This is a genomic window from Lysobacter sp. FW306-1B-D06B, assembly GCF_038446665.1.
Lineage (GTDB): Bacteria > Pseudomonadota > Gammaproteobacteria > Xanthomonadales > Xanthomonadaceae > Lysobacter_J.
Genome location: NZ_CP151802.1, coordinates 168,449 through 396,456, shown reverse-complemented (window position 1 = coordinate 396,456; position 228,008 = coordinate 168,449). Strand labels below are relative to the sequence as shown.

The window sequence follows — 228,008 nt, the reverse complement described above, 5'->3', positions numbered from 1 at the left end:
ATCATCTGGACCGTCGTCCCGGTGGTGCTGCTGGTCCTGATGGCCTTTCCGGCCACCAGCAAGCTGATCAAGATGTACGACACCCGCAACGCCGAGATGACCGTCAAGATCACCGGCTACCAGTGGATGTGGAAGTACGACTACCTGGGCGAGAACGTCGGCTTCACCAGCCGCCTGGACCGCAAGAGCGACGAGATCCGCCAGAGCGGCAAGGACGCGCGCGACGCGAACCACCCGCACTACCTGCTGGATGTGGACAACGTCCTGGTCCTGCCGATCGACACCAAGATCCGCTTCGTCATCACCGCCGACGACGTGATCCACGCGTGGTGGGTGCCGGCGCTGGGCTGGAAGCAGGACGCGATCCCGGGCATCGTCAACGAAGCCTGGACCGACATCTCCAAGCCGGGCATCTACCGCGGCCAGTGCGCCGAGCTGTGCGGCAAGGACCATGGCTTCATGCCGATCGTGGTCAAGGCCGTGACCAAGGCCGAGTACCAGCAGTGGCTGGCGGCGCAGAAGGCGAAGAACGCCCCGGCACCGGCTCCGGCCGCCCCGCCGGCCGCCCCGGCGCAGCCGGAAGCCACCACCCCGAACACCGACGCCACGGCCGCTTCTGCTGAAAAGCAGACGCCGGTCGCCGGCTGATCGTCCCGCATCTCCTGAGGTAGGCCATGGCCGTCACGCACGCTGACACCCACCATCACGATGAGCACGCCCACAAGCAGGGCTTCATCGAGCGCTGGTTCTTCTCGACGAACCACAAGGACATCGGGACGCTGTACCTGATCTTCAGCTTCATCATGTTCATCATCGGCGCCGCCATGTCGGTGGTGATCCGTGCCGAACTGATGAAGCCGGGTCTGCAGTTCGTCGAACCGATGTTCTTCAACCAGATGACCACCGTGCATGCGCTGGTCATGATCTTCGGCGGCGTGATGCCGGCCTTCGTCGGCCTGGCCAACTGGATGATCCCGCTGCAGATCGGCGCGCCGGACATGGCGTTGCCGCGCATGAACAACTGGTCCTTCTGGATCCTGCCGTTCGCCTTCGCGATGCTGCTGCTCACGCTGTTCCTGCCGGGCGGCGCGCCGGCCGGCGGCTGGACGCTGTATCCGCCGCTCTCGCTGCAGGGCGGCAGCAACGTGGCCTTCGCGATCTTCGCCATCCACATGATGGGCATCAGCTCGATCATGGGCGCGATCAACGTGATCGCCACCGTGCTCAACATGCGCGCCCCGGGCATCGACCTTTTGAAGATGCCGATCTTCTGCTGGACCTGGCTGATCACCGCCTTCCTGCTGATCGCGGTGATGCCGGTGCTCGCCGGCGCCGTGACGATGCTGCTGACCGACAAGTTCTTCGCCACCTCGTTCTTCAACGCGGCTGGCGGCGGCGACCCGGTGATGTTCCAGCACATCTTCTGGTTCTTCGGTCACCCCGAGGTCTACATCATGATCCTGCCGGCGTTCGGCGTGGTGTCGGAGATCATCCCGACCTTCAGCCGCAAGCCGCTGTTCGGCTACCAGGCCATGGTGTACGCGACCGCGTCGATCGCCTTCCTCTCGTTCATCGTGTGGGCGCACCACATGTTCACCGTCGGCATGCCGCTGGGTGGCGAGATCTACTTCATGTTCGCCACGATGCTCATCGCCGTGCCGACGGGCGTGAAGGTGTTCAACTGGGTCACCACGATGTGGCGCGGCTCGATCTCGTTCGAAGCGCCGATGCTGTGGGCGCTGGCGTTCGTGATCCTGTTCACCATCGGCGGTTTCTCGGGCCTGATGCTGGCCATCGTCCCGGCCGACTTCCAGTACCACGACACCTACTTCGTGGTCGCGCACTTCCACTACGTGCTGGTGACCGGCGCGCTGTTCTCCATCATCGCCGCCGTGTACTACTGGTGGCCGAAGTGGACCGGCCGCATGTACAGCGAAGGCATGGCGAAGTTCCACTTCTGGTGGACGATGATCTTCGTCAACCTGCTGTTCTTCCCGCAGCACTTCCTTGGCCTGGCCGGCATGCCGCGCCGCATCCCGGACTACAACGTCGTGTTCGCGGACTGGAACCTGGTCAGCTCGATCGGCGCGTTCGGCATGTTCGTCACGCCGTTCATGATGGCCTTCATCCTGTGGCGCTCGAAGGCCGTGGGCGTCAAGGCCGAAGCGCGTGCGTGGCCGACTGCGCGTGGCCTGGAGTGGACCGTGCCGAGCCCGGCGCCGCACCACACCTTCAGCACGCCGCCGGTCATTCGTGACGGCGACCTGGCGCACGGCGACATCACGCATTGATCTGCTGTTGATTGAGTAAAGCGCGAGAGGTACCGGCTCCGGATACCGCCTCATGCTTCCACAACCCCGCCGTTGCTACGCTGCGCGCAGCAACGGCCGCCCCCTTAACTTAAGGGGGCTCCGTAGAAGCAAAGGCCCGCGAGCCGAAACGAGACGACCATGAACCAGCCCGACCACAACGCCGCCGATCTCGCCGCCCGCCGCAAGGCCGCGCGCCGCACGGCGTTGTGGATCGCCGGTGTCGCGGTGCTGATCTACGTCGTCTTCATCCTCAGCGGGACGATGGGCAAATGAGCGGCGCGAGCGATCAGCCGCGCAAGAGCGCCGGCCTGACCAAGATGGTCGTGGTCGCGATCGGCGCGTTCGCGCTCACCTTCGCGCTGGTACCGCTGTACCGCATCGCCTGCGAAAAGGTTTTCGGCATCCGCCTGGAACGCACCGCGGCCGAAGGCGTGCAGGACGCCACGGCCACGCCGGCCAAGCGCGTGATCACCGTGCAGTTCGACGGCGGCGTCAACTCGAAGCTGCCGTGGGAGTTCACGCCGAACAAGGTGACCATGCAGGTCGTCCCCGGCGAGCTCTACGAGACCACCTACCACGCGCGCAACACCGCCGACCGCACCGTCGTCGGCAGCGCGGTGCCCTCGGTCGCGCCGGCGCGCGCCTCGGGCTACTTCAGCAAGACCGAATGCTTCTGCTTCACGGCCCAGACGCTCAAGGCCGGCGAAGTGCGCGACATGCCGGTGCGCTTCATCGTCGATCCGAACCTGCCGGCCGACGTGAAGACCATCACCTTGTCGTATACCTTCTTCAAGAACGACGCGCTCACCGCCCAGGCGCAGGGAACGGCGAAGGCCGCCCCCTCGCCGATGTCGGCGCCCTGACGCATCCCACTTCCTTGTAATCGCATCACTGACCGGAACGCCGCCATGGCCCAAGCCCACTCGCCAGACGCCAACACCTACTTCGTGCCGCACAGCAGCCGTTGGCCGTTCCTCGGTTCGATCGCGCTGTTCACCACGATGCTCGGCATCGCCAGCTGGTTCAACGAAGTCAGCTGGGGCAAGCCGGTGTTCTTCTTCGGCATCGCGCTGATGGTCGGCGTGCTGTTCGGCTGGTTCAGCGACGTCGTGCGCGAATCGGTGCGCGGCAACTACAACAAGCAGGTCGACACCTCGTTCCGCATGGGGATGATCTGGTTCATCTTCTCCGAGGTGATGTTCTTCGGCGCCTTCTTCGGCGCGCTGTTCTACGCCCGCCACTACGCGATGCCGTGGCTCGGCGGCGAAGGCGACGGCGTGATGACCAACGCCCTGCTGTGGCCGAACTTCAGCGACGCCTGGCCGAGCAACGGCCCGGGCGCCATCGGCGGCGTCTACCAGACGATTCCGGCCTGGGGCCTGCCGCTGCTCAACACGCTGATCCTGCTGACCTCCGGCATCACCGTCACCATCGCGCACCACGCGCTGAAGGCCGGCCACCGCACGCAGCTGCTGGTCTTCCTGGGCCTGACGGTGCTGCTGGGCGCGCTGTTCCTGTTCTTCCAGGCGGAGGAGTACATCCACGCCTACACCGAGCTGAACCTGACGCTGGGTTCGGGCATCTACGGTTCGACCTTCTTCATGCTCACCGGCTTCCACGGCGCGCACGTCACGCTCGGCACGATCATGCTGGCGGTGATCTGGTTCCGCTGTCTGAAGGGCCACTTCACCAAGGACAGCCACTTCGCCTTCGAAGCGGTGGCCTGGTACTGGCACTTCGTCGACGTGGTGTGGCTGGGCCTGTTCCTGTTCGTCTACGTGCTGTAAGCCGGGATTCGGGAATGGGGATTCGGGATTCGTAGAAGCAAAAGCGAAAACCTGGATCCCCAAAGCAAGAAGCGACGGCATGCCGTCGCTCTTTTGCTTTTACGAATCCCGAATCCCGAATCCCGAATAACGAACCCCGGCTCTTCACGGCCCGCCGTGGAACTTGATCCAGCCCATGTAGTTGGCCAGCACCACCAGCAGGATCAGCGCGATGGACAGCGCGATGCGGCGGGTCAGCGCATTCACGGTGCGCTTGCTCTCGCCCTTGTCCACGAGCATGTAATAGAGGCCGGCGCCCAGGTTCCACAGGATGACGATCAGGAACGCGATGATCAGCAATGTCTTGAGCGAATCGTTCATGGCGGCCTCCAACGGGGCCCGCGACTGGGCGTGGCCGGGATTATCGCAGCGCGGGGCGAGGAAGTCGTGAGCCGCCGCCGTAACCTCATCGTCGGCTGGATCGCCGCGCTGCTGGCGATCACGCTGTTCGGCAACCTTGGCCTATGGCAGTCGCGACGGGCGATCGAGAAGCAGGCGATGCTCGATGCCGCCGCGCAGGTGATGCGCTCGCGCACGCCGCAGCCGCTGTCGCTGGCCGGCGATGCGGCCCGCGCCCGCGAATACGACTGGGCCGTCGGCACCGGCGTGTTCGACGCGCGCGACGCCCTGCTGCTCGACAACCAGCAGCGCAACGGCCGCGCCGGTGTGCGCGTGTATCGCATCTTCCTGCCGTCGCAGGGCGGGCCGATGCTGGTCGACCTGGGCTGGCTGCCGCTCGCGGGCGATCGCAAGCTGCCGCAGGTGCCGCAGATGCCCGGCACATGGGAACTGCGCGGCCTGCTCGTGCCGCCGCCGTCGACCGGTCTCGCGCTCGGCCCCGGGCTGGCCCGGCAGGGCGATGCGTTGCTGATGACGCGCGTGGACCTGGCCGCGATCGCGCGCGAAACCGGTCTGTCCGTGCCGCTCGCGCCGCGCGTGCTGCGCCTGGATCCGCAGCTGCGCATCGGCTACGAACGCGACCTGGAACTGCTGCCCAACACCCTTCCGCCGGACCAACACCGGGGCTATGCCCTGCAATGGTTCGCGCTGGCGGTCGCCGTGCTGGCGACCGCACTGATCCTCACCTTCCGCAAGCGCCGTCGGCCATAAGGAGTTCGACATGAGCCACGACACCACCCCCGACGGCGCGAACGTGCCCAATCGAAACCGCAACCGCATGCTGCTGGTGCTGCTGTTCGTGATGTTCTTCGGCAGCATGCTCGTGGCCGGCCTGCTGCGCTTCTCGGGCTGGCGTCCGGCCGGCACCAAGAACGTGGGCGAACTGCTCGAGCCGCCGGGTGACGTGCGCAACCTGTCGCCGCGTTTGATGTCGGGTGGCGAATACGTGTGGAAGGCAGGCGAGCGCACCTGGCGCATCGTGGTCGCGCCGCCGGCCGACTGCGGCGCCGAATGCACGACGCTCGCGCGCGAGGTCGAAACGGTGTGGGAGCTGTTCGGCAAGGACGCGGACGAGGTCCACGTGCTGTGGCTGTGCCCCACCGACACCTGCGCCTGGCCCGCCGGCGTGAAACCGCCGGCCACGCTGAAGGTGCTGGCGCCCAACGCACAGTTGCGCGCGGGCCTGCCGCGCGTGGACGAGGTCACCGTCAAGGGCGACCCCGCCAACGCCCGCGGCGTGCCCGCCTACGTCATCGATCCCTACGGCTTCGTGATTCTGCGCTACGCTCCCGGCTTCGATCCGGCCGGCCTGCGCACGGACGTGGCCCGGCTGATCAAGCTGAAGTGATCGCAGCCCCAGTACGAGCACGACCCAGAACGACAGGATTGATGAGCCGCGAATGACCACGCTTACCGAATCCCGGACGCACTCGCGTCCCGCGGTCTACCGTCATTTCCACCGCATTGCGTGGCTGGCCGTCGCGCTCGCCTTCGGCGTGATCGTCTTCGGCGCGTTCGTGCGCCTGTCGAACGCCGGCCTGAGCTGCCCCGACTGGCCCACGTGCTACGGCCGTGCCGCGTGGCCGACCGCCGCGCATGAAGTCGTCGACCACGTCGCCACGGCGATCCGTCCGGTCGAAGTGCACAAGGCCTGGCGCGAACAGTTCCACCGCATGATCGCCGGCACGCTCGGCGTGCTGGTGCTCGCGCTGGCGCTGCTGGCCGCGCGTCGCCGCAAGCACGGCGTGTTGCAGATCCTCGCCGCTGCGGTGCTCGTCGGCATCGGCATTCCGCTGTACATGCACGGCGAACACGTCGCCGCGTCGATTCTCGCCATCGCCGGCGAAGCGATCCTGCTGTTCGCCGCGCTGCGCTGGAGCAACCTGGACCTGGCGCGTGTCGCGGCCATCACGCTGGCGGTCATCATCTTCCAGGCGTTGTTGGGCATGTGGACGGTGACCTGGCTGCTCAAGCCGATCGTCGTGATGGCCCATCTGCTCGGCGGACTGCTCACGTTCTCGCTGATCCTGTGGATGGCCTGGCGCGCGACGCACAGCCCGATGCGCCTGGCCGACGCGATCACCGTGCGCAGGCTGGTGATCGCCGGCATCGTCGTGCTGACGGTGCAGATCGCACTGGGCGGCTGGACCAGCGCCAACTACGCCGCGCTCGCCTGCGGCAACGACTTCCCGACCTGCGTCAGCCAGTGGTGGCCGCGCCACGATTTCCGCGAAGCCTTCGTGCTCTGGCGCGGGATCGGCGTGGATTACGAGGGCGGCATCCTCGATGGCGAGGCGCGCATCGCGATCCAGCTTGCGCACCGCATGATGGCCGTCGTCGTCTTCGTCTACCTGCTGTGGCTGGCACTGCGCCTGATCCGCACGCCGGGCATGCGCGGCTGGGCCACGCTGCTGGGCCTGCTCGTGTTCGCACAGGTAGGCCTGGGCATCGCCAACGTCAAGCTGAGCCTGCCGCTGTCGGTGGCGGTGATGCACAACGCCGGCGCGGTGCTGCTGCTGTTCGTGCTGGTCTCGCTGCTCGCGCGCCTGCGCACGCCGGAGCCGTGATGAATACCGCCAAGCCTCGCGCCACCGCCAAGCAGTACTGGGACCTCACCAAGCCGCGTGTCGTGGCGCTGATCGTGTTCACCGCGCTGGTGGGCATGTTCCTGGCCGTGCCCGGCCTGCCGCCGCTGCGCGAATCGGTGCTGGGGTTCCTCGGCATCTGGCTGGCCGCCTCCAGTGCGGCGGCGATCAACCAGCTGCTGGATTCGCGCATCGACGCCAAGATGGCGCGCACCTCGTGGCGTCCCATCGTCGCCGGGCAGATCACGCCGCGCCAGGCGCTGGTGTTCGCGCTGATCCTGGCCGCACTGTCGATGGCGATCCTGGTGGTGTGGGTGAACACCATCACCGCGATCCTCACCTTCGCCTCGCTCATCGGCTATGCGGTGATCTACACCGTGTACCTCAAGCGCGCCACGCCGCAGAACATCGTGATCGGCGGCATCGCCGGCGCGGCGCCGCCGCTGCTGGGCTGGGCCGCGATCACCGGCATGCGCGGCGAATGGGACTGGCCGCACGCGCTGCTGCTGGTGCTGATCATCTTCGTGTGGACGCCGCCGCATTTCTGGGCGCTCGCCATCTTCCGCCGCGCCGACTACGCGCGCGCGATGGTGCCGATGCTGCCGGTCACGCACGGTGTGGAGTACACGCGCTGGCAGATCCTGTTCTACACCGTGCTGCTGGTGGCGGTGACGATCCTGCCGTGGGCGGCGGGCATGAGCGGGCTGTTCTACCTCGGCGGCGCGCTGGTGCTGGGCGCGGTGTTCCTCGGCTACGCATGGAAGCTGATGGACCCGCCGGACGAAATGTACGCGATGAAGGTCTTCAACTACTCCATCGTCTACCTGATGGCGCTGTTCGCTTTCCTGTTGCTGGACCACTGGCTGATGCCGCTGCTGCAGCCGTCGGCGGTGATGGAGTTCCAGCCGCAACACTGATCCACCCACCACAATCCACAGAGAACCGTCGATGACGCGCAACCGCCTGAGCCTCGCCCTGACCTCGTTGTTCGCCGTCGCCGTCGCCTTCGCCGCATCCGCACAGGCGCCGACCGTGGTCGATGCGAAGACGGAAGCGGGAGACGTGGTGGTGACCGCCGATCGCCTGCTCGACGTGCGCACGGGCAGGATGATCGAGCGTCCGCAGGTGCTGGTGCGCAACGGCCACATCGTCGAAGTCGGCCGCGCGGGCGCCACGGTACCGGCGAACGCCAAGCGCATCGACCTGCCGGGCATGACGCTGATGCCCGGCCTGATCGACATGCACACGCACCTGGACGCCGATCCCACCTTCGGCGGCTACACCGGACTGCAGTTCAACGACCGCTTCTGGTCGATGCTCTCGGTCGTGCACGCGCAGCGCACGCTGATGGCCGGCTTCACGACGATCCGCAACGTCGGTTCGGATGCGTGGAACGACGTCGGCCTGCGCCAGGCGATCGACGAGGGCAAGCTCACCGGCCCGCGCATCGTCACCGCTGCATATTCGTTCGGCGCCACGGGCGGGCATTGCGACTCGACGTTCTATCCGCCGTCGATGAACCAGAAGAGCCCGTACAACGCCGACACGCCGGAAGAAGGCCGCCAGCGCGTGCGCGAGCTGCGCAAGTACGGCGCGCAGGTCATCAAGATCTGCGCCACCGGCGGCGTGTTCTCGCGCAACACCGAACCGGGCCAGCAGCAGTTGAGCTTGGCCGAGATGAAAGCCATCGCCGATGAAGCGCACCAGTGGGGCCTGAAGGTCGCCGCGCATGCGCACGGCACGGCGGGCATCAAGGATGCGATCCGCGCCGGCGTGGACACCATCGAGCACGCCAGCCTGATCGACGACGAAGGCATCCGCCTGGCCAAGCAGCACGGCGCCTGGCTGTCGATGGACATCTACAACACCGATTACACGCAGGCCGAAGGCAAGAAGAACGGCGTGCTCGAGGACAACCTGCGCAAGGACCGCGAAGTGGCCGACATCCAGCGCGAGAACTTCCGTCGCGCGCATGCGGCCGGCGCGAAGATGGTCTACGGCACCGACTCGGGCATCTACCCGCACGGCGACAACGCCAAGCAGTTCGCGGTGATGGTCCGCTACGGCATGACGCCGGTGCAGGCGATCCAGGCCGCCACGCTCAACGCATCGCAGGCGTTGGGTCGCGAGGACGTCGGCGTGATCGAGACCAACCGCTTCGCCGACATGATCGCGGTGGCGGGCGATCCGACGCGGGACGTGACGGTGCTGGAGCACGTGCCGTTCGTGATGAAGGGCGGGGTGGTGGTGAAGCAGGATGCGGCGGCGTCGCTGACGCGCTGAGGCGCTGACGCCCCGACGCAGACGCGCCGATGCAATGATTGGCGCTCGCCCTGTTTCGGCGTGAAGGCCGGGACGCGGCCCATGGCGATTGGTATAGCGCACGGGCACTCCCATCCCGGCAACGCCATCCCGTCGTCATCCCGTCGAAGGCCAGGATCCAGGCCCGCAGTACTCGGGCACTCCCTCACGGATGAACCACGACACGTCATTCCAGCGTTTGCTGGAATGACGTGATGTGATTTGACGTGTCGCGTCGCGTCGCGTCGGCAGGCGTGACAGCCTGGGTCCCGGCTTTCGCCGGGATGACGGTGTTCCCAGTGTCTAGCCCCGGGGCACGCCTACGCCACGCTCACTGCGCCGCCACACGCGGCGCCATCTCCGCATCGATCAACGGCGTCGCCGACGGCAGGCGCGCGGGATCCAGCAGCGCCGCCATCGTCGGATCGGCTGGGTAGCCGGTGCCGTCGTACTCCAGCGCGACCGTCCCCGCCTCATCGCCGCTGCCGACATTCACCAGCAGGTCGTGCCAGCCGCGATTGACCCGCGCGCCGACCGAAACCGGTGCACGCACGGAGACGGACTGGCTCACCAGCCGGTAGCCGTCCTTCTCGCCATGGAACACCAGCAGCGTGCAGCCGTCGGCCTGGCACCAGTTCTGGTCGTCCAGCAGCATCAGCAGGTCGTCCTTGCCGTCGCGGTCCAGGTCCGGCGTCGCGTCGCGGTGAAGGGGAATCTCGCGAATGCTGCGCGAGGTCAGGAAGGCCGTCAGCGCCTTTTCGGCGGTGGCCTTGTCGTCCGACGGGACGGGCAGGGCGACGCTGGTCTGGGCATCGCTGCGTGCGTTGGTGCTGCACGCGGCCAGACAGGCCGCGGCCATGACGGTCGAGGCGAGAAGCAGGAAGGGGGTGCGCATGGCGGTTCTCCACCGAAGCTGATGCGAGCTTGCGCCGCGCAGCGTGGTGGCGGAGTCAACGCTGCGCGCCGCCGCCTGCTTCCCCTGTGTGCCTGAATCCGCGATGCGCGCGATGGCCGCCCGACCGGGCGGTCATCGCGCCTACCGTCACTTCGCCGTGGTGCCCGCCGCGTCGTTGCCGATCAGGTTCTGCTGCCAGAACAACATCGTCGCCGCGTTGAAGTAGTCCACGTTCGTCTTCTTCCTGAAGCCGTGGCCCTCGTCGTCGAACAGCAGGTACCAGACCGGCTGTCCGTTGGCGCGCACCGCCTTCACGATCTGCTCGGCCTCGGTGTACGGCACGCGCGGGTCGTTCTTCCCCTGTGCGACGAACAGCTTCGCGCGGATGCGGTCGGCGTGGTTGAGCGGCGAGATCGCCTCGAACACCTGCGCCATCGCCGGATCGCGCTCGTCGCCGTACTCGGCGCGGCGCAGGTCGCGGCGGTAGCTCTCGGTGTTCTTGAGGAAGGTGCCGAAGTGCGAGATGCCGACGATGTCGACGCCGGCGCGGATGCGCTCGCTGTAGTGCATCAGCGAGGCCAGCACCATGTAGCCGCCGTAGCTGCCGCCGTACACGCCCACGCGCGAGGCGTCGAGCTCGGGCTGCGTCGCGATCCAGTCCAGCAGCGCGCCGATGTCCTTGACCGAATCCTCGCGCTTGTCGGCATTGTCCAGGCCCAGGTACGTCTTGCCGTAGCCTTCCGAACCGCGCACGTTGGGCAGCAGCATCGCCACGCCCAGTTCGTTGGCGAGGAACTGCGCGGTCGGGTTGAACGTCGGCAGTGACTGGCCTTCCGGTCCGCCGTGGATGTTGATCACCACCGGGATCTTCTTCCCGGCCGGCACGTTCGCCGGGCGGTAGTAGAACGCCGGGATCATGCGCGGGCGTCCGTCCACCGCGTCGAAGGTGGGGTAGTGCACGAGCGTGGGCGCGACGAACTTCGACGCATCCAGTCCGCCCACCTCGCTGCGCGTCCAGCGCGTGGGCGCGCCGCCGCGCAGGTCGAGCACGTAGACATCGCTGGGCGATGTGGCCGAGTTCAACGTCACGGCCAGGCGCTTGCTGTCGGGCGAGAATCCCAGGTTCACCACCACGCCCACCGGCAGCTGCGCCAGCTTCACTTCCTTGTGCGAGGGCAATGCGAGGACATGCAACTGGTAGATGCCGTCCTCGTTGGTCGTGTAGGCCAGATGCCTGCCGTCGTCGGCGATCGCCAGGTCGGCGACATCCCACGGCGTATCGGCGGTGAGCACTTCGAACTTGCCGGTCTTCGGATCGTGATGGCGCAGGGTGAGGAACTCCTGCGCCTTGCCGTCCACCGGTTCGTCGGAAATGTAATAAACGCCGCGGCCGTCGGGCGAATACTTGAAGTCCTTCAGCGACGCCTTGCCGCCGTCCACCGGGAACATCGTCAGCTTCCCGGTGGCCAGGTCGACCACGCCGGGATACGACTCGGCGGCCGAAACGTATTTCATCACCAGCAGTTCGCGGCCGTCATGGGAGAAGTCCATCGCGTTCCACTGGCCGCCCTGCGTGACCAGCACGCGCGGCTTGTGCGCGGCGAAGTCCATCACCCACACGTCGGTGTCCTTGCCGTTGCGCGCGGTGCTGCTCCACGCGAACTGCGTGCCGTCGTGCGAGAACAGCGGCCCCTGGTTGCGCGCCTTGCCGTCGGTGAGCAGCGTGGTCTCGCGCGTCTTCAGGTCGAACCAGTGCAGCTGCCAGAACTCGTTGCCGCCCACGTCCTTGCCGAACACGAAGCCGTCGAGCCTGGAACGCGGCGGCGCGGCTTCGATCGCGGCCAGCGGTTCGGGATAGAACGTGAGCTGCTCGCGCATGCCCATCGGCTCACAGACGCGGTGCGCCTGCGCGGTCTCGGCGAAGCGCGTGCTGATGAGGATGCAATCGCCGCTCCAGCCGGCGAACGTCGCGCCGCGCGTGTTCTGGTAGCGGCTGAGCTGTTCGACCAGCGCCGGCGGCAACGCGGGAATCTGTTCGCTGATGCGGGTGCCGACCTGCTCGCGCGCGACGGGGGGCGTCGCGGTCTGTGCGGCGGCCGGCAGCGCAATGGCCAGGAGCAGGGCGGACACAAGGACGGTCGTGCGTGATGGCATCGGAGTTCCCCCGGAACGGAAGCCCCGAGCTTAGCCTGCGTCCTGCGCGCGATGCCGGCCGGGGCCGCGCATACGCGACCCACGTCTCGTGCGAGCGCTCCGCCGTGGCGAAGCGGGCCTGCTCAGTCGGTCGTGGACTCGCGAACCGGCACCACGGGCCCCGTCTTCACCTGTCCCGCGCCGCGGATGAGGTCGCTCAGGCGCGCGTTCTCGGCCTGGCGGTAGTCGTCGTAGCGCGTGCGCTCGGCGGCGTAGAAGGTGTCGCCGGTCGCCTGCAGGGATTCGTGGCTGGGCCGTCCGCGCGTGCCGTAGGCGCCGGTGCCGCCGACGCCGACTTCCAGCTTCGACACACCCTGCCCGAGCCGGCTGCCCGTCTGCTGGCGCGCGAAACGCCGAAGTTCCGAATGCAGCCGCCTCGACGTGGCCTGCTTGCCGAACGTGGGGTGGAACGCGCGGCCGGTCTCGATGGCCTGCCGTTGCTGCTCGGGCGAGAGCGTGCTCCAGATGCGCTCGCGCAGCGCCACCAGCGCCTCGACCTCGCCGCCCTCGGCCGCCAGGTCCGCCCAGACGTAGGCCATCACCGGGTCGCGCGGGACGCCGTCGCCCTGCCAGTGCATCAGCGTCAGGAAATACTGCGATTGCGTATCGCCGAACCACGCGGCGCGTTCGAATTGCACCTTGGCTTCGGCGGGCTTGCCTTCGTCGTAGGCGCGCATGCCTTTCCAGCGCGCCAGTTCGTTGGGGTGACCCGTGGCCTGCGCTTCGGCGGCGTCGTAGCGCGAGGGTTCGATCAGCGTCGTCTCGCCCGCGTGCGCGAGCCACGGCATCAGACAGAGCAGTGCGGCCAGCCGGACTTCCTTGTTCATCGCAACCACCTCCATGCGGGGTTGCGGCGACGCTACGCCATCGCCGGGCCCGACTCAATGGGCGCCCGCGCCGCGCAGAATCCGCAGGACCTCCGCCACGGCGAGCGGGTGTTCGTGGACCCGGTGCCCGGACTCGACCACGAGGGACGACTCCGCGCCCGGGATCAGCGCGCTCTCCAGCGGCACGACGCCATCGGACTTCTCGCGCCGTCCCGGCTGCACGCCGGCGATGGTGTGGTAGGCAATGCCAGGGGCCGGCAGCAGGGCCTCGGCCGCACGGCGCACGGGCTGTTCGGCCTGCAGGGTCGTGATGCTGTTGATCCAGCCCTGTTCGAACACCGCGCGCAGCTCCGGCCGGATCGCCTCCGGGTTGGCCAGGGCGATGCGGCGCAGCGCGTGCACTTCGACCGCACGCCGGCCGACCAGGTCGCGCGTCACGCGGCCCGGCAGCGTGGCCGCGCTCGGGCTGCCGCGATGCGGCGCGGCGAGGAACACCGCGCGCGAGACCCCAGGGTAAGGATGGAACGAGAAGATCCGCTGGATCAGCGCCAGGTCTTCAGCGCTGGCCCGGAGCGACGCGGGCGGGACGAGGAAGGCCGCATTCCACAGCGCGTCGCCGCTGTGCGCGCAAAGCAGCCGCGAGACAACGCCGCCCATGCTGTGACCGATCAGCACGGTGCCCGCGCGCGCCTTGTGTTCGCCTTTCGGATCGAGCTCGCGCCAGGCGGCATCCAGGTAATCCTGCAAACGCAGGCGCGCCACCAGCAGCGGCGCGTCCGTCTGGTGCACGACCTGCCAGATCTGGAATCGCGCGCGCAGGTCGTCCGCCCCCCACACCGCATTGGAAAGGCGCGACCAGATCAGCGGATTGCTGCCCAGCCCGTGGATCATCACCAGCGGACGCTTGCCGGGGTCGTAGTCCTCCAGCAGATAAAGACCGGCGCGTTGTCCGATCTGCCTTCCGCCGATCAATCCCCACAGGCCCAAGCGTTCCAGCTTCGAAACCTCCATGCCCCACGCGTAACCGGCGGAAGTATCGCGCGCCAGCGGGAAGCGATGCGCGCCGATCGACAGCGCATCGAGCTTCAACGGATCGGCGAACACCAGGCGCGGCGCTGCGTCCGGTTGCGAAGCATCGGGCTCGATCCACGCGGTGAGATTGCGGAACACGCCCGAGCGCGGCGCCAGCCGATGCAGGGGCTCGGCATCCCACTGCAACGGCAGTACCGCTACCGGCACGCCGAACCCCGGGCGGCTGTGGCGCTCGCCGTCGAACGCGTCCATCGACACGTCCTGCGCGCGCCGGATCCGCAGCGGCGGCCGAAGATCGGGCGACACATCACGCAGTTCGACGTGGAAGCGAACCTCGCCGATGCGGACCCTCCCCGGCGACCAGGCATCGGGATGCTGATGCAGGACGCGCGACAGCACTTCGGCCGCGGCGTGCGTCGCCAGCGCGGCGGCATCGGCGCTCGTGCGTTCGTCCGCAGCCAGCGCGCGGTAGGCATCGCTCGCGCAGTGCAGCCATGCCTGCAACGAGCCGTCGGCGGATCGTTCCGCCCGTCGTGCCCACGCCTGCGCGGATTCCATCAACGCCTGCCCCGACGACGCCTCCACGGTGGCGCGGTCATCCGGGGTTCCGGCATTCGAGGGCGATGGCTTCATCGTGATGGCGCCCGAAGTGGTTCGATTCTAACGCCCGCTACAACTGCGACTCGATCGGCAACCATCCCGACACCCGCACGAGCGCGCGACGCAGCAAGCCGGCGTCCGGCTCGCGGTCCAGCACGACGGCGCTGGTCTGCGTGCCGTCGAGCCAGCACAGCGCGCCGTCCTGCATCCGGCTCACGCGATAACTGAAGTCCGGATCGGCAAGGCGCAGGTACTCCGCGCGCACCTGCGCGGCCATGACGGGATCGTCGAACAGCACGCCCATCTCGGTGTTGAGGTTCTTTGAACGCGGGTCCACGTTGAAGGAGCCGACGAAGCCGCGCACGCCATCGAGCACGAAGGCCTTGGTGTGAAGCGCGGCACGCGTACCGACGAAGGTCGGCGTGGTGGGCGTGCGTGCGTTGGTGCGCAGTTCGTGCAGCGCCACGCCGTGTTGGATCAGGCGTTGGCGGTACTGCGCGTAACCGCTGTGCACGGCGTAGACATCGTTGGCCGCCAGCGAGTTGGTGACGATCCCGACCTTCGTGCCGCGCCCGGTCAGCGCGGCAAGCCGCGCCGTGCCGTCCTCACCCGGCACGAAGTACGGCGAGATCACCAGCGCTTCCTCGCGCGCCTGCGAGATCATCGGCGCCAGCCGCCCGACCATCCACTGCGCGCGGTCGTCACCGGCCCATTTCACGGGCGGATCGGCGACGACCTGGATGCCCGTGCTCCAGTGCGGATGCAGCCCGCTGAGGTAGTGGTCGCGCACCAGCTCCGAATCGTCCACGCGGTCCAGGTAACGCCGCGCGCCATTGCTGCGCGCATCGCGAAGCACGTCCTCCAGCAGCGCACGCAGCGCCTCGGGGCTGCGGGCGCCCAGCGTCGCGATGGGCACCGCCGCGGCGCTGTTCCAATACGCGTCGAAGATGCCGCTGGCCTGCTCCACGGCGGGGCCGAGCAGCAGCAGGTCGAGATCGCGGAAATTCACCTGCGCGTCCGCGCTGAAATACTGCTCTCCGATGTTGCGCCCGCCGATGATCGCGACACGGCCGTCGGCGATCCATGCCTTGTTGTGCATGCGGTGGTTCATGCTGACCGGCCGGCGCAGCAGCTCGAAGACGCGGCCGACGCTCCTGCGGTTGCGGAACGGGTTGTACAGGCGCAGTTCGATATTGGGATGCGCATCCAGCGCAAGCAGGTGCGGGTCGAGCCCGCGGGCATTCATGTCGTCGAGCAGGATGCGCACGCGCACGCCGCGCTGCGCGGCGTCATGGGCTTCGCTGGCGACCAGACGTCCGGTGAGGTCGTTGTGCCAGATGAAGTACTGCAGATCGAGGCTGCGCCCGGCCTTGCGCGCGGATATCGCGCGCGCGGCGAACGCATCGACGCCGTCGGACAGGAAGATCGCGCCCGTCTGTCCCGGGTGACCCTGCAGCAGCGGAGCGAGCTCGCGGTCGATCTCGGTCTGCGCAGTCTGCAGGGGCAGTGCGTGGCTGGCTTCACCGCTGGCCGGCGGCGCGAACCGGTTGGTGAGCAGCAGGACACCGCCGACCGCGACGAGAACAATCAGGAAGGCAATGGCAATCCAGCTGAGCACGCACCGTACCGCGTCGTCCCGAGGTCTCGAAGTATGCGGCAGCACGCCGGCGGCACGTTGTACGAACGTGCTGCGGCCGCGGCCATCGAATCAGTAGGAAGTGCGTCGGCTGATGTGCTGAGCCCCTCTCCCGCGCGCGGGAGAGGGGTTGGGGTGAGGGCCAGTCGAAACGGCAACGGCCAGGTGCCGATTCACCGCGCCGCGACCGGCTCCGGCGCCTGGCAGCCCGTACCGGGCGTGCCGTCCTTGTCGCTCACGCACAGGCGGAAATCGTTCAGGCCCGTGACCTGGCGGCTGTCGCCGTTGGCGACGGTGAAGCGTCCGATCGGCTGCGCCAGGCAGGCCGCCTCGACTTTGCCCGAGGACTGGGAGGTCGCGCATTCGCGCGGGAACACCGTGTAGTAGCAATGCCCGCTGGCGCTGCGCAGGCATTCGAAACGCGCCACGCCGGCTTCGACCGTCGCGCGGCTGACCAGCGCGTTCGCACCGTCGACGACGACACGATCCACGAACGTGCTGCGACCGACATCGCAGCCGAACAGCGAAAGTACGAAGTAAAGCAACGCCGAGAGTTTCATGGGTCACCTCGAAGGAGGGTGGCATCCGATGCCGGAAACAAGCGGATCGGTTACATGTGGCGGAACAGCGCCATGAACGGCGCGCTGACGGAAAGCGTTTCGGGGCGGTTCTTCAGACGCACGGTGCCGCGGCCCGTGTCGTCGCGCACGATGCCCGCGATCGCCTTGAGGTTCACGATCGTGGAGCGATGGATCTGCTTGAACGTGGACGGGTCCAGCACGGCAAGCAGTTCGCGGATGGGCGTGCGCAGCAGCGCTTCGCCTTCGGCGGTGACGACCGTGGTGTACTTGTTGTCGGCGCGGAAGTACGCGACCTCGTCGACGAGGATCAGGCGCGTCTCGCGCCCCGCGCTGGCGGTGATCCACGTCAGCGGTGGCGCGGCGGCCGGTGCGGGCTGTCGCGCACCCAGGCGCTCCAGCAGCGCGGCAAGCGTGGCCGCATCGTTGTTCCCCGTGCGCGCCTGCAGGCGCTTCACCGTGGTTTCCAGGCGCGTGGGCGAGATCGGCTTGAGCAGGTAGTCCACCGCGCCGCGTTCGAAGGCGTTGATGGCGTACTGGTCGTACGCGGTGACGAACACGATCTGCGTGTCCGGTGTCTCTTCCGCGGCGGCAGCGGCGACTTCGAGCCCGCTCAACCCCGGCATGCGGATGTCGAGGAAGGCGACGCGCGGCTTGTGCTCCGACAACGCCTCCAGCGCGCTCGCGCCGTCTTCGCATTCGGCGACGATCTGCAACTCCGGCCAGACCTGGCGCAGTTGTTCGACCAGCGCCGTGCGCAGCAGCGTTTCGTCTTCGGCGATGACGCAGGTGCAGGGCGACTCAGACATGGCGAGCCTCCGGCGAAGGCGTGGAAGGCGGCAGGGCGGGCGGCACCGAGAGCGTGGCGGCGACACCGTGCGGGAAGTTGGCGACCACCGACAACGCCGCGCTCGCGCCGTAGAGCAGGCGCAGCCGTTCGCGCACGTTCTTCAGGCCGATGCCGGTGCCGCTGTTCTTGGTGTTGAAACCTTCGCCATCGTCGGCGACCGTCACCGTCACCACGTCGTCGACGCGACGGGCGCGGATCCAGACCGTGCCGCCACCGGTGCGCGGCTCCAGGCCGTGCTTGATCGCATTCTCCACCAGCGTCTGCAACACCATCGGCGGCAGTGGCGTGGGGCGCAGGTTCTCCGGCACGTCCACCTGAACCGACAGACGCGGGCCCATGCGGATGCGCAGGATCTCAAGGTACGCGAGCGCGCGCTCGAGCTCCGCGCCCAGCGTGGAGAGCTCGTTGTCGGTGCTGGGCAGCGAGCGGCGCAGGTACTGGATCAGATGCCCGAGCATCTCGTCCGCGCGCTGCGGGTCGCTGCGCGTGAGCAACTGCGCGCTGGCGAGCGTGTTGTAGAGGAAATGCGGTTCCACCTGCGCGTGCAGCAGGCTGAGCTTGGCGACGGTGAGCTCCTTCTCGGTTGCGGTCTGCACCGCTTCGCTCTTCTCGTTGCGACGGCGTTCGGCGACGCGGCGGCTGATGGCGCGCGTGATCGCTTCGGCGTTCTCGAAGTTGGTGCCGTCATCGACCAGGAACCAGTCGCTCCACGCGGGGCTTTCGGGTTCGCAGATCAGCGTGACGCTGCCGCTGTCGTGGCCCGGCACGACCGTGGCGTGGATGCGATTGCGTGGAATGCCGAACCAGCGCATCGGATTCCAGCGACCCAGCGGGTACTCGCCGAAGTCCTGCGGGCGGTCGACCGTCGCGCGCACTTGCAAGCTGTCGCGCGCGCTTTCGACCTGACGGATGCGCGGCAATTCGCGGATCGCGGCATCGACCAGATCGAAGGCCTCGCCGGCCTCGAACGGCACTTCCACCTGCCGGCGCTGGCGGTTGTCCAGCGCTTCCTTGTCCACGCGCCCGGCGATCAGCCGCACGCGGCCCACATGCGAGAACGCGCCCACGACGACCAGCGCCATGGTCACCATGCCCAGGACCGTCAGCGGCCATTCCACCCGGTTGAGCAGCGGCAGCGCGTTCCACACGGCCGACACCAGCATGAGGGCCAGCAGCCAGGCGATGGCGATGCGAAGGACGAAGACGAAGGGGGTGAACACGCGGCGCGCTCGATCAGTGGAATGCGGCGCAGCATAGCGAGCCCGGCGCCGGATGCACCGGCGGCTGCGACGAACGCGGGGGCGGGGCGACGAAAGCGGGGCTGGAGAGAGTGAAATCCGCCGAGGCGGGGCCGCGGATCAGCGCGGTGCGACCTTCACGCCGCTCCCAGCCGCAGCGCCACAGGCCCGATGGGACGCGCTACGGCGGGCTTTCGGTGATGCCGGGCGGCAGCGTGTACCACTTGGGGCCTGCGCGCGCGACGCGCTCGCCTTCCGCATACCAGCGCGCCATCGCTTCCTGATCGAAGGCAAGCGGATCGCCCAGCACGACCGATTCGCCGATGGTGATCCAGTGGAAACCCGACCCGTTGCGCTGCGCGAAGGCGAACTCGCGAAACAGGTCGCCGACGATGGTCGCGCGCCCGGAGACTTCGATGACGCGCAGCGCGATGCCGCGGAAGCTGCGCTGCGTGGGCGCCGGCGGCGCGCGCAGCTGGCCGTTGTGGATGACGAAGATGTCCTCGTGGGCGTTCATTCGTCCGGCGGTGCGGTAGAGGCTCGACGTGTCGATCGCGCCGACGTGCACGAAGACGTTGGCGCCCACGACGCCGTCCACGTGCATTTCGTCGTAGCGCGTGCCGTCGACGTCCACTTCCAACAGCACGGGCGGAAACGCGATCGGCACCGCGGACGAGGCCAGCATCACCTGGCGGAACAGCGCGAGCGCCTGCTCGTTAGCGTGCGTGGCGATCAGACCCATGTTCCACACGATGAATCGGCGCGAGTCCAGGTCGACCGTGGCCATGTAGAGCCGACGTCCGCTGCGGTGGGCGTCGGCGATTTCACGCAGGGTGTTGGCATCGACGTAGCGCGCGATCAGTGCCGACAGCGGCGCGTTCTGCGCCAGCGACTCGCGACTGAGCAGCGCGCCGATCGCCGAGCGCGTGGTGAAGACGTCATCGCGCGTGGTGGTGGTGTAGATGCGGTACAGCATCTCGTCGTAGCGCGTGCCCAGGAACGCGAACGGCGCCATCAGCGCGCCGGTGGAGACGCCGGTGACGATCTTGAAAGCAGGGCGCTTGCCGGTGGCGGTCCAGCCGTTGAGGAAGCCTGCGCCGAATGCGCCATAAGCGCCGCCGCCGGATAACGCGAGGTAGGCGTAGCGCGTCTCGCCGTTGGCGCCGACGGGGAAATCCGCGGGCGATTCGTCCTTGATCGACTGGAGGAAGTCGGCTTCCATCGCCGCGCTGCGCCGCCCGGACTCGGCGCGCACACCGGGCATGCCGGGGATCACGGCGGAGCCCGTGAGTTCCGGAGGAACCGGCGCGCGCGGCGCCGTTGCGCAGCCCGAAAGCACGAGCAGCAGCGCGACGCACGCGACCAGGCGCGCGAGCGATGCGGGAGACGGCTGTGTGCGCGTGAGCATCGACGTACCTTCCGCGCGCTGCGGCGTGCGGAAGAGATTCTGTCGAAGAAACGTGAAGGCCGGGTGAGGTTGCGAAGTCAGTCGGGCTTCGCATCGCGAAGGATGATCCCGCGCGTTACTGGCGTCCCTGTTGCAGACGCAGCGTGAGCAACTCGCGCAGCTCTTGCTTCTCCGCGTCCACCAGTGTCGACATGCGCGAGTGCAGAGCTTCGATGCGTGCCTGCAATGCCTGCGAATCCAATCGTGCGATCGCATCGAGGAAGGCGCGCTGGCGACGGTCCGCATCGTCGAGCACGCGGGCATCCAACGGCGTCGCCGCCGTGGTTTCCACCGCGCGCGCCGTGGCGAGTTTGGTCAGCGCGGGCGCTTCGCTGCGGTCGGCGAAGTGCTCCAGGATCATGCCGGTGGAAATGTCCGGGCGCTCGTGCACCAGTTCGATGATTTCCACCAGCAGGCCGACGCCCGGCTGGTCGAGCGAAGCGAAGTGCAGCGACGACGGCAGCGCCAGCGCCACGGCCGGCTGTTGCAGCAGCATCGTGATCGCGCTTCGCACCAGCGATGGCTTCGATGCGGGCTGCGAGTTCTGCGCGGCACGCGCGCGTTGCGCCGGCACGTGCGTCTCCGGCGAGCTGGCGCGTGCGCCGACACCGGTGAGTTCGGTGAGGCGCTGCTTCATCAGATCGCCGAATGCACCGTCGGGAATCTGCGCGAGCAGCGGCTTGGCGCGCTCGGCCAGGCGCCCCTTGCCTTCCAGCGTGTGCAGGTTGACGTCGCTGCTGAGCGAATCGAAGAAGAACTGCGACAGCGGTGTGGCCTGCTGCAGGCGTGCTTCGAAGCCCTCGCGGCCTTCGGTTCGCACCAGCGAATCCGGATCCTCGCCGTCGGGCAGGAACAGGAAGAACGCCTGGCGCCCGTCCTTCATGCGCGGCAATACCGATTCGACCGCCTTCCACGCCGCACCGCGACCGGCGCGATCGCCGTCGAAACAGAAATAGACGTCGGGCGCGTTGCGGAACAGAAGCTCCGCATGGTCCGGCGTGGTCGCGGTGCCCAGCGTCGCCACGGCCGTGTCGAAGCCGTTCTGGAACAGCGCGATCACGTCCATGTAGCCTTCAACGACGATCAACCGCTCGATCTTGTTGTGCGCCTGGCGCACCTGCCACAGGCCGTAGAGTTCGCGGCCCTTGTGGAAGAGTTCGGTCTCGGGCGAGTTGAGGTACTTCGGGCCGTTCTCTTTCTCCAGCACGCGGCCGCCGAAGGCGATCGTGCGCCCGCGCCGGTCGTGGATGGGGAACATCACGCGGTCGCGGAACTTGTCGTAGACGTGGCCGCGGTCGTTCTTCGAGAACAGGCCGCCGCGTTCGAGCAGTTTCATTCGGCGCGGATCGGTGCCCAGGCCATCGCGCAGCGCGCTGAAGCCGTCGGGCGCGTAGCCGAGCGAGAAACGCGCGCGCGTGTCGGCGTCCACGCCGCGGCTGTCGAAGTAACCGAGCGCGCGGCCGTTGCTTGCCAGTTGTTTCTGGAAGAACTTCGACGCCGCATCCATCGCGCCGTAGAGATCCTGGCTGTCCGGGTTGGCATTGCGCTGATGCGTGTCGCGCGGCACTTCCATGCCCAGGCGCTTGGCGAGTTCTTCCACCGCGTCGAGGAACTCGAGGCGGTCGTAGTTCATCAGGAAGCTGATCGCGGTGCCGTGCGCGCCGCAGCCGAAGCAGTGGTAGAAGCCCTTCACGGGCGACACGGTGAAGCTGGGCGAGCGCTCGTCGTGGAACGGGCAGCGAGCCGAGTACTCCTTGCCCTGACGCTTGAGCTGCACGCGCGAACCGATCACCTCGACGAGGTCGGTGCGGGCGAGCAGGTCGTCGATGAATGCGTCGGGGATGCGGGCCATCGGGGATTAGGATGCCATGCGCGGAAGCGACGAAGCCGGGCGGGGCCCGGCTTCGTCGAGTGGGTCGGGGCCTAGCGGTCCCTAAAAGTAGTGGTGCCGTTCGGACCCGTCATGGTGGCCGGCGCGGAGACAGCAGTTCCTTGAACCTCCGGGTCGAGCCGCACGGGCAGGGGTCGTTGCGGCCGAGCTTCTCCAGCAACTCCTTGCTTCCGTGCACGATCCGGTCGCCGCGCTTGACGCGGGTCTCGGACGGGTAACCGCGGCGTCGCTTACTCGTGACCTCGAAAGCAGGCGATCGGGTGGTCGTGGCGTTTCATGATGCACCTCCTTGCGGGGCCCGCCGGAGGGCGGGCCGGAAAACCATTACGGGGACAGCCGCTTCTTCACCAGCGCCGACACCTGGCCCATGTCGGCCTGGCCGGCGAGCTTGGCCTTGAGCGGGCCCATCAGCTTGCCCATGTCGGCCGGGCCGGTGGCGCCGGTTTCGGCGATGGCGGACTCGATGGCGGCCAGGATCTCGGCCTCGCCCATCTTGGCGGGGATGTAGCGCTCGATGACGACGATCTCGTCGCGCTCGACCTGGGCCAGGTCCTCGCGGGCGGCGGCTTCGTACTGGCTGACCGAGTCGCGGCGCTGCTTGACCATCTTGTCGAGCACGGCGATCACGGCGGCGTCGTCCAGCTCGATGCGCTCGTCGACTTCCTTTTGCTTGATGGCGGCGTTGATCAGGCGGATCACGGCCAGGCTGTGCTTGTCGCCGCCCTTCATGGCGGCCTTCATGTCATCGGTGAGTCGCTGCTTGAGGCTCATGGCTTGTGTCCGGGATTTGGGATTCGGGATTGGGGATTCGGGATTGGGGATTCGAAAGATCGGGGCGACCAGCGCGGGAAGCGGGCCGAATCCCGAATCCCTAATCTCGAATCCCGGGAATCGGAAACACAAAAAGCCGGCTGCGCAGTGCGCGGCCGGCTTGTGTGATGCGTCCGGGAGCGGGTCGCGCGGTGCGCGGGCCCGCCAGGGCGATCAGTACAGGCGCTGACGCTTGGTCACGTCACGCGAGGCGCGACGGGCCTGGCGCTTCACCGCGGCGGCGGCCTTGCGCTTGCGTTCCTGGGTCGGCTTCTCGTAGAACTCGCGCTTGCGGGTCTCGGCCAGGACGCCGGCCTTCTCGCAGGTGCGCTTGAAGCGACGCAGAGCAAACTCAAAAGGCTCGTTTTCGCGGACTTTGACGCTGGGCATACGTAATCTCGTTTCGGTAACCGGCCCGGGCAGGCCGGGGAAGAGCCGCGCATTATAGCGGCGGCCTCCTTGAAGGTGCAACATAGGCCCACATCACGGACGCAGGTCCTTGAATACGCACGCTTCCGGCCGCCGGAAGCCGCCCTGCGCCCGCTCCCGGAAGCCCCAATGAAAGTCCTCGGCATCGAAACCAGCTGCGACGAAACCGGTGTGGCCGTCTACGACACGGACACCGGCCTGCGCTCGCACACGCTCTATAGCCAGATCGCCCTGCACGCCGAATACGGCGGCGTGGTCCCCGAGCTGGCCAGCCGCGACCACGTCCGCAAGCTGCTGCCGCTGGTGCGCGAGACCCTGCGCGAGGCGGGGCTCACGACCGCCGACCTCGATGGGGTGGCCTATACGGCCGGCCCCGGGCTGGTCGGGGCGCTGCTGGTCGGTGCGGGCGTGGCGCGCTCGCTGGCCTGGGCGTTGGACGTGCCGGCCATCGGCGTGCATCACATGGAAGGCCACCTGCTGGCCCCGTTGCTGGAGGACGACCCCGAGCGCGGTCGCCCGGAGCCGCCGTTCGTGGCGCTGCTGGTCTCCGGCGGCCACACCCAGCTGGTGCATGTGGAGGCCATCGGCCGTTACCGCCTGCTGGGCGAGACCCTGGACGACGCCGCCGGCGAGGCCTTCGACAAGACCGCCAAGCTGATGGGCCTGCCGTACCCGGGCGGCCCGCAACTGGCGGCGCTGGCCGAGCAGGGGCGTCCGGGCGCCTTCAAGTTCGCCCGGCCCATGACCGACCGCCCCGGCCTGGATTTCAGCTTCAGCGGCCTGAAGACCCAGGTCCTGCTGGCCTGGCAGGACAGTGACCGCAGCGACACGGTCCGCGCCGACATCGCGCGCGGCTTCGAAGACGCCGTGGTCGACACGCTGGCGATCAAGTGCGAGCGCGCGATGGACGCCTCCGGCTGCGACACGCTGGTGGTCGCCGGCGGCGTGGGTGCCAACAAGCGCCTGCGCGCCCGGCTCGACGAGATGACCCGCAAGCGCGGCGGCCGCGTCAGCTTCCCGCGCCCGCAGTTCTGCACCGACAACGGCGCGATGATCGCCTACGCCGGTGCGCTGCGGCTGGCGGCGGGCCAGCACGGCGATCTCGCCGTGCGGGTGACGCCGCGTTGGGACATGGCGACGCTCGAAGCGGTGACGACAGCACGGGATTCGTGATTCAGGATTCGAGATTCGTAAAATCCCCGTCTGCTGTTCCGAATCCCCAATCCCGAATCACGAATCCCGGCGCTTCCCCCCATGGACCACGTCTTCATCGAAGGCCTCGAGATCGAGGCGCTCATCGGCATCTACGATTGGGAGCGGCGCATCCGCCAGCCGCTGGTGTTCGACATCGAGATGGCCTTCGACAACCGCGTGCCGGCCGCCAGCGATGCCATCGAGGACACGCTGAACTACAAGGCCGTCAGCAAGCGCATCGTGGAGTACGTGAGCCAGTCGGATTTCGGCCTGGTGGAAACGCTGGCCGAGCGCGTGGCGCAGATCATCCTCACCGAGTTCGGCGTACAGCGCGTGCGCCTGAAGCTGAGCAAGCCCGGCGCGGTGCGCGGCGCGCGCGCGGTGGGCGTGTCGATCGAACGCTCGGCGTCCTGACGCGGTGCGTGACATCGCGATGAGCCGCGCCTACCTCAGCCTGGGCAGCAACGTCGATGCCACCGCGCACCTGCGCGCGGCGGTGCAGGCGCTGCGCGAACGTTTCGGCGCGGTGGTGATGTCGCCGGTGTACCGCACGCGCGCGGTGGGCTTCGACGGGCCGGATTTCCACAATGCCGCCGCGATCATCGAAACCGATCTGGACCCGCAATCGCTCAACGACTGGCTGCATGCGCTGGAAGACGCGCATGGCCGCGATCGCAACGGCCCGCGTTACGGCGATCGCACGCTCGACATCGACATCGTGCTGTTCGACGGGATCACGCTGGAAGGCGCGGGAAATCTGCGCATTCCACGTCCCGAGCTGAAGCACGCCTTCGTGCTGCGACCGCTGGCGGAGATCGCGCCGGAGGTCGTCGTGCCCGGCACGGGCCACACGCTGGCGCAGCTGTGGGCGCGACATCCCGAGCACGGTGCGGCGCTGGAATCGATCGCGCTGTAAGGCGACGGATCGGGCCGGCCGTCCGAAATCCCGCACGTCCCCCTTGCCGCCACGGGCCCACGGCCCGAGGATGCCCGCTGTCCATGGGGGACTCTGGGGAACCACGGGGAGATTTGGCGATGTTCGAGAAGTTCTCGCGCAGTTGGGAGCTGGTGAAGGCGAGCGCGGCGGTATTGCGTTCGGACAAGGAACTGATGGTGTTTCCGATCGTCTCGGCCATCGCCACGCTGGTGGTGCTGGCGACGTTCCTGGTGCCGATGATCGGCTGGCGCGTCTTCAGCCATGGCGCTGCTTCCAGCGTGATCTGGGTGTTCCTGTTCTATTTCTGCCAGTACACGGTGATCGTGTTCTGCAACAGCGCGCTGGTCGCCGCGGCGATGATCCGCCTGGAAGGCGGCGATCCGACGCTGGCGGACGGTTTCAACGCCGCCAAGGAGCGTCTGCCGGCGATCCTGGGTTACGCGGCCATCGCCGCGACTGTCGGCGTGATCCTCAAGCGCATGAAGGACGACGACAACGTGCTGATGCGCCTGGTCGGCGGCGGCCTGGGCGCGGCGTGGACGCTGGCGACGTTCCTGGTGGTGCCGGTGCTGGTGCACCAGGGTGTGGGTCCGTTCGAGGCGCTCAAGCGCAGCGCGAACCTGCTCAAGCGCACCTGGGGCGAGAACGCGATCGGCAACGTGGGCATCGGCCTGGCGTTCGGGCTGGCGTCGTTCGCGCTCATCGTGGTGGGCGCGCTGCTGGCGTTCGTCGCGGCGCAGCTGTCGATGGCGCTGGCGGTGGTGATCGTGGTGCTGTTCGTGATCGGCCTGCTGCTGATGGGCGTGTACCAGGCAGCGCTGAGCGGCATCTATTCCGCGGCGCTGTATCAGTACGCGATGGAAGGCGAGGCGCCGCCGGCGTTCCGCGCGCTGCAGCTGGAATCGGCGTTCGCGACGAAGTGAGGCAGGACGCGAGCGCGGCACGGGCCGCGCTCGCGCCTTCGGAACCTGCCGCTATCGTTGCGGCGTGAGGCGGTAGGCTCCGTTGCTCACGCTGATCGCGGGAACGCGGTGCGTTTGCACGAACGCGTCATCGATGCGCTTGAGCTGGCGCCAGAAATCGCCCCATGTGGGGTCGCGCAGACGCTGCGTGGCGCCTGCGCCGTCGAAGCGGAACGGCAGCGCGAACACCGCCACCGACGGCTGCCCGTCGCGCAACGCCGCGGCCACCAGGCTGTAGATCTCCTCGATGGACGCATCGCCCATCGCATAGCAGCCGATCGACACGCAATTGCCATGCACCATCAGATAGCTGCCGGTGCGGCCGTGGCTGCGGTCATAGGCATTGGGATAGCCCAGGTCGAACGAGAGGTGGTAGGTGCTGTTCGGGTTCAGCTGCTTCGGTGAGATGCGGTAGATGCCTTCCGGCGCCTGTCCATCACCGGTGCGCAGTTTCGGCCCGAGCTGGCCCGAGTAGCGGCACACCGGATACGTGCGGAACAGCCGGTAGCCGCGGCCGCTGTCGATCCACACTTCCAGCTCGCCTTCCAGCTTGAAGATGCGCACCAGCACGGGTGCGCCGTAACGCAGTCCTGCCGAGGCCAGATCGCGCTGCAGTGCGGGCCTGACCCGGGCTTCGGCTGCGACCGAGCGGGCGCTGGAAGGAATGGTGCGTGTCAGCGCGCTGGTCAGGCCCGGCGACAGCGCGAGCACAAGCGCGCCCAGGAGCAGCGCGACGCGCCTCATGCCCCCAGCATCCGTCCACCATCCAGATGCAGCACCTGCCCGGTGCTGTAGTGCGCGTCCTGCAGCAGCCAGCGCACGGCTTCGGCGACTTCCTGCGGCGTGCCGGTGCGGCCCAGCGGAGTGCGCGCGAGCATGGCCTGCTGCGCGGCGGTGTCGGTGCGGTCTTCGGGCCACAGGATTGCCCCCGGGGACACCGCGTTGACGCGCACGTCCGGGCCGAGTTCCACCGCAAGCGAGCGCGTCATCATCAGCAGCGCGGCCTTCGCCATGCAGTAGAGGGTGTGCTCGCGCAGCGGGCGTTCGGCGTAGAGGTCGGCGAGGTTGACGATCGCCCCACGCGTAGCGCGCAAGTGTGGGGCTGCCGCCTGCGCCAGGAAGAACGGCGCACGCGCGTTGCTGGCGAACAGGGCATCCCACTGCGTAGGCGTGGCGGTGCCGATCGGTGTCGGCGTGAAGGTGGACGCGTTGTTCACCAGCGCGTCGAGGCGACCGAAGCGGCCCACGCAAAGGGCGATCAGTTCCGGCAGGCGGTCGAACTGCGCCAGGTCGGCCTGCAGCAGCAACGTGCTGCCCGCGCGCGCGGTCTCGAGCTCCGCCGCAAGGGCTTGCGCGTCGTCCCCGGAGTCGCGGTAGTGCAGTGCCACGTCGTACCCGGCCGAATGCAGCGTCCGCGCGATCGCAGCGCCGATGCGCCGTGCCGCGCCGGTGACCAGCGCGACCGGCGGCGTGGCGGGGGGCGTGCTCATGACGGGACTCTCCGGGCCGTGGCGTATCCTGAGCGGCAGTGTTCCCATCGCATTGCCGCATGTCCACCGATTTTCCCCCGCACCGTCCCGATGCACGCGCGCGCCAGCAGGAAGCCGCAACCCTGCCCGCGCCCGATGCCGACGCGCTCACCCACAGCGCGCGCCTGTCCGAACTGATCCGCGCGCAAATCGCCGAACACGGCGGCGCGATCCCGTTCTCGCGCTTCATGGAGCTGGCGTTGTACGCGCCGGGCCTGGGCTATTACAGCGCGGGGGCGAGCAAGTTCGGCGAGAGTGGCGATTTCGTCACCGCGCCGGAAATCGGCCCGATCTTCGCCGCCTGCGTGGCGCAGAGCGTGGCGCCGGTGTTCCAGCAACTCGCAGCGGGCGCGGAGCCTTCATCGAGCCGTTTCCTGGAGCTGGGGGGTGGCACCGGGGCCTTCGCCGAAGTCGCGCTGAAGCGGTTGATGGAGCTGGATGCGCTGCCGGATCGCTACTGCATCCTGGAGCCCAGCGCGCAGCTGCGTCATCGCCAGCGCGAGCGCTTGCAGGAACGCCTGGTGCCGCCGTTGTTCGAGCTGGTCGAATGGCTCGACGGTCCGTTCAACGACGACTGGGATGGCGTGCTGTTCGCCAACGAGGTGATCGACGCACTGCCGACGCCGCGCTTCGCCATGGAGGTCGGCGAGGTGTACGAAGAGCACGTCGCCATCGAAGGCGGCCAGTTCGTGCGCGTGCTGCGTCCGGCCGATGCGTTCCTGGCGAACGCGGTGCGCCACGTGGAGCGCCAGCTCGGCCGCGAATTCGAGCACGGCTACCGCTCCGAAGCATTGCCGCAACTGCCCTATTGGGTGCAGGCCGTGTCGGGCGGCATGCGCAACGGCGCCCTGCTCTTCGTCGACTACGGTTACCCGCGCGGCGAGTTCTACCAGCCCGACCGCAACGACGGCACGCTGCGCGCGTTTTACCGCCACCGCATGCACGGCGAGCCGCTGCTGTGGCCGGGCCTGCAGGATCTGACCGCTTCGGTGGACTTCACCGCGCTGGCCGAAGCCGGCGTGTCGGCGGGCTTCGATTTCGCCGGGTACTGCTCGCAGGCCAGCTTCCTGCTCGGCAACGGTCTTGCGGGCGTGCTGGAACGCATCGAACGCATCGAGGACGAAGGCGAACGCCTCAAGCGCACGCAGGAAGTGAAGCGCCTGACGCTGCCCAGCGAGATGGGCGAGCGCTTCCAGGTGATGGGCTTCGAGAAGGGCGTGGAGTTCGGCGCCGCCTTCCTGGCCGGCGACCTGAGCTTCCGCCTGTGAGCGCCGCCGTGAGGCGCGGTGTCCTGCGCGACTTCCGCTGGCCGGTCCTGTGGGTGGCGATCTGGCTGGCGATGATCGCCGTGGTCGTGGCGACCTCGCTGCTGTCCGCCGACGACCTGCCGCCGTCGCCCTTCGACGGCTTCGACAAGGTCGAGCACTTCACGGCCTACCTGGTGCTCAGCGTCTACGCGGGGATGCTGTTCGCGCAGCGGCGGGCGCAGTCGGTCGCGGCGGTGGCGCTGATCGCGCTGGGCGTCGGGCTGGAGTTCGCGCAAGGGGCGCTGACCGTGTCGCGGATGGCGGATTCGGCCGACGCGCTGGCCAATTCGCTGGGCGTGCTGGCGGGCCTGATGCTGGCCCCGACGCCGGTGTCGCAGCTGCTGCTCTGGGTGGAAAATCGCGTGGGTCGTTGAGACGGCTGGGGTGTGACGGGCGTCATCCGTCGAAAAATTCGCCATAAAAGCAGATAAGGCAAGGCGATGGTAGGTATTGCACAAAGGTTAAAGGTTGGTTAAAGCTCGGGGCTGGGCTCGACAGGGGGAGTCCGCCCACCCTGAGTAAGGAAACCAATCGCCATGCCCGTCGTTAACCGAAATCGCCTGACCGTGGCCGTTGCCGCGGCTCTGCTGTCCACCGCCCTGCCGGTTTTCGCGCAGGACGCCCAGGCCCCGGCCGCGCCGCAACCCGCGCGCCAGGACGCCGTCGAACTCGACAAGCTGGTCGTCACCGGCACCCGCGTGCAGGGGCGCTCGCCGACCGAATCGCTCTCGCCCGTGGACGTGTTCCGCCCGGCCGATCTGGAGAAGCAGGCCTCGGCCGACTTCACCGACCAGCTGGCCAACATCGCACCTTCCTTCAACACCCAGCGCTTCCCGATCGCCGACGGCACCGCCTTCGTGCGCCCGGCGAACCTGCGCAACCTGCCGCCCGACCAGACGCTGGTGCTGATCAACGGCAAGCGCCGCCATCGCTCGGCGCTGGTGAACCTGCAGGTGGAGCCGTTCGGCACGGTCAACCAGGGTTCGCAGGCGGTCGACTACAGCCTGATCCCGTCCGCCGCCATCCAGCGCGTGGAAGTGCTGCGCGATGGTTCCTCCGCGCAGTACGGTTCCGACGCCATCGCCGGCGTGATCAACGTGCTGCTCAACGACTATGACGACGGCGTGCGCATCGAAGGCCAGTACGGCTCGACCTACCACGGCGACGGCGACAAGTGGCGCTCCTCGTTCAACGCCGGTGCCGCGCTGGGCGACGGCGGCTTCATCAACATGACCGTGGAGTACTTCGACTCCGACCACACCTCGCGCGGCATCGCGCGTGCGGACGCGGCGGACGTCGGCGCCTTCGTGGGGCCGGGGCTGGTGCCGTTCGAAGGCCTGGGCCAGCGCTGGGGCGATCCCGACGGCGAAGGCCTGCGCACGTTCTTCAACGCCGAGTACCCGATCAACGAGAACGTCAGCCTGTACGGTTTCGGCAGCTACGCCGACACCGAATACGTCTCCAGCTTCTTCTACCGCACGCCGGTGGGCGTGCCGGGCGTGGCGCCGCGCGGCACGCTGATGGTGGATGCCGACGGCAACGGCGTGGCCGATCCGGTCGAGCAGGCATTGGTCAACGACATCCGCGCGCGTGGCCTCAATCCCGCCGACTACCTGACGGCCGATGCGTCGAGCCCGTCGGGCTTCATCGCACTCAACCCGATCTACCCGCAGTTCCCGGGCGGCTACACCCCGACCTTCGGCGCGGACCTGCAGGACTACGAAGGCGTGTTCGGCGTGAAGGGCGAAACCGCCAACGCACTGCGCTGGGACGTCAGCCTGCGCCAGGGCGAGAACGAGATGGTCTACACCATGACCGACTCGATCAACCCGAGCCTGGGTCGCCTGAGCCCCACCAGCTTCCGTCCGGGCAACCTGACCCAGCTGGAACGCGGCGCCAACGCCGACTTCGCCTGGCCGTGGCAGAACGACGTGTTCGCTTCGCCGGTCAACGTCGCATTCGGTGCGGAATGGCGCGAGGAAACCTACAAGATCCGCGCGGGCGATACGGCCTCGTGGGCCAACGGCCCGACCGGCGCGCTGTTCGGCGTGGGCTCGGACGGCTTCCAGGGCGACTCGCCGGAAGCGGCGGGCGACTTCAGCCAGTACAGCCGCGCGGCGTACATCGATCTGGAATCCGACGTCGTCGAGAACTGGACCGTCGGCCTGGCCGGTCGCTACGAGGACACGTCCAACTTCGACAGCACCTTCGACTGGAAGGTCTCCACGCGCTTCGCCTTCACCGATGCGTTCGCCGTGCGCGCCACCGTCAACACCGGCTTCCGCACGCCCACGCCGGGCCAGCTCAACACGCTGGACGTGACCACCACCGCCGATTCCGACGGCAACCTGGTGCCGCTGGGCACCTTCCCCGTCGCCAGCGACGCGGCGATCGCGCTCGGTGCGCAGCCGGTGAACGCGGAAGAGTCGACCGCGTATTCGGCCGGCTTCGTGTACGCGCCCAACGACGTGTTCACCTTCACGATCGACTACTACAACATCGAGGTCGAGGATCGCATCGCCCTGCAGACCATCAACGTGGCCCCGGGTTCGCCGCAGCAGCAGGCGCTGATCAATGCTGGCGTGCCGGGCGCGGAGTTGTTGCGCCAGGTGTCGTACTTTGTCAACGGCTTCGACAGCACCGTGCAGGGCGTGGACCTGGTGGCCGTGTACCGCGCCGACTTCGGTGCGTGGGGTACGGGCGTGTTCGACTGGCGCCACAGCTACAACAAGCAGGAGATCGACCGCGTTGCAGTGATCTCCGGCACCACCACGCCGGTCATCGACGCCGAGCGTGTGGCCGACCTGGAGAACCAGCTGCCGAACAACCGCAGCGTGCTCACCGCCGACTGGCGCTCGCCGTGGAACGTCAACTTCACCGCGCGCGCCAACTACTACGACAGCTGGGAAGACTTCACCTTCGGCGAGCAGGGCGAGTTCAGCTCGGAATGGCTGTTCGACATCGCAGTGACGTTCAACCTGCTGGAAGACAAGCTGCGCCTCACCGTTGGCGGCAACAACATTTTCGACAACTACCCCGACCGCGAGACCAACAGCACGCTCAACTTCCTGGGCGCGAAGTACCCGCTGTCCTCGCCGTTCGGCTTCAACGGCGGCGAGTGGTACGTCAAGGCGACGTACGAGTTCTGATTCGGGGTGTGGAAGGAGGCCGGGCGGCGCATGCCGTCCGGCCTCTTGTTCAAGGCTGGGCGTGCGGCCTGCGATGGCGTTCACGGTTGGAAGCTGAGGCCACATTCGGTACGACGGACGGTACGGGATCCTGTGACCGTCGCATCGGTCCGCCACAAAGGCTTCACGTATGGTGGCGCCGCGTTGCCGCATCGCGCGGGCAGCGAAAGATCCGTCGGTTCCAGTGCCAGGGGGCGCGGAATGCGACGTCGGACCCCACAGGGGGGAGAAACGCCGGGCGACGGGGAGGTCGTCCGGCGTTGCTTTTTTGTTTTGACGCTGCTGCGTACGCGCGGTTGTCGCGCGCTGCTCCGGGTGGCCCTTTGCGACGCTGTGCGGTCTCGCGCGGCCTCGTGCCGCATCTGTTGCCGTCATCCCGGCGAAGGCCGGGACCCAGGCCCGCAGGGCGTGGGCACTCCCCGTGCGGCGACCCACTTCACCGTCATCCCGGCGAAGGCCGGGATCCAGGCCCACAGTACGTGGGCACTCCGATAGCGGCAAGCCTTGTCACCGTCATTCCAGCGAAAGCTGGAATCCATTTTGATTTGGCTTTCTCAGGCTTCTCAAAGAAGGAGCAATAGCAAAGCTTCCGATCGGCTGCGCCGCTCGGGTCACTTTTCTTTGCTTGCCCAAAGAAAAGTAACCAAAAGAAAGGGCCTTCCTTGACACCCCAATCCCACGACCGGACGGAGCAAGGGCGCGTTCGCGATTCGCCATCCATGGCTCAGCGCTCACCGCCGCACATCCATGTGCGGCGCCCTTCGGGGCTAGGGACCTGAAAGGTGTTCGACAGCAACAGCAACAGCAACAGCAACAGAAGTAGCAATAGCAGTAGCAGTAGGAACAGAAGCAGCAAGAGCAAGAGCAAGAGCAAGAGCAAGAGCAAATCCACCGTCATCCCGGCGAAGGCCGGGATCCAGGCCCGCAGCCTGCGGGCACTCCTCTGCGGTAAACCACTTCACCGTCATTCCAGCGAAAGCTGGAATCCATTTGCTGTTGCTCTTACGCGCAACAAGGTAGAAGCGAAGAGCAAAATGGATTCCAGCTTTCGCTGGAATGACGCGACGTGACGCGACGTGACGTGCGGCGACGTGACGTGCGGTGAGGTGACGTGACTGGACGGCCGCCACAGCCAGGATCCCGGCCTTCGCCGGGATGACGCCACCATGCGTGCATTCGCACGACCGACCGCAGCGACCCGCCTACAGCTTCTTCCCCGTAGCCTCCGCGATCGCCCGGATGCGCGCCTTGCGTATCGCTTCGCCCACGTCCGGGCCGCTCAAGCCCCGCGCCACGTCGTCCGCGCGCACCGTCATCGCCGCAGAAAAAGCTGCTTTCAGTGCTTCGCCCTGCGGATAAGGTTGGTCCTGCAGCCCTGCGCGGCCGCGCTTGTCCGCCTCGCACACCAGCGCCAGCTGGGCGATGCGCGCCGGCTTGCGAAAGCCATCGCAGCGTGCGATCAGCTCGTACACGGTGTGCGCACGCAGCTCATCGAAGCGATGCACGTTGAGGTGTTCGCGGCACGCGGCCTCGGCGAGTTGCCGATGCTCGGTGGGCACCTTGAGGCGGTCGCACAGTGCGCGCAGCGGCGCGAGGCCGGCCTGCTCGTGGCCCAGGTGCTTGGGCAGGACGTGCGCCGGCGTGAGCGCCTTGCCCAGGTCGTGGGTGAGCGCGGCGAAGCCGATCAGGTCGTCGCCCGGCGCCAGGCGCGCGGCCATGTCGCAGACCAGTTCGATGTGCACGCCGGTGTCGACTTCGGGATGGAACTCCGCGCGCTGCGGCACGCCGTAAAGCGCATCCACTTCCGGCAGCACGACGGCGAGCGCACCAGCCTCATGCAGCGTGCGCACGAACGCGGACGGCGTGGCGCAGGCGAGGGCACGGCGGGTTTCCTGCCAGACGCGTTCGGGCGTGAGCTCGGACAGCTCCCCCGAGCGCACCATCTCGCGCATCAGCGCCATCGTCTCCGGCGCCACGGTGAAGCCCAGCGACGCGAAGCGCGCCATGAAGCGCGCCGCGCGCAGCACGCGCAGCGGATCTTCCGCGAACGCCGGGCCGACGTGGCGCAGCACGCGCGCCTGCAGGTCGCGCGCGCCGCCATAGGGATCGACGAGCGCGCCGTCTTCGTCCTGCGCGATCGCGTTGATGGTGAAGTCGCGCCGCTGCAGGTCCTCCTCCAGCGTGACCGAAGGGTCCGCATCGACCACGAAGCCGCGATAGCCGCGCCCGCTCTTGCGCTCCGTGCGCGCCAGTGCGTGTTCCTCGCCCGTGTCGGGATCGAGGAAGACGGGAAAGTCGCGACCCACCGCGCGGAAGCCGGCGGCTTCCATCGAGTCCTGCGTTTCGCCCACGACGACCCAGTCGCGGTCACCGGCGGGCAGGCCCAGCAGCCGGTCGCGGACCGCGCCGCCGACGAGGTATCGCTTCATCGCACTCAACGCGGCATGTACTGCGCGAGCAGCGCCAGGATCTCGCGAACGCTGCGATCGCGGCCCAGGTCGCGCGCGACCGGCGACGGCTGCCCGGACACCCACACGCGCAGTTCCGAATCCATGTCGAAATGGCCCGCCGTTTCCACCGAGAACATCACGATGCTGCGGTAGGGAATGCTCAGGTACTGCACCTTGCTGCCGGTGACGCCCTGCTTGTCGACGAGGATCAGGCGGCGGTCGGTGAACACGATCAGGTCGCGCACGAAGCCGAACGCGCGCTGCAGGGTTTCGCCCGGCGCGAGCATCGGCGCGAAATCCTCGGTGAGCTTGTCCACGGATTTTTCGCCCGCGTGGCCGAGCAGGGTGTCGATGAGGCCCATGGCGCATGTCTCCAGTTCGAGGCAGGCGACGATCCTAACGCACCGGTGCGGCGCTTCCCGTATGCGCCGCGGGGATTCGTCTCAGCAGCCGGCGAGGATCTCGGCGAGCTTGGGCTCCACCGCGGTCGGCGTCACGCCGAGCCGGCGCAGGCCGTCTTCCAGGCTCACCGAATCCAGTTGCAGCGAACGCCAGTTGTCGCGGCTGATCGGCTTGCCCGGAAGCCATTCGCCGATCTCCGCCTGCAGCTTGCCCAGCGCGGGCGGCAGGCCGATGACGATGCGGTGCCGGCCGCGCCCGCGCGCGGCGAGCTTCACGATCTGCTTCAAGGTCAGCACGTCGGGGCCGACCAGGTCGTAGCTCTGGCCGATGCTGCGCGGCTCGTCCAAAGCCTTGGCGAAGGCGTCCACGACATCGCCCACCCACACCGGTTGGAAGCGTGCACCGGCCCCGCCGATCGGCAATGCCGGCGCGAACTTCAGCAGGCCGTCGAAGCGGCAGAACAGGCCATCACCCGGCCCGGCGATCACCGACGGGCGGAACAACGTCCAGTCCAGACCGGACGCGCGGACATGCTGCTCGGCGCGCCCGCGCGATTGCAGGTAATGGCTGTCGCCGCGGCCGGCGTTGAGTGCGCTCATCTGCAGCAGGCGACGCACGCCCATGCGCTTCATCGCGTCCATCAGCGCGTCGGTGATGCCGACGAAGACGTGCTCGAAACCTCGGCCGTTGTCGCCCTTCTCGTTGAGGATGCCGACGAGGTTGATCACGGCGTCGGCATCGTCGAGCACCGCGGCGAGGAAGTCGGCGTCGCTCACGTCGCCTTCGATCAGGCTGGCGCCTTGCGGTTTCATTGCGCGTTTGCGGGCGTCCACGCCGCGGCTGAGCACCGTGATCCGGTCGCCGCCGGACAACAGGCGCGCGACCAGATTCCGGCCGACGAAGCCGGTGCCGCCAAGGATCACCACATGCCGTTGCGTCATGCGGCGCAGTGTAGGCGAGGCCTCACGTCAGCGCTGTGATCGCGGCCGGGATTGCGCCGGTGCGGCCGGCGCCGGTGCGGTCGGTGCTGCCGCGGCCGGTGTCGGGCAGACGAAGCGCTTGCGTGCACCGTCGGTGCGTCCGCGCAGGCGGTCGCTCAGCGTCAGCGCATCGCCGTTGAGGCGCCAGTCGTAGAGCACGCTGAAGGCCAACACGCGGGCGACATAGTCGCGCGTTTCCTTGTAGCTGATGGTCTCGATCCAGAACTCCGGGTCCATGCCCGGCCGCTGCGACTGCCAGCGCGCCAGCGGCGCCGGCCCGGCGTTGTAGCCGGCGATGACCTGGTACGGCTGGCCGCCGTACTTGTCCATCAGCTGACGAAGGTAAGCCGTGCCCAGGACGATGTTCGTGTCCGGGTCGTAGAGGCTGTCGGCGCCGCCCCAGGGCAGGCCGAGCTTCGCAGCGACGCCCTGGCCGGTGCCCGGAAGGATCTGCATCAGACCCATGGCGTTCGCGCCGGAGCGCGCGCGCGGATAGAAGATGCTCTCGGCGCGGATCTCCGCCGCGATCCAGGCCGGATCGAGCCGGTTGTTGGCGGCCTCGCGGCGGATCGTCGATTCGTGGTGCAGCGGGAAGCGCAAACCGTACAGGCGCGACTCGTCGGGGTTCTTGCCCAGCGAGAACACCGCGCGATCGAACCAGCCGTTGGCCTGCGCCACTTCCACCGCGATGCGTCGCTGCTCGTCGTTGAATCGCGAGAGCGCGTCGTCCCACTCGCGCACCGCCCAGCCGCCGCGGTCGATCTGGAACAGCCCCATCGCCCGCACGATGGCGGGATCGCGCGCGATGGCCTGCTGCGCGGCGGCGCCGCTCTGCGGCAGCCACGGGCACAGCGCATACGGCAGGCCGAGCCGGTCGGCGGCCAGGAAGCCGTGGAAGTCGGGCTTGTTGGCCGCCTCCCGGAACAGGCGCTCGGCGTCGGCCTTGCGGCCGGTGAGTTCGCTCAGGCGGCCCTCGAAGAACATCCAGCGTGAATCGCCGCGCTGCTTGGCACCCATCTTCTGGATCGCCGTCAGCGCGGCATTCCAGTCCGAACGCGACATGGCTTCGCGCACGCGCCATTCGTGCAGGCGGTCGTCGAAGGCCGAGGCGGGCACGGCGTTGAGGCGCCGCGCCGAGTCGGGCTCGTACGAGGCCACGGTCCACAGCGCGATCTGGTACAGCACGCGGCCGCGCTGGGCTTCATCCAGCCCTAGTGCGTTGGCGAAGCGCGGCAGCATCGCTTCGGCGGAGGCGGGCGAGGACTTGCCGAGTTTGGCCAGGCCCTGCGACGCGATCTCGCGGCTGCGCGGCGTCCTGGGCCAGTTGAGCGCGCGATCGTGCGGCGACTCCATGAAGGCCGCGTAATCGTTGGCGAGCGCGAGCTGGTCCGGCGGCAATCCGCGCGCGGCGGCGCGCATGACGCCGGTCTCCCACTCGGCTGCGGCCAGGTCGATGCGCTCCCAGCGCAGCTCCGGGCCAAGCCCGCCTTGCGCCGCGAGGGCCGCCATCGGTGCGTCGCACGAATCGGGCAGGGACTTGCCGGTGCGCCACAGCGCCTGCGCATCGCGCGTCCATTGCGCATCGGCGCGACCCAGCACCTGGCGCGCATTCAACTCGCTGCAACGCAGGTTCGCGCTCTTGATCTGCGGGTTCCATGCGGCCAGCACCGAGGACCAGTCCTGGCGCCGCGCGGCCGCAGCGATCCATGCCTCGCGGAACGCCTCGGCCACGGCCTGCCCACGCTGTCGCGTGAGGAACGCCTGCGCCTGCGGGGCGGGGAGGTTGTCGATGTCGCGCCGCAAGGAGGCGAATTCGATCCACGGGAACAGCGGATGCTGCGCGAGGTCGCTGTAGCGGGCGGCATCGAAGCGGCCGAGCTCGGCGTCCTCCAGCGCCGCACGCACGCGCGGCAACTTGGGATCGGCCATCGGCTTGGGCAACGGCGGAATGACGACGGCGGGCGCACCTGCCGTCGTCTGCGCGCAGGCAGAAGCGGCAATGGCGAGGCTGCACGCAGCGAGTACGATGATGAATGGGCGGGGGACCATTCGCGGGACTATAGCCCAGCATCGTGAAGCGGCCGTTGGCGCGATGTGTTCGGCTTTCAGGCGTGGTTGCGACAGGATGTGCAGCACGCATGTCGCTGCGAGGTCGCGCTGCATCGTCCAGGAGAAATCATGCTCACTGCATTGCCTGTATTCCTCGCACTCGGCGCGGTCGCCGGAATTCTCGCCGGGCTGCTCGGCGTCGGCGGCGGTCTGGTGCTGGTCGCGGCGCTGGTGTGGCTGCTGCCCGGCATGGGCATTCCGAAGGAAGCGGCGATGCATGCGGCCCTGGCCAGCTCGCTGGCGAGCATCGTGCTGACGGCCGCGGCTTCGGCCCGTGCCCATGCGCGGCGCGGCAGCGTGATGTGGCCGACGGTGGCGTGGATGGTGCCCGGCATCCTGGTCGGCGGATGGCTCGGCAGCGCTGTGGCGGTGCGCATCGACGACGACGTGTTGCGCTGGATCGTCTCCGGCTACTGCTTCCTCGCCGCCGCGCAGCTGATCTTCGGCGGCAAGCGCAATGCCGCCGGCGATGCCGTGCCGGCACCACGCGGCGCGCCGATGACAGCGGCTGGCCTGGGTATCGGCGCGGTCTCGGCGGTGGTCGGCATCGGCGGCGGCAGCATGACGGTGCCGCTGCTGGTATGGCGTGGCGTGGCGCCGGTGCGTGCGGTCGGAACCTCGTCCGCTTGCGGCGTCGCGATCGGGCTGGCGAGCGCGGTCGGTTACGCGCTGCATGCGCCCGCGGGCGCGCTTCCACACCATGCGATCGGCTACATCTACCTGCCCGCGGCGATTGGCGTTGCCGCCGCGTCCGTATTCGCGGCGCCCTACGGCACGCGCCTCGCGCACTACCTGCAGGGCGACACACTCAAGCGCGTGTTCGCAGGATTTCTCGTCCTGGTAGGAACGAGCCTGGCACTAGGCGTCTGACGCGCGCGCGGGACGACGACGGGACGATCACCCCGTCGTGCCGCGCAGCTCCGGTGCCGTCGAATCCAGCTCGGCCTGGATCGCCTGCAACGTGGCGACGATCGCCGCCCGGCGTTCCGCCGTACCGCGCGGTTTCGCATCGCCGGTGATCGGGCTTGCGACCAGGCTCAATGCCCCCTCCATTCGATGCAGGAGCTCGCGCTGGCGCGGTTCATCCCCCGCCTCGATGGCTCGGTCGAGCTCGTCCACCTCGTCGTGGCTCATATCGGAAAGATCGCGCAGGACACGGAGGAACTCGGCCGGATCCTGATACACCGAACGCAGACCCAGGAATGCGTCCGGCACCGCTTCGGGCACGGCGGGTGCTTCCGGCGCGAGGCGAAGCAGCGCCGACAGTTTCGCCGCAAGCGCATCGAGCTGGATGGGCTTGGCGAGGAAGTCGTCCATGCCCGCATCGCGGCAACGGTGGACCTGGTCCGGCAACGCGCTGGCCGACAGGGCGACGACGGGAATGCCCGCATTCGGACCGTCGGAAGCGCGCAGCTCGCGGGCGAGGGTGTAGCCGTCCATCACCGGCATGTGGCAGTCGGTGAGCAGCAGGTCGTAGCGATTGCGCGCAAGTTCGGCCAGCGCTTGCTCGCCGTTCTCCGCCATGTCGTACGCGTAGCCGAGCTTGTCCAACATCCGACCGATGACGGCGCGGTTGATCGGATGATCCTCCGCGACCAGAACCCGAATCCGCTGCTGCGATTCGGCGGCGATAGGCAAGGCGACGCCGTCGTCGCTTGCGATGCCCAGCGCGTTGCGGCATGCGGCGAGGAGGGATCGCAGCGACTGCGGGTCGCCGCGCAACATGATGCCCGGGCTGCCATTGGCGACTGCGTCCCCGGTGCTGCTTGCTACACGCAGCATCGGGCAGCGCAGAAGGGCGTCAGGCAACGCAATCGCAGCGTCCACCACGAACAGATCGGCGTCACAGCAGTTGAAGTCCGGCAGGTCGGAAGCCTCGATTTCCATCTGGCTGAAGCCCAGCGAGCTCAAGTCGTTGCTGATCTCCTGCGCGCGCAGCGGATCGGCGACGCAGACCACCACGGTGCGGCCGTCGAACTCGGGGCGCGGGCGCAGCGGTTCCACCACCTGCAGCGACAGATCGAAGATCGCACGCGTTCCCACGCCGGGTTCGCTTTCCAGATGCAGCCCGCCGCCCATCATCGTCGCCAGGCGCCGGCTGATCGAAAGGCCAAGGCCAGTGCCGCCAAAACGGCGCGTGGTCGAATGCTCTGCCTGGATGAACGGCTGGAACAGGCGCGACAGGTTTTCCGAGGCGATGCCAATGCCGGTGTCGGACACTTCGATCCGCAGGCGCTGTTCGTCGTCGACTTCCTCGATCAAACGGACGTGCAGGGTGACGTGCCCTTCGGAGGTGAACTTCAGCGCATTGCTGAGCAGGTTGGTGACGACCTGCCGGATGCGCATGGCGTCGCCCCGGAAGCGCGTGGCCAGGCGCCAGTCCACGATGGAGTACAGGTGCACCTCGCCCTCACGCGCGCGCGCGCCGAAGAGCCCTGCCGCGCTGTCGATCAGATCGCGCAGATCGAAGTCCGTGCGCTCGATGCTCAGACGGCCGGACTCGATGCGGGAATAATCCAGGATGTCGTCGAGGATCTGCAGCAGTGCCTTGGCCGAGTCGCGGGCCATCAGCGCCATGTCGGACTGGTCGACCTCCAGCCGTGTCTGCGTGAGCAGTTCGAGCAAGCCCAGCACGCCGGTCATCGGCGTGCGGATCTCGTGACTCATCGCTGCCAGGAAGATGCTCTTGGCCGCCACCGCGGATTCGGCCTGCGCCTTTGCTTCGCTCAGCGCTTCCGCCTGTTCGTGCAGCTGCGTCGTATCGAACCAGTAGCCGCTCCATTCCACGGCACCGTCCGGCAGCCGCCGCGGCATACCGCCTTCGGTGCGGAGCCAGCGTCAGCCGCCGTCGACGTGGAAGCGCAGGTCGAAAGGCGGCATTGGCTGCAACGTCGTCGCGGCGGCCTCCACGTTGCGGACCACCAGCATCTGGTCGTCGGCGTGCACGCGGGCCAGTACCCGGGGCTCGTCCGCAAGCAGTTCCTGCGCGGACATGCCGACCATGCCGAGCGAATCGCCGGCCATGTACGTGAAGCGGCGGCGTCCGTCCTCCTCGACGCGAAGCCGGAAGACCAGGCCGGGTATCGCCTGGGTGATGTCGCTCAGGCGTTGCTCGGACGCGCGTGCCCGGGCCTCGGCGGCACGGATGTCGCTGACGTCGACGATGGTGCCGAGCAGACGCGACTGCCCGTCGGACGTGATGACGGGGTGGCGCCAGACGATCAGGCTGCGCGCCTCGTCCGTCGCCGATAGACGCATCTGGTACTCGCGACGCGTACTCCCACCCGCGCGCAACAGCTCCGCGTCCTCGTCCATGAGCGCGTTCGCGTCGACATCGGGCAGGTGGTGCGTCTCGATCAACGTGTGGCCGATCAGTTCCTCGCGACGTCTTCCGAACATCTCCTCGTAGGCGCGATTGACGGCGACGTAGCGGCCCTCGCTGTCCTTCACGAGCACGGCATAGGGAATGGATTCCAGCAACGCCTGCTGGAATCCCAGCTGCAACGTCAGCTCGTGCTCGGCCTTCGCCTTGGCGTTTGTGGCCCGCCGCAGCCGGACGTAGGCGAAGGCGATGGCGCCGACCACCAGCAGCAGCACGGCGGCGGCGAGAAGCACCCAGCCCCACGGTGCGCCGTAGGCGTATTCGGTGGTGAGCCAGCGCGACCGGATTGCCTGGCGCTCGCCTTCGTCCAGGCCGTCCAGCACCCGATTGATCACGGGCAGTAGCGCCTCATGTTCGCGGCGAACACCGAATGCGAGCTCGGTGTCCATTCCTGCTGGGCCGACGACGCGAAGTTCGGCCGCGTAGCGATTGCGGATCAGCGCGTCGATGGCGGGCAACGTGCCCACGTAAGCGTCGGCCTCGCCGTTCGCGACTTTCGTCAGCCCCGCTTCGTTGCTGCCCACCGCGAGCAGGCGCGTGCGCGGGAGCATGGCGCGCAAGCGCGACAGGACGCCGGCCTCATCACGCACAGACACCGTCCGCCCTACCAGGTCCTTAGGGCCGGCGATCGGCGGACCCTGCATGCGCGCCACGATGACTTCGGGAAAATACTCATAGGGCTGGCTGAAGCCCATCTCGCTCGAATCGATGTCCTCGCTGCTGCCGGCCGCGATCAGATCGATCTCGTGGGCCAGCACCATCCGCTCAAGACTGCCCCAGTCCTGCGCCGGGACCAGTTGCACGCGCAGCCCCGTTTGCTTCTGCAGGATGTTGATGTAGTCCGCCGCGATGCCGTCGAACGCGCCCTTGCGATTGATGAAGCTGTAGGGATAGCGGTCCACCTCGTACCCGATTCGCAGCACCGGCAGTCCGGCCAGACGCTGACGCTCCGCAGCCGAGATGCCTGCGTGCGCGAACGGGAGCCTGTCGTGGTCGTCCAGGCCCCAGCGTGCGCGCAGCTGCACAAGCTCGCGCTCGGTGATGGTGGCTTCGGCCTTGCGCAGGATGCTGGTCAACTCATTGAGATCGCGCCGTACCGCCGGGGCGAACTCAAACGTCGGCAGACCGAACGGGCCAAGTATCGACACATCGTCCGTCTGGCGCTGCTGCACCAGCGTCCGCGTGCGCGCGGCGGTGACGCCGACGTAGGCATCGGCCTCGCCGCGGGTGAGCATGTCCAGCGCTTGCGCGCCGTCTTCGGCGTAGACAAGCGTCGCGCCTGGAAACTCGTCATGTACTACGCGCGAGACGACCTGAAACTTGCGTTCCAGGACGACGCGCGCCGTGTTGAGATCACCCGCGCCGCGGATCTGCAGGTCGCCCTTGCGCGCCACCAGCACCACCTGCTGGCCCAGCACGAAGGGTCGCAGCATGTGGAAGCGGTCCAGCCGCTGCGGGATGACCGGCTGCGTGAGCAGCATGTCGTACGGCATCGACTCATTCGATCCACCCAGCGCGACCGACACCCAGTCGTTGTACGGGCGGAACTCCAGTTGCAATCCCGCGCGGCCCGCGAGCAGGCGCGCGTAGTCGACGCCCAGTCCTTCCGGTTGCCCGCCGCGCCAGGTTTCGAACGGCACGAAATCGCCCGCATACACGCCGACCTGTATGACCGGATGCGCCTGGCGCCACGCGACTTCCGAAGGTGCAAGGGCCACCGAGCCGGGCGCGCGCGCCTGCGCGCCGACAGCACCGCACATCAGCATGCACAGGATGAGAAGGGTCCGGAACATCGAGAGGACGATACGCAACCGCGTGCGAGAGCCCATGGGATACCTTCTTTTTGCGGTCAGCGCCTGTCGGTCCACACTAAGTTCCGCGGCCGATGGGCTGCCATCAGAATGATCTGAATGTAAACGCTCTCGCCTTGGGGCGGACCACGCGCGAATCGACGCGGGACGTCTGTGGCGATCAACCCGTCTACTGTGAAGACGTGACGAGCGTGTGAGTTTCCCGGGTGCACCCCAAGCCCTTGTGCCAGACAGCGAACCCACGGTAGGAATTTCAGATTCGCGCGCGACGGGCGACGAATCACGCTCCGTCGCTGGCGAGGAACTCAGCCAGGCTGAGTCGGCTGTCCGCATCCGATTGGAACTTTACTCAAAAGCGAGATCCGCTTTACGCAATTTTTAGGAACTGTCCGATGGGTCCCAGTCAGCCTGGTGGCCAAGATACGCCCTGTCGCTAGGGCAAGCCAATCACGGCAAGAACTACCTCTGCGGCCTACCCACCCATCAGTAACGCATAGGAAATTGCAATGAAGAAGATCCTCCTCTCCTCCGCTATGGTTGCCGTCCTCGGCGTCGTCGCAGCTCCGTCCGCTTTCGCTGCTTCGGGCGGCACCATCACCATCAACGGCGAAGTCCTTGATGGCACCTGCACCGTGAGCGGCGGCGAAAACACCAGCGGCGGCGCCGACTTCACCGTCGACCTGGCCCCGGTTCACAAGGACCGCCTGCCGGCCGCCAACTCCGTCGCCGGTGCCAAGGGCTTCACCGTGAACGTCGGCGGCAACGCCGGTGACGTGTGCGATACCAGCAAGCTCGCCAAGCTGTGGTTCCAGTACGACGCCACCAAGATCGACTCGGCCACGGGCAACCTCAAGAACATCGATGCCACCGGCCCGGCCATGGTGCAGGTCCAGCTGCTGAACCAGGCCTCCACGGCGATCAACCTGTACACGGGCGCGAACACCAGCACCGCCCCGTTCGTGAGCGGCCAGGCCAAGCTGCAGTACTCGGCGCAGTACTTCGCCACCGCCGCCGCCCAGCCGGGCAAGGTCAAGGCGCAGGCCACGTACGTGCTGTCGTACCAGTAATCGCTTCAAGCGTTGCAAAGGTGTGGCCGGCTTAGCCGGCCACACCATTACTTGTACTGGATTCGAAGGTCCGCTTCATCGGAGTTGCCATGAAAACCCTTTCACGCACGCTGTCCGCGCTGGTCCTGACCCTGGTCGGTGGTCTTTCCGCCGCGCATGCCGGCATCCAGATTGTGGGCACGCGAGTCATCTATCCGGCCTCCCACCGTGAAGTCACGGTCCAGGTGACGAACAAGGGCGACGTGCCACGCCTGATCCAGTCATGGACGGACAGCGGCAACCCGGAGGAATCGCCTGAGACCAGCAAGGCTCCGTTCCTCATCACGCCTCCCATTTCGCGCATCGATCCGGGCAAGGGCCAAGCACTGCGCCTGATGTTCACCGGTGCCCAGCTTCCGCAGGACCGCGAGTCCGTGTTCTACCTGAACGTGCTCGAGATTCCGCCGGCCCCGAAGGCTGACCAAGACAGCAATTACTTGCAGTTTGCGGTGCGCACGCGCATCAAGATTTTCTATCGCCCGACGACGTTGCAGGGTAGCCCCGAAGCATCGGTCGATCAGCTTGGCTGGCGCATGGTGCGTCAGGGAGACAAGCTCGCCGTCGAGTGCACGAATGCAACGCCGTACAACGTGTCCATGACGTATGTCCGCCTCAAGGACGCCAAGGATCCAACGAAGGTCGGCGACAACGGCGGCATGTGCCCGGCTATGGGTCGTCAGACCTTCCCGCTGGAAAATGGCGCAGATAGCGGCCGCATTGTTTTCCATTACATCAATGACTACGGCGCGACGGTTGAGCACGAGGCCGCCTACACGCGCTGAGCCAGGCGCACTTCGCAACTAGTTCCCCACCCGAACATCCCCAGTCCCTCCACGAGGGGCTAGGAAAGGTTTGTCCCGAATTCCTGGCCTGCCGCTATTGCGCGGGCCCAATCCCCGCCAGGTAACGCCATGTTCACTGCCTCGCTCGAAACTCTTCAGGATCAAGCCGCTGCTTATGGGCTGCGTCGCAAGCGCATCGGTGTGTGCATCCTCGCCGCAATGGCTCCGTTCGCGGCGGTGGCAGCGCCGGATCCTTCGCCCAATCCTTCGCCGGAGCCGGGTCCCGCACAGGTCGAATTCAACGCGGGCTTCCTCGGTGGTGCGACCGCCGCCGCCGCCGACTTGAGCCGTTTCGAGCGCGGCAATCCGATGCCCACGGGTGCGCAGCGCGTTGACCTCTACGTCAACGAGTATCTTCTCTCGCGCGAGACCGTCACATTCCGTGACGACGGCAGCGACACCAAAGCCTGCTTTACCCGCACGCTGCTCACCACGATGGGCGTCAATGTCGGCAAGCTGGAGGCCGAAGGCGCGAATCTGGACGGCGACTGCCTCGATCTCCCCGCGCTTGTTCCCGGTGCCACCGTCTACGCCGATGCGGGTGATCTGAGCCTGCGCGTCAGCGTGCCTCAAATTTCGATGAGTCACGATCCACGCGGCTGGGTGGATCCGAGTCTGTGGGACCGCGGCGTCAATGCGTTCACGCTTGGCTATACCGCCAGCGGCAATCAATCGCAACGCAATGGCCATGACAGCAACCTGTCGGGCTACCTCGGTCTGGACGCGGGCTTGAACCTCGGCGGCTGGCGTATCCGGAATCAGTCGAGCTACCAGTGGAACCGTGACGGCAACTCGGACTTCCAGAGCATCCGCACCTACGCTCAGCACGACGTCGACCGCCTGAAGGCGCAGCTGACTGTGGGCGACACGTTCACCACGGGTCAGCTGTTCGACTCCGTCGGCTTCCGCGGTGTGCAGTTGGCCAGCGACGAGCGCATGCTGCCGGACTCGCAGCGCACCTACGCTCCCATCATTCGCGGCACCGCGGAAACCAACGCCACCGTCGAGGTGCGTCAGGCCGGCTTCGTGCTGTACCAGACGACCGTAGCGCCGGGCGCGTTCGAGGTCAATGACCTCAGCGCCGTCGGCTACGGCGGCGATCTGGAGGTCACGGTGCGCGAGGCCGACGGCCGCGTTCAGACCTTCACCGTGCCCTATGCCGCCGTGCCGCAGCTCCTGCGCGCGGGCACCTCACGCTTCTCCGCCACGGCGGGCGAAGTGCGTGACCAAGGGCTGGTCAAAGATGCGCCGATCTTCGTCGAGGGCACCTACCAGCGTGGCATCAACAACGCGCTGACGGCGTACGCCGGTGTCCAGGCGGCCGGCAACGACCTGTACCGCGCCGCCTTGATCGGTGCCGCGGTCAGCACCCCCGTCGGTGCCTTCGCGGCCGACATCACCGGTGCGCGCACCCGCTTCAGCGGCAACGGCGGCGACCAGAGCGGCTACAGCGCCCGCGTCACGTACAGCAAGGCCGTTCCCTCCACCAGCACCAACTTCACCCTGGCGGCATACCGCTACTCGACCGAGGGCTTCCTTAGCTTGGGCGACGCAGTGCGCCTCGACGATGACGTGCGCACGGGGGCACTGGCCGGTGGCGTGATGGAAGGCGCCGGCCGCCAGCGCAGCAAGTTCGACATCATGCTCAGCCAGCGCTTGGGCGACCGCGCCGGTTCGTTGTACGTCTCCGGTTCGCGCAACGATTACTGGGACGCCGATCGTTCGGTCGACACCAGCTACCAGCTCGGCTGGAACAACCGCTACCGCAACCTCACCTATGGCGTGTCTGCCAACCGGGCGCGCGTGGCCGGTGGCGACTACGACAACAGCTACTACTTCACGCTGTCCGTGCCGCTGGGCGGCAGCGGCCGCACGAGCCACACGCCCATGTTGAGCGTGGCGGGCTCCCATGGACGCGATGGCAACGGCGTGCAGGCCCGGGTCAGCGGGTCGGCGGGCGATCGCAGCCAGTTCAACTACGGTGTCAACGGCAACTTCAACGACAACAACACCGACAGCGTCGGTGCGAATGTCGGCTGGCGCACGCCGTACAACATCCTGGGCGCGTCCTACACCCAGGGCAGCGGCTACAACTCGGCCTCGGTCAACGCGTCCGGCGGCCTCGTCATCCACCGTGGCGGTATCACGCTGGCGCAGTCCCTGGGCGACACCATCGGCGTTGTCCAGGCGAAGGGTGCAAAGGGCGCGCGTCTCAACGACGGCATCAGCAAGATCGACGGTCGTGGCTACGGCATCGTGAACAGCCTGATGCCGTACCGCATGAACGACGTGTCCCTGGATCCCGCTGGCATGTCGATGGACGTGGAACTCGGCGAGTCCCGCTACGAAGTCGCGCCGCGTGCCGGCGCCGTGGTGCCGATCACGTTCGAGACGACCAGCGGTGCCACCTACCTCATCCAGGCGCAGCAGGATAACGGCAACCCGCTTCCGTTCGGAGCCGAGGTGCGCGACAGCGCCGGCAACGTGGTCGGCTACGTGGGTCAGGGCGGTCAGGCATTCGTTCGACTGCCAGACGAGAACAGCGTTGCGCTGTCGGTGATGTGGAACGGCAACGGCCAGTGCACGATCGACTGGAACGCATCGGCCGCCACGAAGAGCGCCAACGGCATCGCCCAGATCAGCAACGGCGTGTGCCATGCGCGCTGACGCATCCACCGCAGCCATCGAGTACAACCCAATCGTGGTGCCGGCTCAAGCCGGTACCCGGAGTGTCACCATGTTCAAGATGATCGCCACCCTCGGCCTCGCGATGGCGCTGTGGGTCCCACAGCATGCCAAGGCGGCTGGTGACTGCACGTTCCCGATGAGCACGGACGGACAGATGTATAGAATCAGGTTCCCGGCGTTCGATTCCGGTCAATTTGATCCAGACGCGATCGACGAGGGTGACACCTTCGCATCCACTCAACAGCCTCAGGCCGCCGTCGAGAATAGTACTAATCCAACAGCTACGCGTTTTTTTTTTCCGGGGAAAGCTGGGGACGTAAGTCGCGGGACGACGGCACCGGCGCCCATCATGCTGAAAGGTCGTCCGGTGTACCCAAGCAGCATCCCCGGCGTGGGCCTTGCTATCAAACATCCCATTTGCGCCCCCCTAGGGTGGTGGCCTGCGACCCTTATGAGTGGCGGGACGCAGTTGTCGCCGGGGTGCATGATCACGGTCGAGCTGGTCAAGACTGGACCGATTTCATCGGGATCCATGAGTGGTGAGTTTGCAGGTTACTTCAGCATCCCAGGGGGATCACAATTTCTCAGCCTAGTCTGGAGCGGCGAAGTTCACGTTACCCCGAGTGTGCCTACTTGCGCGCCGACCGTAGCGGACAAAGTGGTGAATATGGGCCGGATCGAGGCCAGCTCGATTACGGACGACGGGTACTCGAATGCGGTGCCCTTCACGATGGACGTAGGGTGTTCCGGTGGTGTCCCCGCCAACAAAACGCAGCAGATGTCCGTCACGTTCACTGACGCAACGAATACGACGAACACGACGGACAGGCTGACGCTCACTTCCGCATCCACCGCCACCGGCGTCAAGGTGCAGCTGTTGAAGGGTGGCACGCCTGTCACGTTCGGTACGGCGCCCACCAATGGATTGGACAAACCCAACAGCATCGCGCTGGGCACCATCCAGAATGGCTCGTACTCGTTCCCGATGGCGGCTCGTTACGTCCAGACCGGACCGGTCACGCCGGGCGTTGCAAACGCGATGGCCACGTTCGTTTTCACGTACCACTAAGTCGCTTGCGGTGAACCGGCGAAACGACAACGGCAGAGTTTCCCGGGCAGGAAGGCCACGCCTTCGTGCGCCTTGCCGACGACCGCAGGGATCCCCTGCGGTCATCGCGTGTAGTGCGCGATGAGTAGCACCGTCGCTAAATCGGGGGCGCCTCGACGATGCGTCCCTAGATACATCCACCGACCAGCCATGCCTGGTCTGCTCCTCGTTTCCGGCATGCGACAAGGACAAGACTTACACCGTCATCAAGTACGTGGACGCGACGTGTCACTGATCGAAGCAATTCTGGGATCCATCTGTCGCCAGCGGGCACGCGCCACACCACTTTGAGAAAACCCATGAACAAACTCTTTCAGACTCTCCTCTTGGTGGTCGGTGCCGTGGTGCTTCATGGCTATGCACCCGACGCCGAAGCGGCTTTTATATGCAGCACCCCCCAGGTCTCATATCTAACGCCTCCAGCACCAGCCCAAATCGATCCCTCAGTAGCTGTGGGCCGCGACCTGTGGTCGGGAACGGTCGATGTAGGTGCCAGCGCCGGTGGAGCTTGCACCGGTGCCTGGCCGAGCCCGGCAACGATCGATTTCGTGGGCTCCCAGCCGTACCGAGGCAGCAATATCTACGATTCTGGGATACCGGGAATCGGGTATACAGTGCGATTTACTGCAGGCTCGGTCACCAACGCCCTCTGGCCAACAACTTACACGTACGGTTGGGGCCAGGGTGTTGGGGCTCACCAGGTGACGGTCACTCTCATCAAAACCGGCCCCATTTCACAGGGCGGTACTTTGACTGGAAAATTTGCCCAATGGAATGTGCATCAGGTCGGGGGAGTGGGAGCTCCTGCCGAGTATGAAGACTATGTCTGGAACGGGAGCTTCGTCATAACCCCGAAGAATCCGACCTGTGAGGTGTCCACGCAGAATGTAGTGGTCAAGCTGGACAACGCGGAGACTTCCAATTTCCCGAGCATCAGTTCGACCGCGAAGGAAAAGGATTTCCAGGTCAATCTTGCCTGCTCTGGCGGAGACGCCGGCACCAAGACCGAGGTAAACATGTCGCTCACCGACCAGACCACGCCGGGTAACGTGAGTACGGCGCTTTCTCTGACATCCGCATCCACCGCGACAGGCATCGCCATCCAGATCGTGCGCAATGGCTCGGCGATCGGCTTCAATCCGGTGACCAACAAGTTCAAGGTTCAGGACGTGCTGCCGGGCAACTCGACGGTCGATATTCCGTTCAAGGCCCGCTATGTGCGCACCGGCACCATCACGCCGGGCAAGGTGCAGGGAATCGCGGTCTTTACGATGGACTACAAGTAGGTCGCCCGCTCGCAGCTGGCGATCAGACAACGGCAGGCATCCCCTGCCGTTTGTCGTTTCCGAGTCACCCCGGAGCGGGCGAGCCGTGGCGTGGCGTGGCGCCTTGGACTCACGGTGTTCACAAAGCGACATGGGCCCGTCTGCGTTGTTTGCGGCGGCAATACGGCGACGAAATCTTCGGCCTGCCCTGCGCATCCGCGCTCTAGCTCAATATCGCCACGGTTTGTGCGCCGCACGCGGCCCCTACCGTTGAAAGCCGGTGTTGGGCGCATGTTGTTATTAGTAACACGCGGGATGACCTGGCTGGTGTCGTGCTCGCGCACGGGACATGTCATCGATGCCTCCCGGTCCATATGGAAGTCGCCGGCATCTGCGGACGCGCCGCACTTCATGAGGGCGTTGAGAGTGCAGCGCACGCTTGCATTGAGCGCCTTGCACTGCTGATCCTGACCGCCAGCCGCACCGGAGAAGTCATCGGCGCGAAACGCTCGGAATTCGATCTGAACGTCAGGACGCGCGGAAGCCAACATCGCGCCGCCGCCGCGGATGCACCGGCGACGCAGCCGCACGATCGGCCGCCTCATCGCATCCATGAGGCGGCGGCCATGCTGGAACAGGCATAGAAGCTCGGACGGCGGCGACCTTCACCGCCGGCCTCATGAGGCGATCAGGAACGCTTGATCACCGGCGGCGGGAAGTACGTGCCATCGGCGACGCCGCCCTTCGGTCCGTAGAAGCGGAACGTGAGGCGGTAGTCCTGCCCGCGCGGCGTCGGCAGCCAGTTGCCTTCCGGTGCATCGGCGGGCTTCTCGGCGGCGAAGTACAGCGTCAGCGAACCATCCTTGCCGTACTCCAGCTTCGACTGCTTGTTGAGCAGGAAGCGGTTCTGCGGATTGGGCAGCACGCGGAAGCTCGTTCCGTCCACCGCGATCACGGACCAGAAATAGTTCGCGAAGCTCGGCGGCAACGCGTCCTTGGGGAAGGTGATGGTGTACACGTGGTCGCCGTTGAAGTTCGCGCCGTCGGCGTCGACGCCGCCCTTGTAATAGACGACCTCGTCCATCGTGTTGGCCCAGATGCCGCCCTGGTTCACCAGGCTGCGGGTGAGCCAGTCGTCGTGGTACACGCCCACCGTGGACGGGCGCACCCACTGGTTGCGCACGGTGCCGTGGCCGAGGATCTTCGATGCCTTGAAGAAGTCGGGCAGCGCCTTGTCGCGAATCACCTGGTCCACGCGCGCGCGTTCCTGCGGATCCTTCACGCCCTGCGCGATCGCGAGCACCTTCGCGCGCACCGCGTCCATGCCGGGATTGAGGTCGGCTTCGCTGTCCAGCACGGCCGGTGCGAGCTCGAAGGCTTCCACGCCCGGTGGTTTGGCGATGGCGAAATCCGGAACGGCGGGAAGCGTCGGCGGCGTCGGCGAACCGGTCGCCCGGAACGTGATCTTGTGTTGCAGCGCGACCGCTTCATCCCAGTCCTTGCCGAGTTCGATGCGCGCCAGCACGCGTGAGTACTTCACCGGCAGGTCGATGCGCGTGACGTTGGCGGGCAGCTGCACGTTCGCGCCCTTCAGGCACACCGCGTACTCACCCGCGCCCTTGGGCTGCGTGCGCTCGTTGATGTTCGCCAGCGTCTCGCCCCAGCCGTTGAGGAACTGCACGGTGTAGTAGCGGCCGGTGATCTTCGGCAGGGTGACGATCGTGCAGCTGTTCTCGTCCACCGCGACCCAGGCTTCGGAATACGCGACGTCGAGATTCGGGTTCGGCCAGTCCACGCCGCCCGGCTTGCGGTGCCGCAGCTCGTTCCACCTGAAGCCTTCCTTGAAGTCGAGCTGTTGCTGCCTCAGCACGAGCAGGCGCGAGAGCAGGTAGATGTACGCGTCGCTGATGTCCTGGTCCGTGTAGGCCCGTGTGGACGCCGTGGCGGGAGTGGAAGCGGGAGTGGTCACGGTCGCCTCGGGCGCCGGGGTGCGATTGCAGGCGACCAGTCCGAGGACGGCGATGGTGAGAACCGAAAGTCCGAGCCGTGACATGACAGATCTCCTTGAACGGTAAGGGGTAAATGCGAGTCTGGTCGTGAAACATGAGTGAAAGTCCCCCCCGGTTGCGGGAGGGGTGGGCGCGTTCGCCCGGGCCAGGCACCCCCGGGCCGGCCCATCGCAAGGTGAACCTGAGCGAAGGGCGCGAAGCCCCAAGTCGTTGATTTCCATGGGCCCGTGGTCAGCGCCGGGCGGGAATCTTTCTCGAAGCAGCGCCCGGGTCCCGCTTTGCCGGCGGACACCGACCTAAGCTCGGGCCGGGGCAAGCGAGGGATCTTCGGGGAAGTGTGCCGAAAGTGCGTCTTACTCTTTGCCGCTTGTGGCCGCTTCACGAATTGTTTACAACCTACGGAGCCGTCCGGGCAGGGGAGACGGCGAAAGCGCTGTTCATTCGTTATTTCGAGGGAGAGAGAGTCGATGAAAGCCATGCGTCGTCAATCGCTGACGAGAGCCATCCAGTTGTCGCTGTTGCTGACCCTGCCCGGCCTGGCCGCCGCGCAGGAGACCACGCCGCCCGCCACCACGGGCTCGGCCACCACGCTCGACACGGTCACCGTGACGGGCAGCCGCATCCGCCAGACCAACGCGGTCACCGCGCAGCCGGTGTTCGTGCTGGACAAGGCCAAGATCGACCAGACCGGCCTGCAGACGGTCGGCGACCTGCTCCAGCAGCTGACCTCCAGCGGCAAGGCGCTCAACGCCAAGTTCAATTCCTCCGGCAACTTCGGCTATCCGCCGGACGGCGGCGGCATCGGCGCCGGTTCCGCGCAGGTCGATCTGCGCAACCTCGGTTCGCAGCGCACCCTGGTCCTGGTGGACGGCGTGCGTTGGGTCAACGAGTCCTCCGCCTCGGGCGTGAGCGGCAGCGCCGACCTCAACACCATTCCGCTGGCCATCGTGGAGCGCGTGGAAGTGCTGGAAGACGGCGCGTCCGCGATCTACGGCTCCGACGCCATCGCCGGCGTGGTCAACATCATCACCCGCCGCAATTTCGACGGCGCCGAAGTGCACGCCTACTACGGCGAGTACGAAGACGGCGGCGAAACTACCGAAGCCAACCTGACCCTCGGCGGCAGCGGCGATCGTTGGTCGGCGGTGTTCACGGCCAGCTATTTCGAACAGGAAGAGATCAGCTCCGGTTCGTGGGAGCAGTCGTCCTTCCCGACGCCGGGCACCGGCGTGCGCGGCGGCAGCTCGGGCATTCCGCAGGGCCGTTTCTTCTTCTGCGATCCGTCCCGCGCGACCACCGCAGCCGGCGGTTGCGATGCCGACACCGAGAACTGGTACGACGTCACGCTCAACAACGGCACCACCACGCCGACGTTCGTGCCCGGCAATCCCAACGGCGGCACGTACCACAGCTTCGGCGGCGCCGACCGCTTCAACTTCGCGCCGTACAACCTGCTGCTGACGCCGCAGAAGCGCAAGTCGATCTTCGCCAGCGTGTACTACGACGTCACCGAGAACACCCGGTTGCACGTCAAGGGCCTGTACAACAACCGTACCTCGACCAACCAGGCGGCACCGGAGCCGATCTTCGTCGGTCCGGGTGCGGGCACCGGCGGCATCGCCGACACCATCAGCATCCACGCCAACAACCCGTACAACCCGTTCGGCCTGACGCTGGATGCGAACTCCAACTTCCTCGTCGCGACGCGTCGCCCGGTCGAAGTCGGTCCGCGCATCTTCAACCAGGACGTCGACACGCTGTACTTCAACGTCGGCCTGGACGGCACGTTCCAGCTGGGCACGCGCAGCTACGGTTGGGATTTCAACTATGCGCACGCCGACAACAAGGCGACGCAGGAATTCCTCAACGGCTACAACGTCGCCAAGATGAAGCTGGCGCTGGGTGATCCGGCGATCTGCGCGCAGGTGCCGGGTTGCGTCCCGCTGGACATCTTCGGCGGCCAGGGCCGTCCGATGACGCAGGCGATGATCGACTACATCCGCACGCGCCAGATCGACTCCTCCGAGCAGATCCTGGATCTGTACTCGGCCAACGTCACCGGCGACCTGTTCAACATCGGCGATCGCACCGCGGGCTTCGCGGCGGGCGCGGAACACCGCCGTTACCGCGGCAAGTTCAACCCCGATCCGCTGCGCCAGAGCGGCGAATCGCAGGACTCGTTCGCCGCGCCGGTGTCCTCGTCGTACGACGTGGACGAGCTGTATGCCGAGTTCCAGTTCCCGGTGCTGTCGACCCTGGACCTGCAGGCGGCCATCCGCTACTCCGACTACTCGACCTTCGGCAGCACCACCACCGGCAAGGCGGGCTTCCGCTGGCAGCCGATCGAAGACATCGTGGTCCGCGGTACGTACTCGCAGGGTTTCCGCGCGCCGAACCTGGGCGAGCTGTACGGCCTGACGCAGTTCGGCGCCACGCTGGTCGATCCCTGCGGTTCGACCGGCAGCCCGGGCCCGGCGGATCCGTCCTTCGCGGCGGGCTGCGCGGCGCAGGGTGCGCCGCCGAACTTCGAACAGGCCAACACGCAGATCACCACCTTCACCGGTGGTAATCCGGATCTGCAGCCGGAAGAGTCCGACAGCTACACCTTCGGCGTGGTGTACGCGCCGAGCTGGGCGAGCGGGCTGGACTGGTCGCAGCGCCTGGACTTCGAAGTGAGCTACTACCACCACAAGATCGACGACGCGATCCAGGCCCGTGACATCCAGGCCCTGCTCGAAACCTGCCTGCGCGAAGGCGGCGTCAACTCGGTCAACTGCACGCCGTTCACCCGCGGCGCCGGTGGCAACCTCAATCCGCCGGAGAACTTCCTCGACAACCTGGGCCGCATCGAAACCGACGGCGTCGACTTCAAGGTCAACTGGTCGACTTCGGATTTCAGCTGGGGCCGTCTGAGCGCGTCGCTGCAGTCCACCTACGTCAACGACTACGAGGCCGTCGACGTCGACGGCAACAAGTCGCAGCGCGAAGTGGGCATCGAAGTGAACGACAGCGCGATCCCGGAATGGCAGACCAACCTGCAGACCGGCTGGACGCTGGGCGACTTCAACGTGGGCTGGACGGTGCGCTACATCGCCTCCGTCGACGAGCTGTGCTCGAACGTGCCGGTGTCGCAGGCCCCGGGCTGCATGGGCAATCCGGAGCCGGAGTTCAACAAGCTCGGTTCCACCACGTACCACGACCTGCAGTTCAACTGGAACAACGCGATGGTCGACAAGCTCAAGCTCACCGTCGGCGTGAACAACGTCTTCGGCAAGGAGCCGCCGGTGTGCCTGACCTGCTCGCTCAACGGCTACGACGCGGGTACGTACGACCTGCCGGGTGCGTTCTGGTACGTCAGCGCGGACTATCGCTTCTGATCGCCTGATCGCAGCACTGAAAACACGACGGCCGGTGGTTCGCCACCGGCCGTTTTGTTTGGGGCGGGGTTAGGCGAATGGATGAGACGGTCCGTCGATACCGATGCAAGCCGCGCCCAAAGGCGCGCATCGCGCGCAATCACCGCAACGCGCTGTCCGGCACGTGCAGGTCGATCGACAGCGCCAGATGGTCCGATGACGCCGCCGGCCGTGCGCGCGCATTGGAGACCTTCAACCCGTCGCCGACGAGGATGTGGTCGATCGCACGCTGCGGGCGCCAGCTCGGGAACGTGAACACTTCCCCGTCCGGCGGCTGCAGGCGCGTGTTGCGGAACAGGGCGCGCATTTCGGGACGGTCGATGGAGCAGTTGAAGTCGCCCATCAACACGGCATTGGGATGGTCGTGCAGCAGCTCGGCGATGAAGCCCAGCTGCGCGGCGCGGGAGTTCGCGCCGAGCGAGAGATGCGCCACCGCGATCAGCAGCGCCTTGTCGCCTTCGCCATAGCGCGCCAGCAATACGCCGCGCCCGGCGATGCGGCCGGGCAGGGCATGGTCGATCACTTCGCGCGGCTCCAGCCGGCTCAGCAGGCCGTTCGCGCTGGAGGCGACGCCGCCGACGCGCCGGTTTGGCTGGTGGCTCCAGTAATCGAAGCCGGCGCGCTGGGCGAGGTAATGCGTCTGGTTGGTGAAACCCGACCGCAGGCTGCCCGGATCGCTTTCGTTGAGGCCGACGATGTCGTGCTCGCCGGCCAGCTGCGCGATCGCGTCCAGGCTGTTGCGCTTGTTGCCCGCAGGCAGCACGTGCGACCAGCTGCGCGCGACATAGTCGTGATAGCCGCGCGTGCTGGACCCCGCCTGGATGTTCGCGCTGAGCAGGCGGAGCCGGCGGGTGTCCATTCCGATGACGCGTGTGCGGCGGTTACTGGCCGCCAGCGGCCGGCGCACCGCCGGCGGCCTTCGCGCGCTCCTGCGCGACCAGGTGCTCGGTGATGCGCAGGGTGTCTTCGAAGTTCTTGCCGACGACCTTGTACTTGCCATTGACCACGATCGACGGCGTGGAGTCCACTTCGCTGCGGGCGATGAACTGGCCGGCGCGCTTCATCTTCGCGTTGATGGCGAAGCTTTCCATCGTGCTGGCGAACTGCTTGGCGTCCACGCCGTACTTGGCGTAGAACTCGCCGATCTGCTCGTCGGTCGGCAGCGGCTGCACCGGCAGGGAGCGGTCGACGTGGATCGCGTTGAACATCGCCTGGTGCGACTTGTCCAGCACGCCCAGCGTCTGCGCCGTGTAGAACGCCTTCGCGTAGGGCTCCCAGTAGCCGCCGAACGGCGCGGCCAGCGCGATGAACTTCACATCGGACGGCTGCTTGGCCTTCCACGACTCCACCAGCGGCTCGAAGTGCGCGCAGTGCGGGCAGGTGTAGCCGAAGACTTCGACCACTTCGATCTTGCCGCCCGTGGGCTCGTACGGCTGGCCGCCCGCGATCTCGATGAAGTCGGTGCCCGGCACCGGCGCCGGGCCTTCCGGCGGCGTCGCGGCGGCGGCGGGTGCGGCGGCCGGCGTGGCGGCGGCTTCAGCCGGAGCTGCGGCCGGAGCGGTTGCGGTGGCGGGCGCAGCCGGCGCGGCGGTCGGTGTCGCCGGGGCGGCCGTTTCGGCCGGAGCCGGAGCCTGCTTCGAGCAGGCGGACAGGGCCAGCAGTCCGGTCAGGACCACCGCGAGATGAGGCAGGCGCGATTTCATGCAGACAGTCTCCGCAAAGGCTGGAAGCGAAGCGCCGGCGCACCCAGGGGCACGCCGGCGCGGGGTTGATGGCAAGGATACCGGCCGCGCAGGGCCGGTGACACACGGCTCAGCGCGTTTTGCCGTCGCGTTCACGCGCAATCAACGCATCGGCGATGCGCAGCGTGTCGTCGAAGTTGCGGGCGGTCACGCGGTACTTGCCGTTGATCACCAGCGTCGGCGTGCCTTCCACGCCGCTGCGGCGGATGAACTGGTCGGCCTTCTGCAGGCGCTGTGCGGCGTCGGCGCCGTCGTAAGCGGCGGCGAACTTGGCCGGATCGATGCCGTACCTGGCGTAGAAGGTCGCGATCTCGCTCTCCGTCGCATTGCGGATCGGCAGGCTGCCGTCGGTGTGCAGGGCCAGGAACATCGCGTCGTGGGTCTTCTCCACCACGCCGAGCGCCTGAGCCGCGTAGTACGCCTTGGCGTAGGGCTGCCAGTAGCCGCCGAACGGCGCCGCCAGCGGCACGAAGCTCACCGTCTTGGCGTTCTTGCGCGCCCAGGCCGAAACCTCGGGCTGGAAGTGCGCGCAATGCGGGCAGGTGTAGCCGAAGACTTCCACCACCTCGACCTTGCCCTTGACCGGCGCGAACGGCGCCCCGCCTTCGATGACCTCGTAGTCCGTGCCTTCCACCGGTGCGGGCTGGGGCGCTCCGGCCGCCAGCGCGGCAAACGGGAGCAGGGCGAGCAGCAGGAGCGAACGGAGCACGGGGCGGCGGGTCATCGGCGTTCTCGCGAAGGTGGGCCGGAAAGTAAAACGCCGGCCGTGGAATCACGGCCGGCGCAACCAGACAACGAAGGAGTACCGCCTCTGACCGAGGTCACCGGCGGAAGTTCCGGAAGGTCAGGAACCCGTGGCCGGCGCGGCGGCCGGCTCGGCCGGCTTCTCCGCCGGAGCGGCAGGCGCCGGGGCGGCGGCCGGCGCAACGACGGCCGGGGTACCGGCGGCGGCGACGTCGTCGCGGCTCGGGTGCAGGCCCTGCAGGTAGCTCGACAGCGAACCGATTTCCTCGTCGGTGAGCTGCTTGGCGACGCCGGCCATCACGTTGAACAGGTGGGCATCGCGCTGGACGGTGGTACCGGCGCGGTACTCCTCCAGGCGGCGCTGGGTGTAGGCGGCCTGCTGGCCGGCGATGTGCGGGTAGGCCGGACCGGGGTTGCCGGCGCCGTCCGGGCCGTGGCACGCCATGCACGCCGGGATGCCGCGGGCCTTGTCGCCCGAGCGGAACAGCTGCTGGCCGACTTCGAAGAACTTCTTGCCGGCGTTGGGGCCGGTGGCGATGACGGTGTCGTCGGCCACGCCCGCGCCCGCCTTCTGGGTCGCGAAGTAGGCGCCGATGTCGCGCGCGTCCTGGGCCGACAGGGCATCGGCGAAGGGCTTCATCACCGCGGCCATGCCCGTGTTGCGCTCGCCGGTCTTGAACAGGGCGATCTGGTGCGCGATGAAGCGCTCGCTCTGGCCGGCCAGGCGCGGGTACTGCGGATCGGTCGGGTTGCCGTCCAGGCCGTGGCACGCGGCGCAGGTGCCCGCCTTGGTGGCGCCGGCCTTGGCGTCGCCCCACACGGTCTTCTCCGGCGCGGTGTTCAGCGGTGCCTGCTGGACCGGCGCGTTGTTCGGGACCGGATTGACGGTGGTCTGGGCATAGGCAACGGCGGCGGCCGCAAATGCGACGATGCCGACAATGCCGAGGACGCGGGCTTGGCTCATGTAGCTGGGCTCCGAAACACTGATGAGGCGAACCGCGGAACGGTCGCCGGAACCGCGGAATTATCGTCGCCGCTCCCGGGCCGGTCAACGCGGACGACGTGCCAAAAGCCGCCCCGGTGGGCAATTCGCAGCGATCGCGGCCTGTCGACGGGGTGCCTCGTGCGTTTCCTGCCGCGTTCGCGCATGCACCCGTGCGATCCTAGTGGCATGGCCAATCCCTTCGTTCGCGCCCGCTATCTGCTCTCGGCGCACAACCACAAGCAGCTTCCGCCCGAGGGCGGCTTCGAGGTCGCCTTCGCCGGCCGCTCCAACGCCGGCAAGTCCAGCGCGCTCAACGCGCTGTGCCAGCAGAACGCGTTGGCGCGCGTGTCCAAGACGCCCGGGCGCACCCAGCAGCTGGTCTATTTCGACATGACCCCGACCGGGATGGAGGCGCAGCCGCGCTTCCTGGTCGACCTGCCGGGCTACGGTTACGCCAAGGTGCCGCAGGACCTGCAGGCGCACTGGCAGGCTTTCATCGACCAGTACTTCCGCACGCGCGAGTCGCTGAAGGGCCTGGTGGTGGTGATGGACATCCGCCATCCGCTGAAGGACTACGACCGGCAGATGCTCGGTTATGCGGTCAGCCGCGGGCTTCCGGCGCATGCGTTGCTGACGAAGGCGGACAAGTTCGGTCGCGGGCAGCAGTCGCAGGCGCTGTTGGCGGTGAAGAAGGAGTTGTTCAGTGCGTTCGGCGATACGGTGAGCGTGCAGACGTTCTCGGGTGAGTCGAAGCAGGGTGTCGATGAGGCGAGGGCGGTCGTGGCGGGGTGGTTGGGGCTCTGACGCTCCTGCGCCTCGTTCCGGCGAAAGCCGCGAGGGGACGACGACAACGTCATCGTCATCGTCATCGTCACCTTCCGATCCCGTCATCCCGGCGAAGGCCGGGACCCAGGCCCGCAGGGCGTGGGCACTCCCCGTGCGGCGACCCGCGTCACCGTCATCCCGGCGAAGGTCGGGATCCAGGCCCGCAGGGCGTGGGCACTCCCCGTGCGGCGACCCACTTCACCGTCATCCCGGCGAAGGCCGGGATCCAGGCCCGCAGTACGTGGGCACTCCGATAGCGGCAAACCTTGTCACCGTCATTCCAGCGAAAGCTGGAATCCATTTTGATTTGGCTTTCTCAGGCTTTCTCAAAGAAGGAGCAACAACAAAGCTTCCGATCGGCTACGCCGCTCGGGTCACTTTTCTTTGCTTGCCCAAAGAAAAGTAACCAAAAGAAAGGGCCTTCCTTGACACCCCAATCCCACGACCGGACGGAGCAAGGGCGCGTTCGCGATTCGCCATCCATGGCTCAGCGCTCACCGCCGCACATCCATGTGCGGCGCCCTTCGGGGCTAGGGACCTGAAAGGCTGTTCGACAGCAACAGCAACAGCAACAGCAACAGCAAGAGCAAGAGCAAGAGCAAGAGCAACAGCAATATCAGCAGCAACAGCAAATCCACCGTAGCCACAGCAAATCCACCGTCATCCCGGCGAAGGCCGGGATCCAGGCACGCAGCATCCGGGAACTCCCTCTGTGGTGAACCACCCCACCGTCATTCCCGCGAAAGCGGGGCTTTTGGGCCGCCGCGCGGCGGCACTCTCCAGGGACGTTCCACGCTTTCGCCGTTGGCTATCAACAGCACGATGGATTCCAGGTTTTGCTGGAATGACGTGAGGTGGCGGGCGGCGTGACAACCTGGATCCCGGCCTTCGTCGGGATGACGTGATGTGTTGGACAGCGTGACAGCCTGAATCCCGCCCTTCGCACGGCATTGGAACGTTGTCCGTGTGCGATCGCTGCCACCGCGCGCCCCAAAAAACAAAACCCCCGCCGGTTCGCACCGGCAGGGGCTTCAATGGCCGCGGGAGGGAGCGGTCAGAACTTGTAGCTTGCGCCCACCAGGTAGGTGCGACCCCACTCGATGTACTCCAGCGGACGATCCTTCGTGCCGGCGTAGGTCTGGTACGGCGAGTTCGTCAGGTTGCTGGCCTCGAGCGTCAGCGTCAGCCCCGCCAGCGAGCTGCTTTCACCGAAGGCATAGCTCACCTGCGCGTCGATCTGGTCCTCGCCCACCACGTAGCGCAGCGTGCGGTTGCCGTCGAAGTTGCCGATCTCGCCGATGAAGTCCGAACGCTTGCGCTGGCTCACGCGCGCTTCGAAACCGCTGCGCTCGTAGTACGCGGTGAAGTTGTAGACCTCGTCCGACAGGCCCGGCAGGCTGATCGGATCGCTGCCCACGCTCGACGCGCTTTCCGGATCCAGGATCTTGATGTCGCTGTCGGTGAAGCTCGCGCTGGCCTGGATGCCGAAGCCTTCCAGCGGCGCCCACAGCATGTCCAGCGGCAACGACGCGCTCAACTCGATGCCCTGCAGCTTGCCGCCCTCGCCGTTGTACGGCGCGGTGAAGTTGCCGGTGGTCTGGGTCGGCGGCTCGTTCGGACCGGGCACGTAGTCGGCGACGAACGCCGAGAAGTCGAAGTTGTCGTTGGTCTGCGTGTAGATGTAGCTGCGCAGGTCCTTGTAGAAGTACGCGGCAGCCACGTAGGCCTTGGTGCCGAAGTACTTCTCGTACGAGATGTCGAATGCGTTCGCACGCCACGGATCCAGTTCCGGATTGCCGCCGCTCGCGCCGGGCTTGCCCGTTGCGGTGTCCACGCCGAACTCCAGCGATGCGCGCAGCTGGTCAACGCGCGGACGCGCGACCTGCCGTGCCAGCGCCAGACGCAGCGTCTGGTCGTGCGCGAACAGGAACGCCAGGTTCATGCTCGGCAGGTAGTCGGTGTAGGTCTTGCCGTTCTCGTAGGGCTGAACTTCGCTGCCCGCCGGCTGGGTGGAATCCCAGAAGTTCGCCTGCGACGACTGGTCCGCATGCTGGATCTGCACGCCGACATTGCCGCGCACGCCGACGTTGCCCCATTCGGTGTCGATGTTGGCCTTCACGAAGCCGGTGGTGAGCTTCTCGTCCACCGTCCACGCCTTCGGGATCAGGTACGACAGGTTGTCGACCGGCTCGAACGTCATGTAACGCGCAACCGCCGCCGGCACGTTCCACGACGGGATGTGGCCGATGCCGGCGAAGCCCAGGTCCACCAGCCCGTACTGCAGGTCACGCGCGATCGCGATGTCGCCCTGCGGGCCGAGGTTGATGTTGCCTTCCGGCTGCGTCTTGTGCTTTTCGCGGTCGGCGTAGTTCAGGCCCACGTCGATGCTGGACATCCAGTCCATCGACTGCGGCACCGGCAACGCGGCCGCCAGCGTGTAGGACTTCAGTTCGTCCTCGACGCTGGGCACCTTGCCGTAGCCGGAGCCGTAGATCGTGTTGGTCAGGAACAGCGATTCCGGATTGGAGTAGTCGCGCTGCGGCACCATCCAGGAGAAGCCGTTGCTGTTGTACGCAAGGCCGAGGTTATCCAGCTGCGGGCGCGGGATCTGCTGCAGGTTGTTCTCCAGCAGCAGTTCGTCGCGCTTGGCGCGCGACCAGGCGATATCGGCCTTCACACGGGTCAGACCGACGTTGAAGTCGTTCGACCAACCGAACGCGTCGATCTTGTCCTCGCGCTTGCGGTACATGCCGCGCACGAGCGGATAGACGTTCTGCGCGACGCCGCCGGTGAACGTGCCGTCGGCGTTGACCTGCGGGTTCACCATGATCGGCACGGGGTTGAAACCGCCGTTGTAGCCCGACAGGTTCACTTCGAACTGGTTGGCCGTGTCTTCCTGGTCGGCGCTGGTGTGGAACATGTCCAGCGTGCTGGTCCAGTCGTTGGACGGACGGTACTGCAGCGTCGCCATCACCGCGTCGCGTTCGATCTCGCCGGTGCGGCGCAGCGCCTTGATGCCGTCGGAAAAGTACACGCCGTTCGGCACGCCGTTGCGCTGGCGATCGGTGGTGTTGGTCTGGCTCCACGGTTCGTACAGGCCGACCTGGTTTTCCTGGATCGGCAGCTCGGTGTGCGAGTAGCCGATCGAGAAGCCGATGGTGCGGTCGGCGAACTGGCCGATGTAGGCGGCATTGAGGCGGTTGCCGTCGTCGTCGGCGTTGGCGGCGTCGCCCAGCGAGTTGCGCTGCAGGCGGCCGCTCACCGCGATCACGGGCTCGGCGTAATCCAGCGGACGCACGGTGCGCATGTCGATCGTGCCGGACAGGCCCTGGCCCACCAGGCCCGCGTCGGGCGTCTTGTACACGGTCACGCCGCTCATCAGCTCGGCCGGGTACTGGTCGAACTCGACACTGCGGTTGTCGCCGGTGGACACCATCTCGCGGCCATTCAGCAGCGTGGTGGCGAAGTCCGGCGACAGGCCGCGCACGCTGATGACCTGCGCACGACCGCCCACGCGCTGCGCCGACAGGCCGGGCAGGCGCGCGATGGACTCGGCGATGCTCACGTCCGGCAGCTTGCCGATGTCTTCGGCCGAGATGGCCTCCACGATCGACGTCGATTCGCGCTTGGTTTCGATCGACGTCTCGATGCCGGCGCGGATGCCGGTGACGACGACGGAATCGAGCGTGGTGGTTTCGTTCTGCGCCGACGGCTCCGATTCCGGTGCCTGCGTGGCGACCTGAGCCTGTGCGCCAACGGCGATCAGCATCGTTGCCGACGCCAGCGCCACGCTCAGCAGATTGCGCTTGAGTTGCATCTCCCCTCCCAGTGATCCGGCTTTTATTTGTGTGTCGGCCCGCGTCCGTCGCGGCAAAGCGCCAGCGCTCGTCGGGGCCCGCGCCCGAATCGGCAAAAAAAACCGGTCCGGGACGTAGCGGCGATGGTAGACGGACCCATCCCTGCACAAATTCCTTTGCATACGTATTCATCGCCCGCGATCACGGCGCGAAGCGGCATGCAAGCGTTTTCCCGCGCACGGGCGAGCGCCCGCGCGATGCGCGGGTCCTGGCGCTGCGACGTCTTCAGCGTCCCAGCAGGAACTGCAGCGGCACCTCGGCCCGATCGCGCCACGCGCGCTCGTTGTGTTCGGCCCCGGGAAACTCGCGGCTCATGAAATCGCGCCCGCTGCGCCACCGGGCGTCGCGCAGCACGCGGTCCATGCGCTGTTGGTACGGCGCGTAGTCGGCGTCCAGCGTCGCCGTGCCGTGGTCGAAGTAGAACCGGTGCGTGCCGCGCGCGGGCAGGTGCGCGGCCAGGTAGTCGATCAGGGCGCCGTCGTTCGCCGGCCAGTGCGTCGACAGACCGCCCGCCGCGCCGAATACGTCCGGATACTCGCTCATCGCATAGGCCGAGATCAGGCCGCCCAGGCTCGCGCCCATCACCATCGTGTCGTCGCGGGCGGGTTGGGTGCGATACGTTGCGTCGATGGCAGGCTTGAGCTCCTCGACGATGAAGCGCAGGTAGCCATCGGACAGCAGCTGCGCGCGCTGCTCCGGCGAAATCACGCTTGCAGGCACGGCTTTCGCGGGCCAGTACTCGTTCGAGCGCAGCGGCGTGTTCGAAATCGCCACGACGATGGCCTCGCGCACGCGACGGGCGTCGATCAGTTCGGTCATCGTGCCGTCGATGTCCCAGTCGATGCCGGTGAACGACATCGACGGGTCGAACAGATTCTGGCCGTCGTGCATGTACAGGACGGGATAGCGGCGCCCGGGATGCGTGGCATACGACGGCGGCAGCCACACATCGACGTTGCGCGCGGGAACATGCGCGGACGGTACGTCCTGGTAACTGTCCACGCGACCCGTCGCTTCCAGCGCAGGCGCGTGAACGGCATACGCCCAGCGCAGGAACACCGGCAGCATGCGAGCCCAGCTCGCCTGTTCATGTCGACCGCCGGGCAGCAGATAGAGCGAGGCATCCGCGCGCGTCGGTCGTGCGGCATAGTCGTCGTTGGTGCTGTAGTCGCGCTGGCGAAGACCCTTCATGCCGCCGGCGTCGGCGTTCCAGCCGTCGAGCAGGTCGCGCGTGTCGTCGATGGCGTCGTTGATGCCGTCGCCGTCGCGGTCATGGGTTTCCTCGTCCGTGCCGACCGCGAAGAACCAGCGCGCGCCGTTGCGTGGCGGGCTCGTATCGACCATGTGCTGCGCCATGCGCGTGCGCTGCATGCTGGCGTCGTCGGTCGTGTCCGAGGCGGGCCAGAACGACGGCGAGAACGCGCCCACGCGCCCGAACACCTCCGGATACTGCCAGCCCAGGTTGAACGCATTCAGCCCGCCCAGCGACCAGCCCAGGATCGCGCGCCCATCGGGCGTGGCGCGCGTGCGGTAACGCGCATCGATCGCGGGCACGAGCGTGTGCGCGACCCACTCGGAGTATTCGTGTGCGTGCGTGCCCACGCCGCCGTATTTCGTCTTCGCCACCAGGCTGGTGCCGCGTTCACGATCGGAGAGCCCGTAGGCGCCCATGCGATCGCGCGGCATGTCGATGGCGACGACGATCGGCGCGCGGATCTCGCCGCCGGCGATGAGCTGCTGCAGCGTTTCGCGCAGGCGGACGGCGTCGCGGTCCTGCCCGTCGTTGAGGTAGAGCACGGGGTGGCGCTGCGTTCCGGCGCGGTAGCCCGGCGGCAGGAAGACCGTGGCCTGCATGCCTTCCGGTGCGAACGCGGTGGCCTCGAGCTTGAGTGCTTCGGTCGTCACCTGTCCGGGTTGCGGTTGCGGCGACAACGGCTCGATGGCGCTGGCGCCGTGCGAGAGGAGGTCGGCGATCGAGAGCATCAGGACGAAGGCGGAGGCGGCCATGCGCGTCAGCGCGGAGCTAGCCGCGGTGCGGCTTCGCGACCCCTCCCCAACCCTTCCCTGCGAGCAGGGGAGGGGGCAGGAGCGGTAGCGAGCGATTCGCACGAGGACCTCAGCCGACCCGCGCGTAAAACACGCCGCGAGGCGGCAGCTGCAACGTGCCATCGCGCAATTCGCCCGCGCGCAGACCGTGATCATCGATCGGCGCCAGCGCGTGCAGCGCCGCGGGCACGTCCCACGCCTGCGCCGTCGCCGACAGATTGAACACCACCAGCAACGTCTCCTCGCCGGCGCCTCGCGTGAAGGCGAGCACCGGCTCGGCCGCGTCGAGGAAGGCGATCTCGCCGGTCACCAGCGCCGGCTGCGATTTGCGCCAGCGCAGCAGGTGGCGCACACCGTTGAGCACCGAACCGGCGTTCTCGTCCTGCACCGAAACGCTGAGCGCGCCGTGTTCGGCCGGCACCGGCAGCCACGGCTGCACAGCGCTGAAACCGCCGTTGGCATCGCCGTTCCACGGCATCGGCGTGCGGCATCCGTCGCGGCCCTTGAAGTTCGGCCAGAAGGTGATGCCGTACGGGTCCTGCAACGCCTCGAACGGCACCTCCGCCTCGGTCAGTCCCAGTTCTTCGCCCTGGTACAGGCACACCGAACCGCGCAGCGAGCACACCAGCGCGACAAGTTGTCTGGCCAGGTCCGCATCGAGCGCAGCATCGCCGCCCCAGCGCGTCACCGCGCGCTGCACGTCGTGGTTGGAGATGGCCCAGCACGGCCAGCCTTCGCGCATCTTCGCTTCCAGGTTCTCCACCGTGCCGCGGATGTAGGCCGCGCTGGAGTCGTCCGTCAGCAGCTCGAAGCTGTAGCCCATGTGCAGGCGGCGTTCGTTGACGTACTCGGCCATGGTCGCCAGCGAGTCCTCCGAGGAGATCTCGCCCAGCGTGGTCGCGCCGGGATAGCGGTCGAGCAACGCGCGCAGTTCCTCCAGGAACGCCACGTTCTCCGGCTGCGTGTTGTTGTACCAGTGGTACTGGAACGCATACGGATTGTCCGGGCTGAACCCGCGACCGGTGCGCAGTTCCGCCGGCTTGGCCGGGTTGTCGCGCAGCTGCGTGTCGTGGAAGCAAAAGTTGATCGCGTCCAGGCGCAGGCCGTCGACACCGCGGTCCAGCCAGAACTTCACGTTGTCCAGCGTGGCCGCCTGCACCGCAGGGTGGTGGAAGTTGAGGTCCGGCTGCGAGGCCAGGAAGTTGTGCAGGAAGTACTGGCCGCGGCGCGGCTCCCACTGCCATGCGACGCCGCCGAACAGCGACATCCAGTTGTTGGGCGGCGTGCCGTCGGGCTTCGCGTCTGCCCACACGTACCAGTCGGCCTTGGCGTTGTCGCGGCTTTCGCGGCTTTCCTTGAACCACGCGTGCTCGATCGAGGTGTGGCTGAGCACCTGGTCGATCATCACGCGGATGCCGAGCGAGTGCGCCTTCGCCAGCAGGCGGTCGAAATCGTCCAGCGTGCCGAACAACGGATCGACATCGCGGTAATCGGCGATGTCGTAACCGAAGTCGGCCATGGGCGACTTGAAGAACGGCGAGATCCAGATCGCGTCCACGCCGAGGCTGGCGACGTAATCCAGTCGCGCCTCGATGCCCGGCAGGTCGCCCACGCCGTCGCCGTTGGTGTCCAGGAAGCTGCGCGGGTAGATCTGGTAGATCACCGCGCCGCGCCACCAGTGGGTCTGTTCCGCGTTCCTGACTTCCGCCATCTGCCCTTTCATCCCCGACGCTGCCGTCCCTGTGTCTGCCGTGCCGTCCGTGCCGAATCGATCGTATGCACGCGCCTGCTGGCGCGCGATGGCGTGCACTATTCCACGAGGCCCCGCCGCTGGACATTGCCGCGGGCCGATGCCGGCGATGAATACGTATACAGCCGGCGCCGCCGCCGGCCCCGCGCACTACCATGGCGCGACTGAGCTGGGGAAGCTGCATGAATCGAACCCGTCCGGCGCCGATGCGCTGCATGCCACGCGCCACGCTCGCGATCGCGCTGGCGCTTGCGGGCGTCGCGACGGCCGTCGAGGCGGCTTCGGTCGACGTGGAATGGCGGGACAGCCTCACGTGGCAGGGCCATCAGGCCCGCATGCGCAGCGACGGCGATGGCTGGCGCCTGCATCCCGGCGCGGCCGACGCGAAGGACATCGGGATTCCAGCGCAAGCACTTCGCAGCCGCACCGCGAGCCCGTTGTTCGACGGCCTGTTCGCGCTGGCGCAGAAGGAACTGACGCAGGCGCAAGTCGAATCGATCAGCGACAACGCCTACGACAACGGCCGCCCGATTCCATGCCCGTGTTTCGAGACGGGCGAGAAATGGCGCTACGTGTGGACGCGCGACCTGTCGTTCGCCGCCGATCTGGCGCTGGCGCGCCTGCGCCCGGAACGCACGCGCGCCGCGCTGCGCTTCAAGCTGTCCGACCTGCGCGCCGGTGCGCCGCAGGGCACCTACGTGGTGCAGGACACGGGCTCGGGCGGCAGCTGGCCGATCAGCAGCGATCGCGTGGTTTGGTTCCTTGCCGCACGCGGCCTGCTCGATGCCCCCGCCGCCGATGCGGACGCCGGGCGTTTCCGCGATGAAGTGTGGGCCGCGTTGACGGACACGCTGGCGCAGGATCGGCAATACGTGTTCGACGCGGACACGGGCCTGTACCGCGGCGAGACGTCCTTCCTCGACTGGCGCGAGCAGTCGTACCCGCGCTGGACGTCGAACGACGTCGCGTTCCTCGCGCAATCCTTCGCGCTCTCCACCAACGTCCTGCATTACGAAGCGTTGCGACTGGGCGAACGCATGGCGCGCGAACGCGGCGACGCCCGCGCGGACGAGTACGCGCGCCAGGCCAAAGCACTGGCGGCGCAGATCGAGCGGCGCTTCTGGCGCGAAGACCGCGGCCTGTACATGAGCTACATCGGCACCGCCGCGCATCCGGTGCCGTTCGAAGCCTACGACCTGCTCGGCCTGTCGCTGCTGGTCGAAAGCGGCATCGCGCCGCCGCATCGCGCACGCCGCGCGCTGGCGAACTACCCGATGCTGGACTCCGGCAGCCCGGTCATCTGGCCGCAGCAGCCCGGCATCGCGATCTATCACAACCGCGCGATCTGGCCCTTCGTCAGTGCCTACGCGCTGCGTGCCGCGCGTACCACGAATGACGCCGCGCGCATCGATCACGAGATCCGTTCGATCCTGCGCGGCGCGGCGCTGGCGGGATCGAACATGGAGAACTACGAGCTGCGCACGCAGGCCGTGCACGTGGACGACGGCGCGCTCAGTGGGCCCGTCGTGAATTCGCCGCGCCAGCTGTGGTCGGTCGCGGGCTATCTGCAGATGGTGATGGAGGGCGTGTTCGGCCTGCAGGCCGATGGCAGCGTTGAGCCGAAGATCCCGACGTCGCTGGTGCCGCTGCTGTTCGGCGACGGCGTCCGCATCACCCTGTCGATGCCCGGACGCGAGGTCGTCATCGTGCGACCGCCGGCCGGCGAGGGCGACTTGCTGGTGCACGGACCTGTCGAGCGCGACGGCGAGCGCGAGACGGTGTACCTGGTGCCGTTGCGCGGCGCGCCGGTGGTCGAGCCTTCGCACCTCGACGCCGCGGCGTTCGCGCCGGCATCGCCGGAGGCGCCGGCGATGAAGCGCGACGGAGCGCATTGGCGCATCGACGTTCCCGCCGGCCAGAACCTGTATGTCGACGGCGTCTTGAAGACGCGCGCATCACCGATGGCTTCGAGCGCGCGCCTCGACGTGCGCGACGCACGCCAATGCGCCAGCCTCACGCGCGTTCACGACGGCATCGAGTCGCTGCACTCGCCCACGCGCTGCGTCGGCGCCGAGGTGGCGATCGACGGCGATTGGCCGCGCACCTGGCGCGCACCGCGCGCGGGTCGCTACGCGCTCAGCGTCGACTTCCGCAACACGTACGGCCCGATCAACACCGGCATCACGGCGGCGGTGAAGACGCTGGTGGTGCAATGCGACGGCATGGCCGAGCAGACCGGCACGCTGGTGATGCCGCACGGCGCGGCGCTGCAGCGCTCCAGTCCGGTCGTGGTCGAGGTTCCGAAGGGCGCGACGTGCCGCCTCGCGCTGCGCGACGGCATCAACATGTCCTACCTTCGACACAACGCGCGCTATACCGGGGGCACGGGCGGCGTCGACGGGCCGCTCAACTCGGCCGACATCGGCGCGCTGCACGCGATGCCGGTCAACGCGGCTCCAATCAATCAGAAGGCTTCTCCATGAGCACGAAACCGCGCCTGTCGTTCTGGCAGATCTGGAACATGTGCTTCGGCTTCCTCGGTATCCAGTTCGGCTTCGCGCTACAGAACGCCAACGTCAGCCGCATCTTCCAGACGCTCGGCGCGAGCATGGACGACATCCCGGTGCTGTGGATCGCCGCGCCGCTGACGGGCCTGATCGTGCAGCCGATCGTGGGCTACCTGAGCGACCGCACCTGGACGCGCCTGGGGCGTCGTCGTCCGTACTTCCTGATCGGCGCGGTGCTGGCGACGCTGGCGCTGTTCTTCATGCCGAACTCGCCGACCTTGTGGATCGCCGCCGGCCTGCTGTGGGTGCTGGACGCGTCGATCAACATCTCGATGGAGCCGTTCCGCGCCTTCGTCGGCGACCAGTTGCCGACCTCGCAACGCGCCAGCGGCTATGCGATGCAGAGCTTCTTCATCGGCGTGGGCTCGGTGATCGCCAGCCTGCTGCCGTGGCTGCTGGCGCAGGCGGGCGTGGGCAACACCGCCGGGCCGGGCGAAGTACCCGACACGGTGCGCTACGCGTTCTACTTCGGCGGCGCGGTGCTGCTGCTCGCCGTGGGCTGGACGGTGCTGCGCACGCGCGAATACCCGCCCGAGGTGCTGCGCGCGCACGACACCGTGGCGCGCGCGCCACAGCGTCCGCTGGATGGCGCACGCGCCCGGCGCAACGGTGCGGTGTGGCTGCTGGTCGGCGTCGCCGCCGCGTTCGCGGTGTGGCAGCTGGCGCTGGACAAGCAGCTCTACATCCTCGCGGGTCTGCTCATCGCCTATGGCGCGTCGCTGATCGTCGCCAGCGGTTTGCAGGGCCGCGGCGCGTTCGCGCAGATCGTCGGCGACCTGCACGACATGCCGGCGGAAATGCGCAAGCTCGCCGTCGTGCAGTTCTTCTCCTGGTTCGCACTGTTCGCGATGTGGATCTACACCACCGGCGCGGTCACGCAGGTGCACTTCGGCAGCTCCGATACCGCGTCGGCGGCCTACAACGACGGCGCCAACTGGGTCGGCGTGCTGTTCGCCGCGTACAACGGCTTCGCCGCGTTGGCGGCGGTGGTGATCCCGTGGATGGTGCGGCGCATGGGCCTGCGCGTGAGCCACCTGGTCAACGTCTCGCTGGGCGGACTGGGCCTGCTGTCGTTCCTGATGATCCGCGATCCGCACTGGCTGCTGCTGTCGATGGTCGGCGTGGGCTTCGCCTGGGCCTCGATCCTGTCGCTGCCCTACGCGCTGCTGTCCGACAGCGTGCCGGCGGAAAAGATGGGCGTGTTCATGGGCATCTTCAATTTCTTCATCGTCATTCCGCAGCTGGTGGCGGCAAGCCTGCTGGGCTTCCTGCTCAAGCATTTCTTCGGTGGACATCCGATCCAGGCGCTGACCATCGGCGGCATCAGCCTGATCGTCGCCGGCCTGTGCGTGCTGCGCGTGCACGAGCCGCGCGCTGCGGCGGCTGTCGCCAACGGTCATTGAGGAGCACTGCATGCATTCCAACGTTCGTCGCCGTTCCCTGCTGGCCTGTGCGCTGGCGCTCGCGGTGTGCGCGGGTTCTGCACACGCCGCCGATGCCGTGCCCGACTACTACGGCACGCTGGAACCGTTCGCGAAGGAGGCGGTGTACTTTGTCGTCACCGACCGCTTCGTCAACGGCGACCCCTCCAACGACCATCGCGACCAGGGCGGCGCGGATCCGGCGAAGCGCACGTTCGACCGTCCCACGCCCGGCAGCGATGCGGGCGACAACATCGGTTACCTCGGCGGCGACTTCAAGGGCATCGTCGATCACCTGGATTACATCCGCGGCATGGGCTTCACCGCGCTGTGGGTCACGCCGATCATCGACAACCCGGACGAAGCGTTCACAGGCGGCAAGCCCGCAGTGAAGGGCGGCTTCCTCACCGACGGCGGCAAGACGGGCTACCACGGCTACTGGGGCGTCAACTTCTACGAGCTCGACGAACACCTACCCAGCCCGGGCCTGGATTTCAAGGGCCTGGCCGACGCCGTGCACGGGCAGGACATGAAGCTGGTGCTGGACATCGTGGGCAACCACGGCTCGCCGTCGTACTCGATGCCCAAGCCGCAGCCGAAGTACGGGCAGGTGTTCGATCGCGACGGCAAGCTCGTCGCCGATCACCAGAACCTGCCGCCGGCCAAGCTCGATCCGAAGCACAACCCGCTGCACCGCTTCTACAACACCACGCCCGGGTTGGCCGAGCTGTCGGACTTCAACGAGAACAACCCGGCGGTGATGGATTACCTGGCCGGTGCGTATGCGCAATGGATCGACCAGGGCGCCGATGCATTGCGCATCGACACCATCGGCTGGTTGCCGCATCCGTTCTGGCACGAGTTCGTCGCGCGCATGCGCAAGGAGAGGCCGGGCATGTTCATGTTCGGCGAAGCCTTCGACTACGACGCGACCAAGATCGCCGAACACACCTGGGCGAAGAACGCGAACGTGAGCGTGCTGGACTTCCCGCTCAAGCAGGGGCTGGAGAAGGCGTTCGGGCATGAACGCGCGGGCTTCGAAGTGCTGGCCGATCGCCTGTACCTGGACGGCGGGCCGTACGCGAATCCGTACGAACTGGCGACGTTCTACGACAACCACGACATGGCGCGGCTGGACGCGAGCGATGAAGGCTTCATCGACGCGCACAACTGGCTGTTCACGGCGCGCGGCATCCCGGTGGTCTATTACGGCTCGGAGGTCGGCTTCATGCGCGGCCGGCCGGAGCACGACGGCAACCGCAACTACTTCGGCGCGCAGAGGATCGTGGACGCGCCGTCGCACGCGATCCACAAGCACCTCACGCGCATCGCGCACGTGCGTTCGGCCTCGCCCGCGTTGCAGCGCGGCTTGCAGCTCAACGTCGAGCTGAAGGGCGATCGCGCGGCGTTCTATCGTGTGTACCAGCACGAGGGCGTGGCGCAGACTGCGTTGGTGCTGCTCAACAAGGGCGATGCGCCGGCGTCATTCGACGTGAAGCGGTACGTGCAGGCGGGGACGTGGCGTGCGGCGATCGCGGGCGGCAAGGCGAAGGTGCGCGCAGGCGGTTCGCTGAAGGCGACGGTGCCGGCGCATGGCGTGGAGGTGTTCCTGCTCGATGCGCCGGTGACGCAGCCACAGTTGCGTGCGGAGCTGGATCGGTTGATGGCGGTGAAACGGCCGCTGTGACGCGGCCGACTCAACCGGCCTTCTGGCCGCCCAGGTGCCGTGACAGGAATTCGAGCAGGCGGGTGTAGTACTCGCGTTGGTGCTCTTCGGTATGGAAGCCGTGGCCTTCGGTGGGGAAGTAGAGCGTCTCCACCGGCGTCCCGGCGGCCCTGAGGGCCTTCTCCATCTTCTGGCTGTGGGCGATGGGCGCGGTGCTGTCCTTGCCGCCCGCGGCCAGAAACACCGGCACCTTGATCCGCTCGGCGATGCGATTGGGCGAACGTTGCGCGAGCGTCGCGTCGTCGTCGCCCATCCATTCGTTGGCGAACGTGCCAAGCCAGCGCGCGCTGTCGCCCAGGTCGTCGCGGCGCATCTGCAGGTCGTAGACGCCGACGTAGCCGACCGCGCAGCGGTACAGGTCGGGCTCCTTCGCGGCACCCATGAGGGCCGCGTAGCCGCCGTAGCTCGCGCCATAGATGCAGATGCGGCCTGCCTCCGTCACGCCTTGTTCCACCGCCCAACGGGTGGCATCGGTCAGGTCGTCCTGCATCGCGCCGCCCCATTCGCGCGCGCCGGCGTGCAGGAATGTGCGGCCGTAGTTGCCGGAGCCTCGGTAGTTGATCTGCAGTACCGCGTAGCCGGCGGCGGCCAGCATTTGCGTGTCGCGGTCGAATCCCCATTCGTCATAGAAGCCGAACGGCCCGCCGTGCGGCAGCACGACGAGCGGCAGACGCTTGCCGTCCGACCCCGGCGGCACGGTGAGATAGCCATGCAGCGGCAGGCCGTCGCGAGCGGTCAGCGCGATGGGGCGCACCTGCGCCGACTGGGCCGGATCGAACCAGTCCGCCCGGCTGAAGACAAGACTCGCCTCGCGCGTGGTGTTGTCGAACAGGTAGAAGTCGCCCGGGCTGCGGTCGCTTGCTACCAGGATCAGCGATAGCCGGCTGTCCCGCGTGGACGAAACGACGCGCACGGACATTCCGGGGAACGCCTTCTCGAGCATGCGCTGCGCGCGCGCCGGGGGCGAAGTCTCGTCGAAGTAGCGGCTGACCAGCCGTTCCTTCATGTAGGTCGCGCCCACCGGACTGCCGGCGGCGTCGTGGATGATCGAATGCGGGTCGACCACGGCGTCGCGCAGGACGTCGCTGCGCTGTCCGGTCGCGGTGTCCAGCGCCACGATCGCATCCGGCCCCTGCGACTGCTCCACCTGCAGGTACGCCGTGCGATTGTCGGGCGCGAAACCCAGCGCGAGTTCGACCCGGTGGCTGGTGGCCTCGTCGTTGATCAGGCGCCAGTCCGCGCCGCGCGCATCCCGGTAATAGAGCTTGCTGACGTTGTCGCTGCCGGCGCCGCGCGCGAAGCGCACTTCGCCATGGCCATCGGTCGTGAAGCGGGCGCGCCGGACAGGTGCTGTGGCGACGGTGACGCGGCGCCCCGTGACGACGTGCATGCGGTCGATGCGCGTGGTCGGGTCGGCCGTGAATGCCTGCACGGAGATCAGCACGCTGTCGTCTTCGGCGGGCAGGTCGTCCTCGAGGAAGCCTGCGTAGAAGTCGCCGAACGTTTGGGTCGCCGAGATGCCGGTATCGCGTTCGTAGTGGCTCATCAGCGTGCGAGCGAGCTTGCCATCGGCGTTGATGGCATGCAGCTCGCCAGTCGGCACGGGGCTTTCCAGCGTGCTCAGGCGTTCGGCCATGCTGACCACGATGCGCTGGTCGTTGACCCAATGGAAATCGGCGATGTCCGACTTCTGCGGTCCGCTGACGCGGGCAGTGAACGCCTTGTCGGAACGGCGGATCACCGCCAGCATGGTGCGATCGGCTGTCGGCACGGTGACCGCGTAGTACTCGCCGGTGGGCGAGATCTTGATGTCGCCGTAGACATCCTTCTTCAGATACGGCGTCAGGTCGACCTGCGCGATGGCAGGAAAGGCGAGTGCAACCAGCGCCAGACCCACGATCGGGTCTTTCGAATGCTTCATCCGTGATCCCCCACCCGCGCACCGCGCACGGGCCGGGCCAAGTCTAGCCGCGGCCGAGCGTTCGCGGCATCAGGCGCCGCTCGACTTTCTCACCACCAACGACGTCGGCAGCGTGATGCTGTGCGTCTGCTCGCCCATGACCTGGCGCAGCAGCGTTTCCACCAGCAGTTCGCCGGCGCGCTTGGTGTCCTGGAACACCGTCGTCAGCGGCGGGTTGGCGAAGCGCGCGGTCGGGATGTCGTCGAAGCCGACCACCGCGATATCCTCCGGCACGCGCAGGCCCGCATCGGCCAGCGCGCGCATCGCGCCGATGGCGATCAGGTCGCTCGCGGCGAACACCGCGTCGAACGAACCGCCGCGCGCCAGCAACTCGCGTGCGGCGGCGTAGCCTTCTTCCTCGGAGCTTTCCGCGTCGACCTGCAGGATCGCTTCCATCGCGCCGCCCACTTCGCGCAGCGCGGCGTCGCAGCCGCGGAAGCGGTCGAAGAATTCCGGGCAGTGGCTCGACGCGCCGCCCAGGAAGGCGATGCGGCGACGGCCGAGTCCGACCAGGTGTTCGCCCGCCAGGCGCCCGCCGTTGAAGTTGTCGCAGCCGATCGACAGGCCCGGCTGGTCCGGCAGCACCGCGCCCCAGCGCACGAAGCGCGTGCCCTGCGCGACCAGTTTCTCCAGCTTGCCCTGGTAGGCCAGGTAATCGCCGTAGCCCAGCAGGATCAGGCCGTCGGCCTTCATGCTGTCCTCGTAGTCGGCGTGCCAGTCGTCGGAGAGCTGCTGGAACGAGATCAGCAGGTCCTGCCCCTCGCGCGCGCAGGCGCGGGTGATGGAGCCGAGCATCGACAGGAAGAACGGGTTGATGTGCGACTCGTCGGGCGTGGGGTCCTCGAACAGCAGCAGCGCCAGCGTGCCCGAGCGCTGCGTGCGCAGGCTGGAGGCGTGGCGGTCGACCTTGTAGTTGAGCTCGCGAACCGCGTCCTCGACGCGCTTGCGCGTTTCGGCGTTGACCAGCGGGCTGCCGCGCAGCACGCGCGACACCGTCGCCTGCGAGACGCCGGCGCGGTGGGCGATGTCCAGCGAGGTGATCTTGGTCTTCTTGCTGCGACCGAGGTAATGCACTTGCGACATGGCCGCAGTATGTAAGCCCTTGTCGGTGAAGGCTTGCCGCAGTGCGGCATCGGCCGGTTCACACAGACACGTCGAACAACGACCCCACCCCAGACGACACCGCCATCGCCAGCGCACCCCAGAACGCCACGCGCGCCGCGCCGCGCAGCATCGGCGCACCGCCCGCGCGGGCCGCGAGCGCGCCGGAGACGAACAGCGCGCTGATCGTCACGGCGATCGTCACCGGTTGCACGATCGAGGCCGGCGACAGCAGCACCGAGGCCATCGGCAGCACGCCGCCGCTGACGAACGCCGTGGCCGAGGCGAACGCCGCCTGCACCGGTCGCGCGCGCAGGGTGTCGGTGATGCCCAGTTCGTCGCGCGCGTGCGCGGCCAGTGCGTCGTGCGCGGTGAGCTGTTCGGCCACCTGCCGCGCCAGCTCCGGTTCCAGGCCGCGCCGCACGTAGATGTGGGTGAGTTCGTTGAGTTCGAACTGCGGCTGCGCGGCCAGTTCGCGCCGCTCGGTGGCGAGGTCGGCGAGTTCGGTGTCGGCCTGCGACTGCACCGAGACATATTCGCCCGCGGCCATCGACATCGCCCCGGCCGCCAGGGCGGCCACGCCGCTGGCGAGCACGGTCTCGTGCGAGGCACCGCTGGCGGCCACGCCCACCACCAGTCCCGACACCGACACGATGCCGTCGTTGGCGCCCAGCACCGCCGCGCGCAGCCAGCCGACGCGGCTGGAGCGGTGCGATTCGCTGTGGCGTGTGGGCAGATCCGGCAGACGGTGCGGGGCCGGTGCGGTCTCGTGCGGGCGTGGTTCGCGGGTCATGTCCGCAGGGTAGCCAAGCCGCCGCGAGGGCGCGACCGTGGCCGCGAAGGCGATGCTTCCGGATTACTGCGTTGCACGGCCGGCGATAGGTCCATTCACGCCGGCTCGCTACACTGACGTGATGGCCTGCACAGTCTGGACGTTCGTCCGCTGGCATGCCCGCCGCGAAGCCCATGGGGGCGCGGCATCCGTGCAACGCCCCGGCGTCGCACGAGCAGGGCCGCCGGCCCTGCGGTGGGCTTATTTCGCGAGGTGCGTGTGTCCGGTCCCAGCCAGGTCAAGGATGTTCCCATCGAGGGTCGGGCGCAGCTCGTCGAGTTCCTCAGCTCCGGCGTGCGTCCGCGCGAGGACTGGCGCATCGGCACCGAGCACGAGAAGTTCGGCTTCCGCACCGACGATCTGCGTCCGCCGACGTTCGACGGCGATCGCGGCATCGAGGCGCTGCTCAAGGGCCTGACCCGCTTCGGCTGGCAGCCGGTGGAAGAGCACGGCCGCGTCATCGCGCTTACGCGCGAACAGGCTTCGGTGTCGCTGGAGCCGGCGGGCCAACTGGAGCTGTCCGGTGCGCCGCTGGAGAACCTGCACCAGACGTGTTCGGAAACCAACAGCCACCTGCGCGAGGTGCGCACCGTCGCCGAGCCGATGGGGCTGGGCTTCCTGGGCATGGGCTTCCAGCCCAAGTGGCGTCGCGACGAAATGCCGTGGATGCCCAAGGGCCGCTACAAGATCATGCGCGAGTACATGCCCAAGGTCGGTTCGCTCGGCCTGGACATGATGACCCGCACCTGCACCGTGCAGGTCAACCTGGACGTCGGCTCCGAGGCCGACATGGTGAAGAAGTTCCGCGTCTCGCTGGCGTTGCAGTCCGTCGCCACCGCGCTGTTCGCCGATTCGCCCTTCACGCAAGGCAAGCCCAACGGCTATCTGAGCTATCGCTCGCACATCTGGACCGATACCGACGCCGGCCGCACGGGCCTGCTCGATTTCGTCTTCGAAGACGGCTTCGGTTACGAGCGCTACGTCGACTACCTGCTCGACGTGCCGATGTACTTCGTCTACCGCGATGGGGAATACATCGACGCCTCGGGCCAGTCGTTCCGCGATTTCCTCGACGGCAAGCTGCCGGCTTATCCGGGTCATCGCCCGGTGCTGCGCGACTGGGCCGACCACAGCACGACGGCATTCCCGGAAGTGCGGCTGAAGAAATACCTCGAGATGCGCGGCGCCGATTCCGGCCCTTGGAACCGCATCTGCGCGCTGCCGGCGTTCTGGGTCGGCCTGCTGTACGACGACGCTTCGCTCGACGCGGCGTGGGATCTGGTCAAGGACTTCAGCCTCGCCGAGCGCCATGCCCTGCGCGACGGCGTGCCCAAGCACGCGTTGAAGCTGCCGTTCCGCGGCGGCACCGTACTCGACCTGGCGCGCCGCGCGCTGGAAATCTCCGCGCAGGGCCTGCGCCGCCGCGCCCGCATGAACGCCAACGGCGCCGACGAGTCGGTGTTCCTGGAGCCGATGATGGAGTTCGTCGAAGCCGGCATCACGCCGGCCGAACGCAAGCTCGATCTCTACAACGGCCCGTGGCAGGGCGACATCGACCGGGTGTTCCGGGAGTTTGCGTACTGAGCTGCGGCGCGCGGCGCCCGCTCAGCGCGCGCCGATGCGCTCCAGACGCTTGAGGTAGTCACGGTTCATGCGGCGCGCATAGGCCGGCAGGCGCTTGGCCTTGCGCAGCGCTTCGTCGCGCAGGCGGATGGCCGCGTCGGTCTCGCCCCAGCCTGCGAGTGTTTCAGCGTAGAACGCGTGCGCTTCGAAGCCGCCGAAATAGCCCACGAGCGTGTCGAATTCATGGCGTGCCTTGTCGCGATGGCCTTCGGCCGCGAGGGCGCGTGCGTACAGCAGGTGACCGGCGGGCGAGCGGAAATCCGGCTTGCGCTGGATCAGGTCGTCCAGGCGCCGCCGTGCATCGCCCGCGCGTCCGGATTCCAACTGCGCGCGCGCCACGCGAACCTGCAAATCCGGGTCGTCCGCATAGAGGCCGCGCAGTGCTGCCTCGTAATGCGTCATGGCGTCCTCGGCGCGGCCCGCTTCGATCAGCGCGTCCGCCAGGCGCACGCGATTGTCGGTCGTGGCCGCCGTTTCGAAAGCGTCCTGGGCCGCGCGAAGTTCGCGCGTGGGATCGAGCCGGCGCTGCACGCCCTGGACGACCTGCCGGCCGGCATGGCTGTGACGCCATTCCGGGAGCCAGATGGCGACGGCGTACACCACGCTGCCCAGCATCGGGAACGCGAACAGGATGAAGAGCCAGTAGCGCTCCTGCCCGCTGCGCACGGCATGCACGGCGAAGCAAAGCGCGATGGCGACATGCACTCCCAGGAACGGCATCGATCGAGTCTCCCCCACGGACCGGCGGAGTGTCGCGCAGTCGCCGCGTCCGCGCCAGCGCTCAATTTTCCCGAACGCGATAGCATCCCCGCGTCCACCACCCGGAGTCTGCGCATGCGTTCAGTCGTATGGGGTCTTGTGTTGGGATTGCTTGGCGCCGCGTCCGCGCACGCCGGGCCGATCACCGCGCTGGTCGGCGGCACATTGGTCGACGGCACGCTGCGCGAGCCGATCCGCGACAGCGTGATCCTGATCGAGGGCGAGCGGATCACCGCCGTGGGTACCGTCGACACACTGCCGGTGCCGGCGGGCGCGAAGGTCATCTCCACCGAAGGCATGACCGTGCTGCCCGGCCTGTGGGACATGCACGTCCACCTGATGATCAACGGCCACGCCGACTACGACTATTGGGACCGCACCTACCCGCCGCGCCTGCGCAACGAGATCATGCCGGCCTCGGCATTGCAGCTGCTGCACGCGGGCGTGACCGGCGCACGCGATCTCGGCGGGCCGCTGGAGGACAGCATCGCCGTGCGCGATGCGATCAACGCCGGGAAGATCCCGGGCCCGACGTTGTTCGTCTCCGGCCCCTTCATCCAGAAGAAACCGTACCCCGGCACCGAACTGTTCCGCTGGGGCGTGGACTCGCCGGGCGACGCGCGCGCAAAGGTGCGCCGACTCGCCCAGGCCGGCGTGGACGTGGTCAAGCTCATCGACCAGGACCAGATGAGCGACGCCGAAGTGCAGGCGATCGTCGACGAAGCCCACAAGCACAAGCTGCCCGTGGTCGCGCATGCGCACCGGCCGGAGGAAATCCGCCGCGCGCTCAAGGCCGGCGTGGATTGTTTCGAACACACCGGCCTGGCCGCGTCGCCCGAATACCCGGAGGACATCGTCGCCGCGCTGCGCGAGCGCACCGCGAACATGGCCGCCGGCCCGCTGTTCTGGACGCCGACGATCGAGGGGCTCTACAACTTCCCCTACACGGTGAAGAACCACGAGTTCATCGACGCCGACGCGTGGCACGAAGGCCTGTCGCCGGACACCGTGGCCGACATCAAGCGCTCGCTCGCGCACCCGGAGCGCATTTCCTACTTCCAGCAGACGCCGCAGCGCTGGCCGACGCTCAAGCGCAAGTTCCAGCAGCTGCGCGATTCGGGCGTGCTGTTGCTGGTGGGCACCGATTCGGGCATTCCGATGAAGTTCCACAGCGGCAGCACCTGGAACGAGCTGGACGTGTGGGTGAACCAGCTCGGCGTGCCGCCCATCGACGCGATCCGTGCGGCGACCTACTGGCCGGCGGTGGCGATGAAGGCCGACAAGGATTACGGCAGCGTGGTCGAGGGCAAGTACGCGGACATCATCGCGGTGAAGGGCGATGTGCTGAAGCAGGTGGCGTTGCTGCAGCGGGTGGACGTGGTGGTCAAGCATGGGGTGCAGGTGAAGTGAGTGATGTCATGGCTACTGGCCGTCATTGCGCTTCACTCGTCCGCTTCACTGTCGTCCCGCTCCACTGCCTTGCGACACATCACCGTGGTCCCGCTTCACTGTCTTGCGACACATCACCGTCATCCCGGCGAAGGCCGGGATCCAGGCCCATAGCGTTCGGGCACTCCCTGACAGGCGACCCACATCTCGTCATTCCAGCGAAAGCTGGAATCCATTTTGCCTCTGCTCTTCAGGGCAATAGGTAGAAGCGAAGAGCGAAAATGGATTCCAGCTTTCGCTGGAATGACGTGGCGTGCGATGACGTGACGTGATGTTTTGGATGGGGTGACAGCCTGGATCCCGGCCTTCGCCGGGATGACGGTGTGTGGGAGAGCAGCACGTCCACCGCAACACACGGTCAGGCTGCTGCAGCACGACCTCACCCCACCGCCACCCGCGACGCACTCCGCGGCGAACGCACCGCGCACGGCAGCGTCACCGTCACGCGCAGGCCGCCTTCGCTGCGGTTGATCAGATGGATGTCGCCGCCGTGCGCGAGCGCGATGCTGCGCGCGGTGGCCAGGCCCAGTCCGATGCCGCCGGTTTCGCGGTTGCGCGAAGTCTCGCCGCGCACGAAGGGCATGAACAGCTGCTCGCTGCGGTTCGCATCCACGCCGGGGCCGTCGTCGTCGATGTGCAGCGCATAGCCTTCGGCGTCGGTGTGCAGCGACAGGCGCGCGCTCTGGCCGTACTTGAGCGCGTTGTCCACCAGGTTGCCGACCATGCGCCGCAGCGCAAGCGGGTCGCCGCGCAGCGGCGCCGGGGCGCCGTCGGTGAGCGCGACCGCGTTGCCCACGTCGGCCAGGTCGTCCACCACGCTCTCCACCAGCAGGCGCAGGTCGAGGCGTTCGCGCGTGCCGTTGCGGTGCTGTTCGCGGATGAACTCCAGCGCCGCTTCGATCATCTGCGACATCTCGGCGATGTCCGCCGTCGCCTTCTCGCGTGCGTCGGCCGGCAGGCCGTCGAGACGGAACGACAGCCGCGCCAGCGGCGTGCGCAGGTCGTGCGCGATCGCCGCCACCATCTGCGTGCGCTCGCGCACCAGGCGGTTGATGCGCGCCTGCATTGCGTTGAACGACGCGGCCGCACGGACGATTTCCGCCGGGCCTTCCAACGGCACCGGCGGCCCGTCGGCATCCTGGCCCATGTGGTCGGCGGCGGCGGCGAAGCGGCGGATCGGGCCGGCCAGCGCGCGGGAGAACCACCACGCCAACGGCAGCAGTGCGATCAGGCCCATCGCGAACATCAGCGCGAACGCGCGGCCGATCCCGACGCCGGACTCCACGCGTTCGACCACCCGCCAGCGGCCGTCGGCCAGGCGCGCGGCGGCGACGAAGGCGAACGACAGGTGCGAGTCGGCGCGCCAGGGACGCTCGCGCAGGGCCGGGCCGGTGAGCATCTCCGGTTCGCCCACGCGCACCACGAGGGCCTCCGGATCATCGCGCACCGGCGCAGGTGTGGCCGCCACCGGTGCCGGTGCCGTCGCGGTCGTCGCAGGCGATGGCGCGGGCGCCTCCGGGTGGGCGGGCGACACGTGCACGTAGGGCGGCATGTACTGGCGCAGGTACGCGGTGGACGGATCCGGCGTGCGCGTGGGGTAGGGCTCGAGGCTTTCGCTGGCGATCGGCGCGGAGGCCGTCGGTGGCGGACTTTCGGCGGCGCTGGACGACGTCGCCACCGTGGCGACCGCCGTCGTCGCGGTGGCGACACGGCGACGTTCCTCGCGACGGGCACGAATCCGGTCGGCGGTGAAATCCGGCCGATCGCGATACCGGATGTGCAGCGGCGCATCCGGCGTGGCGCGACGCGTGTCGCGCGGCAGCGCGTGCGCGCCGGGCGGTGCGGGGCGGTCGAGCGTCTGCGCGGTCGCGCGGGGAATCATCAGGTCGAGCATGTCGCCGCCGGTCAACGGTACCGTCGGTGTCACGACGATGCGCCGGAACGGCGGCAGCATGTTCGGACCGGCGATGTAGAAGCGCACGCGGTCCTCGGGCACCTCCAGCCACTGCGCCAGCAGCGTGCGCAGCGGCGGCGGACTGAGGTAGCCGGATTCGACCTGCGGCGGCGCATCGACCTCGCGCACCTGCAGCAGCGGATTGCCTGAAGGCATGCGCGAAGACAGCAGCGCGACCACTTCCGACATGCGCACCGCCGGCGGCGGTTCGCGCAATGCGAGCAGGGCGATGCCGATGCCGTACGCCACCGCCAGTGCCGCCAGCAGCAGCAGGAAGGTGCGCGCGAAGATCGGAAGCCCTTGCCAGTTCACAGGCGTGTCACCGCCGGCAGCAGCATGTAACCCTCGTTGCGCACGGTGCGGATGAGTTCGCTGTGGCCGCGTTCGTTGATCTTGCGGCGCAGGCGGCTGATCTGGCTGTCGATCGCGCGGTCGAACACCTCACTGTCGCGGCCGCGCGCGCAGTCAAGCAACTGGTCGCGGCTGAGCACGCGTTGCGGGTGCTCGACGAAGGCGTGCAGCAGCGAGAACTCCCCGTCGGACAGGTTGATGTAGGTGCCGTTGGGATCGCGCAGGGCGCGACGCACCACGTCCAGATGCCAGCCGGCGAACTCGTAGCGATGGCCGCTGGCCGCATCGGCCGCCAGTTGCCGGCGGCGCAGCACGGCGCGCACGCGGGCGAGCAGCTCGCGCGGGTTGCAGGGCTTGGCCAGGTAGTCGTCCGCGCCGATCTCCAGGCCGATGATGCGATCGGTGTCGGTGCCCAGCGCGCTGAGCATGATCAGCGCCGGCCCGCGTTCGGAGGTCAGCCGGCGCGCGGCGCTGAGGCCGTCCTCGCCGGGCATCATCACGTCCAGGATCACCAGGTCGGGGCGTTGCTCGTCCAGCACGCGGCGCATCTGTGCGGCGTCTTCGGCCGTTTCCACGCGGTAGCCGTGTTCGGTCAGGAAGCCGGAAATGAGCCGGCGGAGATCGGGGTCGTCGTCGACGACCAGGAGGAGCGACTGCAGATCCATGCCACCAACGACGAAAGGGCGTTGCGGAGTGTAGGCAGGCGGCGGGCCGGTTGTGTCAACCGCCTCGGGGCGGGCCCGGAAAAGAAAATGCCGCCGCCGGGGGATCGCCGGACAGCGGCAACGGGACACATGGGTCCACGACTCGTACTGATCCTGACCAGCCGATGTTGTCGGCCGATGCCGGTTTGTGTCAGGGCTGACAAGAATGGGCCGGGGGGCAGGACAGGGGCGGGGGACGGTCCAGGCTGTCATCCCCGCCTTCGCGGGGATGACGGCTTCCGGAGCAAGGGCCCCTTCGAACGCCGGCTCACAAGAAGCGATGGGGCCGGCGCACTCCCGTGCCCCGGTGCCCCCTGTCCCCTCTACGCTCGTCGGGCAGAGGGGAGGCGCGAGCCGGCGATCAGAACCGCGACGCCACCAGCTTCACATCGGCCCACTGCCACGCGGCCGCCTGGCGGCGTTCGCTGTCCGCCGCGGCGTCCTTCTGCTTGAGCTTCTTCTGCGCCTGCGCCAGGCCATGGAGCGACCAGCCGTTTTCCGGGAAGCGCTTGAGGTCTTCCTCGTACACGGCGACGGCTTCCTTCGCACGGCCCGCGTCCAGCAGCGCCGCGCCCAGGTACGGACGCACCGGCAACGGCCAGTCGGGCGGTTCGTTGTAGTTGAGCAGGTCTTCGGCGGCCACCGCCTTGCGCAGGTAGTCCAGGCCCGCCTTGGTCTGCCGGGTCGACAGCGCGAGTTCGCCCGCCAGCATGTTCTGCGCGACATCCAGCACGCGGTCGGCGCGGTTGATGTCGAACAGCACCACCTTCTCCATCGCCGGGTCCTTGGCGATGGCCTGCAGCGCCTTCAGTTCCTTGCGCGCCTGCTCCGGCTTGTCGGTGCGCACGAACGCCATGCCGCGGGCGAAGTGCCAGATCGCGCGCGGGAAGGCCACCTGCGACGGCGGCTCGGCCTGCGCGAGGATCGCGTCCCACTCGCCGAAACGCACCCGCGCGAACAGCGGCGCGACGAGGAACTGCTGCATGAAGGCCATCGCCTCCAGCTGCTGCGGGTCCACGCGCTGCGCGGTCTGGTCGGCCGCTTCGATCGCCAGCGTGCGCGAACCGTGCAGCGCCGCGGTCATCGCCGCGAAATGCCAGTTGTGCGGCACGTAGCCCAGCGGATAGGCGCCGTTGCTGCCGCGACAGACCGCGAGGAAGGCCTTGTCGGCGGTGCTCGCGGCGAGGTTGCTCAGCGTCGCGTCGTGGTAGCGGCCCACGCGGATGTAGACGTGCGCGGGCATGTGCACCAGGTGTCCCGAACCGGGCGCGAGCGCGGCGAGGCGGTCGGCGTAGGGCTCGGCGCGTTCGGGCTGATTCGAGGCTTCCACGGCATGGATGTAGTAGTGCGCCGCGCCGATGTGGCGCGGGTTGCGCTTGAGCACCGTCTCCAGCGTGCCGACGATCGCGTCGGTGTACTGCGTCGGCTGGCCCTGCGCGTTCCAGTACGCCCACGGCGTGAGGTCCATCAGCGATTCGGCGTACAGCGCGGCGATGTCGTCGTCGTCGGGGAACTGCTGGTGCGCTTCGCCCATCGCCTGCGCATAGGCCTGGTCGAGCGGTGCGCGGTCGGTCGGCGCGGGCGTGATGTAGCGCTTGGTGAGCGCGGTGATCAGCGCCTGGTCGGCGGGCTTCGCGTTGGCCGAAAGATGCTGCGCGCGCAGCGCGAGCGTGGTCGCGTCGGCGGCCAGGTCGGGCGACATCGGCAGGTTGATGTTGGGTCCCAGCACCAGCGCCTGGCCCCAGGCGCACATCGCGCATTTGGGGTCGAGCCGTTCGGCTTCGGCGAAGGCGCGCGCGGCGGCTTCGTGGTTGAAGCCGTAGGCCAGGCGCAGGCCCTGGTCGAAGTAGCGCTGCGCCTCTGGCACGCGCGTGCCGATGTCGCGGTGCAGGTCGCCGAAGGTGTCGAACAGGGGCGGCGCGGTCTCCTGTGCGGCGTCCTGGCGCGCGGGCGCGTGGCACGCGGCCAGTGACAGGCTCAGTACGGCAAGACCGAGAAGGCGGTGCAGTGGCGCCATGGTGGAACGCTCCGGCTCGAAAGGGGCATCAGGAAAAACAACGCGGCCAGCGGCAGGGGGCGGTCAGGAGTATGGCCGCGGCGGCGGATGCCGGACGCACCGACGGGCGGCTCGCGGCCCCCGGGGCGTCGCTTCGTTGCGCCTGAAACCGTCGCGCCACCCCATGTTGCAGTGCGGTAGGCTCGCGGGATGACCCGACAACCCGTGCCTGCCGCCGAGTCCGCCGAAGAACCGCTGCGCGTCGTCGATTTCGCTCCGCACGACGCCCTCCTGCGCGAAGACGTGAAAACCGTGGGCGCGCTCGTCGGCGACATCCTTGCCGAGCAGCGTGGCCCGCAGTTCCTCGCCGAGGTCGAGACACTGCGCCGCGCCGCGATCCGCCGTCGCGAGTCGAACGCGCCGGTGGGCGAACTCGCACAGGCGCTGGCGGGCGTCGAACTCGAACACGCCGGCGACCTGGTGCGCGCCTTCGCCACTTACTTCCAAGCGGTGAACGTCGCCGAGCGCGTGCACCGCATCCGCCGCCGCCGCGATTACGAACGCCAGGGCGCGAGCCGCCAGCCGGGCGGCCTGCGCGATGTGCTCGCCACGCTGGCCGCGCAGGGCGTGAGCCTGGAGGAAGTGGTCGCGCTGCTGCAGCGATTGCGGATCGAGCCGGTGTTCACCGCGCATCCGACCGAAGCCGTGCGTCGCGCGCTGCTGGAAAAGGAACGGCAGATCGTCACCTGCCTGATCGACGACATCGACCGCACGCGCACACCGTACGAACACCGCGCCGACCTGGAACGCATGCGCCTGGCGCTCACCGCCAGCTGGCAGACCGCCGAAACGCCGCCGGTGAAGCCCAGCGTCGCCGACGAGTTCGAACACGTGGGCTTCTACCTGTCCGACGTGCTGTACCGCGTGCTGCCGGTGTTTTACGAGCTGTTCGAGGACGCGCTGCGCGAGACGTACGGCGAGCACGTCGCGATGCCCGCCGTGGTCGGCTTCGGCACCTGGGTCGGCGGCGACATGGACGGCAATCCGAACGTCGGCGCGGACACCATCGCCGCTTCGCTCGCCGGGCAGCGTTCGCTGGTGCTGGGGGCATATCGACAGGAAGTCGCGGCGCTGGGCGAGCTGTTGAGTCAGTCGCTGGGACGCATCGGCGTGGCGGAGACGGTGCTCGCGCGCATCGAGGAATACCGCTACCTGCTGCCCAAGGCCGCCGCCGCGCTGAAGCCGCGCCACGCCGACATGCCGTATCGCAACCTGCTGGCATTGATCGCCGCGCGCCTGCGCGCGACGACGGAGGACCACGTCAACGGTTATCCCGACGCCGCCGCCTTCCTGGCCGACATCCGGATGATCGAGGACAGCCTGCGCACGCACCAGGGCGAACACGCCGGTGGGCATGCGGTGCGGCGCCTGCGCCGGCGCGCGGAGTGCTTCGGCTTCCATCTGGCCAGCCTGGACCTGCGCCAGGATTCGGCCACGCACGACGCCGCGCTCGCCGAAGTGCTGGGCGATGCGCAGTGGGAATCGCGCACGCGCGAGGAGCGGGCGCAGCGGCTGCATCACCTGCTCGACGGCAGCGAACCGGTGCGAGGCGTCGGCAACGGCACCGCGCGGCCGACGCTGGATGTGTTCCGCGCCGTCGCACGCCTGCGCCCGCGCTACGGCGCGCACGCGTTCGGGCCCTACATCGTCAGCATGAGCCGCAGCGCGGCCGACGCGCTGGCCGTGCTCGCGCTGGCGCGCGTGGCCGGTTGCATCGACAGCGAAGGCCGCGTGCCGCTGGACGTGGCACCGCTGTTCGAAACCGTGGACGACCTCGACGCTGCCAGCGACACGCTGCACGCGCTGTTCGCCGATCCCGTGTACCGCCGGCACCTGGCGGCGCGCGGCAACCGCCAGGTGGTGATGCTGGGCTACTCCGACAGTGCGAAGGACGGCGGCATGCTCGCCTCGCGCTGGGCGCTGCAGCGCACGCAGATCGCGCTGACCGAACTGGCGCGCGAGAGCGGCGTGCGCATCGCCTTCTTCCACGGCCGCGGCGGTTCGATCAGCCGCGGTGGCGGCAAGACCGAGCGCGCGGTGATCGCCGCGCCGCGCGGTTCGGTGGACGGCTACCTGCGCCTGACCGAGCAAGGCGAGGTGATCCACCGCAAGTACGGCATCCGCGCGATCGCGCTGCGCAATCTCGAACAGGCCACCGGCGCGGTGTTGCGTGCGACGCTGCGACCGCGTCCGCCGGAGCCGCGCGAGGAGACCTGGCGTGCGATCGCGGGCGAACTGGCCCGCGACGCGCGCGCGCACTACCGCGCGCTGGTGCACGAGAACCCGGAGTTCCCGGCTTATTTCCGCGCGGCGACGCCGATCGACGTGATCGAGCGCCTGCGCATCGGCTCGCGTCCGAGCAAGCGTGCCGGCAGCGGCGACGTGGGATCGCTGCGCGCGATTCCGTGGGTGTTCGCGTGGTCGCAGAACCGCGCCGGGCTGACCGCGTGGTACGGCGTCGGCACCGCGTTGACGAAGGCGCTGGACACGCACGGCCGCGACACGCTGACCGAGATGGCGCGTGACTGGCCCTTCTTCGGCACGCTCATCGACGACCTGGAGATGATGCTGGCCAAGTCCGACCCGGGCATTTTCGAGCAGTACTCGCGCCTGGCGGGCGAACTGCACGAGCGCTTCCACCCCGGCATCGCGGCCGAGTTCGAACGCACGCGCGCGGCGGTGCTGGCGATCAAGGGCAGCGACGAGCTGCTGGCCGGCGACTACCGGCTGCGCCAGTCGATCCGCCTGCGAAATCCGTACGTCGACCCGATCAGCGTGTTGCAGGTGGACCTGCTGGCCCGCTGGCGCGAAGCCGGCCGGCCGGACGATGCGCTGTACCAGGCGCTGGTGGCTACGGTGAACGGCATCTCGGCAGGGATACAGAACACGGGGTGAGGCAGGCCGCTTACGCGGCACTGCCGCGTGGCCTGCCGAACGGCCGGCCACGGATGGCCGGACCGGGCGATCCGGAGCCGGTGCCGGTTCGCCATGGATGGCAGCCATGCACTTATCGCAGTGAGCACTGCCGCGTGGCCTGCCGAACGGCCGGCCAGGGATGGCCGGACCGGGCGACCCGGAGCCGGTGCCGGTTCGCCATGGATGGCAGCCATGCACTGATCGCAGCGAGCACTGCCGCGTGGCCTGCCGAACGGCCGGCCAGGGATGGCCGGACCGGGCGATCCGGAGCCGGTGCCGGTTCGCCATGGATGGCAGCCATGCACTGATCGCAGCGAGCACTGCCGCGTGGCCTGCCGAACGGCCGGCCACGGATGGCCGGACCGGGCGATCCGGAGCCGGTGCCGGTTCGCCATGGATGGCAGCCATGCACTGATCGCAGCGAGCACTGCCGCGTGGCCTGCCGAACGGCCGGCCACGGATGGCCGGACCGGGCGATCCGGAGCCGGTGCCGGGTCGCCATGGATGGCAGCCATGCACTGATCGCAGCGAGCACTGCCGCGTGGCCTGGCACGCAGAACGCCCTCTCCCCTTGCGGGAGAGGGACAGGCTCGCGAAGCGAGCCAGGGAGAGGGGTGCGGCCGCTGTAAGAGCACGCGCTTCGCGCGCCCCGCTTCCGGCGCTTCGTGCCACCTTCTCAGCCCTGCACTCCCTTCGGTCGCCGCGAGGGGAGAAGGGAAAAAGCACCCGCACCCGCAACTCAAACCGCACCGAACCGCACAGGCACCGCACCACCCCCGGCCCCACCTGAACCATTCAGCAAACCTCGCAACGCTTCACGCTTCCCGACACCCTTCGGGCGTATCTTCAAGCTCGCCGTCACCGTGGGAGTCGGCCATGAAACTCGCCCTTACGATCCTCTGCACCGCCGCTCTGTTCGGCGGTTGCGCGACCACGCCGGCCGTCTTCACCGACTACGACCCGGGCGTGAACTTCGGCCAGTACCAGACCTATCGCTGGACGCAGCGGCCGGAAGGCTTCTCGCCGTTGCATTCGCAGCGCCTTGTCGCCGCCGTCGACGCCAAGTTGCGCGAGCGCGGCTGGACGCAGTCGACCAACGCGCAGGTCACCCTCGCCGGCACCATCGTCACCGAGCGGCGCATGCGCGTGGACACCTGGAACAACGGCCCGATGTGGGGCGGCTGGGGCTGGGGCGGTTGCTGCTGGGGCCCGGGCTGGGGTGCGTGGGGCGGCTTCAACACCACCACCACCGTGCGCGACTACACCTACGGGACCCTCGTGCTCGACATGTTCGATGCGCAGACCCAGCGGCCGCTGTGGCGCGGCATCGCCATGGGCACCGTACCCGACTCGCCGATCGCGCAGACCAACGCGATGCAGCTGAGCGTGGACCGCATGTTCGCGCAGTTCCCGCCGGCCGCGATGGCGCAGCAGATGCCCTGAGAAAGGTGCGCGGCATCCACATCCAGGCGCGCTGACCGGCCTGCCCGCGCATGGGGAGGGATGCCTGTCGTCCGTCCGACATGCTCGTTTGTCTATACTCCACCCCAGTACCCATCCGCCGGACCGACCGTGCCCCATTCGCCTGAAGAAAAAAAGCGCGTGCAGGCCCGTATCCGGCGGATCAAGGGCCAGGCCGATGCGCTGGAGCGCGCGCTGGAAGCCGGTGCCGATTGCGGTGCCGTGCTGCAGCAGATCGCCGCGATCCGCGGCGCCGTCAACGGGCTGATGTCCGAAGTCCTTCAGGCGCACATCCGCGAGGAGTTCGGTCAGATCGCCACGTCGGCGCAGCAGCGTTCCGCGCGCGTGACGGAGCTGGCGGGTCTGGTCCGTTCCTATCTGAAGTGATGGCGCCCGCCATCGCCCCACACCGCATTTCCCCCTTCCAGGAGTCGCCATGAAATCCCGTGCCGCCGTCGCCTTCGCCGCAGGCGAGCCCTTGCAGATCGTCGAGATCGACGTCGCACCGCCCAAGGCCGGCGAAGTGCTGGTGAAGATCACCCACACCGGCGTGTGCCACACCGATGCATTCACCCTCAGCGGCGACGATCCGGAAGGGCTGTTCCCGGTGGTGCTCGGGCACGAAGGCGCGGGCGTCGTGGTGGAGGTGGGCGAGGGCGTCACCAGCGTCAAGCCGGGCGACCACGTCATTCCGCTCTACACCGCCGAGTGCGGGCAGTGCCTGTTCTGCAAGTCGGGCAAGACCAACCTGTGCACGTCGGTGCGCGCCACGCAGGGCAAGGGCGTGATGCCCGACGGCACCTCGCGCTTCTCCTACAACGGCCAGCCGCTGTACCACTACATGGGCTGCTCGACCTTCAGCGAATACACGGTCGTCGCCGAAGTCTCGCTGGCGAAGATCAACCCCGAAGCCAATCCCGAACACGTCTGCCTGCTCGGCTGCGGCGTCACCACCGGCATCGGCGCGGTGCACAACACGGCGAAGGTGCAGGAAGGCGATTCGGTGGCGGTGTTCGGCCTGGGCGGCATCGGCCTGGCGGTGATCCAGGGCGCGCGGCAGGCGAAGGCCGGCCGCATCATCGCGGTAGACACCAATCCCGGAAAGTTCGAACTCGCGCAACAGATGGGCGCCACCGATTGCGTCAACCCGAAGGATCACGACAAGCCCATCCAGCAGGTGATCGTGGAGATGACCGGCTGGGGCGTGGACCACTCCTTCGAATGCATCGGCAACGTCAACGTGATGCGCGCGGCGCTGGAATGCGCGCATCGCGGCTGGGGGCAGTCGGTGATCATCGGCGTGGCCGGCGCGGGGCAGGAGATCAGCACGCGTCCGTTCCAGCTGGTCACCGGCCGCAAGTGGATGGGCACGGCCTTCGGCGGCGTTAAGGGCCGCAGCCAGTTGCCGGGCATGGTCGAGGACGCGATGCGCGGCGACATCCAGCTGGCGCCGTTCGTCACGCACACGATGGGGCTGGAGCACATCAACGAAGCCTTCGATCTGATGCATGAGGGCAAGTCGATCCGTTCGGTGATCCATTACGAAAGCCGGGATTCGTGATTCGGGATTCGGGATTGGCAAAGGCACGCCCTCGTCCGTCCCGCCCCCCACATCGAATCCCGAATCCCGCATCTCCAATCCCGGACATCACCCATGCAACGCATCGAACACCGCGCCTGCTTCGGCGGCTGGCAGCACGTTTACCGGCACGCTTCGTCCACGCTCGACTGCGAGACGAGCTTCGGCGTCTACCTGCCACCGCAGGCGGAGCAGCGCTCGTGCCCGGTGCTGTACTGGCTCAGCGGGCTCACCTGCACCGAGCAGAACTTCATCACCAAGGCCGGCGCGCAGCGCTACGCGGCCGAGCACGGCGTGATCCTGGTCGCGCCCGACACGAGTCCGCGCGGCCCCGGCGTGGCGGATGCGGAAGGCTATGACCTGGGCATCGGCGCCGGCTTCTACGTCAACGCGACGCAGGCGCCGTGGTCGAAGCATTACCGCATGTTCGACTACGTATCGCGCGAGCTTCCCGACCTGATCGAAGCGCAGTTTCCGGCGACGAAGGCGCGCGCCATCAGCGGGCATTCGATGGGCGGGCACGGTGCGCTGGTCGTCGCGCTGAAGAACCCGGGGCGTTACCGCAGCGTGTCGGCGTTCTCGCCGATCGTCGCGCCGAGCCAGGTGCCATGGGGGCAGAAGGCGTTCGCCGCGTACCTGGGCGAGGATCGCCAGGCGTGGACGCAGTGGGATGCGACGGAGCTGGTCGCCCATGCATCCGAACGACTGCCGCTGCTGGTCGATCAGGGCGAGGCCGACGAATTCCTCGCCACGCAGCTGCAACCGCAGCGCCTGAGCGAAGCCTGCGAGGCAGCGGACCATCCCATCGATCTGCGCCTGCGGGCCGGTTACGACCACAGCTATTACTTCATCGCCAGCTTCATCGGCGAGCACGTCGCGCATCATGCGGCGGCGTTGAAGGGCTGATTGCGGGCAGCGCCTTGCAGCTGTCATCCCCGCCTTCGCGGGGATGACGATCCGATGGTTCGCCGTGATGGGGGTGCCCGTGCGCTGCGGGCCTGGATCCCGGCCTTCGCCGGGATGACGGATCTGAAATGCTGTCGCCGAATCCCGAATCCCGAATCCCGAATCCCGAATCCCGAATCCCGAATCCCGAATCCCGAATCCCGAATCCCGAATCCCGAATCCCGAATCCCGAATCCCGAATCCCTACGCCGACGTCACATCCCGCAGTTCCCACGCACTCCCCGCCAGCCAGCGCAGGCGCTGGCGCAGCAGCTCGCCGGGCAGGCCGGTGGTCGCGACCAGGTCGATGTGCAGATCGTCCTGTTCGCCGCGCACGACCGCGTTGGGATCGGTGGCGCCCAGTGAGGGTTCGACCGCATCCGGATCGTCCTGCTTCGCCTTCCACCGTTCGAACAGCGAAGGTTCGCGCAACGCGGCTTCGAGCTGTTCGGCGAAGCCTTCGGCACTGACCGCGGTGAACGACAGCGACGGATCGGCGCCGCGTGCACGCTTCGCATCGGGAAGTCGGATGTAGTAACGGGCGGCCATCTCGGAACTCCTGGGTGTTTCACCCGAGTGTAGGTGCCGCCCGCCGTGGGTCGCGTGAACGCTGGCCGTCACCGGCGAACATCACCCCGTGAACTTCTGTCCTTCTGCCGCGAAGCCCACCACCACCGCACCCTTGCCGACGTTGACCATGCCGGTCAGGCTCATCACGCTTTCGAACAACTCGACGTTGTTCGACGCGCACGCATCGCGCAGGCGTTCGTAGCCGGGCAGCACGCGCAGGCCTTCCAGCTCGCCGCCGTAGCTCAGGCACATCGTCGGGGTGAGCAGTTCGTTGCGCTCCACGCGATGCGCGGCATGCTCGAACAACTTCTGCACCGCCGGCTCGAAGCCCTTGATCTTCGCCACCGGGCCGGTTTCGCCGCGGTTGGCGTGCAGGATCGGCTTGATGTCCAGCGCGCTGCCCAGCGCGGCGCTGAGGAAGCCGACGCTGCGGTCGCCCTTGGCGCGCGCGCGGTTGCGCAGGTAGTACAGATCCGGCGGCACCATGTAGCCCTGCGTGTGCAACGCCAGGTGCTCCAGGCGCGCGCGGATCTTCGGCGCGCCTTCGCCCGCGGAGCGCAGGCGGATCGCCTCCACTGCCGTGATGCCCTGCGCGGCGAACAGGTTCTGCGTGTCGATCACGCGCAACGCGAACGGCGTCGCGTTGCCGGCCGCGGCGCGCACGGGCTTGTAGTCGTTGAGGATCGCGAAACTCGCCTGCTGTGCGTTGTCGAAGATCGGACTGCGCGTCTTGGTGATCGTCATGCAGAAGACGTAGTCGTAGTCGATCACCAGCCGCTGCAGGAACAGGTCCTGGATCTGCTGGACCGTGTACGGCATGGTCTGCGCTTCGTGGCCGCGTTCGGCGACGTGCGCATGCAGGAATTCGAGCGTGGCTTGCTCGTCGCGGTGATCGGCGAGGACGGCTTCGCCAATGCGCACGGTGATCGGCAGCACGGTGACCTCGTGCTGTTCGAGATACTGCAAAGGCAGGTCGCAGGCGGAATCGACGACGAGTCCGATGCGCATGGTTCCCCTCCCGGAAAAAGCGCTGGCTTTCGAAGTGTGACGGCCAGCATAACCTGTTCGAGACGGATGTCCGTGCGGCGGCGCCGCATGACGCTGCGCGTCAGCGTCGGCGCTGCAATCCCACCGGGAGTTCGCTCAACCGGCGCATTTCCTCGTCCTGCAGAACGGCCGGGTCGTGCAATGCGGCCAGGGCGAAGTCGAAGGCGTCGTTGCCCCAGAACAGCTCGCCGCCGATGGAGAGCGTCGGCACGCCGTAGACGCCGGCGGCGATCGCGGCGTCGGTGTTGGCGCGCAGCGCGGCCTTGGTGGCGTCGGCTTCCAGCGCGTCGGCGGGGACGTCAAGCGCGGCCATCAGCGGCACCAGTGCCTCGACGCTGTCGCCGGCGCGGCCGTGGTTCCACAGCCAATCGAAGACCGAATCCACGGCCTCGGGCGTATCGCCGGCGGCGATGCTCAGGCGCAGCGCGGCCAGCGGGTTGAACGGATGCGTCGGCGGAAAGCGCAGCGGCACGCCGGCCTGCCGCGCCAGCCACAGCACGTGCCGGTAGGTGAACTCGCGTTTGCCGGGGATCTCCGCCGGGCCCTTCTGCCCGCACGCGTCCAGCACCGCGGCGAAGACGATCGGCACCAGCCGCACCGGCGGCTCGCCGGCGTTCTCGCGTTCGCGCAGCAGCGGCTTCAGGCGCTGCCACTGCAGGTACGAGAACGGCGAGATGAAATCGAAGTACCAGACCAGCGGCGCGGTCATCGCGGTGCCCTCAGCGCCACGCGCCCAGGATCAGCCCGTACAGGCTGAACTGCACGATGTGGTAGCCGGCGTCGATCATCCACAGCTTCAGGCTGCGCTGGGCGAAGGCGTAGTTGATGCCGAAGCTCATCGCCACGAAGAACAGGCCGGTGACGAAACCCAGCCCGAAGCCTTGCACGGCCGTGAAGCCGGGCGGCAGTGACGCGCCGAAGATCAGCGCCGCCAGCAGGCTGCACACGAACGCGACGGCGAAGATGCGTGCCGGATGCGAAGGCGCAGAGTCGGGATCGATGCCGGCCTCCCGGCACCACGCACGCTTGAACAGCGGCCCGTACCAGATGCCGCCCAGGACGAAGGCGGACACGGCGGCGGCGATCACCGCAAGCCAGTTGAGGTCGATGTGCGGAAGCGAAGGCATGGGCGGTCCCCGGGAATGGCGGGCGCGGTGCGTGCCCGTGGTGGGCAGCATAAGCCCCGGAAGTTCGCCGGTCTCCTTCTCGTGCCCGAAGAGCCCGCCCTGGACTTGGTCCAGGGGCGGATGAGGGGAAACGAAGCGGCAGCCCTGAAATCACGGTGCCCTACCGCACCGCAGATTTTGCCTTCGTCACTCCGTTGCCCCTCACCCCAACCCCTCTCCCGATGGGAGAGGGGCTTGAAGCTTCAGCGACCCTGCGCCGGATACGCCCGCGGCAAGCCGCCTTCCGCCGCCGGTGTGCCGGTGCGCAGGTAGCGGTCGCGCAGTTCGGTCTGGCGACTGCGCATCGGGATCGCGCGGCCGTCCATCCACACCTGCATGGCGACGGTGTTCACTTCCAGCGGATCGCCGCTCCACAGCACCAGGTCCGCGCGCTTGCCCGGAGCGATGGTGCCGATGCGGTCGGCGACGCCGAACGTCTCCGCCGGCACACGCGTGAGGCCGGCAAGGCCGTCCTCCCACGACAAGCCGTTGGCGACCGCGTTGCCGGCCAGCTGGCGGATCTTGCGCGCGTTGTGCGAGGCATCGCCCGCCTGCGAGAAGCCCACCTGCACGCCCGCCGCGCGCAGCCGCGCCGCGTTTTCCATCGTCGCGCCGATCTGGTCGAAGTCCGACGGCAGATTCCCCAGTGGATTGACGAACACCGGCACCTTCGCGCTCGCCAGCATCGGCGCCACGCGCCAGGCCTCGGCGCCGCCGGCGATGGCCACGCGCACGTTGTGACGCTCCGACCAGCGCAGCAGCTGGCGGATGTCGGCGGCGCGATCCACCGCCACCACCACGCGACCGCCGCCGCCGATGTACCTGCCCAGCGCGGCGCGACCGGCCGGCGTCAGCAGCGCGGCGTTGGCGTCCGGCGGAATGCGCCCGCGCACCTCGTCGATCAACTGGTCCAGGATCATCCACTGCGCCGCGCGCGAATTGCCCGACAGCCCGGCCGCATCACCGCCGATGCGCAGGAACAGCTCGCGCGGCCCGATCGGATCGGCGCTGCCGTCCAGCCGCACCACGCCGCCCTGGCCCGCGACGATCGAACCGCCCGTCGCGGTGCCCGCGCCCAGCAGCGTCCAGCCGATGCCCTCGATGCGCGTCACCGGAATCAGGATCGAATCCGGATTGAAGGCCAGCGTCACGTCGAACTCCGGCCGCACCGTCATCTGCTTGGTGTCGGCGCCCAGTGCGAGCGTGTCGTCGACGGTGGCCTTCTCGCCGGAGACTTCCTCCAGCCCGATCTCGGTGATGCCGCCGAACAGCGTCGGCGTCACCGGCTTGCCCTGCGCGTCGATCACCTGCGCGCCGGCCGGCGCGGAAAGCCCCGTGCCGACGGCGCGGATCGTGCCGCCGGAGACCAGTACGTCGGCGTTCTTCAACGTGCCCTGCGCGCCGGCGGTGTGCACGGTCGCGTTGCGGATCAGCAGTTCCTGCGCACCGGCGGACATCGACGCCAGCAGCAGGCCGATCAGCAGGAAGCTGCGGCCGGAGGAATGGAAGTACGACCAGCCGGCCTCGCGTTCGCAGCAGGCCAGGTCGAACGTGTCGGTCGGGCGGTTGTGCCGCGAGCGACCCAGCTGGATGAAGCGTGTATCGATGAAGCGCCTCACTGGACACCTCCGTTGGCAGCGGCGCCCTGGCCGATCATGAAGTCCGACACCGGCTGGCGCGAACGGTCGTTGCGGTCGAACACGCGCGCGCCGTCGATGTAGACCTGCTCGGCGTGGGCGTAGACGCTGAAGGGATTGCCGTTCCAGACGACCACGTCGGCCATCTTCCCGGCCTCCAGCGTGCCGGTCTTGTCGAGGATGCCCAGCGACTTGGCCGCGTTCTGCGTCATCCAGCGGATCGCCCGCTCCGGCGGGATGTCCATGCCGACCAACTGCGCATGGGCCATCACCTTCGCCGCTTCCTGGTTGAGGCGCTGGATGCCTTCCTCCGAATCCGAATGCACGATCGCGCAGCTGTTGGGCGGGCGGTCGACCAGGGCGAGGTTCTCCTGGATGCCGTCGAAGGCCTCCATCTTGAAGCCCCACCAGTCGGCCCACAGCGCGCCGCAGACGTTCTCGGCGGCGAGGCGGTCGGCCAGCTTGTAGGCCTCCACGCCGTGGTGGAACGCGGCGACCTTGAAGCCGAACTCCTTGGCGAGGTCGAGCATCACCGCCATCTCGTCGGCGCGGTAGCAGTGGATGTGCACCTGGATGTCGCCGTTGATCGCGCCGGCCAGCGTGTCCATCTTCAGGTCGCGCTTGCCGCCGGTGTCCTTCTCGCTGTCGGCGTTGCCGTTGGAGCTGGACCACCAGCGCTTCTTCTTCGGCTCGCCCTCGGCCGCCTTCTTGCCGCCGTTCTTGCGCAGGTACTCACTGGCGTCGATGAACGCCGCGCGGTAGCCGGCGACGTTGCCCATGCGCGTGGCCGGGCCGCTCTTCTGGCCGTAGACGCGCTTGGGGTTCTCGCCGCAGGCCATCTTCACGCCCCACGGCGCGCCGGGGAATTTCATCGCCTGGTACGTCGTGGCGGCAACGTTCTTCAACGTCACGCCGCGCCCGCCGACCAGATTGGCCGAGCCGGGCAGCACCTGCAGCGAGGTGATGCCGCCGGCCAGCGCGGTGGCGAAGCCCGGGTCCTGCGGCCAGATCGAATGCTCGGCCCAGACGTTGGAGGTCACCGCGCCGGTCATTTCATTGCCGTCGCTGTGCGCGCTGACGCCGGGACTCGGGTACACGCCCAGGTGCGAATGCACGTCGATCAGGCCCGGCGTCACCCACTTGCCGGTGCCGTCCACACGGGTCGCGCCGGCCGGGGCCTGCAGCGACGGCCCGACCGCGACGACCTTGCCGTCCTGCAGCAGCACGTCCGCGCCGTCGAGGCGCTGGCCGGTGCCGGTGAGCACGGTCGCGCCGGAAATGAGCACCGGCGCGGCGGCGATGCGCTGGTAGGTGCTGGGATACGGGTCCTCGATGAAGCGGGACTTGGAAGCGGTCGATCCGGACTCCGCGGCGTACGCGGAGCCGATCGACAGCACCGCGACGAGCGCGGCGGTCAAAGGTCGAAGCATGGATGTCCCCGGGGAAAGTGCGGCTCGTAACCTTCGCACCGTAGCCGCGGCGGCGGCGGGATGCCAACCCTGACGATGGTCATGGCGCTCGGGATTGGAGATTCGAGATTCCGGATTGGTGAATGCGGTCACGGAGGCGCACCTGCATCCTGACGCGCAGGCAGACGGCTACCTCTGCCTGCATTCGCGGCCGTATGCTTCTGCGAATCCCCATTCCCGAATCCCGAATCCCGCCATGAAAGACAAGGAACAGATCGTCGACAACTGGCTGCCGCGCTACACCGGCGTGCCGCTGGACCAGTTCGGCGAACACATCCTGCTGACCAACTTCGGCGGCTACGTCGGCAAGTTCGCCAGCATGACCGGCGCGCCCGTGGTCGGCATGGACCGTCCGATGCCCAGCTGCACGCACGACGGCATCACGATGATCAACTTCGGCATGGGCAGTCCCAATGCCGCGACCATCATGGACCTGCTCAGCGCGATCTCGCCCAAGGCCGTGCTGTTCCTGGGCAAGTGCGGCGGACTGAAGAAGAAGAACCTGCTGGGCGACCTGATCCTGCCGATCGCGGCGATCCGCGGCGAAGGCACCAGCGACGACTACCTGCCGCCGCAGGTGCCGGCACTGCCGGCGTTCGCGTTGCAGCGCGCGGTGTCGACGATGATTCGCGACCTCGGCCACGACTACTGGACCGGCACGGTCTACACGACCAACCGCCGCGTCTGGGAGCACGACGAAGCCTTCAAGGAGCGTCTGCGCGCGATGCGCTGCATGGCCATCGACATGGAGACTGCGACGATCTTCGCCGCCGGCTTCGCCAACCGTATTCCGTGCGGCGCGCTGCTGTTGGTGTCGGACCAGCCGATGATTCCCGAGGGCGTGAAGACCGAAGCGTCGGATGCGCGCGTCAGCGCCGACTATGTCGACAACCACATCAACGTCGGCATCGAAGCGCTGCGGCTGATCCGTCGCAACGGCAAGTCGGTGCGACACCTGCGCTTCGACGAATGACGCAAAAAGCGAAGGCCGGCGGATGCCGGCCTTCGCGACGAGCCGCGGCGTTGCGGGTCAATCGCACGCCATCTGCCATTCGGTGGTCTGGGTGTCTTCGTTGAACACCTGCTCTGCCACGCAGGCCGGTGGCGGTGCCGATGCGGCCGGCTGCAGCGAAGCACTCAGGGACTGCGTGTCGGGCGTTCCCGAGGATGGGCCGCAGATCTTGTAGATCGGCGGCAACGGCTGTCCGGCGGGCACGCAGTACACCCGTGGCGGGCTGCAGACCAGATAACAGTTGTAAGCCTGCGCGGTGGCGGAAACGGGAATGAACAGGGCCGCCAGCGGGAGGGCGGCGAGGAGCATGTGCTTCATGGGATTTCCCTCAGGATGGGAAGCGGAGCGGGGGAATCGGCGCGGCTCCAGGTGAGGGTATCGAAGGCCCGGTGGGCCTTCCACGAAGGGCGCGGATTCAGTCTTGTGCAGCCGACGTCAAGGTCGCGTGGACGAGGGTCACACTCAGTGGGAACGTTTCGCGTTCATCCGGGCCGGCCACGCCTGGGCCCCAGCCAGCTCGGCCACCGCCACCTGAATACCCTGGCGCGGCCCGCGAGCCCGGGGTCGCATCGCCTGCGACCTCCTCCGGGCACACTGGGCGCCTGGACGAGAGAGGGGGCGTGATCATGGAGAAGCTGGTGTACCTGGCGCTGGGCGCCGCACTGACCTGGATGTTCTATTTCATCCAGCGCCGGGTGGAGAGGCGCGGCGCGGTGGAGGCGATCGAGCGCAACCAGAAGCTCCTCGACCTCAAGACGGGCCTGGACGAATCCAACACCAACCTCGACGACCTGCGCCGCCTGGAGCAGCGCCTGATCGGCAAGGCCGAGACCGCCGCGCGCATCGCCGACAACTACTTCAGCAAGGCCGAGGAAGTCGCGCGCCAAAGCGACGACATCGCAGTGACCCAGCACGACATGAACCAGCAGGCGCTGGACGAATTCCAGCGTGCCGACGCGCGCCTGGGCACGGTGGTGGCGCATCTTCGCCGCCAGCTCGACGAGGAAACGCTCGCCATCTTCGACGATGCGCACCGCAGCTGGCTGCAGTTCCGCGATCGCTATGCGCGCTTCGTTTCGCAGTCCTACGCAGGCGGTTCGATCCGTCCGCTGATCCACGCCGTCACGCTGGAAAGCGTCACCGAACTGTGGACGAACGAGCTGGAGACGCAGCTGGGCGACGAGTCGGTGTGACGGCGTTGCGGGCGTGTCGCCCGCGCGTGTCCGTTACCCTACGGGCCCCACTTCGACGAGCCGCGCATGTCCATCGCACCGCACGACGTCCTCGCCTTCTGGCACGAGGCCGGATACGACCGCTGGTTCTCGCGCGACGACGGTTTCGACGCGCGCTGCCGCCGTGATTTCCTCGACGCGCATTTCGCCGCCGCGCAGCGCGAACACGAACACTGGATGGACTCCGCCGAAGGTGCGCTGGCGCTGGTGATCCTGCTCGACCAGATACCGCGCAATGTCTTCCGCAACAGCGGGCACGCGTTCGCCACCGACTCGCTCGCGCGCCACTACGCCGCGCGTGCGATCGATCGCGGCGACGATGTCGTCGTCGATCCGGCGCTGCGGCCGTTCTTCTACATGCCCTTCGAGCATTCCGAAGCGATGGCCGACCAGGAACGCTCGGTCGCGCTGACCTCGACGCTGGGGGGCGAGTCGGGCGCGAGCTATCTCGACTATGCACGCCGGCATCGCGACGTGATCGCGCGTTTCGGCCGCTTCCCGCATCGCAATTGCGTGCTCGGCCGCGACTCTACGGCCGAGGAGCGCGAATGGCTGGATGCGGGCGGGGGATTCTGAGGGATTGGAACCTCGATGAGCCATGCGGTCATCCCCGCGAAGGCGGGGATCCAGCGCGCAGGCGGATCGCACTCGACGGAGGGCGTGAGGGATCGGACAGTTGGATCCCCGCCTTCGCGGGGATGACGATCGGACGACTGAGAGGGTGCGGGCCTGGGTCCCGGCCTTCGCCGGGATGACGGCTTCTGAAACGCTTTCCCGAATCCCGAATCCCGAATCCCGAATCCCGAATCCCGAATCCCGAATCCCGAATCCCGAATCCCGAATCCCGATTCCCGATTCCCGATTCCCGATTTTCCCGAATCAGTACTTCGGAATCCCCGCGTCGAAGTCGGCCCATGCGTCGATGCCGCCGACGATGTTGTAGACCTCGCGGAAACCCAGGCCGCGGAAGTGTTCCGCCGCCTGCTGGCTGCGACCGCCGTGGTGGCACAGGAACGCCAGCGGCGTGTCCTTCGGCAACGCCTGCAGGGCGTCGGTGCCGTGGTCGAGCGTGTCGAAGGCGACCGGCGCGGTGGCGAAGGCGCGTTCCGCCGCCGGGCGCACGTCGACCAGGCGCAGCGCACCGGCGCGCACGCGCGCGTCGACCTCGTGCGGGGTGATCTCGCGCACCGGCGGCGCGGCGAGCGGGTGATGCACCGACAGGCCGCGACCGCGCTGGTCGTCGACCCAGTCGATGGTGATGCCGTCGGCGCGACGCGCCTGCAGCGGATCGGTCTGCAGGCGCACGCCCTCGACTTCGACCGCCACCGCGTTGGCATCCGTCGGCGCCAGTTGCAGGCGCACGGTATGGCGCGCATCGACGTCGATCTGCACCGCATAGCCGCCACCGGCGTTGGCGATGGCGCTGCGCAGCATCTCCAGCGCGGCGGGGGTGATGCTCAGCTCGGGCGGGCTGCGGTCCGGCGGCGGCAGGCCGAGCGCGCTGTGCAGCTCGCCGCTGCCGGCCATCTGCTCGACGATGTCGCTGCCGCCGACCAGTTCGCCGTCGATGTACAGCTGCGGGATCGTCGGCCAGTTGCCGTACTGCTTGATGCCCTCGCGGATCTCCGCGTCGGCCAGCACGTTCACGTGCGCGTAGCCCTGCGGCAGCAGCGCGTTGAGCACGCCGACGGCCTTGGCCGAGAAACCGCACTGCGGTGCCTCGGGCGCGCCCTTCATGAACAGGACGACGCGGTTGGACTGCAGCAGGGTTTCGATGCGCGAACGCAGCGCGGGGTCGAGCGACATGGGCGGGCTACCGGATGCGGTGGGAATGGGGTGCATGTGGGGGCGAGGCGGGCGTTTGGCAAGCGCGGCGCACTCCCTCTCGACTCCGCACCCCTCTCCCCTTGCGGGAGAGGACAGGCTCGCGGAGCGAGCCAGGGAGAGGGGGGCGCTGTAAAGGCACGCGCTGCGCGCGCCCCTCTTCCGGCGCTCCGCGCCACCTTCTCCCACGTCGGGAGAAGGGAAGAACAAAGGCAGCGCTGAGAGGCCTGGGGCGTTCCCGTACCATCGCCCCATGCCTCCCGTTTCGTTCCATCAGCCTCCCCGCCACCCGCACGCCTGGGCCTGGGTCTTCATCGCCTCGCAATTGGCGGTGATCGCGATCTGGTGGGCCTGGGGCTGGAAGGCCGGCCTGCCGACGCTCGCCGTCACGCACCTGGCGCTGGTCTGGGCCACGCTGCGCCCGCAGTCGCGCGTGCTCAGTCCGGTCCTGAACCGGCTGCCGACCGGCGACCGCGCCGTCTGGCTCACCATCGACGATGGCCCCTCCGACGACACCCGCGCCATCCTCGACCTGCTCGACGCCCACCGCGCGCGGGCCACGTTCTTCCTGGTCGGCGCGCGTGCGCAGGCGCGGCCGGAGTTGGTGGCGGAGATCGTCCGCCGCGGCCACGGCATCGGCCAACACAGCCACACGCATCCGCAGGCCTGGTTCTGGGCGTTGCCGCCGCATGCGATGCGCGCGCAGATCGACCAGGCGCAGTCCGCGCTGACCTTCCTCACCGGCACGCGTCCGCGCTGGTTCCGTGCGGTGGTGGGAATGGCGAATCCGTTCGTGGCCGCGCAGCTCAAGCGCCACGGGCTGGCGCGCGTGGCGTGGTCGGCGCGCGGGTACGACGCCGTGCTGCGCGATCCGGCCGGCGTGGTGGCGCGCATCGAGCGCGATCTCGCCCCCGGCGCGATCGTCCTGCTGCACGAAGGCGCCGCACACGGGCGCAATGTCGAAACCCTGGCCGCGCTGCTGGGCCGGCTCGACGCGCTGGGTTACCGCACCGTGTTGCCCGAAGACATCGAAACCCTGCCCGCCGCCGCCTAACCCGCACGCGTGGCGACGATGCGCCAGTTGTTGAACGGCGTGTTGCCGCGCAGCGGTATGAACTCGGAATGCAGGCCGGCGGCGAGGAAGCGCGCGCGCAGCATCTCCGCATCCGGGTAGTGGATCGGCGCGGCATTCATCCAGCCCACCACTTTGGCGAAGATGTCGACGGCACGCGTGACCTGCGCACGGTGGCTGCCGTCGGCCAGGCCGGTGCGGATCACCAGCTTCGCGCCGGGTTCGAGCATGCCGATGAACGTATCGATGGCGCGCATCTGCGCGTCGGCGGGCACGAACTGCATCACGTCCAGCAGCGCGACGCTGCCGCGATGCGTCGGCAGTTCGGCGCCGAGGTCGGCGGTGCCGAACTCGACGTCCGCCAGCTCCCGCCGCTGCGACGCCCGACGCGCGCGTTCGACCTTGCTGGCATCGTTGTCGTAGCCGCGGTAGGGCATCGTCTGTCCGTCCGCGCGCAGCGCGTGGGCGAGCAGGCCCAGCCCGCAGCCGATGTCGAGCAGCGGCGCGCGCGTGCCGCGCAGGACATCGCACACGCCGGGATACAGCGGATCGGTGCCGAGCTTGGTGCGCGCGTAGTAGTAGTCGTAGCGAACGTTCCAGCGCGGCATGAAGGCGCGCGCGATGTCCTCGGCGCGTTGCGCGGGCAGCGGGCGGATCAGGCCATCGACACGCATGTCCCGGTCCTCAGCGCTGCAGCAACGCGCGGGCGGCCGGCAACGCCAGCGCGGTCCACAGCGTGTACATCGCGGCCGAAGGATGCAGGCCGTCCTCGGCGAGCATCTCAGGCTCCGCGCCACGCTCGCGCGACACCGGCGTGATGTCGACGAAGGTCACGCCGTGCGCCTCGCACACCACCTGCGCGGCGGCGTTGAAGGCGTCCAGTTCGGTGGCGATGGTCTGCGGCGTGGCCTTCGTGGTCTTCACGAAGGGCGTGACGCCCCAGTCCGGGATCGACAACACGAGCACGCGGTCGCCGCGACCACGCGCGTAGCGGATCGCGCGCTGCAACAGCGCTTCGAAGTCGCCGCGGTAGTCCGTGGCGCTGCGGCCGCGGTACTGGTTGTTCACGCCGATCAGCAGCGTGACGAAATCCCATTCGCCCAGAGGCTCCGCACCGTCGATGCCCCAGGCGAGCTCGTCGGTGGTCCAGCCGGTGGTGGCGATGATGCGCGGATCGGCCAGGGCGATGCCTTCTTCACGCAGCGCGGTCGCCAGCTGCACCGGCCAGCGGCCGGCTTCCGCGACGCCTTCGCCGATGGTGTAGCTGTCGCCCAGGGCGAGGAAGGACAGCGCGGGCGCAGGCGGGCTCGACATCGGCATGTCCGGTCGCTCAGGCCACCGCCGCCTGCGCGTCGGATTGCGCGTAGCGGTCGAGCAGGCATTCGATGCGGCGGAACACCTCGCGCAGATCGTCCGGCTGCGGCAGCAGCGTCACGCGGAAATGGTTGCGATAGGGCACGTTGAAGCTCGAACCCGGGACGACGAGCACGTCCTGCGTTTCCAGCAATTCCAGCGCGAAGCGGTGGTCGTCGAAGCCCTGCGCGGCGTCGCCGGTCACGGCCGGGAACGCGTACAGCGCACCGGCCGGCGAGACCAGTTGCAGGTGTTTGCTCTGCGCGATGCTTTCGATCACCGCGCGGCGCGCTTCGAACAGGCGACCGCCCGGCGCGCACAGCGGCGCGATGGTGTCTTCGCCGTGCAGCGCGGCTTCGATGGCGAACTGCCCCGGCACGTTGGCGCACAGGCGCAGCGCGCCGAGCAGGTCCATCGCATGGTGCAGGTTGCCGCTGGCGACCGGATCGCCCGACAGCACCGCCCAGCCCACGCGCCAGCCACAGGCGCGATGCACCTTGCTCAGGCCGCCGAAGGACAGGCACGGCAGGTCGCCGGCGATCGGCGCGATCGGCGTGAAGTTGGCTTCGCCGTACAGGATCGAGTCGTAGATCTCGTCGCACATCAGCAGCAGCTTGTGGCGCTGGGCGATGGCGACGATCTGCTCCAGCAGCTCGCGCGGGTACGCCGCGCCAGTGGGATTGTTCGGGTTGATCAGCACGATCGCGCGCGTGCGGCTGGAGACCAGCGAGGCGATCTCGTCCGGATCGGGCAGGAAGCCGTTCTCCGGCAGGCAGCGGTAATAGACCGGGCGGCCGTCGTTGAGGATGGTCGCGGCCGACCACAGCGGGTAGTCGGGCGAGGGCAGCAGCACTTCGTCGCCCGGGTTCAGCAGGGCGCGCAGCGACAGGTCGATCAGCTCACTCACGCCGTTGCCGACGAACACGCGCTCCGGGCTGGCATTGGGCGTGCCGCGCTGCTTGTGGAAGGCGGCGATGGCCTCGCGGGCCTGCGGCAGGCCCTGCTGGTGGGTGTAGGGGTCGGTGTCGCTGATGCGGTCGGCGATCGCGCGCTGCAGGTGTTCCGGCGCCCGGAAGCCGAACGCGCCCGGATTGCCGATGTTGAGCTTGATCAGCTTGCGGCCCTGGGCCTCCAGCTCGCGGGCTCGCCGTGCCAGTTCGCCGCGGATTTCGTAACGGACTTCGGAGAGGCGTTCGCGGGTCTTCACGGGGGGCAGGGACATTGCTGCGGGATGTATGGGGGTTCGGAGGCCCAGACTAGCCGAAACCGCGGCCGGGTACAGCGATGAAAGCCGCGGGAATGGTGCCGAAGCCGCCGCCGAAATCGCTGCAGTGCCGGCGATCTCCTTCGAAACTTCCAACGCAGTGAACAACGCGATGCGTCCGCGAATCCCCACCCGCCGCGCGGCCGCACTAGAATCCCGGGCCATGACCCCCTCATTGCGCCGCGCTTGATGTCCACCTTCGATGCCCTCCGGGCGATCGGCTGGCCGCTCCCCGCGGACGCGCCGGCGCCGGACGGCGCATCGCAGGCCGACTCGCAGTGGCACGCGCTGATCGCGCAGCACCCGCAGGCCCGGCCGGCGCGGGTGATCGAGCAGCATCGCAGCGGCTACGTGGTGGCCGACGGGCCGGACAGCGGGTTCCCGGTCGAGTCCCTGCCCGAATGGCAGCGCCCGCCCGGCTATCGCAAGGGCACGGTCACCATCGACCAGCGCCCCGGCGTGGGCGACTGGCTGCTCATCGAGGGACGCAAGGCCGTGGCCCTGCTGCCGCGGCGCAGCGCGATCAAGCGCGGCGCCGCAGGCGAGCACTACCAGCAGCAGCTGATTGCCGCCAACGTCGACACGGTGTTCGTGGTCTGCGGCCTGGATGCCGATTTCAATCCGCGTCGCATCGAGCGCTACCTGCTGCTCGTGCGCGGCGGCGGCGTGGAGCCCGTGGTCGTGCTGACCAAGGCCGACCAGGCGACGGCGACCGATGCCGAGGCCCTGCCCGAAGCGATGGCGGCGCTGGTCGAACTGGCTGCGCAGGGCGTGGCGGTGCGCGCGGTCAACGCCAAGGACCCCGACAGCGTCGCGGCGCTGGGCGAGTGGCTCGGGCCGGGCCGCACGGCGGTGCTGATCGGCAGTTCCGGCGCGGGCAAATCCACGCTCACCAACACCTTGCTCGGCATCGAGAAGATGAAGACCAGCGCCGTTCGCCAGAGCGACTCGCGCGGCCGCCACACCACCACGCACCGCGCGCTGATCCCGCTGCCGACCGGCGCCTGCCTGATCGACACGCCCGGCATGCGCGAACTCAAGCCGACGGGCGAGGAAGACGTCGCGGAGAATTTCAGCGATGTCGAGGCGCTGGCCGAGCAGTGCCGCTTCCGCGACTGCAAGCACGCCAAGGAGCCCGGCTGCGCGGTGCGCGCGGCGATCGAGGCCGGCAAGCTCGATCCGCAGCGCTTCGCCAACTACCTCAAGCTCAGCGACGAGGTCGCCGGCGCGGCGAACAAGCTCGCCAACCGCCGCGCCCAGAAGGCCGAGGAAAAGGTGGTCGGCAAGGCGCTCAACAAGCGTCTCGACGAAAAATATGGGCGGCATTAGGCGCGCGCGAGTTCGCGAGGTTCTGCTCCCTCCCCTGCTTGCAGGGGAGGGTTGGGGAGGGGGCGCGAAGCCGCATCGCGGCGAGCTCGGCGCCGACGCGCCTCACGTCCCCTCCCAACCTCTCCCTGCAAGCAGGAAGAGATAGATATGGACACCCTCGCCCCCGACATCGCCCACCACGCCGCCCTCGACGCGCGCATGGTCGCCGCCGCGCGGGACATCCGCCTGCTGGCGCGGGTGAGCTGGCCGGCCGGGCAGGAGGCGAACTTCCTCGCCGAGTACGAACGCGGCGCGGTGAAGCTGCCCCAGCCGGAGTACCCCAGGCTCGACTTCAGCCAGACCCGCGCCGAACTCGACGCGATCATCGCCGCGGCCGATCCCGCGCACCCGCTGGGTGAATACCTGATCGAATCCGCACGCAGCTGGTCGATCGCCGCCGCGCTGTGCGAACGCCTGGGCACGCGCGAGGTGACCGACCTGTCGGTGCAGCTGTTCGGCCGCCCCGACGAAGCGCTTCCCGGCGACGGCCCGACCACGCGCGAGGCCGCGCGTCATTTCATCTCCATCGCCGACGAACTCGACCACCAACTCATGGCCCCGGCCGAGCACGTCACCATCTCCGCCACCGCGCTGCAGCTGCAATTGCAGCGCGAACTCGACGACTACTTCGACGGACGCGTGATCGAGGTGGTGCTCGATCCGGACCTCATCGCCAAGGCCGCGGCCGGCGCCACGCGCATCCGCCTGCGTCACGGCGCGGCGTTCAGCGATTACGACCGCCACCAGTTGCTGCAACACGAAGCCTTCGTGCATTCGCTGACCGCGCTCAACGGCCGCGAACAGCCGGTGCTGGCGAGCATGGCGCTGTCCTCGCCGCGCATCACCGCCACGCAGGAAGGGCTGGCGACGTTCGCCGAGCAGATCACCGGCAGCATCGACATCGGCCGCATGAAGCGCATCAGCCTGCGCATCGAGGCCGTGGCGATGGCGCTGGGCGGTGCGGATTTCATCGAGGTGTTCCGTTATTTCCTCGATGCCGGGCAGTCACCGGAAGACAGCTTCTCCTCGGCCCAGCGCGTGTTCCGTGGCGTGCCGACCACGGGCGGCAGCGCGTTCACCAAGGACACCGTGTACCTGCGCGGGCTGGTCGGCGTGCACACCTTCTTCCGCTGGGCGCTGCGCGAGCAGAAGCTGCAACTGTGCCGCTGGCTCTTCGCCGGCAAGATGACGCTGGCCGACGTGCAGCGCTTCGAGCCGCTGTTCGCCGACAACGTCCTCAAACCCGCGCGCTGGTTGCCGCAATGGGTGGCCCGCGCCAACGGGCTGGCGGGCATGCTGGCCTTCTCGCTGTTCGCCAACCGGATCCAGATGGACCGGATCATGGCGGACGGCCACGTTCCGGACCTGTGAATCCTCAGCGCGCCGGTGTCAGCGCGCCGTCCTTGCCGATCACGTAGTCGGCCGGCGCGTCGCTGGCGACCAACTGCACGCGATCGCCGATGGCCACGCCGTGGTAGCTGTGGATCTGGTGGGACAGGCGCAGGTAGATCCAGTGCTGGCCCGGATCCAGCGCACGCAGGCGCACCGGATAGTGGTCCGCGGCGGACACCGCCTGCGCCATCGCCGGCGAGAACCGCGACTGCAGCTCACCCACCTCGTGCATGCGCCGCATGACGTTGACGCCGTGCCACACGCTGAGCAGCGCTGCCAGCACCAGCACGATGCGACCGGTGCGATCGGTACGCGACCACAGCGCCGCGCCCAGACCGGCGATGGCCGCGGCGAAGCCGTAGCCGTACTGGTTCGCCGACTCGGCCAGGATCAGCACCGGCCCGAGCGCCGCCGCGCCGATCAACACGAAAGCCAGCAACCAGCGTGCGCCGGCCCGCCAGAACGTCCAGGCCATCGCGAGCCACACCAGGCCCGCGAACCACACCCGCGGGGATGCGAAGCCCTCCGGCAGCAGCCCGGTGATGCCCGCCCGCGTCGCCATCGGCGGGAACAGCTGGTACTCGGCCCAGCGCAGCGGCACGAACCAGGCGCTCCATTCGTAATTGGTGGTGGTGCGCGGGGTGAACAGGATGGCGTCCAGGCGCAGCCCCAGGTACAGCGCCGCGACCACGCCGCTGCCCAGCGTCGCCCAGGCCCAGGCCGGGCGACGGCCGAGCATCAGCCAGCCCAGGGCGGTCAACGCCGGAATGACGATGCCCGCTTCCTTCGACAGCAGCGCGATGGCGGTCAGCGCCCCCGAGCCGGCGACCAGGGCCCAGCGCGCGCCGTCGCGCTGGGCCAGCAGGCCGGCCAGCAGGGCGCAGCTGACCCATGACAGATCGCCGATGGTCCCGATCCAGCCGTGGGTCTGCACCGCGAACGCGCTCATGGCGAACACCAGCGCAGCCGCGACCGCCGGGCGGGTCGCGAGGCCGAAGCGGCGCAGCAGGCAGGTCAGCATCGCCGCGTTGAGCGCTCCCCACGCCACCAGGACGGCATGGAACGCGAACGGCTGGTCGAACAACAGGCGCGACAGCCAGATCCACAGCGAGAAGGTGAGGGGCCGGTACTGGAAGATCTGCGTGTCCCGCCAGATGCCTTCCACCGACATCGCGAACGCCGGATCGGTGGCGTGCGCCGCCCATTGCAGCTCGTCGTGGCTGAAATAGCCCGGGTTGAGGATCAACGGCAACTGGAACAGGGCGACCGCCAGCGCAACGGCAATCGCGGGCCACCCACCCGCTTGGCCTTTCCTGTCCATTGCGCCCCGACTCCGTGAAGAAGGTCGAATTCTGGGCAATGCCGCGCACCTGCGCCATACCCCGCCGTCCTCGCGCCCCGCGCGAAGCGGCTAGAATCGGCGGCCCGACCGTGGTTTCCGCCCTGATGTCCGAACAATCGTCGTCCGCCAACGAGCTCAAGCACGCCGCGCTGGAGTACCACCGCCTCGCGCCCCACGGCAAGATCAAGGTCTCCGCCACCAAGCCGATGGTGACCCAGCGCGACCTCGCCCTGGCGTACTCGCCGGGCGTGGCCTACGCCTGCGAGGCGATCGTGGAGGACCCGGGCCTGGCCAGCGAGCTCACCGCGCGCGGCAACCTGGTGGCGGTCATCAGCAACGGCACGGCCGTGCTGGGCCTGGGCGACATCGGCCCGCTGGCCGGCAAGCCGGTGATGGAAGGCAAGGGCGTGCTGTTCCAGAAGTTCGCCGGCATCGACGTGTTCGACATCGAGATCGACGAGCGCGATCCGGACAAGCTGGTCGACATCATCGCCAGCCTGGAGCCGACCTTCGGCGGCATCAACCTGGAAGACATCAAGGCGCCGGAGTGCTTCATCGTCGAGCGCAAGCTGCGCGAGCGGATGAAGATCCCGGTCTTCCACGACGACCAGCACGGCACCGCGATCATCGTCGGCGCCGCGGTGCTCAACGCATTGGAAGTGGTGGGCAAGGACATCGGCCAGATCAAGCTGGCCACCACCGGCGCGGGCGCGGCGGGCATCGCCTGCCTGGACATGCTGGTCGCGCTGGGCGTGAAGAAGGAGAACATCACCGCCTTCGATCGCGACGGCGTGATCTATGCCGGCCGCCCGCACCTGGACCCCGACAAGGCGCGCTACGCCAGCGATACGAATGCGCGCTCGCTGGCCGAGATCGTCGCCGGTGCGGACGTGTTCCTGGGCCTGTCGGCCGGCGGCATCCTCAAGCCGGAGATGGTCGCGGCGATGGCGGACAAGCCGATCATCCTCGCGCTGGCCAACCCCTATCCGGAAATCCTGCCGGAAGACGCGAAGAAGGTCCGCCCGGACTGCATCATCGCCACCGGTCGTTCGGACTACCCGAACCAGGTCAACAACGCGCTGTGCTTCCCGTACATCTTCCGCGGCGCGCTCGACGTGGGCGCCACCGGCATCAACGAGGCGATGAAGCTCGCCTGCGTGCGCGCCATCGCGGAACTGGCGCGCATGGAATCGGCCGACCTGGGCGCGGCCTACGGCGGTGAAGTGCCGGAGTTCGGCGCCGAATACCTGATCCCGCGTCCGTTCGACCCGCGCCTGCTGGTGAAGCTGGCGCCGGCCGTCGCGCGTGCGGCGATGGAGTCGGGCGTGGCGACGCGCCCGATGGAAGACATGGAGGCGTACGAGGAAAAGCTCGGCACGTTCATCTACCGCACGGGCCTGGTGATGAAGCCCGTGTACGACCGCGCGCGCAGCGACCGCAAGCGCGTGGTCTACGCCGAGGGCGAAGAGGAAACCGTGCTGCGCGCCGTGCAGACGGTGATCGACGAGAAGCTCGCCCATCCCATCCTCATCGGCCGTCCGGACGTCATCGACACGCGCATCAAGCGCCTGGGCCTGCGCATGCGCGCGGGCATCGATTTCGAACTGACCAACATCAACGACGACCCGCGCTTCAACGACTACTGGCAGCAGTACCACGCGCTGACCGAACGTCGAGGCGTGTCGCCGGCCGCGGCGAAGAACCTGCTGCGCTCGCGTCCGACGCTGATCGCCGCGCTGATGGTCGAGCGCGGCGAAGCCGACGCGATGATCTGCGGCCTGGTCGGCCGCTTCCACAAGAAGCTGGGCTACCTGCGCAGCGTGTTCGATTTCGACCGCGGCGTGACCGGCACGGCGGCGATGACCGGCGTCATCAACGACCAGGGCGTGTGGTTCTTCCTGGACACGCACGTGCAGTGCGACCCGACGGCCGAGCAGATCGCCGAGGCCGCGCTGCAGGCGTCCTTCCGCCTGAAGCTGTTCGGCATCGAGCCCAAGGTCGCGCTGCTGTCGCACAGCAACTACGGCAGCCACGACAACCCGTCGGCGGCGAAGATGCGCAAGGTGTTCCAGCTCATCAAGCAGCGCTACCCGAAGCTGGAAGTCGACGGCGAGATGCAGGCCGACACCGCGTGGGACGAAGAACTGCGCCACCGCATCTTCCCCAACACGCTGCTCAAGGGCCGCGCCAACCTGTTCGTGATGCCCAACCTCGATGCGGCCAACATCACCTACAACATGGTGCGCGTGATGACCGAGGGCGTGGCGATCGGCCCGATCCTCATGGGCCTGGACAAGCCCGCGCACATCCTCACGCCGGCTTCGACGCCGCGCCGCGTGGTGAACATGACCGCGATCGCCGCAGTGGATGCGCAGATCCGCGCGGCGTTGGGGCAGGGCGGCGCGCAGATGCCGTGACGATGCCGGTGCCGCGCGGCTTTCTGTCGCGCGGCACGCAGCGGGGCTTCACGGTTTCTTCCCCTTCTTCTTCGGCACCGCCTGGCGCGCGCGGACGCGCTCGACTTCCGCCGGCAGTTCGCGTTGCAGCATGCCGAGCAGCTCGGCCGTCGCGTCGTTGTCGATGCGCTTGCCCGCCGATGTCGTCGCGGTGACGCGCGTGAGCGTGCGATTGCCCGTCTCCGCAGCGGTCATCGCCTTGGTCAGCACCAGGAACTCCACGCCTCGGTAGCGCAGCGAATACAGGTCGAGCATCTGCGCTCGCCCGAGGTATTCGACACCGCGCATGTTCACGACGATCTGGCCGACCGCATTCCACACGTCCAGCTTGTCGGCGGGCACGGTGAACTCGCCTCGTGTCACCGTGACGGCGGGCGGCGTGGTGGTCGCGGTTCCGGCGTCGGGCACCGCGGCCTCGTGCGGGGGCGCCGTGCGGCATCCCGCCACCAGCATCACCAGCCCCGATATCAGCAGCGCGCGGCGCATCGACAGCGGGGCGATCGGCAGCGCACGCATGGGCGGCCTCCGTGCGGATCGGACAGCAGTGCGGGCGAGCGTAGCGGGCTGCCCGTCATTGCCGTGCGATTTGCACGGTCCCCGCGCCTTGCAATGCATGGAGGGGGCGGGTGGCTCAATGCCGGGCCGATAGTCAATCGGGAAAAGTCCCTTCCGCTTTGCGAATCGTCTGATGTCCCGTGCAAGCGGCCGCTTCTAGCCTCGGGGCTCCCCAAACGCAGAGGCAGCAAGCTTATGGAATGGTTCCTGAAGGTCGTGCGCAATCACTACTTCGACTTCAACGGTCGGGCGCGCAGGAAGGAGTACTGGATGTTCGTGCTGGTGAACGTGATCCTGGCCGTGGTGGTCAGCATCATCGCCAACATGATCAAGCAGCCGTGGATCTCCAGCGTCCTCGCGCTGGCACTGCTGCTGCCTGGCCTGGGCGTGGCGGCGCGCCGCTTGCACGACATCGGCAAGAGCGGCTGGTTCATCCTGATCGCCCTGATCCCGGTGGTGGGCCTCTACCTCATCTACCTGCTGGCGCAGGAAGGTAATCGCGGTCCGAACGCCTACGGCCCCGATCCGAAGCGGGCGTGATGCGCCGCATGGCCGGCCTGCGATGAATTCGCCGGCCGGTCGCACCTCGCATTCACGCGCGACGCCGGCGCGCGCTCAACCGCCGGCCTTCCATCCCAGGCCCAGCGTGAAACCGCGCCCTGGTGCCGGTTCGAAATACCGCGCATTGCCTTCGTTGACGATCACCGATCCCGCGTAGTCGCGGTCGAACAGGTTGTCCACGCGCGCGAAGCCATACCACCCTGATGCCGCCGCGCGCCATTGCAGGCGCAGCGCGAAAGTGGCGTAACCGTTGGAGGCGTCGGTGTTGCGGTCGTCGGTGGGCATGCCGTCGCTGGCGCGCATTTCCATTGCGGCGACGGTGCGGCCATCGCGCGTGTTCCAGGCCAGTTCCGCGTAGCCGTTCGCGCGCGGGATGCCGGGGATGCGGTTGCCCGCCTCGACGATCTGCACCGCACCGCTCGCCACGCGGTACGAGAAGTCTTCGGTGAAGCGCGCGCGCAGCCAGTTGGCCGTCAGGGCGTACGACCATTGCCGATGGAGGCGGCCCTCGATGCCCGCTTCCACGCCCTCGCGGCGCGTGCGTCCCGCATTGGCGAAACTCGCGCGGCCGCCGCTGTTGGTCGCCGGCACGATCTCGTCCTCGCCGTCGATGCGGTACGCCGACACGCTCGCCTCCACCGAGTCCGCGCGCCAACGCGTGCCGATCTCCGCCGTATCGAAGTGCGCCGGTTGCAGATCGGTATTGAAGCCGGCGCTGCCGTCGGGCCGGTAGGCCAGTTCCGTCACCGTCGGCGTTTCGAAACCCCGACCGACGCTGGCGAACACCTCACCCGAACCGAACGCGCGCGACACACCCAGCGCCGCCGCCGTCTCGCCGTAATCCAGCGATCCGCTGTCGTCGCCGTTGCCGGGCGCGATGTAGTGGTCGTCGGATTCGAACCGCAGTTCAGAACGACGCACCGCGCCGAGCAGCGTCCACGCATCGGCCGGGCGCAACTCGCCGAGCACGAAGGCATCCAGGCTGCGGATGCGATTGTCTTCGTCGCGACGCAGTGCGCCGCGAACGCCGAGTTGCGTCCCGACGAAGTTCTCGTAGCCGCGCCGCGCTTCGTCCAGCCAGCCGGACTCGATGCCCACCGTCAGCGCGCCGCGATCGAAACTCCAGCGATGCCCCGCGTCGATGCCGGCCGAGGTGCGCCCCAGGTCGATCACGCCGCCGGCGCTGCCGGGCGCGCGCTGTGCCGCGATCGGAACGGCGAGGAACTGCACCACGTCGCGCTTCACGCCATAACCGCCGATCCAGTATTCGCGACCCGGCGCGTACGCGTCTTCCCATCGCGCGCCGATCTGCGCGTTGTCGATTTTCTTGCGCGTGTCGAACTGCTCCGCGACGGGATCGGTGCCGTGCGGATCGCGCTCCCATTGCGCCCGCGTGAGGCCCAGCGGGTCGTCCGTGTACGGCTGGCTCAGGCCTCCGGCCACCAGGCGCAGGCGCGAATCGTCATCGGGCGTGTACTGCGCGACGGCGTCCACTTGCGTGCGTTGCGCCGCGCTGTGCGGTCGATCGCCGTCGGTGGTGAAGTAACTGCCGAGCGCGCGCCATTGCCATGCGTTGTCGCCGGTCGCGCCTTCGAATCCCGCTGCGCCGCGTGCACTGGAATCCGAACCGACCCAGCCTTCGGCCTCCGCCGAAGGCCCGTCGAACGCCGTCTCGCCGACGATCGCCCCGCCTGCGGCGTTGCCGTATTGCAGCGCGAGCGGACCGCGCAGCACCTGGATGCGGTCGAGTGCGCTCAGCGGGAAGCTCGCCGCCTGGCCTTGTCCGTCGAGCGCGGACGAAGGGATGCCGTCGACGATCAGCTTGATCCCGCGAATGCCGAACGTGGAGCGCGCACCGAAGCCACGGCTCTGCACCTGCAAGTCCTGTGCGTAGTTCTGTCGATCCAGCACGGTGATGCCCGGTGCGCGCACCAGCGCTTCCGACAGCGATACCTGGCGCTGACCCGCGCGCAGCGTGTCGCCGTCGATGACGCTGATCGAACCGGGGAAGTCAGACAGCGCGTGGCGCGCGCCGAGCACCTGCACGGTGTCGAGCGTGGTCGCCGAATCGCGCGACTGCGCGTGTGCCGGCACAACGAGCGCGACGGACAGCGCCAACGCCAGCGGCGCAGCGGCCGGCCGTCGGTGCGCGCGCCGTGAAGGTTTGCACACGGGCCCCTCGTTAACGTGGCGGCCGGAATCGTCCTGCAGGGGTGGGGTCATGAAGGTCGCAATCCGAGCAATGCTGCTGTTGGCCATTGTGGCCGTGCCCATCGCGATCTGGGCACAGACCACGCCGACCGCGCCCGTGCCGCCCGTTCCGGCAACGCAACCCGTGCCCGTTCCGACGCCGTCGGCACCGCCTGAGCCGCCGGCCGGCGACCCGATGCCGATGGACCTGGACGGCGACGGCGTGGTCACCGCCGCCGAACACGCCGCCGGTGCGCGCGCGCTGTTCGAACACATGGACGCCGACCACGACGGCCGCGTGACGCGGGCGGAAATGGCGGCATTCCAGCGGCAGGTGCTGGGGATGCCGGTGGCGCCGCCGCGCTAGTGGCGGCGTTGCGGCGGCCTGCCGCGCGAGGCGACTGCGCTTCCTTCTCCCCTTGCGGAAGAAGGTGCCCGAAGGGCGGAAGAGGGGAGCGTCGGCGCAGCCGACGCGCCTTCGCGTCACTGCAACCCGGCCCCCCTCTCCCTGGCCGCCTCCGGCGGCCTGTCCCTCTCCCGCAAGGGGAGAGGGCGCGTGCCTCCCCACGCCATCCGCCCCCGTACGCAAACCCGCGCCGCAATTCGCCTTTCGTAGCAACGCTGCGGCCCGTTCACGGGGTCCGGCGGCCCGGATCGCCCTGTTAGAATCGATGCTCTAACCCGTCCCCACACGAGGCGCGGCCAATAGGGGCCGCGATACGCATGACGTCTCTCCACGCTGTCATCTCCGACATCCTCCAGAACGACCCGGATCCGACCGAAACCCGCGAGTGGATCGAGTCCGTCCAGGCCGTCATCGAGCGCGACGGCGCCGAACGCGCCCACCAGCTGCTCGAAGGCATGGTCGAAGTGACCCGCCGCGCCGGCGCGCACCTGCCGTTCTCGCCGACCACCGAATACATCAACACCATTCCCGCGCACCTGGAGGTCAAGAGCCCCGGCGACCACGCGATGGAATGGCGCATCCGTTCGATCCTGCGCTGGAACGCACTGGCCATGGTCGTGCGCGCCAACCGCAAGCCGGGCGACCTGGGCGGCCACATCGCGTCGTTCGCGTCGGCCGCCACGTTGTATGACGTCGGCTTCAACCACTTCTGGCGCGGCCCGGACGGCGACCATCCGGGCGACGTCATCGGCGTGCAGGGCCACAGCTCGCCGGGCATCTACGCCCGCTCGTTCCTGGAAGGCCGCATCAGCGAATCCCAGCTCGACAACTTCCGCATGGAAGTCGACGGCCGCGGCATCTCGTCGTATCCGCACCCGTGGTTGATGCCGGACTACTGGCAGGTGCCGACCGTGTCGATGGGCCTGGGCCCGCTGGCCGCCATCTACCAGGCGCGCAACTGGAAGTACCTGGAAGGCCGCGGCCTGCTGCCCAAGACCGACCGCAAGGTGTGGGCGTTCCTCGGCGACGGCGAGACGGACGAACCCGAATCCCTCGGCGCCATCTCGGTGGCCGGTCGCGAAGGCCTGGACAACCTCGTCTTCGTCATCAACTGCAATCTGCAGCGTCTTGACGGCCCGGTGCGCGGCAACGGCAAGATCATCCAGGAACTGGAAGGCCAGTTCCGCGGCGCCGGCTGGAACGTCATCAAGACCATCTGGGGCAGCTACTGGGATCCGCTCCTGGCGCGCGACACCACCGGCAAGCTGCGTCAGCTGATGATGGAAACCGTCGACGGCGAATACCAGAACTGCAAGGCGTTCGGCGGCAAGTACACGCGCGAGAACTTCTTCGGCAAGTACCCGGAGACCGCGCAGCTAGTCGCCAACCTCAGCGACGACGACATCTGGCGCCTCAACCGCGGCGGCCACGACCCGCACAAGGTCTACGCCGCGTACCACGAAGCGGTGAACACCAAGGGCATGCCCACCGTCATCCTCGCCAAGACGGTGAAGGGTTACGGCATGGGCGCGGCGGGCGAATCGCTCAACCCCACGCACCAGACCAAGAAGCTCGATGACGAAGCCGTGCGCGTGTTCCGCGACCGCTTCAACATCCCGGTGACCGACGCGCAGCTGGCCGACGGCAAGGTGCCGTTCTTCCACCCGGGCGAGAAGTCGCCGGAAGTGGAATACATGCACGAGCGCCGCAAGGCCCTGGGCGGTTACCTGCCGCAGCGTCGCCGCAAGGCCACCGAATCGCTGGAAGTGCCCAAGCTGGAAGCCTTCGACCGCCTGCTCAAGAGCAGCGGCGACCGCGAGATCAGCACCACGATGTCGTTCGTGCAGTCGCTCAACATCATCCTGCGCGACAAGCAGGTGGGCCCGCGCTGCGTGCCGATCGTCGCCGATGAGGCGCGCACGTTCGGCATGGAAGGCCTGTTCCGCCAGATCGGCATCTACGCCCAGCACGGCCAGAAGTACAAGCCGGTCGATCGCGACCAGCTGATGTACTACCGCGAAGACGAGGCCGGCCAGGTGCTGGAAGAAGGCATCACCGAAGCAGGTGCGTTCTCCAGCTGGATGGCCGCCGCCACCAGCTACAGCACCAACAACCTGCAGATGTTGCCGTTCTACATCTACTACTCGATGTTCGGCTTCCAGCGCATCGGCGACAGCGCGTGGCAGGCAGCGGACATGCGTGCGCGCGGCTTCCTGCTGGGCGCCACCGCCGGCCGCACCACCATCAACGGCGAAGGCCTGCAGCACGAAGACGGCCACAGCCACCTGCTGGCCAGCGCCATCCCGAACTGCCGCAGCTACGACCCCACGTTCGGTTTCGAAGTCGCGGTGATCCTGCAGCACGGCATGCAGCGCATGCTCACCGAGCAGCAGGACGAGTACTACTACATCACCCTGATGAACGAGAACTACGCCCACCCGGACATGCCGGAGGGCGCAAGCGAGGGCATCATCAAGGGCATGTACCTGCTGCAGGACGCCGGCAAGCCCAAGAAGGGCGAACTGCGCGTGCAGCTGATGGGCAGCGGCACCATCCTTCGCGAAGCCATTGCCGCGGCGGAACTGCTGGACAAGGACTTCGGCGTCACCGCCGACATCTGGTCCTGCCCGAGCTTCACCGAACTGGCGCGCGACGGCGAAGACGCCATCCGCCTCAACCGCCTCAACCCGGAAGGCACCCAGCGCAAGCCGTACGTCACCACGTTGCTGGAAGGCCGCCAGGGCCCGGCGATTGCCGCCACGGACTACGTGCGCAACTTCGCGAACCAGATCCGCGAATTCGTGCCGATGAAGTACACCGTCCTGGGCACCGACGGCTTCGGCCGCAGCGACACCCGCGCCAACCTGCGCCGTCACTTCGAAGTGGACCGCTACTACATCGCCCACGCCGCCATCGCGGCGCTGGCAGCGGAAGGGAAGATGACGGCGAAGGATGTGGCCCGCGCGATCAAGCAGTACAAGCTCGACGGTGAGAAGCCGAATCCGCTGGGCGTCTGAAGCAAGCGCGATCTGCAACACCGGAAGGGCGGCCGTGAGGCCGCCCTTCTTCATTTCACGGGGCGGGAACGAATGATCGGTCGCGCACCGATCGCGCGCTTGATCTCCGGAACCCAATGCTTCTTGGAAAGGTATGCGAACCCGCGCTGCGACGGATGGATCTCGTTGTCCCACCATCCCTCATAGTCGGGCAGTTCCTCGCGCGTATCGAGTACGTTGGTGGTGTTGTTGGTTGCAACGTCCCGCAGCAGCGCCGCAAACGACGCAAGCAGCCAGCGTGAGAGCACGCGCTGTTCGTCCTTGTCGGTGAGCTCGAACTCGCGCATCGGCTTCCACAGCCACGGTCCGGCCTTGAAGCCGAAGAACTCGTACTTCTCGTTGCACGGCGTGACGTCGGCATAGGAGTGGCAGATGATCGGCGCCCCTGGCGCGTGCGCGTTGCGCAGGTCGATCAACGCCTGGTAAGCCGCGCGCACCTCGGCGAACGTCTTCTTGAGCGATGTGAACTTGATGTGCCGTCGCGCCACGTCAGGAACGGGTTGCCACGGCCACGGCTTCACATCCGGCGGGTCGCTGGCCTTCTTCAAATGCGTGGCGAAGTCCTTGCCGATGACGTCGTTGCCGCCCAGCGACACCAGGATCGCCTGGAAGGGACGGTGCATGTCCTGCATGAACGCCGCCCACGAGGTCACCTCCGACACCACATCGCTGACCAGGTTCTTCGCATCCCGCCCGGGCTTGCTGCTGTCGAGCATCAGCGCCTTCCCATCCAGATCCAGCTCGATGCGGCGCTGCAGGTCCGGGAACGGGCGCAGCGCGTACTGGAACCACGAATCGCCGATGGAAAGAACGCAGGCGCGTCTGCGGTTGTCCCTGACGTCCTTCACGTACTTCTGAAACTGATACCCGCTGCCGGCCATGACGGACTCCTCCGTGTCGATCGTCCTATCGCCCCGAACGCCCACCGCCGGCGCCGCCGGCCAACCGGATGCAAGCCCGCTGTCCTTCGCCGCAGCGGTTCCGCGTAGTCCGAGGGAAAAGGAGCGGGTTGGCGGCGTCGAAGCGGTCGGCGACTGCGGCCCTCAGGAGGTCCAGGTGACGGACGAAACAGGGACGGGACCAGACGCCGGCCGCGTGTACGCGACGCAATGCGATCTGGTCATGAAGGGCGGCATCACCAGCGGCATCGTGTATCCGCTGGCCGTGGTGGAGATCGCCAAGGCATTCACCCTGCGCAGCATCGGCGGGACCAGTGCCGGCGCGATAGCTGCGGCGGCCGCAGCGGCGGCGGAGCTGGGGCGGCAGCGGCAGAACGACTTCAAAGGCTTCGAGCTGCTGGAGGCCCTGCCGGCGCATCTGGTGAAGCCATCCGCCGACGGACGCGGCACCAAGCTGATGGCCTTCTTCAAACCCGCGCCCGCGCTGCGGCCATTGTTCGACGTGTTCCTCGCCGTCATGGGCACGCGAGGAAGCTGGCCTCGCGCATGGGCCGGCATCAAAGCGCTGTTCCCGCACTTCGGCCTGGACATCGTGCTGGGGATCGTGATCGGCGGCGTCCCCATCGGTTGGGCCGTCGCTTGCAGCGGCGCCGCGCTGGTGTGGCCGTGGGCGCTGGCCGGTGCCGTCATCGGCGGGATGCTGGTGTTGCTGTTCCATGCGCTGCGCCTGGCGCTACGCGAACTCCCCGCCAACAGGTTCGGCGCATGCTCGGGAATGCCCGCCGACGGCGACAACACGGGCGAAGCACTGACGGTCTGGCTGACGGACTATCTGGATGACCTGTGCGGCCAGAAAGAGGCCCCCGGCGTCGCGGACGGCAAACCGCTTACCTTCGGCGACTTGCGCGCGCATGACATCGACCTGCAGATGATGACCACCTGCCTCACATTGGGGCGGCCGTTCCGCCTGCCGTTCCGCGACGACCCGCAGGTGCGCGAGAACAAGCAGTTCTATTACAAGGAGACGGAGTTCGCCTCGCTCTTTCCCGAACGCGTCATGGCCTGGATGCACGCGCACGAGCGTCCCGCCGGAGCGCCGGGACCGTACCCGCCCGGATACCGTCGCCTGACGATGCCCGATGACATGCCGGTCGTCGTCGCGGTACGCATGAGCCTGAGCTTTCCGCTGCTGCTGAGCGCGATCCCGTTGCATTCGGTGGACTACAACCGCCGTCCCGACAAGAAGGACGCCGCAGACGCCGAACCCATCCACGAACTGGAAACGTGCTGGTTCACCGACGGCGGCGTGGGATCGAACTTCCCCATCCACTTCTTCGACAGCGCGCTGCCGTGCCGTCCGACGTTCGGCCTGGACCTGGGGCGAGCGGAGGAGGGCCAGGAAGAGCGCGTGCTGTTCCCGAAAGACAACGGCGATGCGCGGCTGTGCTGGTGGCGCCGCTTCGGTGGCAGCGGCTTCGCCGCGCTCGCCGACTTCCTCGGCGCCGTCATCCATGTGGCGAAAGACTGGAACCACGAAACCCTGTCGCATTTGCCGGGCTTCCGCGACCGCATCGGCCTGATCCAGCTGACCAAGAAGGAAGGCGGACTCAACCTTTCGATGGACGAGGACCTGATCGGGAAGCTGACCGGATACGGACGCAAGGCGGGCATCGAGTTCGTGGAGCGCTTCGGTGATCCGCAATTCCTGCCGGCGGGAAAGACGCCGCACGAGATGGGATGGGGCAACCACCAGATCATCCGCCTGCGCCTGTTGCTGGCAAGCATGGCCGAACTGCTGGGCTCGCTGGAGGGCACGTGTTCCGAGCTCGATTCCAAGCCTGCGGACTATGCGCGGTTCTTCTGCCCAACGCCGGGCTCGTACAGCTACCGGTTCAAAGGCCTGAACAACCTCAAACGCGACGCGCAAGGTTGCTACTACACGCAGGGCGGATTGGCGCTTGGCGTATTCAAGCGCCTACGCAGGCTGGCGCGACTGATCGAGAAGACGAACGTGGCCAGGCCCGACACCCGCCTGGACCTCGGTGCGCCCCGCCCGACACCGGAGCTGAAGACACGTCCGCGGGTTTGAAGCGCACGCGACCGCAAGACAGGGAGAAACGACATGCCGATCACGGGCACAGGATGGGAGTTCCACATCGTCCGCCAGAGCGAACAGCGTCGCGACAGCGATGGAAAGCGCAGGACGGTGGGGCGGTATCAGGTCTATCACGACGGCGTGGCACAAACCGGCCCCGGATTGTCCGGCACCGTCGCGGAAACACGCGGCCCAGGAGCGAACCGGCCACGCGGAAACAACCGACGCATCGAGCCGGGGCGCTACACGCTCGCCACGCAGGGTGGCAGCAAGCCAGCGTAGCCCGGGTAAGCGAAGCGCACCCGGGTGTTGTCACGGAACCATTGTCAGATGCGCCCTGATCGCGAGGCCAAGACATGCGCAGGTTCATCTCTGCGACGGCGCCTCGATCAACTCCTCATACTCTGCGAGCTTCGCTGAAATCTGTGGATCTGTTGCGTACTTCGAGCGCAGGTGAGCGAGGCTTTCATCTGTGCCGGTGCAGTACTCCTTTAGGCCTTCTTCCACTTCGCGTGCGCGATCCGACTGGCCGGGGTCAGGGATCTCCCCGCGGAAGTAGTCGCACGTATCGCGGCGGTCGATGAAGGTGCTTACGTCCTTCGGGATTTCGTCGGCATGCTTCGGCGGAGAACCAACCCGTGGGCTGCAAGCGGAGAGTATTGCTGCGAGCAGTGCAGGAGCTGCGTTGGAGGGCTTCATGGTCAGCGCCCATCGTTGGACCAATGAGGGCGGTCTCTATCGCCGCCACGGAACTTGACGACGCCATAGCTGGCGCCTACTGAGCGCAGGTCGTGGTTCATGCCATCGCGCGGAGTCGTTGCGATAGCCTCTTGGAGTCCAGACGGGACCTGGATGTCTAGCGTGCCTTGCCAGCCAATGGTCATGTCGATCGCGTTTCCTTCGATATGTCGGGAGTTGAGCGCGGGTGCCGTGCGCAGGTTCTGCATGCCGTATGCATTCACATCGCCGTAGCCGCGGCACGGGAAGCGCGTTCCGAGTATTCGCCGTTGTCATCGGTATGCTTCCACTCAATGTCCACTCCTTCATGGGCGGGGACGTTCCGAGGATCGACGTTGTCATTGACGATTTTCCACGACCAGTGCATGAGAAAGGCGCGCTCACGGGGTCTTAGCGTCGCCGATATGGTCACGCCTGCACCGGCTCTGCGGAGTGCTGCGATAAAGGCGGCTGCGTTCTCCCGAAACGGAGAGGTCAGGTCGTCCGTGCTCGTGCTTGTGGGGAACTCGGACACCCAGGATGCGCCGCTCAGCCGTCTTGCTGGGATCTGGATGACCGCCGGGTTGCGGTCACCTGCGGGCGTGAGGATTCGCTGGCAGCGTAGCGCCAGGTTGGCGCCGTTAACACCCGCAGGAATCCGTACGGGCCGCGGGTCCGGTTGATTCCTCGGCATAGATCACCTCAATTGTTGCGGTTTCGGGAAGATCGGAATGGGCTGACTGGGTCAAGCCGAAGGCGTCCGTAGTTCCCTCGAAGACCTTTCCGGATTCCAACGTGATCCGATACCGAAGGCCTGCAATGGGTCCACCGGACTTCGCGCTGTTCAGGAGGAAGCGAAGGTCGAACGCGGACGAGTGAGTTCTCGACATCAGCGCGGACGACAGATTGGTGTATGCATCCGATACGCCGCTGCGATTGGCAAGCTCAACCGAAACGTTGCGTTGGTTTACCGAAACGAGTCTGTGTCCACACGCCAACGAGCAGCCGTCGAAGGCGGCAGGGTGGTTGGAAAAGAAGAACGTCACGCCTTCGGCTACAACAGTAGGTCCGCATTGATCACACACGACTGCATGTCCGACGCAGACGACGGGGCGGCTGCTTCCGTCGAGGCATTCGATATGAAACGTCGAAAGACCTTCGATGGCGGTCCCGCCGCCCGTGGTGGGGTCTCCAACGACAATTACGTAGCGCTCGGCCATGGATGCACCCGCTGAAGTGGACGTGATTCGTCGCAACGTGCGTCGAATACTCTCCGTGTACGACGCAGCTGGGCCAACGCTATCCGTCTGAAAATTCGCTCGGAATCAGAAGTGTCCGAAAGCTCCGCTGTGGCAAAGCTTTTGTTGTAGTGGAAGCGGCTGCCGCGTGTGGCGTTCTGCATCGCGACCCACGCGTAGCCAAGTCGCACGCGTTGAATGAAGTGCGAAATGTTCTTCACGACATTCGATGAAATTGCCTTGAATGTCGATGCGTGCACAACGAGACTTCAGTGCAAGGAGCTTCGAAACTCCGAAAGCTAGCGGGACCCACCTCCGTCATTCCGGTGGTTTTTTTATGCCTGATGTCTGGGCATTCCGACGCAAGCAGCTCTGCGTCGGGAGGGCGGCGGAATACAACACCTCGCGAGAGGAAACACGCCCGGCCGGCTAGCTTCGGTTTCGAACCTCCCGACACCTTGCGCCGCATCCCGCGGCGCAAGCCGGCTGGTTTGCTGGAGACCCCACGATGCAAAAGGAAGCTTGCAGTTCCCCCGCCGCGTTGCGCGGCGTGCTGTTGCCCGACTTCGCGCACCACAAGCTGGTGCAGACGCGCGATCAGTTGTTGCTGCTGTCGCAACTGGCCGAGTCGCGAAGCGATGATCCGGGCGAGTACGAGTTCCGTATCCAACCCGAGGCGCTGTCCGAACTCTTCGACCGCATGGCGCTGTACCTGGACGAGTGCTGGGCAGCGTCGTCGAGCCGCCTGCATGAGCGAAGTGCACCCGGGTGCGGCCTGCGACCTTACCCAGCTGCATCCCGACAGCCGCTCCCACACCGGGAAGGTGTCCGGGAAGATGAGAACGGCGGCCACGAGGCCGCCTTTCTGTTTTCACGTCCCCGCAGCAGGATCGCGCCGGCTCGCGCAGCGGACGGCATCCACGCCGGAACATGCCAGAATCGGTCCGCACGTCTCGATGGGGACGCCGTTCGCGGCGGATGCGAGCGTGATGTAACGACAACAGACCGGTCGCCGGTGGCGGCGCGCCAAGCGCGCCTGCGTGGCCGTGCCCGAAGGGACGTATCCATCACAGGGGGAGTATTGATGAGTGCAGTCGTGAAGTACGTAGGAATGCCGATGCTGGTGGCCATCGCATCGCTGTCACCCACCGCGCAGGCCGCCCGGCCCAAGCCGGAGATCGTCTCGGCCAGCACGCTGCAGGTGACGCAGTTCTACGGCGTCATCGATCCCACTCGCATGCAGGTCATGAAGGGCTCCGCACTTGGCGCAGCCGTTCAACGCGAGTGCGGCATCACGCAGTTTCCGGTGTTGGAGCCCATCGAGGAGCCTGTCGGCGCCTTCATGGCGCCTGCCGCGGCATTCGTCGGCAGCATCGTGGTGGATTGGGTCGCGGGACAGGCCATGAAATACCTGAGCAAGCAGGCAGCCGAACAGGTCAAGGCGCACACCGCCGGCTACAGCAACACGCCCGAGTACGACGACCTGTTCGCCAAGCGCAAGTGGAGTGCCGACGGTTCGCAGAGCTGCGTCGTCGCGCAGCGGTGGTACTGCACGCAGCAAGTCGATGCCTTGGCGGACTGTCCGAAACCCAAGGTCGAACTGGCCTCGACGATGATCTTCGTGCTTCGCCGCGAAGGCGGCGCACTCAAGGCACTTCCGCTGGGCTACGAGTTCAACCGCTTCGTGCCACGCCACTCCAAGGGCCGCGTCGCGTTCTCGGCGGGACTGGCTGTGCAGGCCATCGGCGCAAAAGACGGCGCCGGCTACTACTGGACGAGCGAGCGCGACGGCAAGGAAGCGGTGCTCATCGATGACGACTGCGACGCCGACGGCAAGCGGCTCCCCACAGGGAACTGCATGGACGTGGAGACGCCCGACTGGTCGAAGGCGGCCGTCCTGCCGATGCCGCCGGGCTTGCCGGAAGGGGCCGAATCCTCGATGGCCGCACTGGAAGTGACCGTCGCCGAAGTGGGGCGACCGGACGCATGGACCAAGGCGTGGGCATCCTTCACTGCGGCCAGCGAGGGCGATGTCTCCGAGGCCATGAGCAGCGCGCTGAAGAAGCAATGGAAGCTGGGCACGGAGTAATCGAGCCTCCGGTCGCCGCTGCGCTTTCGCTTCACGGTCTGAGAGCGGTGCGCACGGTTGAGCAACCTCGTAGCCCGAAGCGAAGCGCACCCGGGTGCGAGCGCGCCGGAGTCGATTTGCGGACGAGACCGACAGCGTCGCAACGACACGAGGAAAGGTGGAGGGGCACGGTGGAACCCGGGTGCGCTTCGCTTACCCGGGCTACGTTGGCCTTGACGAGAAGCCGTCGCAACCAGATCACACGTTCACCGCCGGCAACCGCCACCCAGGAGGAAGGTGACGGCATGCATGCTGCATCGGGTGGTGTTCGAAGTAGTCCTGGTGCTCCACTTCCGCCTCCCAGAAGCGCCCCGCAGGTTCGATCGCGGTGACGATTCGGCGCGGAAGCAGGCCGGACGCTTCCAGCTCCGCAACGGTGGCTTCGGCGGTTACTCGCTGCGCATCGGTCAGATAGAAGATCGCCGAGCGATAGCGCGTGCCGATATCGCGCCCCTGGCGATTCCACAGCGTCGGATCGTGGATCTGGAAGAAGAACTCGAGAATCTGCCGGTACGAAAGCAGCGCGGGATCGAACACGATCTCGATCGCCTCGGCATGCGTGCCGTGGTGGTCGTACGTGGGATGCAGTACATCGCCGCCGGTGTAGCCAACGCGCGTGGACATCACCGTGGGCACGCGACGCAGCAGCGCCTGCATGCCCCAGAAGCAACCGCCGGCGAGGATCGCGGTTTCGGTCTTGATTACCATGGACATCCCATCCCCGATCGATAACGGTCCCCGGCCCGGACCTTAGCACTGCGATGGCTATCGAACTTCGAACATCACCGTCGCCGCCGTTTGCTCGTTTACACGAAGCTCGACGCGATACGCGCCCACCGGCCACGTCGGCGTGGGACGCACGAGGAAGGTTTCGGTGAACGGCGCCTGCTCCAGCAACCGGTCCGCGCGTCCGACGGAGATGGCTTCGCTCCCGCCCGCGGCGAACCAGCGCGCGGTGATGGTCGCCGGGCCCGGCAGTTCGGGCGTGATCGTCGCCGTCGCCTCCAGCACGTCGGACGGTTTGAACACACGGCCTGGACGGGCGGACGATTCGCGTCCCACCGTGGCAACGACGCGCGCGGTGCCATCGGCCAGTGGCAATTCGCGCATCAGACGCTGCTGCTCCATCGCAGCCAGGAACCCGCCCTGCGGCGAGAGGACGGCCATGCCCGCGCCCGGCTGCCGCGCGCGCGTCTGCGCGGCGTCTAGCGCCCCCGGCTCGGCGCGCATGTAAGCGCAGGCGAAGTCCAGCGAGGCCGCCTGGTCGGTGTTCGCCTCGACGGCGTCCAGCGTGTCCAGCGCGTAGGTGTCGCGGCGCGAGAGTTCCGTGCCGCGATCGGTGCTGGCGTAAGTCACGACCGAAAGCGTGCCGAACCGCCGCGCCGCGCAGTCGAAACGCACGCGCAGGACGTGATGGCGTGCGCGCACGCGCTGCTCGCCGTCGTACTGCGCATCGGCCGCCACGGTCTCGTCGATCAACGCCCATGCCTCCACGATGTCGCCGTTGCGGCGCATCGTGTTTGCGTCCACATAAATGCCGGAACCGTCGTCGATACCGGTCTCGACCCAACGATGGGCCATGGCCGGCGCGCTCAACAGCAACGCCGGCAGAAGCAGTGCGATTCGCATGGATGGATCCCCCTGCGCGCGAGTCTAGCGTTTCGTCCGGGGCGCGCGCTGCGTGGTCAGTGGCGTTCGTTCGCGCACTATCCACGGACGCTTCCTGCTGCGGCACAGGGACAAACCATTCCCGACCCCCTCCTGATCCGCTCCACGCCAATCGTCACGCGCTGATGATCGGGCCAGCAGAAGAATCTGCGCTTGCTTCGGCCCCCTCCGGAGCGGGATTTCCAGTCGCGTAGACCGCCCTTGTGTTGGGGGAGCCATGCGCAAGCCGATCAGTCGCGACATTGCCCTGGCAACCGATCAGGCCATCTCCACGGCGGCTCGTCTCGTCCATCGCCCATTGCCGATGGCCGTGCTGCTGGGCCTCGCGTGGCTGGTCGCACCCGATGCGGCTCTCGCGCAGCAGTGCAAAGACCGCGCGGCCTGGCGTACCTGGGCATCACGGCCAACGAGGCCCGCTCGGTGTGGTTGTCCGCCACCGGGGCCGGCTCGTTCCAACTGGAATCGGCGCAGGGCAGTCAGACGGTCGACCAGTGGCAGCGCAGTCGACGCGGCCTGCGCGTGACGCTGTCGCCCGTCGTGTCCAACGGCAATGGCGGCGTGCACCAGTTGCTCGTGATCGAAGGCAATCGGCCGTGCATGATCGATTCGCAGAACCAGAAGGGTGGCATCACCTTTCCGTCGTTCATCCGGTTGCCCGAACTTCGCCCGCCCGGCGGAATCCGTCCGCCTGGTGGATCTTCGATCGGCGACCTCACGCCACTCACGCCGTCGGTGCCTGGCGGCATTACCGCCCCCATCGCCACGCTGCCATCCACCGGCGCGATGCCCACGCTGCCCGGTCGCCCTGCCGCGCCGCCTTCCGGTGTGATGCCCACGCGTCCCGGTGGTGTCGCGCCGCCGATGGCAACACGTCCGCCCACCGGCGCGATGCCCGCGCGTCCAGCGCTGCCTGCAGCGCCGCCTTCCGGCGCGATGCCCACGATTCCCGGCCGTGTTGCGCCCCCGATCGCGACGTTGCCGCCTTCCGGCGTGATGCCCACCGTACCGGGCGGTGTCGCGCCACCCATTGCAACGCTTCCACCGCGCGGTGTGATGCCCACGATGCCAGGCGGTGTCGCGCCACCGATCGCCATGCTGCCGCCTTCCGGCGTGCCGGGCGGTGTCGCGCCGCCTGTCGCAACGCTTCCACCTGGCGGTGCGATGCCCGCGCGTCCCGCGCTTCCTTCGGCACCGCCTTCCGGTGTGATGCCTGCGCTGCCGGGCGGTGTTGCACCGCCGATCGCGACGTTGCCGCCTTCAGGTGTGATGCCCACCGTGCCGGGCGGTGTCGCGCCGCCGATCGCAACGCTGCCGCCTCCCGGCGTGATGCCTGCGCTGCCGGGCGGTGTCGCGCCACCAGTCGCAACACTTCCACCCACCGGCGCGATGCCCACGATGCCCGGCGGTGTCGCGCCGCCGATCGCGACGCTGCCGCCTTCCGGCCTTACGCCCGGCGTGCCCACGACATCGCCGCCTGCGGTGACACCCACGTTGCCCGGCGGCGTGACGCCTCCTGTCGCAACACTTCCGCCGACAGGGCTCTCGCCCGCAGCCCCGGTCCCACCGACCGGCACCATTCCCTCCGTGCCGACCGCACCGATGACGCCTGTGCCTGCGATCGACGACACCACGCTCGCGCGCCGCGAAGCCCTGGACGAAGCCGCAGCGACCTGCGCGCAGTGGACACGCGATGGCCGTGAAAGAGACGTCGAGGACTATTGCGATCGCATCGCCGCGGAGCAGGCGCAATCGGGCTTCGGCCAATCCGTCCCGATCACGCCGGGTCGTGAATTCGCAACGCCCACGCGCTGGAACCTGTGGTTCGACGGCCGCGCGCTCGACACCTCCGACGAGCGCCACGGACTGGACACGGACGGCAGCGGCAGTTACTTCACCCTCGGTGCCGACCGCCGCTACGACAACGACGTCGTCGCCGGCTTGCTGGTGTCGTACGAAACCAACGAGAGCAACGGATTCGACGGCAACCTGCGCCAGGAAACGGACGGCTACGGCATCGGCGCCTACATTGCGCAGGCGCTGTCGCCGCGATGGGCGATGGATGCCTCGGCCGTGTATGCATGGTTGTCCAACGACACCCGCATTGCCGTGCTGGACGGAAGCTACGACTCCACGCGCGTGTCGCTGGCGTTGAACACCACGGGGCAGTACCAGGCAGGCGAATTCACGCTCCGCCCGAAGTTCACCCTCAGCTACAGCCACTACGACAACGATGCCCACCAGCTCTCCGGCGTCGTCTTCGACACGCCCATCGCGCTGCAAGTCGCCCAGGACAGCTTCGACAACGGCACGATCGAAGGACATCTGGAAGTCAGCAGGACCGTCCACACCGCCAGCAGCATCGTGATTCCCTATGGCGAGCTCGGCGCGAGCTACGCCTTCATTCGCCCGCAGGACGGCGGCATCCTCACATCGGACCTGCGCCTGGCCTCCACATCGGCGTGGCTGGGATCGATGCGCGTGGGTGCGCGCGCCCTCGTGTCGCAGGCGATGTTCGTGGAAGCGAGCGCGGGCTACCTCAGCCTCGGCCAGAGCGACAACGACGTCTGGGAGTTCCGCCTGTTCCTGTCGTGGGCGTTCTGATCGGCGCAGCGACCCTCACGCCCACAGGCGCAGCGGCAGCAGCCCGCCGAAGGCCAGCACCACGGTCAACTGCAACACGGCCACCATCGCGACGACGTCCACGATGTCGAGCGCGGACCACGGCCGGCGACGCAGGCCGAAGATCAGGCCCAGCACCATCGTCAACGGCAGCAGCGCCGTGACCGCGGCGAGCGTGCCGCTGGCCGGCGTGAGATCACCCAATTGCAGGAACGACTGGCGCAGGAACAAAGGCACCGGCAGCAACAGCACCGCGATGCCGAGGAAGGGAATTACCGCCGATCGCTTCCAGCGATCCCGGCCATCCAGCACGAACCGCACGGCGCCCATGACCAGAAGCCATGCAACGCCCAGCAATCCCGCGGCGAGGCTGATCCAGCGTGCGGCGATGACGGGTAGCGCCACGCGTTCGTAGGTTTGCAATCCGGTGGTGATCGCGCGCGTGCTGTCTGCGGTGGTCACGAACGCATGCGATGCGAGAGCGCGATCGTCCGCGCGCAGCAGGTTGCCGCCTACGGGCGTCAGCATCAGCGCACTCGACTGGAGCGGCGCGAAGCGAACGCCTTCGCCCTCGCGCGTGATGCGAACGAAGCCCAACGTAGCGTCGAGCCATTCGAAGCGGGCGAACCGGTTGGGCGAGGGGATGTAATAACCCTCCATCGCATCGCCGGCTTCGCCCATGCGAGGCAGCGCTTCGGCCATCGGCAAGCCGAGCGATTCGATCAGCAGCCGGTCGAACCGTCCGTAGTCGGCGGTTTCGTGGTCGGTATTGAGGGCGATGAAGAACGCACGCTGGTGCTGCGGAAAGACGCAGAGCATCGCGCGGTATCCCACCGTACTCCCGCCGTGGCATTTGCCTACGGCGCCATGGCGGTCGCGCGTCGCCATTCCCAGGCCGTAGCCGACGCGCAGACCGGCACGTGCTGCTTCGGTGCCTTGCGGTTGACCCATCGCACGGAGCAGCGTGGGGTCGATGAAGGCCGTTCCATCGATGCGCCCGTCGCTCATCAGGAAACGCGCGAAACGCCCCATGTCTTCCGCCGTGGTGGTGAACTGCCCGGCGGGGCGCAGAAACATCGGCACCGCCGCATGCGCAACGCCGTTCTCGAAATGCCCCATCGCCACGCGCGAATTCGCGCCCGCGCCTTCCTGCGTGGTGAAGGCGAACGTGCTGTCGTGCATGCGCAGCGGACGCAGCAGGTTTGCGTCGAGCCACGCATCGTAACGCGCACCCGTCACCGCCTCGATCACCATGCCCAACAGCGTGTAGCCCGTGTTGGAGTACGAATGCCGACTGCCCGGACGGCTGCGCACACGCAGCGTGCGGCCATCGAGGAAGGTCGACAGCGGCGCATCCGCACGCGCCTTCAGGCTGAACATGTCGGCAAGGCGCGCATCGTCCAGGCCGGCCGTGTGATCCAGCAGGTGACGCACGCGCACGGGACTGTCCGACGCCCACGGGTTGTCGAACGCGACGCCGGGCAGCAATTCCGACACGGGCGCGTCCAGCGACAGACGCCGCTGGCTGACCAATCGCAGCACGCCCGTCGCCAGCACGGTCTTGGCGACCGAGCCGACGTGCACCTGATCCTGCGGGTGCAGTGCCGCACCCGTTCGCGCATCCCGCGTTCCCGCAGCATCGACGGCGATGGCGCCATCGTCCGCGACGGTCGACCACACGGCGCCTTGCAAGCCCTGCGCGGCGAGCAGATCGGTCATCGCCTTGTGCAGCGCTGCGTCCGTCACCGTCTGTGCCCCTCCGGCCAGCGGGATGCACAGCAGCGTCGCGAACGCCATGCGCTGTAACCACCGCAATCGGGGCCGTGCAGTGTGAGCAGCCAGCATCGCGACGGTCCTTGTCCGGAGATCGAGGCCGAGTATCGAAGCGCCTCGACGGAGGCGTCGCGTGTCGTTAGTCACCGACGGGAACGCGCGCAGCCCCATCCGGCAAGGAGAACGCATACCGCCACAGCGCGAAGAACCACGGCAACATCAGCAACGCCGCGAACGCCACGCCTGCAAACAGCAAGTCCGACTGGCGGTCCATCACGGCCTTCGCCACCAGAGCTACGTTGACGGCGAGCAACCCCGCAAACACGGCTTGCCACAGCAGGCGCGGACCGTACTGCGTGTTGGCGATATAGCCGGCCAACCCCACCAACCCCAACGCGCCAAGCGCCGCATACACCCAGCTGCCGATTTGCGAAGGTTCCGACACCAGCAGCCACACGATGTTCAACGCCATCACGGCGAGATAGAGCCACCACAGGACCTTGCGCATCTCACGCCTCCGGTGGTGCAGACGACGAATCGGCGGCAGCCGGGGCAGCGCGTCCCTTGAGCTTCTTCAACCCATACAGCACCAGATACGCCGAGGCGGCCGCGATGAGAACGCTTGCGATCATGCCGCCGCGTGCTTCGTCGGCGTTCTGGTGCGGCACGGTGCTTCCACCCAACAACTGGCCGATGCTCGACAGGAAGAGTAGCCCGCCGAAGACAACACACCCCAGGCCGATAACCGTCGAGGCAAACGTACGTTTCTTCTGCGCGACCTTCGCCGATGGCGGCTGATACGGATTCATCCCTTCCTCCTAACGATGTGAAAACCTGCTTGCCGAAGTACGGATACTGCGTTGGTTGCATCGTCCCCAAGATGCCACGCAATGTGCTCCCCGCGACGCGAATCAATCCTGCGTCCCGCCAACGCCGAGCATCGACATTACTCCAACGTTGCAACCCCTAGGCCGGGACGCAGCCGATACGGCCCCGTCTTCCATTGCGTTCACGTCGGCTCGCCGAGTTCCCGCAGCATAAAGCGGCCGCGAGCGGCCACGTGAGGGGATCGATCCGACGCCAGCTTCCTTGCCGCCCAAAGCGCTTCCTCGCCCATCGAATGCAGATGCTTGAGGAGAAACTCGCCGCCGACGTAACGGACCAACGGCGACCTATCCTCTAGCGTGCACTTCAAAGTGTCCGCGAAAGGAAACTCAAGGGTGAGTAGCCGCTCTTCCAGCACCGGTTCGAACTTTCCCTTGGCCCACTTCAGGTCGCTCCATGCCCACTTTCTTCCGGCGAACCAGACCATGCGGCCTTCCAGTTGCGCGCGGCATGCCCGTGCACGCACGGACGGCTGCATCGCATCGCGTGCGATCTCCGTCAGCCAGCGGTCGAAAACGGGCGAGCGCCCGACTTGCGCAAGCATGGATGCTGCCGGCCCCGCCGTTGCCGTCACGATCCGTTTCTTGAGCGCGATGGCGACTGGCTCCACGGTGACCATCGCGTCGAGGACTTCACGGTCCGCATGCTCCATCCGGCCCCAGGAGATCTGATGCACCAGCGTCTCCCACAGCGCGTCGGCCACGTGGTCAGGATTGGAGCGCCCCGCGATGAGCGGAAGGTGTTCGCGCGCGGCTTGGCGCACCTGTGGCACCCAATCGTTGAGCCGACGCATCGCCAGCGCCAGAAGGAGCGCGTTCGGCGCTCCGGTGGAAAGGCACCGCAGCGTCTTTTCTCGGGCGTGGCCATCCCTGCTGCATAGGTCGAGCCAGGAGAGGGGGCGCTTCCGCGGCTCGCGACGCCACCATGGAACCGGTGAGCGCTCCACTTCGATCGTGTAGAGCTCGCTGCGAATCGAGCGTTCCCACCCATCCAGATGGGCCAGCGGGACACGGTCTGTCTGCGCGACCAGGCGGGCCGTCGCTTCAGCGGTGCCACGGCCGGACGTGGACGCACGCAGGAACTCGCGAATTGCGTCCAACGTGGTGCTATCGAGTTCCAACGGCTTTGACACGAAACCCCTCGCAGTGACGGTTGTTCTGCCCCGGCGAATGCGCCGGTCGCCGAACCATGATCCGCGACCGAGGTTCCTCTGGCCAGAGAGCCTAAGTAGCCCGGGTAAGCGAAGCGCACCCGGGACACCCCACCCGCACCGACGCGACCCGCCAAGGCAAACGCTAAAACCCCGGTCGAACGCCAAAGCGCCCCGCCGACGCCCACCTGGCCGCCGCCCCGCACCGCCTGCGTAAGCAAGCAGTGCACCGCCCAAGGAGTGCAGTGGAATGGAAGCCAAGCTGGACAGCCTCGCCAAACTCATCGCCGCCGCCGCGTCGTTCGCCTGGCCGGTGGTCTTCGCGGTCCTGCTCTACAAGCTGTACGAGCCCATCCGCAACCTCGTCGACTCCGCGCGCGGTCGCAAGTTCAGCATCAAGGTGGCCGGCAACGAGCTGAGCATGGAGGAAGCCTCCGAGCAGCAGCGCCAGGTCATGAGCGACGTCCAGGCCAAGCTGGCCGAACTGGAGCAGCGCCTGGCCGCCAGCCCCGTGCCCGTGGCCGCCGCCGCGCCCGCACCGCAACCGCTGACCACCGGCAAGCGCATCCTCTGGGTGGACGACAACCCCCGCAACAACAGCTTCCTCATCGCCTCCCTGCAGGACCGCGGCGCCACCGTCGACACCGCCCTGACCACGCAGGACGCACTGCGCCAGTTGCAGCGCAGCCAGTACGACATCGTCATCTCCGACATGGGCCGCCCCGAAGGCGACCGCGCCGGCATCGAACTCGCCCAGAAGCTCAAGACCAACGGCGTCACCACACCCGTCTACATCTTCTGCGGCGCATGGGCGGCGAAGCACTGGCGGGGCGAGGCGCTTGCGGCGGGCGTGGCGGAGATCACGTCGTCGGGGACGACGCTGTTGTCGGTGTTGCCGTTGGAGTAGGGCGGGGTGAGGGTGTGCCGTGGCTAGGCCACATGCGAGAGTGGCCCGATGCTGCTTCGTGTGAGGCGCACGAGCTGTGATCCGAAGCGCGTTTAGCCGGAGTGCTCTGGCTCACCGACAGGGGGCGAAATGCTGACCAGATATTCGAACGCGTTCAGGCTGCTCTCTCGTGAGCTTCAGAAGCTCAAGGATGAACGAGATGACATGGCGACGCTGCGCCGGATGCAAGACGGCATTGCGAAGTACTTGCGTACGAGCGAGCGCGGCGTCGTAAGAGCAAGAGCGCGATTGAAGGAGACGAGGCTCCAACTGCGAACAGCCAGGCTGAGCGGTGAAGATGCAAGGCGCGCCAAGCTGAAGATTCGCCAGTGCGAGGACAGGATCGACCAATACCGGTCGGTCAACTACTTCTTGAAGTGCTTTGGTGATGCCATTGCATTCTTGTATCTAGATGCGTTCGCTCTAAAACATACCTTCTACAAGACCGACGACTACACTGTTCGTGAGGAGCCAGGATTCATCAGCGAAAGCGCCGGGTTCCCACATGAGCGAGCAATCACCCGCCAATTCTTGCGCAACGGAATTCCAGCGCTGCAGTGTGACCTGACGAACGTCATCCGCTATGGCGATGTATGCATTCTGACGGATTCAGACCCATGCCTTGTCGAGGTCAAGTCAAGTGGCAATCAAAATGCCAGGACCGTTCGACAGCAGGAGAATATGAGGAGGATCTCGGACTTCTTTACGAATGACGGCGCTTCGGACTTCAGAGGTACGAAAAGCATCGTTCGCCAGGCCCTGCATGCCAGCCCGGTTACACATGCGCCCTATATGAACGATCTGATTCGGAAGGCGCTCGCCGATGGAATTGCATCGGGAAGTCCCGAGCATGGCCTCCTATATGTAGCTATTCGAACGGCCTCCTCCCCGCCTGACGGCTTAAGTAGGGCTCTCGATGGCTTATGCAAGAGTCCCTGCGTTGCATTCGATCTAAACGAGGCGAAGAACTCTCGGTCATGGCTTCCGCTGTATCCGTTCACGCTCTCCCTTGAGGAAGAGCATGTAATTCGCTTCATTCTTGGCGAAGTCGTACTCCTTGTGGTCATAGACCTCGCGGCGCTGAAGTGGCACTTCTCCCAGCTCGGAGCCCGCTCGGCATCGCTTGGGGATGGCCCTTATGTCATGCAGGTTGTATGCAACGAGAAAGACCCGAGTCAGGGCATGTTCCGCATCTCGCGGCAGATGTTCTCAAGAATCGCGCTCGAATTCTGGTCGCTGAGATGGTTTGCAGCCGAGCAGGCGACGCTCGGGCAGCGGGCCGTTGATAAGCTCCGCGATTGCATGGAGTTGGGAGTGCCCATGCCGACCGACTGGGTCGAAGTGGAGGATGGTCACCGGAGCCGCCCTTCCAAAGAGGGTCTACGTGCGTTGGCAGTCACTGGTGGAACCTCAGACGTACTACGTTTTTCTGGACATTCCGGAAGCTGCGCGAAACTTGATGCTGACCAAGGCAAAGCATCGCGTGTTGCCTGAGGAGTTCTATCGGGACGCTTTGGTGGTGGGGCTTGCACCGGGCGGCTGGGTAAAGCTGTGGGTAAACGGAGCTGCCGGCGGTCCCACGGAGGTGCTGTGCACCCGCGCCGAGATCGAACCGAAGGGGCCATATGAAGGACTGTCCAACGGAAAGTACCGCCCGTTGTCGGACCGCGCGATTCCATATGTAACGGAGCACCCCATCCCGTACGACAGCTGGGCTTGCGGAAAGTAGGAAGGGTTGGCTTGCAATGACGCGAAATATGCTGGCGGCCAGCCTGCTACTCGTTGCTTTCATCCCAGGTGAGGCTTCGGCGCGAAGCTCCTTGTCCTACGACGCGTGGTCGCTGGGCTTCCTTGCCCCCAATTACATGGAAGTCTGGGTCGAAGCGGCTGAGGTGGAAGACATGAATGGCCGGCTGTTCCCGAACGTAGGTGGTGGTACCGCCTCAATCGACTACAGCGGAACCGCGCAGGGCTGGGGCCATATCGGCGTTGGGGGCCGCCACGTTATTGGCGCGGCCCTTCCGAAGCGGCTCTATGTGCGTTGGCAGTCGCTGGTCGAGCCTCAGACGTATTACGTCCTTCTGGATATTCCGGAAACGGCGAGGCGGTTGATGCTGGCCAAAGTAGAGAGTCAGGTTCTTCCCGAGTAGTTCTATCGGGACGCTTTGGTGGTGGGGCTTGCACCGGGCGGCTGGGTAAAGGTGTGGGTAAACGGAGCTGCTGGCGGCCCCACGGAGGTGGGTTGCCCGCGCGCACAGGTCGACCCGAGAGGGCCTTCGGAGGGACTCAATCAGGGGCGCTACGCATACAGCATCGACAAGCTTGAGCCTGCTACGCAGCAGTACCTCAAGAGCCATTCGATCCCATATGACAGCTGGGCTTGCTGATCGTTGCGGCGCGACCTCCTCACGGGATCAGCCCCCTCACCGCAACGGATCACCCCGCGCCGGCGTGGCTGGTTGAACCTCCGCCGCGGCGTCGGTGGCCGGCCCATTGGGCTCGAAGTTCCAGGGGGAGTCTTTCGGCGCGGGTTCGACGGGCGTCGTCGGTACCGCGTTGCCGCGTCTCCAGGGCAATTCATTGCTTCGCAATTGCATTGCAGCCCTCGCGCCTTGAATACCCAATACTCAGATCAGCCTGTCGAGGGCGACCGAGCAGCGCGGTATTGCATGCCGTCAGGCCGTTGCGGAACGCGGATGCACCTCGCGCAGGATGGCGTCGCGGCGCCGGCCGCACGGGCTTGGCTGCAATTGCTGAAGGCGGTGCTGCGCGCGCCGTCGGGCTGGAAGGCGTTCGATACGGAGGCGGGACGTGCGACGGGGGCCGAGGCTTGCGGGCCGCGATGGCAGTGGTAGCCGCCGTTCTTCCTGTCGTGGTGACAACCCTCGGCATTGAGGCCGCCGCCGTGCGACCACGCGGCGCTAGCGGCCGCCCACAGGCAGACACAGATCAGAACGCGTTGCATCGGTGCGGCTCCCCATTGCCGGTAGGGGGAAGGTAGCAGATCGCCCATGCGAGGCTTTGTGCGCAACGGCCGCAGGCGCATGGCGCTTGGAATGGGAAGCGCCGACGATCAGTGCGACGAGCCGCCCACGTCGTCCAGTTGCGGCGAATCGATCAGCACTTGTTCGAGCGCAGTGGTCGGGTCGGCCATCGTCGCCTCCTTGCGGTATACGGCGCGCGTGCGGTCACGTGCCTCTCACCGCCCTCAACGCATGCTCGCGTCGTGAGCGGACAGAAGTGCAGGGCCGTTCGTCCGGCGAGCACGGCGGCAACTTTCGGATTATTCCGATTCCAATACGCCCGGCCGCCAAGCCGAATGGAACCCTGGATTGGGGCATGGGGATGGACATGAAGGGCAAGCAGAAGGTGGCGTTCGCGCGGGTGGCGGTGTGCATGCCGTGGTTGCTCGTGGCGGCGTGCAGCGTCGGTTCGCGCGTGGAAGGGCGGATGGCGACGGGGCAGGAAGTGGAACCGCCCATGCCGGTGCCGCATGTCGTGGCATATGAAGGCGATGCGCCGCTGCCGGAATTCGCCGGCGAGCCGGACACCGGGGGCGAGAACGAGACGGTCGTGCTGTCGATCGATCCGGCGCGTATCGACGCCACCGCCGCGGCAGTCGAGGCCGTGGACGAGTGCAAGGCGTGGCAGCTGTCCGAGGACGAGGCGGAAGAGCTGTTCGCGATGAGCCATGCGGTGGATGCCGGAACGTACCTGGGCTACGGCGAAGCGCCGTGCACCATCACCGGCACCGTGCGCAGCGGCGGCGTGGACTGGCAGTTCACGATCAACGGCACCGCGAAGGCGACGTGGAAGCATGGCAGCGACGTGCGCTTCCTCGGGTGCGATGAACGGGCGTGCGAGGGGTTCGGCGCGTAATTCGCTGGATCGCGCGCGCCAATGCAAAGCCCCTCTCCCACCGGGAGAGGGGTTGGGGTGAGGGGCGGCGAAGCGAGGGCGCTCGCACTTGCGGTGCATTCGGCACGCTGCCGCGCTTTCCTTGGGTCTCCTCATCTGCCTGATGCCAATCCCGCCCGCATCAGCGCCAACATCCGTGCCACCTTCACACCGCTCGTCGCCCATCGCGTAACGCGCGACACGCGGGGCGCCGTTTGCCGCGTGGATTGCGTTTGATCCCAATGCGCCGGTTCGAGCGCCGCGGACGGACGCGATCCCCTTCCCCCACAGGACATCGCCATGAACTCCCCACGCTCGCACTCGCGGCGCGCTCTGCGCCGCCTGCGGCTATTTGCCGCGCTCGCCCTCTCCATCGCGCTGCCCGTGCAGGCCGATTCGGTCACCGACTGGAACGCGCTCGCCAGCGGGCCGGTCGTCGGGTCGCGGTTCGGAGGACCGCAACAGCAGGCGCGCGCGGTCGCGATCGCCGCGCTGTCGGTGCACGACGCGCTCAACTCCATCCAGTCGCGCTTCAACACCTATCGCCCGGTGGCGAGTGCGCCCGGCAACGCGTCGCCCGATGCCGCCGTCGCCGCCGCCAATCGCACGGCATTGCTGGCGATGATCGGCGCATTGCCTGCTCCGCCCACGCCGGCCGAAGCCACGGCACGCGCGAACGCGATCGCGGCGATCAACGCGATGTACGACGCCGCCATCGGGCCGGGCGCGCCGGATGCACCCGAAGCGGCGGGCATCGCCGCGGGTGAGTCGGCCGCGGACACGATCATCGCGTTGCGCTACGCCGACAATGGCTCCGGCGGGCTCACGCCCACCGACGGTTCCGGCACGCCGAATGCACCGGCGTATTCGCAGCCCGCCGCCGTGGGCGTGTACCAGGCGACGCCGGCACCGGAATTCCCGGCCGCGATCGTGCCGCAGTTCATGGGCTGGGCCTTCGTCACGCCGTTCGGCGTGGACAGCGCCACGCAGTTCCGCCAACCGCCGGGCGCGATCTTCAAAGTGAAGGCGGCCAAGTACGCATCCGAATACAACCTGGTGAAGTCGATAGGCGATGCGCGCGCGCGCGGGGCGCAGCCGAACTCGCCGCTGAGCGACATCGCGCGCTTCTGGGCGGGCGGTGGACTGGAGTGGAACGCGAACGTGCGCAACGCCGCCGCGAGTCGCGGGCTGGATCGCTGGCAGAACGCGCGGTTGCTGGCGCTGGCCAACATGTCGATCGCCGATGCGTTCATCACGAACATGTCGGACAAGTACTTCTACAACTTCTGGCGGCCGGTCACCGCGATCCGCTGGCCCGACGACGGCAACCCGTTCACCAAGAGCGATCCGACGTGGCGGCCGTTCCTGCAGACGCCGCCGTATCCGGATTATCCGTGCGCATCGACGTCGGCCACCGGCGCGGCCGCGCAGACGATGCGGCGCTACTTCAAGAGCGATGCGGTTCCCTTCACGCGCATGGTCAACGCACCGGTGGCGCCGCTGCCGCCGCCGCTGGTGGATCTGCCGGCCAAGCCGATCACGCGCTCGTATCCGTCGCTGTCCACCGCCGAGCAGGAGCAGGTGATGGCGCGCGTGTACGCGGGCATCCACTTCACCGAAGGCTGCCTGGCCGGGTTGAAGACGGGCAACAAGGTGGCGGACTGGGTGTTTGCGCGGTATTTGCAGCCGAAGTGAGGCTGCAGGTGGCGATGGCGTCGATTACGCTAGCTCCTTCGCGTAGTCGGCGCCCTGCCATGGACGATAAGCAGCTTCGGTTCGAGATTGCCCGCGCGTTCGCCGACGTTCCGCAGCCCGCGAAGTCGGCCATCGCCCCGCACGATTGCCTGGAATGCGACGAGCTGCGCGTGGCATTGGCGCCGTACGCCTGGCACGACGTGCCCGGGAAGGTCCTCGACGCCTGTCGATTTGGCATGCCGCTGTTGTCGGCCGATGCCAAGCAGCACTACCTGCCGGCCTGGCTGCTGCGCTCCCTGGACGAACACGAGGTCGCCGGCGACTATCGTTCCATCGTCGTATTTGCGCTCGACCGCGATCATCGCTGGGATCCAACGCGCCCGTATACCGCCGAGCAGCGCGCGGCGATCCTGCGCTACCTGGACTTCGTGTGCGCGCAGGAAACATCCGAATGGGAAGCGCAGGACATCGAGCGGGCACGCGCCAGCCTGTACGTGCGGCTGCGCTGAGGAACATCCCAACGGCGGGATTCTGACTCCCCCGTATCCCGTCTTTTGCCCCGGCACCGCGGGACCAAGCTCATTGGGGGACGGAGCGCCGATACCCGGCGCCTTCGCGTTCTCTCTCCCATCAGGAATTCGAAATGAGCAAGCTCGCAGGAAAAGTGGCCATCGTGACCGGTGCGTCCAAGGGCATCGGTGCCGGCATCGCGCAGGCGCTGGCCGCCGAAGGCGCGTCCGTCGTCGTCAATTACGCCTCCAGCCAGGCCGGCGCCGACGCCGTGGTCGAGCGCATCACGCAGGCCGGTGGCCAGGCCATCGCCGTGAAGGCCGACGTATCGAAGGCCGACGAGGCGCAGGCGTTGATCGACGCCACCGCAAAGGCGTTCGGCCGGATCGACGTGCTGGTCAACAATTCCGGCGTGTATCAGTTCGCGCCGCTGGAGGAGATCACGCAGGAGCAGTTCCATCGCCAGTTCGGCATCAACGTGCTCGGACTGCTGCAGACCACGCAGGCGGCCTCCAAGCACCTGGGCGACGGCGCCAGCGTGATCAACATCGGTTCGGTCGTGTCGCACATCACCTTGCCCGGCACTGCGGTGTACACCGCCACCAAGGGTGCGGTGGATGCCATCACCGGCGTGCTGTCGCGCGAGCTGGGTCCGCGCGGCATCCGCGTGAATTCGATCAATCCGGGCATGGTGGAAACCGAGGGCGCGCACGATGCGGGCGTCATCGGCTCGGATTTCCACGCCGATACGGCGGCGCAGACGCCGCTGGGGCGCATCGGGCAGCCGGAGGACATCGCGCGCGTGGCGGTGTTCCTGGCGTCGGATGACTCGCGCTGGGTCAGCGGTGAGCTGATCAAGACGGCGGGTGGGTTCCGCTGAGTTTCGGCTGCACGGAGCTCGTCGCTGACGCGGCTTCCGTTCCTGCTTCTGCCGTTTGCCCCTCCCCTGCAAGCAGGGGAGGGAGTTCTCCCGCGGCGGGGCAAGCAGTTCCCGCGACGAAGAAGGCAGCTTCAATCCATCGAGTCGTCAAGATAAAGCTCGTAGTGCGCGATCCGACCCACCGGCGCCAGCGCCTCGCGCACATCGGCGCGGGCCAGCAGCGTGTCGCGTGCCGCGCGCGCCGCGACGTCGCCGGGCAACGGCGCCGGGCGCAGGAAGTCCTGCATCCATCCCAGCACCGCGCCGCGGTCTTCGGGTGAGGCGAGCAACGCGCGCACGCGCTGCGCCGCCTGGTCGACGTCGCCTTCCCGAAGCAGCGCCGAGACATAGAGCAGTTCACCGTCCTCGCGGTGATCGCGCAAATAGGCCAGTGCCCTGCGGGCGCCGCGCCGGTCCTGTTTCTGCAGCGCCGCGCAGTGGCGCACGCTCTGCTCCACCATGCGGCCGTAGCCGCTGATGTCGTCGCCCAGCACGTCGATCGCGCGCAGCGCATCGACGGGACGTTCCAGGCTGCAATAGAAAACGCCCAGGTTCAGCGCCTGGCTGATGTTCTGCTCGCCGCCCTCGGTGAGCTGCGCGGCGCGCTGCAATTCGGCCAGCGCTTCGTCGGTGCGGCCCAGGCGCCGCAGCGCGATGGCGCGGTAGTTCATCAGCCAGACCTGCGGGTCGAGGTCCTCGAAGGCGGGCGAACCCGACGGCGCCGCGGCGATCTCATCGAGCGTACGCGTGGTCATCTCGATGGCCTGCTCGTTCTGGCCCGCAGTTAGCAGCGCACTGGCGAGATACGAGCGCACCCGCAGGTCGTCGGGCGTGGCGCCCATTTGTTGCATGAGCGCATCGACCTGCCTCTGCGCGGCGCGCTCGGCGTTCGTCGACCAGCTGTCGGCGGCCATCGCGCCGTCGAAACGTTTGTCGCTGCGCAGGCGAATCAGCGGCTTGGCGGCTTCGATGCGGCGGATCACCGCGCGTGCCGTTTCCGTGTCGCCGCGGTCCATCGCTTCGACGGCCAGCTCGTACCACGCCTCGGCCTCGCCGCCGAGGCGGCTGCGCCAGTTGGCGTTGAGCAGCGCCTGCAGCAGCGCGAGCCGCTCGGGCGACCCGGTGGTGGAGCGGTACACCAGTTGCAGGATGTACTGCTCGCGCACGTTGGGCAGCGCGTCGGGCCAGCGCTCGACGACTTCGATGAAGGCGACGGCGCCCGCGTCCGGACGGCCCATGTCCATTTCCAGCATGGCGACGCGGTACCAGTCGTCCGGATCGGAATCGTCCTGCGCGAGCGCGCGCCGGTACAACGCCAGCGCCTGTGCGCCCTGGTCCTGCTGGATCGCCATCCAGCCCGCCTTCGACAGCGCGGCGCGTTGCTGCGCGGGTTCCAGCGAAGAGAACTGCGGATCGTCGAACACGCGCGCGAAGGCCTGCTGCGCACTGGCGGCCTGGTTGGCCCGGGCCAGCGCGTGCGCGGCGGCGAGTTGCTGCCGGAACCATTGCTGCTGCGGATCGGTGGCGCCGACGGACGGCGGCGGAGTGTCCGCGGCGGCCGTCGCCATGCCGGCGTGATTCGACAGGGCCAGCCCCGCGGCCAGCAGAAGACTGCGCTTGACGTGCATCGCTCCACCTCCCCAGGCGTGGGGGCGAGTGTAGCCACATCCCGGTCGGCCCGGTCGAGCGCGGTCAGAACGTGAAGCGCAGCGCGATGGCCGCGAACGCCGTCGATTCGGCATCCACGTCGATGCGCGCATCGGTGTCGTCCTCGAAGTCGTGGTGGCGGTCGAACTCGCTGCCGATCTTTGCGGCGATTCCCCAATGCGATGCGAAACGCCAGTCGGCGGTGAGCGCGGCGCGCCAGGCTTCGACGGTGTAGTCGAAGTCCGCGCCGTCGCGTTCGTCGCTCACGACATGCCAGCGCGCGCCGGCGGGCGCGACTTCGATGCCCAGACGCCACGCGTCGTTGGGCCGCCAGTGCGCGTGCGCGCGCGGCCAGCCGAGTTCGAGCGCGAACGACGCTGAGGAGTAAGTCACTGCCGCGATGGGATACAGCTCCGGATCGCCGAAACTGTCGTCGTACGCCGCGCCCAGTCGCCAACCCCAGCCTTCTTCCACGCCGCGTTCCACGGTGGCGCGGCCGTATAGCGCGAAGTCATCGCCGGTGCTGCGCGAGAACAGGTCCTTGAAGATGTTCGACGAGGTGGCGACGGTGGGAATCGCCGCGAGGGTCACGGAGGTCGCGCCCTGCGAGGTCCATTCGATTGGAATGGCGAGGCGATGCAGGTCGCGGTCGCGCGTGGGCAGGCCTTCGTAGGAGTAATGCGTGTAGAGATAGTCCGCGCCGATAGCGAATCCGTGGCCGAACGTCGGCGTCCACGCGCGCAGTCCCGTTTCGAAGCCCTCCATGCGCGCCGTGCCCAGGCGCGCATCGTCCAGGTGCAGGTAATGCGCCTGGACTTCGCCCTCGCGCGGCTGCGCGAACGCGTCCGGCGCGAGGCCGAGCGCGGCGAAGAGCGTCAGGATCCCGGAGCGGGCCATGGAGACGATCCCGTGCGATGCCGGCGGAGGATAACGCCGCAGGGCTTCAGGCGATGTCTACGTCGCGCGGCGACGCGTCGGCGGCACGACGAACCACGCCAGCAGCACCAGCGCCGCGAACGCGCTGTACGCGGCGACGAAGCTCCACCACGGCGCGTCGAAGAAGATCAGCCGCGAGAGCCAGTGTTCGATGAAGGATTCGCCGTACGCAGCCTGCCCCGCGCGTCGGCGCAACGCCTGTTCCCACACGGTGAGCGGGCACAGCGCGCCCAGCCACGCCTGCAGTGCGATGAACACCATCAACAGCACGTGCGTGAGGCGCCATCGGAAGCCGCGCACCCACGGCCAGCGCGTGCGGCCGACGAAGATGGCGATGGCGCCCAGGATCACGAACGCGACGATGCCCACATGCACGACGAGGATCGCATCGGCCAGCAGGGCGGCGAGGGCGGGCGTGGGCTGCATGCGCGCACTGTAGCCATCTTCAGGCGCATGGGCGCTCACACGCGCTCGTGCACAATCGCCGGCATGCGCTATCCCCTGGTGATCTTCGATTTCGACGGCACGCTGGCCGACTCGTTCCCGTTCTTCGTGGAGGCGCAGCATGTGCTGGCGCGGCGGCATGGGTTCGACGCGATCCCCGAAGACCGCATCGACGAGATGCGCCGGCTGGGCACGCGCGAATTGCTGGACCGGCTCGGCTTTCCGAAGTGGAAGCTGCCCATCGTCGCGGCGGATTTCATACGCACCATGCGCGATGCGCCGCCGGTGCCGTTGTTCCCGGGCGTGGCGGACGTGCTGCGGCACCTGCGTGAGGGTGGCGCGCGGCTGGCGATCCTCACGTCCAACTCCGTCGACAACGTGCGGCGCGTGCTCGACGCGGATGTGATGGCGGCGATCGAGCGGATCGACGGCGGCGCGCACATGCTCGGCAAGCATCGGCGCATCGCGCGGATGCTGAAGGACGCCAGGACCGACGCTTCGCAGGCGATCTACGTCGGCGACCAGGTCAGCGACGGCGAGGCCGCACGCCGCGCGGGTGTGGCCTTCGGTGCGGTCGGCTGGGGCTATGCGCACGCCGACGCGCTGCGCGCGGCGGGCGCGGAGGAGTTCTTCGAGTCGGTGGCGGATTTGCGGCGGTTGGCGGGATAGGGGCATGAGGCATGGCGATCGCTGTCTTGAGCGCATCGCGCCTGGTCATACGTCACCCCGTTCGTCCTGAGCGCAGGCGCGCAGCGCAGAAGTCGAAGGATGAACGGGGTACGCGAGCGGCGGGGAGCAGCTCCCGCGCCCGCCTGTGAAGGGACCCCCATTCAGCCCCGGGGTCGCATCCCCTGCTGCAATGCAACATAATTCCCCCATGACCCCCGCACTCTCCCCCGCGCCGGCGACGCTCTCGTCGCGGCAGGTCACCCTGATCCTGTTCGCCCTCGCGATGGGCGGCTTCGCCATCGGCACGAGCGAATTCGTGGTGATGGGCCTGATCAGCGACATCGCCCGCAGCCTGGGCGTCAACGAGCCGCAGGTCGGCCACGTCATCAGCGCCTACGCGCTGGGCGTGGTGGTCGGTGCGCCGACGTTGGCGATCCTCGGCAACCGGATGTCGCGGCGCAGCCTGCTGCTGTGCCTAATGGGGTTCTATGCGTTCGGCAACCTCGCCAGCGCGCTCGCGCCGGGCTACTACACGCTCATGTTCGCGCGCTTCGTCGCGGGTCTGCCACACGGCGCGTACTTCGGCATCGCCGCGCTGGTGGCCGCACGCATCAGCCCGCCGGAGCAGCGCGGCCTCGCCGTCGGCCGCGTGATGCTGGGTCTGTCGATCGCGCTGCTGGTGGGCAATCCGCTGGCGACGTGGCTGGGGCAGGCGTTCGGCTGGCGCTGGGCGTTCGCGCTGGTGTCGGTGCTGGCGCTGGCGACGGTGGCGATGACGATGCGCGTGCTCCCGCATGGCATGAACGCACCGCGCCCGGACGCGCTGGCCGAGCTGCGCGACTTCAACCGCAAGCCGGTGTGGCTGGCGCTGGGCATCGGCGCGATTGGCTTTGCCGGCATGTTCTGCGTCTTCAGTTACCTGGCGCCGACGCTGGTGCACGTCACCGGCGTGCGCGAGTCGTTCGTGCCGTTCGGCCTGGTCGCCTTCGGCATCGGCGGAATTCTCGGCACGCTGGGCGGCGGCTGGTTGTTCGATCGCTACGGCTTCCGCGCGGTGCCCAAGGTGCTGCTGTGGTCGATCGGCGTGCTGCTGGCGTTCCCGCTGGCCGCGCATTCACCGTGGTCGGTGCTGCCGGCGGTGCTTGCCGTGGGCACGATGGGCGCGCTCGCCACCGTGCTGCAGGCGCATCTGATGGACGTGGCGCGCTCGGCGCAGACGCTGGCCGCCGCATCGAACCATTCCGCGTTCAACTTCGCCAACGCGCTCGGCCCGTGGCTGGGCGGCATGGCGATCACCGCCGGTTACGGCTGGACGTCGACCGGTGTGGTCGGCGCAGCGACGGCGGTGGCGGGACTGTTGATCTATGCGTGGGCGCGTGCGGATCTGCGTCGCGGTGAAGTGATTGCGGTGGACGAGGCGGCGTAAGGTCGCAGGCGCTTGCGGAGCTTTCGTCGCGAACAAAACCGTCATTCCCTGGACGCTGCAAGTTCGGGCTGCCGATCAGAGTTGATGCGCCGGAGGGTTGGATGGTGCCGCCGTTCGGCGGCCCAAAAGACTCCGCCTGCGCGGGAATGGCAGCTATTCAAGGCGCTGCACGCGCCAAGCCTTCCTCCACTTCCGTAAACGCAGAACGCGCGCCGCGCGGCGCATCCGGAACACCGGTCGCGAAATACGCCACGCCCGTACCCGACACGCGATCCACCCACACGCCCGACAGCAATCCGTAAGCCGCCCCCGCGTGCCCCACGCGCGCGACGCCGTCGCCGAAGGGATCGTCGCGACAGCCTTCCTGCTTTGTCGCCAGCGTCTGCACGGCCAGTCCGTAGCGGCAATAGAAGCCGCGCTGCGACTGGCTGCTGTCGTCTTCTTCCACGGTCAGGCCGTTGCCGGGCGCGTAGGTCCACAGCGGCTGTTCCATCGCGCGAACGGATGCAGCGGAAAGCAGCCGCACGCCATCGACCCCGCCCTCGTTCAACAGCAATCGGCCGATCTTCGCCAGCCCGTTCGCCGAGATCCGCAGCCCGCCCTGCGGCGAGAACAGCGCGCCGTTGCGTCCGACCTTCCACAACGACAAGTCGCAGCCACCGTCGCGGGAACGGTTGACCGCACACGCCGGCTTGCGCCCGCCGTTGTCGTCGCGCACCGGCTGGCGTTGCGCGTCGTACAGCACCACCGCGCGCGCGGCCGTCGCTTCGTCGCAGCTGTCCCAGTTGAAGCACGCGTCCAGGTGCAGCGGTGCGAACACCAGGCGTTGCATCAGCCGGTCGAAGCGCTCGCCCGTCGCCTGTTCCATCGCCGAGGCGACGACGGCGAAGTTGAGGTTCGCGTAACGGAAGAACGCGCCCGGCGCGTGCGTCGCGTCCCATGCGCGCGGGTCGTCGGTGACCGCGTGCAGCGCGCCGTCGAGCGGCACGGCGTAGTAGCCGGCGGCGTCGGTCAGGCCCGCGCGGTGCGAGAGCAGCAGGCGCAGCGTGATCGGCGCATCGGGAAAGGCCGGGTGGCGCAATCGCCAGCCCAGGAGCGGGGAGAGGTCGGCGTCGAGGTCGAGCTTGCCCTGTTCCACCAGCCGCATCGCGCCGATGGCGGTGACGAGCTTGGAGATCGACGCGACGCGGACGGGGTCGTCGGCGCCCACGGCCCGCGCGGCCGCGACGTCCGCCAGCCCCCGCGCCTGCGTGGACACCACGCCGTCGCGGTCGAAGGCGATGCGCACGCTGGCCACGGGCTCGGCGGCACCGGCAACGGACGGTGCGAGTGCGGCCAGCGCGAGGAGCAGTGCGAGCGTGCGCAAGCGAATCGGCGTCATGGAAGGAGCCGTGGGAGCCGGAGGCCCGCAGCGTAGCCGCTTCGCCGTGGGCGGATGGCGGAATGACCCTTCTCCCGTTCACGGGAGAAGGTGCCGGCAGGCTGATGAGGGCGAGGGTGGCGGGATCGTCCGGACACTCGCTTTGCCCAGGCCCTCACCCCAACCCCTCTCCCGCAGGCGGGAGAGGGGCTATGCGGGGGACTCGCAGACACTGAACGCCCAGGCGTCCGCCTTCACGGGGCCGCGAGTCGTCCCGGGCGCACACTCCCGGAACCTTCCGGGGAGATAGCGAATGGACACCCATGCGCTGCGCCCGATGGTCGACGAACAAGTCATCAAGGACATGCTGTGGGCGTTCGCCGTGCGTTCGCCCGAGCACGCTGCGCTGCTGCTCAGCGAGGAAGGCGAGGTGAGCTGGACCAACGCGGGCGCGGAGATCATCCTCGGCGCCGCGCCGGGCGGGCTGGTGGGCATGAACATGGCGCGCTTCTTCCTGCGGCGCGATGCCAACGCCGGCATTCCCGAACACGAACGCGTCGAGGCACGGCATCGCGGCACCGCATCGGACGACCGCTGGATGGCGCGTCTGGACCGTTCGCGCTTCTGGGCCTCCGGCGTGACGGTGCACCTGGGCGGCGAGGTGCCGAGCTGCACCTTCCTCAAACTCTTCCGCGATCTCACCGAAGTGAAGATGCAGATGGAGAGCAGCCGCGAGCGTTGCCGCGCGGCGACCGAAGCCAGCGAGGGCAAGAGCGCCGCCATCGCCCTGCTCGCGCACGAGCTGCGCAATCCGCTGTCGGGCATCAGCCTGGGGATGGGCGTGCTGCAGCGCCGCTGCGAGGGCGTGGCGAACATCAACGGCGCCATGGAGGCGATCGAGCGCAACGTCACTCTGGCCGCGCGGCTCATCGATGACCTCATGCACCACAGCAAGGTGCACGCCGACGGCTTCTGCCTGGAGCGCAGTCGCTGCAACCTGCGCGAGCTGCTGGAGGCGTCCTCGGACATCGCGCGCCGGCAGATGGAGCAGGACGACCGCACGCTGCGCGTGCTGGTTCCGCGTGGCGACATCGAAGTGCGCGTGGACCGGATGCGCATGCAGCAGGTGTTCGTGAACCTCATCGCCAACGCATTGCGTTACACGCCTGCGCCGGGAAGGATCTGGGTGAGCGGCACGCTGGAAGGGTCGGAGGTGATCGTGCGCGTGTCCGACGAAGGCGTGGGCATCGCGTCGGAACGGCTGGAGCGCTTGTTCGAGATGTTCACGCTGTCGCGCATGGAGACGTCCAAGCTCGGCCTGGGGTTGGGCCTGGCGCTGGTGAAGAAGATCGTGGAGCTGCACGGCGGCAGCGTGCAGGCGCGCAGCGAGGGGCCGGGGAAGGGCAGCCAGTTTGTCGTGCGCTTTCCTGCGCATGATTGAGCGGCAGGAAGGCGATCGGTGCTGCTTTTTGCTTTTCCTTCTCCCCTTGAGGGAGAAGGCGGCGCGAAGCGCCGGAAGAGGGGACGCGCGCGGCGCGCTGCCCTACAACGCACCCGTCCGAACGTGGAACCCCAGTGCCCCAGCCACCATGCGCAGCGCCTCGTCGTCGCGCTGGCGGGTGATGAAGCCGGCCTGTGCACTTTCGCCGGTCTCGTAGGTCCACAGCGTGTAGTGGTGCTCGCGCAGGCGGTCGAAGGCGACGTTCACCAGCGCCGGCACTTCGGCATGAGCGAGGAATTCATCCTCGTCGGTGTCCTCGCCCCAGTCGATGCGCAGTCCCAGCCGCGAGGCGAGCTCGTCGAGCACCTCGACCAGACCCGCCGGATCGGTGTCGTCGATGTAGAAACCCGAGCGCCAGTCGATCACGTCGCGCAGCACGGCGACCGGGTCGGCGCCGTCGGCCAGGGCTTCCCGGCAGGCGTTGAACTGCTCCATCGCGGCCTCGTCGTCGCCGGGGTTGATGAGCAGCAGGAACTGCCAGGCGACCGCTTCCATCGCGGCCTCGTCGTCGATGTCGGCTTCGTTGTGGAAGGCGCGGGCGAAGTTGTCGTCGGGGTCGTATTCGGAATGCATGGCCGCGGCGCCGGGCGTGGGGCGCACAGGATACGGCGCGGCAAGTGCAGGCACCGAGGCGACGCTGCGTGAGGCGGCAAAAAAGAAGGGCTGCGGCAAACGCCGGCAGCCCTGAAAGGAGTGGACGCCTGGGGGAAGGGGAGGCGTCCGGCCGACTCGCACGGCCGCGGCCAGAGTCGCCGCGGGCGCACATCGGAACCATCGGACGATTCCGAAACCGACGCGGCCTTTCGTCGGAAGGCGCAGGGCGGGCGTGGCGGTCGCGCGGCGGCGGCGTCAGGCTGTGCGCACCGTCCGATCGTCGGGAGCCTGCGCATGGCCTCGATTCAACGCGACATCGACGTGGAAGTCCCGCTGCCCACTGCGTGGGATGCGCTGCGCGACGTCGGCCGTATTCACGAACGGCTGGTGCCCGGCTTCGTCGCCGATTGCCGAATGGAAGGCCGCGTGCGCGTGGTGACCTTCGGCGACGGCACGGTGGTGCGCGAGCCGATCCTCGACATCGACGAAGCGCGACACCGCGTCGCCTGGGCGGCGGTCGGTTCGTTCGAGCACTACAACGCGTCGGTGCAGGCGTTCGAACGCGACGGCGGCGGGACGCGCCTGCGCTGGATCGCCGACCTGCTGCCTGACGAAGCCGCGCCGAAGGTGGCCGGCATGATCGAAGAGGGGCTGCGCACGATGAAGCGAACGCTGGAGGCGGCGACGCGCGCTTGATGAGCGAGGTGGTGAACCTGATGCGCTGCGGGCCTGGGTCCCGGCCCTTCGACAAGCTCAGGACAGGCCTTCGCCGGGATGACGGGTTTGAGGGGGCGGTTCGGAGCCCCTCTCCCGCACGCGGGAGACGGGTTGGGGTGAGGGCGGCGGAGTACCGAAGCTCGCACTCGCGGCTCGCCCAGCATCACCTCGGAAATAAAAAGCAGGCCCGACCGCATCGACACCGACGCGGCCGGACCCAACCGGAGGTCACGGCAGCGCGGTGCCCTGGTCGGCGATCGCGAGCCAGCGGCGCCCGTCGTGGCTGTACGTCACGCCCGTCAGCGCGCGCTGGCGGAAGCCGATGCGCGGGATCTCGTACACGGTCTCGTACAGGATGAAGGCGGAGTTGCAGCCGTCGACGACGCGGTAGAGCTCGGTCCAGCTCCACTGCGCTTCGCGGTTGGCGAAGTGGCCGGCCAGCGCGGTCATGATCGCGTCGATGCCGGTGAACTTCGCACCGCTGCCGAACACGGTGATGGCGCGGTCGTCGTGCACGGCGCGGAAGGTGTCGGCGTCGTAGTCGCGGAAGGATTCCATGTCCATGCGCTGGGCCAGTTCGAACTGGCGCGCGCAACCGCGGGCGCCGTGGTCGCCGCCGTGACCGCCGGCGAACGCGGGGGAGAACGCCGCCAGCGACAGCAGGGAAACGGCCGCGAGCACGCCGCGGCGCAGGATCGACGGGGAGTGCATCGTCATCGTCATGTCCTCGAGTGGGGAAGGCAGGGCGACGTTAGGCGTGCAAGCGGTCCCTTTCGAGAGCCAATGAAACGCGTATCCGTGGGGCCAATCTGCCCGGTGCAGGCACCCATCGGCGATGACGCCGTCAGGCGGGTTCGGGCGCCATCGGCGGGAACTCGCGGTGGCGCGGCAGGCCGTCGGCGATGCCGAGCCAGGGCAGGCGCTCGGCCTCCCAGTAGTGGAACTGCGGGGGCAGCCGCGCCGGTTCGTCGAGGCTGCCCAGGGTGAGGTCGATCAGGCCGGGCAGGTAGTCGGCGGTGAAGCTGAGCGAGGTGCCGCATCGGGCGCAGAAGCCGCGGCGCGCGTCGGGGGAGGACGCGTACTCGGCGGGGCGATCGTGCATGAACTCGACGAGATCGGCGTCGAACATCGCCCAACCCACCGCCGGAGCGCCGGTCGCGCGGCGGCACATCGTGCAGTGGCACAGCGCCACCATCGTCGGTTCGCCCTGCACGCGGTAGCGCACCGCGCCGCATTGGCAGCCGCCTTCGTAGGCGATGGACATGGGCGTGCTCCTGTCGGGGATGAGAGAACACAGCGTCGCAGCGGCGCGTTGATCGCAGTTGCTGAATGCGCGGCTCTGGCACTGGCACGGGCGGGTCGCCTGAGTAATATGACGTTCGTCATATAAGCCACTCCGCCATGCGCTACGACGCCGACCACAAGCACCAGACCCGCCAGCGCGTCCTGCGCGCCGCCGCGCGTGCGATCCGTGCCGACGGCCCGCACCGCATCGGCGTGGCCGGGGTGATGCGCGATGCCGGGCTCACGCACGGCGGCTTCTACGCGCACTTCGCGTCGAAGGACGAACTGGTCGCCGCGGCGATCGCGCAGATGTTCGACGACGCACTGGCGTACTGGGCGCGTTGCCGCGAAGGCCGCGACGACGCGCATGCGCTCGCCGCCTACTTCGGCCTGTACCTGTCGATGGCCCATCGCGACGCGCCCGGCAAGGGTTGCCCGATCGCCGCGCTCGCCAGCGATCTGCCGCGTCTGGACGCGCCATCGCGTGCGGCGTTCGCCGCAGGCGTGGAACGACTGGCGGACGCCATCGCGCAGCCGCTGGCGAGATTGGGCCAAGGCGATGCGCATGCACTCGCGAGTTCGGTGCTGGCCGAACTGGTCGGCGCGATCACGCTGGCGCGTTGTGAGGTCGAACCCGCCCGCGCCGAGGCCCACCTGCACGCCACGCGCCAGCAGTTGGGGCGACGCCTCTCTCTCGACATTCCCCCGCTGGAGAAAACCGCATGAGCCTGGTCGATGACGTTGCCGCCGGACAGGACGGCCTGTCGCAACTGCGCGCGCTGATCGCCTCCGGACGCAAGCCCGGCATCCTGAAGTCGCTCGACTTCGATTTCATCGAGGTCGAGCCCGGCTTGGCCGTGTTCGCCGGAACCCCCGGCGACCACGCCTACAACCCCATCGGCATGGTCCACGGCGGCTATGCGGCGACGCTGCTGGATTCGGCCTGCGGCTGCGCCGTGCATTCGCGCCTGAGCGCGCAGCAGGCGTACACCACGCTGGAATTGAAGATCGCCTACCACAAGGCGATCACGCGCGAGACCGGCCCGCTGCGCGCCGAAGGCCGCGTGACGTCCATCGGCCGCCGCGCCGCGTTCGCCGAGGCGCGTCTGATCGACGGCGAAGGCCGCCTGCACGCCTCGGCCACCTCGACGCTGCTGGTCTTCGATCGCCCCGTCGCCTGAGTTCGCTTCCCCCACCGCATCGCCCCGCGATGCCCGCACGAGTTCCGCCATGACCTCCCACGATCCCGTCGTCATCGTTTCCGCCGCCCGCACGCCGCTGGGCCGCTTCCTCGGCGCGTTGTCGCCTGTGACCGCGCCGCAGCTCGGCGCGCACGCCATACGCGCCGCGCTGGAACGCGCCCACCTCGCGCCCGAACGCGTGAGCGAAGTGCTGATGGGCTGCGTGCTGCCCGCCGGCCAGGGCCAGGCGCCGGCGCGGCAGGCCATGCGCGCGGCCGGCCTGCCGGACGACGTCGGCGCAACCACCGTCAACAAGGTCTGCGGTTCGGGCATGAAGGGGACGATGCTGGGCCACGACCTGTTGCTCGCCGGCTCGGCGGATTTCGTCGTGGCCGGCGGCATGGAGTCGATGTCGAACGCGCCGTACCTGCTGGCGAAGGCGCGCGGCGGTTACCGCGTCGGCCACGACCGCATCTTCGACCACATGATGCTCGACGGCCTGGAAGACGCATACGAACCCGGCCGTGCGATGGGCGAGTTCGGCGAGGCCGCCGCGCAGCGTTACGGCTTCGACCGCGCCGCGCAGGACGACTACGCGATGGAAACGCTGCGCCGCGCGCGCGAGGCGATCACGACGGGCGCGTTCGCCGACGAGATCGTGCCAGTCACTGTCCCGGCGAAGGGCGGCGATGTCGTCGTCGACACCGACGAGCACCCGCTGAAGGTGTCGCCGGAGAAGATCCCGACGTTGAAGCCCGCATTCGCCGCCGACGGCACCATCACCGCCGCGAGCGCCTCGGCGAACGCCGACGGTGCCGCCGCGCTGGTGCTGACGCGACGCTCCGTCGCGCAGCGCGAAGGGCTGCCGATCCTGGCCGAGATCCGCGCCCACGCCACCCACAGCCAGGCGCCCGCCTGGTACACGACCGCGCCGATCCCGGCCATCGAAAAGCTGCTCGAACGCACCGGCTGGGCGGTCGGGGACGTGGACCTGTTCGAGATCAACGAGGCCTTCGCGGTCGTCGCGATGGCGGCGGCGCAGGAGCTGGGCATCCCGCGCGATCGCCTGAACGTGAATGGCGGCGCATGTGCGCTCGGACATCCTATCGGCGCCACCGGCGCACGCCTCATCGTCACGCTGTTGCACGCCCTGCGCCGGCGCGGGCTGCGGCGCGGCGTGGCCGCGCTGTGCATCGGCGGCGGCGAGGCGACGGCGATCGCGCTGGAAATCACCGGCTGAAAATCGCCGTCGCGCAGATCCCGAACATCCGGTCTTTCCTTCCCGAAACGAGGTGACGCATGGACATCCGCAACGCCGTGGTCCTGGTGACCGGAGCCAACCGCGGGCTCGGCCGCGCGCTGGTCGAAGCCTTCCAGAAAGCGGGCGCGAAGAAGGTCTACGCCGCCGCGCGTGATCCGGCGTCGGTGAACGTGCCCGGCGCGGTGCCGATCGCGATGGACGTGGCCTCGCCCGACAGCATCAGCGTCGCCGCGCGGCAGTGCTGCGACGTGAACGTGCTGGTCAACAACGCCGGCATCGCCAAGAGCGGACAGCTGTTCTCCGACGAAGGCGAGGCGAAGCTGCGCGAGGAAATGGAAGTGAACCTGTTCGGCCCCTGGCGCGTGGCGCGCGCGTTCGCGCCGACGTTGCAGGTGAACGGCGGCGGCACGGTGGTCAACGTGCTGTCGGTGCTCAGCTGGCTGAGCATGCCGGGCAGCGCGACCTACTGCGTGTCCAAATCCGCCGCGTGGTCGCTCACCAACGGTTTGCGCAACGACCTGGCGCCGCAGGGCACGAAGGTCACCGCCGTGCACGTGGGCCTGATGGACACCGACATGACCGCCGGCATGGACGCGCCCAAGTCCTCGCCGCGCGACGTGGCCGAGCAGATCGTGCGCGCGGTGGCGGAAGACGCGCCGGAAGTCCTCGCCGACGAAACCAGCCGCCAGGTGAAGGCCTCGTTGGCGTCGAACCGGGCGGCATACCTTGGGCCCGCGTCGGCGGCATGACCGTTCCGTGCGAAGGCTTCGCGCGGCGGTGAAGCGGGAAGGACACAAAACGCCGGCATAATCGAAGTCCCCACGTCATCGGAACCGCCTCCATGACCCTCCTCGTGACCGGCAGTGCCGGCCATCTGGGCGAAGGCTTGATGCGCCAGCTGCGCGCCACCGGCCGCGACGCGGTCGGCATCGACCTCAAGCCGTCCGCGTTCACCGACCACGTCGGCTCCATCACCGACCGCGAGTTCGTGCGTCGCCACATGAAGGGCGTGCGCGCGGTGATCCACGCGGCCACGCTGCACAAGCCGCACGTGGCCACGCATCCGCACCAGGATTTCATCGACACCAACATCAGCGGCACGCTGGTGTTGCTGGAAGAAGCCGTCGCGGCGGGCGTGGACGCGTTCGTGTTCACCAGCACGACCAGCACCTTCGGCGCCGCGCTCACGCCCGCGCCGGGCGAGCCGGCGGCGTGGATCGACGAGGACGTCTCGCCGATCCCGAAGAACATCTACGGCGTGACCAAGCTGTCGGCCGAGCAGCTGTGCGAGCTGTTCTACCGCAAGCGACGCCTGCCGGTGCTGGTGCTGCGCACATCGCGCTTCTTCCCCGAGCCCGACGACAGCATCGACGTGCGCAACGGATTCTCCACGCTCAATGCGCAGGCGAACGAACTGCTGTACCGGCGCGTGGACATCGCCGACGCGGTGGACGCGCACCTGCTGGCGGTCGAGCGGGCGAAGGCGATCGGCTTCGGGCGCTACATCATTTCGGCGACGACGCCGTTCACCCGCGAGGATCTGCCGGACCTGCGCTGCGACGCACCGGCGGTGCTGGCGCGGCGTTTCCCCGAGGCCGGGGCGCTGTACGCCTCGCACGGTTGGCGCATGTTCCCGCAGCTGGACCGCGTGTACGTCAATGCGCGTGCGCGCGAGCAACTGGGCTGGCGCCCGCGTTACGACTTCGCGTTCGTGCTCGATGCGCTGCGTCGCGGCGAGGACTTCCGCAGCCCGCTGGCCGAGGCCGTGGGCAGCAAGGGCTACCACGACGTGGTGTTCGAGGAAGGGCCGTATCCGGTGGCGTCGTAGGGACCGAGCGTTCTGCCTCGGAGCTGCTGCCGTCAGCGCGGTGTCACCGTTCGTCCTTCGACTTCGGCGCTGCGCGCCTACGTTCAGGACGAACGGGTCGCAGGGGGAATCCGCTTCGTCACTTCCCCTTCGGCCGCACCGACACCGCCGCCGCCTCGGTGAAGGCGATGCGCAGCATGTCGCCGACCTTGAGCTCCGGCAGTCGCGCGCGGTGTTCCGGCCTCTGCACGTCGAGCGTGACCACGTTGCCGCGCGGGCCTTCCACCGTGATGGTGTTGTTGGCCAGGTCGATCGCGCGGATCGGCGCCAGCACCGTCACCACTTCCGCAGTGCCCAGGCGCGGTCGCTCGCCGGTCTTGGCGACGTCCTTGCCCTGCTTGATGAAGGCGCCCGGTTCGGCGCTGCCGGCGGGCTGGATGTCGACGGTGACCGCGCGCAGGTAGTCCAGCGCCACGATGTCGCCCACGCGGACCTGCTCGAAGTTGCGCACCGTGTCGTCGGCATGCACTTCCACTTCGTTGCCATCGGGGCCGCGCACGGTGATGAGGCGGTTCGGAGTGTCGATATCGGTGACCTGGCCTTCCACGCTCAACGTCACCGCTGCGATCGCGGTGGGGCTGGGCGCGCGGGCGGCGGTCTCGGCCGGCGGGTTGCTGCTGCAACCGGCGGCGAGGGCGAGGGCCAGGACGGCGGCCAGCGGAACGGGGCGAAGCGGGAGCGGGGAATTCTTCACTGCATCCTCCGTGCGTTGCGAGTGAATGCGCACCGCGCGGGGGGCGCGATGGTGGGCCATGCGGCTCAGGCCGCGCGGGCTCGATTCAGTCTGTGCACGGAAAAGTGAAGGCAGCGTGTGGCCGCGCGCCCGCGACGGCGCGGCGGCGCCGTGCCAGCGGCTCATCTTCGCGGGCGTGGAAACAGCGAAGGCCCCTTCCGGGGCCTTCGTCGTGTCGCGGCGGGTGCGCGATCAGTGGTGCAGCAGCACGTCGGCGATGATGCCGGTGGCCACGGCGATCAGCACGTAGCGGCCGTCGTCGCTGCGCACCCAGCGGTGGCCGCGGGGCGGTTCGCGCAGCTCGTAGCGCGGGTAGTCGTCCACGTAGACGCGGCGTTCGACGTAGACCACGCCACGGCGGTAGTCGTGCTTGTAGTGGCCGCGCTTGCGGCCGCGGTCGTGGTGGTCGTCGTGATCGTGGCGATCATGGCGGTCGTGGTGGTCGTGGCGATCCCGGTCGTGATGGTGCTTGTCATGGGCGGACGCGGCCACCGGTGAGAGCAGCAGGAAGCCGATCGCGAGGGTCGACAGCAGGTGCTTCATGGAATCCCCTGTTTGCATGCGAGTGAGTCGTTGTTGTTCTGGACTGCGATGCGATCCTGACTGGGCTGCATGCAGTGGCAAGTGGGGACGACGCGGAACCATGACGCAGTTCGCTGTTCTGCACCGAAATGCTTCACGCGGCCTTTAGGTAAGCGCTTACAACGCCCCCGACGGACCCGCATGCCGCGCGAGAAAAAGAAACCGGGGCGGCGCGAAGGGCCCAGTCCGCGCGCCGCCCCGGGGATCTCCCTGACGAGGAGAGCGCGCAGTCTGGCCGCCGGCCGTCGCAGCAGGCGAGACGACCGGCGGCGGCCCTCCTACACTCGGCCGAACGTGCATCCACCAAGGGGAAGGGAATGATGAAGCGTCGCGCCGCCGCGGCCCTGACGGGCCTGACCGTTGCTCTCTCGCTGGCTTCCGCCGCTCCGGCGCAGGCCCCGGCGGCCGCGGGACCGGTCGTGCTGAAGGCGGCGCACCTGTTCGACGGGCGCAGCGGGCGGCTGGTCTCGCCGGGCGTGGTGGTGGTGCAGGGCACGCGAATCGCCGCCGTGGGCGAGGCCGCCGTGCCGGCCGGTGCCAAGGTCATCGACCTGGGCGATGCCACGCTGATGCCCGGTTTCATCGACGCCCATACCCACATCGCCTCCAACCACGACGACAACTGGGCGCAGGGCTTCTACGAGAACATGCTGCGCTTTCCCGCCGAGCAGTCCTTCCACGCCGCGCACAACGCGAAGCTGACGCTGGAGGCCGGCTTCACCACCGTGCGCGAAGTCGGCGCGCCGGACTTCGTCGACATCGCCCTGCGCAACGCGATCCGCGACGGCCTCACCGAAGGCCCGCGCATGCTGGTCGCCGGCCATGCGATCGGCTCCACCGGCGGGCATTGCGACATCGCGCCGTTCCCGCCCGAGCGCGTGGCGCCGCTGGGCCCGCGCGACGGCGTGTGCAACGGCGCCGAACAATGCCGCCTCGCCACCCGCGAACAAATGAAGTACGGCGCGGACGTGATCAAGATCTGCGCTTCCGGCGGCGTGCTGTCGGAGGCCGATCCGGTGGACGTGCCGCAGCTCACGCCGGACGAACTGCGCGCGATCGTGACCGAGGCCCACGCCTGGGGCCGCAAGGTCGCCGCGCACAGCCACGGCGATCTGGCCGCGAAGCTGGCGGTGGAGGCGGGCGTGGACTCGATCGAACACGGCAGCTTCCTCACCGAACCCACGCTGCAGCTGATGAAGCGCAAGGGCACGTACCTGGTGCCCACGCGCATGACCCAGGTCTGGGTGGTGGAGAAGGCCGACACCTACCCGCCGCAGATCGGCGCCAAAGCGCGCGCGGCCGGCGCCGCGCACCAGGTGATGTTCAAGGAAGCGCTGCGCGTGGGCGTGCCGATTGCGCTGGGCACGGACGCCGCGGTGTATCCGCACGGCCTCAACGCGCAGGAGTTCGGCGACATGGTCGAGCTGGGCATGACGCCGGTTGCGGCGCTGCTCACCAGCAGCCAGGGCTCGGCGAAGCTGCTGGGGATCGACGGGGAGACCGGCACGCTGGAAGCGGGCAAGTTCGCCGACGTCGTCGCCGTGCCCGGCAACGTGCTGGAGAACATCCGCGCCACGGAAAAGCCGCTGCTGGTGATGAAGCAGGGCACGACGGTGCGCGCGCCGTAACGGCGGCGTCGTCCGTCGGCACGCCTTCACCTGGTCAGTTTTCGAGAAGCGGCCGCCGTGCGCGGCCCCTAGCATGGCCCCCGAACCCGAGCAGTGCCGTCCCGTCACGCCGTTCAAGGAGGCTCCAATGAACTGGAACAAGTGGATTCGCCAGATCCATCGCTGGCTCTCGATCGCCTTCACGTTGTTCGTGATCGCCAACTTCGTGGTGATGGGGCGCGGCGACATCGCCCTGTACGTGGGCTTCGCCACGCTGCTGCCGCTGGCGCTGTTGCTGCTGACGGGGCTGTACCTGTTCGCGCTGCCGTACCTTGCGCGCGGGCGTCGCGGGGCGCAGCAGGAAGGCGCCTAGCAAACACAGTCGTTCCCTTCTCCCCTTGCGGGAGAAGGGGGGCGCGGGCGCCTTGCATCGATCCAATTACCTGACTAAAGTCAGGTAATGGACGAGCGCCAGATCCAGCAGGTCCGCAGCTTCAACCGGTCGGTGACGCGCCGGATCGGCGTGCTGTCGGACGACTACCTGGGCCGCGGCCGGCCGCTGGCCGAGTCGCGGCTGCTGTTCGAGATCGGTCGCGACGGCGCCGACGTGCGCGACCTGCGCGCGCGGCTGGCGCTCGACTCGGGCTACGTCAGCCGGCTGCTGCGCTCGCTGGAGGCGCAGGGCCTGGCGAAATCGCAGCCCGCGCCCGGTGACGCGCGCGTACGCCGCGTCACGCTCACTGCCAAGGGCCGTCGCGAAGTCGAGGCGCTGGACCGTCGTTCGCAGGATTTCGCCACCTCGCTGCTGGCGTCGCTGGGCGAAAGGCAGCGCGAACGACTGACCACGGCGATGGCCGAGGTCGAGCGGCTGATGCGTGCCGCTTCGGTGGTGGTCGAGCCGGTCGACCCTGCCAGCGACGACGCGCAAGCGTGCATCGACGCCTATCTGCGCGAACTGGCCGAACGCTTCGAATCCGGCTTCGATCCCGCGCGCGGGCCGTCCGCCGATCCGGACGAACTCGTGCCGCCCTCGGGCGTGCTGCTGCTCGCGCGCCTGGACGGTGAAGCGCTGGGTTGCGGCGCGCTGAAGGTGATCGGCGAGGGCGTCGGCGAGATCAAGCGCATGTGGGTCGCGCCGAACGCGCGCGGCCTGGGCATCGCCCAGCGCCTGCTGGACGCGCTGGAAGCCCAGGCCCGCGCGATGGCCCTGCACACGCTGCGGCTGGACACCAACCGCACGCTGCTGGAAGCGCGCGCGCTGTATGCGCGCAACGGCTATCTCGAAATTCCCGCGTACAACGACAACCCGTACGCGGACCACTGGTTCGAGAAGCGGCTGGGCTGAGGCGCCCGCTCGCCTGCCCCGCTAGGATGGGGGCCGGGCACACGGAGCGCGCGATGGTCACTCCCGGGGAGAAGTGGACGCTGCGACGGGCGCAATGGCGCCGTTACCGCGTGGGGCGGGTGCTGATGTACGCCGGCCTCGGGCTCTACCTGCCGGTCATGATCGCCTTCAATCTCGTCTTCAAGGCGCTCGGATGGGCCGACGACGCGATGTTGTGGATCGCGGTGCCGTGGATGGCGGCCTGCGTGGTCAACGGCCTCTGGTTCACCTGGTTCGTCTGCCCCGAATGCGGCAAGCGGTTCTTCACCCGGGGCGGCAACTGGATCGGACCGTCGAACGCGTGGGGCAGCAAATGCTGCCATTGCGGCGCGCGCCCGCCGGCCTGACGCGCGACCCGACCCGCGTCAGGCTCCCACGCGCTCGCGCACCGCTTCCAGGTCGCGCACCGGCCGCACTTCGATCGAGCCCGTGCGCGTCCACGGAAAACTGTGGGCGATGCGCACGGCTTCCTCGATGTTGGGCGCTTCGATCAGGTTGAAACCGGCGAAGACTTCCTTCGCTTCGGCGAACGGGCCGTCCAGGACGTGCGTGCTGCCGTTGCGCGTGCGCACCGAGCGCGCGGTCGCGGGCAGTTCCAGTTGCTGCGAATCCAGCAGGATGCCGGCCGCGCGCAGTTCATCGGCCTTGTGCAGGCAGCCCTTCATGAGGCGGTCGAACTCGCCTTCGGGAAGCGCGTCGAGCAGGACGGGATCGGTGTAGACCATCAGCAGGAATTTCATGGCGCTCCAGCAGTGGGGTCGTCGGAGCGCGCATTGTGGCCCATGCCGGCGACCGCACCGTGTACCGAAAGGCACCCTTCGCCCATTCGCCCGCTGACGGGACGGTTCTTCCCCTCGTGGCGGGCTTATCGCGCGCGGCGCGCCTGCCTACGCTGTCGATCCCCCGACCGCACGGAACGCCCCATGCTCACGCCCCGACTGGCCCGGTTCGCCTTCGTCCCGCTCGTGGTCACGCTGATGTCGGGCGTGATGAGTTTCGCCATGACCACCTTGCACCACGGCCTCGCCCCGGGGCTCGTGACGGCATGGCTGCGCGGATGGCCCGTGGCCTTCGCCGTCGCGCTGCCCGCGGCCTGGGTGATCCTGCCCGGCGTGCGCACGCTGCTGGCGCGCTTCACCCGCGCCTGCACCGAAGCCGCACCGAAACAACGCCTGGGACGGATGGGATGAGCGGCGTGCAGGGCGTGCCGCTCCGGTACGATGCCGCCGATACATCGCAGGAAAAGGAACGCGGCATGGCGCGCGACGCCGACACGCAGATCCACGATCCCGTCATCGACGTGCGGGGTCTCACCAAGACGTATTCGACCGGGTTCCAAGCGCTCAAGGGCATCGACCTGCAGATCCGTCGCGGCGAGATATTCGCGCTGCTCGGTCCCAACGGCGCCGGCAAGACCACGCTGATCAGCATCGTGTGCGGCATCGTCAACGCCAGTTCCGGCACCGTCACCGCCGACGGCCACGACATCGTGCGCGACTACCGCGCCGCGCGCAGCAAGATCGGGCTGGTGCCGCAGGAGCTGTCCACCGACGCGTTCGAGAGCGTGTGGGCGACGGTGAAGTTCAGCCGCGGTCTGTTCGGCAAGGCCCCGGATCCGGCCTATCTGGAAAAGGTGCTGCGCGACCTGTCGCTGTGGGACAAGAAGGACAGCAAGATCATGGCGCTGTCCGGCGGCATGAAGCGCCGCGTGCTGATCGCCAAGGCGCTGGCGCACGAGCCGTCCATCCTGTTCCTGGACGAACCCACCGCCGGCGTCGACGTCGAACTTCGCCACGACATGTGGGAAATGGTCCGCCGGCTGCGCGAGAACGGCACCACCATCATCCTCACCACGCACTACATCGAGGAAGCCGAGGACATGGCCGACCGCATCGGCGTGATCAACCACGGCGAACTGGTGCTGGTGGAGGACAAGCGCACGCTGATGCGCAAGCTCGGCAAGAAGCAGCTCACGCTGACGCTGCAGGCGCCGCTGGAACGCATTCCCGAGGACATGGCCGATTACGCGCTGGAGCTGACCGAGGACGGCCATTCGCTGGTCTTCACCTTCGATGTGCAGGCGCAGGAAACCGGCATCGCGCCGCTGCTGCGCCGCTTGCAGCAGCACGGCATCGACTTCAGGGACCTGCATTCCAGCGAGAGTTCGCTGGAGGACATCTTCGTCAGCCTGGTCCACCGGGGTCGGGAGGCGCGCGCATGAACCTGCACGCGATCCGCGCCATCTATCGCTTCGAGATGGCCCGCACCTTCCGCACGCTGATGGAGAGCATCGTCTCGCCGGTGCTGTCCACCTCGCTGTACTTCATCGTCTTCGGCGCGGCCATCGGCGGGCGCATGGGCGAGGTCGACGGCGTCAGCTACGGCGCCTTCATCATCCCGGGCCTGATCATGCTGTCGCTGCTGAGCGAGAGCATCTCCAACGCATCCTTCGGCATCTACATGCCCAAGTGGGCCGGCACGATCTACGAACTGCTGTCGGCGCCGGTGTCGGCGATGGAGATCGTCATCGGCTACGTCGGCGCGGCGGCCACCAAGTCGCTGATGCTGGGCACGCTGATCCTGCTGACCGCGCGCTTCTTCGTGCCGTACGAGATCCAGCATCCGTTCTGGATGCTGTGCTTCCTCGTGCTGACCGCGCTGACCTTCAGCCTGTTCGGCTTCATCATCGGCCTGTGGGCCGACAGCTTCCAGCGCCTGCAGTTGGTGCCGCTGATGATCATCACGCCGCTGACCTTCCTGGGCGGCGCGTTCTATTCGATCAGCATGCTGCCGCCGCTGTGGCAGAAGATCGCGCTGTTCAATCCGGTCGTGTATCTGATCAGCGGCTTCCGCTGGAGTTTCTTCGGCATCGCCGACGTCAACGTTGCCGTCAGTGCGACGGCGATCGTCGGCTTCCTGCTGCTGTGCTTGGGCGTGGTGTGGTGGATCTTCCGCACCGGCTGGAAGCTCAAGCAGTAACGCTCACGCGTCGGGCTTCGTCGCCGTGAGTTCGCGGCTGATCCAGCGGTCGATCAGCCGTTTTTCGAAGCGCAGCGGATCGCTGTTGAGCGAGGAGGAATCGCTCATCAGGAATCCCGAGTCGCTCAGCCGGCGCTCGCCCTGCGCGATCACGTTGCCGTCCGCATCGGTCAGGCGCACGTTGAGTGTCATGCGCGGCGGATAGATGTCGCGGATGATGCGCGTGTATTGCAGGTCCGGGCCGTGCCAGGGTTCGAAGGAGCCGGCGCGGCGGATGTCGAGGATGTCCACGTCCAGCCGCTGACCCGGCGGCAGTTGCCGCTGCGCGCGATCGCGCATGTATTCGGCCAGTTCCTGCACCCAGTTGCCGCGGGACGCTTCCCATCGGTTGGAGGTGTAGCGCAGCTCGGTGAACTTCGAGGGGTCTTCCCAGCGCACGTTGACCGGGCCGGCTTCGGGCAGGGCGCGGGGCGCGTTGGGGTCGGTGACGTTGCGCACGGCGGCGGTGGCGCTCGAGGCGGCCAGTGCGAGCGCGAGGGCGAGAACGACGAGGCGCGGGTTCATGGCGGCCTCCAGAGGGTGGGTGCCCCTGGATTCTCCCACCGCGACCCCGCCATGAGCGCTGCGCAACCGGGTGGCATACAGCCGCCGTTTGTCTGTTTTTGGCGAACCGGGGCTGAACCGCCCCCCGCCCTTCACTGCGCCTGAACTGGGCACACAGCGGCTCTGCGACTTTTTCGGACTGTTCCCATATCGACGCTCCGGCCGCTCCGGAGAATCCGCCCCGCACCCCCCAGGTGCACCCCGCCGGCCTGCAGCATCGCGCCGGCATTCGCCCAGGAGTCCACCCTCGCGTCCCCCGCTGATGGACGCACAGCCCCTCACGGAGCCGCCGCATGTCCCCCGTCGTTCGCAAGTCCAATGCCCCTTCCCGTCGATGCGCCTGGCGCTCCAGCCTGCAGATCGTCTGCGTGGCCGTCCTCGTGGCCTCGACGGTGAGTGTCGGCTCCGCCTGGGCCCGCTCGCATGCCGAGATCGCCGGGCTGTTCGCGACGCAGGGGTTGGGCCAGGGCGGGCCTTACATCCCCGCCGACGCGCCGAAGGCCCCTTTTGAGGTAACGGCAGGCCTGTCGTCGATGGACGCGCTTCGTCCCGATCCGACCGACGCCCTGGACCTCTCGGCCGCGCTGTGGACCTCCCCCAAGGTCGCGCACGACGACACGCTGCCGCAGCTCCTGCCCGTGACGCCGCTGCGCATCACCTCGGGATTCGGCCGCCGCCATGACCCGCTCGGGCGCGGCGACGCCTTCCACAGCGGCATCGACTTTGCCGGTCGCGTGGGCACGCCCGTGCACGCCTCCGGCGATGGTGTGGTCGTGCAGGCGCGCTACAGCAAGGACTACGGCAACGTGGTGATGATCGACCACGGCCATGGCGTGGTGACGTTGTACGCGCACAACAGCAAGCTCGAAGTGCGCACCGGCGATGTGGTGCTGGCGGGGGAGGAGATCGCCAAGATGGGCTCGACCGGTCGTTCGACCGGCCCGCACCTGCATTTCGAAGTGCGCCAGTACGGCCAGCGCGTCGACCCGGGCCGTTATCTGGCCGGGCTTTAAAGGAAGGGCCGCGGCGGCGCGGCCCGCGCCGTCACTCGGCGGCCGGCTCGTCGCGGTACCAGGCCTCGACCTTGCCCTTGGCCTTCATCGTCATCGGATTGCCACGGCGGTCCAGCGACTTGCCCACCGGCAGCCGGACCCAGCCCTCACTGATGCAGTACTCCTCGACGTTGGAACGCTCCACGCCGTTGAAGCGGATGCCGATGCCGCGCTCCAGCACCGTCTCGTCGTAGAACGGGCTGCGCGGGTCGTTGGAGAGGCGGTCGGGGGGCGTATCGGTCATGGCGTGCGTCCTGGAGCGGGTCTCGCGTGGCGGTCGGTCCGACGGCAGGCGCCGGCGGGCCGCACAGGATACGTGCGCGGGCCCGGTCCCGCAGCCTCAGGGCGCCTCGCCGCGCCCCTGGGCCTTGGCCACCCGGATCACCGCCCGCACCTGTTCCCGGTCCCGATGCCGCGAAATGGCGACCGCTCCGAGCTCGATTGCCCGCTCGCGCAGTTCCGAGGGGACGTCGTAATGGGCCCCGGAGGTCTTGTTCTGGAAGGCGCGACGGGGGATGTCCAGGCGCTCGGCCATGGCATGCAGCTCCGTCAGGGTGTCCGCCATCAGGTGGGCCCAGCGGCGGCCGCGCCAGAGGTGGACTGCGTCGTCTACATAGACCGTCATGACTGGCGCCAGGGGCGGGTGGGGAACCTGAACGGGGACTCTAACTGAATGCCCCGGGACGACCGGCATTTGCATTGCGGCTCAAACACGTCCAACATTCGCCGCGCTGCGTTAGTCAAGGGTCACCGTGACTGTGACCCGATGTTGATTCTGTTCGCATCGTTGCACCGTTTCTCCTTGCAACCAGCTCCATACCGCGAAAGCGGTCCATTACATCCGTTCAAGGAGAAAAAACATGTCGAACCGTGAATTCGGTACGGTCAAGTGGTTCAACGATGCCAAGGGCTTCGGCTTCATCAGCCGCGAGAACGGTGAGGACGTGTTCGTCCACTTCCGTTCGATCCAGGGCACGGGCTTCAAGAGCCTGCAGGAAGGTCAGAAGGTGTCCTTCACCGTCGTCCAGGGCCAGAAGGGCCTGCAGGCCGACGCGGTGCAGGCAGCCTAAGGCTTCCGCTCCAGTCGTTGTGAAAAAGCCCGGCTTCGGCCGGGCTTTTTCTTTTTGGCAGGCCCCATGGCCTGTCCATGGAGCCTTGGTGGAAGTTGCCGCGGATCAACGCGTGCGGAACGCCACGAGCTTGCCGTCGCTCAGGGTGGTCCCGGTGGTGACGAAGAGCATGCGCTGACCGGAAATCGCCACCATGCCTGGGGTCGCGCTTTGCCAGACAGGTCTGTGCGTGGCCAGGTCGATCGCGTAAAGCGCACGGTCGGTACTGACAAACAGCAGATTGTTGGTGACTACGATGTTGCGGTGAAATTTAGTGTCGGACGTTCCGGGCACCCACGACCACAGCACAACACCGGTTGCCTCGTCGATCGCGTCCAGCGACTTTGGATTGTCCGAAGCCGCGTACACCACGCCCTTGGCGATGGCCGGCTGGGTCTTGTACGACTTTATCGAGCTCCAGCGGGTCGTCTTCCGGCTAATCCCGTAGTCGACGAGCTGCCGGTTCGCGGAGGGTTCGGCGCTGGATGCCGCTCGACCGCTGAATGCCCCGCCCTTCCAAGCGATGACGCTGTCGGCCGACGCGATCATCGGCGCACCGTGGTAGTCGTACAAGCTGCTGCCGGTAGAAGCAAAGCCGATCCTCGCCACCGACTCGCCGCTCCCCGCGTCCAGCACAGCCAAGGCGTCGCCGTCGTGGATGTAGAGATATTTGTCGTCCACGGCAGGCGTGTTCATCCCGTAGGTGCCGCCGACTCCCTCCCACTGCTTGGTTCCGGAGGTGGCATCGAAGGCATACATGACTCCGCCGTAGGAGCCGGCGTTCACGTAGACACGCCCGTTCTTCACGGTGGGGGCAAGCAGGTTGGCCCACTGGGTGGAGAAGCTGCTCTGCGCGAGCGGTGTGCCGTCCTTCGCCTTGAAAGACCAGAGGAAGGTGCCGCCATGCCCGGTGGTCGTCACATAGACGTTGCCATTGGACGTCGCCGGCGGGTTCAGCGCGGGTGACCAGTTGTTGGTGAACTGCTGCTTCCAGCGGATTTCCCCCGTCGCCGTGTCCAGTGCATACAGCGATGGGCTGCCCGCGTACTCGTCCTCGGAAACGAAGACCAGCCCCTCCGAAGTGGCGACGGAGTTGATCCCGCCAATCACGCCGGGCGTGGGTCGCGTCCACTGCCATGCCTTCACGAACTTGCTCGGGTCCAGGGTGATCGGGACATAGCCGTCGTGCGCTGCATTGCCCTGCAGCGTTTCCCATTCCGGCGTCGGAATGACGGTGATCGAATACTCCACCGACTTCGATGCGTTGGTATAAGGCGTCAAGCACTGTGCGTCAGCGCATGCGCGAACCGTCAGGATGCCGGTATGCGTACCGACCGAGCGGCGGCCCGCGGCGGACGTGAGCGCAAAACTGTACGCGCCACCGGCTGGGGCCGGCTGCACGGCGGGCATGGCAAACATGCCGTGGTCGTCGGAGACCTGGAGGTAAACCAGCCCGCTTCCGAGGTTGGTCGCCGACCATTGACCATCGAGAACAGCGTCCACATCGTCGCCAGACACCGCTTTCAGGCGGATGGCAGGGGTCGTGAGAGTGAGTTGGACTTCCGCTGCGGGCGCTGGCTGAGGCGGCGTGGAGGGAGGTGTGGCTGGAGGCGTGGCTGGAGGTGTGGAGGGAGAAGTGGGTGAAGGCTGTGCCGCGCCTTTCTTTCCGCCGCCGCCGCAGGCAGTGACAGCCAGCGACACCAGGATCACTCCACAAAGTTGGGTCAAACGCATGATGGCTTCCTTGTTCTGATGGCCGATCCGTGAGCGCATGGGGCTGCGTCGGCGCTGTGCCGAACAAGGATCGTGGGGTACCCCGGCGTGCAAGGTACTGGCGGGCAGGGAAGCTCTGCGCCGCGACAATTTCGCTATCAGGCGCGCCGAACGCGCACCATCCGCTCCATCAGATGTTCCAGTGACACCCCCGGTTGCATGCAACGTCCCAGGTGCACCGGCGAGGTCTGGATGATCGAGCTGCGCTTGGCCGTGAGCCAGTGGAAGCGCGCGCGCTGCGGGAGCAGGCCGATGGGGCCGCCGTCGGGGCCGCCGCGGCAGATCGCTTCCATCGCCGCGAGATGGCGGCGCACCGTGTCCAGGTCGATGTCGGGGTCGAGCGCGCGCAGTCGCGCTTCGTCGATCTCGATGCGCGCCTCCAGGAACTTCGTCGCCGGGCACGACAGCAGGATGCCGACGTTGACGAACTCCTCGCGCTCCACGCGCGGTACGACGCGGATCACGGCGTAGTCGTAGGTGTCGCGGCGCGGCGACTCAGGCACGTGCATGGATCGCCTCCTCGACGAAGCGCGCGCGTTGCGCGAGCCGCTGCATGAAATGTTCGACGTACGCAGCGCGGTGTTGCGCCGGGTCCTGCGGCGTATCGGTTCCGCTGAGCCACGCCTCGGGCACGAGGGCGAGGATGGCTTCGAAGTCTTGGCGCGCGAGCTTGCCCGCCAGTCGCGCGTCGGCACCGGCGATGTCGTCGGCCTGCGCCAGCAGCACGTGCTCGCGGATCATCGGAAACGCGCTGCCCGCATGCGCCGGCGTGCCGTCCCAGCCGTGGTGGAAATACAGCGCGGCGCCGTGATCGATCAGCCACGGATTGCGGTGCCAGACCAGCAGGTTCGGATTGCGGAAGCTGCGGTCGACGTTGCTGACGAAGGCGTCGAACCAGACGATCTCCGAGGCGAGTGCGCCGGGTACGCGCTCGGCGACGGGATCGAAGTTGATCGCGCCGGGGAGGTAATCCAGTGCGAGGTTTAGGCCGTCGCTGGCGCGGATCAGCTCCTGGATCTCCGGATCGGGTTCGGTGCGCGCGAGTTCGGCGTCGAGCTCGACGAAGACCAGCTCCGGCATCGGCAGGCCGAGCGCGCGTGCGATCTCGCCCGCGACCAGTTCGGCGACCAGCGCCTTCGCGCCCTGGCCCGCGCCGCGGAACTTCAGGACATACAGGCCGTCGTCATCGCCCTCGATGACGGCGGGCAACGAGCCGCCTTCGCGCAGCGGCGTGACATAGCGGGCAGCGGTGATGGTGCGCAGGGGCATGGATCGGGGCACGGGGAAAACCGCGACAGGTTAACCGCACGGGCCGTCCTGCGGCCGTTGCGTCGAAAAACGCCGCTTACCACGTGTCCTCGAGCATGCGCGGCTTGCTCGCCAGCCAGCCGCCGTAGAGCAGCGCCAGCAGGCACAGCGCCAGGAACGCGAACGGCCCGGCCCAGCCCCGCGTGCTTGCATGCAGCCAGCCGAACAGCAGCGGACCCAGGCAGCTCAGGCTGTAGCCCACGCCCTGCACGAAGCCCGACAGCCGCGAGGAGCCGCCCGGCGTGCGCGTGCGCAGGTTGATCAGCGTGAGCGAGAGCGGGAAGGTGCTCGGCCCCAGGCCGAGCAGCGCCACCCATAGCAGCGGCGCCGCCATCGGCGCGAGCAGCAGGCCGGCGAACGCGGCCAGATAGCTCACGCCGCACGCCACCACGATCGGGAACGGATTGGCGATGCGCACCGCCAACGCCGGCAAGACCAGGGCGCTGAGCAGGCCCATCGTGGAGAACAGCGCGACCATCGTGCCGCCCAGCGCGGGACTGCCGCCGGCTTCCACCAGCAGGCGCGGCAACCAGGTGAACATCGAATACGTCGTCAGCGAGGTCATGCCGAACATCAGCGTCAGGCCCCAGGCCACGGGCGAACGCCAGACGCGGCCGTCGACCTGCTTTGCGCCGTCCAGTTCCGGTGCTTCGTCGCCGGGCGCCACCGCGCGGTCATGCGCATTGGCCAGTACTTGTGCCTGGCGCGAATGGCCGTAGCGCTCCATCCACAACACGCCGATCCAGGGCAGCGCGGCCGCCGCGGCGATAAGCGACCACGCGCCCAGCGAAACGCGCCAGCCCGCCGCCTGCGCGAGCGGCACGGCCAGCAGCGCCGGCAGGATCGTGCCCAGCTGCAGCACCGTGATGTAGAGCGTGCTGACGGTGCCGACGCGATCGGCGAAGTAGCGCTTCACCAACGGCGGCAGCACCACGTTGCCCATGCCCATGCCCGACAGTGCGAGCGCCGAGGTGACCAGCAGCATCGCGGTGTCGCCGACGAATGCACGCACGAACAGGCCGAGCGCCGCCAGCACCATCGACAGCAGCGCGGTGCGCTCCAGGCCGAGGCGGTGCGCGATCGCCGGCGTCACCACGCCGAACAGCGCGAACGCTGCGGTCGGCACCATGCCGAGTACGCCGGTCATCGTCGAACCGAAGCCGAAGTTCTCGCCCAACCGGTCGAGCAACGGCGTGAGCGAGGTCACCGCCGTGCGCAGGTTGAATGCCGACATCGCGATACCCGCCAGTACCAGCGCACGGTCGCGCCACAGCGGGCGGGCGAGCGGGGCGGCGAGGGAGTCGGCATTCATGCGGGAAATCCTGTGCGTCCCGCGGAAGCGGGGACGCGTTTGCGAGTGTGGCGCATCGCGCGCCGAAGGAGGCGAGGCTCGATTCGAGCGTCTTTGCATGCAGTTTGCGCGAGCAGGCGCGCGCGGGCCACCCGTCGCGGGGCAACACTGGGTTCCATCGCGTCGCACCTCGGCACGCCACGCCGCAGCGACGCACCTTCATCCCTTCATCATTTTGCTGACGCCTGGCCCGCGCATGGCGCGCAGATTCACCGAAGGTTCGCGACGGCCGCACAAGACTCCATCCCCTGTCACGCAAGGAGGAAAACGGATGAAGAAGACCATCGTGCTGACCGCGCTGCTGTCGCTGGCCACGGGCGCGGCGTTCGCGCAGAGCGCCGCTCCGAAGGAACCGCTGACCGAACAGCAGGTGCGCGCACGCCTGACCGAGCAGGGCTACACGAAGATCAACGACGTGAAGTTCGAGGACGGCGTGTGGAAGGCCGACGCGCACAGCGCGCAAGGCGCAAGCGTGGATGTACGCCTGGATGCGAAGACCGGTCAGGTCTATCCGGGCAAGCAGGTCGCCAATCTGAGCGAGGCCGATGTCCGCGCGCGTCTGTCGGCTGCCGGCTACACCAATGTGCACGACGTCGATTACGACAACGGCATCTGGAACGCCGAAGCCGACGATCCCGCGGGCAAGGACGTCGAACTGAAGCTCGACCCGGCGACGGGCAAGGTCATCGGCAAGGAAAAGGACTGACGTCCCTCCGGTTGAGAGCTCCCTCCCCTGCTTGCAGGGGTGAGGAGAGATGTTTGCGCGACATGGCGCGCATTCCGACGAACGCCTTCGGGCTATGCCCGAAGGCCGCGGGGTTGGGGAGGGGTAACGCGCGCAGCGCGCAGGCTGCCCTCACTCCTCTCCCGCGGGCGGGAGAGGAGCTCAAGGGAGAGGGGCTCAAGGGAGAGGCTCTCCGGACAGGGGCCAGGCAAGCCGCGCGACGCACCCCGCGCACCGCCACATCCCGCACAGCCCCCCTGCCCAACGTTGGCTGGCAACCGCGCACCTTCGTCCTTACCATCGGCCGGCACTCCGACCAGGTCCCACCCATGAAATTACCGGCCGTATCGCTGCTCGCGCTGTCCCTCGCCGTCGCCCTGAATCCCGCCGTCGCCGGTAAACCGGCCGGCCCGGAGATCGACCCCAACCGCCTCTCGCAGGACGTGAAGGTGCTGTCCTCCGACGAGTTCGAAGGCCGTGGCCCCGCCACCGCCGGCGAGACCAAGACCGTCGACTACGTCGTCGCGCAGATGAAAGCCGCGGGCCTGCAGCCCGGCGGTGACCTCAAGGACGGCAAGCGCGAATGGACCCAGGCCGTGCCGCTGGCGCGCTCGGAGATCCAGGGCACGCCGGCGTTGTCGATCAACGTGAAGGGCAAGTCGCAGGCGCTCACGCAGGGCGAGCAGATCGCCGTGCGCGCCGCGCAGGACGGCTCCAAGAAGGTCGACATCCGCAATGCACCGCTCGTCTTCGCTGGTTACGGCGTGAACGCGCCGGAGCGCGGCTGGGACGACTTCAAGGGCGTGGACCTGAAGGGCAAGATCGCCGTCGTCCTGATCAACGATCCGGACTTCGACGGCGGCGAAGGCGATTTCGGCGGCAAGGCCATGACCTACTACGGTCGCTGGACCTACAAGTACGAAGAGGCCGCGCGCCAGGGCGCGCTGGGCCTGCTGATCGTGCACGAGACCGACCCGGCCTCGTACGGTTGGGCCACGGTCAAGAACTCCAACACCAACACCATGTTCGACGTCGTGCGCGATCAGCCGGCGTCGGTGCATCCGATGCTGGAAGGCTGGATCCAGCGCGATTTCGCCGCGGACCTGTTCAAGCAGGCGGGGCTGGACTTCGACGCGCTCAAGGCGAAGGCGAAGACCAAGGCGTTCAAGCCGGTGGAGCTCAAAGGCGCGACGCTGAGCGCGAAGTACGACGTGAACCGCGAGATCATCACCTCGCACAACATCGTCGGCCGCATCGAAGGCGCGAAGCGTCCGGATGAAACCGTCGTCTATTCCGCGCACTGGGACCACCTGGGCGTCGGCCAGCCCGATGCCACGGGCGACCGCATCTACAACGGCGCCGTCGACAACGCCACCGGCACGGCGGCGCTGATCGAGATCGGCCGTGCGTTCGCCAAGGGCCCCAAGCCCGACCGCTCCGTCGTCTTCCTCGCCGTGACGGCGGAAGAGAAGGGCCTGCTGGGCTCGGAGTACTACGCGTCCAAGCCGCTGTACCCGCTGGGCAAGACGGTGGCGGTGATCAACATGGATGCGCTGGACCCGCACGGCCCGGCACGCAACTTCACCACCTCCGGCAGCGCCAAGCAGGACCTGCTCAACGAGTTGGTCGACAAGGCCAAGAAGCTGGCGAACCTGGACTACGTGACCGATCCGAAGCCGGAAGCCGGCCACTTCTTCCGCTCCGATCACTTCCCCTTCGCCAAGCGCGGCGTGCCGGCGATCTCGTTCGGCTCGGGTAACGACCTGGTCGACGGCGGCCTGGAAGCGGGCAAGAAGATGGAAGACGCCTACGTCGCCGACCGCTACCACCAGCCCGCCGACCAATGGGAAGCCGACTGGACCTTCCTCGGCATGGCGCGCGATCTGACGCTGCTTTACAGCCTGGGCCGCGACCTCGCCGATTCCGATCGCTGGCCCAACTGGGATGCCTCGTCGGAATTCCGCGCGGCGCGTGACAAGACGGCGGCGGATCGGAAGTAACGTTTTTTCGCGCCCAACTGCAGGAAATCAAGACGGGTGGAACGCAGGTTCCACCCGTTTATTTTGGGCGATGCGGCCCCTTCACCGTTCGCCCTGAGCGTAGCGAAGCGAAGTCGAAGGGCGAGCGGGTCCGCAGGCTTCCCGTCCATCCTTCGACTTCGGCGCTGTGCGCCTACGCTCAGGACGAACGGTGGCAGGGGGGCGGCAGTCGGCTGCCTCCGACTGCCGAACTCGGACGACGCGTTCCCGCGCACGATCAACCCAGCTTGCGCGCCGCAGCGTAGGCCAGCAGGTTGCCCACGCCGGTCACGCCGAGCAGCACGGCGACCACGCCCGGCGTGATCTCGCGCCAGCCGAAGCTTTCGATCATGCCGAAGCCGATGCCCAGGCACAGCAGCAGGATGCCCCAGCGCAGCGAGGTGTGGCGGCGCTGCTGCGCTTCGGCCTGGACCATCGTGCGGATCAGTTCCTCCGAGCCGTTGCCTGCGATCAGCTTGGCGCGGGTGCGGGCATCGACCACCACCTTGATCGTGTAGGCGATGCAGATGAACAGGGTGATCGGGATGAGGATTTCGAATTGCATGGCGGGATTCTCGGGCCGTTGCGGTGGGTTCGGGAAGGGAGATACGGCCGGGCCGCGATCGGTTGCAGGCCCCGGTCATCGGATTCGTGAAGGATCCGTTGCAACCATCCGGCCCCGGAACGTATCCACAAGGTCATGACCGGTGAGAACCCGTGACCGAGGACGACCGCAAGCTCGTCGATGCCGTGCTGGGCAATGTGCCCGGCGCGTTCGAACGCCTCGTGCGCGACCACCAGGGCCTGTGCTGGCACATCATCCAGCGCATGGTCCGCCAGCCCGAGGACACCCGCGAGCTGTGCCAGGAGACCTTCCTGCGCGTGCACCAGTGCCTGCACCAGTACCGCGGCGAGAGCGCGCTGAAGTCGTGGATCGGGCAGGTGGCGTATTCGGTGGCCAAGCGGCACCTGGAGAAACGGCGCATCGCCATCGCCGACCCCGTCGGGCCGGACGATGACGGCGTGTCGCTGCTGGACCAGATCAGCGACGGCTTCGATCTGGAAACCGCCTGCGCCGACGCCGAGATCGCCGCCGGCCTGCACGAAGAGATCGAAGCGCTGCCCCCGCTGCAACGGACGCTGCTGACGCTGTATCACCTGGACGAAGTGCCCATCGTCGAGATCGCCCGCATCACCGGGCTCGCCGAGGGTACGATCAAGAGCCATCTGTTCCGGACCCGGGCGCGCTTACGCGAGCGCCTGCAAGCCCGAATCGGAGTGACCGCATGAACACGCCTGACGACCGCAAACCCACCCCCGACGATCCGCCCGGCGAGCGCAGCGGATGGCGCAGCCTGGATGTGTTGCGTCTGGAGGCCGAATGGCAGGCGCAGGAGCGCGCATTGGAACAGGAGCGCCGTGGCGTGCCACTGGACCGGGCCGATTCGCGCCTGGCCGAATACCGCCTGATCGCACGCGCCCTGCGCGCGCCGGCGATGGAGCCAGTGCCCTACGACCTCACCGCGCAGATCGTCCGCCATGTCGAAGGCACGCCGGCCGTGGGCGAGCTGCTGGAGCGCTGGCTGCTGCGCGCGCTTACCGCGGCCTTCGTGCTCGCGGCACTGAGCGCGATGGTGGCCTATGGCGCGCAATGGACGCCGGCCTTCGCCGACCTGTGGCCGCAGCTGTCGCCCGCTTCGGCGGACTGGGCCGGGTTGTTGATCGGCTGCCTGGCGGTGTCGCTGGCGTGGCAGGGCGTGGTGCGGTTGATGCGCCAGGAATCGGGCGGGACGCCGGGGCTGGCCTGAGTCTTGGCGAGCGCCTGTTCGAAGGCGTCATTCCCGCGAAGGCGGGAATCCAACTCCCAGGCGTTGCAAACTTTCCGAAGAGCGTGATGGCCCACAAGCCGTCATTCCCGCGAACGCGGGAATCCAATTCCCAGACGTTGCCAAGCCTTCCGAAGAGCGTGAAGGCGCTGGCAGTTGGATTCCCGCCTTCGCGGGGATGACGACTGAGCGGGTCATGACGGCCAAGCTGGAATGTCGACCAACGGCGAACAAAAAAGGCGGGGGCCGAAGCCCCCGCCGTCCTCATCCCTTGATACACACCACCTGCCGCAGCGTATGCACGATCTCCACCAGATCGCGCTGCGCCGCCATCACTGCGTCGATGTCCTTGTACGCGGCCGGCGACTCGTCGATCACGCCCGCGTCCTTGCGGCACTCCACGTGCGCGGTGGCCTCGCGGTGCTGCTTCAGCGTGATCTGCGCGCGCGCGGCGGTGCGGCTCATCACGCGGCCGGCGCCGTGGCTGCAGCTGTGGAAGCTGTCCGCGTTGCCCTTGCCGCGCACGATGAAGCTGCGTGCGCCCATGCTGCCCGGAATGATCCCCAGCTCGCCCTCGCGCGCGCTCACCGCGCCCTTGCGCGTGACCAGCACCGACTCGCCGAAGTGGTCCTCGCGCTGCACGTAGTTGTGGTGGCAGTTCACCGCGTGCCTGTCGGTCTGGAACTTCGGCAGGCGGTGGCGCATCTCGTGCAGCACGCGGCCCATCATCGCCTCGCGGTTGGCGCGGGCGTAGTCCTGCGCCCACGACACCGCCTCCACGTAGTCGTCGAACAGCGCCTCGCCCTCCAGGAAGAACGCGAGGTCGCGATCGGGCACGTGGAAGCCCAGCACGCGCTTCTCCAACTGGCGACGCGCCAGCTCGATGAAGTACGTGCCGATGAGGTTGCCCGTGCCGCGCGAGCCGGAGTGCAGCATCACCCACACCGCGTCGGCCTCGTCCAGGCAGATCTCGATGAAGTGGTTGCCGCCGCCGAGCGTGCCGATCTGCTTGTCGACCTTGTCCGGGCGGATCTTCGGGTGCTTCTCGCGGATCTTCGCCAGTCGCGCCATCAGCTCCGACCGCACCAGCGCCGTCTCGACACTGTCGGGAATGCGACGGTGCTCGCCGCCCGGGCCGTTGCCCACCGGGATGCTGCGCTCGATGGAGTTGCGCAGCAGCGACAGGTCGTCCGGCAGGTCGTTCGCGCGCAACGTCGTGCGCACGGCGGCCATGCCGCAGCCGATGTCGACGCCGACCGCCGCCGGAATGATCGCGCCCTTGGTCGGCACGACCGAACCCACCGTCGCGCCGATGCCCAGGTGCACGTCCGGCATCACCGCGACCCACGGCCCCACGAAGGGCAGGGCGGTGATGTTGCGCAGCTGCTGCCGCGCCTGGTCCTCCACCGGCACGCCGTGCACCCAGCCCTTGATCGGCGTGGCGGCGCCCTGCGCGTGGAGAAACTCGAATGAAGTGTGTTGCGTGTTCATGGTTCCTTTCCCTGTGAAATCCGCGCGACCGGTTCCTTCCGGTCGCACGGGAGCTTACTGCTTCAGGCTCACCAGCTGCTTCATGACGCCGTCCAGGCCGCCGAACACGGTGAGCTTGTCGATCTTCTCGGTGACCTTCTCCAGAGCTTCCAGCTCCTTCAGGCGCATGAGCACCGGGCTCTCCTCGATCAGCTTGGCGGTGTTGAGCAGCGAACGCGTGGCGTTGGCCTCCTCGCGACGGCGGATCACGTTGGCCTGGGCCGACTTCTCCGCCTGCACGACGCCGTTGAGGATTTCCTTCATCTCGCCCGGCAGGATCACGTCCTTGACGCCCACGCCGAGCACCTCGACACCCAGCTCGTCCACGCGGCCGCGCACGTAGCCGAAGATGTCGGCGTCGAGCGAAGCCTTGTCGCCGAGCAGCTCGTCCAGCGTCTTGGCGGAGACCGCCTTGCGCAGGCCGAACTGGAGCTCGCGGTACACGTAGTCGGCGTACTTGGCCACGCGCGTGATCGCGGCGACCGGATCGACGATGCGCACGCTCGCGGCCAGGTTCACGCGCAGGCTGACCTTGTCGCGCGTGAGCAGCTCCTGGCCCGAGACCTCGAGCGACTGCACGCGCAGGTCGACCGCCTGCACCACGACGTTCTTCCGGAAATTCCAGAAGGCGTACTGGCCCGCGCCAACGACGCGCACCAGCTTGCCGTCGACGAACACCAGGCCCGCGAACTCGGCCGGCACCGCCAGCACGACGGACACCTTCTCGAGCACGCCGAGCTGGCGCAGTCGCGAAGCGACGTCGGCCGGAACATCCGGCTCGGCCGCGAGTGCGAGCGTGCGTACCTCCACCGCGATCGGACCCTTCCAGTACAGGCGACGCGTACCCGGCGCGAGGATCTCCTCCAGGCGACCGTTCTTCATCACCAGGCCGACCTCTTCCACGCCGATGTCGGCGAGCAGGAAGGTCTCGCCCAGGCGCGGGCCGAGCGCGTCGATCAGCGCGTTCTCGTCGTTGCCGAGGTATTCGGCACGCAGCGCGATGTTGTGCGCCTTGACCTCGACGCGATCGAACGGGTCGAACCACTTGTACACGCCCGGCGCGATGACGCCTTCGAATTGACGGTTGCGATACACCAGGCCGCGCTCGCCGTCGCCGATCACGACCCTCTTGGTCCAGAACATCGGAAGTTCTCCTTGGTTTGGCTCTGATGGTCCGATCCGCTTGGTGCGCGAGGGATCGGTCGTCGCGTTAATCAGAACTCCCTCCCCTGCTTGCAGGGGAGGGTTGGGGAGGGGGAGTGAAGCCGCGTCGCGGCGAGCTCGGCGCTGATGCGCCTCGACCCCCTCCCAAAGAAATAAAGTTGGAAACGCCCCCGACACCAGAACCGCGGAGCACATCGCGCTCGATGCACTGGCGACGAAGGCGACGTCCGTTCGCTGCGACGATGCAACCATCGCGGTGACGAAGCGCCGCCGACGCGCGCATGCCCGAGGGCGGCGGCCCGGCGATCCTGCCGCTGCGGTGTCCGCTGCGCGCCACGCACGAGGCGAAGCGCGAAGGAACACCGCAAGGGGCGTTTCCGTTGGAGGGACTTTCGTCCCGGTTTTCACGACGTGACAGGTCGTTGTTTGGAGCGGGAATCGAACCCGCGACACTCAGGTTATTGGCCTGATGCTCTACCCGACTGAGCTATCCAGTGGTGGACGAGCCGGAATCGAACCGGCGACCAACGGCATGTGCCATTGCTCTTACCTCTGAGCTACCGTCCGCTCACGACGCACTGCATCGCATCCCCGGCATGCGCCACGACAGAGCCGCGCGCACCGGGCAGGCACGGCTTCCGCCGCGAACCTGCGCCGCTGTGGATGTGGTGCGTGATGCGCCGTGCATTGGCGTCGCGATCCGGCGCGAACGCCGGTCGTGACGCCAATCCCTTGTGCGAATGCAGCGTGCCGCCGCCCGCGCCGAAGCATCCAGGCGCAGCGCTCGAAGCGCTCGGTGACGTTCCCTCCATCGGAACCAGCATTGCTCCGGATGCTTCGGGATGGCGCGATGCACTCGCGTTGTTCGTATGCGTTTCCTTTGCGAACGCCGGAAACAAAACGCCCCCGGGTGGTGAACCCGAGGGCGTTCGCGTTGCCTCGGGAAGTCGGGGTGACCGACCTCCCGCGTGCAGGAGGTCAGCCGATATCGATGGATTCGTCGCGCAGTCGCTTCGTCGGCGCGAACGCGCACAGCCCACAGCTCGCTGGCTGCAGTGCGTGGTGCTTGGCGTTGTCGGCGATGAAGTTCATGGGAAGGTGCGGACCGAATGAAGTTGTGTGGAACGAAGGGCGCGCACGTTACGCGCTGCAAAAAACGAAAGCAAGACCGTTCGTCGGGAAACGAACGGTCGTCGCGCATCGCGATGTCATTGCAGCAGCGGTGCCAGTTGCGTCCACACGTGATCGCGCAACTTCGGTTGCGCGTTCGCGACCGGATGCAGGTTGTCGTCCTGGAACGCGTTGCGGTCCAGCGCGATGGGTTCCAGCAGGAACGGCACGAACGCGATGCCGTGCTGTTTCGCCAGCGCGGCGAAGTTGTCGCTGAAACCCTGCGTGTACTCGCGTCCCAGGTTGGGCGGCATGCGCATGCCGATCAACAGCACCTTCGCACCCGCCGCCTTCGATGCACGGATCATCCGGTCCAGGTTCGCGCGCGATTGCGCCAGCGGCAGTCCGCGCAGGCCGTCGTTCGCGCCCAGTTCGATCACCACCACCGCGGGCTTGTTGCGCTTGATCTCGCCGTCGATGCGCGATGCGCCACCGGCGGTGGTCTCGCCGCTGATGCTCGCGTTCACCACGCGCCAACCCGACTTCGTCTTGGCGACGCGGTCGGCCGTGAGCGACACCCAACCCTGCGAGGCCGCAAGGCCGTAGCCGGCCGAGAGCGAATCGCCCATCACCAGCACCGTGCGCGCGGGCTTCGCCGCCGGGGCCGCCTTCGCGGCGGTCTGTGCGGCGGCCGGCAGCGCGAGCGCCAGTATCAGCCACGCGGCCGCGACCCAGCCGATGGCACATTGCAGGGGGCCTCGCGCGGCCGCATAACCCATGTAAGACGGGCGCGAGGCGCGAAGCGACGTGAAGGTCCGGCTTCCCCGGTACGGGTTCTTAAAGATCATTTAATCCTCGCTCCCGACTATGACGATGAACGACAAGAGCATAAGGACGAACATGGCCGATTCCATCGCCCCGCGCACGCAGGCCCAAGCCGCCCTTCAGGTGGCGGGCCTGGGCAAGCGCGTGATGCTGCCTTCGGGCGAGCTGACCATCCTCGATGGGGTGGGCTTCGACATCGCGCCCGGCGACACGGTGGCGATCGTGGGCGCGTCCGGTTCGGGCAAGAGCACGTTGCTGTCGCTGCTCGCCGGGCTCGATACGCCCAGCAGCGGGCGCGTCGTGCTGGACGGCGAAACCCTGTCCACGCTCGACGAGGACGGCCGTGCGCGCGTGCGCGGCGAGAAGGTCGGCTTCGTGTTCCAGAACTTCCAGCTGCTGCCCTCGCTGACCGCACTGGAAAACGTGATGCTTCCGCTGGAACTGCGCGGCGATCGCGAGGTGGATGCGCCTGCGCGCGCGATCCTGGAGCAGGTGGGCCTGCGCGAGCGCCTGGGCCATTACCCGCGCCAGCTGTCGGGCGGCGAGCAGCAGCGCGTCGCCCTTGCGCGCGCGTTCGTCACGCGCCCTTCGCTGTTGTTCGCCGATGAACCCACCGGCAACCTCGACACGCACACCGGCCAGGCGATCATCGAACTGCTGTTCGAACTGAACGCGCACGCCGGCACCACGCTGGTGCTGGTCACGCACGACGAACACCTGGCCTCGCGCTGCAGCCGCCTGCTGCGACTGGACAGCGGCCACCTGGTGGCGTCATGAGGCGGCCGGGAACCGGCGCGTTCGCGCTCGCCTGGCGCCAGTTGCGCCGCGACCTGGCGGCCGGCGACGTACGCATCCTGATCGCCGCGCTGGTGCTGGCGGTGCTCGCGGTGACGGCCGTGGGCTTCGTCACCGACCGCGCCGAGCGCGCGCTGGCGATCGAGGCCAACCGTCTGCTCGGTGGCGATGCGGTGGTGCGCGGCGATTCGCCCATCACCGGCGCGGTGCTCGAAGCGGCGAATGCGCAGGCGTTGCAGCGCACGCAGACCATCGAATTGCAGACGATGATCCGCGTCGGCGAGCGCCTGCAACTGGGCGACCTGCGCGCGCTCGGCGAGGGCTTCCCGCTGCGCGGTGCCTTCCGGATCTCCGGCCCCGACGGTGTGGAGCGCGATGCGCCCGGCGTGCCCGCGCGCGGTACGGTCTGGATGAGCCGCGCCGGCGCCGACACGCTCGGCGCGAAGCTCGGCGACGAGATCGCGCTGGGCGACGCGCGCCTGCGACTGGCCGCCCTGGTGGTGCAGGAGCCCGACGCCGCGCTGGATTACTTCAACGTCGCGCCCAAAGTCTTCCTCAACCTCGGCGATGTGCCGTCCACCGGACTGGTGCAGGAAGGCAGCCGCATCCGCTATCGCCTCGTCGTCGCGGGCCCGGCGGCGGCGGTGGAGACGTTCGTGAATACCGCGCGGGCGGAACTCGCGCGCGGGCAGCGGCTGGAGACGATCTCCGACGCGCGCCCGGAAATCCGTTCCGCGCTCGATCGCGCCGGCCGTTTCCTCGGCCTGGCCGCGCTGGTGTCGGTGGTGCTGGCCGCGGTCGCCGTGGCGATGGCGGCGCGTCGCCACAGCGAACGGCACCTGTCCGGCACCGCAGTGATGCGCTGCCTGGGCGCCAGTCAGCGCACGCTGGTCGTGATCCAGGTGGGCGAGCTGCTGATGCTGGGCGTGATCGCCAGCACCGTCGGCGTGCTGCTTGCGTTCGCGCTGCAGTGGGCGATCGGCGGATGGCTGGCGCAGGCGCTGAAGCTGTCGATCCCGCCCGCGGGCTGGCTGCCGGCGTTGCAAGGCTACGGCGTCGGGCTGGTGGTGCTGATGGCCTTCGGTGCGCCGCCGGTGCTGGCGCTGCGGCGCGTGCCCGCGCTGCGCGTGCTGCGTCGCGACCTGGATCCCACCGAGCCGAGCGCATGGCTGGTGGCCGTCGCGGGCTTTGTCGGTCTGGCGGCGCTGCTGTGGTGGAAGGCCGGTTCGGCGGCGCTGGGCATTTCGATGCTGCTGGGCATCATCGCCACGCTGGCGGTGCTCGCGCTGCTGGCCTGGGGAATGATCGTGCTGGTGCGGCGCGTGCGCTCGCGCCTGCGCGGCAGCCTGCGTTACGGACTGGCGAACGTGAGCCGTCGCGCCGGCGCGAGCATCGCGCAGGTGTCCGCGCTCGGACTGGGCTTGATGGCGTTGCTGCTGCTGACCTTCGTGCGCACCGATTTGCTGGACCGCTGGCAGCTCGCGCTGGCCGCGGACGCGCCGAACCGCTTCATCGTCAACGTGCAGGACGACCAGGTCGACGCGGTGCGTGCGTTCGTCGCCGAACAGGGCGTGGCCGCGCCGACGCTGTACCCGATGATCCGCGGACGGCTCATCGAGCACGACGGCAAGCCCGTCACCGGCAAGGATTACGTCGAACAGGGCGAGCGCGCGCAACGCCTGGCCGAACGCGAGTTCAACCTCTCGGTGGCCGATCACCTGCGCGACGACAACCGCGTCACCGAAGGAACCTTCTGGACCGGCAAGCCCGCCAAGCCCGAGGCGTCGGTCGAGGAGGAATTCGCCAAGCGCCTGGGCTGGAAGATCGGCGACCGCATCGCCTTCGACATCGCCGGCCAGCGTTTCGAGGCCACCATCACCAGCCTGCGCAGCGTGGACTGGGAGAGCTTCCGTCCGAACTTCTTCGTGATCGCATCGCCCGGTTCGCTCGACGGTTTCCCGGCCAGCCACATCACGGCAGTGAGCGTGCCGCCGCAGCGCACGCGCTTCACCGCCGATCTGGTGGAGCGCTTCCCGAACCTGTCGGTGGTCGACATCGACGCGGTGCTCAAGCAGGTGCGCAGCACGGCGGACCAGGTGTCGACGGTGGTCGAAGTGGTCTTCTACTTCTCGCTGGTCGCCGGCCTGCTGGTGCTGATGGCCGCGGTGAGCGCGAGCCAGGACGAGCGCCTGCTGGAAGGTGGCGTCATGCGCGCCATCGGCGGCAGCCGACGGCAGCTGCGACTGGCGCAGGCGTCGGAGTTCGCGGCCATTGGGCTGCTGGCGGGGCTGACGGCGGCGATTGCGGCGTCGGTGCTCGCGGGCGTGGTCGCCACGCAGGTGTTCGACCTGCCGTGGGAAGCGGATTGGCGCATGGCCGCGGTCGGCGCGGCGCTGGGCGTGGTGGCGGCGTTGCTTGCAGGGTTGTTCGCGACGCGGCGCGTGCTGGATGCGCCGCCGTCGGTGACGCTGCGCGAGTTGCAGTGATGAAGCGCACCGGATACTCCCTCCCCTGCTTGCAGGGGAGGGTTGGGGAGGGGTAGCGAAGCCGCATCGCGGCGAGCTCGGCGCTGTCGCGCCTCACCCCCCTCCTCTCGCCCGGTGCCCTCCGAACCGCGCAGTAAGCCGCGCCGTGGCCTTACATCACCGCCTGCGGACGCGCGCTGAAACGCCTCGCGTAGTCGCGTTCGCCGATGACGCGATCGACTTCCTCGTTCGCCAGGTCGGGCGCGCCGTAGACGGCGTAGGCGATCTCGCCGTCGCGCATGCCGATCTGGTGCAGCCGGTAGCGCGGGCGTCCGCCGCCGGTGTTCTCGGGGTAGTGCAGGGGCGGCTCGGCGCCGTCCAGGTCGAGTTCGCTGTTGTCGACCGTACCGCCGACGAAGAGGGCGCGCATCGCGATTCTCCTTCTGAGCTCAGCCGTGATCGTCGCCTGCAAGGCGTTGATTCGGCATGAAGTCGCGACGCAAAGCGCGCAGGCGCGGCATCCGGCAAAGGTAGAATTGACGCCGATCACACCGTGGACCTGCCCATGCGCGCCGAAGACGACGCTGCACTGGAAACCCTGTTCCTGCCGTTCATCGACGGCCCGCTCGCGTGGCCGTCACCCGAAACGCCCGGCGGCGCGCTGTTCCTGCGTGCGCGCGACGGCTGGCCGTTGCACCAGCGCGCCTGGCCCGGGCTGGTGTGCGAGCAGAGCTTCCGGCCCGAAGCGCAGGCGCTGGAACGCTCCGGCCTGTCCCTGGCGGATGAAGACGACGAACGGCGCCATGCGCTGGTGCTCGTGCTGCCGCCGCGTCAGCGCGACGAGGCGCGTGCGCTGTTCGCCCGCGCCGTTGCGCGTTGCGCGCCCGGCGGCCGCGTGGTGGCGTGCCTGCCCAACAACGAAGGCGCGAAGTCGGGCGAGGCCGACCTGGCGCGCATCGCCGGTTCGGTGTCGAGCCTGTCGAAGAACAAGTGCCGCGTGTTCTGGACGGCGCCGCTCGACGGACCGGCGGACGAAGCGCTCGCCGTGCAGTGGGCGAAGGCCGACGCACCGCGACGCATCGAGCAGGGCCGCTTCGTCAGTCGTCCGGGCGTGTTCGCCTGGGACCGCATCGACGGCGCATCACGGCTGCTCGTGGAGCATCTGCCTGCCGACCTGTCCGGCCATGCGGCCGATTTCGGTGCCGGCTATGGCTACCTGTCGACCGAGCTGCTGTCGCGTTGTCCCGGCATCGTGGCGCTGGATCTCTACGAAGCCGAGCGCCGCGCGCTGGACCTGGCGCGCGAGAACCTCGCGGCATTCGCCGATCGCGTCGCGCTGGGGTTCCACTGGCACGATGTGACGCGCGGCGTCGACGGACCGTTCGACGTGATCGTCTGCAATCCGCCGTTTCACGCGCAGGGTCGCGGTGACCGGCCCGATATCGGCCGACGTTTCATCGCCGTCGCCGCGCAGGCGCTCAAGCCCGGCGGTCGCCTGTGGCTGGTGGCGAACCGGCATCTGCCGTACGAGGCCGAACTCGACGCGCACTTCGGTCGCGTGCGCACGGTGGCGCAGGCGGGGGGATTCAAGATCGTTGAAGGCGAGAAGGCGCGGGTTGCGCAGACGCCTGCCCGGCGCACGCCCGAAGCACCGCGCCGCGGACGGCAGTGACGAAGCAAGAGGACACGCAATGAAGCTGGTCAAACTCATCGCCAATCTCGGCTACGGCAGCCGCAGGGACGTGACGGCGATGTTCCGCGAAGGGCGCATCACCGATCCGCAGGGCGAGGTGCTGTATGCCGACGACAAAGTGCCGCACGAGGCCATCCGCATCGACGGCGAGCCGCTGGACCCGCCGGCCGGCCTGACGCTGATGCTGCACAAGCCGGTCGGCTACACCTGCTCCACCAAGGACCCGGGCCGGATCATCTACGACCTGCTGCCGGCGCGCTTTCGCTTGCGCTCGCCGCTGCTGTCCAGCGTGGGCCGGCTCGATCGCGACACCAGCGGCCTGCTGTTGATGACCGACGACGGCGCGCTGCTGCACCGCATCGTCTCGCCGAAAGCGAAGCTGGCGAAGGTGTACGAGGCCACGCTCGCGCAGGACCTGCGCGGCGACGAGGGCGCGGTGTTCGCCAGCGGCACGCTGCTGCTGGAGAACGAAACCACGCCGCTCGCGCCCGCCGCGCTGGAGGTTCGCGATCCGCGCCATGCCGCGCTCACGCTCACCGAAGGCCGCTATCACCAGGTGCGGCGCATGTTCGCCGCGATGGGCAACCACGTCGATGCGCTGCATCGCAGCCGCATCGGCGGACTCGGGCTGGGCGATCTGCCCGCCGGAAAGTGGCGGCTGCTCGACGCCGCCGACCTCGACACGCTGTTTGGGGCAGAGGCATGAGCCTGCTCGCGCCGGTGGACTTCACGCCCGTCGCGGTCCTGTTCGACATGGACGGGCTGATGATCGAAAGCGAACGCGCGCTGCTGGAATGCTGGCGCGAGGCGGCGCTGGAACTGGAACTGGCGTTGGACGACGCGCTGTGGCTGTCGTTCGTCGGGCTGTCCGACCGCGCCTGCCACGATCTGCTGCGCCAGCGGCTGGGCGACGAGGACACGGTCCAGGCGCTGCTGCACGGCCTGCAGCGGCGCTACGACGCGCGCGTGGACGCGGGGTTGCCGCTGAAGACGGGCGTGCTCGAACTGCTGGCGCTGCTGAAGGCGCGGGGCATCCCGCGCGCGGTGGTCACGTCCACGCGCCGCCCGCGCGCGCTGCAGAAGCTGGAATCGACCGGGCTGCTGCCGCATTTCGACGACGTCATCGCCGGCAACGAGGTCCAGCATTCCAAGCCCGCGCCGGACATCTACCTGTTGGCGGCGCAGCGTCTGGGCGTCGCGCCGTCGTATTGCATCGTGCTGGAGGATTCCGTGCCGGGCGTGCGCGCGGCGCTCGCGGCGGGGATGACGCCGATCCAGGTGCCGGACCTGGTGATCCCGGACGATGCGGTGCGCGCGCTGGGCCATCGCATCGTCGATTCGCTGGTGCAGGCGCGGGCGTTGATCGAGCCGGCGCTGAAGGCCTCTCTCCCATCGGGAGCTTGAGCGCCTCGCACAGCGGGAGGTTTGAAGCCCCTCTCCCGACGGGAGAGGGGTTGGGGTGAGGGGGAACGAAGTCATTGCGTAGCACCGTTGAGTGCCTCACCGCACTGCGCGGCCATCGCGTGACACTTCGTTGCCCCTCATCCGCCCTTCGGGCACCTTCTCCCGGTGGGAGAAGGGAAGGGCAGGAAATCCTTGGCGCTTGAGGGGAATGCTCAGCGCATCAACTCATCCCACCCCTCCGGCCCCAGCTTCTCCAGCGCCGCGATATTCCGCTCCACGATCACCTCCGGATCGGGAAACGCCGCCACCGCGCGATCGATGCTCGCCTCGCGCAGCAGGTGCAGCGTGGGGAACGGCGCGCGGTTGGTGAAGTTGCCCATGTCGTCCGGCGCGGTGCCGGCGAACCGGTAATCCGGATGGAAGCTGGCGACCTGGAGTTCGCCCTCCAGGTCCAGCGCCGCCACCGCCGCATCGGCGCGGTCGAGGAAATCGTTGTAGTCGAGGAAGTCCGTCAGCACGCGCGGGTGGACCAGCAGCGTGGTGTCGGTGACCTCCGGGTCGGTCCGCGCCAGCAAGGCGAGTTCCGCCGTCAGTTCCTCCAGCAGCGCCTCGGGCGTCGTCGCTTCGCTGAGCACGAAGCGCACCTGCTGCTTCACGTACACCGCCTTCGCGAACGGGCACAGGTTCAGCCCGATCACCGCGCGCTCCAGCCAGCGGCGGGTCGCGGCGATGGGGTCGTCGGCGGACATCGGCTCAGTCGCGGAAGTTTTCGAACTGCAGCGGACGCTCGTACTCGGTGCCCTTGAGCAGCGCGATGGCGGTCTGCAGGTCGTCGCGCTTCTTGCCGGTCACGCGCAGCTTGTCGCCGTTGATCTGGCTTTCGACCTTGAGCTTGGCGTCCTTGATGGCGCCCTGGATCTTCTTCGCCAGTTCGCGCTCGATGCCCTGCTTCACGGTGATCTTCTGGCGCGCGCCGGCGAGGTTGGTCTCCACGTCGCCGAACTCCAGGCAGCGTGCGTCGATGCCGCGTGCGATGAGCCGTGCGCGCAGGATGTCGTTCATCTGCTTGAGCTGGAACTCGCTCGGCGCGGACTGGCTGATGGTCTGGTCTTCCAGCACGAACTTCGCATCCACGCCCTTGAAGTCGAAGCGGGTGCCGAGCTCGCGGTTGGCCTGGTCGACGGCGTTGGTCAGTTCGTGGCTGTCGACTTCGGAGACGATGTCGAAGGAGGGCATGGCCGGCTCCGGAGGGCGGAATTGGGGGCGCAAAGCGTAGCGCAGCGGACGCGAACCTGCAGTAGCGCAGCGGGCGCGAAGCCGCAGCAGTGGAACGCGGTGTCGGCCACGCCTCGCACAGCGGGGACACGCGGGCGCGACTAGACTTGCCCGGGTTCGCATCCCCGAGACCACCGCCATGCTCAAGACGCCCGCCTACGCCGCACTCAACGCGACCACGCCGCTCGCGCCGTTCACCGTCGAACGCCGCGAGCCCGGTCCGCGCGAGGTGCTGATCGACATCCTCTACTGCGGCGTGTGCCACTCCGATATCCACCAGGCGCGCGACGGCTGGGGCGGTTCGCTCTTCCCGATGGTGCCGGGGCACGAGATCGTCGGCCGCATTTCACGCGTCGGTGGGCAGGTGGACACCTTCAAGGTCGGCGACGTGGTGGGCGTTGGGTGTTTCGTCGATTCCTGCCGCGAATGCCCGTCCTGCCGCGCCGGCGAGGAGCAGTACTGCGACTTCGGCATGAGCGGCACGTACAACAGCTACGAGCGCGATCCGCAGAGCCATCGCATCGACAAGAGCCGGCCGACCTACGGCGGCTATTCCACGCAGATCACGGTGGATGCGGACTACCTGCTGCGCATTCCCGAGTCGATTCCGCTCGACCGCGCAGCGCCCTTGCTGTGCGCGGGCATCACCACGTACTCGCCGCTCAAGCACTTCGGCGTGAAGCCCGGCGACCGCGTCGCGGTGGTGGGCCTGGGCGGACTGGGCCACATGGGCGTCAAGCTGGCCGCGGCGATGGGCGCGCACGTCACCGTGCTGAGCACGTCCGAATCCAAGCGCGCCGACGCGCTCGCGCTGGGCGCCCAGGACTTCGCCGCCACGCGCGACGGCCAGGTGTTCAAGGCGAAGGCGGGCCAGTTCGACTTCATCCTCGACACCGTTTCGGCCGAGCACGACTACAACCTCTACCTCAACCTGCTCAAGCTCGACGGCACGATGATCCTGCTCGGCATCCCGGAGGCGCCGGAGGCGGTGTCGGCCGGCGCGCTGATCCGCAAGCGCCGCCGCCTGGCGGGCTCGATGATCGGCGGCATCCGCGAGACGCAGGAGATGCTCGACTTCTGCGCGCAGCACGGTGTCGCCTCCGACATCGAACTGATCCGCATGGACCAGATCAACGAAGCCTACGAGCGCATGTTGAAGTCGGACGTGCGCTATCGCTTCGTGATCGACATCGCGAGCCTGCGCGACGGCTGAGGCTGTGGCCTGACACAGACGAAAGCCCCTCTCACCGGGAAAGGGGTTGGGGTGAGGGCCAACGGAGTGGTCGCATCGAAACGGCGGTGCCTCACTGCACTGCGCGTGCGAGCCCAACGTTGCGTCCCCTCATCCGCCCCTGGATCAAGTCCAGGGCAGGCGCTTCGAGCACCTTCTCGCGGAGGGAGAAGGGGCGTAGCCCGGGTAAGGCCGAAGGCCGCACCCGGGAGCTTGTGTGCACGTAACGCGCCTCCCGGGTGTGCTTCGCTTACCCGGGCTACGGAGCGAGCCCATCCCGCCCGCGCCGCTATAGTGCGAGCCCCCCACGCCGATTTCCGCCATGTCCCCCTCGCACAACCCGCACCAGGCCCGCGCGATGCTGACCATGCTGGTCGCCGTGGCGATGTTCGCGATGATGGATGCGGCCCTGAAACAGCTGTCCACGCACTACCCGCCGTTCCAGGTGGCCTCGCTGCGTGGCGCCGCATCGCTGCCGCTGGTGCTGGTGTGGGCGCTGGCGACGGGCGGCGTGGCGACGCTGTTCCGCGTGCGCTGGTCGCTGCACCTGCTGCGCGGCGTGCTGGGCGTGGCGATGATGGCGACCTTCATCTACGCCGTGTCGAAGCTGCCGCTGTCGACGACCTATTCGGTGTTCTTCGTCGCGCCGCTGCTGATCACCGCGCTCTCCGTGCCGGTGCTGGGCGAGAAGGTCGGGCCGCGGCGATGGACCGCCATTGCCGTCGGCCTGATCGGCGTGCTGGTGCTGCTGCGTCCCACCGGCGAGGGCATGATCAGCCTGGCGGCGCTGGCCGTGCTGGTGGCGGCCGTGATGTATGCGATCAGCGCGATCACCGTGCGCGTGCTCGCGCGCACCGACAGCACGCAGTCGATGATGGTGTGGCTGATGGTGATGATCGCGATCGGCGCCGGCGTGCTGGCGTGGCCGGAGTGGGTGCCGATCCGTCGCGAGGACCTGTGGCTGATCGCCGGCATCGGCGTCGCCGGTGCGCTGGGGCAGTACGCGATCACCGAAGCATTCCGCCTGGGCGAGGCCTCGGCCATCGCGCCGCTGGAATACACCGCGCTGGTGTGGGGCGTGCTGTTCGACCTGACCTTCTGGGGCGTGCTGCCCGATGCGATCACCTGGATCGGCGCGGCCATCATCGTGGTCAGCGGCCTGTACCTGATCCGCCGCGAGCGCGTGCACGTGGAAGCCGAGCACCCCTGAGGCGAGCAGCTCGCACGGGCGCAGCCCGGAAGCACGGCACGGTGAGGGCTCACCGTGCGTGCGCTGGCCGCCCGGCGCAGGCCGGTGCGGTTATCGCTCGGTGCTGGCCGACAGTGCGGCGTTGAGCGCCGTGTTTCCGCTCACCAGGTCGGCCCAGCGCAGTTCCTGGCCGTTGCGGCGACCCTTCTCGACCAGCTTCAGGCCATCGGCGTCGATGGTGAGGGTGTAGGCGCGCTCTTCGATCTGGATCTCGCGACGCAGGGGCTTGTCGAGCTTCGTGGTCATGCGGGAACTCCTTGCGGGTGGTCTGCCGGAATCACCGCGACCCTAACGGTCGGCGGTTATAGCCGCGTGAACGCGTCAACGACGCGGTCGGGCCCGGCGTGATGGAAATGTGGTGATGCGTGATGCCGAACGGGAAACGGGCCCGCGAGGGGCCCGTTTCGTACGTCGATGGAACGATGGTGATTAGAAGCGGGCGCCCAGGCCCACACCGACGCTCACCGGATTCAGCTCGGCCTTGCCGACCTTCGCGCCGTCCACGGTGACGTCCGGCTGGCCGGTGGTGTCCTGCATGTAGCGCACGTCGGCGCGCGCGAACCAGGTCGGGGTGATGTTGACGTCCACGCCCGCGGTCGCCATCGCACCCTTCGCGGTGCCCACGCCGATGCGCTGGCCGGCGAGCGCGCCGCTCGGCTCGGCCTTCTCGCCGTCGGTGTTGGCTTCGTAGTAACCCAGGCCCACGAACGGGCGCGCGATGCTCTGCGTGGTGCCGAAGTGGTACTGGCCGCTCAGCGCGTAAGGCTGTGTGTCGACGCTGGCGATCTTGCCGTTCGGCGTCCTGACGCGATTGCCGAACTTGTCGGCCGCGCCCCACGCCTCAACGGCGATGTTGTCGGTGATGTAGTAGTTGGCGCTCAGCGTGGCGGCGCCGGAGCCGTCGACGTTCGTGCGCGTGCCGTCGATGGACGGGTTCTTGGTCGGCTCGGAAAGTGCGTAGCCGCCGACGACGGCGAAACGCTTGCCGCTGGTGTCCGGGCCGGTGATGTCCTGTGCGAACGCGGACGGGGCAATGGCCAGGGTGGCCACGATGGCCAGGGTCAACTGACGGAAATGCTGCATGGAGAGAACTCCTCGTTATTGGATGCATGCCTTGGGGGAGGCTGCCTTTCGCAAGGCGGCGCCAACTTAGCGATCGACGCATGAATCGTTCTTGCCCCGCGAACCCACGCTCACGGAACTTTCGCGATGCGAACGTGCTTCGCGGCGGTGCGCGCGTCTGCCACGCAGCAGCTGAATCGCCGTTGAGCCCGTGCGTCATGCGTTCACGCCTGCTCCACGCACGCGCGGCGGAAAGAGCGTGCAGTGCCGGTGGAGGACATCGCCGCGCCCGCGAGGCAAGATAGGAAGGCCACGGACCGCGGGGGATCGCTCCATGAATCGACTGTTAGCGTCGTGCCTGCTGCTCGCCGCCTGCGCGGCGCAGGGCGCATTCGCGGCGGAGGTCGACCTCGACGCGTCGTGCAACATGGACAGTGACTACGACCTGACCATCGACGAGCGCAGCGTCATCCTCACGCGCGAATCCGGCGTGCCGAAAGCGATCGTGATGCGCCAGGGGCGGTTGTTCGTCGACGACCGCTGGGTGGAACTGGGCAAGGCCGACCGCCAGCGCATTGTCGACTTCGAAGCCGGCGCGCGCGCCGCGATGCCCGAGGCGCAGGCCATCGGCCGCGACGCCGCCGACATCGCCTTCACCGTGCTGGGCGAGGTGGCGGCCGGCTTCAGCAACGACCCCAAGTCGGTGCAGCTCAAACTCGATCGCGCGCGCTCGCAGATCGACGCACGCCTGGCACGATCCGTGACGGCGACGCGCTTCAACTCGCGCGACCTGGGACAGGGCATCGGCGAGGCGGTGTCGGAGGTGATCCCCAGCATGATCGGCGACATCGTGTCCGGCGCCATCGGCGCGGCTTTCAGCGGGGACACCAGCCGGCTCAAGCGGCTCGAACGCTTGGATGCCCAGATCGAAGCGAGGGTCCAGCCGCGTGCGCGTGCGCTGGAACAGCGCGCCGACAGCCTGTGCCGACGGATGGGCGAGCTGGACCGGATCGACGATGCGCTGGAATTCCGCCTGCCCGGCGGCCAGGCATTGAACCTGCTGGAAGCCCGTCCTGCCGAGCCGACAACCCCGCCCGCGCACCCCGGACCGGACCCCGCCGAAGAGGCCGCCCGGGCCACTGCCGGGCCCGAAACCACACATTGAGTGTCGGATACCGTGACGTACGGCGGACGCGGTTGGCGCATGGGCCGTCAACCAGCACAATAGGGTTTTCGCGTCTGCGGGACCCCCCACAATGGCTGAGCTCAAAGAAGCACGCGTTCCCGACATCGGGGACTATGAAGGCGTGCCGGTGATCGAATTGCTGGTCGCGGTAGGCGACACGGTCAAGCAGGACCAGGGCCTGGTCACGCTCGAATCCGACAAGGCGACGTTGGAAGTCCCGGCGCCGTTCGCCGGCGTCATCCGCGAAATCAATGTCAAGATCGGCGACGAGCTATCGGAAGGCAGCGTGGTCGCCATGATCGAGGCGACCGACGCCGCACCCGCGGCCGAAGCGCCCAAGCCCGCTGCCGCACCGGCCAAGGCCGCCGAGCCGCCGCGCGCCGAACCGGCCGCGCCCTCGCAGCAGGTCCGCGCCGCGGAGACCGGCAGCAAGGTCGAACCGGTGGTCGTGCCGCAGCAGGCCGACCGCATCGCGCAGGCATCCATCGACGCTTCGCGTCCCGGCACCGATCCGGAGGCGATGCCGCCGCGCACGCCGCCGGTGTCGTTCGATTCCTCCGAACTGATGCCCGACAAGGTGCCCTACGCCAGCCCGGCGGTGCGCCTGTTCGCGCGCGAGCTCGGCGTGGACCTGTCGCAGGTGACGGGCAGCGAGCGCGGTGGCCGTATCGCCAAGGACGACGTGCAGAAGTTCGTCAAGTCGGTGATGGAAGGCGGCGTGGCCGCGCCCGCCGGCGCTGCACCGGTCGCCGGTGGCGGCGGTCTCAACCTGCTGCCGTGGCCGAAGGTGGACTTCGCCAAGTTCGGCGAGATCGAAACCAAGGCGCTGTCGCGCATCCAGAAGCTGTCGGGCGCCAACCTCGCGCGCAACTGGGCGATGATCCCGCACGTCACGCAGCACGACGATGCCGACATCACCGACCTGGAAGAGCTGCGCGTCGCGCTCAACAAGGAAAACGAAGCGCGCTCTTCTGGAGCGGGCGGCGTGAAGCTCACGATGCTCGCCTTCCTGATGAAGGCCTCGGTCGCGGCGATGCAGAAGTTCCCGAACTTCAACGCCTCCCTCGACGCCACCGGCGAGAATCTGGTGCTGAAGAAGTACTTCCACATCGGCTTCGCCGCCGACACGCCCAACGGGCTGGTCGTGCCGGTCGTGCGCGATGTGGACAAGAAGGGCGTGATGCAGATCGCGCAGGAAACCTCGGAGTTGGCGAAGAAGGCGCGCGACGGCAAGCTCGGCCCGGCCGACATGACCGGCGGCTGCTTCTCGATCAGCTCGCTGGGCGGCATCGGCGGCACCAAGTTCACGCCGATCGTGAATGCACCGGAAGTCGCGATCCTTGGCGTGTCCAAGTCGGCGATCCGTCCGGTGTGGGACGGCAAGCAGTTCGCGCCGCGCCTGATCCTGCCGCTGTCGCTGAGCTACGACCACCGCGTCATCGACGGCGCCGCGGCCGCGCGTTTCACCGCGCACCTGGCGCAGTTGCTGGCCGACATGCGGCGCGTGCTGCTGTGACGCGGCGCGCGCTGGGCCTGGCCGCGGCAGTGCTCGCGGCACAGCTGGTGGCCGCGCCCGTCGCGCGTGCCGACGATGCGTGCAAGGTCGACCTCGGCCGCGGCTGGCCGCCGGCGACGGAGAACTACGGCTCCGCCGTGGAGCAGTTGTTCTTCGCCGGCAACAAGCCCGTGCTCAGCCTGACGCGCCTGCCGGCGCGCAGCGTCGAGAGCGGCGTGCAGCTGTTCGCGGGCGAAGGCGAGGGCGATTGGCGCCTGCGTTTCACCGAAGCCGATGAACGCGTCGCCGTGTGGAGCGGCGGCAAGCGCGAACTGCGCGTGGGCCAGCAACCCGACGTGGTGGAAGTGCCGATGCCGGCAGCGCTCGCGCGTCGCGTGCTCGCCGATTGGCAGCGCGCACTGAACGCACAGGTTCCGGCCGATCGCAACGCCGACTTCCACGAAGGCGAAGTGCTGCTCTTCGTCGTGGACGACACCGCCGCGGGCCAACCGCTGCGCGTGAGCGGATTGCAGCCCGGCTGCGGCCCGGTCGCGGAAATGATGGAGCAGGTCGGCCTGATGATCGAGGCGACCGATGCCAGCGACGAGAAGCGCTTCAAGCGTTGGCGCGAACTCGAAGAATCGCTGGACAAACTGGAACAGACGCTCGCCGGCGCCACCGGCTGAGCTGCAGGAGAACCCCACAATGGCGACCATTGAAGTCAAGGTGCCGGACATCGGCGACTACGACGGCGTACCGGTGATCGAATTGCTGGTCGCCGTCGGCGACACGGTGAAGAAGGACCAGGGCCTGGTCACGCTGGAATCGGACAAGGCGACGATGGAAGTGCCTTCGTCGGCCGACGGCGTGGTGAAGGAAATCAAGGTGAAGATCGGCGACAAGGTGGCCGAAGGCGCCGTGATCGCGATCCTGGAAGGCGCCGGCGAAGCCGCCGCGCCCAAGGCGCAGCCGCCCGCGCCGGCCGCCGCGCCTGCGCCGGAAACGGCGAAGCCGCCGGTCGCGCCGTCGCCCGCCGCACCGGCCAGCGAAGCGCCCAAGCCTGCGCTCGGCACCGGTCGCAAGGCCGACGTGGAATGCCGCATCGTCGTGCTCGGTTCCGGCCCCGGTGGTTACACCGCCGCGTTCCGCGCGGCCGACCTCGGCCTCGACACGGTGCTCGTGGAGCGTTACGCCAGCCTCGGCGGCGTCTGCCTCAACGTGGGCTGCATTCCGTCCAAGGCGCTGCTGCACGCGGCGGCGCTGATCGAGGAAGCCGCGCATTCGTCCGACATCGGCATCAGCTTCGACAAGCCGAAGATCGACCTCGACAAGCTGCGCGACTTCAAACAGAACAAGGTCGTCAACCAGTTCACCAAGGGCCTGGCGGGCATGGCCAAGCAGCGCAAGGTGCGCACCGTACAAGGCGTTGGTCGATTCGTTTCGCCCAACGAGCTGGAGATCGCCGGCGACGACGGCAAGACGACGCTGCTGCGCTTCGAGCAGTGCATCATCGCGGCCGGTTCGCAGGCGGTGAAGCTGCCGAACTTCCCGTGGGACGACCCGCGCGTGATGGATTCCACCGACGCGCTGGAACTGGCGGAGATTCCGAAGAAGCTCCTCGTCGTCGGCGGCGGCATCATCGGCCTGGAAATGGCGACGGTGTTCAAGGCGCTGGGCAGCGAAGTCACGGTCGTGGAGTTCATGGACCAACTGATGCCGGGCGCCGACAAGGACCTGGTGAAGCCGCTGGCCGATCGCCTGAAGAAGCAGGGCGTCGTGGTGCACCTGAAGACCAAGGCGGCGAAGGTCGAAGCGGCGAAGGACGGCATCCGAGTTGCGTTCGAGGCTGCCGAAGCCGGCGCCACGCCGGGCCTGGAGGCAGGCACGTGGGATCGCGTGCTGGTCGCCGTGGGTCGCGCGCCGAACGGCAACAAGCTCGACGCCGACAAGGCCGGCGTGCAGGTGACCGAGCGCGGCTTCATTCCGGTCGATCGCCAGATGCGCACCAACGTCCCGCACATCTTCGCCATCGGCGACCTCGTCGGCCAGCCGATGCTGGCGCACAAGGCCACGCACGAAGGCAAGCTGGCGGCGGAAGTTGCGGCGGGCGAGAAGCGTGAGTGGGTTGCGCGCGTGGTGCCGTCGGTGGCCTACACCGATCCGGAAATCGCCTGGGTCGGTGTCACCGAAACCGAAGCCAAGGCCAAGGGCCTGCACGTGGGCGTGGGCAAGTTCCCGTGGGCGGCCTCCGCGCGTGCGGTCGGCATCGGCCGCGGCGAAGGCACGACCAAGCTCATCTTCGACGAGAAGACGCACCGCATCATCGGCGGCGGTATCGTCGGCGTGCACGCGGGCGACCTGATCAGCGAAGTGGCGCTGGCCATCGAGATGGGCGCCGAAGCGGGCGACATCGGCCACACGATCCACCCGCACCCGACCCTCAGCGAGACCGTGGCAATGGCCGCCGAGGTGTACGAGGGCACGATCACGGACCTTTACATTCCGAAGAAGAAGTAAGTCGTCCGCTTCGCGCGGCACGAACGGAACAGGCGCGGATCCCCGCGCCTGTTTTCGTTTGCGATGTCGTGAACTCGACTGCGCTGTGCGCGAGTGCGGTGCGTGCGATCGGATCGAGCAAAAGGAGAAGCCCCGGCATGCGCCGGGGCTTCGGAGTGCCCAACACGACAACCGTTGACGAGGAGGTAAGCGTCGGTGGGCGATCGTGAGGTGGGACCGGCGGTTCGCCGAAAGGTTCCGTGCCTTCGCGGCGAAAATCAGGCGGTGACCGTGTCCTGGCCCGGGAGCCCGCGCTGGCGCCGCGCCTCGATGCGCTTCCACACCTTCTCGTGGAAATGGAACGCGACGGTGTTGCAGGCCGGTTCGACCAGGGCGAGGGCGCCGCCGACCCATACGCTGCCGGTCATCAGGTAGCCGATCGTGAAGGCGACGCTGAAATGGACGGCGGCGAAGCTGAAGGTCTTGGCCATGGCGGAGTCCTCAAGTGAGAGTGGTTCTCATTATGGAGACTCGACCTGGCGGGTCCAATCGAATGTTCCGGCTTGCTCGATAGCTTGCGTCTATCGTCAGAAACTTCTTTCCGGAAGCCTCCAAAACTGCGGGCACGCCCTGAATCGGCTAACCGTGACCCCTGCCGGTTGCCCGGACTTAAGGCTCCCTTTATACTTTTGCGGCTCTACCGGGCGCTTTGCGCCTGCCCCAGACCGACGAGTCCCGCGTGCACGATCCCTTGTCCGCAGGTCGCCGGCTGGCGTCGCGCGCGACTGCCTGGCAGGCCGGCGCGGCAGCGCTGGTCGCGCTGGCCTTCCTCCCCCTCGGGGCGCCTCAGGCGCTGGCGGCGGCGGTCGGCGGTGGCGCGATCGTTGCGGGTGGGGTGGTGGCGGCCCTATTGGCCTTGGGCGGCGGCATCCAGCCGGCCGGCATGGCGATGGGGCGGCTTCTGGCCGGGGTGATGTTGAAGTGGGTGGTGGTGTTTGCAGTTTTAACGCTCGGCCTGGCCGGGTTCAAGCTGCCGCCATTGCCGATGCTGGTGGGAGTGCTTGCGGCGACGCTTGCATTCGTGCTGGCCAATCTTTTGAAACGATAAGGTGTCTTTCGTGAGCGAACAGACCGGTTCGGGCGGCCTGAACGAATACATCCAGCATCACCTCCAGCAGAACACGATCGATCTGTTCGGCGGTGCGTTCCATATCGACACCTGGGCGGTGTCGCTGGTGCTGGGTCTCATCTTCATCGCCTGGTTCGCGTTCTTCGCGCGCAAGGCCACTGCAGGTGTGCCGTCCAAGGGCCAGGCCTTCGTCGAACTCATCCTGGAGTTCATCGACGGCCAGGTGAAGGACAGCTTCCACGGCGACCGTCGTTCGATCACGCCGCTGGCGCTGACGATCTTCATGTGGGTCGTGCTGATGAACGCGATGGACCTGCTGCCGCTGGATGCGCCGTACACGGCCGTCAAGCTGGCCGCCGGCGCGGAGGCTGCGCACCACACCTACTTCCGCTGGGTTCCGACGGCCGATCTCAACACCACGCTCGCCCTGTCGGTGGTGGTGTTCTTCCTCATCCTGGGTCATTCGATCAAGGCCAAGGGCGGCTTCGGCTTCGGCAAGGAACTGCTGACCGCGCCGTTCCACGCGCACAGTGCCGGCGCCAAGATCGCGCTGGCCCCGGCGAACCTCGGCCTCAACGTCATCGAATACCTCGTCAAGCCGGTCAGCCTGGCAATGCGACTGTTCGGCAACATGTACGGCGGCGAGCTGGTCTTCATGCTGATCGCCGGCCTGCTGGGCGGCAGTCTGCTGATGTTCGTGCCGGGCGTGGTGTTCAACATCGCCTGGGCGCTGTTCCACATCCTGATCGTGCTGCTGCAGGCCTTCATCTTCATGATCCTCACCGTCGTCTACATCGCCGGCGCGTACGAGAGTCACTGATTCCGCTTCACCTTCCGCTTCACCTTCCCGTTAGTCCAAACCAAAACGTTTCAGTAGGAGAAAACCATGGAATTCATCGCCAGTGTGCAGGGCCTGACCGCTATCGCGATCGGCATGATGGTCGGCCTCGGCGCGATCGGCGCGTGCCTCGGCATCGCGCTGATGGGCTCGAAGTTCCTTGAGTCGGCTGCCCGTCAGCCGGAGCTGGTTCCGATGCTGCAGGGCCGCATGTTCCTGCTGGCGGGCCTGATCGACGCGGCGTTCATCATCGCGCTGGCCGTCGGCCTGCTGTTCGCCTTCGGCAACCCGCTGCTGGGCGCGCTGACGCAGGCTGCTGGCGCCTAATCAGGCTGCACGGTCTTGCTGAGCCGTCCGCCATGCGGACGGCTCTCCCGGGCGTAACCGCTCGACAGAAAAAAGTTCCATCGGAGCTGTCATGAATCTCAACATGACCTTCTTCGGCCAGATGATCACGTTCATCGTGCTTATCTGGTTCACGATGAAGTTCATTTGGCCGCCGCTGAACAAGGCGATCGAAGAACGTCAACAAAAGATTGCCGAGGGTCTGGCCGCTGCCGAGCAGAGCCAGAAGAACCTCGCACAGGCCCAGCAGAGCGTCGATGCCGAGCTGCGTGCCGCGCGTACCAAGGCCAACGAGATCATCGAGCAGGCGCACCAGCGCGCCAATCAGATCATCGACCAGGCCAAGAACGATGCGGTCGGCGAAGCCAACCGCCAGAAGGCGGCGGCCGAAGCCGAAATCGCCGCGGCGTCCAACCGCGCCCGCGAGGAACTGCGCAAGCAGGTCTCCACGCTGGCCGTGACCGGCGCCGAAAAGCTGCTAAAGCGCGAAATCGATGCCAACGCCCACAAGGCGCTGCTCGATGAGCTGGCAGCCCAGCTTTGATCTGTACGCGGCATCTACCAGGCTCGCTCGAGCGGAATGATCTGAAATGACCCAGGCCTTGACCCTCGCCCGTCCGTACGCCCGTGCCGCCTTCGCGCTTTCGCGCGAGGGCGGTCGCACCGCTGCGTGGTCGCAGGCGCTCGCCTTCGCTTCGCGCGTGGCCGCCGATCCGCAGGCCCAGGCGCTGCTCGGACATCCGCTGCTGAACCCGGCCGACGCCGTTGGCCTGCTCGCGCCGGACGGTGCCGATGAAGCGTTCACGCGCTTCCTCGGCCTGCTGGCCGACAACCGCCGTCTGGCGCTGTTGCCGGAAATCACCGGCCTGTTCGAAGACCTGCGCGCCGAAGCCGAGCGCGTGGTCAAGGCGCGCGTCACCGCCGCCAGCGAACTGCCCGGCGCCGAACTCGAGGCCATCAAGGCCGCGCTGAAGAAGCGCTTCGGCCGCGAGGTCGAGATCGAGACGGCGGTCGATGCCTCGCTGATCGGCGGCGCCGTGATCGACGCGGGCGACGTGGTCATCGATGGCTCGCTGAAGGGCAAGCTCGAACGCCTGCAGTCGACGCTCTCGCAATAACGAATTCATCTGCAAATTCCGGGTAATGCCGGATCAAGGGACTCACCCATGGCAACCACCACGCTCAACCCGTCCGAAATCAGTGAACTGATCAAGACCCGCATCGAGAAGGTCAAGCTGACCGCCGAAGCGCGCAACGAAGGCACCGTGACGTCGGTGTCGGACGGCATCGTGCGCATCTACGGCCTGGCCGACGTGATGCAGGGCGAAATGATCGAGCTGCCGAACAGCACCTACGCGCTCGCGCTGAACCTGGAGCGCGACTCGGTCGGCGCCGTGGTCCTGGGTGACTACGAGCACCTGCGCGAAGGCGACGTCGCCAAGACCACCGGCCGCATCCTCGAAGTGCCGGTCGGCCGTGAGCTGCTCGGCCGCGTGGTGAACGCGCTGGGCGAGCCGATCGACGGCAAGGGCCCGATCGCCGCCACGCAGACCGCTCCGGTGGAGCGCGTTGCCCCGGGCGTGATCTGGCGCAAGTCGGTCGACCAGCCGGTGCAGACCGGTTACAAGACCGTCGACGCGATGATCCCGATCGGCCGCGGCCAGCGCGAGCTGGTCATCGGCGACCGCCAGACCGGCAAGACCGCCCTGGCCATCGACGCGGTGATCAACCAGAAGGGCACGGGCATCAAGTGCGTGTACGTGGCGATCGGCCAGAAGGCCTCGACCGTCGCCAACATCGTGCGCAAGCTCGAAGAGAACGGCGCCCTGGCGCACACGATCGTCGTGGCCGCCACGGCGTCCGAGTCGGCCGCGATGCAGTACATCAGCGCCTACTCCGGCTGCACGATGGGCGAGTTCTTCATGGACCGCGGCGAAGACGCGCTGATCGTGTACGACGATCTGTCCAAGCAGGCCGTCGCCTACCGCCAGATCTCGCTGCTGCTCAAGCGCCCGCCGGGTCGCGAAGCCTATCCGGGCGACGTGTTCTACCTGCACAGCCGCCTGCTCGAGCGCGCCGCGCGCGTGTCCGAGGAGTACGTCGAGAAGTTCACCAACGGTGAAGTGAAGGGCAAGACCGGTTCGCTGACCGCGCTGCCGATCATCGAAACGCAGGCCGGCGACGTGTCCGCGTTCGTGCCGACCAACGTGATCTCGATCACCGACGGCCAGATCTTCCTGGAAACCGACCTGTTCAACGCCGGCATCCGCCCGGCCGTGAACGCCGGTATCTCGGTGTCGCGCGTCGGTGGTGCGGCCCAGACCAAGATCATCAAGAAGCTCTCGGGCGGCATCCGCATCTCGCTCGCCCAGTACCGTGAGCTGGCTGCGTTCGCGCAGTTCGCTTCCGACCTGGACGAAGCCACCCGCAAGCAGCTCGAGCGCGGTCAGCGCGTCACCGAGCTGATGAAGCAGAAGCAGTACGCGCCGATGCCGATCGCGCTTCAGGCCCTGTCGATCTATGCCGTCAACGAGGGTTACCTCGACGACGTGCCGGTCAACAAGCTCCTGTCGTTCGAAGAAGGCCTGCACTCGCACTTCATCAACACCCAGGGCGAGCTGGTCAGCAAGATCAACAGCACCGGCAACTGGAACGACGAGATCGAGGCGACCTTCAAGCAGGGCATCGCCGAGTTCAAGCAGACCGGTACTTGGTGAAGCCGGGAATCGAATAAGGAGAATCGGGAATCGTAGAAGCCAGAGCAACGTGCTCCTGACGATTCCCCATTCCCGATTCCCCATTCCCGAACGAGCGAAGCGAGCGAAAAGATGGCAGGCGGACGCGAAATCAAATCCAAGATCAAGAGCGTGCAGAACACCCGCAAGGTGACGCGCGCGCTCGAGATGGTCTCGGCTTCCAAGATCCGCAAGGCGCAGGAACGCATGAAGGTCTCGCGTCCGTATGCGCGCGTGATGAAGCAGGTCATCGGCCACCTGGCGCAGGCCAATTCCGACTACCAGCATCCGTACCTGGTCGAGCGCCAGGACGTGAAGCGCGTCGGCTACATCATCGTGTCGTCGGACCGCGGCCTGGCCGGCGGCCTGAACAACAACCTGTTCCGCAAACTGCTGGGCGAGTTCCGCAAGTGGCAGGAGCAGGGCGTCGAGATCGACGTGGTCACCATCGGCCAGAAGGCGTCGGTGTTCTTCCGTCGCATCAAGGTCAACATGGTCGGCTCGGTCACGCACCTGGGCGACCAGCCGAAGCTGGAACAGCTGGTCGGCGTCATCAAGGTGATGCTGGACGGCTACAGCGCCGGCAACCTGGACCGCGTCTTCATCTGCTACAACGACTTCGTCAACACGATGACGCAGCGCGCGGCGTTCGACCAGCTGCTGCCGTTGCCGCCGGCGGAGACGCAGGTCGCCAAGCACGACTGGGACTACATCTACGAGCCCGACGCGGCGGCCGTGCTGGAGCACGTGCTCAACCGTTACGTCGAGTCGCTGGTGTACCAGGCGGTGCTGGAGAACGTGGCCTCCGAGCATGCCGCGCGCATGGTCGCGATGAAGGCCGCCTCCGACAACGCCACCAAGCTGATCGGCACGCTGAACCTGGTCTACAACAAGGCCCGCCAGGCGGCGATCACCCAGGAAATCTCGGAAATCGTCGGCGGCGCCGCGGCGGTGTAATCAAAGCCGGGATTCGGGAGTCGGGATTGGAGATTCGATAGAGCAGCGCAGCGCGCTTTTACGAATCCCGAATCCCGAATCACGAATCCCAACGCATCAATCAGGCGACGCAAGCCGCCGAAACGAACAAAGTTAATCGGAGCAACCACAATGAGTCAGGGCAAGATCGTTCAGATCATCGGCGCCGTCGTCGACGTCGAGTTCCCGCGCGAGTCCGTGCCGAAGGTGTACGACGCGCTTAAGGTCGCCAACACCGAGATCACGCTCGAAGTGCAGCAGCAGCTGGGCGACGGCGTCGTGCGCACCATCGCGCTCGGCTCGACCGACGGCCTCAAGCGCAACCTGGTGGCCAACAACACCGGCAAGGGCATCTCGGTGCCGGTCGGTGCCGGCACGCTGGGTCGCATCATGGACGTGCTGGGTCGCCCGATCGACGAAGCCGGCGACGTTGCCGCTTCCGACCATTGGGAAATCCACCGCGCCGCTCCGTCGTACGAGGACCAGTCCTCGGGTAACGACCTGCTGGAAACCGGCATCAAGGTCATCGACCTGATGTGCCCGTTCGCGAAGGGCGGCAAGGTCGGCCTGTTCGGCGGCGCCGGCGTCGGCAAGACCGTCAACATGATGGAACTGATCAACAACATCGCCAAGGCGCACTCGGGTCTGTCCGTGTTCGCCGGCGTGGGCGAGCGTACCCGCGAGGGCAACGACTTCTACCACGAGATGAAGGACTCCAACGTCCTCGACAAGGTCGCGATGGTGTACGGCCAGATGAACGAGCCGCCGGGCAACCGCCTGCGCGTCGCGCTGACCGGCCTGACCATGGCCGAGTACTTCCGCGACGAGAAGGACGCCTCGGGCAAGGGCCGTGACGTGCTGCTGTTCGTCGACAACATCTACCGCTACACGCTGGCCGGTACCGAAGTGTCGGCGCTGCTGGGCCGTATGCCGTCGGCCGTGGGTTACCAGCCGACGCTGGCCGAGGAAATGGGCGTTCTGCAGGAGCGCATCACCTCGACCAAGACCGGTTCGATCACCTCGATCCAGGCCGTGTACGTGCCCGCGGACGACCTGACCGACCCGTCGCCGGCGACCACCTTCGCCCACCTCGACGCCACCGTCGTGCTGTCGCGAAACATCGCTTCGCTGGGCATCTACCCGGCGGTCGATCCGCTCGACTCCACCTCGCGCCAGCTCGACCCGAACGTGATCGGCCACGAGCACTACGACGTCGCGCGCAAGGTCCAGTCGACGCTGCAGAAGTACAAGGAACTGAAGGACATCATCGCGATCCTCGGCATGGACGAGCTGTCGGAAGAAGACAAGCAGGCCGTGTCGCGCGCCCGCAAGATCGAGCGCTTCTTCTCGCAGCCGTTCCACGTGGCCGAAGTCTTCACCGGTTCGCCGGGCAAGTACGTCGCGCTGAAGGACACGATCCGCGGCTTCAAGGGCATCGTCGAAGGCGAGTACGACCACCTGCCGGAGCAGGCGTTCTACATGGTCGGCGGCATCGAGGAAGCGGTCGAGAAGGCCAAGAAGATCACGGGTTGATCCGTTGATCTTGTCCCCTCTCCCGCTTGCGGGAGAGGGTTAGGGTGAGGGCTCTGCCTTCACCCTCACCCCAGCCCTCTCCCGCAAACGGGAGAGGGGGACAAAGCAGAAAGGCACGTTCTCTATGGCATCCACGATTCGTTGCGACATCGTCAGCGCCGAGCAGGAAATCTTCCACGGCGAGGCCGAGCTGGTCGTCGCCACCGGTGAGATCGGCGAGCTCGGCATCGCGCCGAAGCACGCGCCGCTGATCACGCGCCTCAAGCCGGGCAAGGTCGTCGTGACCCTGCCGGGCGGCGAGCAGCTGGACTTCGCGATCTCCGGCGGCATCCTCGAGGTGCAGCCCACCGTCGTCACCGTGCTGGCCGACACCGCGGTGCGCGCGCAGGACATCGACGAAGCCGCCGTCCGCGCCGCGAAGGAAGAGGCCGAGCGGATCCTGTCGAAGAAGGATCCGAAGATGAGCATGGAAGAGGCCCAGTCGCAGTTGGCGATGAGCATCGCCCAGCTCAGTGCGCTGGAGCGTCTGCGCAAGAACATGAAGCATTGAGTCCCGCGCCGGCCGCACGGCCGGCTGCGGACAAGAAAAACGCCGGCAATGCCGGCGTTTTTCTTTGGTGCCGAAGCTGCCTCAGCGCCGGTAGACCCAGTGCCGCGAGAGCACGAAGCCTACCGAGGCCAGGACGAGCTCAATGGCCGGTTTGGCGACCCAGGCCCACTGCAGACCCACCGTGTCGTCGACATGGCCCAGAGACCACGTGCTCACCACTGTCGTGGCGATCCACATCGTCAGGAAACGCGCGAACTGTCGCCGCCCCACCTTGGTGTCCTCTCCGGCGAAGGTGACGCGCCCGTTGAGCCAGAAGCCCAGCACGGCACCGCTCACCCGACCCAGGACGTTTGCCGGCTCCACGGCCAGGCCCATCGCGCTCAGCGACACGAACATCGCCCAGTCGACCAGCAACTGGAGCAGGCCTATCACGAGGTAGCTGCTGCCCTGGCGGACCAACGGGGAGCCGGAAAACCATCTGCGCATGCGCACATTCTAGACAGGGCCGCGTCAGGCCGCCGGTGCGAAACCCTCCGGCCTTCAGGTAGTGTCGGGTCGATCCGGGCGGGCATCGCGATTGCTAAGATTCCGCCACATCTTAAGGTCGCACAGCACAGGATGGCCGCATGAACCCGTTACACGTCGTGATCCTCGCAGCCGGCGAGGGCAAGCGGATGAAATCCTCCACGGCCAAGGTGCTGCAGAAGATTGCGGGCAAGCCGATGCTGGGCCATGTGATCGATACCGCGCGCCAGCTGGGAGCCACGGGGATTCACGTGGTCTACGGTCACGGCGGCGAGCAGGTACGCGCGGCCTTAGCCGACCAGACCGATCTGCACTGGACCGAACAGGAGCAGCGCCTGGGCACGGGCCACGCCGTGCAGCAGGCGATGCCGTCCATTCCAGTCGATGCGCGCGTGCTCATTCTTTACGGCGACGTGCCGCTGATCACCACCGAGACCTTGCAGCGCCTGCTGGCCGCACCAGGCCGCATCGCCGTGCTGGTGGCGGACCTGCAGGACCCGACCGGCTACGGCCGCATCGTGCGCGACACGCAGGGGCGTGTCGGCCGCATCGTCGAACACAAGGACGCAGACGACGAGCAGCGCGAGATCCGCACCGTCAATACCGGCATCCTCGTGGCCGATGGCGAAGCACTGCGTCGCTGGCTTCAGCATCTGGGCAACGACAACGCGCAGGGCGAGTACTACCTCACCGACGTGTTCGCGTCGGCGGCCGCCGAATTCAACGCGGCGGAGATGGTGCATGTGCAGGACCCGCTCGAAGTCGAGGGCGCCAACGATGCATGGCAGCTTGCGCAGCTCGAACGCGCGTTCCAGCGCCGTGCAGCGCGCGCGCTGTGCATGCAGGGCGCCCGCCTCGCGGACCCCTCGCGTTATGACCAGCGAGGCGATGTCCGTGTCGGTCGTGACGTGGAGATCGACGTGGACGTCGTGCTGGAGGGCAACGTCGTGCTTGGCGACGGCGTGCGCATCGGCCCCTTCTGCCGGCTCAAGGACGTGACGCTGGGCCCGGGCACGGAGGTGCGTGCGCACTGCGACATGGACGGCGTCATCGTCGAAGGGGCCGCGCAGATCGGTCCCTATTCGCGCCTGCGTCCGGGCACCGTGCTGGCCGACGGCGTGCACGTGGGTAACTTCGTCGAGACCAAGAACACGCGCATCGGCGTGACCAGCAAGGCCAACCATCTCACTTACCTGGGCGACACGGTGATCGGTGCGGGCGTCAACGTCGGCGCGGGTACCATCACCTGCAACTACGATGGCGTGAACAAGTCCAGGACCACCATCGAGGATGGCGCGTTCATCGGCTCCAACTCCTCGCTGGTGGCGCCGGTCACCATCGGCAAGGATGCCACCATCGCCGCGGGCTCCGTCGTCACGCGCGATGCGCCCGAAGGCAAGCTCACCGTCGCGCGTGCGCGGCAGGCGACCATCGAAGGGTGGCAACGGCCGAAGAAGAAGCCGAAGGTGTAGGCGGACGTCAGGATCTTCGCCGCAAGTAAGGGCGTTGCCGGTGACGAACAGTGGGAGGAAAGTGCCCGCCTTGCCTCGCAGCACAGGCAAGACGTCCGTGGAAAAAGGCCGCTGAAAAGCGTGTCGCTGCGCTGATCCTCGCATTGACGCCCCAACCGCCGAACTTCGCGACCAATGTGCGTGATCGCGACGGGCCGGTCGAAATTAACACCGGGCGCGGATGTGCATTGCGAGACAGTTTCGCCGATCGATGCCGTGCGACGCGAAGTCAGCCCGGGTGGCTGCGTGATCAGTGCGCGACTCGGTTCGCATCGAATGCGCCGAAGAGAGTTCGCCAAGCTTCACGGCCGGCTGAGTGGCCCTGCCGTGAAGCTGACAAGAAAGTGCGAACGCCGTAGTCGGCTTACTCCACCGTCACCGACTTGGCCAGGTTGCGCGGCTTGTCCACGTCGGTGCCGCGGGCGAGGGCGGCGTGGTAGGCGAGCAGCTGCACGGGGATGGCGTGCACCACCGGCGACAGCACGCCGACATTGCGCGGTGCGCGGATCACGTGCACGCCTTCCGACGGACCGAACTGGCTGTCTTCGTCGGTGAAGACGAACAACTCGCCGCCGCGCGCGCGCACTTCCTGCATGTTGGACTTCACCTTCTCCAACAGGCTGTCGTTCGGCGCGATGACGACGACCGGCATCGCCGCGTCCACCAGCGCCAGCGGGCCGTGCTTGAGCTCGCCTGCCGGATACGCCTCGGCGTGGATGTAGGAGATTTCCTTGAGCTTGAGCGCGCCTTCCAGGGCGATCGGGTAGTGCACGCCGCGACCGAGGAACAATGCGTGCTGCTTCGGCGCGAAACGCTCCGCCCACGCGGTGACCTGCGGCTCCAGGTTGAGCGCGTGCTGCACGCTACCGGGAAGGAAGCGCAGCGCGTCGAGATACTGGCCTTCCTGCTCCACGCTCAGGCGGTTCTGCAGCTTCGCCAGCGTGGCCGCCAGCGTGAACAGCGCCACCAGCTGCGTGGTGAAGGCTTTGGTGGAGGCCACGCCAATCTCGGCGCCGGCGCGGGTGTAGTAGACCAGCTTGCTGGCGCGCGGGATCGCGCTCTCCGGCACGTTGCAGATCGACAGCGTGCGGTCGTGGCCCAGCGACTTGGCGTACTTCAGCGCCTCCATCGTGTCGAGCGTTTCGCCCGACTGCGAGATGGTGACGATCAGGTGCTTCGGGTTCGCCACCGCCTTGCGGTAGCGGTATTCGCTGGCGATCTCGACCGAACACGGCAGCCCGGCGATCGCTTCGATCCAGTAGCGCGCGGTAAGGCCGGCGTAGTAGCTGGTGCCGCAGGCGAGGATCTGCACGCCGTCCACGTCGCGCAGCACGTCTTCGGCCTTGGCGCCGAACAGCAGTGGGCTGAAGGCATTGGCGTCCATCACCGCTTCGATGGTGTCGGCGATGGCGCGCGGCTGCTCGTGGATTTCCTTCTGCATGAAGTGGCGGTACGGGCCCAGCTCCAGCGACGCCAGCGAGACGTCGGACACGTGCACTTCGCGCGCGATCTCCACGCCGTGCACGTCGAACACGCGCACGCCCTGGCGGGTGACTTCGGCGGTATCGCCTTCTTCCAGGAAGATCACCTGGCGCGTGGCCTGCAGGATCGCCGAGACATCGCTGGCGACAAAGTTCTCACCTTCGCCCAGGCCCACCAGCAGGGGGCAACCCATGCGCGCAACGATCAGGCGCTCGGGCTCGCGCTTGCTGACCACGGCGATGGCATAGGCGCCCACGAGTTCGTGCACGGCCTTCTGCACGGCGGTCAGCAGGTCCGCGCCCTGCGACTGATGGAAGTGGATCAGGTGGGCGATGACTTCCGTGTCGGTCTGCGACTCGAACACGTAGCCCTTGGCGCGCAGCGCTTCGCGCTGCTCGTCGTGGTTCTCGATGATGCCGTTGTGCACCACCGCCAGCTCGCCGAAGGAGATGTGCGGGTGCGCATTGGCCTCGGTCACGCCGCCGTGGGTGGCCCAGCGGGTGTGGCCGATGCCGAGCGTGGCGCTGAACGCCTCACTCTGCGCGGCGGCTTCCATCTCGGCCACGCGGCCGGTCCGGCGCACGCGGCGGACGTTGCTGCCGTCGAGCACGGCGATGCCGGCGGAATCGTAGCCTCGGTATTCCAGGCGCTTGAGGCCTTCGATGAGCACCGGCACCACGTCGCGGTCTGCGATCGCACCAACGATTCCACACATGCAGCGCAACTCCAGAGCAGGAAGGCGACCAGTTTAGCGGGAGGTACGCGACGCCTGCTGTACAGCGGACAGCCGGGTGTCCGCGCGGACGCCCCGGACACGGTGCGTTCGACGCAAGTGGTTGAAATTTAAGACATGAGAAGTTGGCACGGTCCATGCTCGTAATGAGGGCATCCCGACTCGTCCCAGACCGCATGATCCGCGACACCTCCGGCCAAGACCGCGTTATCGCCGCGCCTCCCGCCCATCCCCGCCGCAAGCAGCTGCTCATCGGCGGCGGCGTGGCGGCCGCACTGCTGCTGGCCTTGAGCGTGCCCACGCTGGGCCGCTGGCTCGGCGCCGGGCAGTCCGTGAGTGGCGAGCGCCTGCGCACGGCCGAGGTCCATCGCGGCACGCTGGTGCGGGACGTGGCGGTGCAGGGGCGCATGGTCGCCGCCGTCAGCCCGACCCTGTACGCGCCCGCCGCCGGCACCGTCACCCTGAAGGTCCGGGCCGGCGACACGATCAAGCAGGGCCAGACGTTGGCCTTGATCGACAGCCCGGAGCTGCGCAGCAAGCTCGTCCAGGAGCAATCCACCCTCGCCAGCCTGCAGGCCGAAGCCGGCCGCGCCGCGCTGGACGCGCAACTGGCGCGCTCCACCGCGCAGAAGGCGCTGGACCAGGCCGAGATCGACCGCACTGCCGCCCTGCGCGACCTGGAGCGCAGCCAGCGCGGCTTCGAGGGCGGCGCGGTGTCGAGCATCGAGGTCGCCCGCGCGCAGGACACGCTGAAGAAGGCCGACATCGGCCTGTCGCACGCACAGCGCGACTACGGCCTGCAGGATCGCGGCGCCGGTCTGGACACGCGCAACAAGCACCTGCTCGCGCAGCGCCAGCAGGCGCTCGTCGACGAACTGCAACGTCAGGTGGACGAACTCAACATCCGCTCGCCCGTGGACGGCATGGTCGGCACGGTCAACATCACCGACCGCACCGTGGTGCCGCTGAACCAGCCGCTGCTGGTGGTCGTCGACCTGCGCGAGCTGGAAGTGGAACTGCCCGTGCCGGAAAGCTACGCCGACGACCTGCGCCTGGGCATGGGCGCGGAGATCAGCTACGGCGGGCAGAAGTACAACGGCACGCTGCGTTCGGTTTCGCCTGAAGTGGTGAACGGTCAGGTGATGGCGCGCGTGCGTTTCGCCGAACAGCAGCCCGACAACAAGCGCCCCACCGGCCTTCGCCAGAACCAGCGCGTCAGCACGCGCGTGATGATCGAAGAAAAGCCCAACGTGCTGATGGTCCAGCGTGGCCCGTTCCTCGACACCGGCGGCGGTCGCGTCGCCTACGTCATGGACGGCGACACCGCCGTCAAGACTTCCATCACCACCGGCGCCAGCAGTCTGTCCGACGTGGAAGTGCTGTCGGGCCTGAAGCCGGGCGACCGCATCGTCATCTCCGACACCACCGCATTCAACGGCGCCGACGAAGTCATGGTCAACGATTGAGCCGCGCGACGCATCACACCCGCATCCACACCGACGAACACACGCACCACCAGGAGCCCGCCATGCTGAAGATGACCCACCTGAGCAAGGTCTACCGCACCCACATGATCGAGACGCATGCGTTGCGCGGCTTCGACATCCACGTGCGCGAAGGCGAGTTCGTCGCCGTCACCGGACCGTCGGGCTCGGGCAAGACGACGTTCCTCAACATCGCCGGATTGCTGGAGGATTTCAGCGATGGCGACTACCTGCTCGACGGCGTGTCGGTGAAGGGCCTGGACGACAACGCACGTTCGCGGCTGCGCAACGAGAAGATCGGCTTCATCTTCCAGGGCTTCAACCTGATCCCCGACCTCAACCTGTTCGACAACATCGACGTGCCCCTGCGCTACCGCCGCATGGGCGCGGCCGAGCGCAAGCAGCGCATCGAGCATGCGTTGGGCCGCGTGGGCCTGACCTCGCGCATGAAGCACTACCCGTCCGAACTCTCCGGCGGCCAGCAGCAGCGTGTCGCCATCGCACGTGCACTGGCCGGCTCGCCGCGCCTGCTGCTCGCCGACGAGCCCACCGGCAACCTCGATTCGCTGATGGCGCGCGGCGTGATGGAGCTGCTGGAGGAGATCCACGCGCAGGGCACGACCATCGTGATGGTCACGCACGATCCGGAGCTCGCCGCGCGCGCGCAGCGCAACGTGCACATCATCGACGGCCAGGTCACCGACCTCGACGATGCCCCGCGCCTGGGCGGCGAAGTGGCCGCCGCGACCGCCGCCGCCGCTGTGACGGCCGGCTGAGGAGGGCGCCCATGTTCACCTACTACCTGCGCCTGGCGATGATCTCGCTCAAGCGCAACCGCATCCTCACCGCGTTGATGGTCACGGCGATCGCATTGGGCATCGGCATGTCGATGACCTCGATGACGGTGCTGCACATGATGGCCAGCAACCCGATGTCCTACAAAGACGAACAGGTCCGCCGCGTGCAGCTGGACAACTGGGACGTCAACGAGCCGTGGGACGAGGACAACCCGACCGAGCCGCCGGACCTGATGACCTATCAGGACGCCAACAACCTCGTGCAGGCGCACAAGGCCGAGCACGAAGCGGCGTTCTTCCCCAACGTGCTTCCGCTGGAGCCGGACAAGCGCGAGATCAAGCCCTACATGGTCGAAGCGCTGTTCACCACCTCGGGTTTCTTCCCGATCTTCGAGCCGCCCTTCCGCTACGGCACCGGCTGGACGCCCGCCGAAGACCGCAACGCCGCGCGTGTGGCGGTGATCGACAGCGAGACCAACGACAAGATCTTCGGTGGCGAGAACAGCGTCGGCCGCAAGCTTCGCCTGGGTGGCGAGGACTTCACCGTCGTGGGCGTGCTGGAGAAGTGGAGGCCGACGCCGCGCGTCTACCATGTCGCCAACGGCGCGTTCAACGATCCGCAGTCGGTGTTCGTGCCGTTCGCCTTCGGCATCGAGAAGCAGCTCAACAGCAACTCCAACAACAGCTGCTACAAGGATTCCGGGCCGGGCTATCAGGGACTGCTGACATCGGACTGCATCTGGATCGACATGTGGGTGCAGGTCAAGGACGAGGCCGACGCGCAACGCTACCTGAGCTTCCTCAACGACTACGTCGGCGAGCAGAAGAAGGCCGGCCGCTTCCCGCGCCCGGTGAACAACCGCGTGTACACCGTGTCGCAATTCCTCGAGGCGCAGCGTGTCGTCGGTCGTGACGTGCGCACGCAGGTGTGGCTGGCGTTTGCATTCTTCGCGGTGTGCCTGATCAACACCGTGGGTCTGCTGCTGGCCAAGTTCATGGGCAAGGCGCCGGAAATCGGCCTGCGTCGTGCGGTGGGCGCCAGCAAGCCGGCGGTCTTCGCGCAGTACCTCACCGAATCTGGGCTGGTCGGCGTCGCCGGCGGTTTGCTCGGGCTGGTGCTGACCGGGCTGGGCCTGCTTGCGCTGCGCAAGCTCTACGCGGGCACCTCGATCGAGAAGCTTGCGGAGCTGGACTGGACCATGGTCGGCCTGTCGTTGCTGATCGCCCTGGTCGCCAGTCTGATCGCCGGCCTCTACCCGACGTGGCGCGCCTGCCAGGTGCAGCCGGCCACGCAGCTGAAGACGCAGTAATCGCGAGGACATCACCATGGAATTCCGCCCGATCCTCAACGCGCTCCTGCGCAACAAGACCGGCCTGCTGCTGATCGCGTTGCAGGTGGCGATCACACTGGCCATCGTGTGCAACAGCGTCTTCATCATCCTGCAGCGCATCGAGAAGGTGAACCGCCCCAGCGGCATGGACGAGCAGTCGCTGTTCACCATCACCAGCCTCGGCTTCGCGCCGGACTTCGACCTGCGCGGCAGTCTGCGCCAGGACCTGGAGGCGCTGCGCTCCATTCCGGGCGTGGTCGACGCGACCACGATCAACTCCGTGCCGCTGTCCAACGGCGGCTGGAGCGAAGGCCTCGAAACGCAGCCCGACAGCGTCCCGCAGGAGCAGCGCAAGAACACGCCGACTGCGCTCTACATCGTGGACGAGCACGGCGTGAACACGCTCGGTGCGCATCTGGTGGCCGGACGCGACTTCACCGCCGACGACGTGAGCTATCGCAGCCGCGACGACAAGGGCACGCCGAACTCGGTCATCGTCACGCAGGCGCTGGCGGACCAGCTCTACCCCGACGGCAACGCGCTCGGAAGGCCCATCTACAGCGGCCTGGGCGGCAAGGGTTCGTCCACCACCATCGTCGGCATCCTGGAGCGATTGCAGGCGCCGTGGGTGGGTTGGGACAAGGTCGAGCACGCGATGCTGGTGCCGCAGTACCAGGACGGCGAGTTCGACAGCTCCGCGCGCTATCTCATCCGCACCGAGCCCGGCCGACGCGACGAAGTGATGAAGCAGGCCGAGCGCAAGCTGGGCGAGGTCAACACGGGCCGCATCGTGCGCGGATTGCGCTCGATCGAGGAAGTACGCGGCGAAAGCTACCGCCAGGACCGTGCCATGACCATCGTGCTGACCACGGTGATCTTCTCGCTGCTGGCCGTCACCGGCCTGGGCATCGTCGGCATGGTGAGCTTCTGGGTGACGCGACGCGTGAAGCAGATCGGAACGCGCCGCGCGCTGGGTGCGCGACGCTTCGACATCCGCCGCTACTTCATGGTGGAGAACGTGATCGTGGTCGGCATCGGCATCGCGCTTGGCCTGCTGATGACCTACGGCTTCAACCTGTGGCTCATGAAGCACTACGAACTGCCGCGCCTGGCGTGGTACTACGCGCCGCTGGGCGCGCTGACCGTGCTGCTGCTGGGACAGCTGGCGGTGTTCGGCCCGGCCACGCGCGCCTCGCGCGTGTCGCCGGCGGTGGCGACGCGGACGGTATGACGTAGCGTCGGCATCCACGCATTCCGGCCGTCATTCCCGCGGGGCGGGAATCCGGCTCCGGCGCCTTAACTCTCCGGAGGCGCCGGAGCCGCACGCCTCGTGCCCGCTTTCGCGGGGATGGCCGCCGGGGTTTTCACCGCGGCGCCGTTCGCCGCCTGCCCACTGCTACCCTAAGCCCCGATGCGGACCATCCTCGTCATCGACGACAACCACGCCGTGCACGTCGCCCTCGACGTGCTGTTCTCGCTGGCCGACCTGCGCGTACTCAGCGCGGAATCGCCCGAGGAAGGCCTGCGGCTGCTGGAAGACGAGACGATCGACCTCGTCATCCAGGACATGAACTTCACCGCCGACACCACGTCCGGCGAAGAAGGCATCGCCCTGTTCCGCACCATCCGCGATCGCTTCCCCGACCTGCCGATCATCCTGCTCACCGCGTGGACGCGGCTGGAGTCGGCCGTCGCGCTGGTGAAGGCCGGCGCCGCCGATTACCTGGGCAAGCCGTGGGACGACCACAAGCTGATGACCACGGTGACCAACCTGCTGGAACTGGGCGAGGCCAACCGCGCGCTCGCGCAGCACCGCGACGGCGAGCGCCGCCGTCGCCAGGAACTGGAACGCCAGTACGACCTGCGCGGCGTGGTCTTCAACGATCCGGCCAGCGAGCGACTCATCAGCCTGGCCTGCCATGTCGCGCGCGCCGACGTGCCGGTGCTCATCAGCGGCCCCAACGGTGCCGGCAAGGAGCGCATCGCCGAGATCATCCAGGCCAATTCCTCGGTGCGCGACGGCCCGTACGTGACGCTCAACTGCGGCGCGCTGCCGTCGGAGCTGATCGAAGCGGAGCTGTTCGGCGCGGATGCGGGCGCCTACACCGGCGCCAACCGCTCGCGCGACGGCAAGTTCGAGGCCGCCGATGGTGGCACGCTGCTGCTGGACGAGATCGGCAACCTGCCGCCCGCGGGCCAGATGAAGCTGCTGCGCGTGCTGGAAACCGGCCGCTTCCAGCGCCTGGGTTCCAACCGCGAGCGGCAGGTGAAAGTGCGCGTGATCGCGGCGACCAACGCCGACCTGCCGGCGATGATCCGCGCCGGCACGTTCCGCGAGGACCTCTACTACCGTCTCAACGTGATCGAACTGCGCGTGCCGCCGCTGGCGGAACGTCGCGGCGACATCCTGCCGTTGGCCGAATCCTTCCTGGAAGGACGCCGCCGTCTCAGCGACGCGGCACGCGGCGCGCTGCTGCGGCACGCGTGGCCGGGCAACGTGCGCGAGATGAAGAATGCGATCCAGCGGGCGCTGCTGCTCGGGCATGCCGACGTCGTGGAAGCCGAAGAACTCGGGCTTCCCGCAACGCCGTACTCGCCGCGAATGCAGGCCGACGGCGAGCTCGACCGCGAGACGATCGAAGCCGCGCTGCAACGCGCCGGCGGCGTGATGAGCCAGGCCGCGGCCGACCTCGGGCTGAGCCGCCAGGCGCTGTACCGCCGCCTGGACAAGCTCGGCATTGCGCGGTGATGCGATGCAACCGCGTGCACGCCACTTCTCGATGGCCGGAAAGCTCGCGCTGCTGCTGTTCGCGGCAATGCTCGCGGCCGTCGCACTGGGCGCGCTGCTGGTCGACTGGCTCGACAACGCACTGCTCGGCGCCAGCCTGACGCTGCTGGTGTGCGCCATCGTCGCGCCGTGGATCGCGCAACGTTACCTGGCGCGCCAGTTGAGCCTGTTCCGCGCGCTGTCGGGATCGGTGGCGAGTTTCCGCGACGGCGACTTCAGCTTCAGCGTCACGCGCCCGTCCAATGACGAACTCGACGATCTCGTCGAAGCGCACAACGAGCTCGGCCGCGTCCTGCGCGAGGAACGCCAGTCGCTGTTCCAGCGCGAACTGCTGCTGGACACCGTGGTGCAGAACACCCCGACCGCGCTGCTGCTCACCGAGAGCCGCGGCGCGATCGTCTACGGCAACCTCGCCGCGCGCCAGCTCTTCCACGACGGCCGCAAGATCGAAGGCCTGAAGTTCGCGCAGCTGATGGAACGCACGCCGGCGCCGTTGCGCGAAGCGCTGGGCGAAGGGCGCGACCGACTTTTCAGTTTCGAGCACGCCGGCCAGGAAGAGACCTACCATCTCGCCCGCCGCGATTTCCACCTCAATGGACGCGTGCACACGCTCTACATGTTCAAGCGCCTGACCGCCGAGTTGAACCGTCAGGAAGTGGCGACGTGGAAGAAGGTGATCCGCGTGATCAGCCACGAGCTCAACAACTCGCTGGCGCCCATCACCTCGCTCGCGCACTCCGGCGCAGAGCTGCTGCGGCGCGAGGATTACGAAAAGCTCGGCCGCATCTTCGAGACCATCGAAGAACGTGCGCGCCACCTGCACGGCTTCCTGCGTGGCTATTCCAGCGTCGCCAAGTTGCCGGTGCCGGAGCCGGAGTGTGTGGAGTGGGTGCCGTTCCTGTCGCGGCTGCAGCAGCATTACGCATTCCAGCGCGGGCCGGTGCCGTCGGAGCCGGCGAACTTCGACCCCGCGCAGGTGGAGCAGGCGCTGATCAACGTGCTCAAGAACGCGCACGAGTCCGGTTCGTCCCAGGACGAGGTCACGCTGACCGTGCGCCAGATCGGCCGCATCGTGCGCGTGGAAGTCAGCGATCGCGGCCCCGGCATGTCCGATGCGGTGCTGGCGAATGCGCTCGTGCCGTTCTATTCGACCAAGCGCACCGGCAGCGGCCTGGGCCTGGCACTGGCGCGCGAGATCGCCGAGGCCCACGGCGGCCGCATCGCGCTGGCCAACCGCGAGGGCGGCGGCCTGACGGTGAGCCTCAGCCTGCCGGTGGAGTGAGGGGCTGTCGATCCACCACCCCAGCGTTCGTCGTACTCAGGAACCGATCGGGTTCCGACGCGGAGGACCGCATGCGCAAGCTCATCGTTTCCGAGTTCATCAGCCTTGATGGTGTGATCCAGTCTCCCGGCGGCCCGGAGGAAGACACCAGCGGCGACTTCCGCCTGGGCGGATGGATCGTTCCCTATGCCGACGAAGCCGGTGGCCGCGACCTGCACGAACTGCTTTTGCAGCCGTTCGACCTGCTGCTGGGGCGTCGCACCTATGACATCTTCGCCTCGTACTGGCCGCAGGTGCCGACGGATTCTGGCGCCCACGCCATCGCCGACCCGTTCAACCGCGCGACCAAGTACGTCGCCACGCACCGGGCCGACGACCTTGACTGGAAAAACAGCCAGGCGCTGGAAGGCCACCTCTCCGACGCGGTGAGCGGCCTCAAACGTCAGGGCGGCAAGACCTTGTTGACCTTCGGCAGCGGCGAGATGGTTCGCCAACTGCTGGCCGCCGGACTCGTCGACGAGCTTCGGCTGCTGATCCACCCGTTGTTGCTGGGACGCGGAAAGCGCCTGTTCGGCGACGACGCATCGCCTTCCGCCTTCACCCTCGCGCATTCGATCACCACGCCCGGCGGCGTGCTGATCAACCGCTACGTGCGCGATGGCGAGGTGCGGACGGGGACGTTCGACCAAGGTGGCTAAGCGCCGCCGGCGTCACGCACGACGCAGCGCGATGGTCTCCCACGTGGCCACGATCATCAGGATCAGCGTCGTCGCCATGCCCAGCGCCAGCGGGGACAGCAGGTGCGCCAGCGCCGCCGGTGCCAGCGCGGCGAGCAGGACGATGCCCGCGCAGTGCGACAGCGGCGGGCCGCGGCGGTCGTTGCAGACCCACTTGAACAGCGCCACGCCCAGCAGGTAGAGCATCGGCCCGCCGATCATCGCCGCGATCGCGGCGCGGCCGTCGCCTTCGAAATGGTCCGGGTGCGCCAGCGACAGCTCGTCCGCCACGGCGCAGACGATGACGCCGGCGATGATCAGCAGATGCAGGTAGGTGTACGCCAGTCGCGCCTGGCGTCCGGGGTCGTCCGAGTGCGCGATGCGATGGCTGGCGCGCTCGGCGCCCGTGTCGAAGTAGATCCACCACATCGCCACGCTGCCGAGGAACGCCACGACGAACGCAGTAACGGTCGGCGTCGTCCACGCCTGCCCGGCGAACGTGGCGCCGGTCACCAGGACCGACTCGCCCAGCGCGATGATCACGAACAGCGCGCACCGTTCCGCCAGGTGGTGGCCGTCGACGTCCCAGTCGATGGTGTGCGAGCGTCCCATGCCCGGTACGTAGAAGTAGAGCGCGGGCGCGAGGTACTCGATGGCGACCGCCGCGACCCACAAGGCCGCGCGCGTCGGTCCCTCGGACAGCCCGCCCACCACCCAGAACGCGCCCGACACCATCAGCCACAGCGCGATGCGCACGAAGTTCTCGTGGAGCACGCGATGACGGCCGCGCATCGCCACGGCGACGAACAGCGTTCGGCCCACCTGCATCGCCGCGAACACCGCGCCGAACACGAGTCCACGATCCGCAAACGCCTGCGGAATCGAGGACGACAGCAGCAGCCCGCCGAGCATCAGCGCGAACAGCAGCATCCGCACCGGCGTGCGATCGGGATCCAGCCAGTTGGTCACCCACGAGGTGAAGATCCACAGCCACCACACCGCCAGGAACAGCAGCAGTGTCTGCAACGCGCCTTGCACAGTCAGGTGCTCCAGGAGCGTGTGCGAGAGCTGGGTCACGGCGAACACGAACACCAGGTCGAAGAACAGTTCGACCATCGCGACGCGGTTGCTGTCGGCGGTGCCACGTTCACGCAGGAGGGGAGAGGAGGGCTTCGTCATGCGGGCTCGGGTGTGCGGGGGCGGCGGACGGTGGAAGGCGCAGTGCCAAGGGTGGCACATGCGCCGGCCGGAGGCCTTCGCGCGGCGGACGGCGCGCGGGCGACCGCTCCCGGGCGACGGCAGGCGTTAGGCTGTCGCCTGCTTCCTGTCCACGCATGCAAGGAGTCGCCCGTGCCCCTGATGAGCCTGATGCTGGCCGCTGCATCGGTCGCGTCCAACGCACCGCCCGCCGCGATCGACGCGCCCACGCGCGCAGCGATCGAAGCCACCTGCTTCGACTATGTCGACGGCCAGCTGGAAGGCGATCCGGCGCGGGTCGCGCGCGCGCTTCACCCCGACCTCGCCAAGCGGCGCGTGCTGGGCGACACCCCGGACGAACGCCTCGGGCTGCGCCGCATGAGCAAGGAGGAACTGGTCGAGCTCACGCGGCAAGGCGCGCTGAAGACGCCCAGGGAGGCGTGGGACCGCGCATGCACCGTGCTGGACGTGGCCGGCAATGCCGCCGCGGTTCGGGCGGAAACGCCCTGGTTCGTCGACTATTTCCACATGGGGAAGTTCGGCGAGCGCTGGGTGATCGTCAACGCGCTGTGGTACTCCAAGCCGAAGTGAAACGCCGGCCGCGCGCTTACGACGCCTGATCGTTTCGTCACGATCCAGTGGCGCTCGGGAATCGAGTGCCTATCCGCGAACGGTGCGGCGGGACTACTCTGGGTGCGTCCAGTCGGATCCCGTAGCGCAGGGCGCCTGGACGCACCGCCCCGCCCGTCGTTCCAGGAGAAGCCGGATGTCCCGGTATGCCGCCTACTTCGCGAGCATCGTGCTCACGGTGCTGTTCGCCTTCGTCGCCTACCTCGACGCGGACTGGTGGTGGGTCGCGGTCGTGTTCGGCGTGTTGGCGCTGCTGGGCACCTGGGACGTGCTGCAGCGTCGAAGCACGCTGCGGCGCAACTATCCGATCCTGGCCTACTTCCGCTACGGCCTGGAATCGATCGGGCCGGAGATGCGGCAGTACTTCATCGAATCCGACACCGCCGAGGTGCCGTTCTCGCGCCAGCAGCGCGCACTGGTTTACCAACGCTCCAAGGCCGTCAACGACACGCGTCCCTTCGGCACGCAGCAGGACGTGTACGGCGTGGATTACGAATGGATCAACCATTCGATGGTGCCCGCCGACATCGCCTCGCACGACTTCCGCCTCACCGTCGGCAACCAGGCGAAGCAGCCGTACTCCGCCAGCGTGCTGAACATCTCGGCGATGAGCTTCGGTTCGCTTTCCGCCGCCGCGATCCATGCGCTCAACGAAGGCGCGCGGCGCGGGCACTTCTACCACGACACCGGCGAAGGCTCGATTTCGCCCTACCACCGCGGGCCGGGCGGTGACCTGGTGTGGGAAATCGGTTCGGGCTATTTCGGTTGTCGCAACGCCGAAGGTCGCTTCGATCCGTCGCGCTTCGCCGACAACGCGCAGCTTCCGCAGGTGAGGATGATCGAGATCAAGCTGTCGCAGGGCGCCAAGCCCGGGCACGGCGGCGTGCTTCCGGGCGCGAAGGTCAGCGCGGAAATCGCCGCCACGCGCGGCGTTCCCGAAGGCGTGGACTGCGTGTCGCCGTCGCGCCACACGGAGTTCGCCACGCCCATCGAACTGCTGGAGTTCGTGGAACGGTTGCGTTCGATGTCGCACGGAAAGCCGGTGGGTTTCAAGCTGGCCATCGGCCACCCGTGGGAGTGGTTCGGCATCGCCAAGGCGATGCGCCAGACCGGTCTGCTGCCGGATTTCATCGTCGTGGACGGAGCCGAAGGCGGCACGGGCGCGGCGCCGGCGGAGTTCATGGACCACGTCGGCGTGCCGATGCACGAAGCGCTGATGCTGGTGCACAACACGCTCGTAGGCCTGAACCTGCGCGGCAGCATCCGCATCGCCGCGGCCGGCAAGATCGTCAGCGCATTCGACATGGCCCGCACGATGGCGATGGGCGCGGACTGGTGCAACGCCGCGCGCGGTTTCATGTTCGCGCTGGGCTGCATCCAGTCGCAAGGCTGCCACACCGATCGCTGCCCGACCGGCATCGCCACGCAGGACCCGGCGCGCTGGCGTTCGCTCGACATCCCGGACAAGGCCACGCGCGTGTTCCAGTTCCACCAGAACACGCTGCGCGGCCTGCGCGACCTGCTCTGCGCGGCGGGTCTGGAGCATCCCGAACAGATCGGTCCCGAGCACGTCCTGCGCCGCGTGTCGCCGGTGGAGGTGCGCTCGCTCGGCGCGCTCTACCGTTTCCTCCAGCCGGGCGAACTGCTCAACGGCATTCCCGACCACGCCGTGTTCAAGAACTTCTGGGATCGGGCGCGCAGCGATTCGTTCGGCCTGAAATGAGCCAATGACGTCGCGCCTGGCTCACCCTGGCGCGTCCATCGGCACCAGCGCGTCGATCGGCGGCAGTTCCGACGGCACGGTGCGGCCGTCGAGCGACCACAAGTCCAGTCCGGCCAGCAGTCCGCCCTGTTCGAAGACGATCGCCACGCAGGAGTGGCCTTCGCGCGTGCGCCACTGGAACTGCGCGAGCACGATCATGCGACCTTCCGGCGCGCGCCTGCCGTCGACGGCCACGTCGATGCTGGCGCAGCCGCAGCCGCAATGGCCGACGACGCGCGCCGCGTCCAGTTGCCGCAGGTACACCGCGTTGTCGCGCGTGCCATGCGTAAGCAGCCATCGCAGCACCGCGCGTTCTTCATCGACGAGCGGGCGGTCCGTGCCGACCGTGCGCGCCGACGCTGTGCTCACGGCTGCGCGATCCGGCCGGCCTCACCGGCACGTGCGCCACGCGGCACGCGCGGCACCAGCATCGGCACTTCGCGGCGGTAGGTCGCGTACTCGGGCAGCGCGTCGATCAGGTCGCGCTCTTCCAGGCGGATCGCCACGAGGATGTAGGCCGTCGTCATCAGCGCGAACACCAGGTGCGTGACGGTCATCGTCGGTGTCGCCCAGAACGCGAAGAACCAGCCCACGTACAGCGGATGGCGCACCAGCCGATACGGCCCCGGCGTCTTGAACGGCAGCGGCGTGTACGGGCGCCCGCGGAACTGCAGCCACACCTGGCGCAGGCCGAACAGATCGAAGTGGTTGATCAGGAACGTCGACACCAGCACCAGCATCCAGCCGAATGCGCACGCCGCCAGCAGCAGGGCGCGCCCGGCTTCGTTCTGCACGTCCCACACCACGCCGCCCAGCGGTCGCCATTGCCAGAACAGCACGATCAAGGCCAGGCTCGACAGCAACGTGTAGGTGCTTCGTTCGGCGGATTCGGGAATCACGCGCGTCCATGCGCGCTTGAACGCCGGACGCGCCATCACGCTGTGCTGCAGCGCGAACAGGGCGAGCAATCCCAGGTTGATCGTCAATGCGGCCGCCAGGCTCGTTTCACGCGGCGAGTCCATCGCCTTGGGCACCCACAGGTTGCCGACGAAGCCGATCGCGTAAAGGAACGTCGCGAAGAACACCGCGTAACAGAACACACCGTAGAGCAGGATCAGGGAACGCTTCATGGCGGCCTCGATGCGCCCGGGAGGGCTTGGGGGAAGTGGCCGCAGCATCGTCCCGCGCACGGCGCGAGCACAGGGGAGGGACGTCCCGGCGCCCGCCCGAAGGCGCCGCTACCGGGGGAGGTTTGTCCCGACTAGACTGACGGCAGGTGCGCGCTGGGGCCTTCGGCCATGAAGCAGTCGATCCGTTACCTGACCGCCGGCGATGGCACGCGCCTTGCGTGGTCGTCGATGGGAACGGGCATGCCGCTGGTGAAGGCGGCCAACTGGCTGAGCCACCTGGAATACGACCTGGAAAGCCCGATCTGGCAGCACTGGATGCGCTTTCTGGGCGGCAATTTCCATTTCATCCGCTACGACGAACGCGGCTGCGGCATGACCGGCGGCGATCCGCGCGGCCTGTCGCTGTCGAACTGGCTGTCCGACCTGGAGGCCGTCGTCGATGCGGCGCAGATCGAGCGCCCGTTCGCATTGCTGGGCATCTCGCAAGGCGCGGCCGCGTGCCTGGCGTATGCGGTGAAGCATCCGCGGCGCGTCTCGCACCTGCTGTTGTATGGCGGCTACGCGCGCGGCGCATACGAACGCGGCAACGCCGAAGCCGCGCGCATGTACCACGCCATCGTCGACATCGCGCGCGGCGGCTGGGACGACCACAATCCGGTGTTCCGGCAATTGTTCACCGCGCGCTTCATCCCAGGTGCCACCGATGCGCAGGTGCAGTGGTTCAACGAACTCGCGCGCACGACCACCACCGCAGAATCGGCCGGCGCATTGCTCGAAGCGCGCGCCCACGTCAACGTCACCGCACTGCTGCCGCAGGTCTCCGTGCCCACGCTGGTGATGCACGGGCGCGAGGACGGCGTGGTGCCGTTGGAAGAAGGCCGCCTGCTCGCCGCCGGCATCACCGGCGCACGTTTTGTCGAACTGGAATCGCGCAACCACGTGCTGCTGGACACCGAGCCGGCATGGCCCCGCTTCTGCGAGGAGATGCTGCAGTTCCTCGGCCGCGACGCCCCGGATGCCCTGGCGGGGCTGACCGGACGCGAACGCGAGATCGTCGAAGGCCTCGTCGCGGGCCGCACCAACGCGGAAATCGCCGCATCGCTGTTCATCAGCGACAAGACGGTGCGCAATTCGTTGACGCGCATCTTCGACAAGCTGGGCGTGCGCTCGCGCACGCAAGCGATGGCGTTGCTGCGCGGCGGTACGCAGCGCGGGTGACGCGTGGGGTGGCTTGCCGGCCGCGAATGCTGAACGGGTCAGGCCATCTGCAATCCGTCTTGCGACGCAGAACGGGCCAAGGCCGCAATCGCGACGGTAGAATGCACGCCCTGCAAGGAGACCTCCCCGGACATGTGATAGCGGCAACTCTCTCGAACGCCTGACCGTGACCTGCCGCCGATGCGGCCATGGACCGGTTGGAACCGCCACGCGGCACAAGTCGGCCGGCGTGGCCTCGATGGAGGATGCCCCATGTCCAACGCGCACATCCGCGCTTGCGATCTTGTTTTTTCATGGCCCGACGGCACGCGCGTGCTGGACGGTCATTCTTTCGTCATCGGCCCTTCGCGTACCGGCCTGGTGGCACCCAATGGTGCGGGCAAGAGCACCCTGCTGCGGCTGATGGCCGGTGAATTGAAACCCGCATCCGGCACGATCCAGGCGCGAGGCGCCGTCGCTTATCTGCCCCAGGGCGTGATGCTCGATGCGCAGGCCTCCGTGGCCGCTGTGCTGGGTGTCGAATCCCGCCTGGAGGCGCTGCATGCCATCGCCGAAGGACGCGGCGCGCCGGCCGATTTCGACCTGCTCGACGGCGAATGGGACCTGCGCGAACGGATTGCCGCAACGCTGGCGCAAGTTGGCCTGGCCGATGTCGCGTTGTCGCGTCGCCTGGCCAGCCTGAGCGGCGGCGAAGCCATGTCGCTCGCGCTGGCGGCGAAGCTGCTCCAGCGCCCGGACATCCTGTTACTGGACGAGCCGACCAATCACCTGGACAGAGCCAGGCGGCAGCGATTTCGCGAAGTCCTGGCGGACTGGCCCGGCTGTGTGGTGGTCGCAAGCCATGATCGCGAACTGCTCAACGACATGGATCAGATCGCCGAACTCCAGAGCACCGGCCTGCGCCTGCACGGCGGAGGTTTCGATGCGTACCTGCGCGCCGCCGTGGTCGAACGCCAGGCGGCCGAGCAGCGCGTGCGCAACCTGCGTGGCGAAGTGGATCGCGAGAAGCGCGGGCGGCAACAGGCCCATGAGCGCGCGGAGCGTCGCATGGGCAATGCGGCGAAAAACCTCGCCAGCTCGGGCCTGCCCCGTATCGTGGCCGGCAATCGCGAACGCGCCGCACAGCAATCCGCAGGCAAGGCCAGGAACGTCCATGTCGCTCGCCTGGCGAGCGTGGGAGCGCAACTGCAGGACGCCACACGGACGTTGGTGGAGGTCGATCCGGTGGATTTCAGCCTGCCCGCCACGCGTGTAGCGTCCGACCGCTTGCTGTTCTGCGCCGATGGACTGCGCATCCGCCAGGGTGATCGCGTGCTGTTTGGCGAGCGAGGCCTGTCGTTGAGCGTCCGGGGTCCGGAACGGATCGCGCTGACCGGCGCCAACGGTGTCGGCAAGACCACGCTGTTGAAAGTCCTCGCGGGGATGCTGGGCCCCGACGGAGGCACCATCAGGAGCGGCAGCGGACGCGTGGCCTATCTGTCGCAGCGCCTGGAGGGGCTGGACCCTTCGCGGTCGGTGCGCGAGAACCTGGACCGTGCCATCCCCGGCATGCCGGCCAATGAAAGAGCCCGCCTGCTGGCCAGGTTGCACTTCCGCGGCGAGCGCATGCACCTGCCCGTGGCTTCCTTGTCGGGTGGCGAGCGCGTGCGCGTGGTGCTCGCCTGCGTGCTGCATGCCATCCCGGCGCCGCATCTTCTGCTGCTCGACGAACCCACCAACCACCTCGATCTGGAGGCGGTGCGCCAGCTCGAACACGCGTTGAGTGCGTACGAGGGCGCGATGATCGTGGTCAGTCACGACGAGACGTTCCTCGCCTCGATTGCGCCCACGCGAAGATGGGAGCTGACCGCCGACGACCTCCGTGAGATCGGGTGAACGATCCGGCTTCGATGGCCGTGCTTGCGCCACGCGCCGCAGCAAGGTGCACAATCGGGATCGCCACGGCCACGTTGTGAGGGATCGCCATGAAGCGCTTGTATGGCCCGACACTTCGCCGAAGCGTCCTGCCTTCACTGCTGCTGGCCGGCGCGCTGGCGGCGTGCACGCACGGTCCGGCACTCAGCACGAACGAACGACTGGCGGTCTACCGCGAGCATGCCGGCGCAGCGGTCGGTTCGTTCCAGCTCGACCAGAGCTCCGGCAAGTTCGAGTGGACGCCGCTCGGGGATCAGGCCCTGGCGATCTGGCCGAGCGCGTTTGGCGGGTACCTGCTGGAATTCCGCACGCGCTGCCCGGCCATCCTCACCGCGCCGCATGTCTGGATCACGCATGACGCCGGCCAGGTCGCCGCGCCGTTGGACAGCGTGATGATGCGCAGCGCCTCGGGAACGGTGACCAGCGCGTGCCGCATCGCCACGATCCGCCCCGTGGACGGCCGATCGTTGTACGAAGCCACGCGGGAGT

The 228,008-nt window shown here is 67.8% G+C and carries 205 protein-coding genes, 2 tRNA genes and 1 pseudogene (2 of these 208 running past the window's edge); 113 read left to right on the top strand and 95 right to left on the bottom strand.

Translation table 11 applies throughout. The annotated features are described in order from the left end of the window. From coxB to AAFF32_RS01810, 5 genes are all read left to right on the top strand, one after another. Positions 1-648, top strand: the 3' portion of a protein-coding gene (gene coxB, locus AAFF32_RS01830) for a cytochrome c oxidase subunit II (protein WP_254200974.1). Its footprint begins 240 nt before the window's first position; the window shows 648 of its 888 coding nt (coding positions 241-888); its start codon lies off the left edge, out of view; the stop codon is at positions 646-648. Positions 649-674: 26 nt separating this feature from the next. Continuing rightward, the gene (gene ctaD, locus AAFF32_RS01825; protein WP_216965452.1) at positions 675-2,291 is read left to right on the top strand and encodes a cytochrome c oxidase subunit I; all 1,617 of its coding nucleotides are present in this window, start codon (positions 675-677) and stop codon (positions 2,289-2,291) included. Positions 2,292-2,450: 159 nt separating this feature from the next. Further along, positions 2,451-2,585, top strand: a complete 135-nt coding sequence (locus AAFF32_RS01820) for a hypothetical protein (RefSeq protein WP_256448151.1) — start codon at positions 2,451-2,453, stop codon at positions 2,583-2,585. Continuing rightward, positions 2,582-3,175, top strand: a complete 594-nt coding sequence (locus tag AAFF32_RS01815) for a cytochrome c oxidase assembly protein (protein WP_216965454.1) — start codon at positions 2,582-2,584, stop codon at positions 3,173-3,175. Before AAFF32_RS01820 ends, AAFF32_RS01815 begins: the two co-directional genes overlap by 4 nt. A 45-nt stretch (positions 3,176-3,220) precedes the next feature. Further along, positions 3,221-4,099, top strand: coding sequence for a cytochrome c oxidase subunit 3 (locus tag AAFF32_RS01810; RefSeq protein ID WP_216965456.1), 879 nt, complete (start codon positions 3,221-3,223; stop codon positions 4,097-4,099). Positions 4,100-4,243: 144 nt separating this feature from the next. Here AAFF32_RS01810 and AAFF32_RS01805 read toward each other — a convergent pair whose 3' ends face one another. Then, the gene (locus tag AAFF32_RS01805; protein ID WP_158983730.1) at positions 4,244-4,459 is read right to left on the bottom strand and encodes a twin transmembrane helix small protein; all 216 of its coding nucleotides are present in this window, start codon (positions 4,457-4,459) and stop codon (positions 4,244-4,246) included. A gap of 66 nt (positions 4,460-4,525) precedes the next feature. Between AAFF32_RS01805 and AAFF32_RS01800 the strand changes: the two genes are divergently transcribed. The 5 genes from AAFF32_RS01800 to AAFF32_RS01780 are packed head-to-tail and all read left to right on the top strand — an operon-like array spanning position 4,526 to position 9,405. Further along, positions 4,526-5,248, top strand: a complete 723-nt coding sequence (locus AAFF32_RS01800) for an SURF1 family protein (RefSeq protein WP_342316291.1) — start codon at positions 4,526-4,528, stop codon at positions 5,246-5,248. Between the two features lie 10 nt (positions 5,249-5,258). Next, positions 5,259-5,885 (top strand): hypothetical protein, encoded by a 627-nt coding sequence (locus AAFF32_RS01795; protein WP_342316290.1) that lies wholly within the window; start codon positions 5,259-5,261, stop codon positions 5,883-5,885. A gap of 52 nt (positions 5,886-5,937) precedes the next feature. Continuing rightward, a complete protein-coding gene (locus AAFF32_RS01790; protein WP_342316289.1) occupies positions 5,938-7,104 on the top strand; it encodes a COX15/CtaA family protein in 1,167 nt (388 codons plus the stop codon). Beyond that, positions 7,104-8,039, top strand: coding sequence for a heme o synthase (locus AAFF32_RS01785; RefSeq protein ID WP_216965465.1), 936 nt, complete (start codon positions 7,104-7,106; stop codon positions 8,037-8,039). Before AAFF32_RS01790 ends, AAFF32_RS01785 begins: the two co-directional genes overlap by 1 nt. Before the next feature lie 31 nt (positions 8,040-8,070). Next, complete coding sequence (locus AAFF32_RS01780; protein ID WP_342316288.1) at positions 8,071-9,405, top strand: amidohydrolase family protein; 1,335 nt, start codon at positions 8,071-8,073, stop codon at positions 9,403-9,405. Between the two features lie 349 nt (positions 9,406-9,754). Here AAFF32_RS01780 and AAFF32_RS01775 read toward each other — a convergent pair whose 3' ends face one another. From AAFF32_RS01775 to rpsU, 12 genes are all read right to left on the bottom strand, one after another. After that, a complete protein-coding gene (locus tag AAFF32_RS01775) occupies positions 9,755-10,318 on the bottom strand; it encodes a hypothetical protein (protein ID WP_342316287.1) in 564 nt (187 codons plus the stop codon). Positions 10,319-10,465: 147 nt separating this feature from the next. Beyond that, on the bottom strand, positions 10,466-12,448 hold the full coding sequence (locus AAFF32_RS01770) for a prolyl oligopeptidase family serine peptidase (protein ID WP_342316286.1): 1,983 nt from the start codon (positions 12,446-12,448) through the stop codon (positions 10,466-10,468). Positions 12,449-12,594: 146 nt separating this feature from the next. After that, positions 12,595-13,338 carry a hypothetical protein gene (locus AAFF32_RS01765; protein WP_342316285.1) on the bottom strand — a complete coding sequence of 248 codons (744 nt, stop codon included), beginning with the start codon at positions 13,336-13,338 and terminating at the stop codon, positions 12,595-12,597. A gap of 54 nt (positions 13,339-13,392) precedes the next feature. After that, positions 13,393-15,003: an alpha/beta hydrolase gene (locus AAFF32_RS01760; RefSeq protein ID WP_342316284.1), complete on the bottom strand. Its 1,611-nt coding sequence runs from the start codon at positions 15,001-15,003 to the stop codon at positions 13,393-13,395. A 37-nt stretch (positions 15,004-15,040) separates the two neighbouring features. Continuing rightward, positions 15,041-16,588: a phospholipase D family protein gene (locus AAFF32_RS01755; protein ID WP_342316282.1), complete on the bottom strand. Its 1,548-nt coding sequence runs from the start codon at positions 16,586-16,588 to the stop codon at positions 15,041-15,043. Between the two features lie 191 nt (positions 16,589-16,779). Continuing rightward, entirely contained in the window at positions 16,780-17,166 is a 387-nt protein-coding gene (locus AAFF32_RS01750) for a hypothetical protein (RefSeq protein ID WP_216965477.1), read from the bottom strand. Positions 17,167-17,216: 50 nt separating this feature from the next. Beyond that, positions 17,217-17,993 carry a LytTR family DNA-binding domain-containing protein gene (locus AAFF32_RS01745; protein ID WP_342316281.1) on the bottom strand — a complete coding sequence of 259 codons (777 nt, stop codon included), beginning with the start codon at positions 17,991-17,993 and terminating at the stop codon, positions 17,217-17,219. Further along, positions 17,986-19,254, bottom strand: a complete 1,269-nt coding sequence (locus tag AAFF32_RS01740) for a histidine kinase (protein ID WP_342316280.1) — start codon at positions 19,252-19,254, stop codon at positions 17,986-17,988. The genes AAFF32_RS01745 and AAFF32_RS01740 overlap by 8 nt, the downstream gene beginning before the upstream one ends. A gap of 199 nt (positions 19,255-19,453) precedes the next feature. After that, the gene (locus AAFF32_RS01735; protein WP_342316279.1) at positions 19,454-20,680 is read right to left on the bottom strand and encodes a patatin-like phospholipase family protein; all 1,227 of its coding nucleotides are present in this window, start codon (positions 20,678-20,680) and stop codon (positions 19,454-19,456) included. Between the two features lie 115 nt (positions 20,681-20,795). Next, the gene (gene dnaG, locus AAFF32_RS01730; RefSeq protein ID WP_342316278.1) at positions 20,796-22,571 is read right to left on the bottom strand and encodes a DNA primase; all 1,776 of its coding nucleotides are present in this window, start codon (positions 22,569-22,571) and stop codon (positions 20,796-20,798) included. A gap of 363 nt (positions 22,572-22,934) precedes the next feature. Further along, entirely contained in the window at positions 22,935-23,381 is a 447-nt protein-coding gene (locus AAFF32_RS01725; RefSeq protein WP_342316277.1) for a GatB/YqeY domain-containing protein, read from the bottom strand. Between the two features lie 213 nt (positions 23,382-23,594). Then, the gene (gene rpsU / locus AAFF32_RS01720) at positions 23,595-23,810 is read right to left on the bottom strand and encodes a 30S ribosomal protein S21 (protein WP_031371286.1); all 216 of its coding nucleotides are present in this window, start codon (positions 23,808-23,810) and stop codon (positions 23,595-23,597) included. 168 nt (positions 23,811-23,978) lie between these two features. On the opposite strand from rpsU, the gene tsaD reads away from it, so the two are divergent. From tsaD to AAFF32_RS01700, 4 genes are all read left to right on the top strand, one after another. Beyond that, a complete protein-coding gene (gene tsaD / locus AAFF32_RS01715; RefSeq protein ID WP_216965488.1) occupies positions 23,979-25,022 on the top strand; it encodes a tRNA (adenosine(37)-N6)-threonylcarbamoyltransferase complex transferase subunit TsaD in 1,044 nt (347 codons plus the stop codon). 81 nt (positions 25,023-25,103) lie between these two features. Further along, entirely contained in the window at positions 25,104-25,457 is a 354-nt protein-coding gene (gene folB / locus AAFF32_RS01710; RefSeq protein WP_216965490.1) for a dihydroneopterin aldolase, read from the top strand. 19 nt (positions 25,458-25,476) lie between these two features. Further along, entirely contained in the window at positions 25,477-25,959 is a 483-nt protein-coding gene (folK, locus tag AAFF32_RS01705) for a 2-amino-4-hydroxy-6-hydroxymethyldihydropteridine diphosphokinase (RefSeq protein ID WP_216965492.1), read from the top strand. 119 nt (positions 25,960-26,078) lie between these two features. Continuing rightward, entirely contained in the window at positions 26,079-26,903 is an 825-nt protein-coding gene (locus AAFF32_RS01700) for a DUF6159 family protein (protein ID WP_342316276.1), read from the top strand. 51 nt (positions 26,904-26,954) lie between these two features. On the opposite strand, the gene AAFF32_RS01695 is transcribed toward AAFF32_RS01700, so the two are convergent. Next, entirely contained in the window at positions 26,955-27,686 is a 732-nt protein-coding gene (locus AAFF32_RS01695) for a murein L,D-transpeptidase family protein (protein ID WP_342316275.1), read from the bottom strand. After that, positions 27,683-28,432 (bottom strand): pteridine reductase, encoded by a 750-nt coding sequence (locus AAFF32_RS01690; protein ID WP_342316274.1) that lies wholly within the window; start codon positions 28,430-28,432, stop codon positions 27,683-27,685. Before AAFF32_RS01690 ends, AAFF32_RS01695 begins: the two co-directional genes overlap by 4 nt. Before the next feature lie 59 nt (positions 28,433-28,491). On the opposite strand from AAFF32_RS01690, the gene AAFF32_RS01685 reads away from it, so the two are divergent. The 3 genes from AAFF32_RS01685 to AAFF32_RS01675 all read left to right on the top strand — a co-directional run bounded on the left by AAFF32_RS01685 (position 28,492) and on the right by AAFF32_RS01675 (position 32,927). Then, complete coding sequence (locus AAFF32_RS01685; protein WP_342316273.1) at positions 28,492-29,739, top strand: SAM-dependent methyltransferase; 1,248 nt, start codon at positions 28,492-28,494, stop codon at positions 29,737-29,739. An 8-nt stretch (positions 29,740-29,747) separates the two neighbouring features. Beyond that, entirely contained in the window at positions 29,748-30,152 is a 405-nt protein-coding gene (locus tag AAFF32_RS01680) for a VanZ family protein (protein ID WP_342316272.1), read from the top strand. Positions 30,153-30,314: 162 nt separating this feature from the next. Beyond that, the gene (locus AAFF32_RS01675) at positions 30,315-32,927 is read left to right on the top strand and encodes a TonB-dependent receptor (protein WP_216965507.1); all 2,613 of its coding nucleotides are present in this window, start codon (positions 30,315-30,317) and stop codon (positions 32,925-32,927) included. Positions 32,928-33,479: 552 nt separating this feature from the next. Here AAFF32_RS01675 and AAFF32_RS01670 read toward each other — a convergent pair. Continuing rightward, positions 33,480-33,683, bottom strand: coding sequence for a hypothetical protein (locus tag AAFF32_RS01670; protein WP_216962745.1), 204 nt, complete (start codon positions 33,681-33,683; stop codon positions 33,480-33,482). A 65-nt stretch (positions 33,684-33,748) separates the two neighbouring features. Between AAFF32_RS01670 and AAFF32_RS01665 the strand changes: the two genes are divergently transcribed. After that, complete coding sequence (locus AAFF32_RS01665) at positions 33,749-34,036, top strand: hypothetical protein (RefSeq protein ID WP_342316271.1); 288 nt, start codon at positions 33,749-33,751, stop codon at positions 34,034-34,036. A gap of 132 nt (positions 34,037-34,168) precedes the next feature. On the opposite strand, the gene AAFF32_RS01660 is transcribed toward AAFF32_RS01665, so the two are convergent. The 4 genes from AAFF32_RS01660 to AAFF32_RS01645 form a co-directional block, all read right to left on the bottom strand. Beyond that, the gene (locus AAFF32_RS01660; RefSeq protein ID WP_342316270.1) at positions 34,169-35,395 is read right to left on the bottom strand and encodes a multifunctional CCA addition/repair protein; all 1,227 of its coding nucleotides are present in this window, start codon (positions 35,393-35,395) and stop codon (positions 34,169-34,171) included. A gap of 5 nt (positions 35,396-35,400) precedes the next feature. Further along, positions 35,401-35,778, bottom strand: coding sequence for a PH domain-containing protein (locus tag AAFF32_RS01655; RefSeq protein ID WP_342316269.1), 378 nt, complete (start codon positions 35,776-35,778; stop codon positions 35,401-35,403). A gap of 81 nt (positions 35,779-35,859) precedes the next feature. Next, the gene (locus tag AAFF32_RS01650; protein WP_342316268.1) at positions 35,860-36,759 is read right to left on the bottom strand and encodes a complex I NDUFA9 subunit family protein; all 900 of its coding nucleotides are present in this window, start codon (positions 36,757-36,759) and stop codon (positions 35,860-35,862) included. A 27-nt stretch (positions 36,760-36,786) separates the two neighbouring features. Next, a complete protein-coding gene (locus AAFF32_RS01645; protein ID WP_342316267.1) occupies positions 36,787-38,847 on the bottom strand; it encodes a transglycosylase SLT domain-containing protein in 2,061 nt (686 codons plus the stop codon). A 129-nt stretch (positions 38,848-38,976) separates the two neighbouring features. Between AAFF32_RS01645 and AAFF32_RS01640 the strand changes: the two genes are divergently transcribed. Continuing rightward, positions 38,977-39,777 (top strand): sulfite exporter TauE/SafE family protein, encoded by an 801-nt coding sequence (locus AAFF32_RS01640; RefSeq protein ID WP_216965518.1) that lies wholly within the window; start codon positions 38,977-38,979, stop codon positions 39,775-39,777. Between the two features lie 27 nt (positions 39,778-39,804). Here AAFF32_RS01640 and AAFF32_RS01635 read toward each other — a convergent pair whose 3' ends face one another. Further along, positions 39,805-41,721, bottom strand: coding sequence for an ATP-binding protein (locus tag AAFF32_RS01635; protein WP_342316266.1), 1,917 nt, complete (start codon positions 41,719-41,721; stop codon positions 39,805-39,807). A 24-nt stretch (positions 41,722-41,745) separates the two neighbouring features. After that, complete coding sequence (locus AAFF32_RS01630) at positions 41,746-44,082, bottom strand: transporter substrate-binding domain-containing protein (RefSeq protein ID WP_342316265.1); 2,337 nt, start codon at positions 44,080-44,082, stop codon at positions 41,746-41,748. A gap of 524 nt (positions 44,083-44,606) precedes the next feature. Between AAFF32_RS01630 and AAFF32_RS01625 the strand changes: the two genes are divergently transcribed. The 6 genes from AAFF32_RS01625 (at position 44,607) to AAFF32_RS01600 (ending at position 51,753) form a co-directional block, all read left to right on the top strand. Continuing rightward, positions 44,607-45,167, top strand: coding sequence for a fimbrial protein (locus AAFF32_RS01625; RefSeq protein WP_342316264.1), 561 nt, complete (start codon positions 44,607-44,609; stop codon positions 45,165-45,167). An 89-nt stretch (positions 45,168-45,256) separates the two neighbouring features. Then, positions 45,257-45,988: a fimbria/pilus periplasmic chaperone gene (locus AAFF32_RS01620; protein WP_342316263.1), complete on the top strand. Its 732-nt coding sequence runs from the start codon at positions 45,257-45,259 to the stop codon at positions 45,986-45,988. A gap of 219 nt (positions 45,989-46,207) precedes the next feature. Further along, positions 46,208-48,715 (top strand): fimbria/pilus outer membrane usher protein, encoded by a 2,508-nt coding sequence (locus AAFF32_RS01615; RefSeq protein ID WP_342316262.1) that lies wholly within the window; start codon positions 46,208-46,210, stop codon positions 48,713-48,715. Positions 48,716-48,785: 70 nt separating this feature from the next. Beyond that, positions 48,786-49,805, top strand: a complete 1,020-nt coding sequence (locus tag AAFF32_RS01610) for a fimbrial protein (protein ID WP_342316261.1) — start codon at positions 48,786-48,788, stop codon at positions 49,803-49,805. 338 nt (positions 49,806-50,143) lie between these two features. Beyond that, the gene (locus AAFF32_RS01605) at positions 50,144-51,130 is read left to right on the top strand and encodes a fimbrial protein (protein ID WP_342316260.1); all 987 of its coding nucleotides are present in this window, start codon (positions 50,144-50,146) and stop codon (positions 51,128-51,130) included. A gap of 353 nt (positions 51,131-51,483) precedes the next feature. Then, positions 51,484-51,753 carry a hypothetical protein gene (locus AAFF32_RS01600; RefSeq protein WP_342316259.1) on the top strand — a complete coding sequence of 90 codons (270 nt, stop codon included), beginning with the start codon at positions 51,484-51,486 and terminating at the stop codon, positions 51,751-51,753. A gap of 44 nt (positions 51,754-51,797) precedes the next feature. On the opposite strand, the gene AAFF32_RS01595 is transcribed toward AAFF32_RS01600, so the two are convergent. Further along, positions 51,798-53,162: a DUF1214 domain-containing protein gene (locus AAFF32_RS01595; RefSeq protein ID WP_342316258.1), complete on the bottom strand. Its 1,365-nt coding sequence runs from the start codon at positions 53,160-53,162 to the stop codon at positions 51,798-51,800. A 423-nt stretch (positions 53,163-53,585) separates the two neighbouring features. Between AAFF32_RS01595 and AAFF32_RS01590 the strand changes: the two genes are divergently transcribed. Further along, positions 53,586-56,495 carry a TonB-dependent receptor gene (locus AAFF32_RS01590; protein ID WP_216965540.1) on the top strand — a complete coding sequence of 970 codons (2,910 nt, stop codon included), beginning with the start codon at positions 53,586-53,588 and terminating at the stop codon, positions 56,493-56,495. 139 nt (positions 56,496-56,634) lie between these two features. On the opposite strand, the gene AAFF32_RS01585 is transcribed toward AAFF32_RS01590, so the two are convergent. The 4 genes from AAFF32_RS01585 to AAFF32_RS01570 all read right to left on the bottom strand — a co-directional run bounded on the left by AAFF32_RS01585 (position 56,635) and on the right by AAFF32_RS01570 (position 59,984). Further along, the gene (locus tag AAFF32_RS01585; protein ID WP_216966116.1) at positions 56,635-57,372 is read right to left on the bottom strand and encodes an endonuclease/exonuclease/phosphatase family protein; all 738 of its coding nucleotides are present in this window, start codon (positions 57,370-57,372) and stop codon (positions 56,635-56,637) included. Between the two features lie 43 nt (positions 57,373-57,415). Then, positions 57,416-58,237 carry a thiol:disulfide interchange protein DsbA/DsbL gene (locus tag AAFF32_RS01580; RefSeq protein WP_342316257.1) on the bottom strand — a complete coding sequence of 274 codons (822 nt, stop codon included), beginning with the start codon at positions 58,235-58,237 and terminating at the stop codon, positions 57,416-57,418. 109 nt (positions 58,238-58,346) lie between these two features. Continuing rightward, complete coding sequence (locus AAFF32_RS01575; RefSeq protein ID WP_342316256.1) at positions 58,347-59,000, bottom strand: thiol:disulfide interchange protein DsbA/DsbL; 654 nt, start codon at positions 58,998-59,000, stop codon at positions 58,347-58,349. A 120-nt stretch (positions 59,001-59,120) separates the two neighbouring features. Then, a complete protein-coding gene (locus AAFF32_RS01570) occupies positions 59,121-59,984 on the bottom strand; it encodes a c-type cytochrome (protein WP_216965545.1) in 864 nt (287 codons plus the stop codon). 207 nt (positions 59,985-60,191) lie between these two features. Here AAFF32_RS01570 and yihA point away from each other — a divergent pair, with 207 nt between their 5' ends. After that, entirely contained in the window at positions 60,192-60,809 is a 618-nt protein-coding gene (gene yihA, locus AAFF32_RS01565) for a ribosome biogenesis GTP-binding protein YihA/YsxC (RefSeq protein ID WP_216965547.1), read from the top strand. Positions 60,810-61,884: 1,075 nt separating this feature from the next. Here yihA and AAFF32_RS01560 read toward each other — a convergent pair. From AAFF32_RS01560 to AAFF32_RS01550, 3 genes are all read right to left on the bottom strand, one after another. Continuing rightward, positions 61,885-64,647 (bottom strand): TonB-dependent receptor, encoded by a 2,763-nt coding sequence (locus tag AAFF32_RS01560; RefSeq protein ID WP_216965551.1) that lies wholly within the window; start codon positions 64,645-64,647, stop codon positions 61,885-61,887. Positions 64,648-64,912: 265 nt separating this feature from the next. Next, on the bottom strand, positions 64,913-66,694 hold the full coding sequence (locus tag AAFF32_RS01555) for an alpha/beta hydrolase-fold protein (protein ID WP_342316255.1): 1,782 nt from the start codon (positions 66,692-66,694) through the stop codon (positions 64,913-64,915). A 109-nt stretch (positions 66,695-66,803) separates the two neighbouring features. Beyond that, positions 66,804-68,444, bottom strand: a complete 1,641-nt coding sequence (locus AAFF32_RS01550) for an alpha-glucosidase family protein (protein WP_342316254.1) — start codon at positions 68,442-68,444, stop codon at positions 66,804-66,806. Positions 68,445-68,665: 221 nt separating this feature from the next. Between AAFF32_RS01550 and AAFF32_RS01545 the strand changes: the two genes are divergently transcribed. From AAFF32_RS01545 to AAFF32_RS01535, 3 genes are read left to right on the top strand one after another with little or no spacing between them, the layout of a single operon-like run. After that, positions 68,666-70,966 carry a Six-hairpin glycosidase-like protein gene (locus AAFF32_RS01545; RefSeq protein ID WP_342316253.1) on the top strand — a complete coding sequence of 767 codons (2,301 nt, stop codon included), beginning with the start codon at positions 68,666-68,668 and terminating at the stop codon, positions 70,964-70,966. After that, a complete protein-coding gene (locus AAFF32_RS01540) occupies positions 70,963-72,453 on the top strand; it encodes an MFS transporter (protein ID WP_342316252.1) in 1,491 nt (496 codons plus the stop codon). The genes AAFF32_RS01545 and AAFF32_RS01540 overlap by 4 nt, the downstream gene beginning before the upstream one ends. A 10-nt stretch (positions 72,454-72,463) precedes the next feature. Continuing rightward, positions 72,464-74,158 carry an alpha-amylase family glycosyl hydrolase gene (locus tag AAFF32_RS01535; RefSeq protein ID WP_342316251.1) on the top strand — a complete coding sequence of 565 codons (1,695 nt, stop codon included), beginning with the start codon at positions 72,464-72,466 and terminating at the stop codon, positions 74,156-74,158. A gap of 10 nt (positions 74,159-74,168) precedes the next feature. Here AAFF32_RS01535 and AAFF32_RS01530 read toward each other — a convergent pair whose 3' ends face one another. The 3 genes from AAFF32_RS01530 to AAFF32_RS01520 form a co-directional block, all read right to left on the bottom strand. Continuing rightward, positions 74,169-76,118, bottom strand: a complete 1,950-nt coding sequence (locus tag AAFF32_RS01530) for a S9 family peptidase (protein WP_342316250.1) — start codon at positions 76,116-76,118, stop codon at positions 74,169-74,171. A gap of 69 nt (positions 76,119-76,187) precedes the next feature. Further along, on the bottom strand, positions 76,188-77,240 hold the full coding sequence (locus AAFF32_RS01525) for a LacI family DNA-binding transcriptional regulator (RefSeq protein WP_216965563.1): 1,053 nt from the start codon (positions 77,238-77,240) through the stop codon (positions 76,188-76,190). Positions 77,241-77,298: 58 nt separating this feature from the next. Next, positions 77,299-77,994, bottom strand: coding sequence for a VIT family protein (locus AAFF32_RS01520; protein WP_342317194.1), 696 nt, complete (start codon positions 77,992-77,994; stop codon positions 77,299-77,301). Between the two features lie 315 nt (positions 77,995-78,309). Between AAFF32_RS01520 and AAFF32_RS01515 the strand changes: the two genes are divergently transcribed. Continuing rightward, on the top strand, positions 78,310-79,674 hold the full coding sequence (locus tag AAFF32_RS01515; RefSeq protein WP_342316249.1) for a glutamate--cysteine ligase: 1,365 nt from the start codon (positions 78,310-78,312) through the stop codon (positions 79,672-79,674). Between the two features lie 21 nt (positions 79,675-79,695). Here AAFF32_RS01515 and AAFF32_RS01510 read toward each other — a convergent pair whose 3' ends face one another. Then, entirely contained in the window at positions 79,696-80,433 is a 738-nt protein-coding gene (locus AAFF32_RS01510) for a tetratricopeptide repeat protein (RefSeq protein WP_342316248.1), read from the bottom strand. Positions 80,434-80,547: 114 nt separating this feature from the next. On the opposite strand from AAFF32_RS01510, the gene AAFF32_RS01505 reads away from it, so the two are divergent. Then, positions 80,548-81,882 carry an amidohydrolase family protein gene (locus AAFF32_RS01505; protein WP_342316247.1) on the top strand — a complete coding sequence of 445 codons (1,335 nt, stop codon included), beginning with the start codon at positions 80,548-80,550 and terminating at the stop codon, positions 81,880-81,882. A 418-nt stretch (positions 81,883-82,300) separates the two neighbouring features. Here AAFF32_RS01505 and AAFF32_RS01500 read toward each other — a convergent pair whose 3' ends face one another. The 3 genes from AAFF32_RS01500 to AAFF32_RS01490 all read right to left on the bottom strand — a co-directional run bounded on the left by AAFF32_RS01500 (position 82,301) and on the right by AAFF32_RS01490 (position 86,947). Beyond that, positions 82,301-84,187: an ATP-binding protein gene (locus tag AAFF32_RS01500; protein WP_342316246.1), complete on the bottom strand. Its 1,887-nt coding sequence runs from the start codon at positions 84,185-84,187 to the stop codon at positions 82,301-82,303. Then, positions 84,184-84,891, bottom strand: coding sequence for a response regulator (locus AAFF32_RS01495; RefSeq protein WP_216965573.1), 708 nt, complete (start codon positions 84,889-84,891; stop codon positions 84,184-84,186). The genes AAFF32_RS01500 and AAFF32_RS01495 overlap by 4 nt, the downstream gene beginning before the upstream one ends. A 400-nt stretch (positions 84,892-85,291) precedes the next feature. After that, positions 85,292-86,947, bottom strand: coding sequence for a hypothetical protein (locus AAFF32_RS01490; RefSeq protein ID WP_216965575.1), 1,656 nt, complete (start codon positions 86,945-86,947; stop codon positions 85,292-85,294). Between the two features lie 189 nt (positions 86,948-87,136). Here AAFF32_RS01490 and ppc point away from each other — a divergent pair, with 189 nt between their 5' ends. The 5 genes from ppc (at position 87,137) to fghA (ending at position 93,848) form a co-directional block, all read left to right on the top strand. Then, the gene (ppc, locus tag AAFF32_RS01485; RefSeq protein WP_342316245.1) at positions 87,137-89,881 is read left to right on the top strand and encodes a phosphoenolpyruvate carboxylase; all 2,745 of its coding nucleotides are present in this window, start codon (positions 87,137-87,139) and stop codon (positions 89,879-89,881) included. 897 nt (positions 89,882-90,778) lie between these two features. Continuing rightward, a complete protein-coding gene (locus AAFF32_RS01480) occupies positions 90,779-91,345 on the top strand; it encodes a DUF4136 domain-containing protein (protein ID WP_216965579.1) in 567 nt (188 codons plus the stop codon). 129 nt (positions 91,346-91,474) lie between these two features. Continuing rightward, positions 91,475-91,750 (top strand): formaldehyde-responsive transcriptional repressor FrmR, encoded by a 276-nt coding sequence (frmR, locus tag AAFF32_RS01475; RefSeq protein ID WP_216965581.1) that lies wholly within the window; start codon positions 91,475-91,477, stop codon positions 91,748-91,750. Between the two features lie 49 nt (positions 91,751-91,799). Then, on the top strand, positions 91,800-92,924 hold the full coding sequence (locus AAFF32_RS01470) for an S-(hydroxymethyl)glutathione dehydrogenase/class III alcohol dehydrogenase (RefSeq protein WP_216965583.1): 1,125 nt from the start codon (positions 91,800-91,802) through the stop codon (positions 92,922-92,924). A 93-nt stretch (positions 92,925-93,017) separates the two neighbouring features. Continuing rightward, entirely contained in the window at positions 93,018-93,848 is an 831-nt protein-coding gene (gene fghA, locus AAFF32_RS01465; RefSeq protein ID WP_342316244.1) for an S-formylglutathione hydrolase, read from the top strand. 243 nt (positions 93,849-94,091) lie between these two features. Here fghA and AAFF32_RS01460 read toward each other — a convergent pair whose 3' ends face one another. The 6 genes from AAFF32_RS01460 to AAFF32_RS01435 all read right to left on the bottom strand — a co-directional run bounded on the left by AAFF32_RS01460 (position 94,092) and on the right by AAFF32_RS01435 (position 99,737). Then, complete coding sequence (locus AAFF32_RS01460; RefSeq protein ID WP_342316243.1) at positions 94,092-94,436, bottom strand: hypothetical protein; 345 nt, start codon at positions 94,434-94,436, stop codon at positions 94,092-94,094. 81 nt (positions 94,437-94,517) lie between these two features. Continuing rightward, the gene (locus AAFF32_RS01455) at positions 94,518-95,465 is read right to left on the bottom strand and encodes a DegV family protein (protein WP_342316242.1); all 948 of its coding nucleotides are present in this window, start codon (positions 95,463-95,465) and stop codon (positions 94,518-94,520) included. Between the two features lie 100 nt (positions 95,466-95,565). Next, entirely contained in the window at positions 95,566-96,213 is a 648-nt protein-coding gene (locus tag AAFF32_RS01450) for a 2-hydroxychromene-2-carboxylate isomerase (RefSeq protein WP_216965591.1), read from the bottom strand. A gap of 10 nt (positions 96,214-96,223) precedes the next feature. Next, complete coding sequence (locus AAFF32_RS01445; RefSeq protein ID WP_216965593.1) at positions 96,224-96,631, bottom strand: DUF1761 domain-containing protein; 408 nt, start codon at positions 96,629-96,631, stop codon at positions 96,224-96,226. Between the two features lie 242 nt (positions 96,632-96,873). After that, positions 96,874-98,154 (bottom strand): amidohydrolase family protein, encoded by a 1,281-nt coding sequence (locus tag AAFF32_RS01440; protein ID WP_254200995.1) that lies wholly within the window; start codon positions 98,152-98,154, stop codon positions 96,874-96,876. 131 nt (positions 98,155-98,285) lie between these two features. Continuing rightward, the gene (locus tag AAFF32_RS01435) at positions 98,286-99,737 is read right to left on the bottom strand and encodes an amidohydrolase (protein WP_216965595.1); all 1,452 of its coding nucleotides are present in this window, start codon (positions 99,735-99,737) and stop codon (positions 98,286-98,288) included. Positions 99,738-99,972: 235 nt separating this feature from the next. Between AAFF32_RS01435 and AAFF32_RS01430 the strand changes: the two genes are divergently transcribed. Further along, the gene (locus tag AAFF32_RS01430) at positions 99,973-100,749 is read left to right on the top strand and encodes an AMP nucleosidase (protein WP_216965597.1); all 777 of its coding nucleotides are present in this window, start codon (positions 99,973-99,975) and stop codon (positions 100,747-100,749) included. Positions 100,750-100,806: 57 nt separating this feature from the next. Here AAFF32_RS01430 and AAFF32_RS01425 read toward each other — a convergent pair whose 3' ends face one another. Continuing rightward, the gene (locus tag AAFF32_RS01425; RefSeq protein ID WP_216965598.1) at positions 100,807-101,106 is read right to left on the bottom strand and encodes a hypothetical protein; all 300 of its coding nucleotides are present in this window, start codon (positions 101,104-101,106) and stop codon (positions 100,807-100,809) included. A 308-nt stretch (positions 101,107-101,414) separates the two neighbouring features. Here AAFF32_RS01425 and AAFF32_RS01420 point away from each other — a divergent pair, with 308 nt between their 5' ends. Together AAFF32_RS01420 and AAFF32_RS01415 are read left to right on the top strand one after the other, a co-directional pair. Further along, positions 101,415-101,981 (top strand): lysozyme inhibitor LprI family protein, encoded by a 567-nt coding sequence (locus tag AAFF32_RS01420; RefSeq protein ID WP_216965600.1) that lies wholly within the window; start codon positions 101,415-101,417, stop codon positions 101,979-101,981. A gap of 66 nt (positions 101,982-102,047) precedes the next feature. Next, on the top strand, positions 102,048-102,596 hold the full coding sequence (locus AAFF32_RS01415; protein ID WP_342316241.1) for a DUF924 family protein: 549 nt from the start codon (positions 102,048-102,050) through the stop codon (positions 102,594-102,596). A gap of 303 nt (positions 102,597-102,899) precedes the next feature. Here the strand turns inward: AAFF32_RS01415 and grxD are convergent, their stop codons facing one another. Next, positions 102,900-103,826: a Grx4 family monothiol glutaredoxin gene (gene grxD, locus AAFF32_RS01410; protein ID WP_216965605.1), complete on the bottom strand. Its 927-nt coding sequence runs from the start codon at positions 103,824-103,826 to the stop codon at positions 102,900-102,902. 271 nt (positions 103,827-104,097) lie between these two features. On the opposite strand from grxD, the gene AAFF32_RS01405 reads away from it, so the two are divergent. After that, positions 104,098-104,898, top strand: a complete 801-nt coding sequence (locus AAFF32_RS01405) for a polysaccharide deacetylase family protein (RefSeq protein ID WP_342316239.1) — start codon at positions 104,098-104,100, stop codon at positions 104,896-104,898. On the opposite strand, the gene AAFF32_RS01400 is transcribed toward AAFF32_RS01405, so the two are convergent. From AAFF32_RS01400 to AAFF32_RS01390, 3 genes are read right to left on the bottom strand one after another with little or no spacing between them, the layout of a single operon-like run. Beyond that, positions 104,895-105,563: a class I SAM-dependent methyltransferase gene (locus tag AAFF32_RS01400; RefSeq protein ID WP_216966124.1), complete on the bottom strand. Its 669-nt coding sequence runs from the start codon at positions 105,561-105,563 to the stop codon at positions 104,895-104,897. The genes AAFF32_RS01405 and AAFF32_RS01400 overlap by 4 nt on opposite strands. A 37-nt stretch (positions 105,564-105,600) precedes the next feature. Continuing rightward, positions 105,601-106,230, bottom strand: a complete 630-nt coding sequence (locus tag AAFF32_RS01395; protein WP_342316237.1) for an SGNH/GDSL hydrolase family protein — start codon at positions 106,228-106,230, stop codon at positions 105,601-105,603. A gap of 16 nt (positions 106,231-106,246) precedes the next feature. Continuing rightward, positions 106,247-107,491, bottom strand: coding sequence for an aminotransferase class I/II-fold pyridoxal phosphate-dependent enzyme (locus AAFF32_RS01390; RefSeq protein WP_216965616.1), 1,245 nt, complete (start codon positions 107,489-107,491; stop codon positions 106,247-106,249). 231 nt (positions 107,492-107,722) lie between these two features. Between AAFF32_RS01390 and rsgA the strand changes: the two genes are divergently transcribed. Together rsgA and AAFF32_RS01380 are read left to right on the top strand one after the other, a co-directional pair. Further along, positions 107,723-108,862: a ribosome small subunit-dependent GTPase A gene (gene rsgA / locus AAFF32_RS01385; RefSeq protein ID WP_216965618.1), complete on the top strand. Its 1,140-nt coding sequence runs from the start codon at positions 107,723-107,725 to the stop codon at positions 108,860-108,862. Positions 108,863-109,009: 147 nt separating this feature from the next. Continuing rightward, positions 109,010-110,272: a flavohemoglobin expression-modulating QEGLA motif protein gene (locus AAFF32_RS01380; protein WP_216965620.1), complete on the top strand. Its 1,263-nt coding sequence runs from the start codon at positions 109,010-109,012 to the stop codon at positions 110,270-110,272. Positions 110,273-110,276: 4 nt separating this feature from the next. Here AAFF32_RS01380 and AAFF32_RS01375 read toward each other — a convergent pair whose 3' ends face one another. Beyond that, a complete protein-coding gene (locus AAFF32_RS01375; RefSeq protein WP_342316235.1) occupies positions 110,277-111,614 on the bottom strand; it encodes a hypothetical protein in 1,338 nt (445 codons plus the stop codon). Positions 111,615-111,739: 125 nt separating this feature from the next. On the opposite strand from AAFF32_RS01375, the gene AAFF32_RS01370 reads away from it, so the two are divergent. After that, positions 111,740-114,052: an NADP-dependent malic enzyme gene (locus AAFF32_RS01370; protein ID WP_342316234.1), complete on the top strand. Its 2,313-nt coding sequence runs from the start codon at positions 111,740-111,742 to the stop codon at positions 114,050-114,052. A gap of 48 nt (positions 114,053-114,100) precedes the next feature. Here the strand turns inward: AAFF32_RS01370 and AAFF32_RS01365 are convergent, their stop codons facing one another. Continuing rightward, positions 114,101-114,607 carry a hypothetical protein gene (locus AAFF32_RS01365; protein ID WP_216965626.1) on the bottom strand — a complete coding sequence of 169 codons (507 nt, stop codon included), beginning with the start codon at positions 114,605-114,607 and terminating at the stop codon, positions 114,101-114,103. Between the two features lie 234 nt (positions 114,608-114,841). Between AAFF32_RS01365 and AAFF32_RS01360 the strand changes: the two genes are divergently transcribed. Further along, positions 114,842-115,186 carry a DUF805 domain-containing protein gene (locus AAFF32_RS01360; protein ID WP_216965628.1) on the top strand — a complete coding sequence of 115 codons (345 nt, stop codon included), beginning with the start codon at positions 114,842-114,844 and terminating at the stop codon, positions 115,184-115,186. A 75-nt stretch (positions 115,187-115,261) separates the two neighbouring features. Here the strand turns inward: AAFF32_RS01360 and AAFF32_RS01355 are convergent, their stop codons facing one another. Continuing rightward, the gene (locus AAFF32_RS01355) at positions 115,262-117,430 is read right to left on the bottom strand and encodes a TonB-dependent receptor (RefSeq protein ID WP_342316233.1); all 2,169 of its coding nucleotides are present in this window, start codon (positions 117,428-117,430) and stop codon (positions 115,262-115,264) included. On the opposite strand from AAFF32_RS01355, the gene AAFF32_RS01350 reads away from it, so the two are divergent. Then, entirely contained in the window at positions 117,429-117,764 is a 336-nt protein-coding gene (locus AAFF32_RS01350) for a hypothetical protein (RefSeq protein WP_216965632.1), read from the top strand. The two genes, AAFF32_RS01355 and AAFF32_RS01350, sit on opposite strands and share 2 nt — an antisense overlap. Before the next feature lie 356 nt (positions 117,765-118,120). Further along, positions 118,121-120,820 (top strand): pyruvate dehydrogenase (acetyl-transferring), homodimeric type, encoded by a 2,700-nt coding sequence (gene aceE / locus AAFF32_RS01345; protein WP_342316232.1) that lies wholly within the window; start codon positions 118,121-118,123, stop codon positions 120,818-120,820. Between the two features lie 50 nt (positions 120,821-120,870). Here the strand turns inward: aceE and AAFF32_RS01340 are convergent, their stop codons facing one another. After that, positions 120,871-121,740: an SGNH/GDSL hydrolase family protein gene (locus tag AAFF32_RS01340; protein ID WP_216965641.1), complete on the bottom strand. Its 870-nt coding sequence runs from the start codon at positions 121,738-121,740 to the stop codon at positions 120,871-120,873. A gap of 13 nt (positions 121,741-121,753) precedes the next feature. Between AAFF32_RS01340 and AAFF32_RS01335 the strand changes: the two genes are divergently transcribed. Together AAFF32_RS01335 and AAFF32_RS01330 are read left to right on the top strand one after the other, a co-directional pair. After that, positions 121,754-123,847, top strand: a complete 2,094-nt coding sequence (locus AAFF32_RS01335) for a patatin-like phospholipase family protein (protein ID WP_342316231.1) — start codon at positions 121,754-121,756, stop codon at positions 123,845-123,847. 33 nt (positions 123,848-123,880) lie between these two features. Then, entirely contained in the window at positions 123,881-124,135 is a 255-nt protein-coding gene (locus AAFF32_RS01330; RefSeq protein WP_216965645.1) for a hypothetical protein, read from the top strand. 84 nt (positions 124,136-124,219) lie between these two features. On the opposite strand, the gene AAFF32_RS01325 is transcribed toward AAFF32_RS01330, so the two are convergent. From AAFF32_RS01325 to AAFF32_RS01315, 3 genes are all read right to left on the bottom strand, one after another. After that, complete coding sequence (locus AAFF32_RS01325) at positions 124,220-124,552, bottom strand: hypothetical protein (RefSeq protein ID WP_342316230.1); 333 nt, start codon at positions 124,550-124,552, stop codon at positions 124,220-124,222. 2 nt (positions 124,553-124,554) lie between these two features. After that, positions 124,555-124,800 (bottom strand): hypothetical protein, encoded by a 246-nt coding sequence (locus tag AAFF32_RS01320; protein ID WP_342316229.1) that lies wholly within the window; start codon positions 124,798-124,800, stop codon positions 124,555-124,557. A gap of 411 nt (positions 124,801-125,211) precedes the next feature. Continuing rightward, a complete protein-coding gene (locus AAFF32_RS01315) occupies positions 125,212-125,790 on the bottom strand; it encodes a PAAR domain-containing protein (protein ID WP_342316228.1) in 579 nt (192 codons plus the stop codon). 526 nt (positions 125,791-126,316) lie between these two features. Here AAFF32_RS01315 and AAFF32_RS01310 point away from each other — a divergent pair. Continuing rightward, positions 126,317-127,897: a hypothetical protein gene (locus tag AAFF32_RS01310; protein WP_342316227.1), complete on the top strand. Its 1,581-nt coding sequence runs from the start codon at positions 126,317-126,319 to the stop codon at positions 127,895-127,897. A 237-nt stretch (positions 127,898-128,134) separates the two neighbouring features. Here the strand turns inward: AAFF32_RS01310 and msrA are convergent, their stop codons facing one another. After that, the gene (gene msrA, locus AAFF32_RS01305; protein ID WP_216966126.1) at positions 128,135-128,644 is read right to left on the bottom strand and encodes a peptide-methionine (S)-S-oxide reductase MsrA; all 510 of its coding nucleotides are present in this window, start codon (positions 128,642-128,644) and stop codon (positions 128,135-128,137) included. Positions 128,645-128,701: 57 nt separating this feature from the next. Continuing rightward, positions 128,702-129,565: a surface-adhesin E family protein gene (locus AAFF32_RS01300; RefSeq protein WP_342316226.1), complete on the bottom strand. Its 864-nt coding sequence runs from the start codon at positions 129,563-129,565 to the stop codon at positions 128,702-128,704. A gap of 402 nt (positions 129,566-129,967) precedes the next feature. On the opposite strand from AAFF32_RS01300, the gene AAFF32_RS01295 reads away from it, so the two are divergent. Beyond that, a complete protein-coding gene (locus AAFF32_RS01295; RefSeq protein WP_342316225.1) occupies positions 129,968-132,205 on the top strand; it encodes an autotransporter domain-containing protein in 2,238 nt (745 codons plus the stop codon). 15 nt (positions 132,206-132,220) lie between these two features. Here AAFF32_RS01295 and AAFF32_RS01290 read toward each other — a convergent pair whose 3' ends face one another. The 4 genes from AAFF32_RS01290 to AAFF32_RS01275 all read right to left on the bottom strand — a co-directional run bounded on the left by AAFF32_RS01290 (position 132,221) and on the right by AAFF32_RS01275 (position 136,013). After that, on the bottom strand, positions 132,221-134,020 hold the full coding sequence (locus tag AAFF32_RS01290) for a serine hydrolase domain-containing protein (protein WP_342316224.1): 1,800 nt from the start codon (positions 134,018-134,020) through the stop codon (positions 132,221-132,223). Positions 134,021-134,135: 115 nt separating this feature from the next. Continuing rightward, complete coding sequence (locus AAFF32_RS01285) at positions 134,136-134,504, bottom strand: hypothetical protein (protein ID WP_216965658.1); 369 nt, start codon at positions 134,502-134,504, stop codon at positions 134,136-134,138. Between the two features lies 1 nt (position 134,505). Continuing rightward, positions 134,506-134,805: a hypothetical protein gene (locus tag AAFF32_RS01280; RefSeq protein ID WP_216965660.1), complete on the bottom strand. Its 300-nt coding sequence runs from the start codon at positions 134,803-134,805 to the stop codon at positions 134,506-134,508. Between the two features lie 200 nt (positions 134,806-135,005). After that, positions 135,006-136,013, bottom strand: coding sequence for a hypothetical protein (locus AAFF32_RS01275; RefSeq protein WP_216965662.1), 1,008 nt, complete (start codon positions 136,011-136,013; stop codon positions 135,006-135,008). A gap of 268 nt (positions 136,014-136,281) precedes the next feature. Here AAFF32_RS01275 and AAFF32_RS01270 point away from each other — a divergent pair, with 268 nt between their 5' ends. The 7 genes and pseudogenes from AAFF32_RS01270 (at position 136,282) to AAFF32_RS01240 (ending at position 143,959) form a co-directional block, all read left to right on the top strand. Next, a complete protein-coding gene (locus AAFF32_RS01270; protein ID WP_342316223.1) occupies positions 136,282-136,938 on the top strand; it encodes a response regulator in 657 nt (218 codons plus the stop codon). A 129-nt stretch (positions 136,939-137,067) separates the two neighbouring features. Further along, entirely contained in the window at positions 137,068-138,471 is a 1,404-nt protein-coding gene (locus AAFF32_RS01265) for a hypothetical protein (protein WP_342316222.1), read from the top strand. 251 nt (positions 138,472-138,722) lie between these two features. Continuing rightward, a pseudogene (locus AAFF32_RS01260) lies at positions 138,723-139,364 on the top strand (DUF2931 family protein). A gap of 805 nt (positions 139,365-140,169) precedes the next feature. Beyond that, a complete protein-coding gene (locus AAFF32_RS01255) occupies positions 140,170-140,856 on the top strand; it encodes a hypothetical protein (RefSeq protein WP_342316221.1) in 687 nt (228 codons plus the stop codon). A 318-nt stretch (positions 140,857-141,174) separates the two neighbouring features. After that, positions 141,175-142,569, top strand: a complete 1,395-nt coding sequence (locus tag AAFF32_RS01250; RefSeq protein WP_342316220.1) for a vanadium-dependent haloperoxidase — start codon at positions 141,175-141,177, stop codon at positions 142,567-142,569. A 59-nt stretch (positions 142,570-142,628) separates the two neighbouring features. Beyond that, positions 142,629-143,078 (top strand): DUF6714 family protein, encoded by a 450-nt coding sequence (locus AAFF32_RS01245; RefSeq protein WP_216965675.1) that lies wholly within the window; start codon positions 142,629-142,631, stop codon positions 143,076-143,078. Between the two features lie 134 nt (positions 143,079-143,212). Continuing rightward, positions 143,213-143,959, top strand: a complete 747-nt coding sequence (locus AAFF32_RS01240) for a glucose 1-dehydrogenase (protein ID WP_216965677.1) — start codon at positions 143,213-143,215, stop codon at positions 143,957-143,959. A gap of 131 nt (positions 143,960-144,090) precedes the next feature. Here the strand turns inward: AAFF32_RS01240 and AAFF32_RS01235 are convergent, their stop codons facing one another. The 3 genes from AAFF32_RS01235 to AAFF32_RS01225 all read right to left on the bottom strand — a co-directional run bounded on the left by AAFF32_RS01235 (position 144,091) and on the right by AAFF32_RS01225 (position 147,007). Beyond that, positions 144,091-145,626, bottom strand: a complete 1,536-nt coding sequence (locus AAFF32_RS01235; protein ID WP_342316219.1) for a hypothetical protein — start codon at positions 145,624-145,626, stop codon at positions 144,091-144,093. A gap of 64 nt (positions 145,627-145,690) precedes the next feature. After that, a complete protein-coding gene (locus tag AAFF32_RS01230) occupies positions 145,691-146,542 on the bottom strand; it encodes a hypothetical protein (protein WP_342316218.1) in 852 nt (283 codons plus the stop codon). Positions 146,543-146,599: 57 nt separating this feature from the next. Beyond that, positions 146,600-147,007, bottom strand: a complete 408-nt coding sequence (locus AAFF32_RS01225; RefSeq protein ID WP_342316217.1) for a DUF2784 domain-containing protein — start codon at positions 147,005-147,007, stop codon at positions 146,600-146,602. Between AAFF32_RS01225 and AAFF32_RS01220 the strand changes: the two genes are divergently transcribed. Together AAFF32_RS01220 and AAFF32_RS01215 are read left to right on the top strand one after the other, a co-directional pair. Then, on the top strand, positions 146,951-147,694 hold the full coding sequence (locus AAFF32_RS01220; RefSeq protein ID WP_342316216.1) for an HAD-IA family hydrolase: 744 nt from the start codon (positions 146,951-146,953) through the stop codon (positions 147,692-147,694). The two genes, AAFF32_RS01225 and AAFF32_RS01220, sit on opposite strands and share 57 nt — an antisense overlap. Positions 147,695-147,902: 208 nt before the next feature. After that, a complete protein-coding gene (locus AAFF32_RS01215; RefSeq protein ID WP_342316215.1) occupies positions 147,903-149,120 on the top strand; it encodes an MFS transporter in 1,218 nt (405 codons plus the stop codon). Positions 149,121-149,277: 157 nt separating this feature from the next. Here AAFF32_RS01215 and AAFF32_RS01210 read toward each other — a convergent pair whose 3' ends face one another. Next, a complete protein-coding gene (locus AAFF32_RS01210; RefSeq protein WP_342316214.1) occupies positions 149,278-150,501 on the bottom strand; it encodes a serine hydrolase in 1,224 nt (407 codons plus the stop codon). A 292-nt stretch (positions 150,502-150,793) separates the two neighbouring features. Between AAFF32_RS01210 and AAFF32_RS01205 the strand changes: the two genes are divergently transcribed. Then, positions 150,794-151,921, top strand: coding sequence for a PAS domain-containing sensor histidine kinase (locus tag AAFF32_RS01205; protein WP_342316213.1), 1,128 nt, complete (start codon positions 150,794-150,796; stop codon positions 151,919-151,921). Between the two features lie 102 nt (positions 151,922-152,023). Here the strand turns inward: AAFF32_RS01205 and AAFF32_RS01200 are convergent, their stop codons facing one another. Then, complete coding sequence (locus AAFF32_RS01200) at positions 152,024-152,554, bottom strand: hypothetical protein (RefSeq protein ID WP_342316212.1); 531 nt, start codon at positions 152,552-152,554, stop codon at positions 152,024-152,026. A 315-nt stretch (positions 152,555-152,869) separates the two neighbouring features. Here AAFF32_RS01200 and AAFF32_RS01195 point away from each other — a divergent pair, with 315 nt between their 5' ends. After that, a complete protein-coding gene (locus AAFF32_RS01195) occupies positions 152,870-153,271 on the top strand; it encodes an SRPBCC family protein (RefSeq protein WP_216965696.1) in 402 nt (133 codons plus the stop codon). 249 nt (positions 153,272-153,520) lie between these two features. On the opposite strand, the gene AAFF32_RS01190 is transcribed toward AAFF32_RS01195, so the two are convergent. Together AAFF32_RS01190 and AAFF32_RS01185 are read right to left on the bottom strand one after the other, a co-directional pair. Then, positions 153,521-154,009 carry a hypothetical protein gene (locus AAFF32_RS01190; RefSeq protein WP_216965698.1) on the bottom strand — a complete coding sequence of 163 codons (489 nt, stop codon included), beginning with the start codon at positions 154,007-154,009 and terminating at the stop codon, positions 153,521-153,523. A gap of 127 nt (positions 154,010-154,136) precedes the next feature. Then, positions 154,137-154,556, bottom strand: coding sequence for a GFA family protein (locus AAFF32_RS01185; RefSeq protein WP_216965700.1), 420 nt, complete (start codon positions 154,554-154,556; stop codon positions 154,137-154,139). A gap of 137 nt (positions 154,557-154,693) precedes the next feature. Here AAFF32_RS01185 and AAFF32_RS01180 point away from each other — a divergent pair, with 137 nt between their 5' ends. The 5 genes from AAFF32_RS01180 (at position 154,694) to AAFF32_RS01160 (ending at position 158,846) form a co-directional block, all read left to right on the top strand. After that, on the top strand, positions 154,694-155,302 hold the full coding sequence (locus AAFF32_RS01180) for a TetR/AcrR family transcriptional regulator (RefSeq protein WP_342316211.1): 609 nt from the start codon (positions 154,694-154,696) through the stop codon (positions 155,300-155,302). Beyond that, positions 155,299-155,757 carry a PaaI family thioesterase gene (locus tag AAFF32_RS01175; RefSeq protein ID WP_342316210.1) on the top strand — a complete coding sequence of 153 codons (459 nt, stop codon included), beginning with the start codon at positions 155,299-155,301 and terminating at the stop codon, positions 155,755-155,757. The genes AAFF32_RS01180 and AAFF32_RS01175 overlap by 4 nt, the downstream gene beginning before the upstream one ends. 49 nt (positions 155,758-155,806) lie before the next feature. Then, positions 155,807-156,997 (top strand): acetyl-CoA C-acyltransferase, encoded by a 1,191-nt coding sequence (locus tag AAFF32_RS01170; RefSeq protein WP_342316209.1) that lies wholly within the window; start codon positions 155,807-155,809, stop codon positions 156,995-156,997. A 59-nt stretch (positions 156,998-157,056) separates the two neighbouring features. Next, entirely contained in the window at positions 157,057-157,767 is a 711-nt protein-coding gene (locus AAFF32_RS01165; protein WP_342316208.1) for an SDR family oxidoreductase, read from the top strand. A 92-nt stretch (positions 157,768-157,859) separates the two neighbouring features. Next, a complete protein-coding gene (locus AAFF32_RS01160; RefSeq protein WP_342316207.1) occupies positions 157,860-158,846 on the top strand; it encodes an NAD(P)-dependent oxidoreductase in 987 nt (328 codons plus the stop codon). 118 nt (positions 158,847-158,964) lie between these two features. Here the strand turns inward: AAFF32_RS01160 and AAFF32_RS01155 are convergent, their stop codons facing one another. Further along, positions 158,965-159,579 (bottom strand): hypothetical protein, encoded by a 615-nt coding sequence (locus AAFF32_RS01155; protein WP_342316206.1) that lies wholly within the window; start codon positions 159,577-159,579, stop codon positions 158,965-158,967. Positions 159,580-159,810: 231 nt separating this feature from the next. Continuing rightward, positions 159,811-160,161 (bottom strand): RcnB family protein, encoded by a 351-nt coding sequence (locus tag AAFF32_RS01150; RefSeq protein WP_342316205.1) that lies wholly within the window; start codon positions 160,159-160,161, stop codon positions 159,811-159,813. 359 nt (positions 160,162-160,520) lie between these two features. Here AAFF32_RS01150 and AAFF32_RS01145 point away from each other — a divergent pair, with 359 nt between their 5' ends. From AAFF32_RS01145 to AAFF32_RS01130, 4 genes are all read left to right on the top strand, one after another. Beyond that, positions 160,521-161,828, top strand: coding sequence for an amidohydrolase family protein (locus tag AAFF32_RS01145; RefSeq protein ID WP_342316204.1), 1,308 nt, complete (start codon positions 160,521-160,523; stop codon positions 161,826-161,828). A 127-nt stretch (positions 161,829-161,955) separates the two neighbouring features. After that, the gene (locus AAFF32_RS01140) at positions 161,956-162,180 is read left to right on the top strand and encodes a hypothetical protein (RefSeq protein ID WP_216965718.1); all 225 of its coding nucleotides are present in this window, start codon (positions 161,956-161,958) and stop codon (positions 162,178-162,180) included. Positions 162,181-162,267: 87 nt separating this feature from the next. Next, positions 162,268-163,152 (top strand): helix-turn-helix domain-containing GNAT family N-acetyltransferase, encoded by an 885-nt coding sequence (locus AAFF32_RS01135; protein WP_342316202.1) that lies wholly within the window; start codon positions 162,268-162,270, stop codon positions 163,150-163,152. 53 nt (positions 163,153-163,205) lie between these two features. Beyond that, positions 163,206-163,538: an FAD-dependent monooxygenase gene (locus tag AAFF32_RS01130; protein WP_216965722.1), complete on the top strand. Its 333-nt coding sequence runs from the start codon at positions 163,206-163,208 to the stop codon at positions 163,536-163,538. 18 nt (positions 163,539-163,556) lie between these two features. Here the strand turns inward: AAFF32_RS01130 and AAFF32_RS01125 are convergent, their stop codons facing one another. Continuing rightward, the gene (locus AAFF32_RS01125; protein WP_342316201.1) at positions 163,557-163,931 is read right to left on the bottom strand and encodes a YciI family protein; all 375 of its coding nucleotides are present in this window, start codon (positions 163,929-163,931) and stop codon (positions 163,557-163,559) included. Positions 163,932-164,114: 183 nt separating this feature from the next. Here AAFF32_RS01125 and AAFF32_RS01120 point away from each other — a divergent pair, with 183 nt between their 5' ends. The 3 genes from AAFF32_RS01120 to AAFF32_RS01110 all read left to right on the top strand — a co-directional run bounded on the left by AAFF32_RS01120 (position 164,115) and on the right by AAFF32_RS01110 (position 166,170). After that, positions 164,115-164,381 carry a DUF2798 domain-containing protein gene (locus AAFF32_RS01120; protein ID WP_342316200.1) on the top strand — a complete coding sequence of 89 codons (267 nt, stop codon included), beginning with the start codon at positions 164,115-164,117 and terminating at the stop codon, positions 164,379-164,381. Between the two features lie 65 nt (positions 164,382-164,446). Beyond that, complete coding sequence (locus AAFF32_RS01115; protein ID WP_342317193.1) at positions 164,447-165,412, top strand: ABC transporter ATP-binding protein; 966 nt, start codon at positions 164,447-164,449, stop codon at positions 165,410-165,412. Then, positions 165,409-166,170 carry an ABC transporter permease gene (locus AAFF32_RS01110; protein WP_216965727.1) on the top strand — a complete coding sequence of 254 codons (762 nt, stop codon included), beginning with the start codon at positions 165,409-165,411 and terminating at the stop codon, positions 166,168-166,170. The genes AAFF32_RS01115 and AAFF32_RS01110 overlap by 4 nt, the downstream gene beginning before the upstream one ends. A 3-nt stretch (positions 166,171-166,173) precedes the next feature. Here the strand turns inward: AAFF32_RS01110 and AAFF32_RS01105 are convergent, their stop codons facing one another. Continuing rightward, positions 166,174-166,734 carry a DUF3016 domain-containing protein gene (locus AAFF32_RS01105; RefSeq protein WP_342316199.1) on the bottom strand — a complete coding sequence of 187 codons (561 nt, stop codon included), beginning with the start codon at positions 166,732-166,734 and terminating at the stop codon, positions 166,174-166,176. 332 nt (positions 166,735-167,066) lie between these two features. Here AAFF32_RS01105 and AAFF32_RS01100 point away from each other — a divergent pair, with 332 nt between their 5' ends. Then, on the top strand, positions 167,067-167,786 hold the full coding sequence (locus AAFF32_RS01100; protein ID WP_216965731.1) for a M23 family metallopeptidase: 720 nt from the start codon (positions 167,067-167,069) through the stop codon (positions 167,784-167,786). Positions 167,787-167,817: 31 nt separating this feature from the next. On the opposite strand, the gene AAFF32_RS01095 is transcribed toward AAFF32_RS01100, so the two are convergent. Together AAFF32_RS01095 and AAFF32_RS01090 are read right to left on the bottom strand one after the other, a co-directional pair. Further along, a complete protein-coding gene (locus AAFF32_RS01095) occupies positions 167,818-168,069 on the bottom strand; it encodes a DUF3297 family protein (protein ID WP_216965733.1) in 252 nt (83 codons plus the stop codon). A gap of 96 nt (positions 168,070-168,165) precedes the next feature. After that, entirely contained in the window at positions 168,166-168,450 is a 285-nt protein-coding gene (locus tag AAFF32_RS01090; protein WP_216965735.1) for a DUF4031 domain-containing protein, read from the bottom strand. A gap of 235 nt (positions 168,451-168,685) precedes the next feature. On the opposite strand from AAFF32_RS01090, the gene AAFF32_RS01085 reads away from it, so the two are divergent. Beyond that, a complete protein-coding gene (locus AAFF32_RS01085) occupies positions 168,686-168,895 on the top strand; it encodes a cold-shock protein (RefSeq protein ID WP_216965737.1) in 210 nt (69 codons plus the stop codon). Positions 168,896-169,000: 105 nt separating this feature from the next. Here the strand turns inward: AAFF32_RS01085 and AAFF32_RS01080 are convergent, their stop codons facing one another. From AAFF32_RS01080 to AAFF32_RS01065, 4 genes are all read right to left on the bottom strand, one after another. Continuing rightward, a complete protein-coding gene (locus tag AAFF32_RS01080) occupies positions 169,001-170,668 on the bottom strand; it encodes a PQQ-binding-like beta-propeller repeat protein (protein ID WP_342316198.1) in 1,668 nt (555 codons plus the stop codon). A 137-nt stretch (positions 170,669-170,805) separates the two neighbouring features. Beyond that, positions 170,806-171,216 carry a DUF3037 domain-containing protein gene (locus AAFF32_RS01075; protein WP_342316197.1) on the bottom strand — a complete coding sequence of 137 codons (411 nt, stop codon included), beginning with the start codon at positions 171,214-171,216 and terminating at the stop codon, positions 170,806-170,808. After that, a complete protein-coding gene (locus AAFF32_RS01070; RefSeq protein WP_342317191.1) occupies positions 171,203-171,970 on the bottom strand; it encodes a HipA family kinase in 768 nt (255 codons plus the stop codon). The genes AAFF32_RS01075 and AAFF32_RS01070 overlap by 14 nt, the downstream gene beginning before the upstream one ends. A gap of 82 nt (positions 171,971-172,052) precedes the next feature. Next, complete coding sequence (locus tag AAFF32_RS01065; RefSeq protein WP_342316195.1) at positions 172,053-173,327, bottom strand: MFS transporter; 1,275 nt, start codon at positions 173,325-173,327, stop codon at positions 172,053-172,055. 310 nt (positions 173,328-173,637) lie between these two features. Here AAFF32_RS01065 and AAFF32_RS01060 point away from each other — a divergent pair, with 310 nt between their 5' ends. After that, entirely contained in the window at positions 173,638-174,072 is a 435-nt protein-coding gene (locus tag AAFF32_RS01060; RefSeq protein WP_342316194.1) for a PepSY domain-containing protein, read from the top strand. A gap of 347 nt (positions 174,073-174,419) precedes the next feature. After that, on the top strand, positions 174,420-176,090 hold the full coding sequence (locus AAFF32_RS01055; RefSeq protein WP_342316192.1) for a M28 family metallopeptidase: 1,671 nt from the start codon (positions 174,420-174,422) through the stop codon (positions 176,088-176,090). Between the two features lie 256 nt (positions 176,091-176,346). Here the strand turns inward: AAFF32_RS01055 and AAFF32_RS01050 are convergent, their stop codons facing one another. After that, on the bottom strand, positions 176,347-176,673 hold the full coding sequence (locus AAFF32_RS01050; RefSeq protein WP_216965748.1) for a DUF6249 domain-containing protein: 327 nt from the start codon (positions 176,671-176,673) through the stop codon (positions 176,347-176,349). Between the two features lie 152 nt (positions 176,674-176,825). Here AAFF32_RS01050 and AAFF32_RS01045 point away from each other — a divergent pair, with 152 nt between their 5' ends. Further along, complete coding sequence (locus AAFF32_RS01045; RefSeq protein ID WP_342316191.1) at positions 176,826-177,398, top strand: sigma-70 family RNA polymerase sigma factor; 573 nt, start codon at positions 176,826-176,828, stop codon at positions 177,396-177,398. After that, positions 177,395-177,916 (top strand): hypothetical protein, encoded by a 522-nt coding sequence (locus tag AAFF32_RS01040; protein WP_342316190.1) that lies wholly within the window; start codon positions 177,395-177,397, stop codon positions 177,914-177,916. Before AAFF32_RS01045 ends, AAFF32_RS01040 begins: the two co-directional genes overlap by 4 nt. Positions 177,917-178,198: 282 nt before the next feature. Here AAFF32_RS01040 and AAFF32_RS01035 read toward each other — a convergent pair whose 3' ends face one another. From AAFF32_RS01035 to AAFF32_RS01015, 5 genes are all read right to left on the bottom strand, one after another. Continuing rightward, positions 178,199-179,425 (bottom strand): RtcB family protein, encoded by a 1,227-nt coding sequence (locus tag AAFF32_RS01035; RefSeq protein ID WP_216965754.1) that lies wholly within the window; start codon positions 179,423-179,425, stop codon positions 178,199-178,201. Positions 179,426-179,479: 54 nt separating this feature from the next. Continuing rightward, positions 179,480-180,607, bottom strand: a complete 1,128-nt coding sequence (locus AAFF32_RS01030; RefSeq protein ID WP_342316189.1) for a slipin family protein — start codon at positions 180,605-180,607, stop codon at positions 179,480-179,482. 447 nt (positions 180,608-181,054) lie between these two features. Then, positions 181,055-181,122, bottom strand: a tRNA-Ile gene (locus tag AAFF32_RS01025). Position 181,123: 1 nt separating this feature from the next. Beyond that, positions 181,124-181,194: transfer RNA gene (locus tag AAFF32_RS01020), tRNA-OTHER, on the bottom strand. 642 nt (positions 181,195-181,836) lie between these two features. Then, a complete protein-coding gene (locus AAFF32_RS01015) occupies positions 181,837-182,586 on the bottom strand; it encodes an arylesterase (protein WP_342316188.1) in 750 nt (249 codons plus the stop codon). A gap of 124 nt (positions 182,587-182,710) precedes the next feature. On the opposite strand from AAFF32_RS01015, the gene AAFF32_RS01010 reads away from it, so the two are divergent. Continuing rightward, complete coding sequence (locus tag AAFF32_RS01010) at positions 182,711-183,340, top strand: ABC transporter ATP-binding protein (protein ID WP_305799377.1); 630 nt, start codon at positions 182,711-182,713, stop codon at positions 183,338-183,340. Then, positions 183,337-185,844 (top strand): FtsX-like permease family protein, encoded by a 2,508-nt coding sequence (locus AAFF32_RS01005; protein ID WP_342316187.1) that lies wholly within the window; start codon positions 183,337-183,339, stop codon positions 185,842-185,844. Before AAFF32_RS01010 ends, AAFF32_RS01005 begins: the two co-directional genes overlap by 4 nt. 151 nt (positions 185,845-185,995) lie before the next feature. On the opposite strand, the gene AAFF32_RS01000 is transcribed toward AAFF32_RS01005, so the two are convergent. Further along, positions 185,996-186,253: a hypothetical protein gene (locus AAFF32_RS01000; protein ID WP_216965762.1), complete on the bottom strand. Its 258-nt coding sequence runs from the start codon at positions 186,251-186,253 to the stop codon at positions 185,996-185,998. Positions 186,254-186,388: 135 nt separating this feature from the next. On the opposite strand from AAFF32_RS01000, the gene AAFF32_RS00995 reads away from it, so the two are divergent. From AAFF32_RS00995 to AAFF32_RS00985, 3 genes are read left to right on the top strand one after another with little or no spacing between them, the layout of a single operon-like run. Next, entirely contained in the window at positions 186,389-187,495 is a 1,107-nt protein-coding gene (locus tag AAFF32_RS00995) for a class I SAM-dependent methyltransferase (RefSeq protein ID WP_342317190.1), read from the top strand. 19 nt (positions 187,496-187,514) lie between these two features. Next, entirely contained in the window at positions 187,515-188,222 is a 708-nt protein-coding gene (locus tag AAFF32_RS00990) for a pseudouridine synthase (protein ID WP_342316186.1), read from the top strand. Beyond that, entirely contained in the window at positions 188,219-188,920 is a 702-nt protein-coding gene (locus tag AAFF32_RS00985; RefSeq protein WP_342316185.1) for an HAD family phosphatase, read from the top strand. The genes AAFF32_RS00990 and AAFF32_RS00985 overlap by 4 nt, the downstream gene beginning before the upstream one ends. Positions 188,921-189,132: 212 nt before the next feature. On the opposite strand, the gene AAFF32_RS00980 is transcribed toward AAFF32_RS00985, so the two are convergent. Further along, positions 189,133-189,669, bottom strand: a complete 537-nt coding sequence (locus AAFF32_RS00980) for a DUF1415 domain-containing protein (protein ID WP_342316184.1) — start codon at positions 189,667-189,669, stop codon at positions 189,133-189,135. Positions 189,670-189,673: 4 nt separating this feature from the next. After that, complete coding sequence (locus AAFF32_RS00975; protein WP_216965770.1) at positions 189,674-190,156, bottom strand: YajQ family cyclic di-GMP-binding protein; 483 nt, start codon at positions 190,154-190,156, stop codon at positions 189,674-189,676. A 178-nt stretch (positions 190,157-190,334) separates the two neighbouring features. Between AAFF32_RS00975 and AAFF32_RS00970 the strand changes: the two genes are divergently transcribed. Further along, positions 190,335-191,408: an NAD(P)-dependent alcohol dehydrogenase gene (locus tag AAFF32_RS00970; protein WP_216965772.1), complete on the top strand. Its 1,074-nt coding sequence runs from the start codon at positions 190,335-190,337 to the stop codon at positions 191,406-191,408. 340 nt (positions 191,409-191,748) lie between these two features. After that, on the top strand, positions 191,749-192,636 hold the full coding sequence (locus tag AAFF32_RS00965) for a DMT family transporter (RefSeq protein ID WP_342316183.1): 888 nt from the start codon (positions 191,749-191,751) through the stop codon (positions 192,634-192,636). A 90-nt stretch (positions 192,637-192,726) separates the two neighbouring features. On the opposite strand, the gene AAFF32_RS00960 is transcribed toward AAFF32_RS00965, so the two are convergent. Both AAFF32_RS00960 and AAFF32_RS00955 read right to left on the bottom strand, forming a co-directional pair. Then, the gene (locus tag AAFF32_RS00960; protein ID WP_216965776.1) at positions 192,727-192,921 is read right to left on the bottom strand and encodes a hypothetical protein; all 195 of its coding nucleotides are present in this window, start codon (positions 192,919-192,921) and stop codon (positions 192,727-192,729) included. A 183-nt stretch (positions 192,922-193,104) separates the two neighbouring features. After that, positions 193,105-193,758 carry an OmpW family outer membrane protein gene (locus AAFF32_RS00955; RefSeq protein ID WP_342316182.1) on the bottom strand — a complete coding sequence of 218 codons (654 nt, stop codon included), beginning with the start codon at positions 193,756-193,758 and terminating at the stop codon, positions 193,105-193,107. A gap of 313 nt (positions 193,759-194,071) precedes the next feature. Here AAFF32_RS00955 and AAFF32_RS00950 point away from each other — a divergent pair, with 313 nt between their 5' ends. From AAFF32_RS00950 to lpdA, 4 genes are all read left to right on the top strand, one after another. Beyond that, on the top strand, positions 194,072-194,902 hold the full coding sequence (locus tag AAFF32_RS00950; RefSeq protein ID WP_342316181.1) for a DUF2884 family protein: 831 nt from the start codon (positions 194,072-194,074) through the stop codon (positions 194,900-194,902). Between the two features lie 91 nt (positions 194,903-194,993). Then, positions 194,994-196,439, top strand: coding sequence for a dihydrolipoyllysine-residue acetyltransferase (locus AAFF32_RS00945; protein ID WP_342316180.1), 1,446 nt, complete (start codon positions 194,994-194,996; stop codon positions 196,437-196,439). Beyond that, the gene (locus AAFF32_RS00940; protein WP_342316179.1) at positions 196,436-197,104 is read left to right on the top strand and encodes a hypothetical protein; all 669 of its coding nucleotides are present in this window, start codon (positions 196,436-196,438) and stop codon (positions 197,102-197,104) included. The genes AAFF32_RS00945 and AAFF32_RS00940 overlap by 4 nt, the downstream gene beginning before the upstream one ends. A gap of 19 nt (positions 197,105-197,123) precedes the next feature. Continuing rightward, positions 197,124-198,935, top strand: a complete 1,812-nt coding sequence (gene lpdA / locus AAFF32_RS00935) for a dihydrolipoyl dehydrogenase (protein WP_342316178.1) — start codon at positions 197,124-197,126, stop codon at positions 198,933-198,935. Between the two features lie 257 nt (positions 198,936-199,192). On the opposite strand, the gene AAFF32_RS00930 is transcribed toward lpdA, so the two are convergent. Continuing rightward, positions 199,193-199,405, bottom strand: coding sequence for a DUF2061 domain-containing protein (locus AAFF32_RS00930; RefSeq protein ID WP_216965786.1), 213 nt, complete (start codon positions 199,403-199,405; stop codon positions 199,193-199,195). Between the two features lie 278 nt (positions 199,406-199,683). Here AAFF32_RS00930 and AAFF32_RS00925 point away from each other — a divergent pair, with 278 nt between their 5' ends. From AAFF32_RS00925 to AAFF32_RS00885, 9 genes are all read left to right on the top strand, one after another. After that, a complete protein-coding gene (locus AAFF32_RS00925; protein ID WP_216966138.1) occupies positions 199,684-200,022 on the top strand; it encodes a hypothetical protein in 339 nt (112 codons plus the stop codon). 10 nt (positions 200,023-200,032) lie between these two features. Further along, complete coding sequence (gene atpB / locus AAFF32_RS00920; RefSeq protein ID WP_216965793.1) at positions 200,033-200,863, top strand: F0F1 ATP synthase subunit A; 831 nt, start codon at positions 200,033-200,035, stop codon at positions 200,861-200,863. A 66-nt stretch (positions 200,864-200,929) separates the two neighbouring features. Then, positions 200,930-201,208, top strand: coding sequence for a F0F1 ATP synthase subunit C (gene atpE, locus AAFF32_RS00915; RefSeq protein ID WP_137832813.1), 279 nt, complete (start codon positions 200,930-200,932; stop codon positions 201,206-201,208). Positions 201,209-201,299: 91 nt separating this feature from the next. After that, entirely contained in the window at positions 201,300-201,770 is a 471-nt protein-coding gene (locus tag AAFF32_RS00910) for a F0F1 ATP synthase subunit B (protein WP_216965795.1), read from the top strand. A gap of 46 nt (positions 201,771-201,816) precedes the next feature. Then, on the top strand, positions 201,817-202,344 hold the full coding sequence (locus AAFF32_RS00905; RefSeq protein ID WP_216965797.1) for a F0F1 ATP synthase subunit delta: 528 nt from the start codon (positions 201,817-201,819) through the stop codon (positions 202,342-202,344). Between the two features lie 48 nt (positions 202,345-202,392). After that, positions 202,393-203,943 (top strand): F0F1 ATP synthase subunit alpha, encoded by a 1,551-nt coding sequence (atpA, locus tag AAFF32_RS00900; RefSeq protein ID WP_342316177.1) that lies wholly within the window; start codon positions 202,393-202,395, stop codon positions 203,941-203,943. Between the two features lie 111 nt (positions 203,944-204,054). Continuing rightward, the gene (atpG, locus tag AAFF32_RS00895) at positions 204,055-204,918 is read left to right on the top strand and encodes a F0F1 ATP synthase subunit gamma (protein WP_342316176.1); all 864 of its coding nucleotides are present in this window, start codon (positions 204,055-204,057) and stop codon (positions 204,916-204,918) included. A 150-nt stretch (positions 204,919-205,068) separates the two neighbouring features. Then, positions 205,069-206,469 carry a F0F1 ATP synthase subunit beta gene (atpD, locus tag AAFF32_RS00890; protein ID WP_216965803.1) on the top strand — a complete coding sequence of 467 codons (1,401 nt, stop codon included), beginning with the start codon at positions 205,069-205,071 and terminating at the stop codon, positions 206,467-206,469. 124 nt (positions 206,470-206,593) lie between these two features. Next, positions 206,594-207,019, top strand: coding sequence for a F0F1 ATP synthase subunit epsilon (locus AAFF32_RS00885; protein WP_216965805.1), 426 nt, complete (start codon positions 206,594-206,596; stop codon positions 207,017-207,019). An 81-nt stretch (positions 207,020-207,100) separates the two neighbouring features. Here AAFF32_RS00885 and AAFF32_RS00880 read toward each other — a convergent pair whose 3' ends face one another. Continuing rightward, positions 207,101-207,505, bottom strand: coding sequence for a GtrA family protein (locus AAFF32_RS00880; protein WP_216965807.1), 405 nt, complete (start codon positions 207,503-207,505; stop codon positions 207,101-207,103). A 140-nt stretch (positions 207,506-207,645) separates the two neighbouring features. Between AAFF32_RS00880 and glmU the strand changes: the two genes are divergently transcribed. Further along, entirely contained in the window at positions 207,646-209,016 is a 1,371-nt protein-coding gene (gene glmU, locus AAFF32_RS00875; protein ID WP_342316175.1) for a bifunctional UDP-N-acetylglucosamine diphosphorylase/glucosamine-1-phosphate N-acetyltransferase GlmU, read from the top strand. A 403-nt stretch (positions 209,017-209,419) separates the two neighbouring features. Here glmU and glmS read toward each other — a convergent pair whose 3' ends face one another. Continuing rightward, a complete protein-coding gene (gene glmS / locus AAFF32_RS00870) occupies positions 209,420-211,252 on the bottom strand; it encodes a glutamine--fructose-6-phosphate transaminase (isomerizing) (RefSeq protein WP_216965811.1) in 1,833 nt (610 codons plus the stop codon). A gap of 194 nt (positions 211,253-211,446) precedes the next feature. Between glmS and AAFF32_RS00865 the strand changes: the two genes are divergently transcribed. The 7 genes from AAFF32_RS00865 (at position 211,447) to AAFF32_RS00835 (ending at position 219,650) form a co-directional block, all read left to right on the top strand. Further along, positions 211,447-212,736: an HlyD family efflux transporter periplasmic adaptor subunit gene (locus tag AAFF32_RS00865; protein WP_216965813.1), complete on the top strand. Its 1,290-nt coding sequence runs from the start codon at positions 211,447-211,449 to the stop codon at positions 212,734-212,736. A gap of 62 nt (positions 212,737-212,798) precedes the next feature. Continuing rightward, positions 212,799-213,530, top strand: coding sequence for an ABC transporter ATP-binding protein (locus AAFF32_RS00860; RefSeq protein ID WP_216965815.1), 732 nt, complete (start codon positions 212,799-212,801; stop codon positions 213,528-213,530). An 11-nt stretch (positions 213,531-213,541) separates the two neighbouring features. Beyond that, positions 213,542-214,861 carry an ABC transporter permease gene (locus tag AAFF32_RS00855; protein WP_216965816.1) on the top strand — a complete coding sequence of 440 codons (1,320 nt, stop codon included), beginning with the start codon at positions 213,542-213,544 and terminating at the stop codon, positions 214,859-214,861. Between the two features lie 16 nt (positions 214,862-214,877). Beyond that, a complete protein-coding gene (locus AAFF32_RS00850) occupies positions 214,878-216,113 on the top strand; it encodes an FtsX-like permease family protein (protein ID WP_342316174.1) in 1,236 nt (411 codons plus the stop codon). Between the two features lie 180 nt (positions 216,114-216,293). After that, positions 216,294-217,631, top strand: a complete 1,338-nt coding sequence (locus tag AAFF32_RS00845) for a sigma-54 dependent transcriptional regulator (protein WP_216965827.1) — start codon at positions 216,294-216,296, stop codon at positions 217,629-217,631. A gap of 4 nt (positions 217,632-217,635) precedes the next feature. After that, positions 217,636-218,952 carry an ATP-binding protein gene (locus tag AAFF32_RS00840; protein ID WP_342316173.1) on the top strand — a complete coding sequence of 439 codons (1,317 nt, stop codon included), beginning with the start codon at positions 217,636-217,638 and terminating at the stop codon, positions 218,950-218,952. A 71-nt stretch (positions 218,953-219,023) separates the two neighbouring features. Beyond that, positions 219,024-219,650 carry a dihydrofolate reductase family protein gene (locus AAFF32_RS00835; RefSeq protein ID WP_342316172.1) on the top strand — a complete coding sequence of 209 codons (627 nt, stop codon included), beginning with the start codon at positions 219,024-219,026 and terminating at the stop codon, positions 219,648-219,650. 12 nt (positions 219,651-219,662) lie between these two features. Here the strand turns inward: AAFF32_RS00835 and AAFF32_RS00830 are convergent, their stop codons facing one another. Further along, positions 219,663-220,847: a low temperature requirement protein A gene (locus AAFF32_RS00830; protein ID WP_342316171.1), complete on the bottom strand. Its 1,185-nt coding sequence runs from the start codon at positions 220,845-220,847 to the stop codon at positions 219,663-219,665. A 180-nt stretch (positions 220,848-221,027) separates the two neighbouring features. On the opposite strand from AAFF32_RS00830, the gene AAFF32_RS00825 reads away from it, so the two are divergent. Both AAFF32_RS00825 and AAFF32_RS00820 read left to right on the top strand, forming a co-directional pair. Continuing rightward, positions 221,028-221,456, top strand: a complete 429-nt coding sequence (locus tag AAFF32_RS00825) for a nuclear transport factor 2 family protein (RefSeq protein ID WP_216966140.1) — start codon at positions 221,028-221,030, stop codon at positions 221,454-221,456. A 175-nt stretch (positions 221,457-221,631) separates the two neighbouring features. Next, the gene (locus AAFF32_RS00820) at positions 221,632-223,218 is read left to right on the top strand and encodes an FMN-binding glutamate synthase family protein (protein WP_342316170.1); all 1,587 of its coding nucleotides are present in this window, start codon (positions 221,632-221,634) and stop codon (positions 223,216-223,218) included. Between the two features lie 21 nt (positions 223,219-223,239). Here AAFF32_RS00820 and AAFF32_RS00815 read toward each other — a convergent pair whose 3' ends face one another. Both AAFF32_RS00815 and mddA read right to left on the bottom strand, forming a co-directional pair. After that, positions 223,240-223,626 carry a hypothetical protein gene (locus AAFF32_RS00815; RefSeq protein WP_342316168.1) on the bottom strand — a complete coding sequence of 129 codons (387 nt, stop codon included), beginning with the start codon at positions 223,624-223,626 and terminating at the stop codon, positions 223,240-223,242. Next, positions 223,623-224,387: a methanethiol S-methyltransferase gene (gene mddA, locus AAFF32_RS00810; RefSeq protein WP_216965838.1), complete on the bottom strand. Its 765-nt coding sequence runs from the start codon at positions 224,385-224,387 to the stop codon at positions 223,623-223,625. The genes AAFF32_RS00815 and mddA overlap by 4 nt, the downstream gene beginning before the upstream one ends. 168 nt (positions 224,388-224,555) lie before the next feature. Here mddA and AAFF32_RS00805 point away from each other — a divergent pair, with 168 nt between their 5' ends. The 3 genes from AAFF32_RS00805 to AAFF32_RS00795 form a co-directional block, all read left to right on the top strand. Then, on the top strand, positions 224,556-225,605 hold the full coding sequence (locus tag AAFF32_RS00805; protein ID WP_342316166.1) for an alpha/beta fold hydrolase: 1,050 nt from the start codon (positions 224,556-224,558) through the stop codon (positions 225,603-225,605). A 252-nt stretch (positions 225,606-225,857) separates the two neighbouring features. Then, positions 225,858-227,480, top strand: coding sequence for an ABC-F family ATP-binding cassette domain-containing protein (locus tag AAFF32_RS00800; protein WP_342316165.1), 1,623 nt, complete (start codon positions 225,858-225,860; stop codon positions 227,478-227,480). A gap of 89 nt (positions 227,481-227,569) precedes the next feature. Further along, on the top strand, positions 227,570-228,008 hold the 5' portion of the coding sequence (locus AAFF32_RS00795; protein WP_342316164.1) for a DUF6491 family protein. It continues 65 nt past the right edge of the window; only the first 439 of its 504 coding nucleotides appear in the window; its start codon is at positions 227,570-227,572; the stop codon falls past the right edge of the window.

Coding starts and splice junctions, on each gene's coding strand:
- AAFF32_RS01510 (WP_342316248.1), bottom strand. CDS start 80,433: ATGCCGTTCCTGGGAGTGCATGTCGCCATCGCGCTTTGCTTCGCCGTG.
- glmU (WP_342316175.1), top strand. CDS start 207,646: ATGAACCCGTTACACGTCGTGATCCTCGCAGCCGGCGAGGGCAAGCGG.
- AAFF32_RS01415 (WP_342316241.1), top strand. CDS start 102,048: ATGTCCATCGCACCGCACGACGTCCTCGCCTTCTGGCACGAGGCCGGA.
- AAFF32_RS00980 (WP_342316184.1), bottom strand. CDS start 189,669: ATGTCCGCCGACGACCCCATCGCCGCGACCCGCCGCTGGCTGGAGCGC.
- AAFF32_RS01105 (WP_342316199.1), bottom strand. CDS start 166,734: ATGAACCCGCGCCTCGTCGTTCTCGCCCTCGCGCTCGCACTGGCCGCC.
- fghA (WP_342316244.1), top strand. CDS start 93,018: ATGCAACGCATCGAACACCGCGCCTGCTTCGGCGGCTGGCAGCACGTT.
- AAFF32_RS01205 (WP_342316213.1), top strand. CDS start 150,794: ATGGACACCCATGCGCTGCGCCCGATGGTCGACGAACAAGTCATCAAG.
- AAFF32_RS00885 (WP_216965805.1), top strand. CDS start 206,594: ATGGCATCCACGATTCGTTGCGACATCGTCAGCGCCGAGCAGGAAATC.
- AAFF32_RS01790 (WP_342316289.1), top strand. CDS start 5,938: ATGACCACGCTTACCGAATCCCGGACGCACTCGCGTCCCGCGGTCTAC.
- AAFF32_RS00910 (WP_216965795.1), top strand. CDS start 201,300: ATGAATCTCAACATGACCTTCTTCGGCCAGATGATCACGTTCATCGTG.
- AAFF32_RS01200 (WP_342316212.1), bottom strand. CDS start 152,554: ATGCATTCCGAATACGACCCCGACGACAACTTCGCCCGCGCCTTCCAC.
- AAFF32_RS00865 (WP_216965813.1), top strand. CDS start 211,447: ATGATCCGCGACACCTCCGGCCAAGACCGCGTTATCGCCGCGCCTCCC.
- AAFF32_RS01245 (WP_216965675.1), top strand. CDS start 142,629: ATGGACGATAAGCAGCTTCGGTTCGAGATTGCCCGCGCGTTCGCCGAC.
- AAFF32_RS01325 (WP_342316230.1), bottom strand. CDS start 124,552: ATGAAGCCCTCCAACGCAGCTCCTGCACTGCTCGCAGCAATACTCTCC.
- rpsU (WP_031371286.1), bottom strand. CDS start 23,810: ATGCCCAGCGTCAAAGTCCGCGAAAACGAGCCTTTTGAGTTTGCTCTG.
- AAFF32_RS01340 (WP_216965641.1), bottom strand. CDS start 121,740: ATGGCCGGCAGCGGGTATCAGTTTCAGAAGTACGTGAAGGACGTCAGG.
- AAFF32_RS01210 (WP_342316214.1), bottom strand. CDS start 150,501: ATGACGCCGATTCGCTTGCGCACGCTCGCACTGCTCCTCGCGCTGGCC.
- AAFF32_RS01055 (WP_342316192.1), top strand. CDS start 174,420: ATGAAATTACCGGCCGTATCGCTGCTCGCGCTGTCCCTCGCCGTCGCC.
- yihA (WP_216965547.1), top strand. CDS start 60,192: ATGGCCAATCCCTTCGTTCGCGCCCGCTATCTGCTCTCGGCGCACAAC.
- atpG (WP_342316176.1), top strand. CDS start 204,055: ATGGCAGGCGGACGCGAAATCAAATCCAAGATCAAGAGCGTGCAGAAC.
- AAFF32_RS00955 (WP_342316182.1), bottom strand. CDS start 193,758: ATGCAGCATTTCCGTCAGTTGACCCTGGCCATCGTGGCCACCCTGGCC.
- AAFF32_RS01695 (WP_342316275.1), bottom strand. CDS start 27,686: ATGAGGCGCGTCGCGCTGCTCCTGGGCGCGCTTGTGCTCGCGCTGTCG.
- AAFF32_RS01690 (WP_342316274.1), bottom strand. CDS start 28,432: ATGAGCACGCCCCCCGCCACGCCGCCGGTCGCGCTGGTCACCGGCGCG.
- AAFF32_RS01460 (WP_342316243.1), bottom strand. CDS start 94,436: ATGGCCGCCCGTTACTACATCCGACTTCCCGATGCGAAGCGTGCACGC.
- AAFF32_RS01065 (WP_342316195.1), bottom strand. CDS start 173,327: ATGAATGCCGACTCCCTCGCCGCCCCGCTCGCCCGCCCGCTGTGGCGC.
- AAFF32_RS01735 (WP_342316279.1), bottom strand. CDS start 20,680: ATGCTCACGCGCACACAGCCGTCTCCCGCATCGCTCGCGCGCCTGGTC.
- AAFF32_RS01505 (WP_342316247.1), top strand. CDS start 80,548: ATGCGTTCAGTCGTATGGGGTCTTGTGTTGGGATTGCTTGGCGCCGCG.
- AAFF32_RS00850 (WP_342316174.1), top strand. CDS start 214,878: ATGGAATTCCGCCCGATCCTCAACGCGCTCCTGCGCAACAAGACCGGC.
- AAFF32_RS00825 (WP_216966140.1), top strand. CDS start 221,028: ATGAGCCTGATGCTGGCCGCTGCATCGGTCGCGTCCAACGCACCGCCC.
- AAFF32_RS01820 (WP_256448151.1), top strand. CDS start 2,451: ATGAACCAGCCCGACCACAACGCCGCCGATCTCGCCGCCCGCCGCAAG.
- AAFF32_RS00835 (WP_342316172.1), top strand. CDS start 219,024: ATGCGCAAGCTCATCGTTTCCGAGTTCATCAGCCTTGATGGTGTGATC.
- AAFF32_RS01600 (WP_342316259.1), top strand. CDS start 51,484: ATGGAAGTCGCCGGCATCTGCGGACGCGCCGCACTTCATGAGGGCGTT.
- AAFF32_RS01560 (WP_216965551.1), bottom strand. CDS start 64,647: ATGCAACTCAAGCGCAATCTGCTGAGCGTGGCGCTGGCGTCGGCAACG.
- AAFF32_RS01480 (WP_216965579.1), top strand. CDS start 90,779: ATGAAACTCGCCCTTACGATCCTCTGCACCGCCGCTCTGTTCGGCGGT.
- rsgA (WP_216965618.1), top strand. CDS start 107,723: ATGTCCACCTTCGATGCCCTCCGGGCGATCGGCTGGCCGCTCCCCGCG.
- AAFF32_RS01100 (WP_216965731.1), top strand. CDS start 167,067: ATGTCCCCCGTCGTTCGCAAGTCCAATGCCCCTTCCCGTCGATGCGCC.
- AAFF32_RS01420 (WP_216965600.1), top strand. CDS start 101,415: ATGGAGAAGCTGGTGTACCTGGCGCTGGGCGCCGCACTGACCTGGATG.
- AAFF32_RS01135 (WP_342316202.1), top strand. CDS start 162,268: ATGGACGAGCGCCAGATCCAGCAGGTCCGCAGCTTCAACCGGTCGGTG.
- AAFF32_RS01495 (WP_216965573.1), bottom strand. CDS start 84,891: ATGGATCTGCAGTCGCTCCTCCTGGTCGTCGACGACGACCCCGATCTC.
- AAFF32_RS01150 (WP_342316205.1), bottom strand. CDS start 160,161: ATGAAGCACCTGCTGTCGACCCTCGCGATCGGCTTCCTGCTGCTCTCA.
- AAFF32_RS01165 (WP_342316208.1), top strand. CDS start 157,057: ATGGACATCCGCAACGCCGTGGTCCTGGTGACCGGAGCCAACCGCGGG.
- aceE (WP_342316232.1), top strand. CDS start 118,121: ATGACGTCTCTCCACGCTGTCATCTCCGACATCCTCCAGAACGACCCG.
- atpD (WP_216965803.1), top strand. CDS start 205,069: ATGAGTCAGGGCAAGATCGTTCAGATCATCGGCGCCGTCGTCGACGTC.
- AAFF32_RS01310 (WP_342316227.1), top strand. CDS start 126,317: ATGCAAAAGGAAGCTTGCAGTTCCCCCGCCGCGTTGCGCGGCGTGCTG.
- AAFF32_RS01775 (WP_342316287.1), bottom strand. CDS start 10,318: ATGCGCACCCCCTTCCTGCTTCTCGCCTCGACCGTCATGGCCGCGGCC.
- AAFF32_RS01655 (WP_342316269.1), bottom strand. CDS start 35,778: ATGGGCCTCATCGACACCCTGCTCGGCCACGCGGGCGAAAAATCCGTG.
- tsaD (WP_216965488.1), top strand. CDS start 23,979: ATGAAAGTCCTCGGCATCGAAACCAGCTGCGACGAAACCGGTGTGGCC.
- AAFF32_RS01430 (WP_216965597.1), top strand. CDS start 99,973: ATGAAAGACAAGGAACAGATCGTCGACAACTGGCTGCCGCGCTACACC.
- lpdA (WP_342316178.1), top strand. CDS start 197,124: ATGGCGACCATTGAAGTCAAGGTGCCGGACATCGGCGACTACGACGGC.
- AAFF32_RS01075 (WP_342316197.1), bottom strand. CDS start 171,216: ATGCACGTGCCTGAGTCGCCGCGCCGCGACACCTACGACTACGCCGTG.
- AAFF32_RS00855 (WP_216965816.1), top strand. CDS start 213,542: ATGTTCACCTACTACCTGCGCCTGGCGATGATCTCGCTCAAGCGCAAC.
- AAFF32_RS01470 (WP_216965583.1), top strand. CDS start 91,800: ATGAAATCCCGTGCCGCCGTCGCCTTCGCCGCAGGCGAGCCCTTGCAG.
- AAFF32_RS01455 (WP_342316242.1), bottom strand. CDS start 95,465: ATGCGCATCGGACTCGTCGTCGATTCCGCCTGCGACCTGCCTTTGCAG.
- AAFF32_RS01765 (WP_342316285.1), bottom strand. CDS start 13,338: ATGAACAAGGAAGTCCGGCTGGCCGCACTGCTCTGTCTGATGCCGTGG.
- AAFF32_RS01060 (WP_342316194.1), top strand. CDS start 173,638: ATGAAGAAGACCATCGTGCTGACCGCGCTGCTGTCGCTGGCCACGGGC.
- msrA (WP_216966126.1), bottom strand. CDS start 128,644: ATGGTAATCAAGACCGAAACCGCGATCCTCGCCGGCGGTTGCTTCTGG.
- AAFF32_RS00805 (WP_342316166.1), top strand. CDS start 224,556: ATGAAGCAGTCGATCCGTTACCTGACCGCCGGCGATGGCACGCGCCTT.
- AAFF32_RS01300 (WP_342316226.1), bottom strand. CDS start 129,565: ATGCGAATCGCACTGCTTCTGCCGGCGTTGCTGTTGAGCGCGCCGGCC.
- AAFF32_RS01550 (WP_342316254.1), bottom strand. CDS start 68,444: ATGGCGGAAGTCAGGAACGCGGAACAGACCCACTGGTGGCGCGGCGCG.
- AAFF32_RS01650 (WP_342316268.1), bottom strand. CDS start 36,759: ATGACGCAACGGCATGTGGTGATCCTTGGCGGCACCGGCTTCGTCGGC.
- AAFF32_RS00830 (WP_342316171.1), bottom strand. CDS start 220,847: ATGACGAAGCCCTCCTCTCCCCTCCTGCGTGAACGTGGCACCGCCGAC.
- AAFF32_RS01190 (WP_216965698.1), bottom strand. CDS start 154,009: ATGACGATGCACTCCCCGTCGATCCTGCGCCGCGGCGTGCTCGCGGCC.
- AAFF32_RS01380 (WP_216965620.1), top strand. CDS start 109,010: ATGGACACCCTCGCCCCCGACATCGCCCACCACGCCGCCCTCGACGCG.
- folK (WP_216965492.1), top strand. CDS start 25,477: ATGAGCCGCGCCTACCTCAGCCTGGGCAGCAACGTCGATGCCACCGCG.
- AAFF32_RS01000 (WP_216965762.1), bottom strand. CDS start 186,253: ATGCGCGCCCTCTTCGTCGGCGGTACGGTCGACAACAGCGAACTCGAC.
- AAFF32_RS00840 (WP_342316173.1), top strand. CDS start 217,636: ATGCAACCGCGTGCACGCCACTTCTCGATGGCCGGAAAGCTCGCGCTG.
- AAFF32_RS01170 (WP_342316209.1), top strand. CDS start 155,807: ATGACCTCCCACGATCCCGTCGTCATCGTTTCCGCCGCCCGCACGCCG.
- AAFF32_RS01810 (WP_216965456.1), top strand. CDS start 3,221: ATGGCCCAAGCCCACTCGCCAGACGCCAACACCTACTTCGTGCCGCAC.
- AAFF32_RS01355 (WP_342316233.1), bottom strand. CDS start 117,430: ATGACCCCACCCCTGCAGGACGATTCCGGCCGCCACGTTAACGAGGGG.
- AAFF32_RS01120 (WP_342316200.1), top strand. CDS start 164,115: ATGCTCACGCCCCGACTGGCCCGGTTCGCCTTCGTCCCGCTCGTGGTC.
- AAFF32_RS01375 (WP_342316235.1), bottom strand. CDS start 111,614: ATGGACAGGAAAGGCCAAGCGGGTGGGTGGCCCGCGATTGCCGTTGCG.
- AAFF32_RS01330 (WP_216965645.1), top strand. CDS start 123,881: ATGCCGATCACGGGCACAGGATGGGAGTTCCACATCGTCCGCCAGAGC.
- AAFF32_RS01525 (WP_216965563.1), bottom strand. CDS start 77,240: ATGTCGCAAGTGCATTACCTCGGTCGCAGCAAGAAGACCAAGATCACC.
- AAFF32_RS01145 (WP_342316204.1), top strand. CDS start 160,521: ATGAAGCGTCGCGCCGCCGCGGCCCTGACGGGCCTGACCGTTGCTCTC.
- AAFF32_RS01130 (WP_216965722.1), top strand. CDS start 163,206: ATGGTCACTCCCGGGGAGAAGTGGACGCTGCGACGGGCGCAATGGCGC.
- AAFF32_RS01815 (WP_216965454.1), top strand. CDS start 2,582: ATGAGCGGCGCGAGCGATCAGCCGCGCAAGAGCGCCGGCCTGACCAAG.
- AAFF32_RS01280 (WP_216965660.1), bottom strand. CDS start 134,805: ATGAATCCGTATCAGCCGCCATCGGCGAAGGTCGCGCAGAAGAAACGT.
- AAFF32_RS00930 (WP_216965786.1), bottom strand. CDS start 199,405: ATGGCCAAGACCTTCAGCTTCGCCGCCGTCCATTTCAGCGTCGCCTTC.
- AAFF32_RS01545 (WP_342316253.1), top strand. CDS start 68,666: ATGAATCGAACCCGTCCGGCGCCGATGCGCTGCATGCCACGCGCCACG.
- AAFF32_RS01630 (WP_342316265.1), bottom strand. CDS start 44,082: ATGTTCCGGACCCTTCTCATCCTGTGCATGCTGATGTGCGGTGCTGTC.
- AAFF32_RS01670 (WP_216962745.1), bottom strand. CDS start 33,683: ATGGCGAATCGCGAACGCGCCCTTGCTCCGTCCGGTCGTGGGATTGGG.
- AAFF32_RS01175 (WP_342316210.1), top strand. CDS start 155,299: ATGAGCCTGGTCGATGACGTTGCCGCCGGACAGGACGGCCTGTCGCAA.
- AAFF32_RS01015 (WP_342316188.1), bottom strand. CDS start 182,586: ATGATCTTTAAGAACCCGTACCGGGGAAGCCGGACCTTCACGTCGCTT.
- AAFF32_RS01570 (WP_216965545.1), bottom strand. CDS start 59,984: ATGAGCCAAGCCCGCGTCCTCGGCATTGTCGGCATCGTCGCATTTGCG.
- AAFF32_RS01605 (WP_342316260.1), top strand. CDS start 50,144: ATGAACAAACTCTTTCAGACTCTCCTCTTGGTGGTCGGTGCCGTGGTG.
- AAFF32_RS01675 (WP_216965507.1), top strand. CDS start 30,315: ATGCCCGTCGTTAACCGAAATCGCCTGACCGTGGCCGTTGCCGCGGCT.
- AAFF32_RS01760 (WP_342316284.1), bottom strand. CDS start 15,003: ATGAAGCCATCGCCCTCGAATGCCGGAACCCCGGATGACCGCGCCACC.
- AAFF32_RS01035 (WP_216965754.1), bottom strand. CDS start 179,425: ATGAACACGCAACACACTTCATTCGAGTTTCTCCACGCGCAGGGCGCC.
- AAFF32_RS01115 (WP_342317193.1), top strand. CDS start 164,447: ATGGCGCGCGACGCCGACACGCAGATCCACGATCCCGTCATCGACGTG.
- AAFF32_RS00985 (WP_342316185.1), top strand. CDS start 188,219: ATGAGCCTGCTCGCGCCGGTGGACTTCACGCCCGTCGCGGTCCTGTTC.
- AAFF32_RS01250 (WP_342316220.1), top strand. CDS start 141,175: ATGAACTCCCCACGCTCGCACTCGCGGCGCGCTCTGCGCCGCCTGCGG.
- AAFF32_RS01645 (WP_342316267.1), bottom strand. CDS start 38,847: ATGGTCCCCCGCCCATTCATCATCGTACTCGCTGCGTGCAGCCTCGCC.
- AAFF32_RS01425 (WP_216965598.1), bottom strand. CDS start 101,106: ATGAAGCACATGCTCCTCGCCGCCCTCCCGCTGGCGGCCCTGTTCATT.
- AAFF32_RS01195 (WP_216965696.1), top strand. CDS start 152,870: ATGGCCTCGATTCAACGCGACATCGACGTGGAAGTCCCGCTGCCCACT.
- AAFF32_RS01725 (WP_342316277.1), bottom strand. CDS start 23,381: ATGAGCCTCAAGCAGCGACTCACCGATGACATGAAGGCCGCCATGAAG.
- AAFF32_RS01530 (WP_342316250.1), bottom strand. CDS start 76,118: ATGAAGCATTCGAAAGACCCGATCGTGGGTCTGGCGCTGGTTGCACTC.
- AAFF32_RS01080 (WP_342316198.1), bottom strand. CDS start 170,668: ATGCGTTTGACCCAACTTTGTGGAGTGATCCTGGTGTCGCTGGCTGTC.
- AAFF32_RS01050 (WP_216965748.1), bottom strand. CDS start 176,673: ATGCAATTCGAAATCCTCATCCCGATCACCCTGTTCATCTGCATCGCC.
- AAFF32_RS01450 (WP_216965591.1), bottom strand. CDS start 96,213: ATGACCGCGCCGCTGGTCTGGTACTTCGATTTCATCTCGCCGTTCTCG.
- grxD (WP_216965605.1), bottom strand. CDS start 103,826: ATGTCGCTCGACCCCGCGCTGCGTTCGCGCATCGAAACCCTGCTGCAG.
- AAFF32_RS00845 (WP_216965827.1), top strand. CDS start 216,294: ATGCGGACCATCCTCGTCATCGACGACAACCACGCCGTGCACGTCGCC.
- AAFF32_RS01590 (WP_216965540.1), top strand. CDS start 53,586: ATGAAAGCCATGCGTCGTCAATCGCTGACGAGAGCCATCCAGTTGTCG.
- AAFF32_RS01360 (WP_216965628.1), top strand. CDS start 114,842: ATGGAATGGTTCCTGAAGGTCGTGCGCAATCACTACTTCGACTTCAAC.
- AAFF32_RS01540 (WP_342316252.1), top strand. CDS start 70,963: ATGAGCACGAAACCGCGCCTGTCGTTCTGGCAGATCTGGAACATGTGC.
- AAFF32_RS01090 (WP_216965735.1), bottom strand. CDS start 168,450: ATGACGGTCTATGTAGACGACGCAGTCCACCTCTGGCGCGGCCGCCGC.
- AAFF32_RS01030 (WP_342316189.1), bottom strand. CDS start 180,607: ATGTTCTGGACCAAGAGGGTCGTGATCGGCGACGGCGAGCGCGGCCTG.
- AAFF32_RS01225 (WP_342316217.1), bottom strand. CDS start 147,007: ATGCAGCCCACGCCCGCCCTCGCCGCCCTGCTGGCCGATGCGATCCTC.
- AAFF32_RS01555 (WP_342316255.1), bottom strand. CDS start 66,694: ATGGCCGCCTCCGCCTTCGTCCTGATGCTCTCGATCGCCGACCTCCTC.
- AAFF32_RS01435 (WP_216965595.1), bottom strand. CDS start 99,737: ATGCTTCGACCTTTGACCGCCGCGCTCGTCGCGGTGCTGTCGATCGGC.
- AAFF32_RS00800 (WP_342316165.1), top strand. CDS start 225,858: ATGTCCAACGCGCACATCCGCGCTTGCGATCTTGTTTTTTCATGGCCC.
- AAFF32_RS01535 (WP_342316251.1), top strand. CDS start 72,464: ATGCATTCCAACGTTCGTCGCCGTTCCCTGCTGGCCTGTGCGCTGGCG.
- AAFF32_RS01095 (WP_216965733.1), bottom strand. CDS start 168,069: ATGACCGATACGCCCCCCGACCGCCTCTCCAACGACCCGCGCAGCCCG.
- AAFF32_RS00965 (WP_342316183.1), top strand. CDS start 191,749: ATGTCCCCCTCGCACAACCCGCACCAGGCCCGCGCGATGCTGACCATG.
- AAFF32_RS01780 (WP_342316288.1), top strand. CDS start 8,071: ATGACGCGCAACCGCCTGAGCCTCGCCCTGACCTCGTTGTTCGCCGTC.
- AAFF32_RS01660 (WP_342316270.1), bottom strand. CDS start 35,395: ATGAAGCGATACCTCGTCGGCGGCGCGGTCCGCGACCGGCTGCTGGGC.
- AAFF32_RS01595 (WP_342316258.1), bottom strand. CDS start 53,162: ATGTCACGGCTCGGACTTTCGGTTCTCACCATCGCCGTCCTCGGACTG.
- AAFF32_RS01085 (WP_216965737.1), top strand. CDS start 168,686: ATGTCGAACCGTGAATTCGGTACGGTCAAGTGGTTCAACGATGCCAAG.
- AAFF32_RS01640 (WP_216965518.1), top strand. CDS start 38,977: ATGCTCACTGCATTGCCTGTATTCCTCGCACTCGGCGCGGTCGCCGGA.
- AAFF32_RS01685 (WP_342316273.1), top strand. CDS start 28,492: ATGTCCACCGATTTTCCCCCGCACCGTCCCGATGCACGCGCGCGCCAG.
- AAFF32_RS01290 (WP_342316224.1), bottom strand. CDS start 134,020: ATGGCGTTCGCGACGCTGCTGTGCATCCCGCTGGCCGGAGGGGCACAG.
- AAFF32_RS01700 (WP_342316276.1), top strand. CDS start 26,079: ATGTTCGAGAAGTTCTCGCGCAGTTGGGAGCTGGTGAAGGCGAGCGCG.
- AAFF32_RS01405 (WP_342316239.1), top strand. CDS start 104,098: ATGCCTCCCGTTTCGTTCCATCAGCCTCCCCGCCACCCGCACGCCTGG.
- AAFF32_RS01625 (WP_342316264.1), top strand. CDS start 44,607: ATGAAGAAGATCCTCCTCTCCTCCGCTATGGTTGCCGTCCTCGGCGTC.
- AAFF32_RS01005 (WP_342316187.1), top strand. CDS start 183,337: ATGAGGCGGCCGGGAACCGGCGCGTTCGCGCTCGCCTGGCGCCAGTTG.
- AAFF32_RS01805 (WP_158983730.1), bottom strand. CDS start 4,459: ATGAACGATTCGCTCAAGACATTGCTGATCATCGCGTTCCTGATCGTC.
- AAFF32_RS01240 (WP_216965677.1), top strand. CDS start 143,213: ATGAGCAAGCTCGCAGGAAAAGTGGCCATCGTGACCGGTGCGTCCAAG.
- AAFF32_RS01040 (WP_342316190.1), top strand. CDS start 177,395: ATGAACACGCCTGACGACCGCAAACCCACCCCCGACGATCCGCCCGGC.
- AAFF32_RS01795 (WP_342316290.1), top strand. CDS start 5,259: ATGAGCCACGACACCACCCCCGACGGCGCGAACGTGCCCAATCGAAAC.
- AAFF32_RS01140 (WP_216965718.1), top strand. CDS start 161,956: ATGAACTGGAACAAGTGGATTCGCCAGATCCATCGCTGGCTCTCGATC.
- ppc (WP_342316245.1), top strand. CDS start 87,137: ATGACCCGACAACCCGTGCCTGCCGCCGAGTCCGCCGAAGAACCGCTG.
- AAFF32_RS01610 (WP_342316261.1), top strand. CDS start 48,786: ATGTTCAAGATGATCGCCACCCTCGGCCTCGCGATGGCGCTGTGGGTC.
- AAFF32_RS01180 (WP_342316211.1), top strand. CDS start 154,694: ATGCGCTACGACGCCGACCACAAGCACCAGACCCGCCAGCGCGTCCTG.
- AAFF32_RS01365 (WP_216965626.1), bottom strand. CDS start 114,607: ATGCGTGCGCTGCCGATCGCCCCGCTGTCGATGCGCCGCGCGCTGCTG.
- AAFF32_RS01160 (WP_342316207.1), top strand. CDS start 157,860: ATGACCCTCCTCGTGACCGGCAGTGCCGGCCATCTGGGCGAAGGCTTG.
- atpA (WP_342316177.1), top strand. CDS start 202,393: ATGGCAACCACCACGCTCAACCCGTCCGAAATCAGTGAACTGATCAAG.
- AAFF32_RS01110 (WP_216965727.1), top strand. CDS start 165,409: ATGAACCTGCACGCGATCCGCGCCATCTATCGCTTCGAGATGGCCCGC.
- AAFF32_RS00945 (WP_342316180.1), top strand. CDS start 194,994: ATGGCTGAGCTCAAAGAAGCACGCGTTCCCGACATCGGGGACTATGAA.
- AAFF32_RS01270 (WP_342316223.1), top strand. CDS start 136,282: ATGGAAGCCAAGCTGGACAGCCTCGCCAAACTCATCGCCGCCGCCGCG.
- AAFF32_RS00990 (WP_342316186.1), top strand. CDS start 187,515: ATGAAGCTGGTCAAACTCATCGCCAATCTCGGCTACGGCAGCCGCAGG.
- AAFF32_RS00995 (WP_342317190.1), top strand. CDS start 186,389: ATGCGCGCCGAAGACGACGCTGCACTGGAAACCCTGTTCCTGCCGTTC.
- folB (WP_216965490.1), top strand. CDS start 25,104: ATGGACCACGTCTTCATCGAAGGCCTCGAGATCGAGGCGCTCATCGGC.
- AAFF32_RS01235 (WP_342316219.1), bottom strand. CDS start 145,626: ATGCACGTCAAGCGCAGTCTTCTGCTGGCCGCGGGGCTGGCCCTGTCG.
- AAFF32_RS01215 (WP_342316215.1), top strand. CDS start 147,903: ATGACCCCCGCACTCTCCCCCGCGCCGGCGACGCTCTCGTCGCGGCAG.
- AAFF32_RS01490 (WP_216965575.1), bottom strand. CDS start 86,947: ATGGCGCCACTGCACCGCCTTCTCGGTCTTGCCGTACTGAGCCTGTCA.
- AAFF32_RS01350 (WP_216965632.1), top strand. CDS start 117,429: ATGAAGGTCGCAATCCGAGCAATGCTGCTGTTGGCCATTGTGGCCGTG.
- AAFF32_RS01370 (WP_342316234.1), top strand. CDS start 111,740: ATGTCCGAACAATCGTCGTCCGCCAACGAGCTCAAGCACGCCGCGCTG.
- AAFF32_RS01785 (WP_216965465.1), top strand. CDS start 7,104: ATGAATACCGCCAAGCCTCGCGCCACCGCCAAGCAGTACTGGGACCTC.
- AAFF32_RS00820 (WP_342316170.1), top strand. CDS start 221,632: ATGTCCCGGTATGCCGCCTACTTCGCGAGCATCGTGCTCACGGTGCTG.
- atpE (WP_137832813.1), top strand. CDS start 200,930: ATGGAATTCATCGCCAGTGTGCAGGGCCTGACCGCTATCGCGATCGGC.
- AAFF32_RS01010 (WP_305799377.1), top strand. CDS start 182,711: ATGCTGCCTTCGGGCGAGCTGACCATCCTCGATGGGGTGGGCTTCGAC.
- AAFF32_RS01220 (WP_342316216.1), top strand. CDS start 146,951: ATGCACGACGAGGATCGCATCGGCCAGCAGGGCGGCGAGGGCGGGCGT.
- AAFF32_RS01620 (WP_342316263.1), top strand. CDS start 45,257: ATGAAAACCCTTTCACGCACGCTGTCCGCGCTGGTCCTGACCCTGGTC.
- AAFF32_RS01320 (WP_342316229.1), bottom strand. CDS start 124,800: ATGCAGAACCTGCGCACGGCACCCGCGCTCAACTCCCGACATATCGAA.
- AAFF32_RS01390 (WP_216965616.1), bottom strand. CDS start 107,491: ATGTCCCTGCCCCCCGTGAAGACCCGCGAACGCCTCTCCGAAGTCCGT.
- AAFF32_RS01265 (WP_342316222.1), top strand. CDS start 137,068: ATGCTGACCAGATATTCGAACGCGTTCAGGCTGCTCTCTCGTGAGCTT.
- AAFF32_RS01615 (WP_342316262.1), top strand. CDS start 46,208: ATGGCTCCGTTCGCGGCGGTGGCAGCGCCGGATCCTTCGCCCAATCCT.
- AAFF32_RS01575 (WP_342316256.1), bottom strand. CDS start 59,000: ATGACCCGCCGCCCCGTGCTCCGTTCGCTCCTGCTGCTCGCCCTGCTC.
- glmS (WP_216965811.1), bottom strand. CDS start 211,252: ATGTGTGGAATCGTTGGTGCGATCGCAGACCGCGACGTGGTGCCGGTG.
- AAFF32_RS00880 (WP_216965807.1), bottom strand. CDS start 207,505: ATGCGCAGATGGTTTTCCGGCTCCCCGTTGGTCCGCCAGGGCAGCAGC.
- AAFF32_RS01285 (WP_216965658.1), bottom strand. CDS start 134,504: ATGCGCAAGGTCCTGTGGTGGCTCTATCTCGCCGTGATGGCGTTGAAC.
- AAFF32_RS00950 (WP_342316181.1), top strand. CDS start 194,072: ATGAATCGACTGTTAGCGTCGTGCCTGCTGCTCGCCGCCTGCGCGGCG.
- AAFF32_RS00960 (WP_216965776.1), bottom strand. CDS start 192,921: ATGACCACGAAGCTCGACAAGCCCCTGCGTCGCGAGATCCAGATCGAA.
- AAFF32_RS01745 (WP_342316281.1), bottom strand. CDS start 17,993: ATGTCTGAGTCGCCCTGCACCTGCGTCATCGCCGAAGACGAAACGCTG.
- dnaG (WP_342316278.1), bottom strand. CDS start 22,571: ATGGCCCGCATCCCCGACGCATTCATCGACGACCTGCTCGCCCGCACC.
- AAFF32_RS01230 (WP_342316218.1), bottom strand. CDS start 146,542: ATGGCCCGCTCCGGGATCCTGACGCTCTTCGCCGCGCTCGGCCTCGCG.
- AAFF32_RS01395 (WP_342316237.1), bottom strand. CDS start 106,230: ATGTCGAGCCCGCCTGCGCCCGCGCTGTCCTTCCTCGCCCTGGGCGAC.
- AAFF32_RS00860 (WP_216965815.1), top strand. CDS start 212,799: ATGCTGAAGATGACCCACCTGAGCAAGGTCTACCGCACCCACATGATC.
- AAFF32_RS01125 (WP_342316201.1), bottom strand. CDS start 163,931: ATGAAATTCCTGCTGATGGTCTACACCGATCCCGTCCTGCTCGACGCG.
- AAFF32_RS01185 (WP_216965700.1), bottom strand. CDS start 154,556: ATGTCCATCGCCTACGAAGGCGGCTGCCAATGCGGCGCGGTGCGCTAC.
- AAFF32_RS01635 (WP_342316266.1), bottom strand. CDS start 41,721: ATGCCGCGGCGGCTGCCGGACGGTGCCGTGGAATGGAGCGGCTACTGG.
- AAFF32_RS01445 (WP_216965593.1), bottom strand. CDS start 96,631: ATGCCTTCGCTTCCGCACATCGACCTCAACTGGCTTGCGGTGATCGCC.
- ctaD (WP_216965452.1), top strand. CDS start 675: ATGGCCGTCACGCACGCTGACACCCACCATCACGATGAGCACGCCCAC.
- mddA (WP_216965838.1), bottom strand. CDS start 224,387: ATGAAGCGTTCCCTGATCCTGCTCTACGGTGTGTTCTGTTACGCGGTG.
- AAFF32_RS01750 (WP_216965477.1), bottom strand. CDS start 17,166: ATGAAACTCTCGGCGTTGCTTTACTTCGTACTTTCGCTGTTCGGCTGC.
- AAFF32_RS00975 (WP_216965770.1), bottom strand. CDS start 190,156: ATGCCCTCCTTCGACATCGTCTCCGAAGTCGACAGCCACGAACTGACC.
- AAFF32_RS00905 (WP_216965797.1), top strand. CDS start 201,817: ATGACCCAGGCCTTGACCCTCGCCCGTCCGTACGCCCGTGCCGCCTTC.
- AAFF32_RS01315 (WP_342316228.1), bottom strand. CDS start 125,790: ATGGCCGAGCGCTACGTAATTGTCGTTGGAGACCCCACCACGGGCGGC.
- AAFF32_RS00970 (WP_216965772.1), top strand. CDS start 190,335: ATGCTCAAGACGCCCGCCTACGCCGCACTCAACGCGACCACGCCGCTC.
- AAFF32_RS01580 (WP_342316257.1), bottom strand. CDS start 58,237: ATGAAATCGCGCCTGCCTCATCTCGCGGTGGTCCTGACCGGACTGCTG.